The following is a 223,586-nucleotide window of genomic DNA, read 5'->3' as shown; positions in this document are numbered from 1 at the left end:
AAGCCCGCCTACGGGTGATCCCCGGCGACACACCGGACCAGGAACAGCTCCCGGACAGCCTCACCGCATAACCTGCAGAAACGGATCACGCGGTGGCAGCTCGTACACCACTTCCCTGGACGTGACCGGCATCGACAGGCGTCGCGAAGTGGATGAAGGCGCAGCCATGACCGACCCCCGACTATGTTCGTCCCGTGGAGATTCCGGAACTCGCCGACCTCATCTGGCTCTTTGAGGGGGAGCCCGAGCGCCAGTACGACGATGTCGGTTGGCCGGTTGGTCTCCACTCCTTCCACCTCAGCCGGGGCCCGACAGCCATTCTCTTTTCAATCGATGCCACAGCAGGCGAGGCGTACATCAGCCTCTACGCAGGCGAGGAAGAGATCGCCTCCCTGGGCAGACTGCGACCGCTGGGGCGACTCTCCGTCGAGCGGCACAGGCCAGACACCGAAAGTCTCACGCTCTGGTTCAGGGACGAGAGCAAGGAACCCATCAGAATCCAGACCAGGCCATTGATCTGCCTGGCCTGGGACGTGATGGGTCTTGGTGAGTGGTAGTCCTCGCGTGACCCTCGGCAGTGATCATAGGCTGATGGAGCAGCACGTACGTCGGCGACTTCCTTAGAGCTTGGGCGGCATGGCTCCAGGACGGCTGTATCCGTGAAGGAGCCCTGCTCAAGGATGATGTCGACCCGCCGACATGGCAGTCGCGCGCTCTCCAGATCCACGCCGCCCACGTGTACGAGTAGCCCGTTCTGGGAGCCACACGGACGGACGATCACGAACTGAGCCGGACGGATCCGAACAGCCGCAGTCCCGAGGAGCAGCACGACGATCGGAGTTGGACGACCGCGGATGTCGTTTGGGGACCTACGGATCAGAAGGCCAGGGGTTCGAGTCCTCTCCGCCGCGCCCAGCTCAAAGGCCCATTCCGATCACCGGGATGGGCCTTTTTGATCTCTGTATAGCAGCGCGATACAGCAACAGCATCTAATGGCGATCCCAGAGATCCCGACCATCGCGGCCTGAGGGGTCCATGGTGAGTAGGTCCTCGTGAAGATGCCGGACTGCTCTGCCTGTTAGTTCACCCGATGCTGTGGTCTCCATCAGTCGCCGGCCAGGGGAATCGCCCTAGTCTCACGAGATGATTGACAGTTCTGTCCCACCACATGCTTGCCAGATGTCCTAAGGAACATGATTGGTCCTGCGGTGCCTACCGGAGGGTGCTCTGCAGAGCCTCGCGTTGAGCCGCGACCCACTGGTAAGCGTCCCGAACGGACCGGGCCGCACCGCGCTCGCGCAACCGGATCATCGCGGGAACGCCCGCTTCCGCTGCGGCTTCAATGCCCCGCCAGCAGCGGTCCTGCCACCATAGGATCGTCTCCAGCAGAAGGCTCCGATCCGTCAGGCCGTAGGCGTCGCAGATCAACCGAACGCGCCGGGCCGCACTGGCCACGTCCGACACCGAGGGCCCCAGGCCGACGTACTGCCAGCACACGTGTGCCACGTCATGGATCCGCGCGCCTGGCGCGGCGATGTCCCAGTCGATGATCGCCACTGGCCGCAGCCCCATACCGAGGTCGCGATAGACGGTGTTCTTGGGGGACAGGTCGTTGTGACAGACCACCTCGTGCTCGCCGGCCATCGCCGTGCCGGCGGTCAGGTCGTGGAACTCCCGGACGAGCTCGGCCACCGCCGCCAAGCTCTGGTCGGAGGTGACGTCGGGAGGCTGTTCGTCGTCCCAGGCCACGTGGCCGTCGACGAAGCTCAGGATCTCGCGACCCAGCTCGTCGACACCCATGAAACGCGGAGACCCCCTCCAACCATGGCGCTCGAACAAACCAAGCAGCTCGCGCGTGAACGCGGATGACGGTGGGCGGCGAACCGTGTCCCCAACCCGTACGACGGAGTTCACGTTGCCCCCGGGTAAAGACAGCTCAGTCATGCGCCCATTCTCCACAGGCTCTCAGGAGCGGGAGGGGCTACCGCGCGTCGGTGGTGAGGATGCTTGCCCTCCCGGCCATGTCTAGTCCCACTGTCTGGTCCCCCGACTTGCCGAGTTGCGCTTTATAGGGATCAAGGGGCGCCGTTCACACAGTCGGCCGGCCACGTGATCGTGGCGCGGCCGGCGATCGCACGTTCCGTCGCCTCTTGAGTTGCGCATAGCGATCACCTTGCGCTCCGAAGGCTGTGTGTCCCACCGCACAGTCACCGCACTTGCTTCGAATTCGAAGCGGGTCTAAGGTTGCCGAGTAGATGCTTCGAGTTCGAAGCAAACCTCTCGATTGAAAGCGAGCTCCGCTGTGAAGGCAGTGCGTTTCCACGAGTACGGCGACCCCGATGTCCTGCGCTACGAGGATGTGGAGCAGCCCGTCCCCGATGCAGGACAGGTGCGGATCCGGGTTGCCGCGACGTCGTTCAACTCGGTCGACGGCAACATCCGCGGGGGTTTCATGCAAGGTCCCATCCCGGTGACGCTGCCGCACACTCCCGGTCTCGACGTTTCCGGCACGGTCGACGCACTGGGCGAGGGCGTGCACGGCATCGAGGTCGGCGACGAGGTCGTCGGTTTCCTGCCGATGACGGGGACCGGCGCGGCCGCGGAGTACGTTCTCGCACCGGCCGAGGTCCTGACGGCGGCGCCCACGAGCATCCCGCTGCCCGATGCCGCCGCGCTGCCAGTGGTGGGCCTCACGGCGCAGCAGGCGCTTTTCGACCACGCCAAGCTCACGAGCGGGCAGCGCGTGCTGATCAACGGTGCGGGCGGAGCGGTCGGAGGCTACGCCGTGCAGCTGGCCAAGCATGCCGGCGCGTACGTGATCGCCACGGCCGGCCCGCGGAGCAGCGAGCAAGTCAAGCTCTCGGGCGCTGACGAGGTCATCGACCACACCACCACCGAGGTGACCGCGGCGGTGAGCGAGCCGGTCGACATCGTGCTCAACCTTGCCCCGATCGACCCGGAGCAGCTGGCAGCACTGCTGACCCTGATCCGTCCCGGCGGAGTGCTGGTGAACACGACGGTGTGGATGCCCGCGCCCTCCGACGAGCAGCGCGGCGTACGTGGCATCGACGTGTTCGTCCGTAGCGACGCCGATCAGTTGTCGCGGCTGGTGGCGCTGATCGACTCCGGCGAGCTGCGCGTGGACGTCGCCCGGCGCGTGCCGCTGGCCGAGCTGCCGGCAGTCCACGCCCAGGCCGCCACAGGCGCGCTGCACGGCAAGGTCATCGTCGTCGCACCCGCCGCCTGATCCCCAACCCTGAAAGGGGCCAAGGCCCGGCCTTCCTGTTCTTCCACGGCGGCGAGGAGGAATTGCTCCGTCGGCTGCGCCGGGCATGGCCGACGGCCCTGCTTCTCAACCGCACGGGTGCCCCCCTCGGGACGCGCGTCGCCGCGACTCGGCCACCCTTCTACGGCGGTGACCACCGCGGCTCTGGCGGGTCAGTCGGTTCGGTTACGTACGGCGCGGGATCTGGCGGACCGTGGCGGGGTGGCGCGCATATGTTCGCGGACGCGGGCCAGAACGTTGCTGAGCTCGGTGAGGTCTCCGTCGATCATCGGATCGAACAACAACCGCCGTACACGGTCGACGTGTCCGGGAAGCACCCGGGCGACCAGATCCCGGCCGGCGTCCGTGACAGTCACGATCACGCTGCGCTCGTCATCCGGTGACGGTGAACGGGTGATCAGGCCACGCTTGTCCAGCAACCCTGCCTGATACGTGAGCCCGCTGCGGCTGTACACGACGCCATCGGCCAGGTCGGTCATCCGCAGCCTGCCTTCAGGCGCGTCGACCAGCCGAGCCAGGATCTGGAACTGCACGTAACTGAGGTCGCCATCGGCACGCAGGTGCTCCTCCACCGCGTACTGAAGGAGGCTGCTGACCTCCATCAAGGCGAAGTACACCCCAAGTTGTTCGGTGTTCAGGCCGGCCGTCGGGTCACTCACACCGCCCACCCTACTTACTTCGAATTCGAATCCCTTTCGTGACTCCCGCCAACCCGGCGAAGTCAGGGGGCTGCCGAAAGCCGTCGGGAACGTCAAACCCGCAACTGCCCGCCCTACGTCAGGCCGTGCGTCCCGCTCGCCGTGGATCGCCTGTCAGGCGGCGCGTACGCCTGTACGGAGAGCCGTGCCGGACAGGCTGACAACACGATCTCCTTGAGGACAGCGTGAGCGATCCGAAACCGTGGATCCGCCGCAGGAATCACCTGCCAGCGCTCGCCACCAGGAGAAACAACGATGAAGCTGCCTCCATGCGCCGCCGCCCTCGGGGCGGCCGCCCTGTTCGCTTGCCTGACCGGAGCGTCCGGGATGTCGGCGGCACAGGCAGCCGGCACCAGGGCCCTTCCGAGCGTGAACATGGAAGCCACCGTCAAGGCTGCCCAGATCGACCCGCGGCGGTCCGACGACTCGCTGACCCCGGGCGCCAAGGCCGGCGTGCTCCTCGTCGAGCAGGCGCTGCGCGACCGGCACCTGCTCGACGCGAAGTGGGTGGACGGTTACTTCGGCACCACGACGGTCGCCGCTTTCGCGAAGTTCCAGAGGTCGCTCGGCTTCACTGGTCTCGCCGCCAACGGCCTTCCGGGCAAGGCGTCGCTCACCAGGCTGGGAGCCGGCCGTTTCACGGTCACCCACGTGATCGAGCCGGGTGCTCGGGTGTCTGCGGGCGGCGTGGTCGTCAACACCCGCACGCGGAGCATGCTGGCCGAGGCGAAGCGGCTGCTCGGCCGCGACCTCGTGCTGTTGCAGGGGTCGTACAACCGCGGCGGCGACCCCACGTCCGCGGGCACCCACGACGGCGGCGGCGTCGTCGACATCTCGGTCGAGGGGATGAGCTCCGCCACCCGCATCGCCGTCGTCCGTGCGTTGCGACGTGTCGGCTTCGCGGCATGGCTGCGCAGCCCCGATCAAGACGACTGGCCGTGGCACATCCATGCCGCCGCCATCAACGACACCGACCTCTCCAGCCAGGCCCAGCATCAGATCGGTGACTACTACCTCGGTCTGAACGGGCTCGCCGGCCGCGGCCCCGACGACGGCCCGAAGGTGACCATCCGCACCTGGGAGGAGTACCAGCGCCGCTGACCACCCGAAACCCAGACCGCACAGACACGAAGGAGAACACCATGGGAATGCTCGACAAGATCCTTACCACGGCTGCCACCGCGACGGTGCTCGGCGGGGCGGTGCTCGCCACCGCCTCGCCCGCCTCGGCGGCCACCCGCAACGGCGTGTGCGAGACCGGCGAGTTCTGTTACTACTTCAACAGCAACAACCAGGGATCGGTCTCCGACTTCACCGGATCCGTGGGCGACTACGGCACCGAGCAGCCCTCCTGCTTCGACTTCAAGGGGCCCGGCACCGGCAAGGGCAAGTGCATCAAGAACGCCGCCGCCTCGGTCTGGAACCGCAGCGCCAAGACCGTCCGCGTCTACTACAACAGCAACTACGGCGGCAGCGTCTATCAGGACTTCGCGCCCGGCGCCAAGGGCAACCTCAAACCCGGCCTCAAGAACCAGAACGCCTCCCACCAGTTCGGCCCGTCGTCGTCGACGCGCGTCAACATGTCGTACGCGCTGTACAAAACCGGCGGCGGCTATATCAGCTGCGGCTTCGACGGTTACGTCCACACCTCTGGCCGGCATGAGGGAATCGACATCAAGCGCAGCGTGGGTTCGGATGTCCACGCCCTGGTGAGCGGTCAGATCATCAACGTCGTGTACGGGCGCAACGGCGGCTCCGGGCTCTCCACGATCGCCGTCTACAACGCCTCGCTGAACAAGACGATCATCTATCTGCACTCCGCTCCGCTGCCTTCGCTGCGTGTGGGCCAGCAGATCGCGCGCGGCCAGATCATCGCGGACGAGGCGTGGCACGGGGTGTCGTCCAGTAGTGCCGCGCACACCCACGTCGAGATGCGCCCCGGACGGCAGAAGCTCGCCGCCAAGAGCGTCGGCGACCCGACGCTGAGCAACCCGAATCCGAACTCGTTCTGGGTCTCCCAGGGCTACAACATCCGCTAGCGCACCGCGGCCTGCGATGAAGAGGAAGGCAACTGTGTCTCCACGAACTGCGCGGCTGATCTCGCCGCTCACCTCGGCGGCCGTCGCGATGGTGCTCGGCGGGGCGGTGCTCGCCGCCGCCTCGCCCGCCTCGGCGGCCACCCGCAACGGCGTGTGCGAGACCGGCGAGTTCTGTTACTACTTCAACAGCGACAACCAGGGGTCGCTGTCCGACTTCACCGGGTCGGTCGGCGACTACGGCACCCGGCAGCCCTCCTGCTTCGACTTCAAGGGGCCCGGCACCGGCAAGGGCAAGTGCATCAAGAACGCCGCCGCCTCGGTCTGGAACCGCAGCGCCAAGACCGTCCGCGTCTACTACAACAGCAACTACGGCGGCAGCGTCTATCAGGACTTCGCGCCCGGCGCCAAGGGCAACCTCAAACCCGGCCTCAAGAACCAGAACGCCTCCCACCAGTTCCTGAGCTCCGCGCCGCCGACCGGGTGCAAGACCGACGGCAAGCACAGCAGGCTGCCCACGACGATCCTCGTCTACCGGGAATCCCTCAATCGCGTGGACCGGGTGGCGTTCAAAACCTACGTCAAGAATGTCCTGCCCAACGAGTGGCGGTCGCACTGGCCGAGGGAGTCCCTCAAGGCCGGGGCGATCGCCGTCAAGCACTTCGGCTGGTACTGGGCGCTGAGGTCGGCGAGCAAGACACCGAGCGGCCAGTGCTACGACGTCACCGACCACACGTCCAGCCAGATGTACAAGCCCGGCTCCGCGACGGCGGCGACGAACGCCGCGGTGGACGCGACATGGGGCACCCGGATGACGCGCGATGGGAAGATCTTCAAGGCCCAGTACTGCTCCACGACGACGGCGTGCCGCCATTGGGTCACCGGCGACTGGATGTCGCAGAACGGCTCTCGCGACAAGGCGGAGGCCGGCTGGAGCTACTCCAGGATCCTCACGTACTACTACAAGGGGATCGTTCTCGAATCCTGAACCCCGGAGACCGTCCGCCCCTGTTCCCCGTCGTGTCATGCACGGCGGGGAACAGGCGTCAGTCGACGATGACCTGGAAGTTGAGTGGCCGCCCCCCGGGGAAGGCGACCCGTCCCGAACCCTCCATCATCTTGAACCGCACGTAGCACAAGCCCGGCGTCTTCGGCGTGGTGATGTCGGTCCGGATGTCGACCATCTCTCCGGGTTGCGTGTCCTTGATCGGTACGTCGGAGACGGTCTGGCATTGATCAGGTTGCTGCGGAAGGTCGAGGCGGTGCAACGAATATCCCTTCCACGGCACGGTCCCGGCGTTCTTGAGCCGCCAGACCTTGGGTACGGTCTGGCGGCGGCCGACGTGCGTGCAGTCGGGCAGCGTGATGTCCCCGATGAACTTCGCCGAATCACCCTCGTGCGCGGGCGGGCTCCACGGAGGGTTGGTGGCGCGCACCGGGCAGTCGGCCGCCGACAGCCCGGTCTTCGACGGGCTCTCGGACGGGTTCAGGCTGTGCCCGTCGGTCCCGGAGCCCCGATTGACGGCGACCGCGATGAGGACCACTGTCGCCACACCGACGACCGCTACTGCGAACGCGGCCGCAGCAGGGCGGGACGGTCGGAATCGCCCTCGGCCCCCTGGCGAAGAGGTGGCCGGCTGGACGTCGCCCGCGATCTCGTCGGGCGATGGCGGCGTAGGCAGGGATGCCGGGGCCTCGCCGGCCGACCGAGGGGCTTGCGACCCGGTGGCGCCGTGCACGGTACGACTTCCCGCGACGTCCGTGGCGGTGGCTTCGAGCCCGAAAGGCGGATGAGCCGCCACGGTGCCCGCGCGGCTTGAAGGATCTCCGGCGCTCGCGGATCTGACCGCGAAGTTCGCGCCCTCCCAGCGTTCGCGGTACGCGGCCGGGTCTGCGCCGCACGCCTTGACGAACTCGACGGTGGTCTCCCAACTCGGGAGCCGGTTGCCCTTCGTGGCTTCGTGCAACGTCGTGTGGGAGATCGCCCCCGACCGGCCAGACATTTCGCGAAAAGGTGGGTTGCCGACCGATTTGCGAAGTTCTCGCAGTGCCGCCGCGAAGTCCTCGATCGCCTCCGCCCGTGCACGCATGTCGTCCACCCGGGTGAAGCTAACAGCGCCCGCGGCATCCGCTCAAGCTAACGGAGCATCTCGCATGCGTCCTCCCGTGCCTCGGTCCCCGCGGCAGGGGTGGAATGTGTCCGGCCCTCGTCCGTTCGGCGTCCGGGGCCGGCCCCGCCGCCCTGTGCCGCGATGACCTGTGGCGACCGATAAGAGAGCGGTCGGCGTACCAGGCTTCGGCAGTGGCTCTGAAGCCACCCGTAAGCCGCGCGGGATCATGACCCGCGCCCGCATCCTCGCGGTGGCGGGGATAACGGCGGCCGCTGTCGCGGTTCCCCTGACGCTGGGGGGAGGAGCGGCCGCCTACGCGGTGGTGAAGAACCCTGACGGCACACTCGTCGTGACGGTCAAGGAGTTGCAGGACCCCGAAGGTCTCCAGGCCGAGCTGAACGCCCAGGGCATCAGGGCCGATGTCACCTACACCCCACGGGATAAGAGGTGCGCGCCTGGACGATTCATCGGTGCGGACTACGCCTACGTCTCACCGAACCCCAAGAACATGACCGCACAGCGGCGTGAGGAGTTCGACCGGCCGGAGCACTGGCGTTCCAGGGATGTCACCCGTCCCATCAGCAGGGGACAAGTTCATGATCTCGCCCAAGTTCATGCGGTCTGGAGAGACCCTGGTGCTGGAGTTCAGGCTTGGCAACGCCCCGGGAGTGGGCTGGAGCCTGGGAACCTATCTGGCCAAGCCCGGCAGCGCTGTCCGGCCTTGCACGCTCGTGGACGAGGGAGGGACGGACGCGGAGCAGGCCGGAGAGATGGCGGGACGTTAAGAAGAGGTGCTTCTCATAGGGAAACCGCCCCCTGTTGTCGGGCCGTCTCCCCTGTCGCCGAGGGATGAGATGACCCTTACAACCCGCACCCTCCCGGCTTATCTGCCGAGGAGGGCCAGGGGTGCAGGGGGCAGAGCCCCCTGCGGTTCTCTGCTGTGAGTGCTCGGCTAACTGGGCCTCGTCACTCGGTCCCGGTGGTCTTCGAGCGTCTGGCGTTCCGCCTTTCGGCTGCAGGTCGTGGTCGGGTCGGTGGTGGTGTCACCCACCGCCGCCGCCGCCTCCGTCGCCGCCTCCGCCGCCGCCGCCGTCACCGCCGCCGCCTCCGCCGCCGTCGCCGCCGCCGCCACCACCACCGTCGCCGCCGCCGCCTCCGCCGCCGTCGCCGCCGCCGCCACCGCCACCCTGTTCGTGGGTGAGGGGCGCGTCCTCAGTGTGGTGTCCGGGGATCGAAGTCAGCATCGACGAGAACGCGTCGTGCGCTGCGGCGCTCTCCGAAGCGCCGACTACGGACGTGTTCGCCGGGCTGGCTACGGCTGAGGCTTGGGCTGCTTGACCCAGCCCTAAAGTCAGGGCTCCGATGAAAACTGCGCCCGCCGCAGAGAGTCGCTTAACGGCCATTAGCATCCCCTTTCGGTTTCGCGCGACAACTGTTCGGATCGCGCGACGGATTCCCTTACGACCCATCGTTAGCCTGGACGCTGCAAGGCGTCCAGATGAGGTGACGTGGACTTGCCGGATTTCGCGAGCCCGCAATGCTGATGGCAGATATCTGCTTTGGGTACCGCCGATGCGATTTACCGGTCCGATGCGGTCACAAGAACTCTCGGAGTGACAACGAGAACAAATTGATCGCAATGCCTGCCACGGACGGCAAGGGCCGTCTGTGGCGCGACATCCGAGCGGTACGGTCCCTGGCGGACCTGTTACGAGCGATTCAAGCGCTGGGGCCAGGACGGCACCTGGACGCGTCTGCTGGAGGAGAAGCAGGTCAAGGACGACTCGGTCGGCCAGGCGAAGTGGGCCTTCAGCATCGATCCGACCATCGCCCGCGCTCAGCAGCACGCGGCCGGCGCCCGTAAAGGGGGACGACGGCGGGACGGCGAATACGAAGCAAAAGGCGGCAGGCGCTGGGCCGGTCCTGGGGAGGACTGGCCGGCAAGCTTCACCTGATCACCGAGGCTCGCGGCCTGCCCATGGCCCTGCACGTGACCGCGGGCAACGTGGTCGACTGCTCGGCGTTCGAGGCGGCGCTGAACAAGCCGCGGCCCGAGACGCGGGCCGGGACGGCCGCGCACCCGCCCGGATCGCCTGATCGGCGACAAGGGATACTCTTCCAGAGAAGATCCGCCCCCATCTGCGCTCACCCGGTATCAGCAGGCGGCTCGCGCGGCGCGACTCGCCGAGTTGCCTGACGGTGACGAACTTGTAGCCGTCCGCGCGGCCGGTGCCGACCCTGAGCTTGAGCGGCGGGCTGGACCGCGGGTCGTGCCGGTGCATGGCGGCGGTGATGGTGTTCTTGTCGCCGACGAGCGGGCCGTACAGGACGACCCGCACGGCGGCGCGGTCACGTCAGGATCCGCTTGCGCGACTGGTGGGTCTGGTCAGCGAAGGTGATCGCAGAGCCCGATCGGTCGTCCACGGTGATGTGTGCCGTGGGCGGGCTGGTGTCGGGCTTGAGGCCGGAGACGTACTCATCCCAGTCGGGGAGCTTCCAGGCGTCCCGGGCGGCCCCGCGGAACTCGATGCACTCGCGTGTGGGCTCGGGATCGCACAAGATCGCGGCCCCGTCGATGCCCTTGTTCGGATTTCGCCTCGGCACCGTTGACAGCAGAGGTGACGCTGTCGAGCTCCTCCGCTGGAGCGGTCCAGTAGCGCCCTGAGCGTTTTGGTGGAATCTGATAATCCCTCGAAACGGGTGAGCAAAAGCGTGTTCATGCGTGCATCAAGAAGTGCGGAGAACCACATCAGCGCTTCAATCAATCGGGGAAGTCGAGACGATCGTCAGTGTGAAAGATCGGGATCGGGTGCGGCCGGTTGAGCTAGATCTGATCAGCTGATGCAGAGTGTGGTGACGGATGTGTTCTCGTTGTCTCTGCGAGAGTTCTTGTGACCGCATCGGACCGGTAAATCGTATCGGCGGCATTCAAAGCCGATATTCGCCGTTAGCATTGCGGGCTCGCGAAATCCGGCAAGTCCACGTCATCTCATCTGGACGCCTTGCAGCGTCCAGGCTAACGATGGGTCGTAAGGGAATCCGTCGCGCGATTCGAACAGTTGTCGCGCGAAACCGAAAGGGGACGCTAATGGCCGTTAAGCGACTCTCTGCGGTGGGCGCAGTTTTCATCGGAGCCCTGACTTTGGGGCTGGGTCAAGCAGCCCAAGCCTCAGCCGTAGCGAGCCCAGCGAACACGTCCGTAGTCGGCGCTTCGGAGAGCGCCGCAGCGCACGACGCGTTCTCGTCGAAGCCGACTTCGATCCCCGGACACCACACTGATCTCACGCCCCGCACCTACGCCCAGGGCGGCGGTGGCGGCGGTGGCGGTGACGGCGGCGGCGGTGGCGGCGGTGGCGGCGGCGGCGGCGGAGGCGGCGGCGGCGGAGGCGGCGGCCACCACGAGCGCCACCACGGCCGCCACCATGGGCACCACCACGGCCGCCACCACGAGCGCCACCACGGCCGCCACCACGAGCGCCACCACGGCCGCCACCATGGGCACCACCATGGCCGCCACCATGGCCGCCACCATGTGCACCACCACCGTCATCATCGTCACTAGCTCTACGAACACCGAGGGCCCGCCAGGTGATCATCCTGGTGGGTCTTTTCGGACTCGCGCCCGGCGACCACTACCGCGCTCCCGGGTCACATCGAGGTGGGGCCGGTTGAGGGCGGTTCGGTCATCGTGGCGGCAGCAGTGCTTTCGGACATTGTTCGCTCCACGCTTGTTGACCGATTGTCCTCTTCGGTCTAGCTTTGGCGAGCAGAACCCGCGTCGATTAAGGAGGCGGGATGCCCGCGACTCCACGCGACCTGCTCGACCGCTTCCAGCAGGCGCTGCTGGACTTCTCACCTGACGCGCTGGCCGATCTGTTCGCCGATGAGGCGATATATGAGTTCGTGTTCTGGACGCCGCATCGCGGTCCGTCGCAGCGGTACGACGGGCGGGAGGAGATCCGCGCCGGCTTCAGGGCGGCGTGGGAGTCGGTGTCCAAACCACCGCTGACCGGATTCGGCGAGGTGTGTGTTCACGAGACGGCCGACCCCGAAGTGATCATCTCCGAGGGTGAGATGGACGGTGTCGACCATGCGACCGGACGGCCGTTCACCTCCCGATTCGTGCTCGTCCTGCGCGCCCGCGACGGCCGTGTCGTCCACCTGCGCGACTACTCGGACGTGCTGCGGACCGCGGCGGGGCTCGGGCGTCTGACCCAGCTCTTCGACCAGGTTCGCGCCGAGTCCGCGCCATGAAAAGCCGCTCTGCCGGTGAGGCCGGCTGTCGGGGCGGCTCCTACAGAGACGTGTTGCCGTGCCCCGGACGGAGCGCCTCTGGCGCCGGTCGGTGGACGGCACGGATGGGTCACGTGAAAACCGTTTGAGGACGTGTAGGGCCGCCCTCTAGCGTGGCGCGGTGGCCACACGGGTGATTGTCCTCAACGGCGGCTCCAGTTCGGGCAAGTCCGGGATCTCCCGGTGCTTGCAGGCGGTCCTGCCGGATCCGTGGCTTGCCCTCTCGGTCGACACCATGGTCGAGGCGATGCCTGCCTCCATGCGGGCATCGGATGCGGGGATCACTTTCGCATCGGACGGGCGGGTCGATGTCGGGCCGGCATTCATGACGCTGGATGCGGCGTGGACCGCGGGGATCGCCGCGATGGCCCGCGCGGGCGCTCGGGTCATCGTGGATGACGTGTTTCTCGGCGGGGCGGCGTCGCGGCAACGCTGGGAGAAAGCTCTTGCCGGGCTGGAGGTGCTCTGGGTCGGTGTGCGGTGCGACAGCGCGGTGGCGGCAGGGCGGGAGATCGCGCGGGGCGACCGTGTCATAGGGATGGCGGCGTTGCAGGCGGAGGTGGTTCACGAGGGCGTGGTCTACGACCTCGTGGTGGACACCACGCACACGGAGTCCCTGGCGTGCGCGCAGACCATCGCCACCCGGGTGCGCCGCTGACGCCGGCATTTCTCGCCGTTCGGCGAACGACCGCTTCACCAATCGCCGCCGGCCGGTCAGCTCGCCTGGATCGGCCGGTTGCCGGCCGGCGTGGACCCGGACGTGGTGCTGACCAACGCCTCGATCTACTGGTTCACGAACACCGCGGCGTCCTCGGCAGCCGCTGGGCCGCCCATGACGCCACGGACCTGCTCGCCGAGGACATCCGCGGCTTCTTCGCCGGCCTGTCGGGCTGAGCGCGAGGCAGAGCCGGTTACCGGCCGGCCAGGGACGACGCGAGCTTCAGCCAGCTGTCGAGGGTGGTGGCGGCGGCACCGCTGTCGACGGCGCGGCGCGCGTCGTCCAGGCAGGTCGCGAAGGCGTCACGCAGGCCCCCGCCCAAGCCGCGGTGAGCGGCGAGGGCGCCGGCCGCGTTGGCGAGGACGGCGTCACGTGCGGCGCCCGCTTCACCGGCCAGGACCCGGTGGACGACCGAGGCGTTGTAGGCCGCGTCGCCGCCCCGGAGCGCGTCCTGCGCGCTGCGGGCCAGTCCGAAGTCGGCGGCGTCCAGCGTCTCCTGCCGGACGCCGCCGCTCTCGGTGATCCAGACGCTCGTGGGCGCGGCGGTGGTGATCTCGTCGAGGCCGTCCTGCCCGCACACGACCAGGGCGCTCGCGCCCCGTTCCGCGAGGACGTTCGCCAGGACCGGGGCGAGGGCGGGGTTGGAGCAGCCGACGAGGGCGGCACGGGGACCGGCGGGGTTGGTCAGCGGCGCCAGATAGTTGACGGCGGTGGGGACGCCGAGCGCCTTGCGCACCGGACCGGCGTAACGCAGCCCCTGGTGGAAGCGCGGGGCGAAGGTGAAGCCGATCCCGACGTCACGCACGCACCGGGCGACGTCGTCGGGCGTGAGATCGAGCGGCAGTCCCAGGGCTTCCAGGACGTCGGCGGCACCGGCCTTGCTGGACGCCGAGCGGCCGCCGTGCTTGACGACCGGGGCGCCGGCGGCGGCCACGACGATCGCCGCCATGGTGCTCACGTTCACGGTGTGCGCCCCGTCACCGCCGGTGCCGACGATGTCGACGACCTGCGCGCCGTCGACGGGCAGGGGCACGACCCGTTCCATGAGGGCGTCGAGCATGCCCCGGAGTTCCGCGGTGCTCTCACCCTTGGCCCGCAGGGCGACCAGGAACCCGGCGAGCTGGGCGGGCTCGGCCGCGTCGTCCATGACCTGCCGCATGGCCCATCGGGTGTCGTCCGCGCCGAGATCGTGCCCGCGCAGGAGCGTCGCGAGCAGGCGTGGCCAGGATCGGGACGGCTCGGTCATCAAGGTCCTCTCGGCATGGGCACGGCGGCCGGGCGGTGCTCCCAGCGTAGTGACCGGCATCGTAGGCCATGGGCACGAACCTTGACCTGCCCGAACTCCACGGACCCGCGAGTGTCTCCCGTTCCCGGGGAGCGGTGGACACGAACGGACCCGTCCCTCGTGCTGTCCCCGGTTCCGCGGGAGGTAGCGTGGCTCGAAGATCGAGTTGAGGGGGAGCGGGACCGGTGCTGCCGATCGGCGAGATGCTGCGGGTGCTGAACGCGTTGGAGGCCGCCGGATGTGAGGTCTGGGTCGCCGGCGGCTGGGGGATCGACGTCCTGGTCGGACGCGTCACCCGGGAGCATCATGACCTCGACCTGCTCCACCGGGCCGAACAGGAGCGGCTGGTGATCGGCGAGCTGGAGTCGTGCGGGTACGCCGAGCGGCCCGGCGCGGTGCCCGGGCGGCCGGCCAGGTTCGTCATGACCGACGCCCATGGGCACGAGCTCGATCTCCATCCGCTGCACGTCGCCGAGGACGGCTCGGCCGTGCAGCACCTGGACGACCGCGGCGCGGCGCTCCACTACCCGGCCGCGGCCTTCGTCACGGGCACGATCGAGGGCGTGCGGGTGCGCTGCCTGTCCGTCGGTCAGCAGGTCGCCTTCCACCAGGGCTACGATCCCCGCGACCGCGACCTGCACGACATGGCGAGCCTGCGCGCGGCGTTCGGCGTCACCACGCACTTCTGAAACGTGCCGGGGCGAGCGGTCAGGTCGCGTACAGGAGCGACAGCGGCTGCGCCGGCTTCCGATCGCCCAGCTGCGTGGCGGTGCGCCCGATGTAACGGCTCAAGGAGCGTGCCAGGTGCGGTTGGTCGAAGTATCCGAGCCGGTGGATCACGTCGTGGACCGGCACGCCCTCCTGGATCAGGACCGCCGCCCGCCTGGCGCGGTCGATCTGCCGGACCGCGCCGCGGGTGAGCCCGGTCGCCGCGAGGAAGCGCCGCTGCACGGTGCGTTCGGACACGTCCGGCGGCGCGCCGCTGAGCACCGCGGCGACGAGCGGGTCGCGCTCCACGACGCCCTCACGCACCAGCCGTCGCACGAACGCCTCGGCGTTGTCCCAGTCGGGCAGGTGCCAGGTGGAACCCTTCAGCCAGAAGGACCTGCGCGTCGTGTCGGGAATCTCCGCGCCCCCGTCCACGAGCCGGCCGAGGGGAAGATGGGGCATCGCGGTGCCGAGGGAGAAGCTGATCCCGAAGAACGTGGCGTCCTCGGGAACGGGGGCCTGGCTCGCCCTCGTCTCCGGCCCCTGGACGGAGGCGCTGACCTGGCCGCGGTGCTCCCAGAAGACCAGATCCCAATGGGCTGTCGCGACCGCCGTCATCTGTTCCACGTCACGGCTGCTGCTGCGCCACACCCGCTCGATGTAAGGCGAGTCGGACGACCGACTCTCGATGTCCAGGCCCATCCGGGTGACTTCCCCCCTTGACTCGCGGAACATGGTCATGCGGGCCGGTCCAGGCCGTTTACCCGGTCATGGTACGTCCCCTGACGGCAGGGCAACGAGCAGGCGGGCGAGGTGTCCGCAGGTTGGGCCGGTCGGCCTTCACACGGGGCTGATCCGGGTGTTGCGGATGTGCTCGTAGACGATCGACGTGCGGACGTCGGCGACTTCGGGCCGTTCGGTGAGCTTGTCGATCACGAACGCGTACAGGCTGGCGTTGTCCGGCACCGCCACGTGCACGATGAAGTCCTCCGTGCCGGTCGTCACGTAGACGCCCAGGGTGTCGGGAAGCGCGCTGACCCAGTTGCGGAAGCCCTCGATGTTGCGCCGCGAGGGGGGACGCACGCGGATGGCGATGAGGGCCTGGACCGGCCGCCCGATCTCCGCCAGGTCGACGTCGAGGATCGCTCCCCGGATGACGCCACGCTGACGGAGCGCCCGTGTGCGGTCGAGTGCCGTGGTCGGCGAGACCCCGACCGAGGCCGCGACGTCACGGTTGGTCTTCCGTGCATCCGACTGCAGTTCCGCCAGGATCGCCTTATCAAGTTCGTCCATGTCCGCCCGCACACCCCTGCTTCCGATATAAGTACGGATTCGTTGCGTCTCAATCGTACGGGTGCCTAGCATCAACGGCGTACGTCCGAACGCATGCACAGGAGGACCGGATCATGGCCGATGAACAGACGACCCCGGGTGTCGGGTTCGCCCCCGAAGAGATCGACCCGGCCCTCCCGACCCGGGCGGCCCGCCTGAAGTGGGTGATCGTGGTCGATCGCGACCTTCCCGCGGGCCGTGCCGTGAACGCCGCCGTCTGCGTGGCCGCGGCGACCTCGACGGCGGTGACCGGACTACTCGGCGACGACGCGGTGGACGCCGACGGCGGCGCCCACCCCGGCCTGCCGTGGGCGGGCTGCTCGGTTCTGGCCGCGGACGCCGCCACGCTGCGCGCCATCCGCGCCAAGGCCGCGTCGTCCGCCGGGTGCTTCGTCGCGGACATGCCCGCCGCGGCCCAGCAGACCAGGGTCTACGCCGACTACCTCGCCGCGATGAAGGAGACCGCGGCCGACGACGTCGAGTACTACGCGGTCGGCGTGGTCGGGCCGCGCAACCGGGTGGACAAGATCGTGGGAAAGCTCCCCCTGATGCCGTGACCCGGCATCCGGGGACGGTGCCGGCTCGCTGAACGTTTCACGCGATCGGGGGGTCTCGTCCGTCGTCTGTGCGGTCCCTGCGCATGTGAGAGCGGTCGTCTGCGGAAAGCCGCCGCGGCGCGTCGTTGACCGGCGATCGATGGGCTCGTAGCTTGATGCGCGATGTTCCTGTAGATGAACGTAGTTCAGGTGCATGAAAACCCTTGTGGGGCCAGGAGTCGTTCCTCGGTCAGGGGCCCTGCACGACCTGCAAGGAGCTCGGGCGTGAAAAGCACAACCACAACGGGTGCCGGGGTGATCAGCGCCCTCGCCGCAGTCGCCGCCCTGGCCGGCGTGGCCACCGCAGGAACGGCGCAGGCCGCGACCGGGTGCGCGATCACCTACACGACCAGCGACTGGCCGGGTGGGTTCACCGCCGCCATCACGATCCAGAACCTGGGTAGCGCGATCAACGGCTGGACCCTCGGGTTCACCTTCCCCAACAACGCTCAGAAGGTGGACACCGGGTGGTCGGCCACCTTCAGCCAAAGCGGGCAGAACGTCACGGCCGCGAACGCGGACTACAACGCCGCCATCGCGACCGGCGCCTCGGTGTCCATCGGCTTCAACGGCAGCTGGTCGGGGTCCAACCCCAAACCGGCCTCGTTCACCCTGAACGGCATCACCTGCACCGGCTCCACCACCACCTCATCACCCACACCGTCACCCACCCCGCCAAGCTCGCCCTCACCCTCGCCCACCCCGCCAAGCTCGCCCTCACCCACCCCGACGCGCTCGCCCTTACCCTCGCCTTCGCCCACCAGCGGGAAGCCCACGGTGGCCGCCGACGGGACCGGCACGTACCGGACCGTGCAGGCGGCGATCGACGCCGTGGCATCGGGCAATTCCAGCCGGAAGGTGATCACGATCAAGCCGGGTACGTACCGGGAGATCGTCACGATCCCGGCGACCAAGCCGTACATCACACTGCAGGGTCTGGGCTCGTCGCCCGGGGACGTCGTGATCGTCGACAACCACTACGCCGGGGGGAACGGCGGCACCTTCAACAGCGCCACCGCGTTCGTGAACGGCCACGACTCCGCCCTCACCAACCTGACGATCTCCAACGACTACGTGGAGGACGGCAGCACCGAAGGGCAGCAGGCCGTCGCGTTGAATCTCAACGCCGACCGGGCGGTCCTGTCGAACGTCCGCCTGCTCGGCGACCAGGACACCTTCCTGATCAACGACTCCGCCCGCACCTACGTCAAGAGCTCCTACATCGAGGGCACCGTCGACTTCATCTTCGGCGGCGGCACCGCGGTTCTCAACGACTGCGACATCTACGAAAAGCGCAGCAGCGGCGCCCCCATCACCGCTGCCAGGACCGACGCCGCCAAGACCTACGGCTTCCTCGTTTACCGGTCCCGCATCACCGGTGCGACCGCGAACACCACGCAGATGGGGAGGCCCTGGGGCCCCAACGCCCAGGTGCTCTACCGGGAGTCGTCGCTCAGCTCGACCATCAAGACCTCCCAGCCCTGGACCGACATGTCCGGCAACTCCTGGAAGAACGCCCGCTTCTTCGAGTACAAGAACACCGGCGCCGGCGCCACGGTGAACTCCAACCGCCCGCAGATGAGCGACTCCCAGGCGTCCAACTACACGCCGCAGAAGTACCTGGCCGGATCCGACGGCTGGAACCCGATCGGCTGAGTCCCGGCTGCCGGTTCGCATGCCGTCCCGGGATCCCCTGATGACCGACGACGCCGAGGACTACGAGTCGGGCGCGCGCAGGTGGCGGGTGTCCACCCGGTGTCCCGCCTCCTCCAGGACGGTGATCGCCTGCTTGACCCTCGGCTCGGGCACGAGGACCAGGTCGGCGTGGAACGTCGAGGCGACGAACACCGGGATGGCCGCCTCGGCCAAGGGGCCCACGACCGCCGCAAGCATGCCCGGGACGTCCAGCTCGTGTCCCGTGCCCCCGCCGTACAGACCGATCCACCGGTCGCCCGACCCCGTCGGCCAGGCCTCGCGGACCACGGTGAGGCCCTCGGGGGCGCGGACGAGCGCGATCCAGTCGTCGTCCTCGGGGAACGTCGCCTGCGGCAGATGCTGGACGGCGAACACGGACGGCACGATGCCGAGCTGCTGGGCGGCGGGTGAGGTCATGACACGTGTGTAGCAGAGCCCTCCGACAGGACACCGGCAAGATGCCTAGACCTGGGACCACTCGATGATGGAGGCGACCAGCAGCGGCCCGTCGAAGGAGCCCGGGGTGAGGGTCACCCCGGTGATCGTGGCGGCGAGCGCGAACGCCTTGGGGAGCGCGTCGTCCCACCGCGTGTCCCAGGCCGCCTTGCCGGTCGTGGCGGTCAACGGCAGCCCGACCCTGCGCATCGGCTCCTTCAGCCGATCCGGGTCGCGGCCCCAGCGGTTGACCGACGCGTGCGGCGTGAAGGCGGTGACGATCTCGCCGTCCGCGGCGTACAGGAAGCTGTGCTCGGCATAGTCGTGGCGTCCGACGGCCACCGCCTCGCATCCCTGCGCGAGGCGCGCCAGGTTCTCGCCCAGCGCGGTGTGCCAGCCGCACGGTTCGATCGCCATGCTCCACTCGCCGAGCCGGGTGATGCCGACGTATCCGCCGCCGTCGCCGCCGTCGGTCTCCTCGATGAACTCCGCGACCTCGTCGTCGAGTTCGCCGAAGGTCATCGAGCGGACCGCGGCCCCGGCGGGCTCGAAACGGGCCGCGACATCGCCGGGCTCCAGTCCGTGGAAGAACGACACGGTGAAGATGTCGCCCAGCGGGTTGCGCACGTTGTCCGTCGCCGGGGCCGTCAGCCACCGGAAGGGGGCGAGACGATCGGGCACCTGGGCTCCCTTGGTCGTTTCGCGACATCGTGGCAGCCGCCGCCGACAAAACCGGGGCCATGGCCGTTCGCCGCGTTCCTGTTCGCCGGCAGCGGGACGCGGCCGGTGTCACGAGGATCGCGTCGCGCTCCTGGAACAGGCTTGGATCTTGCTGAAACCCGCGTCGTCACGGGGTGGGCACGACGACCTTCGAGACGAGCCGGTCCTGGGCGAAGCACAGGCGGTAGGCGCGGGCGGAATCGGTCTTCATGGTGTAGTAGGCGCAGTCCTGGCCCCGTGGTGGATCCGGAGTGCCGTCCGGCGGGCCGTCCCTGGTGAACGCGGGAAGCCGGGACCGCACGTCGTCGCGTGGTTCGCCCACCTTCAGCCCCTCGTACGTCGCCGGGTCGAGGACGGAGAACGACGAGCTGAGGAAGCTCAACGGGATCAGGAGCGCGAAGATCCCGGTCAGCACGGCCGCGGGAATCCCGACCGCCTGCGCCAGCCGCCGCCGCACCCGCCGCCGGGCGAGGTCCAACTCCCGGGCCGACGTGGTCTCGGGCGCGCCGAGGCCGGGTGTGGTCGGCGCGTGCTCCCGCCGATCCGGCTCGGACGCCCGGCCGCCGGTGACGGGCAGTTCGGCGGCGACCTCGAAACCCCCGCCGGGCGCCGGGCCCGCCCGCAGGACGCCGCCCGCCAGGCGCACCCGTTCCGCGAGCCCGACGAGCCCGGAACCGCCCGAGGCCACGCCCGGCGAGGCCGCCGCCGGAGCGGCGTCGTTGACCACGCGGAGCGTGACGACGCCGTCGTCGGAGGCGAACCGGACGCGTACGGTCGCGCCGGGAGCGTGTTTGGCGGCGTTCGTCAGGGCCTCCTGAAGCACGCGCCGCACGGCGAGCGCGGTCATCGGAGGCAGTCCGTCGATGTCGCCCGGGTGGTCGGCCCGGTGGTCGCCCGGGTGGTCGGCCCTGTGATCGGCCCAGTAATCGACTGGGTGCTCGACGACGATCGGCACGCCGGAGTCGCGGGCGCGCTCGACGAGCGTCTCGATGCTCTCCTCCCGTGGCGGCACGGCGGCGCTTTCGTCGTCGTCCGTACGCAGCACACCGATGATCTCGCGCAGCCGTTCGGTCGCGGCCGCGGCGGCCTCACGCAGGTCGCGTACGGATGCCTGCTGCCGCGAGTCCAGGCCGGGGTCGAGCTCCAGGGCGCCGGCGCGCACCGCGAGGAGTGTCAGGTCGTGGCCTAGCGAGTCGTGCATGTCGCCGGCGATGCGCGCCCTCTCCCGCAGGCGGGCGCGGTCGGCGACGGCCCGCTGCTCGCGCTCCAGCCGGTCGGCGAGCAGCCAGCCCGTGCGGACCAGTTCGGCGTGCTGGCGACGCCAGCGGCCGAGCAGCCAGGGCACCACCACCGCGAGAAGAAGCGTGATGAGTTGCGTGGGCCAGTCCCACAGATCGCGCAGGACGAGCGCGGACAGCGGCAGCCCGGCGAGGGCGACGGCCACGAAGAACCACAGGGCCGGCCGGGCGGTCGCCATCCGGTGCCCGGCCAGGTAGCCGAAGACCACCAGCGCCGCCCACGTCCAGGACAGGGGGCCGAACATCTGTGCGTCCAGGGCCAGGCTGACCGCCACCGGTACGGCGAGCGCCGCCAGCGGCCACCTCCGGCTCATCGCCGTGGCGACCCCGAACAGCGGCACGGCCACGGCCGCCGTCGCCACCCGCCGGGCGTCGCCGTCATCGAGGGCCGGCGCGACGGGCGGCGCGCACACCGCCAGCCACAGCCCGAGGTCGAGCAGACGGGACGGCCGCACCACCTCACGCTCTCCGATCGAGCGGAGCCTCGGTCACGAGACCCGCCTCGTACGCGAGGATCGCGGCCTGGACGCGGTTGCGGAGGCCGAGACGGGTGAGGATCTGGCTGACGTACCCCTTGACCGTGCCCTCGACGAGATGCAGGCGCCGGGCGATCTCGGCGTTGGACATGGCGGCCCCGACCAGCGCGAGCACCTCGCGCTCGCGGTCGCCGAGCTCGTCCACGAGGGCGCGGGCGGCGGCCTCCGTGCCGAGCGGGCGTGCCCGGAGGCGGGTGATGACCCCCCGCGTGACGGCGGGGGACAGGTAGGCGCCGCCTGCGGCGACGGCGCGGACCCCCGCGATCAGTTCGCGTGGATCGCCCGACTTGAGGAGGAAACCGGATGCGCCGGAGCCGAGCGCGCTCGTCACGTAGTCGTCCTCGTTGAACGTCGTGAGCATCACGACGGCGACCTCGGGGAGGACCCGGCGCAGCTCGGCGGCGGCCTTGAGCCCGTCGAGCCGCGGCATCCGGATGTCGAGCAGGCAGATGGCGGGATGGTGCCGCAGGGCGAGGTCGACGGCCTCGTGCCCGTCGGCCGCCTCGGCGACGACCTCGATGTCGCCGGCCGTGGCCAGGATGCTCGCGATGCCGGCGCGGATCAGCGCCTCGTCGTCCGCCAGCAGGACGCGGATCATCGCATTCTGCCCAAAATCGGCCCCATCGCTCATGCCGTCTCCTCGCCCGGCGGCTCGGAGTCCCGTCGTGCCGAAGGCGCGCAGGTGCCCCAGCCGCGAAACGCGCTGTGCCCACTGATTCGCTCGCTTCGCCCGCTCATGCGTGGACGCTACCAACGGCCCGCCGCCGGAGGCGTACGGCGTGGACGAGACGGGCGGCCACGACGGCGACGGCGGCCAGCGCTCCGGTGGCGGCCCAGACGTACAGCGCGAGCCAGACGTAGGTGAGCTGGTCCAGCGTGCCCACCCGGTTCAGCAGCACCCCGGCCAGCTCCGCCAGCCCCAGGTAGAACGCGACCGGCAGCGCGTACGGGGCCAGTCGCGCGATCATCCGCCAGACGCGCCGTTGTGCGCGGCGGCCGGCCCAGCGGCGGGAGCGCACCACTCCGGTCACGCCGAGGGCCAGGTTGAGCAGCGACAGGGCGCCCAGCCAGGGGTCCGCCTCCGTGGTGAAAGGCCCGGCCCCCGCGTCGGGCCGCCCCTCGATCAGGTCGACCAGGCCGTCGCTGATGATCAGCGCATCGTCGCCGGAGATCATCCCGGTGTTGGTGACGACCGCGATGCCCCACTCGCCCCCGGGCAGGAGGGTCTGCGCGGAGTTGTGCGTGAGCAGCCAGCCGGTGTGCCGCAGCATCGGCGTCCCTCCGGCCGTCCGCTCGGCCGACCACCCCATGCCGTACGTGCTGCCGCCCACGCCGGACGGGGTCTGGGTGGCTTTGACGAGGTCTCGGGGGAGGGCGTCGCCGCGGCCGTTCTGTGTGATCAGCCATTCGGCCAGGTCGTGGGCGGTGCTGACGACCCCGTAGGAGCCGTTGACGAACCACTTCGGGTGCGCGCGCTCGATCACCCGGCCGTACGCGCGGATGTATCCGGCGCCCGCACCGGGCAGTTCCTCCGTGGTGTCCACCGTCCGGGTGGACGTCATGCCGAGCGGCGTGAACACCGTGGCGGCCATGAAGTCGGCGAACGGCGTGCCCGACACCACCTCGGCCAGTCGCGCCGCGACGGCGTAGTTGGGGTTGTGATACATCATCCTGGTGCCCGGCGCCGCGGCGAGCGGCGCGGTCCTGAGCATCGCGACGGCGCTTTTGAGGTCGTCCGGCGCGGGGAGCGTCAGCTCGGGGAAGGTCGTGTCGCTCATGCCCGAGGTCTGCTGGAGAAGCTGCCGCACGGTGATCTTCGCGGCCCGTGCGTCGGCCATGGTGAACTCCGGCAGATATCGCCGAACCGGCGCGTCGAGGTCGATCCTGCCCTCGTCGGCGAGGCGCAGCACCCCCAGGGCCGTGAACGACTTGGACAGCGAGGCGAGCGGCACGGGGGTGTCCGCGGTGATCGCCTCGCCGCCGGCCGTGTGACCATGCCCGGCGGCGTACACGACCCGGTCGCCCTTGACCACCGTCACGACGGCACCGGGCAGGTCCGTGCGCCGGATGTAGTCGCGTACGTAGCGGTCGACGGACTCGGCGGTCACGCCGGGTCGTCCGTCCGGGGGCGCCGCCTGCGTCGCGGCGTCCACTGCCGCGTCCACCGCCGTCGTTCCCGTCGTGAGCAGCAACACACCGGCCAGACCGGCGATCGCGGCGATCCTGCGCATGCGCACCGTGTTTCCCCTCCGAGCTCTTTCCGTTCGCAGGTCACGTACGGTATGAGCGGCCGGAGGGGCGGCACAGCGGGCGATCGGGAGGTCCTCACCTGACTTTCGTCAGGTCGCGGCCCGGGCGGGTCAGCGGCGGCCGAGCCATCGGAGGAAGGAGCCCTTCGGACGCTTCGGCTGTTTGGCGTCGTTCAGGTCTTTCGGGTCTTTCGGGTCTTTCGGAGGAGCGGGCTTCTTCTCGGCGGCCGGATGAAGGGCCCGCCACTCGGCGGCGACCTCGTCCACGTCGATGAGCGGCTGCACGACGGGCGGACCGGACAAGGGCTTGCGGTAGCTGTCGCGGATCTTGACGTTCATCTCCTCGGCGATCCTGCGCGCCTCGGCCTCGGTGCGCGCCCCCAGCGCCTCCGCCCTCGCCTCCTCGGCCTCCTTGCGCAGCGCCAGCGTGCCCGGCAGCGGGAACGACAGGTTCTCCGCGCGCATCTTCTGCTTGATCCACCACATCTCGTCGTGCGGCTCGCCCTGGCCGGGGATGGGCTTGCCCGCGCCCGGCAGGTCGTCGAACTCGCCACGCTCGGTGGCCTCGCGGATCTGCCGGTCGATCCACGACTCGAAACTCACTCCGAGAGGCTTGCGTTCGGTCACGGCCTCACCTCGCTCGACGCGGTCGGCATCCTCCTGTGAGGATAACTTTCCGGCGTGGGCGGCCCGGGTCAGGGCACCCGCAGCAGGTCGATCACCCCCGTGGTGCCCTCGTCGGCGTGGCCGTCCGCGAGCCGCCGCTCCATGAGGGTCATGAAGGGCGTGAGCAGCTCGGGGCTGACCTTCTGCTCCTCGGCCGTGCGCAGCAGGGTCGCGTTGCCCCGGACCATCATCGCGAGGTTGGACGTGACGTCCTTCGTGTAGTCGCCGCTGTCCAGATGCTCGGCCATCCCGTACGCGTACGGGGTCATCGCCCTCAGCCAGCCCACGACGAGGTCGGCGAAGCCCTTCGGGGGGATCTCGCCCCGGACGAGCGCGAAGGCGTGCGCCACCCCCGCGAACATTCCCGTCATCGCACTGAGCAGCGCCACGTCGTGGAGGGCGGCGAGCCCGGGGTCCTCACCGGTGTAGACGGTGGCGGCGGGTACGGCCAGCGTGCCCGCGTGGGCCTCGAACACCGCCCGGGAGCCGCTGTAGAAGACGTACGCCCCGGAGCCCGGCACCCCGATCATGGGCGGGACCGCCATGACGCCGCCGTCGAGGAACCGGGCGCCGCGCTCCTCGGCCCACCGGGCGCGGGCCCGGGCCTCCTCCGGGGTGCCGGTGGTGAGGTCGACCAGGTCCTTGCCGGACAGGTCGGCGCCGGCGAGGGCGTCGTCGACCGAGGCGTGGTCCAGCAGGCAGACGATCACCAGGTCGCTCGCGGCCACGGCCTCGGCGGCGGTCGCGGCGACGCGCGCGCCTTCGCGGGCGAGGGCCTCGGCCCGGCCGGCGGTGCGGTTCCAGACGGTCAGCGGATGCCCGGCGGCGAGCCAGGCGCGGGCGAGCGCGCCGCCCATCGCGCCCAGCCCGAGAAGGGACAGCGGAGACTTCTCAGTGGTGTGGGTCATGCCGATTAGGCTGGTCACGAGCTCCGAGACGATCAAGTACGCACTTCGAAGTGGGTGCTTACCCCGGGGTGAGCGAGCAGCCAGGAGGGGATGGGCCATGCGGACCGCGCGGCGTCCGGGATCGGCCGAATGCGGGATCGACGCGGCGATGGAGGTGATCGGCGGCAAGTGGAAGAGCTCGATCCTCTGGGTGCTGAACGAACGCCCATGCCGTTTCGGTGAGCTGCGCAGGATGCTGCCGGGCGTGACCGAGAAGGTGCTCGCCTCGCACCTGCGCGAGATGGAGGCCGACGGCATCGTGCACCGCGAGGTGTACGACGAGGTGCCGCCGCACGTCGAATACTCGCTGACCCCGCTCGGCGTCACGCTGAACGATGCGCTGGCGCCGCTCGGCGCGTGGGGACGGGAACACCTCCTCGGCGGACGCGACGCTCACTGACTCCCCCGCTCCCGGCGAACGGGTCTCAGGGTGTGGTCTCGTGGCCGGGCTGCCCGGGTGTGCGCCGCTGCTGCTTCAGCTCGGCCTCGTAGAGGTGGCGGCGTCCTCCGGCCAGTTCGTTGCGGGCCTGGCGTTCCAGCTCTTGGAAGGTCGCGTAGTAGCCGTCGTCGTACTCCTCCACGATCTGGAAGGTCCAGCGGCCCTGGATGACGTTGCGGCCGATCAGCTCGCGTTCGATCCGTTCGGCCCACTTGTCGTGCCCGGCCTGCCGCAGCAGTCGTACGGCGTTGTCCAGCTCGAAGTCCGCCGTCCCGGTGAGCTGGTGGAAGGAGTACAGGTGGCCTCTGACCCGGTGGATCGTCTCCAGCGCCTTGCTGAGCCTGCCCAGCGCGTCGACGGTGACGTCGTCCAGCCCCTCGGGGCGGCGGTGGCCGGGATCGGGCAGGCCTGCGGGCTCCTCGCGTTCGGTCATGTCCCACCGCTACCCCTCGCGACGGCACCTCTATCCGTGTGAGCAGCGGTGAGGACGCTCAACCGGCGGGCGTCCCGGAGGCGGACGATTCGGCGGGCAAGCGGATCGTGGCCAGCGCGCGGTTCAGATCACGCGACGACAGCAGGAGCTTGTACATGATGAGGGCCTCGAAGAGGAGCAGCAGGGCGGCCGCGCCGATCGTGACCGGGATGACCGCGCCGAGCAGCGGGCCGACGATGAACACGGCCATCTGGAACTCGATGCCGCTGACCAGGTGTGTGCGGATCCGGTGCTCACGCAGCCACTCGCGCATGCCGGGGTACCAGGAGAAGCGGCTGCGGAACTCCTGCTGCAGGTCCACGGTCTGCGTCAGGCGGACCCTGATCTCGTCGGGGTCGGTGTCGAAGTCCTCGCGCAGCAGGGACGCCGGCAGCGCGGCCGAACCGCCGGACACCACCGACTGTTCGTAGGTCTGCCGCAGTGTGCGGCGCATCTGGCGCCGGACCTTCGCGATCTGCAGGGCGTCGACGTAGCGCAGCATGTCGAGGAACACCACTCCGATGCCGAGGAGCAGGTAGACCTCCTGCCCGGTCGCACGGTACTGCCCCCACATGAGCGCGGCGGTGCAGGCCAGCACCCGGATCCGGTCGAACACGTAGTCGAGCCAGCCGCCGAGGATCGTCCCCGTTCCCTTGAGCCGTGCGATCTTCCCGTCCATGCAGTCGAGGATGAAGCTCACGTGGTAGACGGCGGCCCCGGCGACCAGCCACGGCCACTCGGCCTGAAGGAAGCACCAGGCCGAGCCCAGGCCGAGCACGAAGGCGCTCCAGGTGATCTGGTTCGGCGTGATGGACGTGCGGTTGGCGGTCGTCACCACCAACCGGCCCGCCAGGGGATCCACCAGGAAAACGGTCCACCAGGCGTCGCGTGCCTTATATGTCCGAGAGCGTACGTCGTGAAGCGTGAACGTCATTTGGGGGCTTTCTAAATTGTGGAGGGATTTCAGGGGAAACGTCAGAAGTCGTCGTCCAGATCATCCCTTTCGTCCGCGTCGTCATCCTGGTCAAGGGCGTGCGCGTCGTCGCCCAGGTGCAGGTCGTCGTCGGTGTCGAGCAGTGTCGCCATTTGCTGGAGAAGCATCTTAAGCATGTCTTTGCCCTTTGACCGGCGTTTGTTTCGCTACTGCTCATCAAAGCATCGCCCGGCTGCGCCCGTCGACTTTTTCCACAGCCCTCCTGGCCGTGTTGAATTACCCGAAAAACTGAATTTCGGCTTTTTCGGGATATCTACGTTTCGTCCGCGCGGGCCGGGCGCGTGGTACTTCCACCGGCACCCGCTGGAACGCCTCCAGCCTTCGGCTCTCGCTCCTGCGGCGCTGGGCGACGAGGTGGGTGGCGATGCCGTACGAGCTGCGGCCGATGCCACGACCGCTCGATGAGCACGGCGTCGTCGAGATCCGCCGGAGCTTGCGGGGGAGCGGGCGTTCGCGAGGTGCCCCTTCTGCGGGTCGTCACCTCTACTCCGCCGCAGGGCCCGATCGCTTTCACGCCGGTCGCTCGGAGAGGCCCGGCTTGATCCCCGGCCTCCACAGGCCGGGGCCGGGGTGGGCGGCTCAGGCGGCGGCGCGGGCGAGATCCGAGAGCCACCGCTCGTGGTTGGCCCGGAGCATGGACTCCCGGTAGAAGAGCGGCAGCAGCGGACCGGCGAGTGACTCTTCCACGGTGATTCTCGTGCGGCCGCCCTCCAGCGGCTCCAGGACGTGCCGGTCCACCGCCCGGTAGCGGCCGAGGAAGGTGCCCGTCCAGGTGAGTTCCCGCCGGGGGTCGACCACGGCGAACCGCGACCGCAGGGGCACGCCGTTCAGGCGCCACCGGAAGGACGCGCCGGGGCGTACGTCGCCGAGTTCGAGGATCCGGATGCGGGAGGCCCATGACGGCCACGCCCGCAGGTCGGCCATGACCGCCCAGACCCGGTCCACGGGCACGTCCACGACCAGATGGGACGAGGAGGTCAGCTGAGCGTCGCGGTCGACGCGTCCTCGTGCGGCGTACTCGTCGTGCAGGACGGCCAGGGACGGACCCGAATAGAGCAGCGACATGGACATCCTCCGAGAGACTGGTGCTCATTAACGAGAGCAACGCTCTCTCATGTGAGTGAGACATGTCAAGAGCACTGCTCTCTCGCGTGAGGGCGTGAGGGCATGCGGAAGTGGGTGCTCCTTGTTTCGAACATGTGATCTAAAAGGTGGCGAGACCCGGGTTACGATCATGCGGTCGCCGGCCATGGTGGCCGGTTGGCTCTCCGCGCTGACGAGGCGCGAAGACGCCCCACGACTGGACGGGAGATCGACCGTGAGACGTGCATTGATCGCGTTGGGCATCGGCCTGGGCGTGTTCGGTTCCACTGTCGTCAGTGGACCGGCACAGGCCGCGGGTGTGCTGGTGGTCCCGCTGGCTCGCACGGTGACGGCGGCTCAGGAGGTGGCGAGATTCTGGCTCGCCGACGGGGCCGCCAACTTGAAGAACGCCACGCCGTACGCCGTGCGGACCGCGGTCGGCGGGGAGCGCCTGTCCTCGGACATCGTCCCGGACGGCCCCTCGGTGCTCATCCCGCCGCTGCAAGGGCCGGCCCCGGCAGAGGGAAGCATGCCCACGACCTCGGGCAAGGTGTTCTTCATCGGCAGCGACCTTCAGCCGCACTGGTGCACCGGTACGGCCGTGCACTCGCAATACCGGAACATCGTCGCGACGGCGGGTCACTGCCTGCTGGACATCGAGGCGCCGGCCGGCGCGCTCGCCAAGTGGGTCTTCGTCCCCGGCTACGCCGAGGGCGCGACCCCGTTCGGCCTGTACGTCGGGAAGCAGGCGGAAACCGACTACGACTTCGACGACATCCGGGACGACGACGGCGACTACGCCTTCGTCAACGTGTACAACGGTGTCGTCCTCTCCGCTCCGGAGGTGCTGACCAACGTCGGGAGGCTGGCCGACAACGTCGGCGGCCAGGGGCTCGCGATCAACCAGCCGCTCGCGCCCACGGCCGACGTCTTCGGCCACCCCGCAGGCCCCAACCCCGACGGCAGCCGGCCCTACACGGGCGAGACCCTCGAACGGTCGACCGGCTCGACGTTCGCGACGACGGTCACGGGCGTCCGAATGGACCGCCCCGTCGGCGTGGACTCCCCGTTCACCGGCGAAGGCTCCCTCGGCTCGTCGTGGCTGATCCGGTATGCGGACGACAGTCGTAGCGGCTACCTCAACGGCATCACGATCAGCGTGGCCGACACCGACGGCGACGGCCGGTACGACACCGGCGTCTCGCCGTACTTCGACAGCGAGTTGTACGCGGTCTACAAGAATGCGACAAAGCAATGGACCGGGACCATCGCGTAGAGCCCGGCACGGAAATGCCGTCGACACGGCTGTCGCCGGCTGCCTAGGGTGCGGCCATGACGGACAGCTCCGGTTCGGGTCGGTGCGAGTGCGGCGCGACCGCCGGTCCGCTGGGCGAGTGCGTGGACTACTACCACGCGATCCTGGCCGAAGAGCAGGCCGATCCTGAGATGTACAGGTGGCACACGGTCGTGGTCTGCGCGTATCTCCTGCAGCACCCCGCCAGGGCCCACGACGAGTACCTCGACGGTCAGTTCCGCATGCTGCAGCTCTACCTGGACAAGGGCCTCGACGCGCTGCTCCGCGTGGCGGCGCGTCAGGTGGCGCGGAACAGGCGCGGGGCGCGGTCGGGCTACGACATGGCCCCGCTCGCAGAGTACGCGCCACTTCCACGAGGCGGATCCCCCGGGCCCTTCCGCGCCGGCTTCTGCGGGTTGCCGTTCAGGGACGGCAGCCTCGTTTCCGACGGGCATCCGGCGTACGGCCGGCGCATGGAGAGCATCGCGGAAGCGACCGTGGAGTCCTGGAGAACCCTCACGACCTGACGCTCGATCTTCCGCCGGTCAGGAAAGGCGCCGGAAAGCAGGCGGCGCTCCCGCCCCGGCCGTACGGACCGGGGGCGGGAGCGCGCGCGGAGCAGAGGGCCTAGCCCTGCAGGGCGTCCTCGTCGGCGGACGGAGAGGCCGAGGGCGAGGGCGATGCCGCGGCCGACGCCGAGCCGGCGGGCAGCGCGCTGCCGCGCTTCCACTGGTTCCAGGTCAGCTGCCAGTAGCTCCAGCCGTTGCGCCAGTCGAGCTTGCGCTTGGTGCCGGTCACCTGGATGACGTCACCGCGCTGGCTGATGCCGTAGAACCACTTGGCTCCCGCGGGCGTGGCGCGCACGCAGCCGTGGCTCTGGTTCGACTTGCCCAGGAACTGGTAGTCGCCCGCGCTCTGGTGGACGTACTCGCCGCTGTCGGAGATCCGGACCGCCCAGGGGATCTCCAGCTTGTAGTAGAGCGGGTCCTTGGGGTCGGTGACGCCGAGCCAGGACGAGGTCATCGTCTCGACCCGCTTCTTGCCCATCGCGAGGTGCACGCCGGTGGTCGTGAGGTAGACGTCGACGCCGCCCCGCGGCAGGCCGCCGCGGCCCGCGCTGATCGGGATGGTCTTGGCGAGCTTCCCGTCGCGCCGCACCTTCATCACGTGCCTCTTGGTGTCGACCACCGAGACGTTGGCGGTGCCGACGGCGAAGCGGCGCGAGACGTCCTTGGCGGCCTCGTTGCCGGGGATCTGGCTCAGCCTGGCGCTGAACAGGACCTTCTGGTGCGGCTTCCAGTAGGTCTTGGTGCGGTAGACGACCTTGCGGTCGGAGACCCAGCGCCAGGCGCCCTCGACGGGCTTTTCCGCCTGGACCTGCAGCACCGCTTCCGCGGCCGCCCTGTCACGTACCGCGCGGTCGAAGGTGACGATGATCGGGAAGCCGACGCCGACCCGCTCGACCTTCTCGCCCATGGGCGTGATGTCGGCGATGCCGAGCTTCGGCTTTCCCGTCTTGCGTGCCGTCTGGGACGCCGCGCGCGGGGCGAGTGCCGCCGCCGCCTTCGCGTCCGGGGCCTGAGTGGCCGGAGCCTGAGTGGCCGTACCGGCCGCACCAGTGACTGATGCGGCGGGAGTGGTTGTGCCTCCCGCCGAGCAGGCCGTAGCGACGGCGATGGCGGCGACGGTGAGTGTGACGTGGGCCGCCCGCCGGAGGGTATTCACGGTCTACTCCTCATAGGGGGTTTCACAGCGATTTGCACTGACTTGGAACGTGCGAAACCACTGTTTTGTGCGGCCGATTCCGTAACGATCAAGTAACGCTGGTTTGGGGGTGCCGCGCCGCCCTGCCGTACGATCGGCCGCGTGCTGCTGATGACGCTGGACGCCTGCCCCGGCGGCCCCGGGCTGTCCGCCCGCGACGACGAGGAGGCGCTGCGGATCGCCGCCGCGGCCTTCCCCGGCACGGATCCCGTCGTGGCGGTGGACGAGGACGACCCGGCCGCCCCCCTCCGCTTCCTGCGCCGGGACGTCTCCGGGGCGTTCGTGGCGATCCAGGCGCGTCCCCCGGTCGCCGAGGCTCTCGGCCTGCTGCCGCATCCCGAGGGCGGGTGGTATCGCGAGACGTGGCGGACGGCGGCCTCCGTCGAGCCTCCGGGGTACGGCGGCGCGCGGGCGACGGCGACGGGCATCTACTTCCTGCTCGAACCGGGCGAGGAGTCGGTCTGGCACGCCGTGCGGTCCGACGAGGTGTGGCTGTGGCATCGGGGCGGGCCGCTGACGCTCGTGCTCGGCGGCGCGGGCGAGCGGCCCGGCAGGGAGGACGTCGTCGTCCTGGGTCCGGACGTGGAGAACGGACAGGTCCCGCAGGCGGTGGTGCCTGCGGGCACCTGGCAGGCGGCCCGTCCTGCCGGCGCCGAGGGCGTGCTGGTGAGCTGCGTCGTGTCACCCGGCTTCGACTTCGCCGACTTCACCGCCCTCTGAGCGCTCACCCGCTCCGCGGCGGTTTCGCGCCGACGGCGACGGCGGGGCGGTCACCCCGGGGACCGCTCACCCGAGAATGGTGCGGAGCGCGTTCTCCAGTTCTCGTGAGTCGGCGTGGCCGGACGAGCGCCAGGCGATGATCCCGTCGGGCCGTACGAGCGCGGCGCCGGCGGCGTCGATCCCGTACGCGGCGGGGAAACGGCCCTCCGGGTCGCCGAGGCCCGCCGCGCTCCCCACCACATGCGTCTCCAGCGGGACGCCGACCGCGCGTGCGGCCTCGGCCGCCGCCTTCTCCCAGGAGCCGCCCTCCGCGCCCGCGAGGAGCGTGAACGCGGTGCCGAACAGGTCGCGGGTCGAGACCGGCGCGCCGTCGCGGCTCAGCCACACGTGCGGCGCCCGGGTCCCCGCGCGTCCCGACGGCGAGGCCGGGTCCTCGAAGAGCGCGTCCCTGTCGCCCGGTTCGGCGACGAACGCGCCCGATGGGCAGACGTATCCGAACAGTCCCACCGCGGGGTCCATGATCTCGGCCACGCTGTCGTCGTGCAGGTGAGGAGCATGGCGCTGGACCATGTTCGCGTACTGCTGCTCGGCCAGGACGTCGGCGTACGGCCGGCGTTCGGCGTCGTAGGAGGCGATCAGGCCGGGGCCCGCCACGCCCGACAGCGTGTACGCGATCCTCCAGGCGAGGTGGTAGCCGTCCATGACGGCGGAGTTGCCGCCCTGGCCGCCGCTCGGCGGCATGAGGTGCGCGGCGTCCCCGGCGAGGATGACCCGCCCGGATTGGAAGGTGTCGGCCACACGGGTGACGTACCTGTCGGAGGACGACCAGGCGGTGTCCACGATCCGGAGGTCGAGATCGGGCACACCGCAGGCGGTGCGGATCATGTCGGCGAGCTGGTCCCTGCCGGGCTCCTCGCCCGGGGCGAAGACGGAGTTGAAGATGTAGCGGCCGGGGTCGTCGGTCGTCACCACGGTCGCCGACCCGCCCGGCAGCGCGGCGTTGCGCACGTAGAACAGGGCGAACGAGGCGTCCCTGCGCGACACGTCGAGGTCGGCCTCGAACTGGAGGAAGACCGATCGGCTGGGCCGGGACGAGGTCCGCCCGTGGACGGTGATCCCGGCGGCGTCCCTGATCGTGCCCTTGTGGCCGTCCGCGGCGACCAGGTAGCGGGAGGTCACGGTGTGCCGCCGCCCGGTCGCGGTGTCCAGGAGCGACGCGACGACCTCGTCGCCGTCTTCCCGGAAGGACTCCAGGGCGGTGGAGAACCTGATCTCGGCCCCGAGCTCGGCGGCCCTGTCGGCGAGGATGCGCTCGGCGCGCTCCTGACTGGTCGCGGCCATCGGTATCGGGGATAAGCGGGAGAAGTCCGGCGCGGCCTCGACGAAGTCGTGCATCACCGTGCCGGTGACGCTCTCCGCGATGACGATGATGCCCAGGTTTTTCCCGGGTGGCGCCGCCGCGGCGAACCGCCCGGCCACCTCCGCCGTGGCGAGGGCCTCCATGGTGCCGGGCATCTGCCCCCGGGCCTTGGGCTGGATGGACAGGCCCTCATGGCGTTCCACCACGAGGGCGGGCACCCCGTGGAGGCCGAGGAACATCGCGGTGGAAAGCCCGGCCAAGCCGGCTCCGGCGACGAGGACGGGTACGGACTCCGCTGGCATGATTACTCCTTGGGCGACCGGAAAGTCGTTCGATGGATAGGAAATCTCGGTTCATCGAGATATCTTTCTTTTATGAGCCCGGTGGAGTCGTCGTGTCAAGGCACAGATCCCAGATGCTGCGCTCGCTCATGGAGGCGATGCGCGAGAACGCCGGCCGCGGGGTCGTGCTGCATCAGGTCATCGCGGATCGGTTCGGGCTCGGGCCGACCGACCTGAAGTGCCTCGACCTCGCCCGCCACGAGCCGGAGCTGACCGCGGGGCGGCTGGCCGAGCTCACCGGCCTGAGCACGTCGGCCGTCACGTCCCTGATCGATCGGCTCGAACGCGGGGGCTTCGTCGAGCGCCGGCGGGACGGCCTCGACCGCCGCAAGGTGCTGATCCGCTCGACGGGACGGCACGAGGCCGCGCTGGAGGAGATCTTCGCCCTGTTGGAGTCGGAGTTCGGGGCGATCGCCGCCGACTACGACGACGAGCAGCTGGCCCTGCTGACCGAGTTCGTCGCCCGGCTCAACGCGCGGGCGCACGAGGTGACCGCCACTCTGACGGGCCGCCCCCGGCGCTGACCGCCCGCGCGGTGCCGCACGCGAATTCGCGCGGCGCCCGCCATAACGGCGGCGCGCGCTATGGAGGCGTCGTACGTCAGGCGGTCACGCCGGGGAGGCCGACGCGGTCGGGGACCTGGCGGGGCAGCTCGCGCAGCCAGCCCTCCACGTCGGCGGGCCACCAGCGGCCCGCCGACAGCCCGCGCAGCGTCTCCTTGACGGCACCGGCCGAGGCGGGGCTCGGCACCACCCGGGTCGGCGCGGCCCCGGCGAGCACGCCGAGCCACCAGTGCCGCCGCGTGGGCGTCAGGCCGTCGGGGTCGAGGACGATGTAGTAGTCGGGCAGCACCAGCCGCTCGGCCCGCAGCGCGCCGACCGCCGTCTCGATGGCGACCTCGAGGCCGCCCACCGGCGTCGTCCCGTCGAAGAAGCCGCTCCACGCCTCGCCGACCTCGCCCAGGGGATCGGCGTCGTGCAGCACGTACGTCGCGCTCGCCCGCGTGACCACGTCGGTCATCTCGGCCGGGGTCCGCTCTCCCCGGATGATCGCCCGCACGTTGTGCAGACCGTCGAGCCCGGAGATCACCTCGGTGGCCCGCTCACCGGCCACCACGACCACTGTGCTGCTCAGCCGTCGCATACGGGAAGTCTAGGAAGCCGGGTGATAACCGTACGTGCCGGGGGTAGCCAGCACGGGTAGGGCGATCAGGGCTGTGTGAGGAGCGGGAGGAGAGCCGGGGTGCGGGACAGGGACCGCTGGGTGCTGACCGACGGCGCGTGGACGGCGAGCGCGAGCGAGCGGGACCGTACGGTCGCCGACCCGGCGACCGGGGAGCCGGTGGGCGACTTCCCCGCCGGGTGCGCCGAGGACGTGGAGCGGGCGGTCGACTCGGCCCGCCGCGCCCAGCCCGGCTGGGCCCGTACGGCTCCCGCCGAGCGGGCCGCGTGCCTGCACCGGATGGCCGACCGGATCGAGGCCCGCGCGGGCGAGCTGGCCGAGCTGGTGACCAGGGAGATGGGCAAGCCGATCGGGGACAGCCGCGGCGGCGTGGCGGCGGGGATCGGCACGCTCCGGCAGTACGCCGAGCTGGGGCCGCTGCACCGGGGACGGAGCCTGCAGGGCGGCTGGGACGCCACCGACCTGATGGTCCACGAGCCGCGCGGCGTGGTCGCGGTGATCACGCCGTGGAACGACCCGGTGGCCATCGCGTGCGGGCTCGTCGGCGCGGCCGTGGTGACCGGCAACACGGTCGTGCACAAGCCGTCGGAGCGCACGCCGCACACCGGGGCGCTGCTCGCCGAGCTGATGGCGGCGGAGCTGCCGCCGGGGGTGCTGACCATGGTGCCGGGCGACCGGCACCCCGGCGAGACCCTGGCCGCGCACCCGGGCGTCGACCTCGTCGCGCATGTCGGCTCGACCGCCGCGGGCCGGGCCATCGCCGCCGTGGCCGCGCGCACCGGCGCCAGGACCCTGCTGGAGAACGGCGGCAAGGACCCGCTGATCGTGGACGCGGGCGTGGACGTGAAGTGGGCCGCGGGACAGGCGGCGACCGGCTGCTTCGCCAACGCCGGGCAGATCTGCACCTCCGCCGAGCGGGTCTACGTCCACCGCGACGTCGCCGAGGAGTTCCTCGCCGCGCTCGTGCAGCGGGCCGAGGAACTGCGCATGGGGCCCGGCATGGACGAGGAGACGGCGCTCGGGCCGCTCGTCGACCGGGCCCAGCGCGACGTCGTGGACCGGCACGTACGCGGCGCGATCGAGGCGGGGGCACGACTGCTGACCGGCGGATACGTGCCCGAGGGGCCGGGGGCGTTCTACCCGCCGACCGTCCTGGCCGACTGCACGGAGAACATGGACGTCATGCGCGAGGAGACGTTCGGGCCCGTCGCGGCGGTGCGGGTGGTCGAGTCGTTCGACGAGGCGCTGGAACTGGCCCGCGAGTCGCGGTACGGCCTGGCGGCCACCGTGCTCACCCCGGCGATGGCCAACGCACAACGGGCCTGGCGCGAGCTGCCGGTGGGCACGGTGAAGATCAACGCGGTCTTCGGCGGAGCGCCCGGCGGCGCGGCCCAGCCGCTGCGCGCCAGCGGGCACGGTTTCGGGTACGGCCCCGAGCTGCTCGACGAGATGACCCACACCAAGGTCGTCCACCTGAGCCCGCTCCCCTGAGCCGATCGCCGGGGGCCCGCTGCCAAGAGATTCTGAGCTTTGACCCGACACTGAGCACGGGGCGCGCGTTCGGCGGCGGCGTGCTGCCTACCGTCTTCCTCGTACGATCCGTGACCTCGGGGGAGAATCATGATCATCTGCTCGGCCGCCGCCGCCCTCGCCGCGACCCTGATCGCCGGACCGGTCGCGTCCGCGGACCCCGCGCCGCCCGCGGGCCCTTCCACGGGCGGCACGGCGCCGATCGCGGCGCCGCCCGACACGGCGGTCTACAACCCCTACTACGGCCCTTCCGGCCCTGACAACGGCCCGGTGTACGCGCCCGTCGCCATGCCCGTCGCCGCCGGCCCCGCTCCCCTCATGGGGCAGGCCGGCGAGCCCAAGCAGGCCGTCTATCACACGAAGAGCAAGGACGGCGTGCGGAAAGACGTGTTCGTCGTCCCGATCTCGGACGACCCCTCCAAGCCGATCACGCTGCCCGACTTCGGCTTCAAGAAGTTCCAGGTGACGGACAAGCCGCGCGCCCACACCCCGGACGCCCACGCTCCGCGCGCACACAAGTCCCACGACCGCACGGCGCGCCAGCACCGCGCCGTCCGGGGAGGGGGGAAGAAGCACCGCCACGGCGGCAAGGGCCTGCGCCGCCACCGCTGACGATCAGGCCGGGACGGGCAGGTGGGCCCTGGCCCTGCGGCGTTCGGCCTCGGCGCGGGTCGTCGCCTCCCTGACCGGGCGCTGCACGAGCATCCCCACCAGCGTGGCGGCGGCCGCGCTGCCCAGCCCGATGACCCAGCCCGCCGGGCCGAGTGGCCGGCATCCGAAGACGGCGCTGACTCCCGGCACCGTGACGATGAGCCACAGGACGGCCAGCGACGACAGCGACGCGAGCACGACGATCTTGTCCCGGCCGCCGCCCGCGAGCGTCTGCAGGAGCTGCGCGGACACGAGCGCCACCAAACCGATGGTGTTCGCGCGCCCGCGGGTGCCGGTCACGCGTCCCAGGATCCACGCGGCCGTCGCCGCCGCCGTCGTGACCACCGCGCGCAGGTAGATGTCGCGGGTCAGCGACGCGCCCAGCGACGCCTCGGGGCCCTCGGCGAGCAGCTTGTCCGGATCGGTCGAGGCGGGCGGCCGTACGGCGACCGCCATGGCCGGCACCATGTCGGTCAGGAGGTTGACCAGCAGCAGCTGCCGGGCGTTGAGCGCGCTCCCGCCGGCCAGCAGGTTCGTCCCCACGGTGAACGCGATCTCGCCGACGTTGCCGCCGAGGAGGATGCTCAGCGAGTCGCGCACCGAGGTCCACATCGCCCTGCCCTCGACGATGGCGTCCACGATCGTCTCGATGCGGTCGTCGGTGACGACGAGGTCGGCGGCGGCCCGCGCGGCGGGCGTCGCGCGGGACCCCAGGGCGATCCCGACGTCGGCGGTGCGGATGGCGGGCGCGTCGTTGGCGCCGTCGCCGGTGACCGCGACGACCTCACCCGCGCGGCGCAGGCACGTGACGATCCTGGCCTTGTGCGCGGGCGTGGTGCGGGCGAAGACCGCCACGTCGGGCAGCACCTTGGTCAGCGTCTCGTCGTCGAGCTCGTCCAGCTCGGGGCCGGTCATGACGCGCTGGCCGTTCAGCGCGTTGAGTTCGACCGCGATCGCCTCGGCGGTGCTGGGATGGTCGCCGGTGACCATGACGATCCGCACACCGGCCCGCGTGAGGCGCCTGACGCTCTCCGCGGCCGTCGGCCTGACCGGGTCGGCCAGGCCGAGGAAGCCGAGGAAGCACAGCTCCTCGATGCGCGACTCGTCGAGATCGCGCCGGTCGGAGGCGGGCCGCTGCGCGACGGCGAGCACGCGGTAGCCCTGCCGGGCCAGCCGCTCCACCTCGCGCTCCAGCTCCATGCGTACGGTCTCGTCGCAGGCGACCGGGCCGGTGTCGCGGTGCACGGTGGTGCAGTGGGTGAGCACGATCTCGGGGGCGCCCTTCACGCTGAGCAGGTGCCCGTGCTCGGTGCGGCCGAGCACGGCGTGGTAGCCCCGGCCCGGCTCGAACGGCATCTCGTCCACGCGCTCCCAGCTCTCGAACCCTTCCTGGGGCGTGACGTCCAGCCGGTGCGCGCCGTCCAGCACGGCGCGGTCGGTCGGGTGGGCGATCACCCGTCCCCCGCCCGAGCGGGGACTGGCCCGGACGGCCGCGGCGAGGACCCGCCGCAGCGCGGTGTCCGCCTCCTCGACCGGACGGCCCGACCACCCGTCCGACAGGTGCCGCAGGCTGATGCGGCCCTCGGTCAGCGTGCCCGTCTTGTCGAAGCACAGCACGTTGACCCGGCCCAGGGCCTCGATGGTGGACGGGTTGCGCACCAGGGCGGCGCGCCTGGACAGCCGTCGTGCGGCGGCCAGCTCCGCCACGGTGGCGACGAACGGGAGCCCCTCGGGCACGGCGGCGACCGTCAGGCTGACGGCGGGCGTGAGCGCCGCGGCCAGCGGCCGTCCGCGCAGGAGGTCGGTGAGGAGCAGCACGACACCCGAGGCGATCGACAGCGGCAGGATGCGGCGGCTCAGCTCCCGCAGGCGCAGCTCGACACCGGTGGGCGGGCTCGGCTCGCCCGCGAGCCTGGCGCTGCGCCCCGACTCGGTCATGTCGCCGGTCGCGACGACCACCGCCCGGCCGCTGCCCGCCGCGATCGACGTTCCCTGGTAGACCATCGAGCTGCGGTCGGCGATGGCCGCCGCCACGGTCGGCGCGGCCGTCTTGGCGACGAGCTGGGACTCGCCGGTGAGCGTGGACTCGTCGGCCTCCAGCCCCACGGCCTTGATGACGCGGGCGTCCGCGGGCACGGCGTCCCCGGCGCGCAGCTCGATGACGTCGCCGGGCGCGAGCTCGTCCTTCGTCGTCTCGACGACGCCCTCGGGGCGGCGCAGCCGTACGAGGACCTCGGTGGACTCGGTCAGGCGATGCAGCGCCCGGTCGGCCTTGAACCGCTGCACGCCGCCGAGGAACGCGTTGATGACCATGACGCCGCTGATCAGCACGGCGTCGAGGGCCGAGCCGACGAGGGCCGAGATGCCCGCGCCGGTGGCCAGGGCGGGCGTGAGCGGGTTGGCTAGCTCCTCCACCGTGGCCCGGGCCAGCGAGCGCGGACCCTCCTCCGCCTCCTCGGGCGCGGCCTCCGCGCGGCGCCTGCCCGCCTCCTGCTCGGCGATGCCCTCCGAGGAGGAACGGAGCCGGGAGAGCACCTCACGCGCGGACATGGCGTGCCACGGGGTGGTGTCGGCGCGGGCCGGGGTGGCGATGCGCCCGGCGTTCTGCCCGTCCCACTCGCCCAGCACGATGGCGGCCAGCGACACGGCCGCGCTGGCGAACTGCCCCCGGCGCAGGGAGGTGGCGGCCGGGCCGGCGACGGCCAGCAGGGTGCCGACGCACGCGCCGGCCGCGCCGAGCCGTACGGCGTTCCCGCTGTTGCCGCGCGCGCGGGGCAGGCAGCGCAGGAACAGGTGGACGCCGTGCAGCTCGCCGGCGATGTCGGCGTCCCATGGCACCATGCGTCCGGGCTCGGCGGCCGCGGGATCGACCACCCCGAGGCCGATGTCGGCCTGGGCGAGCGATTGCCGGGCGCCCCTGGACACGACGACCACGCAGTGGCCCGCCGCCTGCAGGTCGTACACGTGCTCGGCGAGCTCGGGGCCTCCGGGCAGCGTACGGCCGATCGCGAGGCGCTGCGCCAAGCCCTCGTAGCCGTCCTCGTCGCCGCCCGCGAGCAGGACCGTGCCGGCCGCCTTGGCCGCGCCGACGACGGGTACGGCCAGGGCGTCGATCTCCGGGGCGAGACCGGCGACGGCGACCCTGGCGCCGTCCCTGGACACCTCCACCGCGCGCAGCCCGCGTGACCGCCAGAGGGCGGCGTCCGGGAGCAGGGGATCGGCGTCCTGCAGCGGGCGGACCGACCAGCCCTCCACGGTTCTGGCACGGCCGGGGTCGGAGAAGTCGATGAGGGAGTAGAGCCGGGAGTACAGCTCGTCGGTGTCCTCCCCCGCACGCAGCGGCTCGACGCGGTCGATCGTCCACGAGCCGGTCGTCAGCGCGTCGGCGTGCAGGACGACGGTGTCGACACGGTCCATCTTGCGCAGGCAGTCGGCGTCGAAGACGACCGTGTCGTGCTTGCCGAGCGCGCGGCTGATCGCGCCCGCGAACGCCTCCCGGCTGAGGTCGGCGACCCTCGGAGTGGCGGAGATGAGGATGGACACCGACCGCTCGCCCCGCATGAGCACCCGCGTCAGCGCGTACCCGGCGGCGCTGATCGGGGCGACCACGTCGGCGTAACGCTCGATCGGCCCGTGCGGCAGGTGGGTCGGCCGCTGCCGGGCCTCGGCCCTGATGTGGTGGTAGGCCCCCGGACGCGTGGCCAGCCGCTCCTCCAGCCCCTCCCAGGCGTACCGGCTGGCCCTGGTCTCGATGTAGCGGCCCACGTTCGCGACGGCCTGCACGAACAGCGCGGTGGGGCGGAGCGTGAGGGTCTGGGTGACGAGGTTGGCGGTGGTGAACAGGGCGTCGGTGGGACGGCGCCCCAGCCGGTGGTCGAGCTGCTCGCGGATCGTGGGCGTGGCGTTGGCCAGTTGCAGCAACGCGGGCACGGCCGCCGGGAGCCGAGGGGCCCGGATCGCCTTGCCCAGGAAGATCAGTCCGATTCCGGCGACGCCGGCCGTCAGCCGCACGGTCGCCCGCAGGTGCTCCTCCACGAGGTGGACGGGGCTCTCGTGGGCGTGCTCCTCCTGCTCGTCGAGCTCCACGGTGACGGCCAGCAGCTTGTCCTGGTCGACCTGATGCGGGTCGCAGGCGACGAAGACCGCACCGATGCGGCCGTTGACCTCCGCCCGCTCGACGCCGGGGACGGTCTCAAGCCGCTCCTCCAGCCTGGCGGCCGCCGCCTCGGAGCCGGGCCGGCCGATCCCGCGCAGGTCGATGCGCAGCCCGCCGGGGCAGAGGTGCACCTCGCGAGGGCTCGGAAGCAGGTCGCGGAACGGCTCGGGCAGCACGCCGCGCAGCAGAGACGCGGACGTCGTGAGCACCTGGTTCAGGAACATTCGGCTCTCCAGCAGACGGGAGCCCGGACGCCGGGTCCGGGGTGGAGCGGGCGGCCGCACCGGCGGATCAGCCGGTCGGGCCAGGTCGCCTCGTCACCGCGGCGCGAGCGCGCGGCGGCGGTTGCACCACGTCGGCGGATGGCCGCCGACGCCGGTGGCGGGCTGCTGGAGTGCCCGGAAACAACTCATCACCCCTCCTCGCGAGAGTCGGGGGGAACTCACGGCTGGATTTCGCCTGAACCCGTACTAAGGCTCAGGCGCTGGTCATAACGGTCGTACGACCGTCTCGGATACCTTTCCTCCATCCGGAGCACGAGAAACGCGGGAATGCGAGAAACGCCGGAGTGCGAGAGATGTGGGGGGGTGTGGAAGGCGCGGGGGGTGTGTGACGCGCCGCCGCGATCGGCGCGGTGGGGGCCCGCGTCGGGCCGCGAGGTCACCCGACGGTGAAGGCGGGCCAGTCGAGCAGGGTGAGCAGCTTGCGCAGGCCGGGCCTGGCGTTGGCCAGCCGGATCGGCCGGCCCAGGGGGATGTCGGAGAGCAGGGCCAGGGCGCGCAGGCCGTAGAGGTCGATGAACTGGAGTTCGGCGACGTCCACGGTTCCCGTCCCCGGCCTCGTCCACTCCCTGTGCAGGGTGTCGGCGATGGCGTCGCCGTTGGTGAGGTCGATCTGCCCGATCAGCCGTACGGAGCCGTTCCCTGAGGCGCGTACGACCAGTTGCTTGTCGAGGTAGAGCGGGGTCTTAGTGTTCAGGGCCGATTCGAACGACCCGTTGACGGTCATCATGTCGGTGCCGCCTTCCTGTAGAGGGGCAGCCACCTCCGAGCATCACCGTCGCTGCTCACCGATGTCAACCGAACGGCCGTCCGGATGGCCGTACGGCCGATCGACGCTCCGCCGTCGCAGCGCCCGCTGCCTGCGACGACGCCGTGCCGGCCGTACGGTTGCACGGTGACGTAACTCACGTTTATCGCACGAAGAAGGTTTCAGGGTTTGCGCGCCACGCCACCGACGAAGGTGTGGTAGGTGATGCCGCGCTCGACGAACTCCTCGGGTTCCGGCCGCCATTCGGCGAGCGGCACCAGGCCGGGTTCGAGGAGCGGCATGTCGCCGAAGAAGGCCAGGATCTCGTCCCGGGTGCGCCACCGGCCCGTGCCCAGGTTCTCGTTGAACAGCTTCTCCGCCGAGGTCGCCTGCGCCGACACCTCGGGCATGCCCGGCCCCGGGTTGTGGAAATGGGACAGCGCCAGATAGCTGCCGGAGGGCAGGGCCTCGCGGAACCGGGCGGCGATCCCCTGAGGGTCCTCGTGGTCGTTGACGTGGTGCAGGATCGCGAACAGCAGCAGGGCCACCGGCTGGTCGAAGTCGATGAGCGAGCGGATCCTGGGGTGCCCCAGGATCGCGTCCGGGTCGCGGATGTCGGCCTCGACGACCGTGGTGCTCCCGTTGGTGGCGAGCAGCGCCCGGCCGTGCACCAGCACGATGGGGTCGTTGTCGACGTAGACGACGCGAGACCGCGGGGCGACCTCCTGGGCCACCTCGTGCACGTTGCCCTGCGTGGGCAGGCCCGAGCCGATGTCGAGGAACTGCCGGATGCCCGCCTCGGCCGCCAGGTGGCGGACGACCCGCCGGAGGAAGGAGCGGTTCGCCCGGCCCGCCGCGGGGGCGTCCGGCGCGATCCGGAGCGTCGCCTCCCCCACCTGCCGGTCGATGGCGAAGTTGTCCTTGCCGCCGAGGAAGAAGTCGTAGACACGGGCGATGCTCGGCTTGCTCGTGTCGATCCTGATGTTCTCCCGGTCGTGCTCGGCCGGGGCGTCGCCCGCGTGCTGGTCGTTGTCGGCCATGACCCGTCCTGTTCCTCGCTGCACCGGTTCAGATCGTGATCATGCTAAAGCCGCCGGGAGCCAGGAGAGGGATGTTTGCGATAAGTGGCACGAACAGGTCGGTCAACGGATGAGACCGGTCGCGGTGGGCGGCCGCCGGAAGGGGCCGCCCACGAGCGCCGGATCAGACGCTGACGCCGACCCCGCCGCGCGTCTGCGCGCCGTACCGCTCCAGTTCCTTCGCGAGGTCGAGCGGCTTGATCTGGGCGCGCCCGTCCAGGATCTCGTCGGTGAGCAGGTCGGCGGGCACCAGCCAGGAGACCTCGAACTCCAGCCCGTCCGGATCCTTCGCGTAGAGGGCCTTGGTGGTGGAGTGGTCGGACGCGCCGGCCAGGGCGTTCATCTCCGTCAGCCTGGTCGCGATCCGATGCAGCTCGGCGAGCGTGTCGACCTCCCAGGCGAGGTGGTAGAGGCCGACCGTCGCGCGCCCGGCCGACGACGGCCCGGCCTGTGCCCCGATCTGGAACAGCCCGAGGTCGTGGTCGTTCGAGGAGCCCTCGGCCTGCAGGAACGCCGCCCCGGGGAACGCCTGTACGACGCGGAACCCGAGGGCCTCCTGGTAGAACGCCACGCTGCGGGAGACGTCCCGCACGTACAGCACGGCGTGGTTGAGTCGCTGGACCGGCATGACGCCCTCCCGAAAACTTGAACTCTCAAGTAATTGTACCTCGGTGGGTTTCCCGGAAACTGTCGGTGGCAGGTCGTACCGTGGCCACCGGGCACCGCCAGGGGGTGGCGCAGCCGCCCACCGGCACCGCACGGCGCCGGAAGTGGGCGGTCCGGCGAGGGGTGCCGGCGACGAGGCCGGCGGAGGGGGACGTCATGATCGTGGACAGGGCGACGCGGGAGCACGAGGACAACCTGGTCCTGTTCCGGGCGGTGCACGAGGTCGCGGTCCGTCATGCCGGCGCGCCCTACCACCAGGTGATCTCGGCGCTGACCGCCGGCCTGCCCGGCACGCCCCGGCTGGCCGCCGACGAGCTGCGGCGCATCGCCGAGGAGATCAGCCTCGGCCGCGACCCCTCGGGCCTGTGAGCCGCTGAGCGCCTGACCGCCCCGGCCTCTCGGGACGCACGCGGGAGACGGTGGGGCGCGGACGGCGGAAGTGTCAGTTCCTCCAGTGGATCGGCATGTTCTGTCCCATGGCGCAGGTGGTGGGCTGCGATCCGCAGAAGGCGGCCTGCAGGTCGAGCGAGCGGGTCTTGGTGATCGGTTGCTGTTGCTGTCCCATGACGAAGGTGGGGGAGACGGCTCCGGTGAGGCTCTGGTTGAACCTCCCCTCGCCGGACCTGCTCTGGCTGCCGCTCGCTCGTCCTCCTTTGATCACCTGACCTCCGCCTCCCCCCGGCCCGTGGACGCGGAAGGCCGGGACCCCCTCCCGCACGGGCGGCGGGGTGACACGCGCCGTCGCCGGCTGTGCGGCGCAGATCCCCGTCGCCGGGATCACGAGCGCGGCCAGGGCCAGCCGCCGGGCCGTGAGGACCACGGTGTCGACGGGGGGCAGCGTCCAGTAGCGGGACATATCGGTATGCGCCTTCCTGCTGGACGGTCGACGGTGCGCGTCGCCGTCCGGTTCTGTGGAACGGCGGCCTCATACCCCGCCGGAGCGGGGCCGTGACCTGAGCTGGACAAGATCGGCGCAGGTCCTTACGGCTTCTTGGCGCCCGGCCGGGGCGCTCGCGTCGCGTTCGAAGGTCACGCCGGCATCGCCGGTGCGTCGCGGGACGGCGACGGCACTCCTCAGGGCCTGTACGGAGTGCGGTGCGCGGGGCCGAGTACCGGGCGGCTCTCGACGACGTGCTTCATGACCAGAGTGGATGTCAGCCGCTGGATGCCGGGGAGCGTGGCGAGGTGATCGTCTTCCAGGCGTTGGTAGGCGGTGAGGTCGGCGGTGAGGACGCGTAGGAGGTAGTCGGGATCGCCGAACAGGCGTTGGGCCTGGACGACCTGGGGGATCCCGGCGACGGCCTCCTCGAAGCTCAGCAGGGTGTCGCGGTCCTCCTGCCGCATGGTCACGAAGACGAGCGCCTGGAAGGGCAGCCCGACGGCTTCGGGGTCGACGATGGCCCGATAGCCGCGGATGGTCTTGCTGCGCTCCAGCTCCCGGAGCCGGCGGTGGCAGGGTGACACGCTCAGCCCGACGCGTGAGGCGAGCTCGGTGACGGTGAGGCGACCGTCTTCTTGCAGCAGGGCAAGGATTTTCCGGTCGATGGCGTCCATGGGGTGGATCCTTCTATTCACGCGGCTGTACGGGCAAGAAGTCGGCACCATTTTCCGGCTGTTCGCAGGTACTTTCCTTGCGAGGATCCGCTCGCCGAGGAGAGACGCCCATGCCCGTCGGCTCCATCGTCGCTTTCTGGGGTGTCGCCCTGCTGCTGATCGTCGTGCCGGGAGCGGACTGGGCGTTCACGCTCGGCGCGGGACTGCGCGACCGGTCCGTGGTCCCGGCCGTGGGCGGGCTCGTGCTCGGCTACGTGGGCATGACCATCGTCGTCGCGGCCGGTATCGGTGCCTTCGTCGCGGAAAATCCCGCAGCGCTGACGACGCTGACCGTCCTCGGCGGCGGTTACCTCGTGTCGCACGGTGTACGGACGCTCGCCTCGCGTTCCGCGCCCGTCACCGCGACCGGGGACACCACAGCCGAGACGCGGGCGAGGACGAGCTGGGCGACCGTCGTTCAAGGCGCCGGAGTCAGCGGACTCAACCCCAAGGGCCTGCTGATCTTCATCGCGCTGCTTCCGCAGTTCACCAGCCCTGACCGGGACTGGCCCCTCCCCGTCCAGATGGGTGCCCTGGGCCTGGTCTTCACGTTCACCTGCGCCGCCTTCTACCTCGCCCTCGGCTCGGTGACGCGAACCGTCCTGAGCTCCCGCCCCGCGACGGCACGGACCGTGAGCCGCCTGGCAGGTGCCGGGATGATCGCCGTCGGCATCTCCTTGATCATCGAAAGGATCGGCGGTGGTGCGGTGTTTTGAACGGTGAGTCCCTAGTGGTGCAGGAGGGCGGCGGGGTCGGCCATGACCTGCTCGATCACCTGGCCGGCCGCGCCGAGGGCGGCCGCCTCGGCACCGAGTCGTGACACGACCACGGGCGGCACGGCGCCGCGCATCTGGCCGAGGCGGGTCTTCAGCGTGTCGGCGACCATGTGGCCGATCCAGGGGAAGAGCGGCGCGTAGATCCCGCCGAGGACGATCGCGTCGGGATCGACGAGGTTGACCGCCGACGACAGGGCCACGCCGAGCGCCCAGGCCGCCCGCTCACACGCGGCACGCGCGTTCTCGTCGCCCTCCCGGAGCCGGGACAGCATCCACGACACGCCCTGCTGCGCGGGCAGGAGCATCTCGGGCGAGGGCGTTTCGCCCGCGGCTCCGGCCGTGTCGGCCGGCCCCTTGTGCGCCGCTCCGGCCGTTTCGGCCGCGTCCTTGTGCGGCATCCCGGCCGGCATGTTCCTGGTCGCTACGGCCGGCGGCGTATCGGCGGCGGGGCGGACCGAGGCGGCGGGACGGACCGAGACCGCGGCGCGGGCGGCGGTCAGGAGGGCGTCCTGGCCTGCGTACTGTTCGAGGCAGCCCCGACCCCCGCAGCGGCACGGCGGGCCGGCGGGGGAGACGACGACGTGCCCGAGCTCCCCGGCGAAGCCGTGCGCGCCCCGGAAGAGCCGGCCGCGGACCACGAGGCCCGCACCGATGCCGATCTCTCCCGACACGTGCAGGAAGTCGGGCAGCCCCGACCCGAACCACAGCTCGCCGAGCGCGGCCAGGTTGGCCTCGTTCTCCACCCGTACGGGGAAGGGAAAGCGCAGAAGCGACGCCAGTGGCACGTCGCGCCAGCCGAGGTTCGGCGCGTTGTGGACGACCCCGCTGGTCATGTCCACGGGGCCGGGCACGGCCAGCACGCCGCCGACCACCCGCAGGCCCTTCTCCACAGCTTCGTCCACAACCGCGGAGGCCAAATCGCCAAGTCGCGCGATCACATCCACAGGGGGCGCGGCCCGGTTGTCCACAGCCTGTGTACGGCGCAGCCGCACCGTCCTGGCGAGGTCGACCACGCACACCGCGAGGTAGTCGACGTTGATCTCCAGCCCGAGGGCGGCGACGCGCTGCCCGCTGATCCGGATCTCGACCCCGGGCCTGCCGCGCTCGCCGTCCCGCACCGCGCCGGTCTCCACCACGAGCCCGCCCTCGATGAGGTCGCCGACGAGCTTGGACACGGTCGTCTTGGTCAGGCCGGTCATCTCGGCGAGGGCGGCCCGGGTCACCGATCCCCGGGCGCCGACCGCGCCGAGGACGAGCGCCAGGTTCCGCGCGCGCATCGCGTCGTGCCGCAGGGCCTGCGTCATCGCACCCTCCGCGCGAGTTCCGCCTCACGCCGAACGGCCCACGTCATCCGTACCTCCACACGCCGGCCGCGTCACGCCGTACGGGCTGCGCCATCACATCCTCCACTGCCGGCGTTGAGAATACGGACACGCCCTCTTGACCCTGCGGCTCATCACGTCGGATATTTAGTCCACAACGTAGACTAATTCGGAGGCGACTCATGTACACCCCCACTCCCGAGGACCGTTTCACGTTCGGGCTGTGGACCGTCGGCTGGCAGGCGCGCGACCAGTTCGGCGACGCGTCCCGGGCCCCGCTGGACCCGGTCGAGAGCGTCCATCGCCTGGCCGAGCTCGGCGCGTACGGTGTGACCTTCCACGACGACGACCTCCTCGCGGTGGAGCCGGACCGGGCCAAGGCGATCGAGAACTTCAAGAAGGCGCTGGCCGACACCGGCATGAAGGTGCCGATGGCCACCACCAACCTGTTCACCCACCCGATCTTCAAGGACGGCGGGTTCACCAGCAACGACCGTGAGGTCCGGCGCTACGCGCTGCGCAAGGTGATCCGCAACATCGACCTCGCCGCCGAGCTGGGCGCGAAGACGTACGTGTGCTGGGGCGGCCGTGAGGGCGCCGAGTCCGAGGCCGCCAAGGACGTGCGGGTCGCGCTCGACCGCTACAAGGAGGGCTTCGACCTCATCTGCCAGTACGTGATCGACAAGGGCTACGACATCCGCTTCGCGGTCGAGCCCAAGCCGAACGAGCCGCGCGGCGACATTCTGCTCCCGACGATCGGGCACGCCCTGGCGTTCATCAACTCGCTGGAGCACCCCGAGATGGTGGGCCTCAACCCCGAGACCGGCCACGAGCAGATGGCCGGCATGAACTTCGTGCACGGCATCGCCCAGGCGCTGTGGCACGGCAAGCTGTTCCACATCGACCTCAACGGCCAGCACGGCCCGAGGTTCGACCAGGACCTCATCTTCGGCCACGGCGACGTGAAGAACGCGTTCTTCCTCGTCGACCTGCTGGAGAACGGCGGCTACGACGGCCCGCGCCACTTCGACTACAAGCCGCTGCGCACCGAGGACAAGCAGGACGTCTGGGACTCGGCCGCGGCCAACATGCGGACCTACCTCATCCTCAAGGAGAAGTCGAAGGCCTACCGCGCCGACCCCGAGGTGCAGGAGGCGCTGGAGGCCAGCAAGTACAACGAGCTGGCCCAGCCGACCCTCGCCGCCGGCGAGACGTACGAGGACGTCCTCGCCGAGTCGATCGACGTGGACGCGGTGGCGGAGCGCGGCTTCCACTTCACCCGGCTGAACCAGCTCGCGATTGAGCACCTCCTCGGCGTCCGCGGCTGACCGGTTCAGTGAGAGCGGAGTAACGACTGTGACGCTGGTCGCGGGGGTCGACTCGTCGACCCAGAGCTGCAAGGTCGTCATCCGGGACGCGGAGAGCGGGGCCCTCGTGCGCGAGGGCCGCGCCCCTCACCCCGACGGCACGGAGGTCGATCCCGACCACTGGTGGAGCGCGCTGCAGAGCGCGATCGAGCAGGCGGGCGGCCTGGCGGACGTCGCCGCCGTTAGCGTGGGCGCGCAGCAGCACGGCATGGTCTGCCTCGACGAGGACGGCGAGGTGGTCCGGCCCGCCCTGCTGTGGAACGACACCCGCTCGGCCGGGGCGGCGGCCGACCTGGTCGCCGAGCTGGGCGGCCCGAAGGCGTGGGCCGAGGCCGTCGGCAGCGTCCCGGTGGCGTCCTTCACGGTGACCAAGCTCCGCTGGCTGGCCCGGAACGAGCCGGACAACGCCCGTCGTACGCGGTCGGTGTGCCTGCCGCACGACTGGCTCACCTGGCGGCTCGCCGGCCGGCCCGGCACGATCACGACGGACCGGGGCGACGCCTCCGGCACCGGTTACTGGTCGCCCGCGACCGGGGAGTACCGCACGGACCTGCTCGAACTCGCCATGGGCAGGGTGCCGGAACTGCCCCGCGTGCTCGGTCCCGCCGAACAGGCGGGAACGGCCGAGCAGGGCGGCGCGCTGCTCGCGCCCGGCACGGGCGACAACATGGCGGCGGCGCTCGGCGTCGGCATGCGGCCCGGCGACGTGGTCGTGTCCATCGGCACCTCGGGTACGGCGTTCGCCGTCGCCGAGGCGCCGTCCGCCGACCCGTCCGGGGCGGTCGCCGGCTTCGCGGACGCCACCGGGCACTACCTCCCGCTGGTCTGCACGCTGAACGCGGCGCGGGTGCTGGACGCGGCGGCCCGGATGCTCCGGGTCACGCCCCAGGAGCTGAGTGACCTGGCTCTGCGGGCCCCTGCCGGTGCGGACGGGCTGGTCCTCGTGCCGTACCTGGAAGGGGAGCGCACCCCCAACCGGCCCGACGCCACCGGTTCGCTGCACGGCCTGCGGCTGGGCAACTCCACGCCGGAGCACCTGGCCCGGGCCGCGGTGGAGGGCATGCTCTGCGGGCTCGCCGACGCGCTGGACGCCCTCGGCCTCGAGCCGCGGCGCGTGCTGCTCATCGGCGGCGGCGCGCGCTCGGAGGCGGTGCGCCGCATCGCGCCGACCGTCTTCGGGCGGCCGGTGCTCGTGCCCACCCCCGGGGAGTACGTCGCGGACGGCGCGGCCAAGCAGGCCGCCTGGCTGCTGTCGGGAGAGCCGGAACCGCCGCTGTGGGACACGGGCGCCGCCGAGCGCTACGAGGCCGATCCCACCCCCGGTCTGCGCGAGCGCTACCACGAGGCCGCGCAGGAGTGACGTCCGAGGTGGGGCCCGCGGGCCGCGTCCCCGAAGGCGCAGCGTCTCCGACAGCCTGGGGCCCCACCCTGAGACGACCCTGACCCTTTCTCGGGGGGATCTACGCGTTGTCCCGGATGTTAGGAACGGGCTGTACGCGGGATCCTCACCATATGGTCAAGAGGTTCTATCCCCTGCTCGCCGGCGGCGGCATCCTGCTCGCGGTCGTCACCGTGGTGGCGGCGCAGGTGAGCGGGGATTCCTTCCTGGACCCCGTCTCCATGACGATCAGCCAGTACGCCGCCCGCGACGGTGGCGGCGCCATCGAGACGGCCATGGCCGTCCTCGGTCTGGCCTCGCTCGCGCTGCTGGCCGGGATGCGCGCGCTCGACGCGCCGGTGCACGGCTGGCCCGCCCGCCTGATCGGCCTGTGGAGCGTCTCGCTCATCGGGGCGGCCGTGGTGCCGTCGGGCACGGCCTGGCAGGGGGACGTCCACGGTGTCCTGTCGGTGGCGGCCTTCGTGAGCGTGCCCGCCGCCGCCATCCAGTTGGTGGGCCGTCTGGGACAGGACGAGCGGTGGAAGGCCGCCGTCCGGCCGCTGGAGTGGCTGACGCTCACCTCAGGGCTCGGCCTTGCGGCCATCACGTACGTTGCGCTGCCCGGCCACGGCGTCATGATCGGCCTGGTGGAACGGCTGCTGCTGACCGCCGAGGTGGCCGTCCTCGGAGTGCTCGCCGTACGGCTCGCGCAGCTCACGTGGGGGCCGGCGCTCAGGGAGCGGCTCGGCGGCCGGCGCACGGCGCGCGACTTCCTGGTCCACCGCTGAGTCCTGTTTTCGCCGCTGAGCCCTGTCACCGCCGGGCGGACGGGGACGGCACGCCGGATCGTGCGGGCGCGGGGGCGCCGCACGGCCTTGGCGTCAGGGCTCGCCGAGCAGGTCGCGCAGGCGCTCTGCGTACGGCCGCCAGTCGAGGCCCCTCGCCGCCGCCCAGGCGTCGTCGTGGCAGGTCGCGAGATGGCGCTCGCCCGCGTCGCCGATCACGCCGACCACCTCGCCGCGCTCGCCACGGTCGCGCATCCGGGTGATCAGTTCGAGGGCGGCCCACAGGTTCGTCCCCGTGGCGGCGCCGACCGCGAGCCCGGTCACCTGCCGTACGTGCCGGGCGGCGGCCACGCTCGCGGCGTCGGGCACGGGGACGACCAGGTCGACGACCGCCGTGTCGAAGGCGGGCTCCATCCGCGGCCGGCCGACGCCCTCGATGCGGCTCGGCATGCCCGTGGCGTAGTCGGGGGCGCCGGTGGCCCAGCCGGGGAAGTAGGCGGAGTTCTCCGGATCGGCCACGGCCAGCCTTCCGCGCAGGCCGCGGGCCCGCAGGAACCGGCCGATCGCTGCGGACGTCGCACCGGTGCCCGCCCCGGCCACGATCCAGCGGGGACACTCGCCGAGCTGCCGGAACAGCTCGTCGGCAAGGCTCGCGCCACGCCAGTCGACCTCGGCCGCGGAGCGGTAGTGGTCGAGATAGTGACCGCCGATCTCCTCGGACAGGCGGGCGGCCTCCTCGTACACGGCGAGCGGGGGATCGACGTACCGGCACGTCCCGCCGAGCCGCTCGACACCGGCCCCGGAGGACTTCTTTGGCATCACCGCGATGTACGGCAGGCCGAGCAGCCGGGCGAAATAGGCCTCGGCGACGGCCATGGGACCGCCGGTGGCGTCGACCACGGTCGTCCCCTCGGTGATCCGCCCGGAGGCGACGGCCTGGGTGAACAGGGCGCGTGCGAGCCTGTGCTTGAGACCACCGGTCGGCTGCGCCGACTCGTCCTTCAGCCGCAGCCGCACACCCCACGCCTCGGGCAGCGGAAACTCGCGAAGCGGCGTGGTGCCCGCGTCTTCGCGCTCCCGGTCCAGGCGCGCGACGGCCTCGGCCGCCCATCCGTTGATCACGTTCGTCCTCCGGCCGTCGCCCTGCCGTGGCCGATCTCCACCGGCGTATGCCGTCCGCGCCCCTGTGAGGCACACTGTCGCACGCGGCAATTGACCACGAACAAGGATGAACAGGACACCATATGACCGACGCCGTGAAGGGCCCCGCCAGCTACTTCCCCTCCATCGAGAAGAAGTACGGCCGGCCGATCGCCGAGTGGAAGGAACTCATCCGCCGCTCGCCGCTGACCAAGCACATGGACCTCGTCTCCTGGCTCAAGGCGGAGTACGGGCTGGGACACGGTCACGCGAACGCCCTCGTCGCGCACACCCTCGCCGAGGACGGCCTCAAGTAGCGGGCACGTCCGGCGTGGCCGGGGCCGAGCCGGGCCCCGGCCACGCCGGACGATGAGAACCGGGTCGCTCAAAACCGTGTCGCTCAAAACCGGGCCGATCGGAATTGGGCCGGTCAGCGCTGGGTCGATCAGCGCTGGGCGGCCGTCAGCATCTTGAGCGCGTGCTCCACGAGCGTGACGAGCACGACCTTGGCCGAGGCGCGGCGCCGTACGTCGCAGAGCAGGACGGGGACGTCCGGGTCGAGGTCGAGGGCGATCCGCACGTCGTCGGGCTCGTGCCGGTCGGCGCCGTCGAAGCAGTTGACCGCGACGATGAACGGCGTGCCGCGCTGCTCGAAGTAGTCGATCGACGGAAAGCAGTCGGTCAGCCTGCGGGTGTCGGCCAGCACGACGGCTCCGAGCGCGCCATAGGACAGCTCGTCCCACATGAACCAGAAGCGCTCCTGTCCGGGGGTGCCGAACAGGTAGACCACGAGCCCTTCCCTGATGGTGATGCGGCCGAAGTCCATGGCCACGGTCGTGGTCGTCTTGCCTTCCACGCCGTCGGTGTCATCGACGCCGACGCCGCGATCGGACAGCACCTCCTCGGTGCGCAGGGGGCGAATCTCGCTGATCGCGCCGACCAGCGTGGTCTTGCCGACGCCGAAGCCGCCGGCCACCAATATCTTGAGGGCGACCGGCTCCTCAGAGGGCGCGAAGGCCATTGATCACTTCCTTGAGAATGCGCTCGCTTGGCAGCGGCGCCACCTTGCCCGGAGCCCGTACGTCGACGAGCCCGAGGTCGTGCAGATCCCCGATCAGGACGCGGACCACGCCCAGCGGCAGGTCGATGTCGGACGCGATGTCCGCCACCGACGCGCCGCGGCGCGCGATCTCGAGGATCCGCCGCTGCTCGGGGCCAATGCCGGGGACGTCCCTCGGTGAGCCCGTGGTGGTCACCATGGTGATCAGGTCGAGCTTGGCCCCGGAGTGCCGCGCCCGGCCCCCCGTCAGTGCGTAGGGCCGGACCAACGGCCCGGCCTCCTCGTCCATCCACTGGGGTCCCGTCATGTGGCCGCCCATCTCATGGGGAGATCCGCCGCGGGTTGGTGGAGATGTGCTGGCCCACCCGCTTGACCAGCATCGCCATCTCGTACGCGATGTGCCCGACGTCGGCGTCCGAAGCGGCCAGGACGGCCAGGCAGGTGCCCTGGCCGGCGGCCGTGACGAACAGGAACGCGGCCTCCATCTCCACGATGGTCTGCCTGACCTCGCCCCCGCCGAAGTGCCGCCCCGCGCCCCGCGCCAGGCTCTGGAAGCCGGCCGCGACCGCGGACAGGTGCTCCGCGTCCTCCCGGCTCAGCCCCTGGGAGGCCCCAACGACGAGGCCGTCGGTGGAGAGGATCACCGCCTGGCGGACGGCGGCGACCCTGCTGATGAGATCGTCGAGCAGCCAGTTCAGTTCGCCGGTCGACGTCGCTTTGCCGGTCATTCGTCACCCTTCTCGCCGTGCGTGTTGTGTACGTGGTCGCCGGGTGCGGCCCCACCCGGCTGATCGGAGTCCTCCCGGCCCCGCAGCGCGCCGCGCTGGAAGGCGCTGAACATCGCCCTGGCCTCCTCCGGTGACCGCTCCTCCACGGTCGGGGCGGACAGCGGCGGCGTCTGCGGCCCCGTCTCGGACTGGGCGCGAAGCTGCGGGGCGATGTTGGCCTGGCGAACCCTGCGCGGCAGGCCGGCGTGGGTCCCGTTGGAGAGGGGGCTCCTGGCCCGCTGTTTGCTCGTCCGCTGCGCCAGGCCGTTCGCCGCCACGCTCGCGGCGGCGGTCGCCGGCTCGGAGGACGGCGCCACGGACGGCGGAGCGGAGGGTGCGGCGGCCGGGCGCGGGTTCTCGAAGTCGGAGCCGAGAGGCCGTGAGGAGAGGTCGTCGCGCGTCGCGGAGGGCACGGCCTCGGTCCGCAGGGCGGCCGGCGTGAAGAACGGGGACGGTTCGGACGCGTCCGTGCGCTCCTCCCGGTCCTCCGTCTCCCAGGGGAACTCCCCGGGAACGCCGTCCGGTACGCCGCCGGGAACGCCGTTGGGAACACCGCCGGGAGCGCCGTTGGGAACACCGCGGGGAGCGTCCCCCGCGATCTCCCCGGTGAGCGTGCGGACCTCCCGGGGGTCGCCGGCGGGGGCAGGGCCGCCCAGTCCGAGGTCGGCCTGGAGCGTGTCGCTGAGCGAGATGTCGGTGTCGTTGCCGCCGACGGCCAGTGCGGGCTTCGCGTGGGCGCCGCGGGGGGCCGGGCCCGCGAGCGCCGCGGGCGAGCCTTCCTCCACCACCAGGGTCCGCGGGATGAGCACGATCGCGGTCGTCCCGCCGTACGGCGAGCCCCGCAGGACCACCCCGATCTGGTGCCGGGCGGCGAGCTGGCCGACGACGAAGAGCCCGAGCCGGTCGCTGTCCGCCAGGTCGAACTCCGGCGGGTCGGCCAGCCGCGCGTTGATCTCGTCGTACTCCTCGGGCGCCAGGCCGAGACCGCGGTCCTCGATCTCCACCGCGAGCCCGTTGGCGACGACCTCCCCGCGCACCGCCACCTTCGTCTGCGGAGGCGAGAAGATCGTGGCGTTCTCCAGCAGCTCGGCGATCAGGTGCACCACGTCGGCCACGGTCGCGCCGACGACGGCGGCGTTCGGCATCGGGGCCATCGAGACGCGGGTGTAGTCCTCGACCTCGGAGATCGCCGCGCGGACCACGTCGATGAGCGGCACCGGCTTGCGCCACGATCGTCCGGGCGCGGAGCCGGACAGGATGATCAGGCTCTCCGCGTGGCGGCGCATGCGGGTGGTCAGGTGGTCGAGCCGGAAGAGGTCCTCCAGGCTCTCGGGGTCCTCGGCGCGGCGCTGCATCGTGTCGAGCAGCGTGAGCTGGCGGTGCAGCAGGGTCTGCTTGCGGCGGGCCAGGTTGAGGAAGACCTGACTGACGCCGCGGCGGAGGGCGGCCTGGCCGACGGCGGCCTCCACCGCCGTGCGCTGGACGGAGCTGAACGCGTGCGCGACGTCCTCGACCTCGTTGGAGCCCGTCGCCTTGATCGGGGGCGCCTCGGCCTCGACGTCCACGTCCTCGCCGCGCCGCAGCTTCTCGACCACCTGCGGCAGCCGTACGTCGGCGAGATCGAGCGCGGCGTCGCGCAGGCCGGCGAGGTCGCGGGCGAGACGGCGGCCGAACCGGACGGAGAAGACGATCGTGGCGATGATCACCACGAGGCCGAGCCCGCCGGCGATCAGGATGCGGAGCATGATCCCGGTGGCGACCGACGTGGCGGAGACGCTGAGCGCGTCCGAGGCCTTCACCCGGGCCGAGTCGAGCCGGAGGATCAGCTGGTCGATGGTCGGCGACCACTTCTCGGCGTCCGCGGGGAGCGGGCCGCCGGAGCGCACCTGGTTGACGATCTGGTTCTCCAGGGCGGTGAACCGGTCGAACAGCGGCGAGGTGAGCACCTGCTCGTACGGCGCCCGCATCTCACCGCTGAGGACGGGCCGGTTCTTGCCGTAGAGGAACCGCCGGGTGGCGACCCACTCGCTGAAGGCGTTCTGCTCGTCGGACGTCATCGTGCCGCTGGCGAGCGCGCCGCGCACGAGGGCGTCCTCACGAGTGATCATCTCGTGCGCGTTGCCCATCCCCTGCATGGCACTGGCCTGCTGGAAGGTGGCCAGATCGGGCACCGAGACGAGCCGCTCGTAGAGCGCGAACAGGTCATCCATGATCGCGTTGTACGCGGTGATCGCGGTCAGCCTGTCGGACCTGCCGAGCGAGACGCCCTCCCGGATCGTGGGCAGGCGTTCGAGGGAGGAAAGCAGGGAGTCCAGGGGCGCCACGAGTTCGTCGCTCATGGCGTCGCGGGTCGCCTCGTCGTCGGCGGACTTCTTGAACCTGTCCGCGGCGGCGGTGGTCTTGGCCTGCTGGGCGGTGAGCGCGGCGGACGTCGTCTGGCCGCTACTGAGGACGCCGGCGGTCAGGGCGCGTTCGGCCTGGATCTGGGTGCCCAGGTCGGTGGAGGTCACGCCGATGGTGTCGTACAGCGCCTTGGAACGCAGGAGGACGAGGCCGTCCCCGACCGTGAGTTTTAGGGCAAATCCCCACATAGCGCTCAACATGAGCAGTGGTAGGAGCAGCAACAAGAAGATCTTGAACCGAATCGAGCGGTTTCTCGAACCCATAGCCCACTCCTGCATTGCTGGAGGCTCGCGCCGCATTTGGGGGGAAATGCACCTCCGGAAGATCGCACAGAAGGCTAGCACCGATACAGTTCTGGCGCAGTGGGAGGAACTGATGATTACAGTGATCACTGGGGCTGGTGCCGGAATCGGTGCAGCTTCTGCCCTTGATCTCGCCCGGCGAGGTCATCAAATCGTGCTCGTCGGACGCACTCCGGAGAAGCTGCGCGTGGTCGCGGACCGCGTGGAGCAGGCCGGTGGCAGCCGTCCGGACACGCTCCTCGCGGACTTCTCCTCCCTCGATCAGGTGCGCCGGCTGGCCGCGGAGTTGCTGGCGCGGTACGAGCGCATCGACGTGCTGATCAACAACGCCGGCGTGATGACGCCCGACCGCCGGACCACCGTGGACGGCAACGAGTCGATGATGCAGGTCAACCACCTGGCGCCGTTCCTGCTGACGAACCTGCTCCTCGACCGGCTCACGGCGTCGTCCGCCCGGGTCGTCACCACCTCCTCACGGGCCGGGAAGACGGGCCGCCTCGACCCCGCCGACCTGTCCAGGGAGCGGCGGCGCTGGAACGGCTGGCTGCAGTACGGCGACTCCAAGCAGGCCAACGCGCTGTTCACCGTGTCGCTCGCCGAGCGCGGCCTGGCCGCCACGTGCCTCCATCCCGGGGTGCTCAAGACCTCGTTCGCCGAGGGCACGTTCTTCATGAAGCTGGTGTGGCTCCTCCCCGGCATGGGCGAACCGCCGGAGGCCGGGGCCGGGCGCATCGTCCACCTCGCCACCCACCCCGACGGCGTCGATCACCCGGGCCGGTATTTCGTCAAGAACGCTCCCGTACGGGTGCCGGAGAGGATGTCGGACCCCGCCCTCGCCGCCGCTCTGTGGGACGCGAGCCTCGCCGCCACCGGTCTGTCCGCCTGAAGGAGCGCGGGACTGGTATCGCCAGTCCCAGGAAGACGGGTCGTCTGGTTGCTCACCCGGTCGCTTCCGCACCCTGGAGTCACGAATGGGAGTCACAGGACGCGCGGCTCCCTGAGAGCCGCACTCCGGCCGCCGCGGCCGGGCAGGGAAAGGGAACAGCAGCCATGAGCACGCTCGCACTCGTCACCGGCGCCACCTCGGGAATCGGCAGGGCCTTCGCCGAGCGCCTGGCCGCCGGCGGACACGACCTGGTCATCGTGGGCCGGCGCAAGGAGCGCCTGGAGGAGTTCGCCGCCTCGCACCCCGAGGTCGGGGTGCGGACGGTGGCCGCCGACCTGTCGACCGACGAGGGCATCGACACGGTCGCCGAGATCTGCGCGGCCGAGCCGCTGACCATGCTCGTGAACAACGCCGGTGTGTCCCACTACATGCCGCTCGCCGAGCTCCCCGCCGGCAAGGCCAGGGAACTCGTGCACGTGAAGGTCGTCGCCCCCACGATGCTCACTCGGGCCGCCGTCGCGGGCATGCGGGAGCGAGGCGAGGGCGCGATCGTCAACGTGGCCGGGATGATCGCCTTCAGCGGCCCCGCGCCGCACTCCCAGATGCCCCGCAGGGCCGTCTACGCCGGAACCCTGGCCCACCTCGTCGTGATGTCCCAGACCCTGGGCGCGGAGCTCGAAGGCACCGGAGTCGCCGTGCAGGTGCTGTGCCCCGGCGTGGTGGCCACCGAGTTCCACGAGCGCCAGGGCCTCGACCTGAGCGCCGTGCCCCGCATGAGCGCCGACGACGTCGTCACGGCCAGCCTGCGCGGCCTGGAGCTGGGCGAGACCGTCTGCGCCCCCGGCGTCGAGGACGCCGGACTCCTTGACGCGGTCTTCCGGGCCGAACTCGCCGCCTTCGGAGGCCAGAGCCCCCGGCTCGCCACGCGCTACCGGACCGTCTGATCCGCCCGGCCTCCACGGCGGAAAGGCGCGGTCGGCCGAGGCCGGCGGACGGGCGCGGGTCGTCGCGCCGGGCCGCCCGCGCACGCCGCGGTAGGACGGCGACGACAGGGCCGGGGTGGGGGGCGGAAGAGTTCGGGCACTGTTCGCCCGCGGTTGCGCCGGTGCTCACGGACGGGTGACTAGGGTCCGGCCGCATGACCGTGACCGCTCCCGTCCGCCCGTCCACCAGGGCCGCCGCCCGCGACCCGCTGCTGGACAACGCCAAGTTCCTGGCCATCGTGCTGGTCGTTTCCGGACACCTCGTCGAGGACCTGCGGGACGTCCCCGCGGCACATGCGCTCTACTTCTTCGTCTACCTCTTCCACATGCCGCTCTTCATCGTCGTCAGCGGCTATTTGTCCCGTAATTTCACGTTTTCTCCGGGTAAGGCGCGCAAGCTCATCAGCGGCCTCGCGGTGCCGTACGTCATCTTCGAGGTGGCCTATTCGCTGCCCCGCTTCTTCTTGTACGGCAAGCTCGAAATCAGCCTGCTCGACCCGTACTACCTGACCTGGTTCCTGATGTCGCTGTTCCTGTGGCGGCTGTCCACGCCGGTCTGGCAGCAGCTGCGCCATCCCCTGGTGATCGCGGTCGGGCTGTGCCTGCTGTCGGGCACCAGCGCCCTGCCCGACGAGTTGTCGATGAACCGCACGTTCGGCCTGCTGCCGTTCTACGTGCTCGGCCTCATGCTCACGCCCGAGCACCTCGGCCGCCTGCGCGGGCGCCGGGCGAGGATCGCGGGCGGGGCCGTCCTGGCGGCGGCGCTCGCCGCGGCGTTCGCCGTGCACACGCTCGTGCCCACGGAGTGGATCCGCTGGCGCCACTCCAACCACCAGATCGGCGTGGACGACCTGACCGGCACGTTGATCCGGCTCGCCATGCTGGCGGCCGGCGCCCTGCTGGTGGCGGCGTTCCTCGCGGTCACCCCGAGCCGCCGCACCTGGTTCACCGGGCTGGGCGCCGCCACGATGTACGCCTACCTGCTGCACGGGTTCGCCGTGAAGGTCGCCGAGCGCTTCCACGACGTCCTCGCCAACCCGCTCGGCGTGACCGCCATGGCGGTCCTCGGAGCCGTCCTCGCGGCCCTGCTCTGCACGTCGCCGGTGCGCAGGGCGTTCCGGTGGGCGGTGGAGCCCGACGTCTCCTGGGCCTTCACCAGACTCCGCCGGCCCGGAAAGAGGGAGCCCGCCGCGACGTGACCGGAACTTCGCGGGTGATCCCACCGTTCTGAACAGTGATGGTGCTGAGTAGGGCGAATCGCGCGGCCGGTGGGGCTGGAAACGGAAGACGGCTCTGTCACGGCAGGGGGATACGGGGTAACCTGCGCATTCGCGGTGCAGCCAGGAGCGGTGAAAACGACGGGGTGACGCGGGTGGTCGGCAGGCAGGGCAGGGTCACGGGCAGGATCGGCCCCGGCCTTGTCGGCGAGGTGATGGTGCCCATTCGCGGGGGTGTCGAGGCGTTCTACGCCTATCCGAGCATTCCGGACGAGGAGATCCCGGTGGGGTCCATCGTCGTCATCGTGGAGTATTCGCCCCCGCGCACCGTCTACGTCGCTCGCGCGGTCGTCTGACTCGCTCCCTCCTCCCTTCCCCCCACTACACGGAGGCTCCCATGTCAACGGAGGTCCTGGTCGTGGGCGGTGTGGCCGTCGTCGCCTTCATCGTCCTCATCCTCCTGTTCAAGGCCATCTGGCGGGTGGCCGAGCCCAACGAGGCGCTGATCATCTCGGGTCTCGGCGCCCATACGAAGAACGAGCTGGCCGACAGCCTCGGCTTCAAGATCGTGACCGGCAAGGGCACCGCCGTGCTGCCCGGCTTCCAGACCGCCCGGCGGCTGCGGCTCGACAGCCGGGCCACGAACCTGCAGGTCAACTGCGTGACCCAGCAGGGCATCCCGGTCCAGGTGCGCGGCGTGATCATCTACAAGGTGGGCGACGACTTCACCAGCATCGCGAACGCCGCCCGGCGCTTCCTCGACCAGCAGGACTCGATGAACGGCGCCATCCACGAGCTGTTCACCGGCCACCTGCGCTCGATCATCGGCAACCTGACCGTCGAGGACCTCATCCTCAACCGCGAGCGGCTCACCAGTGAGACCCGCAGCTCCGCGGCCGACGAGATGAGCAAGCTCGGCCTGGTGGTCGACTCGCTGCAGATCCAGGAGATCGAGGACGAGACCGGCTACATCACCAACCTGGGCAAGCCGCACGCCGCGAAGATCGCCGCCGCCGCGCGCATCGCCGAGGCGCAGCGCGACCAGGAGGCCACCGAGGCCGAGCAGGTCGCCGCCGCGAAGAAGGCCTCCGCCATCCGCGAGTCGCAGATCCAGCAGGCCGGCTACCAGGCGGAGGTGGACCAGGCGGCGGCCAAGGCCCGGCAGGCCGGCCCGCTGTCGGAGGCCACCGCGCGCCAGGAGGTCGTCGTCCAGGAGACCAGGGCCGCCGAGCTGGAGGCCCAGCTTGCCGAGCAGCGGCTCCAGTCGCAGGTTCGCAAGCCCGCCGACGCCAAGGCGTACGAGACCGTCACGCTGTCCCAGGCCGAGCGCGACGCGCGCATCGCCCAGGCCGAGGCGGAGGCCAGGGAGACCGAGCTGCGCGCCGCCGCTCAGGCGTCCCAGGTGAAGCAGGCGGCCGCGGCCGACGCCGAGTCGGTGCGGGTGCGCGGCGAGGCCGCCGCGGCGGCGACCAAGGCGACCGGTCTCGGCGAGGCGGAGGCCGCCAAGGCGCGGGGTCTCGCGGAGGCCGAGGCGGCCAAGGCCAAGGGTCTGGCCGAGGCGGAGGCGGCCAAGGCCAAGGGTCTGGCCGAGGCCGAGGCGATCCGGGCCCGCTCGGAGGCGCTGCGGGAGAACCAGGAGGCGGTCATCGCCCAGCAGCTCGCCGAGAACTGGCCGCAGATCGTCGAGGCCGGCTCCAAGGCGTTCGGCAACGTCGACCACATGGTGGTGCTCAACGGCGCCCAGGGCATCGAGGAGATGCTGGCGAAGGCGCTCACGCTGGGCGGCACCGGGCTGGGCCTGGCCCGCTCCCTGCTGGCCGGCGGCACCCCCGCGGCGGCCAAGGACGGCGCGAGCGTCAACGGCGCCGAGCCCCCCGCGAAGAACGCCATCGACGCCGCCTCCTGACGGCCCGCGCGTTCGTCCCCGTCACCCGGGCGGGGACGAACGTCGGCGGTAGCGGCCGGGGGCGGTGCCGTAGACGCGTTTGAAGGCGGCGCCGAATGCGTACTCCGAGCTGTAACCGACACGGGCGGCGATCTCGGCCAGCCCGGCGTCGGAGTCGCGCAGCCGCTGCGCCGCCGTGGTCATGCGCCACCAGGTCAGGTACGCCAGCGGCGGTTGGCCGACCAGGGCGGTGAAGCGGGCGGCGAAGGCGGCACGGGACATCCCGGCCTCCCGGCCCAGCGACTCGACCGTCCACGGCCGGGCCGGGTCCTGGTGAACGGCGTGCAGGGCCGCGCTGACCGCCGGATCGGCCAGCGCGGCCGCCCATCCGGTGGCCGCGCCCCGGGCGAGTTGCCCGTCGAACCAGGTTCGCAGGATGAAGAGCAGGAGCATGTCCAGCAGCGCGGGGACGACGGCGTCCGTGCCCGGGCGGGGAGCGGCGATCTCGCGGCCGAGGATGGCGACGACCGCACCCAGCTCGGCCTTCGCGTCCGCGGCGGCCTCCGTTCCGTCTCCGGTCGTCGAGGTGGCACGGGTCGGGATATGGATGAGGCCGGGCAGGTCGTGCAGCAGCGGGTGCGCACGCCGAGGGTCGAGGCGGTATCCGCCGCACAAGGTCACCGTGGTCGCCTCGCCGACGTCCGGGGTGTCCGGTCCCACCGAGTCGCCCACCGAGTCGCGCACGAACAACGCCAGGTCCTCGGCCGCCGGGTCGCAGTTGGTGACGGCGAGGGGGGTGGCGGGCGAGTCGGCCAGGCCGTACGGGTGACCCTGTGAGAAGAAGACCACGTCTCCGGCGGACAGCGGGACCGGCGCGGCGACGGCGTCGTCCTCCTGCGGGATGAGCCAGCACGAGCCCTGCAGGATCACCTGGAAACCCGCCGCCCCCGGTACCGCCGGGAACCGCCGTCCCCAGGCGCCGCGCCACTGGACGCGTGCCGCGTTCGGCCGTCCGGTGCGCATGACGGTGATGACATCGCTGAGCACGTCCATGCCGATCACCCTACGGCGGATCAGACGATCGCGTATTAAATCCGGACTTCACGACATTGGGCGTCTTAGGCGGGCCATCCTACGGTGGCACGCATGACACACAAGATCCTGGTCATGGGGGCCACCGGGACCGTCGGGCGCGCGGTCGTGGCCGAGCTGACGGCCCCGCCGCTCGGTCGTTCCCGGTCGATCGCCGAGGCTCCCCACCACGCCTCCACCACCCATGCCGACGCCCCTCCCGCCGGCGTTCCCGAGGTGCTGGCACTGGTTCGCGACCCGGCCGTCGCCGTGCTGCCCCCGGGCGTCGAGCCCGTACGCGGCGACCTCACCGAGCCCGGCTCGTTCGCCGACGCCGTCGAGGGGATCACGGCCGCGTTCCTGGTCTGGCCGTTCGGCACCGCCGACGGGCTCGCCGCGGTCCTCGACGTGGTGGCCCGGCACGCCCGCCGCATTGTGTACCTGTCCTCTGCCGCCCGCCGCCCCGGCGAGCGCGAGGCCGAGGAACTGATCAGGCGCACCGGCCGGGAATGGGTGTTCCTCCGCCCGCACGCCTTCGCGGCCGGCACGCTGCGCTGGGCCGCCGACGCCCGGTTCCGCGCGGACGGCGTGGTCAGCGAACCCTATGGTGGTGCGGCCATGCCGCTGATCCACGAGCGGGACATCGCCGAGGTCGCCGCCCTCGCGCTCACGGGCCGCAGCCCCGCCGGGGTCGCGCACGAGCTGACCGGGCCGGAGACGCTGACCCAGGCCGAGCAGGCACGTGTCATCGGCGAGGCCATCGGCCGCCCGATCCGCTGGGAGGAACTGCCGCCTTCCGAGGGACGGGAGCAAATGATCGCCGGAGGACTGCCGCCGGAGGTCGCGGACGCGATCCTGCGGGCGCGGGCCGAGCTGGTGGGCCGCCCGTGGCCGGTGACGCCCCGCGCCGGCGCGCGCGACTTCCGCAGGTGGGCGGACGAGCACGCGCACCGTTTCCGTGCCACGATGCGGGCCGCCCGCATTCACGTGTACGGCGACGCGTCCGTGATTCGCCAGGAGGAGATCCCGATCCCCGCCCCGGGTCGGGGCGAGGTGCTGATCAAGGTGGCGGGCACCTCGTTCAACCCGTCCGAGATCGGGCTGCGTTCGGGGCTGTTGCGGACGGTGGTGCCGGAGATGGCAGACCTGCCGCTGCCGTACACGCTCGGGTGGGATGTCTCGGGCACCGTTGTGGCGACCGGAGCCGGGGTCTCCCGGCCGCGCCCAGGAGACAGGGTCATGGGCCTGCTGGAGGGCGGTGCGGCGGCGGAGTACTCCGTCGCGCCCGCGCGGCTGCTGGCCCCGGCGCCGAAGGCCGTCCCGCTCGCCGACGCCGCCGCGATCCCGGTGGCGGGACTGACAGCATGGCAGACGGTGTATGAGCACGGCCGGATCGCTCCGGGCCGGCGCGTGCTGGTCAACGGTGCGGGCGGCGGGGTGGGGATGTTCGCCGTGCAGTTCGCCAGAAGGGCGGGAGCGACGGTGATCGCCACGGCAGGGAACGCGTCGAGCGCCGCGGCGGTCCGGGCCTGCGGAGCCGACGAGGTGGTGGACTACCGGACGGATCCTCTGCCCGGGGACCTGGACGTGCTGCTCAACCTCGTCCCGTTCGCGCCCGGCGCCGGCGCGGACCTGGCCCGGCTGGTACGCCCCGGCGGCCACCTCGTCTCGATCACCGCGCCCGTTCAGCCGCCCCCGGGCTCGCGCGTCACCGCCACGCGGTTCGTCACCCGCAACGACGTCGACCAGCTGGCCGAGATGGCCGCCCTGGTGGACGCGGGGGAGATCGTCGTGGACGTCGCCGAGCGGCACCCCCTCGCGGACCTGGCGGCCGTACACCGGATGGCCGAAGCCGGCCGGACCCGGGGCAAGGTCGTCATCGAGCTCTGATCCACAGCGGGCGGTCAGTCGAAGGTCAGCTCGGTCGTACGGCGGGGCATGAGCAGCAGCGCGGCGACGCTGAGCACGGCGACGACGACGAGCGCGATGAAGATGTGGTGGACCGCGTCGTACAGCGCGCCCCGGACGAAGGACGCGGTGGCCGAATGGGCCGCCGCGCCCTGGGCCCTCAGCACCAGGCTGGTGGCGTCGAGGCTGTTCGGCAGCCGTCCCGCGACGTCGGCGGGCGGGTGGGCGAAGCGGTCCGACAGCGTCGCGTTGGAGATGGCGCCGAGCACCGCGGCCCCGACGGTGCTGCCGATCGAGCGGCAGAACATGTTGGTCGCGGTGACCACGCCGCGGCGTTCCCAGCCGACGACCGACTGCACGGCGACCATCGTGGGGCTGGCCGACAGCCCGAGGCCGACGCCGACGACGAAACAGGCGGCCGCGACCTGCCAGATCATCGCGTTCTGCCCGAGCAGCGCGCACAGCACGGTGCCGGCCACCACCACGACGACGCCGATCAGCGCGGTGTCGCGGAACCCGATGCGCATGTAGAAACGGCCGGAGAACGTCGCGGCGAGGGGCCAGCCCACGGTGAGCGCGGCCAGGGCGAAGCCCGCCACCAGCGCGCCGGTGCCCAGCACGCCCTGCGCGTACGTCGGGACGTACGAGGTGAGCCCGATGGTGAGGGCGCCGATGCCGAGGGAGGTCAGGTTGCCGCCGGTCAGCGTGCGGCGGCGGAACACCCACAGGGGCAGCACCGGCTCGGCCGCGCGGCGCTCCACGAGCGCGAAGGCGACGATCAGGAGGAGGCCCGCCGCGAAGATCAGCAGGCTGGGCGCCGAGTTCCAGTCCCAGGCGACGCCGCCCTCGAGCAGGCCGAGGATGAGCAGCGAGGAGCCGCCGGTGAGCAGCGCGGCGCCCGTGTAGTCGATCCGGTGGGAGCCCCGCTGCACCTGCTCCCTGAAGCGCCGGGCCAGCATCCAGGCGGCCACCGCGCCGAGCGGCAGGTTGATGAAGAAGATCCAGCGCCAGGAGACGTACTCGGAGAACACGCCGCCGAGCGTCGGGCCGACCACCGCGGAGATGCCCCACACGCTGGCGAGGTAGCCCTGGACGCGGGCCCGCTCCTCGACCGTGTACAGGTCGCCGGCCATCGTCATGCTGATCGGCTGAACCGCCCCGGCCCCGATGCCCTGGATCGCGCGGAAGGCGATCAGCGCGGGCATGCTCCAGGCCACCCCGCACAGCACCGACCCGAGCAGGAACGCCCCGATGCCGAAGAACATCACCGGCTTGCGCCCGAACACGTCGGCGAGCTTGCCGTAGATGGGGACGGTCACGGCCTGCGTGAGCAGGTAGATCGAGAACAGCCAGGGAAACTGGGAGAACCCGCCGAGGTCGGTGACGACGGACGGCACCGCGGTGGCGATGATCGTGCTGTCCAGCGCCACCAGAGCGGTGCAGAGCATGATGGCGGCGAGCACGGGACCGCGCTCCGACCGTAGCCCGATGCCTTTCGATGCCGTCGTCGTGGTCACGTGAGAGGCTCCCCCTGTCCGGCGTGCACGTACACGGGACCCGCCCGCCCGAAGGCGGGAGGGTCCCGGAACAGGGCAACCATCGCAAACTCCCCGGCATTCCTTGTCGCCGTACGGCAGGATCACGCGCCTGCCGGTATCGGCGCCGGCGTCAGCCGCGGCGCTGGGTCTGTTCCAGGTAGCGCAGGACGGCCGTCACCCTCCGGTCCGCCCGGTCGGTGGGCGCCAGGTCGAGTTTGGCGAAGATGCTGCGGATGTGCTTGTGGACGGCGCCTTCGCTGATGAAGAGTCGTTCGGAGATGGCGGTGTTGCCGAGTCCCTCGGCCATCAGGGCGAGCACGTCGTGTTCCCGGGCGGTCAGCCGTTCCAGCCCGCTGTCGGAGCGGGTGCGTGTGAGCAACTGGGCGACGACCTCCGGGTCGATCGCCGTGCCTCCGGCGGCCACCCGGTGCAGGGCGTCGAGGAACTCGCCGACGCGGCCGACTCTCTCCTTGAGCAGATATCCGAGCCGGTCGGTTCCGGCGGCGAGCAGTTCGGTGGCGAACGCCTGCTCGACGTAGGCGGACAGCACGAGCACCGCCAGCCCGGGCTGACGGCGCCTGGCCTCCACGGCCGCGGCGATGCCCTCGGTGGTGTGGGTCGGAGGCATCCGGACGTCGACGATGGCCACATCGGGCCGGTGGGCGTCGACGGCGGCCAGGAAGGTGTCCGGAGAGTCGGTCGTGGCCACCACGTCCAGGGACTCCGCGCGTAGCAGCAGCGCGACCCCTTCGCGCAGCAACGGGTCGTCCTCGGCTATCACGATCCGCACGGCAACTCCACGTCGAGGGTGGTCGGCCCACCGGGTGGGCTGGTCAGGGTGAGACGCCCGTCGTGCGCCTCGATCCGGCTGCGCATGCCGGTGAGTCCGGAGCCGCGCCGTTCGTCCGCGCCGCCGACGCCGTCATCCTCGATGCGCAGGGACAACCGGTCGCCCGCACGCCGTACGGTCACCGTGGCGTGCCGGGCCCGGCTGTGCCGGGAGATGTTGGTGAGCGCCTCGGCGCTCACGAAGTAGGCGGTGGCCTCGATGGAGGCGGCGCACCTGCCGAGCGCGTCCACGTCCACCCGGCAGGGCACCCCGCAGTTCGCCGCGAGCCCGGCGAGCGCGTCGGCGAGCCCCCGGTCGGCCAGCACGGGCGGCAGGATGCTGCGGACGACCGTACGGAGCTCGGCCAGTGCCTGCTCGGCGGTCTCCTGGGCGCGTTCGAGCAAGTCCTGCGCGCCCGGCCGGTTCTGCGCCAGGGCGCGGCGGGCCGCGCCGAGCAGCACGGTGACGGCGACCAGCCGGTTCTGCGCCCCGTCGTGCAGTGAACGTTCGATCCGCCGCAACTCCGCGGCGTGGGCGTCCAGCGCCGCCGCGCGGGTGGCCGCCAGCTGTGCGATGCGCAGGGACAGGTCCATGTCCGCGGTGGGCGCCAGGAGCCGGCGTCCCGGCCACGCCTGCAACCGGGCCATCCCGGTCCCGAGGACCAGGAAACTGACGGCCAGCCCCACGCCGAGGAGCGCGACCGCCCAGGCGTCGGCGTCGTCGTGCACGTCCCAGAACACCAGGGTCGGGGCGGGGTCCTCCACGGGCAGCGCCCGCCACCACAGCGGGTACGTGATGTCCTGCACGGCGTCCACCACCAGGGTCAACGCCGCCAGGCCGAGGAACAGGCCGAGCGTGCCGTGCACGAGGAGCCAGCACAGCTCCCGCCGTACGGCCGGATCGGCGAGGGCGGCGCGTACGCCGGCCGGCGCGGGTCCCAGATTGACGATTTCCGGCCCCCAGCGGGACAACCGGCCGCGCTCCCGCTCGGCGACGGACCGCACGACGCGCGGCACGGTGGGCGCCAGGAGCAGGCCCAGACCGATCACGCAGGTGAGCGCGACCAGGACGAGCCACAACAGACCGGCGAACGCCAGCAGCGCGGTGCCGAGACCGCCGATGAGGTGTTCGAAGGCGTCGAAGAGGCCATGGGCGCGTGCGGCGACACCCCTCCGGACGTCTCGCCGGTCGTCCTGCCGGGTGTCGGCCGGCTTCCGCTGGCGCGCCGCCATGATGCACACCCCCTCGGGCTGACGAGCTTAGAACAGAGATCTCAACGCGGGCTCGCGTGGATTCAGCGCCGCGGGGTGAGCTCCGGCGCGAGTTCCTCGGCGGGACGGTAGCCGAGGCGGCCGCGGGTCGCGATGAGCACCAGGACCGCCGCCGTGGTGGCCGCGAGCAGGGTGACATGGCTCGCGTGCTCCGGGGTGTCGATCGACGGGAACATGTCCGAGTAGACGATCGACATGAAGTTGTTGACGCTGACGTGCAGCAGCATGACCAGCGGCAGGCTCTGCCCGGTGCGGTTGAACACCCAGGTGACGACCACGCTGAAGATCGAGGCGAAGGCGATGAACTCGCCGACCCTCATCCAGGTGACGTCCGGCCAGCCGCCCCACTGGCTCAGGAACAGCGGCAGGTGCCAGACGCCCCACAGCGGGCCGAGGATGACGGTGGCGCCGAGCGGGCCGAACTTCCGCTGCATGCGGGGCAGGGCGAAGTCGCGCCAGCCGGGCTCTTCGGCGAGACCGGTGGTGACCATCTGGAGCAGCAGGCCGGGCACGTAGGCGACCAGCGCGGCGACGGGCGGCATGTGGATGTCCTCGCCGGAGAGCGCGAGACCGGTGACGACGATGGTGGCGGGGACGCCGAGGGCGGTCACGAGGTACCAGGCCCAGCCGACCCGCCACTTGGTCATCCGCTGGACCCACCGGCGGACGCCTTCCTTGCCGTCCGCGATCCTGGTCACGATGTACGCGGCGAAGATGGGGCCGAGGTAGGCGCCGGGGAGAACGCCGGAGAACTGGGTCGTACCGAGCAACGAGGGGAAGTCGAAGTCCCAGACCCCCAGGCCGTTGTCCGACAGGACGTAGGGCAACCAGGCCGCCCAGCTCATGAGGTTGGCCAGGACGAAGAAACTGATCAGCGGGCGGCGGCGGATGAGGCCCCGGATCCCGGTCTCGCTCGTGCGGTGCCCGGCCTCCGGCCGGCTGTCGACTGCCATTTCACTCTCTCCTGTTGGAGCGCTCGACTGACAGTGATCAGCACACCAGCCGCGGGCCCTCCCGGTCGCTCCCGCGTGCTGCCCAATGGAGGTACAGCCAGGGGTACCAAGGAGAGAACGGCCAGGTCGGAGCGTCGGCCAGGAGACGGTGAGAGGACTGCGGAGCAGGCCGGAGGCGGACCGCCGAGGACCACGACGGGTCCTCGGCGGTCATCCGCCCAGATGGGCACGGGTCAGATGAGCACGTGCGGCTCGGGGTTGCCGGCGAAGCAGAACTGGGCGTTGCGGGTCAGCTTGAAGTCCGCCGCCTGCCAGGTGTGGGCGGTGGCGTCCGAGCCGCGCATGTAGATGAAGTTGTACCGGTCGGCCGAGTAGATCCGGACGCCCTCCTCCTTGCAGCGCCGCACGAGACGGGTGTCCTCGCCCGCGTTGACCGCCTCGAACGGGAACGCCCGCAGCAGGTCGGTCTTGGCCAGGATCGTCGCCCCCTGGATGAGGTGGGCGTAGCGGTGCTCCAGCCCGGGCAGGCGGAAGATCGTGACGTTCTGGTCGGGGAAGTACGTGTAGTGGGCGCCCTTGCCGACCATCTCGGCGTCGGCGTAGTCGAAGGCGCGGACCAGGTCCGACAGGTAGTGCTCGCCGTAGATGTTGTCGTCGTCCATCTTGGAGATCAGCTCGCCCTCGGCGTGGGCGATGCCGTGGTTGAGCACCTCGCCGAGCGTCCAGGACGGGTCGGCGGTCAGCACCTTCACCGCCGGGATGCCCGCCGCGAGGGCCTTGTCGCGCACGACCGCCGGGTCCTCCGACAGGCCGTGCATGACCAGCACGAGCTCCAGGTTGCGGTGCCGCTGCCGCGCCACCTGGCTGATCGCGTGTTCGAGCTGGCCGGCCCGGTTGGTCGGCAGCACCACGGAGATCGACCGCGAGCGCGGGACGACCGGCAGGCCGAGGTCGGTGAGGATCTGGTCGACCCGGTGGGAGAACAGGTGCTTGTCGAACACCTCGCGCATCGCCAGGTGGCCCTGGCGCGCCCGCAGCTCCGGGCTGTTGATCAGGTAGATCGCCCGGTTGTACGCCTCCTCCTGCGAGTGCGCGACCGGGATGAGCGGGCCGAACGTCTCCTCGATGGCCCGCGACCAGCCCGACAGCACGGTCGTCGAGCAGGCCGACAGCTCGAAGACCCGGCGCGCGCACATGGTCGGCGAGTCGATCACCGAGTTCACGTTCAGGAAGACCTTGTACATCTTGTACGCGGCCAGCATCTGCTCGTACGGCAGCTCGCCGACGATGTGGGGGCGGTACTCCTCCGGCCAGGCGTACTTGTCGGCCACCGAGGCGTTCCTGGCGTAGATGTGCAGGCCGAGCGGGCGTACGGGCGCGAGGATCGTCTCCATCTGCTCGCGCCGCTCGGGGTGCTTGTCGCGGAAGTACATCCCCGCGAAGACCACGTCGTACGGCCGGCCCTGCTTGGTCTGGATCGGGTTGTGGATCCGGGGCTGGGCGGCGAACTGCAGCACGCCGACACGGTCATGACCTAGCATCTCGCGATATTTCGGGATCATGTCGCCGTCGCACGTGTACACGTAGTCGAACAGCTTGGCCGTGTCGATGAAGAAGTCGAAGTTGGGCGGGTCCTCCTTGTTCCAGAAGACCGTGGGGATGCCCTCCTCGCGGCACCAGGCGATCAGGTCGCGCAGCTCCTGCTTCGGCGCGTTGGTCCCGGTCATCTGGTAGCGCCAGCGGCCCTGGTTGCCGTGCCAGGCCGACTCGCAGAACAGCATCTCGGGGCGCTTTTCCGCGAAGACCTCGCGCCAGTCCTGCAGCCCGAACTCGATCTGGTCCCACTCGTATTGGAACGCCATGCGGGAGAAGTCGTCGAGGATCACCGCGACCCGCAGGTCCGGCCGTACGACCGGGCCGTCCGGCCACTTGAGGCCCGGGATCTTGACCTCGGGACCCCGTGCCTCGGCGGCGGCGGCGACCTCGATGGCGGAGGGCGGCGCCTTCGGTGCCTTCCTGCCGTCCTTCATCGCCTTGCTGAGGTCGCGGGGCAGCCGGACGATCTTCTTGGGCTTCGCCGCGTTCGTCAGCACCTGCGCGACCCGGTAGGGCTTCTGGGTCTGGGTGGCCTGGAGTCGCCAGAGGGCGTAGTCGGCACGGGCCTCCTGGTAGGCGAGCCGGTTCTCCAGGTCGCGGATCCGCTGCTCGTACTGCTCGACGTGCTTGCGCTCCTCGGGCAGCCAGTTCACCGGCCCCAGCCGCTGGAAGCGGGGCCCGTCAGGAGTCTCTTCGGTCTCAGCCATACCTCTCCCCTTTACGGAAGGGTCATCGTACGGGGGTCAACGCGGCCTTCATGCCTGTACAGGGAGATTCAGCCGACCCTGCCTCGTGCGGCGGGGGAGAGGCTGTCGCCGCGGAGCCAGGCGTCGATGACACGGGCGATCCGAGGCCCGGCCGCGCCGTCCCACAGCGGCGGCAGCTCGCCGCTCGGTGTGGCCGCGCCGTCGGCGAGCGCCTTGGACGCCTCGGCGGGAAGCGAGGCGGGGGTGACGAGCCGGTTGGTGCCGTGGGTCACGGTGATCGGCCGCTCGGTGTTGGGCCGGACGGTCAGGCAGGGGACGCCCAGCATGGTCGTCTCCTCCTGGACTCCGCCGGAGTCGGTCACCACCAGGGCGGCGCCGCGCACCAGGGACAGGAAGTCCACATAACCGAGCGGGTCCACGATCTTCAGATGCGGCCGGTCCACGAGACCGGCGTCCGCCAGCCGCTGCCGGCCGCGGGGGTGCAGGGGGACGACGACCGGCACCTGCTCGGCCACTCCGAGCACGGCGTCGACCAGTTCGCGGGCCGCCTCCGGGTCGTCCACGTTCGCCGGGCGGTGCAGCGTGGCCACCGCGTACCTGCCGTCGATGCCCAGGCGTTCCTGGACCGGCGCCGGGTCGAGCTTCGGCAGCGCGGCGAACAGGCTGTCGATCATCGGGTTGCCGACGAGGTGCACCTTCGCCGGGTCAACGCCCTCGTTGGCCAGGTGCGACAGCGCCTCAGGCGAGGTGGCGAACAGCAGGTCCGACAGCGCGTCGGTGACGACCCGGTTGACCTCCTCGGGCATCTCCCGGTCGAAGGAGCGCAGGCCCGCCTCGACGTGCGCGGTCGGCACGTGCAGCTTGGCGCAGACGAGGATCGCCGCGAGCGTCGAGTTCACGTCGCCGTACACCACCACGAGCGCAGGGCGGTGTTCGAGCACGACGTCCTCCAGCCCCGTGAGCAGGGCGGCCGTCTGCCGGGCGTGGGTCCCGCTGCCGACGCCGAGGTTCGCGATCGGCTCGGGCAGCCCGAGATCGGCGAAGAACACGTCCGACATCAGCGCGTCGTAGTGCTGGCCGGTGTGGACGATGCCCTGCCGGATCCCGAGCTCGGCCAGCCCCCCGACGACCGGAGCCGCCTTGACGAAGTTGGGCCGGGCGCCCAGTACGTGCAGGACGAGGGGGTTGTCTCTCATCTACCTCGCCTTTCGTATTTCCTCCAGCCTGGGACAAACGTTGCCTATGGTACGGTCGCGCCGTGGAAACCGAGGCCAACAAGCCCCTGAAGGCCGTGTCCGCCGCGTCCGCGAAGGCCGGCCTCGGCGGCTTCCTCCGGGGGTTCGCGAGGAACCCGGTCCTCGTCTCCCGGATCTTCGTGAGCAAGGTCAAGTCCGACCCCATGCGGGTCGCCCAGGCCGCCGCCGACGCCATGCCCGCCGGGGTGCGCCCGGTCGTCGGCCGGGTCGCCTGGCCCGCGGCCCGGTTCGTCAAGGTCAGGACTCGCAAGATCCTGCAGCGCGCGGCCAAGGGCCCGCTGCGGGACGCCAAGGCCAACTTCGACGCCGGCCGGATGTCCGACGCGGTCAGGGTGCTCCAGCCGCATGCCCGATGGCCGTTCGTCCGCCGGAGGATGGCCTACTACGAGGGCGAGAAGGCCGCGCTCGGACCGAACCCGATCCCGCCCAAGCCGAAGATCATCATGGGTGAGCGGGTGCCCGGCCGGGTGCTGCACATGGTCACCAACGCCCTGCCGTACACGCAGGCGGGTTACACCGTGCGCACCCACCGCATCGTCACCGCCCAGAAGGCGGCCGGGCTCGACCCCCACGTGGTGACGAGCTGGGGCTGGCCCATGCTTCAGGGGCACACCGACGCCGAGCCGTACGAGGAGATCGACGGCATCCCCTATTACCGGCTGCTGCCGAAGGACGAGGTGCCGTTCGAGAGCCAGGGGCGGATGATCCGCGGCGCCGCGGACGTCTCCGAGCTGGTCAGGACCCTCCGCCCGCAGGTCCTGCACGCGGCGACCGACCACCGCAACGGCTCGGTCGCGCTCGCCGTGCGCGAGCGGACGAACACCCCCTTCGTGTACGAGGTGCGCGGCTTCCTGGAGGAGACCTGGGTCTCCCGCGACCCCGCGAGGGTCGGCAGCGAGCGGCACACACTGCAGCGTGAGCGCGAGGCGCAGATCATGCGCGAGGCCGACGCGGTCGTGACGCTCGCCGAGACGATGGCCGCCGAGATCGTCGAGCGCGGCGTGCCCAGGGAGCGCATCTTCCTCGCGCCCAACGCCGTGGACGACTCCCTGCTGACGGCCGACTACGACGGCGAGGCGTTCCGCGACCGGTTCGGGATCGGCCGGGACGAGATCGTCGTGGGCTCGGTGTCGAGCATCGTCGCCTACGAGGGCTTCGCCACGCTGCTGAGCGCCGCCGCGCTGCTGCGCGACGCCGGAACGCCGGTGAAGGTCCTGCTGGTCGGAGACGGGGCCGAGCGGCCCGCGCTGCTCGAACAGGTCGAACGGCTCGGCCTGAAGGAGGCGATCCTGCCCGGCCGGGTGGGCCCGGACGAGGCGTTGCAGGCGCAGGCCGCCATCGACATCTTCGTCTGCCCGCGTGAGGACCTGCGCGTCTGCCGTCTGGTCACCCCGCTGAAGCCGGTCGAGGCGATGGCGCTCGGCAAGCCGGTCGTGCTGAGCGACCTGCCCGCCCTCGCGGAACTCGTCGGCGGCGAGGGCGCCGGTCTGCTGGTGCCGCCCGGCGATCCGGCCGCGCTGGCCAAGGCGCTCGCCGCGCTGCGCGAGGATCCGGAGCGCCGCCGGGTGATGGGCGAGGCGGGTAAGGCCGAGGTCGCCGCCCACCGGACCTGGAGCAGCCTGGCCCGCACGTACCAAGGGATCTACCAGTCCTTGACCGAAAGCCGATAAACAGCAGAAAGTCGGATGTGTTGCATCAGGCATGCTTGGTTCCGAGTTGAGATAACCTTTGCCACCATGAAGTGTTGTTTCCGCCCCCAGGTTCCCCCCAAGGCCTCGTCGTGACAGCCTTCGATCTCACGATCATCGGGCTGGGATACGTGGGCATGCCGCTGGCCAAGGAGGCCACGGCGGCGGGCCTGCGAGTGGCCGGTCTGGACGTCGACCCCCGCAAGGTCGAGGCCCTGAACGCCGGCCGCTCCTACATCGACGACCTGACCGACGCCGACCTCGACGCGATGCTCACCGGCGGCTTCACGGCCACGCTGGACGCGTCCGTGCTGTCGCGGTCGCGCACGATCGTCATCTGCGTTCCGACGCCGCTGGACGAGGACCACCGTCCGGACCTGTCCGCCGTCGAGGGCGCCACCCGCACCGTCGCAGAGCACCTCCAGGCGGGCACGCTCGTCGTGCTGGAGTCCACCACGTGGCCCGGCACCACGGACGAGCTGGCGCGGCCGATCCTGGAGCAGTCCGGTCTGGTGGCCGGCAAGGACTTCCACCTGGCGTTCTCGCCGGAGCGGATCGACCCGGGCAACCCCAAGTTCGGCCTGCGCAACACCCCCAAGGTCGTCGGCGGCTTCACCCCCGCCTGCAAGGAGCGGGCCGCCGCCTTCTACGCGCAGTTCGTCGAGCGGGTCGTGCCGGTCAGCGGCACCCGCGAGGCGGAGATGGCCAAGCTGCTGGAGAACACCTACCGGCACGTCAACATCGCCCTCGTCAACGAGATGGCGATCTTCTGCGACGAGCTCGGCGTGAACCTGTGGGAGGCCATCGAGGCGGCCTCCACCAAGCCCTTCGGCTTCCAGAAGTTCCTGCCGGGCCCCGGCGTCGGCGGGCACTGCATCCCCGTCGACCCGTCGTACCTGTCCTACACGGTGCGCAAGCTCGGCTATCCCTTCCGGTTCGTGGAACTGGCCCAGGAGATCAACGAGCGGATGCCGTCGTACGTGGTGGCGCGCGTGCAGCGGCTGCTCAACCGGGCCCGCAAGCCCGTGAACGGCTCGCGCGTGCTGCTCCTCGGCGTGACGTACAAGCCGGACATCGCCGACGAGCGGGAGACACCGGCCATCCCCGTGGCCGAGGCGCTCCTGGAACTGGGCGCCGATCTGTCCTTCTGCGACCCGTACGTGAAGGAGTGGGCGGTCGAGGGCAGGCAGATCCCCCGCGAGGAGGACCTGGCCGAGGCCGTGGCCGCCGCCGACGTGGTGGTCCTGCTCCAGCAGCATTCGGCCTTCGACCTCGACGTCGTGGAGGAGCGCGCCCCTCTCGTCCTGGACACTCGCGGCGTGCTTGCCACGAGCGAACGCGTCGAGCGGTTGTAGGAAGGGTTTCGCGCGTGCACGTGCTCGTCATGACGGTGGTGCATCACCCCGAGGACGCCCGGATCCTGCACCGGCAGATTCGGGCGCTCGTCGACGCCGGTCATGAGGTCACGTACGCCGCGCCGTACACCGCGCGGGGAGTCGTGCCGCGTTCGTGGGTGACGGGTGTGGACCTCCCCAGGGCCGCCGAGCGGCGTCGCCTGGCGGCGGTGCGGGCGGCCCGCAAGCTCTTCAAGAGCATGCGCGGCAAGGTCGACCTGGCCCTCATCCACGACCCCGAGCTGCTGTTCGCGGTCGCGGGGGTGCGCCGTCGCCCGCCGGTCGTGTGGGACGTCCACGAGGACACCCCCGCGACGCTGTCGCTCAAGCCGTGGCTGCCGGCGTTCCTGCGCCCGCCCATGCGCTTCCTCGCCCGGCTCCTCGAAACCACCGCCGAGCGTCGGCTGCACCTGCTGCTGGCCGAGGCGGCGTACGCGGGCCGGTTCAAGCAGCAGCACCTCGTGGTGCCGAACGAGACGTGGGTGCCCGACCGGGTCAGCCCGCCCGGCGACGACCGCGTCGTCTACCTCGGCTGGCTGTCGGAGGCCCGGGGCGTCCAGGAGGCCGTCGAGGTGGCCCGCCTGCTCCAGCCGCACCGGGTGGCCGTGGAGCTCATCGGCTACGCCGACCCGCAGAGCCGTCCCCTGCTGAACGAGGCCGTCGCCGAGGGCGTGCTGGAGTGGCGCGACTTCATGCCGAACGACGAGGCGCTCAAGCGGCTCGACGGCGCGCTCGCCGGGCTCTCGCTGCTGCACGACGAGCCCAACTACCGCCACTCGATGCCCACGAAGATCGTGGAGTACATGGCGCACGGCATCCCGGTCATCACCACCCCCTCGCCGCGGGCCGTGGAGCTGGTGGAGCGCTACCAGTGCGGCCTGGTCGTCCCCTGGCAGAACCCCCAGGCGGTGGCGCGGGCGGTGCTCCAGCTCAGGGACAACCCCTTCGAGCGGATCGGCACCGGCGGGCGCGGCTACGCCGCCGCGCGGACGCACCACCACTGGCCCAACTCCGCACGCCGGTTCGTCACCCAGTTAGAGGCGTGGGCGGGCGTCAAGAGCTGACCACTGCTGAACGCGCGGTGAACACTGCCGCAGGTGGCTCGTGACGCCGGCCCGGCAGCGCGAACATCCGGGTAGTCTGGGCGCGGCAAGATCATTTGAACGACGGGCGGTAGTGTCCTGAAAATGCGCTGGCTCACTCTGATCCTGGGCGTGGCGATTCTCGCCGGCGTCGCATCAGTGGTGATCGTGTTTCGTGACGGGAGCACCGGCTCCGGCACCGCCAGCGCCGGGCAGACGGCCCCCTCGACCCCCGTGGTCGGGTCGCCGACGCACAGCGAGTTCACCGACCCCTGCGGGACGTTCGAGACCGCGGCGACCACGCCGTACGCCGTGAGCGGCTACTGGCTGATCCCGACCTCCGACCCCTGCACCTGGCGCCGCCAGCTGGAGGCCATCCACCGCCTCGGCGGGGACACGGTCGTGCGCCTCGGCTTCGGCCTGTCGCCGCGCGAGACCGACGACGAGGGCCAGGTCCTGGAGGCGTCGACTCCCGAGGGCAAGGACCCCAAGCCCGACGCCAGGTACGCCCGCTGCGTCGAGAACGGGCTGTCCTGCATGAAGGCCGCGGAGAAGGAGCTCCAGGCGGCCAACGCGGGCAACAGGATCACGGGGACGTACGTCTACCGCACCGACGAGCGGTTCGGCCCCGGCATCTTCCGCTGCCCGCAGATGGAGCACGAGGTCGTCGTGGGGGACGCCGTCTTCTTCCGGCTCCTCGCGCCCGAGGACGGCTCGGACGACCCCACGTGCGACTTCACCCGCGAGGGGCGCGGCTTCCACCTGATCCTCGTGTCGGCGGGCGCCAAGGACAGCCTCAGCGAACTGCTCGACCTCGGCGACCGGTTCGGCATCAAGGTCTTCCCCGCCCTGCCGCTCGCGCCGCGCGACCCCGAGGAGTCCACCCGGGCCGACCCCCGCCACATCGGCACGCTCACCACGCTGACCCGGCGGGTCCTGCAGGACTACGGCGACCGCTTCAAGGACCGCGAGTCGCTGGGCGGCGTCTACCAGCCGTTCGAGCTGCAGTTGCGCGACTGGCCCGACCCGAGCAAGGTCCAGACGCTCCAGGTGTACGCCGAGCAGCACCTGATCGTCGAACAGGTACTGCCGGACAAGCCGATCCTGGTGAGCCCGTACATCGACAGCCGCAGACGGGTGAAGTACACCTCCACGCCCGGCCAGGTGGCCGAGGGCTTCAAGGCCCTCGCACGGACCGGGGTGGAGATCATCGCGCCGCAGGACGGCCGGGGCACGGGCAAGGTCGGCCTGTTCTGGCCCAACTGGAAGAACAAGCCGGTGGACGACAGCCTCAAGCCGGTCGTCGGGGAGAGCACGTACGCCACGGCCTACTACGGCAGCACCCGCGACTACTACCGTGCGATGTCGCTGGCCCGTCAGGAGCTGGTCCAGGAGGGCGTCCAGGTAGAGCTGTGGGCCAACGTCGAGGCGTTCGAGCCGTCCACCTCGACGGAGACCTGCGGCCGTCAGGGCACTCGCGGACGCACCGACAAGCCCAGGCTGGACAGGCAGGTGACGCTCGCCGCGCCGTACGTGTCGAAGATCATCTCGTACATGTGGAGCGACTTCTTCACCTGCGGCTCGCCGTCGCTGTCGGAGGAGATCGCGGCGGACTGGGACCGTCCGATCCCGATCGAGGTGCAGCGGCGCGCGCGGCAGATCCAGGACGGCCTGGAGGTCCGCGGCTACCACCTCGGCTCGGCCAAGGTCACGCTGAGCTGGCCGGGCCTGGACACGCCGCGGGTCGTCGACTCGGCCACGGTGGGCTGGCACGACACCACGCCGATCCAGGGGCTGCCGGCGGGCACGGAGAAGATCTGGATCCCGGTGGACTGGGCCACGGTCCCCGACGACGTCTGGATAAAGGTGGAGGTCACCTCCGCCGACGGCAGGAAGTCCGCCGAGCCGGTCTACTACCACTACACCCGCTGACCGCCCCCTGATCGAGCCGGTCCGGCCCCATGTCGCGCCGGAGGCGCGCGGTGGGCCCGCGCTGGAGGCGCGCGGTGGGCCCGCGCTGGAGGCGCGCGATGAGCACGGCCAGGCAATGTGCGCGCAAGGAACGGACAATGCCGCGGCGGGGCGCCCGCATCGCCGGCCCCGCCCGCTGATCTCCTTTGCCTGCGCCGCCGCCGAAGGCGGAGCGACGGTTGACCCCGTCCACGCCGGCATCGAGATGCCCGCCGCACAGGGCATTCGACGATCGACAAGGAGACCGCCCATGAACCGACTCCGTCACCTGCCCGCCGGTCTCGCGGCGGGCGCGCTGGTGGCCGCGATGGCCCTGGCCGTCCCCGCGGCCACCGCCGCCCAGGCCGCGAGCGGGCGTGCGAACGTCGTCACCGCGCTCGACTACAACAGCACGGGCTGGACCTACCGCCAGGTGCCCGCCACGACCCAGGTGCCGGGCTTCGCCGAGCGGGGATTCGACGACAGCGCGTGGCCGAGGGGGCAGGCGGGCTTCGGCACCACCAACGGAACCTGCTCGTGGAACAACCAGGCCAACGTCAAGACCCCGTGGGCGGTCAACACCGACATCCTGGTGCGCCACTGGCTGCACCTGCCGCGGGACGCGCAGGCGGTGCGCATCCAGGGCACGGTGGACAACGACGCACAGGTCTACTTCAACGGTCACCTCCTGCAGAGCGTCAAGAGCGGCCGGTGCGCCGCCGGGGCGATCGACGTCGTGGTGCCCGCGACCTACCTCGACTGCTGCAACCTGCTCGCCGTACGCGGTCACGACTACGGCGCGGCGGCCTACCTGAACCTCCGGGTGACCTACGTCAAGCCCACGCAGGCGCTCTGACGTTCCCGTCGGTGCGTCGCCCGGCATCGGCCGCGCTGTGCAGATCGCGCCGTGCCGGGCGGCGTCCGGGGGCGCCTATCCCGGTTTCGGGGAAGTGGAGCGGTGGTGAAGCTCCCGCGAGGGGCCGGGCCGGCCGACTCCGGACGGCCCGAGCCGCGGCCCGCGTCCTGTAGCGTGCTGGACATGATCCCGCGTATCCCGGTCAGCGTGGATCTTGTCGTGCTCACCGTCAGATGCCAGCAGCTCAGCGCCCTCGTTTGGCGGCGCGACCGGCCGCCGTACGAGGGCAGGTGGGCGCTCTCCGGCGGCTTCATCAAGCTGGAGGAGGACCTTCCCGCCGCGGCGGCCCGCGTGCTCGCCGAACGGGCCGGTCTTCCCGGGGCACCGGTCCACCTGGAGCAACTCCAGACCTACGGCTATCCGGACCGCGATCCGCGCCAGCGGGTCGTCAGCGTGGCCTATCTGGGCCTCGCCCCGGACCTGCCCGCGTCCACCGAGGCCCACATGAGCTGGCAGCCGGTGGCCGAGCTGACGCAGATGGCCTTCGACCACCGCAGGATCATGCTCGACGGTGTGGAGCGGGCCAGGGGCAAGCTCGAGTACACCTCGCTCGGCGCCGCCTTCTGCCCGCCCGAGTTCACCGTTGCGGAGCTGCGCCGCGTCTACGAGATCGTCTGGGGACGCCCGCTCGACCCGCGTAACTTTCACAGGAAGGTCACCAAGACGGAGGGCTTCCTCGTGCCCACCGGGCACACCACGACCCGGGACGGCGGCCGTCCCGCCATGCTCTACCGCCGAGGCCCCGCCGTGCTGCTGCACCCGCCCATGCTGCGCACCTGACCGTCCGCGCCGCTGCGCCACCAGCGCTGGGTGAATATCCGACTCACAGGGATCTTTCAGGATATATTCCGGCCTATGCTGGCTGCGGCCCCCCGCATCACCGATGCGCCGGCCATTCCCCCGGGACCGTCCCGGCTGCGCGTGCTCGACCTCCTGCGGTTCTGCGCGGCCCTCGGCGTCGTCCTTTTCCATTTCGGCGAGACGCGCGCCTGGGGCACGCCCAACGCCTTCCCCGGGCTGAGCATGGCGACCATGTTCGGCGTGTACGGCGTGCGCCTGTTCTTCCTGATCAGCGGATTCGTGATCCTGATGAGCGCCTGGGGCCGCACGCCGGGCCACTTCGCGGCGTCGCGGATCGCCCGGCTGTTCCCGGCGTACTGGGCGAGCGTGCTCGTCCTGGGCGGCCTGGCCGTCGGCGGCCTGATCACCGACCACCGGCCGAGCCTCACCGAGCTGCTGGCCAACATGACGATGCTCCAGCACGGCTTCGCCGTACGCGACCTGGAGATCGTCTACTGGACGCTGTGGCAGGAGTTGGTCTTCTACGCCCTCGTCGCCTGCCTCGCGGCCGTGGGGATCACCTACCGCCGGTGCCTGGCGTTCATGGGGGCGTGGGTGCTGCTGCTGGCGATCGCCGACCGGGTGAACGCCGACCTGCTGCAGGCGGTGCTCGTCCCGTTCAGCGCGCCGTACTTCATCGCGGGGATGGCCCTGTTTCTCGTCCACCGTTTCGGGGGGTCGCTGTTCCCCTGGCTGTTCGTGGGCGTGGGCTGGACTCTCGCGCTCTACTCGGCGCTGAACGAGGGACCACCGGCGGTCCGGAGATACGGGCAGGCGCTGGGCTCGGCGCTCGTGGTGGGCGTGATCTCGCTGATCTTCCTGGTGATGATCCTCGTGGCGGTCGGCGCGTTCGACCGGATCGACTGGCGGTGGCTCACCTTCCTCGGCGCGCTGACCTATCCGCTCTACCTCTTCCACCACCACGTCGGGTTCCTGCTGATCCAGTGGCTCCACCCGGCGCTGGGCAACCGCCTCACGCTCCCGCTGGCCGTGGCCGCCGCGCTCGTGGTCGCGTACGGCGTGCACCGGCTGGTCGAGCGGCCTCTGCAGCCCCGGATGCGCGCGGCCCTGGACCGCTCGCTCACGGCCGACGCCGGTCGCGTCCCCCTGACGGAGGCGGCGGTCGCCTCTCCCGTGTCCCCGGTGTCGCCGCCGGTGTCTGCAGCGTCTCCGCCGGTGTCACTGCCGCCGGGGGCGCCGGCTCCGTACGCGGAGACGACGCCCGGGGCCGGTTACTTGCCGCGGGGCGGGTAGACCTCGCCGGGGCGCAGCTTGCGGCCCTGCAGCAGGGTCGTCAGCGTGACGAACTTGTAGTGCTGCTTCTCCAGCGCGGTGAGCACGCCGGGCATGGCCTTGACCGTCTCGGGGACGATGTCGTGCAGCAGGATCACGCCGTTGCGCTTGGCGAGCTTCAGCGTGCGCTGGGCGATCACCTTGGTGTCGCGAGCCTGCCAGTCGAGCGTGGACCCCGTCCACAGGATCTGCGGCAGCCCGAGATCGGCCATGAGACTCGCGATCCTGGAGTTGGTCGCGCCGTTCGGCGGGCGCATGTACTCCGGCATCTTGCCGATCGTCTGATTGATGATGTCCGAGGTGCTCGAGACCTCCTCGAACACCTCACCGTCGGACAGCTTGGTGAGCGAGGGGTGGGTCCAGGTGTGGTTGCCGATGTCGTGCCCCTCCTCGTAGATCCGCCGGGTGAGCTCGGGACGGTGGGCCACCTTCCTGCCGAGCAGGAAGAAGGTGGCCTTCGCCTTGTGCTTCTTCAGCGTGTCGAGCAGCGCAGGGGTGTAGGGCCACGGGCCGTCGTCGAAGGTGAGGGCGATGCACTTGTACCGGGCGCAGTAGGGCGCGTCCTTCTTCTTCACCTCGGGCTTCTTCACCTCGGCAGGGGCCGCGGCCTTCGCGGTCACGGCCGTCGCCTCGGCGGTCGCGGCGGTCGCGGGGCCGGCCGCGGTGGGGACGACGCACACTCCGGCTGCCGCACAGGCGCCGGCCATCACGATTCTCGCTTTCCGCCACATGTCGCTGGATCTTAGTGCTTGTCTCCGAACCCGGAATTCCGGACGGTTGCCGCGAAGTGGATCGGGCTCTACGAAGGTGAAGAACGACCCGAACCGCCCGCACATCGGGACTGAGCCGCTCATCAGAGCGGCGGAACGGCGTCCCTGGCCCGCTGGAGGGCGAGTTCGGGCCACCACGCGCCTCCGTAGGGCGGGACGACGCCGTACACCGGGTCGGTGGAGCCGCCCTCGCCGCGGTCGCACTGGTCGTCGGACATGCCGGCCGGCCGCACCCACAGGTACGCGTCCACGAGTGCGCTGCCGGTGCGGGTGGTCGGCCGTACACCGGCGCCGCGTCCCGGCGGATTGCACCAGTCCTGGGGGTCCTTGTACCTGCCCTCCGGCGGGGTCCACTCGCCCTTGCCGTTCCTGCTCGTGTCGACCACGAAGTGGGGGAGCCCGGCCGTCCCCGCGTCCGTGCCGGCGTCGGCGCAGGCACGGACGCGGTCCGACGACTTGGTCTTCACACAGGCGGCGAGGCGGGTGCCGTACGCGACGAGCCGGTCGGTCTTCTGGAATCCGGACACGTTGAGATAGAAGCCGTCCGCGCCGGTGATCCCGGCGTCGACCAGCCGAGTCGCGGCGACCTCGGGCGACGGCCAGCCGTCCAGGCTGCCGTCGAGGTAGACGGCGGTGTTCGGCAGCGCGCCGAGCCGCTTGGCCGCCGCGGCGAGCATGCGCAGCCTGGCACGCTGGTCGGCGGCGTCGCCCAGCGAGCAGTCCGGCGAGCCGGGCAACTCCGCGAGGCTGTTCGGCTCCAGCACGAAGACCGCCCTGCGGTCGCCGACCGCCGACGCGAGCGCGTCGATCCAGGCGAGGTAGTCGGCCGAGTCCGCCGCGCCGCCGTCCTCGTTGCACGCGCGCAGCGGGATGTGGTCGGTGACGAAGACCGCGACCGCGTCCTGCCGCGCCGCGGCCTCCAGCGTGGTGCTCGCCGCGCGGGCGGCCTCGACCGCGCTCGTCTGGCCGAGCCACACGGCCCTGGGCACCGCGGCCAGTTTCCGCATCAGCGCGGCGTCCCCGGCCCGCCCCGCCGCCTGCCAGACGTCCGCCTGGTGCGCCTCGTCGCCGGTCGGGCTCGCGTAGAGCCGTACGGCCTGCCCGCGCAGCGGGTTGCCGCCGGAGGCGCTCGCGGTGGTGCGCGCCGGCGGTTTCCGCGACGGCTCGGGGTCCCCGGACGACGCCGCCTGGACGGCGACGACCACGCCCGCCGTGACCACGATGGCGGTGGCGGCGGCGGCGATCCCCACACCCGCCCGGGAGCGGCGGCTCGCCCCGGCCGCCACGGCCGTGGGCGCTCCTTGCACGCTCGCGGGTGCGGGTGCGGGTGCGGGCTCGATGGGCTCGTGGCCGGTCAGCATCTCGACCAGCCGCTGCGCGGTGGGACGCCGGGCCGGGTCCTTCGCCAGCGCCAGGTCGACGATCGACCGCAGCCGGGGGTCGAGGCCCGAGATGTGCGGGGGCTCGTGCAGCACCCGATAGAGGATGCTCGGGATCGACCCGCCGCTGAACGGCGCCCGGCCCGAGGCGGTGTACGCCACCAGCGCGCCCCAGGCGAAGATGTCGGACGCGGGGGTCAGCCGGTCGCCCTTCGCCTGCTCGGGCGACATGAAGGACGGGGTTCCCGCGACGATGCCGCTGATGTCGGCGGTGGTGTCGGTGACCTGGGCGATGCCGAAATCGATGACCTTGGGACCGACCGGCGACAGCAGCACGTTCGACGGCTTGAGGTCGCGGTGGATCACTCCCGCGCTGTGGATCGCCTGCAGGGCCACGGCCACGTTGACCGCCACCGCCTCAAGGCTCGACCCCGACAGCGGCCCGCGCTCCCGCACGACCTCCTGCAGCGTGGGCCCCGGGACGTACTCGGTGGCGAGGTAGGCGACGTCGCCGTCCAGCCCCGCGCCGAGGACGGCGGCGGTGCAGAAGCGGGCGACCCGCTGCGCGGCGGCGACCTCGCGCTGGAACCTGCGCCGGAAGTCGGGGTCGGCCGCCCACTGCGGGTGGATCACCTTGACCGCCGCGTCGCGGCCATCGGCGTCCCGGCCGAGGTAGACCGTGCCCATGCCGCCCTGGCCGAGCCTGCCGAGGATGCGGAACGGCCCGATCCGCCGGGGATCGCCGTCCCGCGGTCCCTCGCCCGCCGCGCCGCTCGTCATGCTCTCCCCGCTCGCCGGTTACCGCGCGATCCTAACCACGCGATCCCCGGCCCACCAGCGAGGTACAGCGGGCGTCAAGGGCTTTGAAAGCGCCCCGGGACAAACTGCTCGCAACGACAGAGGAAAGGACCCCCGCCATGACCCTCACCCGCTCCCTGGCAGGCATCACGCTCGCGGCCGGCATCCTGGCCCTCGTCCCGCTCGCGACCGCGACGGCGGCCCAGGCCGCCGCCCCCAAGCCCTGGGGTCCCTACTACGCCGCCGGGTCGAAGGCCAAGGTGAGCGGCTCGCTGACCGCCGCGGCCAAGGACGACCCGAGCCGGCCCGCGCCGTACGTCAAGGTCGCCGGCAGCGTCACCAGCCTGACCCACAAGGCGTCCACCTGCGGCTGGGCCCTGTTCCGCGTCAGCTACTTCGACGCCGCCAACACGCCGCACCTGGCCTACCGCAACTACCGCACCTGCTCGTACGGCGCGAAGAAGACGTTCGCCTTCACGGTCAAGAACGTCGGCGAGGTCGAGCTCAAGACCTGCTCCGAGACCAAGGCCGCCAAGCCGTCCCTCAACTGCCAGTACGCCGGCACCTGGAAGACGCTCTACGCCTACTACAAGTAGGACCGGGGCGGGCGGGGCCGTCCACAGGGGGTGTGCGGGGTGCCGCCCGGCCAGGCGGATCTCCTATCGTTAGGACATGCCTCGATTCCGCTCGATCCTCGACACCATGCCGGCCTACAAGCCGGGCAAGGCCGTGGTCTCCCCGGACGGCCGGTCCTACAAGCTGTCCTCCAACGAGAGCCCCTTCGGACCCCTGCCGTCGGTGGTGGAGGCGATCGCGCGGGCGGCCACGGAGGTCCACCGCTATCCCGATCCCGGCGCGGTCCGGCTCACCGAGACGCTCGCGGAGCGGTTCGGCGTGCCGTACGACCACGTCGCGCTGGGCGCCGGATCGGTGGCGGTCGCCCAGCAGATCCTGGAGGCGGTCGGCGAGCCCGGTGCCGACGTGGTGTACGCCTGGCGCTCGTTCGAGGCCTACCCGCTGCTGGTCGGCCTCTCGGGCGCCAACTCGGTCGAGGTGCCGCTGCGCGACGAGACGCACGACCTCGACGCCATGGCCGACGCCATCACGCCGGAGACGCGCCTGGTCTTCGTGTGCAACCCCAACAACCCGACCGGCACGGTGAACCGGGCCGACGAGCTCACGCGGTTCCTCGACCGCGTGCCCGAGAACGTCACCGTCGTCCTCGACGAGGCCTACCGGGAGTACGTCAGGGACGCGGACGTGCCGGACGGCCTCACGCTCTACCGCGAGCGCCCCAACGTCGCCGTCCTGCGCACGTTCTCCAAGGCGTACGGCCTGGCGGGGCTGCGGGTCGGCTACCTGATCGGGCACGAGCCGGTGGCCGCCGCGGTCCGCAAGACGCTGCTGCCCTTCGCGGTCAACCACCTCGCCCAGGCCGCCGCGATCGCGTCCCTGCAGGCCGAGGATGAGTTGCAGGAGCGGGTCGAGACCGTGATCAAGGAGCGCACCCGTGTCAGGGAGGCGCTGCTGTCGCAGGGCTGGACCGTCCCGCCCACCGAGGCCAACTTCGTCTGGCTGCGCCTCGGCGAGCGCACGATGGAGTTCGCCGGGAAGTGCGCGGCCGCGGGCGTCGCCGTGCGTCCGTTCGACGGGGAGGGGGCCCGGATCTCCATCGGCGACCGCGAGGCCAACGACGTCTTCCTCGCCGCCGCCGAGACGTTCCGGCAGGCTTCCTAGCGGGCCGGATACCACTGAATGAGCTCGTCCGTTATCCGCCCTGTGCGGTCGAGGCCGGCTCCATGCGTGACCAGGATCCGGGCCGCCACGCTCTCGCGATCGCGGATGAGCCCGAGCAGGATGTGCTCGGTTCCGATGTGGTCGAGGCCGCGCTGCACGGACTCCTGGTTCGACGCGTGAAGGACCTCGCCGGCCGCCGGGGTTAACAGAAGGAACCCCGGCGTGGCGGACCGGCCATGGCAGACGATCTTCGGCAGTGTCGGTGAACCCATCCGGGCCCTGTCGTGATCAGGGTGCGGCCATGACGGTAGTGGATCTCTGTGAATTCCGCAGGCGGCCGCCCGCGCAACTGCCCGCCCCCGGCTTCCGCGAGAAGCTCTCACATTTCCCCCTGCGAATATCGCGGGACAATCCGCGGATCGCAGCGAAATCAATTGCCTGATTCGGTCGCCGCCGCGAATTGCCGGTTTCGCTCGCGCGCTTCATCGAACCGGCTCGATTTCACGGTTCGGAGGCCGGCTGGGACGCCGTGACGCGCCCTGGGACCGCGGCGGTCTCCTCCCCCGACGGCGTCGCGGTCCGGCCACGGCGTTCGGTGGAGACCACGAGCGCGACCCCCACCACGATCAGGGCTCCCGCCACGAGCATGGCCGCGGTGACCGGTTCTGCCAGGACCGCCATCCCGAGGATCACCGCCACCACCGGATTCACGTACGCGTAGGTGGACACGAGCGAGATCGGCGCGTGGCCGAGCAGCCAGATGTAGGAGGTGAAGCCCACCAGGGAGCCCACCAGCACCAGGTAGGCCAGGGCCGCCCACGACTGCCAGCTCACCGCGCCGACGTGCAGCCGCTCGCCCTGCACGAGGCCCATGACCAGCAGCGCGCAGCCGCCCACCGCCATCTCGACCGTGCTGGCCACGAAGGGGTTGGCCGGCATCGGGATCCGCGGCGAGATGAACGATCCCACCGACCACGACAGCGAGCCCAGCAGCACCACGGTGATGCCCACGCCGTTGCCGGACGCGCCGCCGCCCCGGAGCGAGAGGAAGGCGACTCCGGCGAAGCCCACCAGCACGCCGGCCAGCGTCAGCACGTGCGGCCGGTCCCTGAAGACCGTCCTGAGCACGATCAGCCACAGCGGGGTCGAGGCGACGAGCAGCGCGGCCAGTCCGCTGGAGATGTGCTGCTCGGCCACGGCGACCATGCCGTTGCCTCCGGCGAGAAGCAGGAGCCCGACCAGCGCGGCGCTCCCGAACTCCCTCCACCGCATGCGGACCGGCACGGCCCTGACAAGCAGGACCGCGCCGAGAACCAGCGCCGCCGCGACGAAACGGAGCCCACCACTCGTCATCGGCGGAAGGGTCTGGATGGCGATCGCGATGCCGAGGTACGTCGAGCCCCACACCACGTACACGGCCGCCAGCGCCAACCACACCCGTGCGTCATGACCGTTTCGTTCCATGGGTCATGACAATAGACCGTCGCTTCTGGACGGTGATTACCGGTTCAGCTTCTCCACGATCAGCCGGTAGAGCTGTCGCGGCCGGCCCGGCTGGGGGGTGCGGTTGGGCGGAAGCGGCCACGCGAGTCCCTCGTCAACCAGCGTGCGCAGCAACCGCCTGGCCGTGCGCGGGGTGACTCCGAGCATGCGCCCGGCGCCCTCCGCGTCCACGACCGTGTCCCCACCCTCCAGCTTGGCGGCCAGGCGCGCCAGCACCTCGACCCCCTTGGGCTTGACCGGCCCACCCGGCTGGGGTGGCATGCGGGGCGGCGGCACCAGCGCGCGGCCCTCCCGGTCCACCGCGAAGCCCTGCGGCTGCTTGCCGCCCTGGGTGCGGGCGAGCGCGCCCCTCGCGTGCGTCTCGGCCTCGTGCGTGGTGCGGCCCATCCCCACACCCACCTCGACGGCCAGGCCCAGTTCCTCGCGGATCCGCGCGGCGAACGGCAGCACCCGGAACCCGTCCGTGGCCGTCGCGATCGAGCCCTTCGTCGCCACCACGAGGTAGCTGTGGTCGTCGATCGGCCACACGCTCGCGTTGATCCGGTTGGCCTCCTGCACCAGCAGGCGGTGCAGCGACAGCCGCAGCTCGTCGCGCCAGTAGCGCGGCGCGGCCCGCCGCACCGGCTCGCGCAGCGTCGGCACCTCGACCAGCACGACCGTGAGCTGCGACTCCTCCAGCCGGTGGCGGGCGCCGAGCAGCGACGCCGTGTGCAGTGCCGTACGGACGGCCGCGGAGGTCGGCCGGATCGGCACCACCGGCACCCCGGCGGCGGACAGCCGGTCGGCCACGCCCTGGACGCACGTGAGCGCGCCCGTCGTGGCTCCTTGGCGGAACAGCCGCTCGTGAAAGGCCGTGATCGTGCCGACCGGGCCCGGCTCGTCTCGGCTGTGCACCTCGCCCGAGGAGAGGTTGAGGTCCATGTACGCCTCGTCGATGTCCGGCCGCCCGAGCACGTCGAGGCTCACCCGGCGCGGATCGATCCTCTCGTCCAGCGCGGCCCGCGCGATCGCCGCCACGAGCGCGGCCCCGCCGAGCTGCACGTGCGTGGCGGGCATCGTCAGCACGCCGGCCCGGCGGGCGAGCTCGAAAGGCACCGGACTCGCGAACAGGCACGCGTCCACACCCGGACCGAGCCGGGTCACCTTGTCCGCCGCCTCCTGTTCGTCCCGGTACGCGGCGGCGACCAGCCGGCAGGGCACCGGGGCAGCCGAGTGCCCCATGAGCATCACCCGCTCGACCAGATCGTGCGACCCCACCACACCGATGGTGAGGTCGGGTGTCACCGTGCCCAGACGTGACCCGCGCGGAGTGTCTTCCGTGCGCTCGACCAATGTTCGTCCCATCCCACGTCGCCCTCGTTGTTGTGGCTTCTCTTTGGAACGATCGCTGGTTAAGGCCGTAATGTCACGCCCAGATTTGCCGGAATACCATTCTGGGTGGTCTCGGCTGTTCCGTAAATCGGAAGATCCCCGCTGCTCAGGGCATTAGTAAAGGTTTCCGGACTCAGCCCTCGTCCGAAGTGGAAATTTCACGCACCACATCTGCGCCGAGTGCCTGCATACGCTGCGCGAGCGCGGCGTGACCGCGGTCGATGAGATATCCGGACCCGATCGTGGTCTCGCCCTCCGCCGCGAGACCGGCGAGCACGAGCGCGATTCCCGACCGCAGATCGTGCGCCGTCACCTCGGTGCCGTGCAGCGGCGTCGGACCGTGCACGACCGCCCGGCTGCCCTCGACCTCGACGTTCGCCCCCATCTTGTTCAGCTCGCCCGCGAGCGCGAAGCGGCCGTCGAAGATGCGCTCGTGGATGTAGCTGGAGCCCTCCGCGAGGCAGGCCACGGTCATCAGCGGCGACTGCAGGTCGGTCGCGAAGCCGGGGTAGGTGTCGGTGATGACGTTGATCGGGCGCAGCGGGCGGTTGCGGCGGACCTGGAGCACCGCGCCGTGGTTCTCGAACTCGACGCCCATCTGCTCCAGCTTCCACCGGACCACGCCGAGGTGCTCCAGCGAGGCGCCGACCAGGCTGACCTCGCCTCCGGTGATCGCCGCGGCCATCGCGAACACGCCCGCGTCGAGCCGGTCGGGCATGACCGTGTGCTCCACCGCGGTCAGCTCGTCCACGCCCTCGACCGTGATGAACCCCGTGCCGCCGCCGCGGATGCGCGCGCCCATCCGGGTCAGCATCGCGATGACGTCGAGCACCTCGGGTTCGAGGGCGGCGTTCTCGATGACGGTGGTGCCCCGCGCCAGCGAGGCGGCCATGATCAGGTTCTCGGTGCCGGTGTGCGACGGGGTGTCGAGGTACAGCGGGGCGCCGATCAGACCGCCGGCCTTGATGTGGATGACGGCCTCGCCCTCGTCCACCATCGCGCCCAGGCGCTTGTAGCCCAGGTAGTGGAAGTCGAGGTTACGGCTGCCGAGGTTGCACCCGCCGATGCCCTCGATGATCGCCTCGCCGAGGCGGTGGAGCAGCGCGGGGACGAACAGCACCGATCCCCGGAAACGACGGGCGATCTCCGCGGGCAGGACCGGGCTGGTCAGGCGGGAGGCGTCGATGACGAGCGTCCGCTCGCTCTCGTGGAACTCCACCTTCGCGCCCACGGCCTGGGCGAGCTCGACCGCCCGGCGCACGTCCTCGATGACGGGCACGTTGCGGAGCACCGTGCGGCCCTCGGCCGCGAGCAACGCCGCCCCGATCATGGGCAGTACGGCGTTCTTCGCGCCCTGGATGAAGGCGGTTCCACGCAGTACGTTGCCACCGCGCACGCGGTAACTGACCATGAGTTGCTCCTATTTCGGGGGAAGGGTGGGGGACTCCCGTCAGCCGGCAGCCGGGTCGTCGGCGAGGACGATCGGCCTAGAGTAGCCGCTGTTCCAGGAGTTTCGGGGAGGAACTACCCCCAGAACGCGTGGGGGAACGGGTCACTTGAGACTACTTGTGTGACCTGTGTGATTCAGCCGCGGAAGCGCTCGCCGGTCAGCCGCTCGTACGCCTCGACGTAGCGGCTGCGGGTGCGCTCGACGATCTCGTCGGGCAGCGGCGGGGGCGCCTCGCCGGACGACCTGTCCCAGCCCGACTCGGGGGACAGCAGCCAGTCCCTGACGAACTGCTTGTCGAACGACGGCTGGGAGCGGCCCGGCTCCCACTGGTCCAGCGGCCAGAAGCGGGAGGAGTCGGGCGTCAGCACCTCGTCGCCCAGGGTCAGCACGCCGTCGGCGTCCCAGCCCAGCTCGATCTTCGTGTCGGCCAGGATGATGCCACGTTCCAAAGCGATCTCGGCCCCGCGGCTGTAGACGTCGAGGGTGATCCGGCGCAGCCGTTCGGCCACGTCCTCGCCCACCTCCGCCGCGACCTCCTGGTACGTCATGGGCTCGTCGTGCTCGCCCATGGGGGCCTTGGACGACGGCGTGAAGATCGGCTCGGGCAGCCGGGACCCGTCGGTGAGCCCTTCCTGGAGCCGCACGCCGGAGACGACGCCCTCCCTGCGGTAGTCCACCAGTCCGGAGCCGGTGAGGTAGCCGCGGGCCACGCACTCCACCGGCACCATCCGCAGCCTGCGGCACAGCACTCCGCGGCCGGCGAACTCCGCCGGGACGTCGGTCGAGACCACGTGGTTGGGGACCACGTCCTTGAGCTGCTCGAACCACCACAGCGACAGCCGGGTGAGGATCTCCCCCTTGTCGGGGATGCCGGGTTCGAGCACGTAGTCGAAGGCCGAGATGCGGTCGGACGCGACCATCAGCAGCAGCCCGTCGGGGGTCTCGTAGAGGTCGCGTACCTTGCCGGAGTGCAGGTGCTTCACCGTTCCATCTTCCCAGCTCTCCCGCGCGCCCGAAGCAGGGGGAGAGCCGGGCGTCAGGAGGCCTCGGGAGGCGTCAGGAGGAGGCAGCGGCCAGGGCGATGTCGGACCGGTGATGGGAGCCGCGCATCGTGATCCGCTCCAGCGCCTCGTAGGCCCGAGCCCTGGCCTGGGCGACGTCGGCGCCCGTGCCGACCACGTTGAGCACCCGCCCGCCGTTCGACACGAGCCGGTTGTTCCCGTCGAGAGCCGTGCCCGCGTGCAGCACGTACGCGTCCTCGACCGTCACGGGAAGCCCCGCGATCGGGTCGCCCTTCACCGGGTCGGCCGGGTAGTTCTCCGCGGCGAGCACCACGGTCACGGCGGCGCCGTCGCGCCACCGCAGCGGCGGGTGCCCGGCGAGCGCGCCGGTCGCGCACGCGAGCAGCAGCTCTCCCAGGGGGGTCTCCAGCCGGTCGAGCACGACCTGGGTCTCCGGGTCGCCGAACCGCGCGTTGAACTCGATCACCCGGGGGCCGTCCGCGGTCAGCGCCAGCCCGGCGTACAGCACTCCCGTGTACGGCGTGCCGCGCCGCGCCATCTCGGCCACGGTCGGGCGCACGATCTCGGCCATCACCTGCTCGGACAGGCCCTCCGGCGCCCACGACAGCGGGGTGTACGCCCCCATGCCGCCGGTGTTGGGGCCCTTGTCGCCGTCGTAGGCCCGCTTGAAGTCCTGGGCAGGCTGGAGCGCCACGGCGCTCGTCCCGTCGCACAGCGCGAACAGCGACACCTCGGGGCCGTCGAGGTACTCCTCGATGACGACCCGCTCGCAGGCCCTGGCGTGCTCCAGGGCCTCCTCGCGGCTGTCGGTCACGACCACGCCCTTGCCGGCGGCCAGACCGTCGTCCTTCACGACGTACGGCGCGCCGAACGCGTCGAGCGCCGCCGCGGCCTCCTCCTCCGTGGTGCAGGTGTACGCGCGGGCGGTCGGCACTCCGGCGGCGGTCATCACGTCCTTCGCGAACGCCTTGGACCCCTCGACCTGCGCCGCCTGCGCCGACGGGCCGAAGCAGGCGATCCCCGCGGCCCTGACGGCGTCGGCGACGCCGGCGACCAGCGGCGCCTCGGGGCCGATCACGACGAGGTCGGCGCCCAGCCGCTCGGCGAGCGCGGTCACGGCCGCCCCGTCGGTCGGCGTGACCTGGTGCAGGGTGGCCACTTCGGCGATGCCGGCGTTGCCGGGGGCGCAGTGGACCTCTACGACGGCGGGGTCGAGCCGCAGGGCCCGGCACAGAGCGTGCTCACGACCCCCGGAACCGATGACAAGTACGCGCACCCGACCATTGTCGCAGCGGTCGGCCGCCTCCCGTTCTCAGGCGTGGGCGAGCGCCCGGGTGGAGCCGTCGAGGATGTCACGCCGGGAGGACCTCGACCGGCACAACGCGACGCCGCGGCGTCTTCCGCCGGCTGGCGACGCGGAGCATGCCGATCTGCCCTGTTGGGGTGGGGATACACATCGATGGCTAGTTTGTGTGGACTGTTTTTGGCAAGAAGTGCATGATCGGTGGGACTTGACGCCGCTACCCTGGAACAGGTGTCCAACGGCCGTGTGGTAGGTTAGATAGGCTTCGCGCTGTCTCGTGGCGATTGGAGGTGGTCTGGGATGAATTCTGGTGATCCCGTCAGTACGTGCTCGCGCACGTACGTCGTGCGCATTCCCGACCACTCCGAAACTGAAGCCCGAGGGGCAGCTCACGCCTTTATGAAGGGGTGACATCACGTCGCGCGTAGAGCGTGCCGGCTCGGGCGGGAAGGGACCGCCATGCGCTCCTCTCTGCTCTTTCCCCGCATCAACAGGCACACCCGCGTGATGTCCACGCACCTCGGCGCCGCGTCGATGAACGCGGAGACGATCGTCCGCTGCGTGCCGCCGAGCAACTCCCTCGTCGAGTTCGGCGCGTACATCGGCGGCAAGAAGGTCGACGCCGGCGGCATCCCCGAGGCCGTGCGCCTGGTCCGCGAGCACAACGAGGCCAACGAGGTGCCCGACGCGTACGTCTGGGTCGGTCTGCACGAGCCCGCCGCTCCCGAGGTCGAGTGGCTCGCCGAGGTGTTCGGCCTGCACCCGCTCGCCGTCGAGGACGCCATCAAGGCCCACCAGCGGCCCAAGGTCGAGCGGTACGGCGACTCGCTGTTCGTGGTGCTCAAGACCGTCGCGTTCCTCGACCACGAGGTGTCGACGGCGAGCAGTGAGATCATCGGCACCGGCGAGATCATGGTGTTCGTCGGGCCCGACTTCGTCGTGACCGTACGGCACGGGCGGCACTGTCCGCTCGGCGACGTCCGCGAGAAGCTGGAGTCGAAGCCCAAGCTGGTCGGCCGCGGCCCCACGGGCGTCCTGCACGCCATCGCCGACCACGTCGTGGACAAGTACCTGCAGGTCGCCGACCTCATGCAGGCCGAGCTCGAAGAGGTCGAGGCGGCCGTCTTCGCGGAGGTCAGCTCCCGCGACATCAACAGGATCTACCAGCTCAAGCGCGAGATGCTGGAGCTCAAGCGCGCCGTCGGACCGCTCCAGACCCCCTTCAACGCCCTTCCCCAGCGGCGCAGCATCCCCTCCGAGATGCGTGAGTACTTCCGCGACGTCGGCGACCACCTGTCCCGCGTGTGCGAGCAGGTCCAGGCGTCCAACGAGCTGTCCGACTCGATCCTCCAGGCCGCCCTGGCGCGCTCCAACGCCCTCGCCAACGAGGACATGCGCAAGATCTCCTCCTGGGTGGCGATCATCTCGGTCCCCACGATGATCGCCGGCATCTACGGCATGAACTTCGAGCACATGCCGGAGATCAAGTCCGTGTACGGCTACCCCATCGTGATCGGCGTGATGGTCGTCGCCTGCACGCTTCTGCACCGCGCCTTCCGCCGCAACGGCTGGCTCTGACCGCCCTTCCCCCCGGGACGCCGCCGCACGCGCGTCCCGGCGGGCGTCACCTGCTCGCCGGGACACGCGTGTGCCGGATCAGGCGGCGCGGCCGGCCTTCAGCAAGGCCGCGGTGCCGACGACGCGGCGGGCCTGGTGACGGGCCGCCTGCAAGGACACCTCGCCGGGTGAGCCGTCGCCGGCCACATGCGAGGCGCCGTAGGGATTGCCCGACTGGAACTGGATGGGGTCGGTGTAGCCGGGGGGCACGATGATGCCGCCCCAGTGGTAGAAGGTGTTCCCCAGCGCCAGGAGGGTGGATTCCTGTCCGCCGTGGGCGGTGTTGGAGGCGGTGAAGGCCGAGTACACCTTGTCCGCGAGCTTGCCCTGATACCACAGGGGGCCGGTGGTGTCGATGAACGCCCTGAGCTGGCCGGCCGGGTTGCCGAAGCGGGTGGGGGCCCCGAACAGCACGGCGTCGGCCCAGACCAGGTCGTCGAGGCCGGCCTCGGCGACGTCGGCGGTGTCCTGGAGGTGCGCGGCCCACTCCGGCCTGGAGTTGACGGCTTCCGGTGGTGCCGTTTCCGCGACCTTGCGCAGTCGCACGTGCGCGCCGGCCTTCTCCGCGCCCTCGGCGGCGGCCTGCGCCAAGGCGTGCACGGTGCCCGTGGCACTGTAGTAGACGATCGCGACGTTCACGGGTTCCATGATCGGTTTCCTTCCTCAGGGGTGGTCTCAGCGGTACGACGACACACCCCCTCGGGATGTGAGGCGACGCCGAGACCTCCCGGTGCCTGCCGGTGTCTGGACCTGACAGTTCGGTGGGATGTCTCGTCGAACCGAGTGAGGACGGATGCGACCAAGGGGGCCGGCGACACCATGACCAACCAATTCGGGCCGGGAGGCGACCGGCTCGACCCGAGCCTGAGCGTGATCATGAGCGAGCGGCGCCGGTTGATCAACCTCGCCTATCGGCTCCTCGGCTCCCTGGCCGACGCCGAGGACGTCGTGCAGGAGACCTACGCCCGCTGGTACGCCATGTCGAGGCAGCGGCAGGAGGCCGTCGAGTCCCCCGGCGCCTGGCTGACGACGGTCGCCAGTCGCATCTGCCTCGACCTGCTCGGGTCGGCGCGGGCCCGGCGGGAGCGCTACGTGGGCGAATGGATCCCGGAGCCGCTGCCCGAGCCCGCGGAGTGGATCGACGGGGGGCCGGGCGGTGCGGCGGCCGATCCGGCCGACCGGGTCACCCTGGACGAGTCGGTCAGCATGGCCTTCCTCGTCGTGCTCGATTCGATGACCCCGGCCGAGCGCGTCGCGTTCGTCCTGCACGACGTCTTCCGCTACTCCTTCACCGAAGTCGCCGAGATCGTCGGCCGCACCCCGGCGGCGTGCCGCCAGCTGGCCTCCTCGGCGCGCCGCCGCATCCGCGACTCACAGGCTCCCGCGACCTCGGCGGCCCGGCGGGCCGGGATCGTGAGGGACTTCAAGCAGGCGTGGGAAGCCAAGGACATCGACGCCCTCATCGGCCTTCTCGCCCCCGACGCCACCGCGGCCGGCGACGGCGGCGGGCTCGTCGGCGCCGAGCCCCGTCCGGTCCGAGGCGCCGAGCAGATCGCGCGCTTCTTCGCGGACCGGGCCAGTGCGGTGCCCGGTGTGACGCTCCTGGAATGCACGGTCAACGGCCAGCCCGGTCTGGTGGCCCGGCAGGACGGTGTCATCGTGTCGGTGATGGCGTTCGACGTCGCAGGCGACCGGATCACGCACATCTGGGCGGTGCTCAACCCCGACAAGCTCCGGCCGTGGGCGACGGGCTGACCACCGGGGCACTCGCTTCGGACGCGTACGCTTCGCAACCGGAATCATGAGCAATCAGTCATTGCGATATGTCAAATGATGTTGTTAGGTGGGGGAAGCGGGCCGCTCGACACATCGACCGTTTCCACTCTCACAGGAGCGTGTCATGACAGAGGCGACACCCCGGCTGGCGACTTATCCCCTTACTCGGGAACGTGCCTTCGATCCACCGGACGAACTGGCACGCCGCCGCGCCGAGGCGCCGATCCAGCGGATGACGTACGCGGACGGGCACGAGGGCTGGCTGGTGACCGGTTACGCCGAGTCCCGCGCGATCCTGGCCGACAACCGCTTCAGCACCCGCCCCGAACTGCTGCACTCGCCGATCCCCCAGCGCGGGGAGTTCCGCGGTGAGCCGCTGACGCCGGGGTTCTTCCTCCGCATGGACGCCCCCGCGCACACCCGCTACCGCCGCCTGCTGACCGGGCAGTTCACCGTGAGGCGGATGAAGCAGCTCGAACCGCGGATCCAGGAGATCACCGAGAGCCGCCTCGACGCCATGGAACGCGAGGGCGCCCCCGCCGACCTCGTCGAGTCCTTCGCGCTCCCCATCCCCTCACTGGTGATCTGCGAACTGCTCGGCGTGCCGTACGAGGACCGGGAGAAGTTCCAGCGTGACTCGGCGGTGCTGCTGAACCTGAGCTCGTCGATGGAGGACATCCGGGCCGCGGTGGGGGATCTGTTCTCCTATCTGCACGGTCTCGTGACGACTAAGGCGAAGGAACCCGCCGACGACATCCTGAGCGGCCTGGTCGCGGGTGGGGAGCTGACGACCGAGGAGATCGCCGGCGTGGGGCTGCTGCTGCTCATCGCGGGTCATGAGACGACCGCCAACATGCTCGGCCTCGGCACGTTCGCGCTGCTGACGAACCCGGACCAGCTCGCCGTCGTGCGGGACGACCCGGCCGCCGTCGAGAACGCGGTGGAGGAACTGCTGCGCTACCTCAGCATCGTGCACATCGGCCCGACCCGTACGGCCCTGGAGGACGTGGAGGTCGGCGGCGCCCTGATCAGGGCCGGTGAGTCGGTGACGCTGTCCATCGGCGCGGCGAACCGGGACCCCGAACGGTTCGAGGGCGGCGACGCCCTCGACGTGACCCGGTCGGCGCACGGGCACCTGAGCTTCGGCCACGGCATCCACCAGTGCCTGGGTCAGCAGCTCGCCCGGATCGAGATGCGCATCGCCTACCCCGCCCTGCTGCGCCGCTTCCCCAACCTGCGCCTGGCCGTGCCGGCGTGGGATGTTCCGCTGCGGTCCAACATGGCGATCTACGGTGTGCACCGTCTGCCGGTACTGTGGTGAGGAAAGTCACTGGGGGAACGATGAAGATCAAGGCGGACACCGGACGGTGTATCGGTGCGGGGATGTGCGTGCTCACGCTGCCCCAGGTGTTCGACCAGAGCGAGGATGACGGGACGGTCGTGGTGCTCGACGCCGAGCCTTCGGCCGACCTCGCGCCCGCCGTGAACAGGGCCGTACAGCTCTGCCCGTCCGGCGCGCTGTCCGTGGAGGAGTGAGTCCGCACGGGCCGTGCGACGGCGACACGCTGGGCCGGGTGACGCTCAGCTACTTGACGGGCACGGTCTGATCGGCTTGGCTGGTAGTCGGCTGTGAAAGCCATTCTTGTGGGTGACCCTGGAGCCCCGCCCCGGTGGTTGGAGAAACCGCCTCCGGGCGGGGCTCTTCCCTTGTGCGACTGCGTCTCTGCAAGGAGAGGAGCGGGCTTCGCGCGGATGTCCCGACGACCGGGCGAACGTTCGGTTCAGGCTCCCACAGGGCGGAGCGGGGTCACCGGGTCGGGCAGCGGCAGGCCGCGGGACTTCCAGAGGCGGCGCATGCGGTCGGGGTAGTCGGTGACGATCCCGGTCACCCCCATGTCGATCAGCCGGGCGGCCTCGTCGGGCTCGTTGACCGTCCACACCACGACCGGCAGTCCCTGCCGGGCCGCCCCGGTCATCAGCGCCTCGTCGACGAGCACGCGGTCGGGGGACAGCGTCGTCGCCCCCACCCTCGCGGCCGCCGCCGCGAGGTCGCCGCCGACCTCGCCGAGGCGGATGCCGTTCATCCAGGCGGGGGTCATGGTGTCGCGCTCGACCAGGGCGTACCGCCGCTCGACCATCGGCCTGGCGATCTCCAGGATGCGCCAGTCGAAGCTGAGCAGGGCCGCCCTCGACAACCGGTCGTGCCGGTCGAGCTCGTGGACGACCTCCTCGACGAAGCGGCGCGGGTCGGCGCACAGGTCGGGCCGGGTGGGATCGGACTTCAGCTCGACGTGGAGGCGCACGTGATCGGCGCCGAGGGCGCCGATCAGGCCGAGCACCGCCCCGAGCGTCGGCATCCGGGTGTCCGGCAGCGGCACCTGCGTGAGCGCGAAGCGGTCGTCCGGCCGCTCGGGCAGCCGTACGCCGACGTCGAGGGTGCGCAGCTGAGGGAGCGTGAGCGCGATGATCGGCTTGCCGACGTAGGGGAACATCTCGTCCCCCGGGACGGCCATGCCCGTGTCGGCGCTGGTCACCGCGGACACGTGCAGGTCGTGGGTGAGCACGAGCTGCCCGTCCGCGGACATGGCGACGTCGAACTCGAGTGCGTCGACCCCCAGCTCCAGCGCGAAGGCCAGGCCGGGCAGGGTGTTCTCGGGCCTCAGGCCCCGCGCTCCACGGTGCCCGTGCAGCTCAACGTTTCCATGCACAGCGGCGTACCTTACCGCCTCGCCCGTCCGCGGCCCGGAACCCTCCGGTTCCGGGCGCGTACGCAACTAATCATCAGATAAGGGAGCGGATCTGGATGGTCTGGGTGCGGCCCGGGCCGACGCCGATGGCCGAGATCGGGGCGCCGCTCATCTCCTCCAGCGCCCTGACGTAGGACTGCGCGTTCGGCGGCAGGTCCTCGAACGTCTTGGCGCTGGTGATGTCCTCCTGCCAGCCGGGCAGCTCCTCGTAGATCGGCGTGGCGTGGTGGAACTCGGTCTGCGTCATGGGGATCTCGTCGTGGCGGACGCCGTCGACGTCGTACGCCACGCAGACAGGGATCCGCTCCAGCCCGGACAGCACGTCGAGCTTGGTCAGGAAGAAGTCGGTCACGCCGTTGATCCGGGTGGCGTACCGCGCGATGACCGCGTCGAACCAGCCGCAGCGGCGGTTGCGGCCGGTGGTCACGCCGTACTCGCCGCCGGTCTGACGCAGCCAGTCGCCCTGCTCGTCCAGCAGCTCGGTCGGGAACGGCCCCGATCCCACGCGCGTGGTGTACGCCTTGAGGATGCCGATGATCCTGGTCAGGCGGGTCGGCGGGATGCCGGAACCGGCGCAGGCGCCGCCCGAGGTGGGGGAGCTGGAGGTCACGAAGGGGTAGGTGCCGTGGTCGATGTCGAGCAGTGTGCCCTGCCCGCCCTCCAGCAGCACGACCTTGTCCTGGTCGAGCGCCTGCGAGAGCACGAGCGAGGTGTCGGCGATGTGGGGGCGCAGCCGCTCGGCGTAGCCGAGGTACTCCTCCAGCACCTTCGCCGGGTCGAGCCCACGGCGGTTGTAGATCTTGGTGAGGATCTGGTTCTTCTCGCCCACCGCGGCCTCGATCTTCTTGCCGAGGATGCCGGGGTCGAGCAGGTCCTGGACCCGGATGCCCATGCGGTAGATCTTGTCGCCGTACGCCGGGCCGATGCCGCGGCCCGTCGTGCCGATCTTGGCCTTGCCGAGGAAACGCTCGCTGACCTTGTCGATGGCCTTGTGCTGGGGCATGATCAGGTGCGCGTTGGCCGAGATCAGCAGCCGGTCGCAGGAGATGCCCCGCTCGGCCAGCCCGTCGATCTCGCTGAGCAGCACGCCCGGGTCGACGACCACGCCGTTGCCGATCACCGGCACCACGTCGGGCGACAGCACTCCCGTCGGCAGCAGGTGCAACGCGTACTTCTGGTCGCCGATGACGACGGTGTGGCCCGCGTTGTTGCCACCCTGGTAACGGACGACGTAGTCGACGTCACCGCCCAGCAGGTCGGTGGCCTTCCCCTTGCCCTCATCGCCCCACTGGGCGCCAACGAGAACGACAGCCGGCATTGGTTCTACTCCCGCACCAAGACGAAAGCCCCTGACGCAAGCGCGGCAGGGGCCTCTTGCACACAGAGACTACCTGAGGGGCATGCGGACGGTGAACGGAGTCTTAAGTCGCGAGACGGGCACGCCGTTCCGCGTACGACCCCCTGTGCGGCCCTGTTCAGGTGGTTCGTCCGGGTGGTCGTCCAGGGGTCGTTCAGGAGTTCGCGGTGAGCGCCTCCGCTGCCGCCGGGCTGCTGTCACGCAGGAACTGGGCGCAGCGCTCGGCCTCGTCCTTCTCGCCGATGGCGTTCGCGGCCCGGGCGAGGGCGTTCAGGCAACGCAGGAACCCCTGGTTCGGCTCGTGCTCCCAGGGGATCGGCCCGTGGCCCTTCCAACCGGCCCGGCGGAGCTGGTCGAGCCCCCGGTGGTAGCCGGTACGCGCGAAGGCGTAGGAGGTGACGGCGTGGCCCGCCGCGAAGTAGTCGTCCGCCAGGGCGCCCCAGGCCGCGGAGTAGGCGGGGAAGCGCGCGGCCACGTCGGCCGCCTTGGCGCCCGACTCGAGCATCTGCCGCGCCTCGGGGGTGTCCGGCAGCAAGGTGGGCGGCGGGCCGGCAAGGAGGTTCTCGTGCGATTCCATGGGGACAGTCTTACCTGTCCAAGAGCCGTAGGGGTATGGGCGTCCCGGCGGGAACCGAAGATCGATACAAGAATGGATCTTCGGGTTTCCCGCCGGGCCGTTCCCTTACTTGATCTTGGTGCCCGCGGAGTTGAGCTGCTGGCACGCCTCGACGACGCGCGCGGCCATGCCGGCCTCGGCGGCCTTGCCGTACGCGCGCGGGTCGTAGGCCTTCTTGTTGCCGACCTCGCCGTCGACCTTCAGCACGCCGTCGTAGTTGCGGAACATGTGGTCCACGATCGGACGGGTGAAGGCGTACTGCGTGTCGGTGTCGATGTTCATCTTCACCACGCCGTACGAGATCGCCTCGCGGATCTCCTCCAGGGTGGAGCCGGAGCCGCCGTGGAAGACCAGCGAGAACGGCTTCTCCTTGCCGTACTTGGCGCCGACGGCGTCCTGGATCTCCTTGAGCACGCTCGGGCGCAGCTTGACGTGGCCCGGCTTGTACACGCCGTGGACGTTGCCGAAGGTGGCGGCCACGATGTAGCGGCCACGCTCGCCCAGCCCGAGGGTCTCGGCGACGGCCAGCGCGTCCTCCGGCGTCGTGTAGAGCTTCTCGTTGATCTCGCCGACGATGCCGTCCTCCTCACCGCCGACCACGCCGATCTCGATCTCGAGGACGACCTTGGCGGCCGCGGTCTTGTCGAGCAGCTCGCTGGCGATCTGGAGGTTCTCGTCCAGCGGCACGGCGGAGCCGTCCCACATGTGCGACTGGAACAGCGGGTCCTGGCCGCGCGCGACGCGCTCGGCGGAGATCTCCAGCAGCGGGCGGACGAACGAGCCGAGCTTGTCCTTCGGGCAGTGGTCGGTGTGCAGCGCCACCGTCACCGGGTACTTCTCGGCGACCACACGGGCGAACTCGGCGAACGCCACCGACCCGGTGACCATGTCCTTCACGGTGGTGCCGGAGAGGAACTCCGCGCCACCGGTCGACACCTGGATGATCCCGTCACTTTCCGCCTCCGCGAAGCCGCGCAGCGCGGCGTGCAGGGTCTGCGACGAGGTCACGTTGATCGCCGGGTACGCGAAGCCGCCCGCTTTGGCGCGGTCGAGCATCTCGGCGTAGACCTCTGGAGTCGCGATAGGCATGCGAAGTCATCTCCTTCTGACGGTATGCGGCGTGGCAAGTATCCCGAAGGCCAGGCCGATCGGGAAAGCCGGGTATGTGGGGCACCGGGAAACCCACGGTCATTCCGCGATTCACGGTTTTCCACAGCCCTGCCGCTTCTCAGTCTCATCTCATCCGGGACAGGTAGGCTCGCCCCGTGGACGTGCTCTTGGACCTTCTTGACCCGAAGTGGTGGCTGAGCATGCTCGGCGCCTTCGCGACGATCGGCGTCATCGCCATCGTATTCGCCGAGACGGGGCTGCTCGTCGGGTTCTTCCTGCCCGGTGACTCGCTGCTGGTGACCGCTGGAATTTTCAGCACCGCCGCCGCCGCGCAGGGATTCGGGATCGCGCCTCTGTCCCTGCCCACCCTGCTGATCGGCGCACCGCTGGCGGCGATCGCGGGAGCGCAGTTGGGCCACTTCCTGGGGGCGAAGTTCGGCAGGAAGATGTTCGACAAGCCGGACTCCCGGCTGTTCAAGAGGGAGCACGTCGAGAAGGCGGAGTTCTACTTCGAGAAGTTCGGTCCCGCGAAGGCCGTGGTCGCCGCGCGGTTCATGCCGATCGTGCGCACCTTCATGAACCCGGTGGCCGGCGTGCTGGAGATGGACGCGCGCCGCTTCTTCGTCTGGAACGCCCTCGGCGGTGTCGTCTGGGTCGAGGCCCTGCTGCTGCTCGGCTATTTCCTCGGCAGCAAGGTCGAGGGCATCGACAAATACATCCTTCCCGGGGTCTTCGTCGTCGTCCTTCTCTCGGTGATCCCGATTGTGCGCGAGGTCATGAAGAACCGCCGGGCCGCCACGGCCGCCCCCAAGGGCCGCCACCACGCCCCCCGGTAAAGCCGCCGGCGGCTCGCGCCGGCGGTGGGCCGGCGCCTACGGGGTGTCGGCGGATGACCTGCGGGAAGGTGCTGCCGCACAAGAAGTGACCGGTCAGTACTGAGATATGCCTCACACCCGCTACTCTCCCGATTGTGGGACGCCACAGGTCTGATCCCCTTGGCATCGCCAGACTGGCGCTGGTCGGTCTGGCGGCCGTGCTGCTGCTCGCCGTCATCGTGGTGGGCGCGAGAGCGCTGCTGTCCACGTTCGGCTCGGAGGAGCCCGCCTCCGGCGCGGTCTCCACCCCGTCGGCGCGGCCCTCGCCCGAGCCTTCCGCCGAGCCCTCCACGCCCCGCGTGCCCACCGTCCGCGTGGTCTGCCGGGCCGACCGGTGTCCCGTGTTCGTCCGCGTGCCCGGCGGCGACGTGCTCATCGACCGGGACCTGGCCCGGGGCGAGCAGGCGTCCTACTTCCAGCCCGAACTCGACGTCGTCCTCGACGACGCGAGCACGGTGCAGCTCTTCGAGAACGGAACCGCCAGGTCCCCCGGGCCGGCCGGTGAGCGGCAGGCGTTCAGTGTGAAGCGATCCCCAAATCAGTGAGCGAGTAGGCGGAGCGGTACGGCACGCCGGTCGCGGCCAGCGCCTCGTCGCCGCCCCGGTGCACGATCGTCGCGATGCCCACGACCTGCGCACCGGCCTCGCGCAACGCCTCCACCGCGGTGAGCACGGACCCGCCCGTCGTGGTGGTGTCCTCCACCGCGAGCACCCGGCGTCCGGCGACGTCCGGACCCTCGATCCTGCGCTGCAGGCCGTGAGCCTTGCCCGCCTTGCGCACCACGAACGCGTCGAGCGTGCGGCCACGGGCCGCCGCGGCGTGCAGCATCGACGTCGCCACCGGGTCGGCGCCCAGCGTGAGACCGCCGACCGCCTCGTAGTCCAGGTCCTCGGTGAGGTCCAGCATCACGCGGCCCACCAGCGGCGCCGCCACGCCGTCCAGGGTGATGCGGCGCAGATCGACGTACCAGTCGGCCTCCTTGCCGGAGGACAGCACGACCCGGCCGTGCACGATGCCCTTGTTCTTGATCTCGTCCAGCAGTCTCTCGCGGTCACTCATGAGGCTCAGCGTACGGCCGGTCCCGCCGTGCGGGCCGTACGGGCCGGGTGGCCCGGTGTGGCGTGCGAAGACTACTGAGAGTAAAGAGGCCCCAGCGGTTTAGCCAGGACACGGACTGCGGAATGTATCGCCGTGCAACTCATCGTAATCGCGAGGTCGCAATGCGTAGAGAAGTCCGGCATACCGACATGGAACTGCTTGAGGCCGTGCGGGGAGGCGACACGACGGCCTTCGGGACGCTCTACCGGCGGCACTGGGGCGCCGCGCGATCCCTGGCCCGGCAGGTCGTGCAGAGCGAGGACGCCGTCGAGGACCTCCTCGTCGAGACCTTCGCGAGAATTCTCGACGTGGTGCGGCGGGGCGGTGGGCCCGCCTGCGCGTTCCGGCCCTACCTCCTCGCGTCGGTGCGCCGCTACGCCGCCGCCGGAGTGGTCGACCTGGCCGACGGCGACTCCCTCTATGTGGATCCCGAACTCACGGGGCTGGAGCGCTCGCCGCTCGCCCGGGCGTACCGCTCGCTGCCGGAACGCTGGCGCGCGGTGCTGTGGCACGTGGAGATCGAGGGCGGCAGGCCCGCCGACACGGGCCCGCTGGTCGGCCTGTCGGGCAGGGCCGTGGCCCTTCTCACCCGGAGGGCCCGTCAGGGCCTGCGGGAGGCATACCTGCGGCTGCACCTGGAGAACGGCCCACGTGCCGAGTGCCGGCCGATCCTGTCCATGATCCTGCGCTATGTCGAGAACGGCCTGCCCAAGCAGGAGGCCGGCGCGGTCGACGCCCACGTGGCCGAGTGCATCGACTGCCGGTCGGTCTTCCTCCAGCTCGTCGATCTCACGCAGGAACTGCGGGCCGTCGTCGGCCAGCTCGTCGCCGGGCCGGCCGTGGACGAGTACCTCGCCGACCTCGCCGCCGTGACCGCCACGGGCTCACGGCCGTACGGCGGAGGCAGGACGAGCGGCACGAGCGGGCACGGGCCGAACGGCCGGGCGGGTGGCAGGGCAGGCGGCAGGGTGGGCAGCAGGGCGCGGGCGCGGCTGGAAGCCGTGCGTCATCACATGGGGGCGTTGACGAGCCGCGCGGACCGCCGCATGAGGGGGGCCGTTCGGACCGCCCGGGGCGGAACGGGCCCGGCAGGGCGTGCGCGCGGACGGGCGGACGCGCTGCTGCGCGGGGCGCTCGGCCGGGCCCGCACGACGACCCGGCGCGCGTGCGCGACGGTGAGTGCGGCGCCGGGGGCGATGTACGGCCGTGTGCGGGTGATGACCAGGCGCGTGTTCGCGAAGGTGGGCCCGAAGGCGGGTGGGGTGCCGCGGGTGGCGTTCGCCCGTGCGCGGGCGGCGCTGGCGCGGCTGTCCGCACTGGTGCGGGGCGTGCCGACGCCGCATCGGGCGGTGCTGGGAGGCATCGCCGTGGCCGCCCTGGCGACGGCCGCCTTCCTGCTCGTCGCCCAGCCGACGGGCATGCTCTTCACCGGCAGCTCCGGAGGTCAGGACGGAACGCGGGCCCTGGACCGCCCGCAGCCCGCGGACAGCGCCGCCTCGCGGTCGCGGGCCGCCACCGGCCAGGCCGGATCGGCGGGCACCCCGTCGCCGTACGACCCGCGGAGGCCGAGCGCCCAGGAGTCCCGGACGGCCGTGAGCACCCCGACGCCGGAGACCGCGGACGATCCGGCGGCAGTAAACGGTGCCGACGGGCCGAGCGCGGGCATCGCGCTCGGCATGCCCGAGATCAGCGGCGGGGTCACACCCGGTGCCGATCGGCAGCCGCCGCGAGAGGAGCCCACGGCACGGGATGCCACAGGGCGGGGTGCCACCGCGCGGGAAGACACGGCGCGGGAAGACACGGCGCGGGGCGAACCGGCCCAGGGTGCCGCGGGATCGCTGTCCGGCCGCGGCAGGGCGGGCGAGGATCACCGGAGCCCACGCCGCGACGACGGGCGATCGGCGGCCTCCGGTGTCCGAGGCCCCGCAGGCGGACAGCACGCGGGTGCCGGCCGCGAGACCGGGCGTCTCACGGGTCGCGGGCAGGACGGCGGGGGACAGGCGGGCGGGCGTGTGGTGAGCGAGCCGGATACGACCACCGTCCTCGCCGGTCGGGACCAGGACTCTCGCCACGCGGACGCCTCACGGGCATCGGCCCCCGAGCGGCAGCAGGTGCGAGGCCGGCTCTCCCGGCACCCCTACCAGGAACATCGCGCCCAGGCCTCCGCGCAGAGCGGTGCCCAAAGCAGTGCCCAGACGCGCGTGCAGGGCAGTGCCCAGGGGAGTGGCCAGGGCCGTGCCCAAAGCAGCGCCCGGGCTCGCGCGCAGGCCGGGGCACGGCCGCAGGCGCCGGAGCGGGCCCGTGAGCGCACTGAGTCTCAGGCAGGCCGCCCGGCCACCGATCGCGCCCCCCTCGTGCGGCCAGGAACCGCACAGGGCCGCCCGCAGGCCGGGGAGCGCGGCCGTGAGGCCCGTGAGCATGCCCGATCGGACCGGAGCGACACCGGAGCCCAGAAGGCCGCAGGCGGCGGGAGGAAGGCGAAAGAGGCGCTCGTCGCCGCCGTCGATCCGCTCGGCGCCCTGCTTCGCGGACAGTCCGGGCTCGTCGCCGTACGGCTGCGCAACGCGGGCGACGCGGCCACCGGCGAAGTCACCGCGACGGTGACCCTCCCGCCCGGCGTCCGCTACCTGGGTCAGGACGGGCGCGGAGGCCGCAGCCGCGCGGCGGGCGGCGGTACGCGACAGGGCCACGAGGCGAAGCCGGGCATCGTGGGGCAGGACGGTGCCATACGGGAGGACCGCAAGGCGAGCGACGGCGCCGGTCAGGGGCGCGCGGCGGACGGGCGCACGGAGCGCGCGCGGACGGGAAACGGCGCGGGCGACGGCTGGTCGTGTGAGGCGTTGGGCCGCGTGGCGTCGGGCCAAGTGGTGCGGTGTGTCCGGGGACCGCTCGCCGCCGGCGAGGTGACGGCGATCTTCCTGAAGGTGGCCGTGGCGGCGGACGCGCCCACGGGCCGGGCCTTCACGGTTCGGGTGCGGTCGGGGCGGCTGGAGACCATCGCCGAATCGACCGTGGGGGTGCGCGCCTCGGGTGCGGCCGCGCGCTTCGCCGCGGACGGCCGCCTCCTCGCCCGGGTCGTGGGCAACACGCTTGTGAGCTCCGCCGCGCCGGCCGCTCCCTGCGGAGCCGCCGGGGGCGGCCGGGACCGGGACTCGGGCGTGAGCGTGCCGATCGACCTCGACAGGGACCCCTCGACGCGTACGTCCAGTTGCGCCGATCTCGACCTGCCCGCCGGAGACCAGGTGTTGTGGGCGGGCCTCTACTGGTCGGGCGGCGGCCGGGGGGCGGTTCCCGCGGAGGACATCCGGGTGCGCGCTCCGGGGATGCCGGGATACGCGACCCTGCACGCCGCCGAGGTCGCCCGGCGGAATCTGCCCACCGGGTCCGGTTATCAGGCGTTCGCCGACGTGACCTCTCTCGTCCGCTCGGCGGGTGGAGGCCGCTGGTGGGTCGCGGGCGTCCCGGCGCGTACGGGAACGGTCCGGCACGCGGCCTGGGGCCTGGTGGTGATGGCCGAGGACGCGCGACAGCCGTACACGCGGGCCGTGGTCCTGGACGCCGCGGCGGTCATCGGGAGCGAGGAGAAGTCCCTGCGGCTCCCCCTCGACGGCCTCGCCCCCGGGGGCGCGCCCGCGCGGATCGACCTGATGGTGTGGAACGGCGAGGGGGTCAGGGCGGGGGTCGTCACCATGGGTGATCGCGCTCGCGGGGACCGGGAGGACCGTAGCCGGGAGGGTGTCCTGGACCAAGGAGACGCCGGAGGCGTCGCGGTCGACACGCTTCACGCCCTCCTGGGGCCCCACCCCGCACTCCAGCTCGCCACCCGGCGCGACCCCGTCTTCTTCGGCGTCGCGGTCGTGAGCGCGAGAACGTGGTCTTGACAGCTCCCCTCACTGCGGGGAGAGGAGCCGGCCGTCGCGGGTTCTGCGGCTTCATCGCCGGCCGTCCCCTCGCCCGTTTTTTCCATAACAAATTGGTGGGAGGCGATACCTGGACAAACTGGTACGGTCGGCGTGAACGCTTCCGATCCCAGGGGTTGTGGGCGTCCCGATCCCCCCACCAGGCGGGCGAGGGCTGAATCGCCGGGAATCACCCTCGCGGGAAGACACGCTTGTCTACCCTGAGAGAGCCACGTAGGAAGGGCGGTGTCGCGTGGATCGCTGCGCGCTGTTCGTTGACGCCGGCTACTTGCTGGCAGACGGCGCGATGGCCGTCCATGGGACCCGCCATCGCGAGGCCGTCTCCTGGGACTATCCGGGCCTGCTGCAGCTCCTGACCAACCTGTCAAGAGAGCGCACGGGCCTGCCGCTTCTGCGTTGCTACTGGTACGAGGCGACCGTCGAGGGCCGCCGTACGCCGGAGCACGACGTGCTGGCGGACATCCCCGGGCTCAAGCTCCGCCTCGGCCGGATCCGGCCGGGCCGGCGGGAGGGCGTGGACGCCCAGGTCCACCGCGACCTCATGACCCTGGCGCGCAACAACGCGGTCTGCGACGCGGTCGTGGTCAGCGGCGACGAGGACCTCGCTCAGGTGGTGAGCGACGCGCAGGACCTCGGCATCCGCGTGACCGTCATGCAGATCGCGGCCGACGGCGCCTGGTCGGCGGCGCGCACCCTGCGGCAGGAGTGCGACGACCTCGTCGAGATCGCGAGCGGCCATCTCCGGCCGTACGTCACGATGCTCACCGGAGCGGACCCCGGTCCCGGCCTCGGCAACGGCCAGTCCCACGGCAACGGCCTCGTCCCCCACGGCAACGGTTCGCTGTCCAACGGAACCCACCTCACCGGCTCCCATCAGAACGGGACACAGCCGAACGGGTCACAGCCGAACGGGTCACACCAGAACAGCGGCCAGTCGCAGGGGAGCCACGCCGCCGGCCTGCACGGCGGGGCGACCCCGGTGACGGGATCGCACGGCACCCCCTCGCAGAGCGCGTCGCACGACCCGGGCGCTTTCGGCGCGGCGTCGAACGTCACCCAACCGCACGCCACGGGGATACCCGGCACGGGCACCCACAGCGGCGGGTCGCACGGCACGAGCACCCAGGGAACCGGCACCCAGGGAAGCGGCACCCAGGGAAGCGGCCCCCACGCGAACGGCACCCAGGGAAGCGGTGCCCAGGAAGGCGGCGCCCACGGCACCGGCGCGCACGGCACGGGGGCGCACAGCGGCGGGCGGTCCTCCGCCGCCCACGCGCGTCCGGCCCTTCCCGCGCAGCCGTCCCCACCGGTCTACAACGCCTACTCGCCGGAGTCCCCGCAGCCGCCCGTACAGCCGTCCCAGCAGCAGCGCCAGGCTCAGCCGCCCGGGAGCACTCCGCTGCCGGCTCCGCCTGCGTCCACCCCGCCGTCGCCGCCCTCGGGAGTCCAGACGCCGCCGAGCAGCCCGGTGCAGAGCCAGTACGGCTCCGGCTCCGCCGCCGGCTACTCCCCCTCCCAGCTGGGGCCGTACACGGGTCCACAGCCCGCTCCGGTGCCGGTCCATACGGGAGGCACCACGACGCTCGCCGAGGCGGTGAAGGCGGCGCACAAGGAGGGCCACGACTTCGGCGAGTCGGTCGCAAGGGACGCTCCCGCGCTGTGGCTGGAGGCCGTGCTCGCCCGCAAGCCCCGGATGCCGTCCGATCTCGAGGCCCGCCTGCTGCAGGGGTCCTCGCTGCCGATCGACTTCCTGCTGCACGACGAGGTCCGGCACGCCCTGCGCCGCGGCTTCTGGGACGCCCTGGAGCGCGCCCGCCGCTGACCCGGCCGTCCGTCGTGGTCGCACCGGGTGAGCCGGGGAGGAGCGCAGCGGGGTGTGTCGCCGCGCCACGCTCATCCCGACCCGGGCGGAGGCGCCCCGTCCTCGGCCATGCCTGGATGCGGCGCGTACGCGGCGGTGTCAGCCGAGGGCGTCGAAGCCGGCCCGAAGGTGGGCGACGCGCTCGCCGAGCTCGGTGACGGCGCCGTTCAGGGGCGCGTCACCGGACTTGTCGGCCAGCTCCCGCACCCGCCGTAGCTCGTCCTCGACCGCGGTGACGCGGCTGGACAGCTCTGCCAGCACGGAGGTGTGGTCGCCGCCGCCCGGCAGCTCGTTCGACAGGCGTTCGCGCAGGAGCGCCGCCTGCTCGGTGAGCCGCCGGTTCATCGTGTAGAGCTCCACGAACACGGCGACCTTGGCGCGCAGCACCCAGGGGTCGAACGGTTTGGTGAGGTAGTCCACGGCCCCGGCGGCGTACCCCCGGAAGGCGTAGTCGGGGGCGCTGTCGACCACGGTCAGGAAGATGATCGGGATGTTCCTGGTGCGCTCTCTCCGTTTGATGTGCGCGGCGGTCTCGAAACCGTCCATGCCCGGCATGCGCACGTCGAGCAGGATCAGAGCGAAGTCGGTCGACAGGAGGGCCTTCAACGCCTCCTCTCCGGACCGGGCCCGTATGGGCACGACGTCCAGCGAGCTGAGGATCGCCTCCAGGGCGATCAGGTTCTCCTCGCGGTCGTCGACCAGCAGGACCCTGGCGCGGTCAGGCATCGATCATGCCTCCTGGGAGTCTCGGGCCTCTGGGGACGGCACGCCCCTCGTTCGTTCTGTGCCCCCGTTGCGGCCGCGCATGAGCCATCCGCGCAGCCGTTCGAGCAGCCGGTCGACGTCGACGGGCTTGGGCACGTAATCGGAGGCGCCCGACGAGATGCTCTTCTCGCGGTCTCCCCGCATGACCTTCGCCGTCAGGGCGATGATCGGCAGGTCGGCGAACTGCGGCATCGTGCGGATCGCCGAGGTCGTGGCCCAGCCGTCCATCTCGGGCATCATGATGTCCATCAGCACGAGCGCCACGTCCTCGTTGCGTTCGAGCTGCTCGATGCCCTCGCGGCCGTTCTCGGCGTACACGACGGTCGAGCCGTGCCGCTCCAGCACGCTGGTCAGCGCGAAGACGTTGCGGATGTCGTCGTCCACGATGAGGATCTTGGCCCCGGACAGCGGGTCGTCCCCCTGCCAGTCGTGGCCGTCCACCAGCGGCGCGTACTGGGGGACCGGCAGGTCGGTCGGGAGGGGGATCTCCGGGAGGATGTCCTTGATGTGCAGGTCGGGCACCTCGTCGGCGCGGCCCTCCGGCTCCACGGGCGTGGCGATCGCGCCGCCGTCGGGTGCGGCGAGCGGCCCCGAGTAGTTCGGGGGCAGGTACAGCGTGAACGTGCTGCCCTCTCCGGGGGCGCTCTGGACGTGGATCTCGCCGCCGAGGAGGCGGGCGATCTCCCGGCAGATCGACAGGCCGAGACCGGTGCCGCCGTACTTGCGGCTCGTCGTGCCGTCGGCCTGGCGGAACTGCTCGAAGATCACTTCGAGCTTGTCCGGCGCGATGCCGATGCCGGTGTCCACGACCCTGAAGGCCAGCATGTCCTCCTGCGAGCCCTGCAGCTTCTCGTCCACGTACGGCACGTCGGCGGGCGCGCTGGTGACTTCCAGCCGGACCTCGCCTTCGTGGGTGAACTTCACCGCGTTGGACAGCAGGTTGCGCAGCACCTGCTGCAGCCGCTGCTCGTCGCTGCGCAGGTCGTTGGGCACGGAGGGATCGACCTGGACGGTGAACGACAGGCCCTTGTCCTGCGCGAGCGGCGCGAAGGTGGCCTCCATGTAGTCGACAAGCGCGGACAGCGACATCGACTGCGGATGGATGTCCATGCGGCCCGCCTCGACCTTGGACAGGTCGAGGATGTCGTTGATCAGCTGCAGCAGCGCGGAGCCGGCGTCGTGGATCGTCCGGGCGAACTCGACCTGCTGCGAGGTCAGGTTGCCCTCGTTGTTCTCCGTCAGCAGCTTGGCGAGCACGAGCAGGCTGTTCAGCGGGGTGCGCAGCTCGTGGGACATGTTCGCCAGGAACTCGGACTTGTAGCGCGAGGACACCGCGAGCTGCTCGGCCCGCTCCTCCAGCGTCCGCCGGGCCTGCTCGATCTGGAAGTTCTGGATCTCGATGGCGCGGTTCTGCTTGGCCAGCAGCGCCGCCTTGTCCTCCAGTTCGGCGTTGGACCGGCGCAGCTCCTCCTGCTGGCGCTGGAGCTCGTCGGAGCGCTCCTGCAGCTCGATCGCGAGCCGCTGCGACTCGGTGAGCAGGTCCTCGGTCCGGGAGTTCGCCATGATCGTGTTGATCGTGACGCCGATGGTCTCGACGAGCTGGGTGAGGAACGCCAGGTGCACCTCGCTGAACTGCCGGAACGAGGCCATTTCCAGGACGCCGAGCACCTTGTTCTCGAAGAGGATCGGCAGCACGACGATCTGCGCCGGGTTCGACCGGCTGAGCCCGGTCTCGACCGTGATCGAGTCGACCGGCACACCCTCGAGGATGATCTGCTTGGCCTCCAGCGCGGCCTGGCCGATGATCCCCTCGCCCAGCTCGAAGTTCGGCTTGGGGGTCGAGCCCGGCTGGATGCCGTAGCCGGCGATGAGGTTGAGCCGGCCGTCGTCGTAGAGGTAACAGGCGCCGTGGCTGGCCGAGACGAGCGGGGTGAGCTCGCTCATGATCAGCCGGGCGACCTCCATCAGGTCGCGGTGGCCCTGCATCAGGCGCGAGATCCGGGCCAGGTTGGACTTGAGCCAGTCCTGCTCCTGGTTGGTCTTGGTCGTCTCGCGCAGGGTGGCGACCATCGTGTTGATGTTGTCCTTGAGCTGGGCCAGCTCGCCCGGCGCCTCCACGGTGATCGACCGGGTGAGGTCGCCCCTGGCGACGGCGCTGGTCACCTCGGCGATCGCACGCACCTGGGTGGTCAGGTTGCCGGCCAGTTCGTTCACGCTCTCGGTGAGCCGCTTCCAGGTGCCCTCGACGCCCTCGACCCGGGCCTGGCCGCCGAGCTGGCCCTCCGAGCCGACCTCGCGGGCGACGCGGGTCACCTCGGAGGCGAAGGACGACAGCTGGTCGACCATGGTGTTCATGGTGCTCTTGAGTTCGAGGATCTCGCCCTGGGCGTCGACGTCGATCTTGCGGGTCAGGTCGCCGTTGGCGACGGCGGTGGTGACCTGGGCGATGTTGCGCACCTGATAGGTGAAGTTGTTGGCCATCGAGTTGACGTTGTCGGTGAGGTCCTTCCAGACGCCCGACACGCCGGGGACGCGTGCCTGGCCGCCCAGCCGTCCCTCGGTGCCGACCTCGCGGGCGACGCGGGTCACCTCGTCGGCGAAGGCGGACAGCTGGTCCACCATCGTGTTCATCGTGTCCTTGAGCTCCAGGATCTCGCCCTGGGCGTCCACGGTGATCTTCTTGGACAGGTTGCCCTGCGCCACGGCGGTGGAGACGACGGCGATCTGACGGATCTGCGACGTCAGGTTGTTCGCCATGAAGTTGACGTTGTCGGTGAGGTCCTTCCAGATACCCGACACGCCGCGCACCTGCGCCTGGCCGCCCAGCCGTCCCTCGGTGCCGACCTCGCGGGCGACGCGGGTCACCTCCGAGGCGAAGGACGACAGCTGGTCGACCATGGTGTTCATGGTGCTCTTGAGTTCGAGCATCTCGCCCTGGGCGTCGACGTCGATCTTGCGGGTGAAGTCGCCGTTGGCGACGGCGGTGGTGACCTGGGCGATGTTGCGCACCTGGTAGGTCAGGTTGTTGGCCATCGAGTTGACGTTGTCGGTGAGGTCCTTCCAGACGCCCGACACGCCCTTCACTTCGGCGCGGCCGCCCAGCTTGCCCTCGGTGCCGACCTCGCGGGCCACCCGGGTCACCTCGTCGGCGAACGCCGAGAGCTGGTCGACCATCGTGTTGAGGGTCTCCTTGAGCTCCAGGATCTCACCCTGGGCGTCCACGGTGATCTTCCTGGACAGGTCGCCCTTGGCGACGGCGGTGGAGACGACCGCGATCTGCCGCACCTGAGAGGTCAGGTTGTTGGCCATGAAGTTGACGTTGTCGGTGAGGTCCTTCCAGACGCCCGACACACCGCGCACCTGTGCCTGCCCGCCCAGCTTGCCCTCGGTGCCCACCTCGCGGGCCACCCGGGTCACCTCCTCGGCGAACGCCGAGAGCTGGTCGACCATCGTGTTGACGGTGTGCTTCAGCTCCAGCATCTCGCCGACGGCGTCGACGGTGACCTTGCGGCTCAGGTCGCCGCGGGCGACCCCGGTCGTCACCTCGGCGATGTCGCGGACCTGCGCGGAGACGCGGTCGGACATCGTGTTGACGGCCTCGGTGAGGTCGCGCCAGCTTCCCGACATGCCGCGCAGGTTGGCCCGGCCGCCCAGCTTGCCCTCGGTGCCGAGGTCACGGGTGACCCGTGTCACCTCGGAGGTGAACAGCGAGAGCTGGTCGACCATGCCGTTGATGGCCTTGCCCAGGCGGCGTACCTCGCCCCGGGCCGCGCGGTCCACGTCGATCCTGCGGGACAGGTCGCCCTTGGCCACCGCGTCGATGACGTCGGCGGCCCCGCTGACCGGCGTCACGATGGCGTCGATGAGATCGTTGACCGAGCCCACGCTCTCCGCCCACGCGCCGACGCCCGGCCCGGGGCTCAGCCGTTCGGTGAAACGGCCCTCCTTGACGATCTCGCGGCGCACCCGGGCCAGCTCGTTGGCCAGGTGTTCGCGCCGGTCCGCGACCTCGTTGAGCAGCAGCCGGATCTCGCTGAGGATTCCCGGCGGGGCGTGGGAGACGCGGCGGCGGAAGTCGCCGTCACGCCATGTGATGAGCGTCTCCAGGAAGGGAACGAGATCGGATTCGCGGTAGACCCGTTCGGTCCCGGCCAGCTCGGCGTTGGCGGGCGACATTTAGCCTCCTTTACCCCGACGGGGCTGACGCGACCAAGGCGTGGGGCCTCGTACGGCCTGTCCAGCCGCGGACTCCATGCCAGTCTGTCACGTTCCGTGGGGTGCGGGGCCCCCTTGCTTGACCCGAGGTCAGGCGAAAGTGTGGTAAGCACAATGGTGGTGACAACTACCCCTCGAGCCGTCCTGGCGGCGTCCTTCACGCCGGGTGAGACGGCCGTACCCGAAGTGAAGCGGTTCACGCGCGAGGTGATGACGGCGTGGGCCGCGATGTCGGTGTACCCCGAGGCCGAGCGTCTGGTGGGCGAACTGGTCGCGGAGGCGGCCGGCGCGCCCTTCGAGGTCGTGTGGCTCCACCACGGCGAGTCCATCCAGGTGGAGGTGCGGGAGAAGACGGACGGCCAGGACTTCGGGCCGCCGGCCGACGCCACCACGTGGGGCGTCACGTTCACCTCGGCGCTGCGCACCCGCTGGGCCCGCCTGGAACTTCCGGGCGGGGAGCCGGTGCAGAGCGACGAGTGGCTGCTCGAGGCCGCGCACGGCCCGGGCTGGCTGGGCTTCCTCGCGGACGCGAGCGACCTGCTCGCGGGCACGCTCAACCCGGAGATGGTCCCGGCGATCATCGCGCAGATCGTGGTGCCGCGCCTGGCGAGCTGGTGTGCCGTCTACACCGACCCGGACGGGCTGGGGGAGCTGCGGCCCGCCTACCTCTGGCACGCGGACGAGACCCAGATCGACACCATGCGCGACGAGCTGGAGGAGATCGCGCTGCCGGGGGACGACGACCCCGCCGTGCTGCCGATGAGCGAGTGGCAGGCGCTGGCCTACCCGCTGACCGCCCGGGGGCGGCGGCTCGGCGTGATGTGCCTGGGCCGGCGCGACCGCTTCCCCGACGAGGCCATGCAGATCGCCGAGGACCTCAGCCGGCGCGCGGCGCTCGCGCTCGACAACGCCCGACTGTACGCGCAGCAGGCGGCGGCCAACAGAGCGCTGCAGCGCAGCCTCCTGCCGCCCGACGAGCCCACGACCCCCGGGCTCGACTTCCATGTCATCTACGAGCCGGCCGGGGAGAACAACGAGGTCGGCGGCGACTTCTACGACCTGTTCCCGATCGCGGACGGGGTCTGGCGCTTCGCGATCGGCGACGTCTGCGGTACCGGGCCCGAGGCCGCGGCGGTCACCGGGCTGGCCCGTCACACGCTCCGCCTGCTCGCCCGCGAGGGGTACGGCGTGGCCGCCGTCGTGGGCCGGCTCAACCAGGCCATCCTGGAGGAGGGGGAGCGCGCCCGTTTCCTGACGCTGCTGCACGGCCAGATCACGGTCGTGCCGGAGGGACTCGACATCCGCCTCGTCTCGGCCGGGCATCCGGAGGCCCTGCGCCTGCGGCCGAACGGCGTCGTCGAGGTCGTCGCCTCGCCGCAGTCGCTGCTCGGGGTGTTCCCCGAGGCCAAGTTCCAGGAGGACAACCTGCGGCTCACCCCCGGCGACGTGCTGCTGGGCGTGACCGACGGGGTGACCGAGCGGCGGTCGGGCGGCCGGCTGCTCGACGACGACGGCGGCCTGGCCAAGCTGCTGGCCGAGTGCATCGACCTGTCCGCCCGCGCGGTGGCCGAGCGCATCCGCCGCGCCGTGCAGGACTTCGCGCCCGAGCCGAGCGCCGACGACCTGGCCATCCTCGTCCTGCGCGCGCCCTAGACCTGGCTGAGCCGGGGGCTATCGGCGAGCGGCCAGAGTGCGGACGGCGAAGTCGATGGACGCGGCCATCTGGTGCACCCGCTCCTCCACCCTCGATGTGCCCGGTCCGGTGTCGTACCGGTAGACGGACGCCTCCCTGCCGTGGTCCGCCAGGGCCCGCACGTAGTGCTCCACCTGCCGTGCCGGGCAGCGCGGGTCGTTCGCCCCCGTGAGGATCAGCAGCGGGGCCTCCACCATGTCGGCGTAGGTGATCGGGGAGGACGCGGCGTACCGCTCGGGCACCTCGGCCGGGGAGCCGCCCAGCAGCGCCCGGTGCGCGGCGCGCAGGCATTCGGCCTCGTCCTCGTACGCCGCCGCGTGGTCGGCGATGGGCACGGCGGCGATCCCCGCCGCCCACGACTTCGGCTGGGTGCCGAGCGCCAGCAGGGTCAGGTAACCGCCCCACGCCGTGCCGGCGAGCACGAGGCGATCGGGGTCGGCGATGCCGCGCTCCACCGCCCACTCGCGCACCGCCGCCACGTCGGCCAGCTCGATGTGGCCGACCTCGCCGCGCAGGGCGTCGCGCCAGGCCGAGCCATACCCGGCCGAGCCGCGGTGGTTCACCCTGATCACCGCGAAACCGCTGTCGACCCACGCGGCGACCTGCGGCCGGAACGAGTCGTCGTCCTGGCCGCCCGGGCCGCCGCCGAACCCCGGCAGCACGCTGCGCAGGAGGAACACCGTCGGGTACGGCGCGGCCACCCGCTCCGGCCGGGAGACGAGGGCGTGGATGCGCCCGCCCGGGCCCTCCACGTCGATGTCCTCGAGCGGCACGGACGGCGGAGGCGTGCGCCCGGGACTGAAGACCACGTGGCCGTTGCTCGACTTGACGACCGGTGGGTGGGCGGCGCTCGACCAGGCGTACTCGACGGTGCCGTCGGGGCGGGGCGCGGCCGCCTCGATCACCCCGTGCGGGCTCTCGATCGGGGTGAGGCCGCCTCCGGCGAGGTCGTAGCGCAGCAGTTCCGTGCGTCCCCGCTGGGTGTGGATGATGAGCAGCGCGCGGCCGTCGTCGTACCAGTCCGCGGAGATCTCGCCGCGCACCCGCAGCCAGATCTCCCGCTGCTCGCCGGTCACCGGGTCCCACACGAGCGGTTCGCGGCGGCCCCGGCGCTCGTGCAGGACGAGCAGGCGCCGGTCGCCGGGGACGGGGGCGAACCTGCCGCCGGTCACGCCCCTGCCCGGTCCGTCGTTCAGCTCGGCGACCGTCGAGCCGTTCGCCCTGATGACCCGTACGGCCGGGTGCAGGACGTCGCCGTGCTCGCTGTGGTTGACCGCGATGAGCGAGCCGTCGAGCGACATGTCCGCGACCGCGGCGTACTCGTGGTGGCGATACAGCCTGACCGGCTCGCTCCCGGGCCTGGCCAGCAGGATCTCGAAGCCGTCCCGGGAGGAGCGGCCCACGGCCGCGGCGCCGTCCGAGGAGAGCGCGAGCCCGCAGGGGTGGCCGGGCGGCATGGCCAGGGGCACGTCCGGGCCGCCGTGGAACGGCTGGCGCGACCACACGCCGTGTCCGTCGCCGTCCGTGTCGCCGTGTATGCCGCCGTGTATGTCGCCGAACCACCAGATCCAGTGGCCGGTGGGGTCGATCGCGCCATACCGGGTGCCTCGGGGGCGGTCGGTGACCTGGCGGGTCTGGCCGCTCGACCGGTCCCAGGCGTAGATCTCCCAGGAGCCGGAGGCGTTGCCGCGGTAGACGGCACGCTGCGGCGCCTGGCGCGCCCACGTGGGCAGGGTCACCCGCGGTGCCCGGAACCTGGCCTGCCAGCGTTCCTCGGCCTTCATGCCGGCCTCCCCAGTGCTCCTACGGGGTCGGGTTCAGTATGTCCCGCCAGACGCGACAATGCCTGACAAACGGGCGATGTCGGGCCACGAGTTCGGGCGGCGCGCCGATCAGGACAGGTCCAGGCCGGCGAGCTGGGCGCGGCTGGCCACGTTGAGCTTCGGAAACGCCCGATAGAGGTGGTAGCTGACGGTCTTCGGGCTGAGGAACAACTGCGCCCCGATCTCCCGGTTGGTCAGGCCCTTGGCGGCCAGCCGCACGATCTGCAGTTCCTGCGGGGACAGCGCGGACAGCGCTTCCGTACGCGCGGCAGGGGAGCTGGTGTCTCCGGTGGCGCGCAGCTCGGTGCGGGCGCGCTCGGCCCACGGGCGGGCGCCCAGCCGCTCGAAGGTCTCCCACGCGGCCCGCAGATGCGGCCGGGCGCTGCCCTTGTCGCGCTCCCTGCGCAGGCGCTCCCCGAAGGCGAGCCTGGTGCGGGCCGCCTCCCAGGGACGGCCGCTGCCGGCGTGGAGCCGTACGGCGGCGTCGAACTCCTGGTGCGCCCGCTCCCAGTCGGTTTCGAGCAGGGCGCGGCAGCGGTGCAGGACGGCCTGCGCCCAGTCCTGCCCCGAGGCCGTCGCCCACTCCTCGAACCGGCGCAGCGGCTCGCGCGCGGGCAGCCCGAGCCGTACGGCCGCCTCGATCTGGTCGGGGGCGAAGTAGACGGCCTGGATCTGGTGGCGCACCGGGCCGGTCATGGCCGCGTCGAGCCGGTCGAGAGCCTCGGCGAACCGGCCCTGGCCGAGGTCGAGCAGGGCCAGCGCCCACTCGGCCCACGCCAGGCCGTTGACGATGTGGTTGGCGTCGAAGCGGTCGCGCGATCGGGCGGCCAGCTCGGCGCACCGGTCCGCCTCTCCCCGTACGGCCGCCAGCCACGCCAGCGTGCCCTCCAGGTAGCCCGCCCGGTTGTGCTGCCCGGTGTAGGAGGTGAGCCGCAGGCCCTCGGCCGCGGTGGCCTCGGCGTCCCTGAACCTGCCCAGATACAGCTCGGCGGCGGCGAGCGTGACGTGGACCAGGGGAAGTTTGCCGATGTCGCCGGCGGCCCGGCACTCCGCGGCCATGGCGGCCGAGATGTCGTGCCCGGTCCTGAAGTCGCCGACGAGCGGGGCGACGAAGGCCGCGTTGATCCGGAACGTGTGCGCGCCGGAGGCGATCCGGCCGCCCCTGGCGACCATGTCGCGCATGATCGGGAGCCCCTGCGCCGGTCCCTGCCGCAGCAGCACGGCCGCGCCGGTCACGGCCTGGACGGCGGGGTCGAGGCCGTCCTCCGGACGCAAGCCGAGCTTGTGCAGGCGTTCGGCCGCCTCGGCGACCCTGGCCGGGTCGCTGAGCTGCCAGGCGTTGCGCGCGGCGTCGGTCAGCATGAGCCCGGCCGCGATCCGGTCCTGCCGCGCCTGCCCGTCGAAGTCCTGCCCGTCGGAGTCCGGCCCTTCGGAGCCCTCCGCGTCCGCCATCGTGAGCGCCGTCAGCTCTTCCGCGCCCGCCATCAGCAGGTCGTGGGCCAGGTGGGGGGCGCCCTCGTCGAACGCGATCCTGGCGCGTAGGTCGGACAGCCGCGCGCGGGAACGGGGGTCGGTGACCAGCGCGGCGGCGCGCTCGACCAGGTCCTTGGCCCGGCTGGCCTGGCCCGCGTCGGCGGCGGCGACGGCGGCCTCGGTCAGCCGCCCCGCCCTGAGCGCGTGGTCCTCGGTGAGCTCGGCGGCCCGCTCCAGCGCGGCGCAGGCCCCGGCGTTGCCGTCGCGCTCCCGGGCGCGCCGCGCGGCCTGCTCCAGCGCCAGCGCCGCCGTCTCGTCGGGGCCGGTGGCGGCGGCGGCCAGGTGCCAGGCCCGCCGGTCCGGCTGATGCTCGAGCAGCCGCGCCAGGATCGCGTGGACCTCCAGCCGCAGATCGTAGGTGCCGTGCCGGAAGGCCGCCGCGCGCATGAGGGGGTGGGTGAAGGCGACCCGCCCGCCGTCGATCCTGACCAGGCCGGACTTCTCGGCCACGCCCAGGGCGGCGGGCGCGATTCCCAGCTCCCGGCCCGCCCGTACGATCACGTCCAGGTCGCCTCCGTCGGTGAGCGCGGTGACCAGCAGCGCCTTCTGGGCGTCCTGGGGAAGTTCGGCGATGCGGGCCTCGTACGCCTGCTGGATGCGGGCGGGCAGCGGCAGCGGGCTCCGGTCGTAGGCGGGCAGGTCCGTACGCGGGAGCTCGAGCAGGGCGAGCGGGTTGCCGCAGCTCTCCTCGATGACGCGGTCGCGCGTGCCGGGGGCGAGCCCGGGGGCCGCGTGGGCGAGCAGCGTGGCGGCGCTGCCCTCGTCGATGCCCGACAGCCGGTGCTCGGGCAGACCCGAAGGGGCGAAGCCGTCGCGCGCGGCGAAGATCATGACGATGCCCTCGGCGTGCAGCCGGTGGGCCGCGAAGCGCAGCGCCTGCGCCGACTCCTGGTCGAGCCACTGCGCGTCGTCGACCAGGCACAGCAGCGGCCCGCCCTCGGCCAGCTCGGCCAGCAGCGACAGCACGGCCAGGCCCACCAGGAGCCGGTTGGTCACCGGGGCCAGGCCGAAGGCGCCGCGCAGGGCGGCCGACTGCGGCTCGGGCAGCGCGTCCAGCCGATCGAGCCCGTGCCCGAGCAGCAGGTGGAGCGAGGCGAACGGGATCTCCGCCTCGGTCTCGACGCCGACGCCGCGCAGCACGCGCATGTCCTGGGCGCGCTCCCCGGCGTAGGCCAGCAGCGACGTCTTGCCGATGCCCGGATCGCCCCCGACCACGAGGACGCCGGAGCGTCCGGCACGCGCCCGCTCGAGCAAGCCGTCGATCACCGCTTGATCGGTCGCACGGCCCCACAGCACCAGGGCATCCTAGTGTCGCGACCGACGAGGGAGGGGCACTAGTCATGTGTCCGATACCGCCCGGACATCGCGATTCCTAGCGTTCTCAGGGTGAACAACAACACGCAAGCGGTCGATCTCATCGGGGTCACCAAACACTACGCACACGGCGTCACGGCGCTGGACGACGTCACGATCGGCTTCGGCGCCGGCACGTTCACCGCCGTGATGGGACCCTCGGGGTCGGGCAAGTCGACGCTGCTGCAGTGCGCGGCCGGGCTGGACCGGCCCAGCACGGGCCGGGTGGTCGTGGACGGCCGCGACCTGGCCGCACTCGGCGACCGGAAGCTGACGCTGCTGCGCAGGGACCGGATCGGCTTCGTGTTCCAGTCGTTCAACCTGCTGCCCTCGCTCACGGCTGAGCAGAACGTGGGCCTGCCGCTGCGGCTCGCCGGGCGGCGCCCCGACCGGGAGTTGGTGCGGCAGAGCCTGGGCGCCGTGGGCCTGGCCGAGCGCGCCGGGCACCGGCCCGCCGAGATGTCGGGCGGGCAGCAGCAGCGGGTGGCCATCGCGCGGGCGCTGGTCACCCGCCCCGCCGTGCTCTTCGCCGACGAGCCGACCGGCGCCCTCGACGCCAACACCAGCCGCGACGTGCTGCGCCTGCTGCGCACGCTGGTGGACCGGCAGGCCCAGACCATCGTCATGGTCACCCATGACCCCGTGGCGGCCTCGTACGCCGACCGGGTCGTGTTCCTGGCCGACGGCCGCGTGTTCGGCGAGCTGTACGAGCCCACAGCCGAACTGGTCGCCACCCGGATGCTGCAGCTGGAGGCGTCGTGCTGAGGATCGCCTGGTCTACGCTGCGTACGCGCTGGATCTCCTTCGCGGGCACCTTCGCCGCGCTGGCGCTGGGCGCCGCGTTGATCGCCGCGCTCGGCCAGGTGCTGGCCTCCAGCGTCACGTCGCCCGCGCGGGGTCCGCAGCGGTACGCCGCCGCGCCCGTCGTGGTCGTGCCCGACGAGAGGCTCACCGTGGACACCTGGCGGGGCGGCAGCAGCGCGCCCCTGGCCGAGCCGCGCGGCCTCGGGGACGACCTGGTCGCCCGCTTCCCCGGCGCGGTGGTGGACCGGGTCTTCCCCGCGCGGCTCTCGGACGGGCCGGCGGCGGTGGGCAGGCCCTGGTCGGCCGCCCGTACGGCCCCGCAGACGCTCGTCGCGGGTCGCGCGCCCTCGGGGGACGGCGAGATCGCGATCAGCGAGGGGACCGGGCCCGAGCGGCGGCGGGCGGCCGCCGGGGCGCGGGCGCTGGTCGGGACGCGGGTGCCGGTGGTCACCGCGTCCGGGATCGAGACGTACCGGGTCGTGGGCATCACGACGGCGGGGCCGCAGCCCACGGTGTTCTTCGCCGACACGCGGGCCGCCCGGCTGTCGCCACGCGTGGACGCGCTCGCGCTGTGGCGGCCCGCCGCCGAGGTGACGAAGGCGGTGGCGGGGGCGGCGCGGGTGCTGACCGGGCAGGACCGGGCGCTGGCCGATCCGTCCCGCGAGGCCGACGAGCGGGCGCGCAACAACGCCAACACGATCGTCGGCATCGCCGCCGGGTTCGCCGCCTTCATCGCGATCTTCGTGGTCTCGTCCACGTTCGCGTTCGCGGTGGGGCAGCGGCGGCGCGAGTTCGCCCTGCTGCGGACCATCGGCGCGACCGCGGGCCAGGTCAGGCGGATGATGTACGGCGAGGCCGCCCTCGTCGCGGTGGCCGCCTCCGCGGTCGGCGCGTTCCTCGGTCCGCTGGCCACCCGGCCGATCCTCGACCGGTTGGTCGCGCTCGGGATGGCGCCGGAGTGGCTGACGCCGTCGCGGTCGTCCGTGCCCGCCTGGGTGGCCTTCGGCACCGGAGTGCTGGTCGCCGTGACCGGCGTGGCCGTGGCCGCGCGGCGGGCCGGGCGGGTGCGGCCCGCCGAGGCGCTGCGCGAGGCGGCGGTAGAGCCCCGTGCGATGACCTGGGGCCGGTGGATCGCCGGGCTGGGCCTGCTGGGCACGGCGGTGGTCAGCATGGCGGTGAACGCCGTCGGCGATCCCGGGTCGGCCACGAACAACAAGACCTTCATGCCGATCGTCATGCTGCTCATCGCCGCGCTGGGCCTGCTCGCGCCGGTCTTCGTGCGGCCCGTCACCTGCCTGCTCGTCGCGCCGCTGGAGCGGCTGCGCGGCGCCGGCGGCGTCGTGGTCGCGGGCGGGACGGCGGCCTCGGCCAGGCGGACCGCCGCCACGGCCGCGCCCGTCCTGGTCACCGTGGCGCTGGCGGCCTCGCTGCTGGGCGGGGCCGCGATGACCGACGCCGCCAAGTCGGCGCTGCGGACCCGGCCGGTGCGCGCCGACTACCTGGTGCTCGCCGACGGGGACGCCGGACTTGACCGGCAGCTCGTCCAGCGGCTGCGGGCGATCCCCGGTGTGGACGTCGCCACCGAGACCGAGACCAGCGTCTACACGCTCGAAGGCGACACCCAGCTCATCCGCAGGCCCGCCCAGGCCGTCGAGCCGGGCACGCTGTCCACGGCGCTGTCGGTCCCGCTGGTCGCAGGATCGGCGGCCGGGCTGCGCGACGACACGATCGTCGTCTCCCGGACCTGGGAGCTGAGCCTGGGGCAGCGCGTGCGCATGTGGCGGGCCGACGGCAGCCCGGTCACGCTGACGGTGACCGGCGTGCTCGGGGACGATTCGCCCGCCGACGCCTATGTCACGCCCGCCCACGCCTTCTCCGCGCTGCCCTCCGTCGCGTACGTGACGCCGCGCCGGGCAGTGGCGGCCCCGGCCGTACGGGCCGCGCTCGAACAGGCCGTACACGGCCACAACGCCCGCGCGGTGAGCAGGGCCGAGTGGGTGCGGGAGTCCGGCGACCGGCAGGCCTCGGCCAGCCGGCTCGGCCTGCTGGCCGTGCTGGGGATCATGCTCTGCTACACCGTGATCGCGCTGGTCAACACGCTGCTGATGGCGGCCTCCGACCGCGCGGCGGAGCGGGGCGGCCTGCGGCTGCTGGGAGCGACCCGGGCGCAGGTGCTGCGATACGTCGTGGCCGAGGCGCTGGCGGTGGTGGCGGTCGGAGTGGTGCTGGGGTTCGCGGCCACCGCGCTCGCCCTGCTGGGACTGGAGGCGGCCCTGCTGCGCCTGGCCGGGTTCTTCGCCTTCGACGTCCCGTGGCTGCCGGTCGTCTCGGTGATCGCGATCTGCTTCCTGCTGGGCGCGGTCGCGGCGGTCACCCCCGCGCTGCGCACCAGAGGCGTGGCGATCCCGCGCTCGTGATCCGCGCCGCGTGGTCAGGTGGTCGCAGGCCAGGCTCGCCTGGTCAGGGCAGCACCGTCCAGCGCGTGATGTGGAAGGACGCGGTCACCGGCATGGGGCCGGGCAGCGCGGCGATCTTCGCGGCCAGCTCCTCGGGGCGCGTGTGCCAGGCGCTCGGGCCCATGCCGACCACCGCCTCGACCTCGTCGTGGCCGAGGGAGAGCACGATCTCCTCGGTCTCCTCCGCGATGCGGGCGAACCGGCCGCCCAGGGCGTCCTCCAGGCGGCGGTCCTTGTCCTCGTCCACGCTCAGCAGGCCGAGACGCTCGACGAGCGGGCTCAGGTGGCCGGGGCCGGGTGTGACGACGACCAGGGAGCCGCCGGGCCGCAGCACCCGGGCGAACTCCTCCGCGTTGCGCGGCGCGAAGACGTTGAGCAGCACGTCCACGCGGTCGTCGCCGACGGGGATCGGCCGCCACACGTCCGCCACCACGGCGCCGATGCGGGGGTGCGCGCGGGCGGCCCGTTTCAGCGCGTGCTTGGACACGTCGATCGCGATGCCCACCGCGTCCTGGTCCAGCGCCGCGGCCAGGTAGTAGCCGGTGCCCGCGCCGGCGTCGGCGACCACGGCGGCGCCCGCGCACAGCCGGGCGAGGCGGCGGGCCAGCGGGGCGTAGTGGCCCGCCTCAAGGAAGCGGGCCCGCGCGGCCACCATGGCGGGCGTGTCGGCCGTGCCGGCCGGGCGGGTGAGCATGTTCACATACCCCTGCCGCGCCACGTCGAAGGAGTGGCCGCGCGCGCACCTGACCGATCCCTCGGCCAGGTGGATCGCCGTACGGCAGGCCGGGCAGACGAGGTGGTCGATGACGTCGGCGAGCACCCGTCCATCATCCACCCCGCGCGGGACTGCGACCCGGCGACAAGTCGGCTGCAGGAGTACGGCAAGCCGCCGGAGGTTCCATGAATGCGCAAGGAACTTTTCGAAGGGGGAGACCACGATGACCCGCACCCGCCGCCGCTGCCCGCGCTGCCGCACCGAACTCGACGAGGGTCCGATCCTCTACCGCTGCGCCCACTGTGAGCGCGCCGTCTACGCGGCCGACCTCGACGTCGACTACACGCCCGTCCCTGTCGCCGCCCGCTGAACCCGACGCTTCTTCTATCGTGGTGCGATGCCGCAAGAGCCGAGAATCGTGGCCGGTGTCGAGATCGTCCCGCTTTGCGATGCCGTGGGTCCCATGAAGGAACCGATCCGCAAGCCGCTGCCCGAGATGTTCGCCGGTGCGGCGTTCGATCCCGACGAGGAGTGGGTGCTGCACTTCCACTGCTTCCTGGTGCGGGCGGCGGGCCGCACGGTCCTGGTGGACGCCGGGATCGGCGGTGTCGGCTCGCCCGCGACCTGGGCGCCCCTGCCCGGCCGCCTCATCGGGGAACTGGCCGCCGCCGGGGCCGCTCCGGCCGACGTGGACGTCGTGGTGCTGACCCACCTGCACAGCGACCACATGGGCGGCGCGGTCGTGGACGGCGCTCCCGCCTTCCCGAACGCCCGCCATCTCGTGCAGCGCGCGGAGGTCGAGTGGGCCGCCGACCCGGTGCGCGAACTGATCCTCGATCCCCTGCGGGACCTGCTCGACGTCGTCGACGGGGACGTGGAACCCGTGCCCGGCGTCCGGGTGGTGCACGCGCCCGGCCACACGCCCGGCCACCAGATCGTCGAGGCGGGAGACGTCATCATGAGCGGCGACGCCCTGCACCACCCCGTCCAGCTGGCCGATCCGGCGATCCGCTACGTGTACGACGAGGACCCCGACCTCGCCGTACGGACGCGCAAGGACATCCTCGCCCGTGCCGCCGTCCTCGCCCCCGCCCACTTCCCCGACCCCTTCGTGGGGCTCCAGCGGACCATCTGATAGCTCTGCGAATCCGCTTGTGTGCACAGAGTGATGGTGTTTAGCCTTTACTCATGGCGGCAACGGTAAAGCTTATGGAGGACGCGAACCCGTCGACCCGGAGGGGGCCTGCGCGCATCTCTCGTAAGAACCAGGTCACCCTTCCGGTCTCCCTCCTGCGCAAGCTGGGTCTCGGGCCAGGGGACGCGGTCGATATCGCGGACGAGGACGACCACATCGTGATTCGCCGCCATCGCAGTCGTTTCAAGGGTGTGATAGGAACCATCCCGGGCTTCACGGATGCGGTGGACGTGGAGAACAGCAGGGACAGCTGGCAATGACCGGCCGACCCCTGGTGTTGCTGGACACGAACATCGTGAGCGGGTTACTGGATCCCGGGGACGTCCTGCACGCGGACGCGGGCGAGGCCGCTGAAGCATGGGAGGCCCGGGGAGCTTTGTTCGCCATCTCCCTGATCACCTGGAGCGAATGCCGGGTAGGTGCGATCCGGAGGGGCCCCGCAGCGGAGATGGCTCTGCGCAGGTTCCGGGAAGCGGGTCTTGACGATGTTTTGTTGCCCTCTGAGGCCACCGCCGAGGCTGCCGCTCAGATCCGGGCGGGGACCTTTCGGTACGAGTTCCCGATGCGCTGATCCTCGCGACAGCTCACGAGAGCGGAGCCATGGCGCTTCTCACGGCAGACAAGAAGCTCGCCAAGATTTCGCCGGGTCTGGTCGAACTCATACGGCCTTCGTAGCCTCGGCAGCTTCCGCTAGGCAGGGGCCGGAGCGGGGGCAGGGTGAAGGGTGGTGCGGCGGCGGGCGCGGGCGCGGTAGCGGATCACCTGTACGGCCCCGAGCAGCCAGATCGGATACTGCACGGCGAACGCCCAGCGGAAGTCGCCCTGCAGGTCCATGACGACGCCGACGAGCGCGATCAGGGACATCGAGGCGGCGAAGCCGCCGCCGTTGACGATGCCGGTGGCCACGCCGATGCGCTCGGCCGGGTTGAACGTGCGGGCGTAGTCGAAGCCGACCATCGAGCCGGGGCCGTTCGTGGCGAGGGCCAGCATGAGCAGCCCGAGCGTCCACAGCGGGGCGGGGCCGGGCCACAGGAGGACGAGCGTCCACGCGCCGGCCGTGGCGCCGATGACCGTGAGCACAATCCACGAACGGCGCAGCGGGAAGCGCCCCGCGAGGTGGCCGAGCAGCGGCCCGCAGCCCATCGCGAGCAGTGTCAGCGTGGTCAGCAGCACGCCGGCCGTACGCGGGGACAGGCCCTGGCCCTGCACCAGGAAGGGATAGCCCCACAGGATCGTGAACGCCGCGGACGAGCACTGGGTCGCGGCGTGGGTCCACATCCCGAGGCGGGTGCCCGGCTCCGCCCAGGCCGCCCGCACGCCGAGCGCCGCGGGCGCGCGTTCCGGCCGCCGGTCGCGCAGGAAGAGGCCGACGGCGGCCAGGGTCACCGCCCCCAGGCCGCCCGCCCACAGGAAGGTCGGCGTCCAGCCGTACGCGTGCAGCGAGGTGATCAGCGGCACGGCCGACACGACCGCGCCGAACTGGCCGAGGATGCCGGTGAGCTGGACGATCAGCGGGTTGCGGCGCGGCGGGAACCAGACGTTGACCACGCGGATCACGCTGATGAACGTCATCGCGTCGCCGCAGCCGACCAGCACCCTTCCGGCGACGGCCGCCCCCAGGCCGGTGGCGACGGCGAACAGAAGCTGGCCGAGGGCCATGACCGCCGCGCCGATGAGCAGCATGCGCTTGGAACCGAGGCGGTCGACCAGGACGCCGACGGGGATCTGCATGGCCGCGTAGACGAGCAGCTGCAGCATCGCGAGGGTGGACAGCGCCGCCGACCCGACCCCGAACCTCGTCGCCGCGTCGATCCCGGTCACGCCGAGCGACTGGCGGTGGAAGACGGCGACCATGTACGCGAGCACACCGGCGGTCCAGTAGATCAGAGGTTTACGACTGTTCTCACCCGTGTGCACCACGTAGACGCATTTTACCGTTATGTGCTTCTTGCCCCTTGCGTGACCTCTGTCGCGCGTGCGCCGGAACGGCAGGGTCACCGCTCCGGCGCACGGGCCGGAGTGTCAGACGAGGGCGGGGACCCGCTCTTCCGGGGCCTCCTCGGCCGCGTCGTCGCCGTGCGACAACCGCGGCAGCCAGTCGAGCCAGCGCGGCAGGTACCAGTTCCAGTCGCCGAGCAGCTTCATCGTCGCGGGCAGCAGCACCGCGCGGACGACGGTGGCGTCGATCAGCACGGCCGCCGCCAGGCCGATGCCCAGTTGCATGAACGTCAGCAGCGACAGCGTGGCGAACGTCGCGAACACCGCCACCATGATGAGCGCGGCGCTGGTCACCACGGCCGCCGTGCTCCTGATCCCGAACACCACGGCGTCCTCGGTGCTCATGCCCCTGTCGTACGCCTCCCTGATCCGGCTGAGGATGAAGACGTGGTAGTCCATCGACAGCCCGAAGAGGATCACGAAGAGGAACAGCGGTAGCCAGTTGGTGATCGTCCCGGTCGAGTGGAAGCCCAGCAGGCTCTCGCCGTACCCCTTCTGGAAGACCAGCACGAGCACGCCGTACGCGGCGGCGACGGACAGCAGGTTGAGCGCGATGGCCTTGACCGCCACGACGAGTGAGCGGAACGAGACCAGTAGCAGCACGAACGCCAGCAGCAGCACGAACGCGAACACCAGCGGGATCCTGCGGCCGAGTTGCTCGTTGAAGTCCATCGAGCCCGCGGTGTTGCCGGTGACGTGCGCGCCGGGGAGGGTGGCCGGCACGACCTCGTCGCGCAGCGTGCGGATCGCGTGCTCGGACACCTCGTCGGCGCCGGTGCCCTTGATGCCGATACTGATCTTCGCCACGGTCTTCGCGGGGTTCACGGCGACGGCGAAGGGCTCGTTGGCCTCGCCGGTGGCCAGCGCCCGCCGCTTGAAGTCCTCGATCTTCGCGGTAAACGCGGGCGTCGTCACGTCGGCGGCCTCGACCACGACGACCGCGGGCTCGTTGCCACCGGGGAACGCCTTGTCGATCCGCTTGAACGTCTCGGCGATCTGGTAGTCGCCCTGCAGGTCGTCGATGGTCTGCGTGCCGGTCTTCAGCTGGAAGGCCGGGATCGCCAGGCCGACCAGCAGACCACCGGCGAGGAGCGCGGAGACGAGCGGGCGGCGCAGCACCGGGCGCATGATCGCCCCCCAGACCCGGCTCTGGCCGCCGCGCACGCCGAGGATCCGCCGCCAGGTGATTCGGCCACCGCTGAGGGCCCGTACGGTGCCGTGGATCACGCGGGAGTTGATCTTGTCGCCGATCAGCGAAAGGAGGGCGGGCAGCACGGTCAGCGAGCCGGTGACGGCCGTGAGCACCACGAGGATCGTGCCCTCGGCGAAGCCCATGAAGACGCCGTCGCCGGTGAGGAACATGCCGGCCATGGCGACGATGACGGTGATCCCGGAGACCAGCACGGCGCGTCCCGAGGTGGCCGCCGCGATCTCGATCGCCCGCTTCTTGCTCCGGCCCTTCGCCCGCTCCTCCCGCTCGCGCATGATGTAGAAGAGCGAGTAGTCCACCCCGACGGCGAGGCCGATGAGCAGCATCACGTTGGTCGTGGCGGAGTCGACGTGCAGGAGGTGGCTGGTGAAGGCCAGCAGCCCGGTGGCCGCGAAGATCGCCGTCATCGCCAGCGCGACGGGCACGATCGCGGCCAGCAGCGCGCCGAACGCGGCGAGCAGGATGCCGAGCGTGATGGGCAGCGAGAGCTGCTCGGCCCGGACGAAGTCCTTACCGAGGGCCTCGCCGATCAGCTTGTCCGCGCTGGCCGATCCGGCCTCCTCCACGCGCAGGTCCGGGTGCGCCCCCTGCACCCTGGCCACCGCGTCGAGCACCGGCTGGATCCGCTCCTCCGCCGTGGCGCCGTCGCCCTTCATGTCGAACTGGACCAGCGTCGTGCGCCGGTCCGGCGTCACCGGCGAGGGCTCCTTGTCGTACGGCGTGCGTACGTGCTCGACCTGGCCGGTGGCCTCGACGGCCTTCTTGACGTCCTCGACCGCCCGGCGGAAGGCCGGGTCGGTCACGGTCGCCGTCCCCGTGCGGGTCTGGACCAGCACGACCTCGCCGGCCACGTTCTTGAACGCCGCGCCGTCGAGGATCTGCTCGGCCTGGCGCGAGTCGCCGGTCGCGGATTCGTAGCCGCGCATCTCCACCGTGCCGGCGGCGTTGCCCGCGACCGTCGCGACGGCGACGAACGCGATCCAGATGAGCAGCGCCCACCAGCGGTGGCGCGCGCTCCAGCCGCCGATGGCGGCGGCGAAGTTCCTGCGGCCTCTCATGGCCTCCCCTTTTCCCGACTGCCTCACACGGTAGGAATCGATCAAGGGCGGGACATCGGGCGTGCAGACCAGATCGCGCATACTGCCCGGGGCGTACGCCCTCCTCCGCGCGATCTAGGGGACATCCCCTACTGGGGATCGGAACTCGTGGAGACCGGGCCGGGGTCCGGCGGATCGGCGAGGGCGTGCACACCTGCGCGAATACGTTCGCTGTCCATGTGCCGATGCTGACGGAGGTAGTCGATGACGTCGGCGCGGAGTGCGGTGAAGACGGCGTACGCGAGGTAGCCGGCGTCGACGGAGGGCCGGGCGGCACGGATCCGGTCGGTGAGTTCGTCGATCCAGAACTGGCTGGCGGGGTTGTCGTAGTAGGCGTGCGGTCCGTAGTGCTCCAATGCGCGGATCAGCGTGCGGTTGTCCGCGACGAAGTCGAACAGGGCATCGAGGTAGGCGTGGAGCCGTGCACCGGCGTCTCCGCCGGGTCCGAGTGGGGGCTCTCCCGATCGCACGCGGTCCTGCAGGGCGGCGACGCGTGGCGCGATGAGCGCTTCGACCAGTCCCAGCAGGTCGCCGAAGCGGCGCATGACCGTGGCCTTGCCGACGCCGGCGGCCTGGGCGATGCGGGCCAGGCTGACATGCTCGAGGTCCTCTCGCTGGAAAAGCGCTTCCGCGGCGGTCAGCACGGCGGCGCGGTTGCGAGCGGCATCGGCGCGTTCGGTCACGGGCCACGCTCCCTTGCGTAAATGGACCAATGGACCGTATTTTACCGGACCGGCGGACCGGTTCACTCTTCCGGTGTCGGTCGCCGGCTGCGTGGCTTCGGTGAAACGCGTGGACCGGGGCCCTGTTCGCCAATGTGGTGCCACCTGGGAAAGGGAGCTATGAAACGGATCTGCCGGGCTGTCATGTTCTCCGAGTACGGCGATGCCGAGGTCCTGCGCGTGGGCCGGTGCGAGGTGCCCGACCCCGGCCCGGGGCAGGTTCGGATCGCCGTCCGCGCCGCCGGTGTCAACCCGATCGACTGGAAGGTCCGCAGCGGCGTCATGGCCGCGGTGATGCCGGTGCGGTTTCCGGCCGTCCCCGGTGTCGACGTGGCCGGGATCGTCGAGTCCGTCGGGCCGGACGTGACCGATGTCGCCGTCGGAGACGAGGTCTTCGGCAAGGCGGCCTCCGGGAGTTACGCCGAACTGGCGCTGGCGAGCCGCGATGCCATCGCGGTGAAACCTGCCACGGTGTGCTGGGAGGTCGCAGCCGCTCTGCCCGTGGCCGGCGTCACTGCTCATCACGCTCTCGCCCAGCTCCGCCTGGCGCAGGGCGAGACGATCGTGATCGACGGCGCGGCCGGTGGCGTGGGAACCGTCGCAGCCCAGGTCGCCCGGCTTCGCGGGCTCACGGTGATCGGCACGGCCGGCCCGCGCAACCACGACTACCTGCGCTCTCTCGGGGTCGTCCCCGTGAGCTACGGCGACGGCCTGGCTGACCGAATCCGCGCTGTGGTCACCGGCGGTGTGGACGCCGCCGTCGACGCCTCGGGGCGTGGTTCCCTCCCCGCTCTGGTGGAGTTGACCGGGAACCCCGATCGGGTCATCACTCTCGCCGACGCGTCGGCACAGTCACTGGGCGTACGGTTCGCCTACGGCGAGCCCGACGACATGCGCGGCATTCTGACCGAGACGATTGCGCTGGTGGCGGCAGGCGTGATCACGGTGCCCATCGCCCGCGCCTATCCCTTGACCGACGCGGCCGCCGCCCATCGCGACAGCCAGGCAGGGCATGTCCGCGGCAAGCTCGTCCTGGCGCCCATCTGACGGCTGCGCCCCGAAACGGGTTTCTCCGTCAACGTGTTGACCTTGAGTCCACTCCAGCTACCAGACTCCTGTCTGTTCCGGTCGAAGGGAGCACGATATGGAACAGGTGAACCTCGCGCTCGGGGCGATGGGCTTCGGCAGCCAGGTGGACAAGCGGACCGCGTTCGACCTTCTGGACCGCTTCATCGACGGGGGCGGCACCCTGATCGACACGGCGAACTGCTACGCGTTCTGGTCCGATCCGAACGGTGCCGGGGGGCACAGTGAGAAAGTGATCGGTGAATGGCTGGCCAAGCGTCCCGGCCTCCGTGACCGCGTGCGCCTCAGCACGAAGGCGGGCGCGCAGCCGGTCGGCGGCGGACAGTGGCCCGCCAACCGGGAGGGGCTGTCGGCCTCCGCGATCAAGACGGCGGCCGAGGACAGCCTCCGCCGCCTGCGCACCGATCACGTCGACCTGTTCTGGACACACATGGAGGATCGGTCGGTGCCGCTGGAGGAGACCGCGCAGGCGCTGGCGCTGCTCGTCGAGTCCGGCACCGTGGCCCGCCTCGGCGCCTCCAACCACCCGCTCTGGCGGGTGGAGCGCGCCCGCCACATCGCTCAGGCCAACGGATGGCCGGGCTACACCGCCCTGCAGTTGCGCCACTCCTACCTCAGCCCACGCCCGTGGGCGAAGGTGCCCGACCAGGGCCACCGCTTCGGCTGGGTGACGGACGAGATCCTCGACTACGTCGTCGCACACCCCGACGTCGCCCTGTGGGCCTACACTCCGCTGCTCAACGGCTCCTACACGCGCGACGACCGTCCCCTGTCCGAGGCGTACGACCATCCGGGAACGAGCCGGCGGCTGGCCGTGCTGACCGAGGTGGCAGCCGAGCTCGGCGTGACCCGCAACCAGGTGGTGCTCGCCTGGCTGGCCGGGGGGGTCCCGCCGCTGACGCCGATCGTCGGCGTCAGCAGCACCGCCCAGCTGGAGGAGGCCCTGGCAGGCGCCGCCCTGGTGCTCCCCGGGGAACTGCGCGCGCGCCTGGACGCGGTGGCCTGAGCACGAGCCGACCTCACCGCTCGTCCGGACAGGGCACGCCGCCCCTCAGGGGACCATCCCTTACTAGGCTCAGGGCATGCGATCGGAGCTGCGATGATCCCGGCGGACACCTTCTACGCGGGGCTGTTCAAGGTGGCCGCCGCGGCGGCCGGTTTCCTCACCGACGCCTCCGGGCGGGTCCTGCTCGTGAAGCCGGGCTACCGCGACCACTGGGGTTGGCCGGGCGGCCACATCGACGAGGGCGAGTCACCGGAGGCGGCCTGCGGCCGGGAGCTGGCCGAGGAGCTGGGCCTCACCCGGACGGTGGGCCGACTCCTCGTGGTCCAGTGGGTGCCGCCGCTGGACGACCGGCCGATCCCGCTGGTCCACTTCCTGTTCGACTGCGGCACGTTCGAGGACGGGACGGGCGAGGACGGAACGGGCGAGGACGGGACGAGGGTGGTCCTGCAGGAGGAGGAGCTGGACGACTACGGGTTCTTCACCGCGGAGCAGGCCGCCTCTGTCATGCCGGCCTACCTGGTGGCGCGGCTGACGGCCGCGCAGCGGGCCCGCGCGACCGGCGAAACCGTCTATCTCCCTGCCGCCGTCGCCGAATAGTTTCCCGTCCTCGTGGAATGGGGTGGACGAACGCGCCATGGCGAACGCGAGTGACGCAACGGGACGGTGAGGCATGGACGATCCGGAGCTCAAGAAGGAGCTCGACGAACTGGACGCCCAGATCGAGCGCCTGCGCAAGGAGACCACGCAGATACGCGAGGAGATCGGGCAGAGCTGGGACGCGCCCACGGACATGGCGGAGAAGGCCACCCTGCTGACCAACGTCGAGCAGCAGGAGGCGCTCATCGACGACCTGCAGCTCAGGCGCGAGCAGATCCTGCGGCGGATGAAGGGCTGAGCCCGCCCGGGGTGCCCGATCGGGCGGAACCGCGTTTGTACGCTGGTATGTGCCACGACGGGTGGCGTACCGGACGACGGGGGCGGCGTGGGCGTCATGACCGCTATGCGAACGAGGGTTGCCAGGGGGGAACCGGCCGGGCTGCCCGCGGAGGTGACCAGCTTCGTGGGGCGCCGGCACGAGCTGGCCGAGGTCAAGCGCCTGCTGGGGACCTCGCACGTGGTCACGGTGATCGGCGTGGGCGGGGTGGGGAAGACCCGCCTCGCGCTGCGGGCGGCCGAGGAGGTCCGCAGGAGCTTCCCCGGCGGCGTACGGCTGGTCGAGCTGGCCGCGCTCGAAGATCCCGACTTGCTGGCGCAGGCCGTGGCCGCGGCGCTGTCGGTCAACGAGCACTCGACCCGGCCGCCGCTCGACGCGCTGGCCGAACGCCTGCGGGGCAGGCAGACCCTGATCGTGCTCGACACCTGCGAGCACGTCCTGGCCGAGTGCGCGGTGCTCGTGGACACGCTGGTCCGTGCGCTTCCCGAGCTTCGGGTTCTCGCCACCAGCAGGCAGGCGCTCGGCATCGACGGCGAGCGGATCGTCGAGCTCGCGCCGCTGCCGATGTCCACCCCGGACGGTGATCCGGCGGTGCCGCCCGCCGAGTCGGACGCGGTCCGGCTGTTCGCCGAGCGGGCCGCGTCGGTCGTCCCCGGGTTCGAGGTGACCGAGGAGAACGAGGAGGCGGTGGCCGAGATCTGCCGCCGGCTCGACGGCCTGCCCCTCGCGATCGAGATGGCCGCCGTACGGCTGCGCGCCCTGTCGGTGGGGCAGGTGCTCGATCGGCTGGACGACCGGTTCCGGCTGCTCACCGGGGGATCGCGGGCCGCGTTGCCCCGGCAGCGTACGCTGCGCGCGCTGTTCGAGTGGAGCTACGAGCTGTGCAGCGAGCAGGAGCGGCTGCTGTGGCAGCGGGTGTCGGTCTTCGCCGGGGGCCTGGACCTGGAGGCGGCCGAGCAGGTGTGCGCGGGCGACGGCATCGCCCGCGAGGACGTGCTCGAACTCGTCGCGGGGCTGGTCGACAAGTCGGTCCTGCTCCGCCGGGAGTCCGACGGGGTGGTCCGCTACTGCCTGCTCGACACGGTGCGGCAGTTCGGCCGTGAGCTGCTGGCCGCCTCCGGGGACGAGGCGACGCTGCACCGGCGGCACCGCGACTACTACCGGAAGATCACCTCACGGGCCTGGGCGGAGCTGTTCAGCGCCGCCCAGCAGTCGTGGGTGGAACGCCTGCAGCGCGACCACGCCAACCTCCGCAAGGCCCTGGACTGGTCGCTGCGCGAGCCGGGAGAGGCCGAGACGGGCCTGGCGATGACCGCCGAACTGCTCTACCACTGGAGCGGCTACCACCTGTCGGAGGGGGCCGGCTGGTTCGACCGGAGCCTGGCCGTCGCGACGGAACCCGGCGAGGTGCGCGCCCACGCGCTGTGGGCGGGCGCCTGGATCGCCCTGCTCAGGGGCGACTGCGCCACCACACTGGCACGGTTGGAGGAGGCCGCGGCGATCGCCGAGCGGCTCGGGCTGCGGGTGACGCTCGGCTACATCGCGTTCCTGTCCGGCATGGCGGCCGTGTCCGGGGGCGACCTGGAGAGCGGCATGGGGCGATACGAGGAGGCGGCGACCGCCCACCGCGCCGTCGGCAACCCCATCGGTCTCGCGCTGGCCCTCAACCGGCTCGCCCTGGCCAACGCGTTCCTCGCCCGTCCGGTGGCCCGCGATCTCGCCGAGGAGTGCGTGGCCCTGTGCGACCTGTACGGCGAGGGCTGGCACCGGGCGTACGCGCTGCTGGCGCTGGCGATCGACGCCTGGCACCGGGACGACGTGCGCGCGGCCTGCGAGTTCGACAACGAGAGCCTGCGCTACAACACGGCGGTGGGCGACCAGCTCGGCATGGGCATGAACCTGGAGGCCCATGCCTGGTTCGCGGCCGGCGAGCAGAAGTACGAGCGGGCGGCCCGGCTGCTCGGCGTCGTACGGACCTTCTGGCAGGCCGTCGGCGCGCGGCTGGCGGAGTTCCGCTACATGAGCCGCTGGCACGACGAGTGCGAGACGGCCACCCGAGAGGCGCTGGGGGAGCGCGCCTTCCAGGCCGAGGTGGCCCGGGGCGCGGCCCTGACGCGGGAGGAGGCGCTGGCGTACGCCCTGCTCGAACGGACGCCCGCCGCCCGCGGGCCCGCGCCGTTCGAGGGCCGGATCGCACCGCTGACGCGCAGGGAGACGGAGATCGCGCACCTTGTCGCCGAGGGACTGAGCAACAAGGACATCGCCGGCAGACTGGTCATCTCCCAGCGCACTGCGGAGGGCCACATCGAGCACATTCTCGACAAGCTCGGGTTCAAGTCGCGCGCCCAGGTCGCCGCCTGGGTACAGGAACGGCTGAGCGAGCGCGGGGACGCCCCGGCTGCGGACGGCGCGACGAGCGGGCCGGTCAGCGAAGGGCGTAGGCCGGCAGCTCGAACCACATGATCTTGCCCTGGCGGGTGCGCTCTGCGCCCCAGCAACAGGCCAGCGACTCGAGCAGCCGCAGTCCGCGCCCGTGCTCGTCGGCGGCGGACGGCCGGGCCACCTCGGGCGTCCCGCCGTCGCAGTCCTCCACCTCGCAGCGCAGCAGCCCCTCGACGGCCGACAGCCGTACGACGAGGTCGCCACAGCAGGTGTGCCGAAGCACGTTCGTGACCAGCTCGCTCACGAGCAACTGCGTCACGTCGGACAGGTTCTCCATGCCCCAGGCGCTCAGGCGCTCGCCGACCAGTCGCCGGGCCCGCCCGGCGGAGGGGGCGTCGGCGGGAAGCCGCCAGGAGGCCGCCTCGACGTCGGGGTCGTCCACGAGCTGGATCGCGAGGTCGCCGACCCGCTGCCGCAGCGTCTCCCAGCGGTGCCGGACCGCGGAGTGCCGGCGCTGCGAGGCCACGGGCGCGTCGCCGCCCCGGGTGGTGGATGATGATTCGTCCCGGACGGGACAGTAGAGCAGACTCATGCGGCACACCCCAGAGACGCGCGAGCCGGGATGCTGCGACCGTCCGGCATGAGCTCACCGCTGTCGTCGAAGAGCACAACACCGTTGCAGAGCAGTCCCCATCCCTGCTCCGGGTGGAAGGCGATCAGACAGGCCGCGTCGCGGTCGGGTGCGTCCGCCGGCGGGCACTGAGGGTGGTGCTGGCACATGATCGGTCCCCCTGACTCTCATGCACTCTTTGGGACGTTTTCAGACTGCCTTCTCGCGTCTTGGGGTGGCGAGGGGGAAAACACCCGTATCGATACCTATTTGAGGCATACGTACGTAGTGGGTGCTGGCTGGGTCGACGGCGGGTAAAGCGCCGCGTGACCCTCACCCGTCCAGGGAGATCGCGTCCTTGGCCCGATCGACCGACTCCTCGGAGGCCCCACGGCCCGGGTTTTCCGTGGCCAGCGCCTGGTTGAGCGCCACGAAGGGCCGCATCCGCCGCTCGTAGCGAGCCAAGGCGGCCTCGTGCGCGCCTCCCACCGCCGCCAGCTCGGCGGCCAGCACGTACGCGCCCACGAGGGCGAGGCTCGTGCCCTGGCCCGACAGAGGGGAGGGGCAGTAGGCGGCGTCGCCGACGAGCGCGACCCGTCCCGACGACCATCGGTCCAGGTGGATCTGGGCCATGGAGTCGCAGTAGAAGTCGCTCGCCTCCTCCATGCCCTTCAGCAGCCTCGGCGTCTCCCCGCCCGCGCCCGCGAACGCCTCGGCCACGGCCGCCCGAAGCCGCGCGGGGTCGTGGTGGTCGAGCGGCTCGGACTGGAAACCGAGGGTGATTCGCAGCTCGGTGTTGCCCCGGACCGGGAAGACGCCGTACCCGCGCTCCGCGTCCTGCATCCAGACCTGCCAGTCCTCCAGCCCGAGGAAGTTGTCCATGCCGAAGACGGCCAGGTAGGTCCCCAGGTGGTGGACGAACTCCCGCTCCGGCCCGAAGGCCAGCCGCCGGACCGTGGAGTGCAGCCCGTCCGCGCCCACCACGAGGTCATACCGGCGCGGCTCGGCGTGCTCGAACCGGGCCAGCACGCCCCGCTCGTCCTGCTCCAGCGCGGTGATCGAGTCGCCGAAGAGGAACGTGACCTCTTCGCGCGTCCGTTCGTAGAGCAGGCGGGTCAGATCCTCGCGCAGCAGCTCGATGTCGTCGTTGTCGAGACGGCCGCTGCTGTAGGTCATCTCCTCCGAGCGCATGATCTCGTTGCCTTCGCCGTCGTACACGGACATGCCGCGGTGGCCGGTGCGCAGGCGCCGCGCCTCGTCGAGGACGCCGGTGCGGCCGGCGACCTCCAGTGCGACGCCGCGTATGTCGATCGCCTGCCCTCCGGCGCGGAGGCCGGGCGCGTGCTCCACCACGGTCGGGGCGAAGCCGTGGCGGCGCAGCCAGTAGGCGAGCGTGATCCCCGCGACACCGGCGCCGGAGACGAGCACGTTGGTCATCGAAGCTCCTTTGGGGGTGTGGATGCCGTATGCGGCGAATGTACGGTGTAAACGCAAGCCCCACAAGCTGGGATTATGGTGGATTTGTGTACTAGGACAGATAGAGTCTGTCCTAGTACAGGGAGGAGATCGACGTGACGCCGCCGTACGCGAGGATCGCCACCGAACTCAGGCGCAGGATCGCCGAGGGCGAGCTGGCGCCCGGTGACCGGGTGCCCTCGACCCGGCAGGTGGCCGCGCAGTGGGGGGTCGCGCTCGCCACCGCGACGAGGGCGCTCGCCGAGCTGCGCAGGGAAGGGCTGGTCCGGGCCGAACCCCGCGTCGGCACGGTCGTCGCGGAGCCGCCCCCGGCCCTCCCGCCCGCGCCGGGAGCCGCCGCACCGCCGGAAGATCGGGTACGCGTCGAGGCGCCGGCCTCACGCGATGCCGAGGCGGCCCGGCGGCGGCCGGGCACGGGGGCCGAACGCGAGCTGACCCGCGAGCGCGTCGTACGGGCGGCCATCGAGATCGCCGACGCCGAGGGGCTGCCGGCGCTGTCGATGCGCGGTGTGGCGGCCCGGCTCGGGGTCGCGGCCATGTCGCCGTACCGGTACGTGGGAAGCAAGGACGACCTGATCCTGCTCATGGCGGACGCGGCGTTCGGAGAGCTGGGCTATCCCGCCGATCGCCCCGGGGACTGGCGGGAGCGGCTGGAGATCGCGGGCCGGACGCTGTGGGCGATCTTCCGGCGGCATCCCTGGCTGGCGCAGCTCAGCCCGCTCGGCAGGCCGCTGGCGCTGCCCGGGCTGACCGTGCACGCCGACTGGGCGCTGGCCGCCCTCGACGGCCTCGGCCTCGATTCTGCGACCGTGCTCGACGTCCACATCCTGCTCTACAGCCACGTGCAGGGCCTCGCGATCAACCTGGAGCGCGAGGCGCAGATCGCGGCGGCGACCGGACTGTCGGAGGACCAGTGGATGGACGTCCAGGGGCCGGCGCTGAGCGCCATCGCGGGATCGGGGCGCTACCCGGCGTTCGCCAAGGTCATCGGCGAGCTGGGCGAGGACGGGTACGACTTCCGCCTCGACGACCTGTTCGAGCTCGGCATGCGGCTCCTGCTCGACGGCGTCGCCTGCCTGGTGGAGCGGAGCCGCGCCTCCGGGGAGCACTGACGGTCACTAAAGTGGCGGCATGCCGAGGATCGCGACCGCCGACAAGGTCTCCCGTGAGCAGTTGCTCGACTTCGTCCGTGATCGCCACCGGGCGATCCTGATCACGACGAGACGCGACGGCGGCCCCCAGGCGTCCCCCGTGACCTGCGGAGTCGACGCCGAGGGCCGCATCGTCGTGTCGACGTACCCCGAACGCGCCAAGACCCGCAACGCCCGCCGCGACCCGCGGGCGAGCGTGGTCGTGCTGTCGGACGACTTCGACGGGCCGTGGGTGCAGGTGGACGGCACCGCCGAGGTGCTCGACCTGCCCGAGGCCCTGGAGCCGCTGGTCGACTACTACCGCTCGATCTCCGGGGAGCACCCGGACTGGGAGGAGTACCGCGCGGCCATGGTCCGCCAGGGCAAGTCGCTGGTGCGGATCACCCCGACGTCCTGGGGACCGGTGGCCACCGGCGGGTTCCCGCCGCGCCTGGCGTGACGCGCCGGCCCCGAACCGCCCTGTGAGCCGCGCGCGCCTGTGGCCGTTGTACGCGGCCGGGTTCACCACCGCCTTCGGCGCACACGGCATCGCGGCCAACCTCGGCGTGGCCGGCGACGGCGCGGGAGCGTCCCTGCTCCGCCTCGGCCTGCTGCTCGCCCTGTACGACGGCGCCGAGGTCGTGCTCAAACCGGCGTTCGGCACGCTGGCCGACCGGATCGGTGCGCGCCCGGTGCTCGTGGGCGGCCTCGTCGCGTTCGTCCTCGCCTCGGGCGTCTACGTGGTGGCGGCCCGGCCCCACGGTTTCGCGGACGACGGGTGGCTCCTGATGGCGAGGCTGGGGCAGGGCGCTGCGGCCTCGGCGTTCTCGCCCGCGGCGTCCGCGCTGGTCGCACGGCTGACCCCGGAGAGCGCGCGGGGCCGGGCCTTCGGCTCATACGGCTTCTACAAGAGCATCGGCTACACGCTCGGCCCATTCCTCGGCGGGGCGGTCGTCGCGGCGGGCGGGCTGCGCTCGCTGTTCGCGGTCATGGCCGTGCTGGCCGCCGCGGTCGCCTGCTGGGCGGCCCTCACGGTGCCCCGGGTGCCGCCGCTGCCGCGCGCCAGGCAGACCGTGGGCGATCTCGCCCGGCGTATCGCCGATCCCGGATTCCTGCGGCTGGTGACGGCCCTGGCGGCGGGGACGGCGGCGCTGTCGGTGGGAGTCGGCTTCCTGCCGGTGTCGGGCCGGGCGGACGGGCTCGGGCCGATCACGACCGGAGCGGCCGTCTCCCTGCTGGCCGCGTGCGCCGCCGTCGCCCAGCCGCTCGCGGGCCGGGCGCTCGACGCGAGGAGGATCGGCCCGGTCCACGGTCTGGCCACCGGGCTGCTGCTCTGCGCGGCGGCCTTCGCGCTCGCTGCCGTCCCTGGCGTGGTCCCGCTCGTGCTCGCGGCGGCGACGGCGGGCGCGGGGATCGGGCTGGTCACCCCGCTCGGGTTCGCCGTTCTGGCCGGGGCCACACCTCCCGAGCGCATGGGCCAGACCATGGGAAGCGCCGAGGTGGGCCGAGAGATCGGCGACGCGGGCGGCCCGCTCCTCGTCGGGGCGGTCGCGACCGCGATGTCCCTGACCTGGGGTTACCTGCTGCTCGCCGGGCTGCTCGCGGGGGCCGCCGTGTACGCGGGCAGGCGCGGGCGGTGGACGGCCTGAATCAGGCCGGCAGGGCCGCCCGGTAATCTCCCGGGCTTATGCCGTAACAGCGGACGAACCACCGGGTGAGGTGGCTCTGGTCGGCGAACCCCGCCTCGGCCGCCGCCTCGCTCAGTGAACGGCCCTGCGCGATCAGCCGCCGGGCCGTACGCAACCGGAGCAGGCGCTGGTAGTCGCTGGGCGCCATGCCGTACACGGAGCGGAACGCGCGGTAGACGGCGAACCTGCTGCGCCCGGCCGCGGCGGCGAGGTCGTCGGCGGTGACCTCAGCGAGGGGGGCGTCCAGAAGGCGGCTCCGCGCCCGCTCGGCGATGCGGCGGGCGTCGGCGGAGGTGGCCTCCCGCGCCCGCACCGGCCGGGTGGCGGCCCGCCGGACGATCGAGGAGACGACGGCGGTCAGCAACTCGTCCCGGCGGAGGGGGCCGGCGCCCCCGAGCAGGGCCTTGTGCAGCGCCCTGAGCCCGGACGCGAGCGCGGCGTCGCGTACGACGGGGTGGGGGAACAGGGGCGGTCCCGTCTCCCGGCCGGCCAGGTCGCCCAGCACGCCGGTGACCAGCTCCGGCCCGATGTGAACGATCCGGTAGGTGAACCCGAGAGCGTCGGCGGCGTGCCCGTCGTGCGGGTCGTCCGGATTGAACGCCATGACCATGCCCGTCACGCTGGTGTGCGCGGCCCCCCGGCAGGTGAACGCCTGGTTGCCCTCCTCGGTGACGCCGAAGGAGTACGTCTCGTGGCTGTGCCGGTGGTAGACGTGCCGGGCGAAGTGGGCGTGCATCGCCTCCAGCGACCGGTCCGGGGAGCGCCAGTATCGGGACCAGTCCTGTGCCACACCGCCATTGTGCTCCGTCGCGGCGCACGAGCGTACAAGACGGCCCGTGCACGCGGAGGCAGGCTGGGGCGCATGCGTTTCGACACCAAGATCGGCATCGTGGTCCGGGAGGACCTGGCCGTATGGCAGAAGCTGAACGTGACGGCGTTCCTGGCGAGCGCGGTCGCGGGGGGAGTCCCCGAGGTGATCGGGGAGCGGTACGAGGACGGCTCGGGCACCTCCTACCTGCCGATGTTCCGCCAGCCCGTGCTCGTCTACGCCGCCGCGGACTCCGCCGGGCTGGCCCGGGTGCGTGCCCGTGCCGTCGAACGGGGGCTCGCCGTGGCCGTCTACATCGAGGAGATGTTCAAGACCGGCAACGACGTGGACAACCGGGCCGCCGTACGGGCCGTCACGGCCGAGGAGATGCCGCTCGTCGGGCTGGCCGTGTACGGCCCGAGGAACGCCCTGGACAAGACGCTCAAGGGGCTCCCCCTGCATCCGTGATCCCGTCCGAGGCTCCGAACAGGGGGAGGCAGGGTTCGAGGCCGTGGATCTCGAACCCGTCGGGGGTCGTCCACTCGTCGCGCGACAGCCGCAGCCGCTGCTGCAGCGCGGCCTCGCCCCTGCGCTTCTCCACGGCGAGCCCGTCCTCCCGGTAGCCGAGCCGCCGGGAGATCGCCAGCGACTTCGTGTTGTCCACGAAGGCGGACGACGTCGCGTACCGCGCGCCGAGGCCGGTGAAGGCGAGGTGCAGGACGGCCGCGCGCATCTCGGTGCCGATGCCCCTGCCCTGGAAGCGCTGCCCGAGCCAGGAACCGGTGGTGACCTCCCGGGTGACCGCGAAGTCGCGGGCCCGCATCTCCTGTACGCCGGCCACCTGGCCCTCCCACACCGCGACGAAGGAGCAACTCCAGGCGTCGGGCGACCAGGTGCCCCACTGCCGGAAGTGGATCTGGACGGTCGAGCGGGCGCGTTCGTGCGGCGGGGCGTCCGTCCACGGCTCGCCGAACGGCATCTCGCCGGGGTCGTGGACGCCCTCGGCCGCCCGGTCGGCGAGCGCGTCCAGGTCGTCCAGGCCGGGCAGACGAAGCTCCAGCCGGGGGGTCGTCAGTCGCAGCGCGAAAAGCGGCCAGTGTCGCATGGCACGATCGTGACAAGACCCACCGCCTGCGGAACACTGCTTTTTCACGCGGGCAAAAAGCGGTTTCCGCCGAATCGGGGATGCGGCTAGCCTCGGATGCCGCCACGAGCGCCGGGGCCGCGAACCGGCGCGGACAAGGAAGACGCATGCCCGACCCGCTCACCACACCGGCCGCCGAGCTTCCCGTCCGACGACTCGGACCCGAGGACCTGGATCGATGCCTCGCCCTGAGCGAGGACAGGGCCTGGGGCCGGGAGGAGCGCAAGTGGCTGTTCCTCCTGGAGAACGCCGAGGTCCACGCGATCGACGCCCCTTCGGGAGAGCTGGCGGGCACGGTCACGCTGACCCGGTACGGCACGACCGCGGCGGGCATCGGCATGATGCTCGTCGCCACCCGGTATGGCGGCCGCGGGCTGGGCCGCCGGCTGATGACGCACGTGCTCGACGCGGCCGGTGACGCGACCGTCTTCCTCTGGGCTACGGAGGTCGGCCGGCCGCTGTACGAGAAGCTCGGGTTCGAGACGGTGGGCGTGACGGAGGCGCGCGTGGGGCGCCTGCGCCCCGGGAACGACCCCGTCCTGACGAGGCCGGCCGACCTCGGCGCCGATCTCGACGCCCTGCTCGCGCTCGACGAGGAGGTCTTCGGCGCCGACCGGGCGGGGCTGCTGGCGCGGCTGTTCGCCTTCGCCGAGGAGGTCAGGGTCGCCGAGGACGAGACGGGGCTGACCGGCTACGCCGTGTCGTGGCGCAACATGGGCACCCTGTTCATCGGGCCGGTGGTCGCGGCCGATGAGGCGGCCGCCCGTGCGCTCGTCACCGACCTCGCGCGCAGCGCCGACGGTCTGGTGCGGATCGAGGTCGAGCGCGCCCGGCCGAGCCTGCTGCACTGGCTCGGGGAGCGGGGCGTGTCACAGGCGTTCTCGACGTCCTTCATGGTCCACGAAGGCAGGCCGCTCCCCGGCGACCGGACCCGCATGTACGCCCCGATGATGCTCGCGATGGGCTGAACCCCCCACTCGGGCCTCCTGACTCATGGGCCTCCCGGCTCACGGGATCGCTCTGATCCGGCTCTGATCCGGCTCTGATCTGTGCCGCCTACCGTCGCGACGTGGGACACCGGCGCCCGCGCCGCAGCAGGTCGTGCCGTCGCTGCGGGCGGGTGCCCCGCGAGACGAAGGAGCCGGACATGCACGATCCCGTCACCCGCGCCACGCACCACCAACGCACCCAGCCGCACACCCTGCCATCGGACCCCGACGGGCCGTCCGGGCACGCCGCCGGCGCGTTCCCGCATCTGCTGCTTGAGGCGCTGCGAGGCTCTCCCGGCACTCCCGCCTTCGAACAGGGCGGGAGGATCGTCTCCCGGGGCGAGGTGCTGGAGCTCATCGGGCGCATCGCCGTCGCGATGCGCGATGCGGGACTCGGCCCAGGCAAGGGCGTCGCCGTCCGCACCGGGCTGTCCCCGGAGGCGTTCGCCGCCCAGATGGCCGCGCACGTGCTGGGCTGCCGCGTCGTGAGCGTACGGCCCGGGTACACGCCCCGTCAGCTCGCCGATGTGCTCGGCGTGGGAGTCGACGCCGTGGTCCTCGACCGCTCGACGGCGACACCGGAACTGCTCCACGCCGCCGGGTCCGCCACGGTGCTGTCGCTGGGGCCCGCCCCCGAGGCGGCCGGGGTGGCCGGTGCGGCCGACCTCCTGGCCCATCCCGGCGACGACCGCTTCCCCGCCGTGGCGGCGCGCCCGGACGACGCGGCCCTGCTGACCTTCACCAGCGGCAGCACGGGCCGGCCGAAGGGCTGCGTGCTCACCTATCGGGCTCTGGCCGCGCACTGGTCCAGCCATCGCGGCTGGTCGTCGATCGTGCCCGGCTTCGACGAGTCCTTTCACCGCTACATGCTGTTCGGCACCCTGTCCAGCCTGGTGGTGCTGGACTTCCTGGCGTCGTGCCTGCTCGGCGGCGGCACCGCGGTGATCCCCGACGAGGACGGCCGGCCACTGTTCCCGTACGCGATCGAACGGCACCGGATCACCGGCGCGATCGTGACCGTGCCCCGGCTGCACCAGATGCTCGACCTGCTCCGCGAGGAGCCGGTCGACCTCGGCAGCCTGCGCGCGCTGACGGTCTCCGGGTCGCCCGTCAGCCCGCACCGGCTGCTGGAGGCGGCGGACCGGCTGGGCCCCGTCGTCCACGTGGGATACGGCGCGACCGAGGCCGGCGTCATCTCCATGCTCACTCCCGAAGAGGGCCGCGATGCGCCCGCCTCGGTCGGCCGCCCGCACCCCAGCGTCGAGATCAGCGTGCGCGACGAGGAGGGCCGCCCGGTCGCCACGGGACACACCGGCGAGATCCACGTGCGCAGCCCCTTCCTGATGGCGGGCTACTGGGATCAGCCGGAGGAGACCCGCGACGTGCTGCGGGACGGCTGGCTGCGCACCCGCGATCTCGGTCACCTCGACGAGACCGGCCTGCTGTACCTGGCCGGCCGCACCCGGGACGTGATCATCGTGAACGCGATCGTCGTCTACGCCGGTCCCATCGAGGGGGCGCTGGCCGGCCATCCCGACGTGGCCGAGGCGTACGTGACCGGCGCGCCGGACGAGCGAACCGGAGAGGCCGTCCACGCGTTCGTCGTCCCCGCTCCGGGCCGCACCCCGGACCACGCCGCCCTGGCGGAGCTGGTGCGCGCCGGGCTCGGCGCGGACAGCGTCCCCCGGACGATCACGACGGTGTCCTCCGTGCCGGTCGCGCCGAGCGGCAAACCGGACAAGCGTGCCCTGGTGGAACGCCATCTGTCGTCGGCACTCTGATCCATCTCTGAGAAAAGCCCGCCAACACTGGTGAAACTTCAACCATCCCAGTGAGGGAGGCGTCAGTGCCGGACAACATCCTGGACTACCTGGTGATCGGCGCCGGACCGGCGGGCCTGCAGATGGGCCACTTCCTGCACCGGGCGGGGCGCGGCTACCGGATTCTCGAGGCGGCGCCCGAACCCGGCGCGTTCTTCCGGACCTTCCCCCGCCATCGGAAGCTCATCTCCATCAACAAGAAGCACACCGGATGGGACGACCCGGAGCTCAACCTCCGGATGGACTGGAACTCGCTGCTGTCGGACGACCCCCGTCTCCTGTTCACCCGCTACAGCGACCGCTACTTCCCCGCCGCCGAGGACCTCGTCCGCTACCTGGAGGACTTCGTCGCCTTCCAGGGACTGCACGTCACGTACGACGCGCGGGTCGCCGAGGTCGCGCGCCCGGACGCCGAAGGCCCGTTCCTGGTGACCGACGAGTACGGCCGGACGTACCGGGCCCGGCGGGTGATCGTCGCGACGGGGGTCTCCCGGCCCAACGTCCCGCCCATCCCCGGCATCGAGACCGCCGAGCAGTACAGCACCCACTCGACCGACCCCGCGGACTACACCAACATGCGGGTGCTCGTCATCGGCAAGGCCAACTCGGCCTTCGAGACCGCCGACAACCTCCTCGAGACGGCCGCGGTCGTCCACGTGGCCGGACCGCACTCGGTGCGCCTGGCCTGGCGGACCCACTTCGTCGGGCACCTGCGCGCGGCCAACAACAACTTCCTCGACACCTACCAGCTCAAGTTGCAGAACGCCGTGCTGGACGGCGACATCAGGCGCATCGAGCGCCGGGCCGACGGCTCCTACCTGGTGACGGTGGCCTTCGTCCGGGCCGACGAGGTCACCAAGGACATCCCGTACGACCGGGTGATCGTCTGCACCGGATTCCGGTTCGACGCCTCCGTCTTCTCGTCCGAGTGCCGTCCCGAGCTGACGATCGGGGACAGGTTCCCCGCGCTGACCCCGGCCTACGAGTCGGTCAACGTGCCCGATCTCCACTGCGCCGGGACGATCACCCAGTCGCTCGACTTCAAGCGCGGCACCAACGGGTTCATCCACGGTTTCCGCTACGGCGTGCGCGCCCTGCACCGCGTGCTGGAGAACAGGCATCACGGCGTCCCCTGGCCGGGCCGCGACCTCCCCGCCGATCCGGACGCGCTCGCGGCGGCGGTGCTCGAACGGGTCAACCGCAGCTCCGCCCTGTGGCAGCAGTTCGGGGTGCTGGCCGACGTGATCGTCCCGGACGGGCTCGGTGGCATGCGCTACCTGGAGGAGCTGCCGATCGACCTGCAGGGCCCGCCGATCGGCGACGCGGGCCACTTCGCGATCACCCTGGAGTACGGCCCGCACCACGACCAGATCGACCCCTTCGACATCGCGGTGGGGCGGATCAGGCAGAGCGACGCGGAGCGTGCGCACGAGGGCCACTACCTCCACCCCGTCGTACGCCGCTACAGAGGCGGTGTGGTGGAGGCCGTCCACCACGTCACCGAGAACCTGGAGAACGACTGGACCTCGGAAGAGGTGCACCTGCGCCCGCTCCGGGACTTCTTCAAGCGCCAGAGCCTCCCGGTCTCGGTGTGACGGCCGTGCTGCCGACCATCGGGGACTTCGAGGCGGCGGCCCGCGACCGGCTGGACCCCGCCCACTACGACTACTTCGCCGGCGGGGCCGGCGACGAGGTCACGGTGAAGGCCAACGAGACGGCGTTCGCCCGGCTCGCGCTGCTGCCGCGGATCCTGCGCGGCGCGGGGAGCCCGCGGTTGGCGGTGACCCTGCTGGGCAGCCGCGCGGCGATGCCGGTGCTGGTGGCGCCGACCGCGTTCCACCGGCTCGCCGACCCGGAGGGGGAGAAGGCCACGGCCCGCGCGGCGGCCGCCGCGGAGACCATCATGATCGTGAGCATGGCCGCCACCGTCGCCGTCGAGGACGTCGCGGCCGCGGCGCCGGGCGCCACCCTGTGGTTCCAGCTCTACGTCCAGCCGGACATGGCGTTCACCGAGGCGATCGTCCGGCGTGCCGAGAAGGCCGGCTGCGCGGCGCTGGTCGTCACCGTCGACTCCCCCTCCCGGGGACGCCGGGACCGTGATGTGCGCAACGGCTTCGACGACCTGCCCGAGGGCATGCGCTGCGAGAACCTGCGCGACGGTGACACCGAGTCGGTGCGGCCGATCGTCATGTCGCCCGCGATCTCCTGGGAGCACGTCGACCTGCTGCGGCGGATGACGCGGCTGCCGATCGTGCTCAAGGGCGTCACGCATCCCGCCGACGCGCGCCTCGCCCTGGACCACGGCGTGTCGGCGCTGTACGTCTCCAACCACGGCGGGCGGCAGCTCGACACCGTTCCGGCCACCGTCGATCTGCTGCCGGAGATCGTGGCCGCCGTCGGCGGGGCCGTGCCGGTGCTGATGGACGGAGGGATCCGGCGCGGCACCGACGTGGTCAAGGCGATGGCGCTGGGCGCGTCCGCCGTCGCGGTCGGCCGGCCGGTGATCTGGGGCCTGGCGGCGGGCGGTGAGTGCGGCGTGGCCCGCATGCTCGCGCTGCTGCGGGACGAGGTCGAGCACGCGCTCACCCTGTGCGGCCTCGCCTCGCCGCACGACCTGGAGCCGGGGCTGGTGCGGCGATGCTGACGGCGGTGTGGGTGGCCGCGGCCCTCGTCGTGATCAGCCTGCCCCGGTGGCTCCCCGGACGCGTCGTCGCGTTGCGCGGGTGGGTGTTCACGAGGATCAACGGCGACGAGAGCATCCCGGTGCCGGGCGAGCTGGTCGGCGTGGACCGGTTCAGGGAGGTCTACTCCCACCCGGCGGCCTCCGGCCGGAGCAAGGGCGCCGTCCTGTCCGACCTGTTCTGGTACTGGCTGTCGCCGGGGCCCGAGATGCACCAGGAGCACCTGGAGGCGGGGGAGCGGTACGACGCCGTCGCCCTCGCCACCCGCCGCATCCTGTCCCAGCCGCGGGCACGGGTGGAGGAGCTCACCCGCCGGTGCGTCGGCCGGGCACTGGAGGGCAGACACGGGGTGGTCCGGCTGCGCGACCTGATGATGCCGGCCTGGGCCGAGTTCTCCTACGAGCTCGTCTTCGGCGAGCCGTGCCCGCCGCACGCCCGCGACCTCATCGTCGGCAACGCGGACGACGTCGTGACCGCGCTCAAGTGCTGCGGCCTGCGGCACATGGACCGGCGCGACCGGCTGACCGCCTATCTCGTCGAGTCGCTGCCCAGGGTGGACCACGAGCTCCCGGAGGGCCTGACGGCCCGGGAGCAGGCGCTGTATCTCCAGGGCGCCTTCTTCAACACCGCGGTTGTGCAGATGTCGGAGGCCACGGCCCATGTGCTGATGGCTCTCGCCCGGCACCCGGACGTACAGGACAGGGCGCGTGCGGGAGACGACCGCTTCCTCGACCAGGTGATCGCGGAGACGCTGCGGCTCTACCCGCTCTTCGGCATCGCCCACCGCGTCACCACGGGCGACATCCCCGTGACCGACGGCGTCGCCATCCCGGCCGGCTCGGTGCTGTGCTTCGACTACCCCGCCTTCCACCGCGCGGGCTTCCCCGACCCCGAGCGCTTCGATCCCGGACGCTTCGCCCCCGGGCACGCCCCGGTCAGGGAGCTCAACCACATCCCGTTCGGCATGCCGGCGAACCGGCCCTGCCCGGCGTGGCGGCTCGCACCGCTCGCCATGCGGGTCGCGGTGCGGGAGGTCCTGCGTTCGTATCAGCTCGACTCCACCGCCGCGCACACCCGGTCGCTGCCCAACCGGGGACCGTGCCTCCTCACCCCGCCGGCCGCGCCGCACGGGCGGGGACGCCGCCTGACGCTGCTGTCCATGCGGCTCAGGGACGGCTGGGAGGACGTCTGGCGCAGTCTGGTGCAGCTCGTCCTCGGCACGTACATGGTGTGGGACGCGCGCCGGCTGCGGCTGTGCGAGCGCCATTTCTCCGGCGACGCCCGTTCGGAAAGCACGTAGACCACCGGCCGATCTCAGGTCCCGACCACGAGCGGAGGCGCAAGCCATGCCCGTTCCGGCCCTTCTCCCCGTCCTTGTCCCAGCACAGGCGCCCGCCGCCGATCCCAACCTCGAACTGGTCCTCAGAGTGCTGCCGGCCCTGGCCGTCATCCTGCTGGCCGCGGCGTTGTGCGGCCGGCTGGCCACCTTGGTGATGCAGCCGCGCGTCGTCGGTGAGATGGTCGCCGGCGTCCTGCTCGGGCCGACGCTGCTCGGCGCGGTCTTCCCCGACGCCCAGGCGGCCCTGTTCCCCGCCCAGGTCAGGCCGGTCCTCTACGTGCTCAGCACGCTCGGCCTGACGCTGTACATGTTCCTGGTCGGAGCCGGGATGGACCACGACGCCCGGGCGCCGGGCGAGCTGCGCAAGGCGAGCCTGCTGGCGGCGTCGGGGATCTTCTCTCCGCTGGTCCTCGGCGGAGCGGCCGGTCTCGTCCTGTGGGACGGCCTCTCCCGCCCGGACGTCGGCCGGGTGGAGTTCGCCTTGTTCCTCGGGGGAGCGCTGTCGCTGACCGCCTTCCCCATGCTCGCGAGGATCCTGTACGAGCGCGGGCTGCAGAACTCCCGCATCGGCAGGATCGCCCTGCTGGCCGCCTCGATCGACGACGCCGTGGCGTGGTGCCTGCTCGCGGCGCTGTCGGCGGTGCACCTGGGCGGCGGCACCGGCGACACGCTGCGCACCATCGCCCTGGCGGCGGTTTTCGCGGTGGTGATGCTCGGGGTGGTGGCTCCGCTGCTGCGCCCCCTGGGCCGCCGCGTCGCGCGCACCGGGAGCCTCGGCGCCGGCGCCGTGTACGTGATCGTGCTGGTGCCGCTCACGGCCGGATGGATCACCGACGCGATCGGCGTCTACTCGGTGTTCGGCGGCTTCGTCGCCGGGTTGGCCATGCCGCGCGAGCCGGCGTTCCGCGCCGCTCTGCACGGCCGGATGATGGACGTCGTGTCGACCCTGCTGCTGCCCGTCTTCTTCGCGTTCTCGGGGCTGAACACCCATCTCGGCGGCATCGCCGGGGGCTCCGCGCTCCTGATGTTCGCGCTGATCCTGGCCTTGGCCTTCTCCGGGAAGTATTTCGGCTGTTCGCTCGCGACGCGGGCGCTGGGATTCGGCTGGCGCGAATCCTGGGCCATGGGCGCGATGATGAACGCCCGCGGACTGATGATCCTCATCTTCATCAACATCGGCCTGGCGCAGGGCATGATCACGCAGGAGCTCTTCGCGATGCTCGTCCTCGTGGCCGTGCTCACCACCGCGGGAGCCCTGCCGCTGTACAAACTGGCGCTGCCGGAGCGCCTCGAACGGGCCGATGCGGGAAACGCGGGGAGCCCGGGGAGCGCGACCCCGGTGGGTGCGGCGGCGGGCGAAACCGGTTTCATCTAATTTCATGTGTGAATTCGGACATTCGCAGAATATGGGGGGATGTTTCCGGGGGCGGCATTCCGGAGTCTGGAAATTTCCCAATTGCGGTGCCACGGTTGTCCGGTGGCACGGATATCGGGGACATCCGAACCGCGCTCCTTGCGCCTGCTGCTCGTGGAGGACGACCGCGAGCTGGGAGACATGCTGGTCGAGGTGTTCAGCGACCAGGGATACACGGTCGACCTGGCGCTGGAGGGCCAGCGGGGCCTGCACCTGGCGCTGAGCCGCCGCTACGACGCGATGATCATCGATCGCGGACTGCCCGTGGTCGACGGGCTCGATCTGCTGCGGCGGCTGCGCCGGCAGGCGGTCACCGTGCCGGTGCTGATGCTCACCGCCTTCGGCGCCCTCGCCGACCGGGTCACCGGACTCGACGCGGGCGCCGAGGACTACCTGGTCAAGCCGTTCGAGATCGACGAGCTGCTGGCCAGGGTGCGCGCCCTGCACCGCAGGAACCTGGACCAGGCCGCGCTGCTGCCGCTCGGCGCCGGCTGGCTCGACTCCGCGTCCAGCACCGTACGGCTTCCGTCCGGCGAGCAGGTGACGCTGTCCGGGCAGGAGTGCCGGCTGCTCCACGCGCTGGCGGCCCGTCCCCGGCAGGTGCACACGCGCACCTCGCTGCGGCAGCGGATCTTCGACGGCGCCAGGACCGAGTCGATCGTGGACACCTACGTCTACTACCTGCGCAACAAGCTGGGGCGCGGCGTCGTACGCACCGTGCGGGGCGTGGGATACCGCCTGGGCGAGCTGTGACGGCCAGACGGTCCTTCGACCCGGAGCGGCGCCTGCTGATCCGGACCCGCCGCCGGATCACCGCGCAGGTGGCGGCCGTGTTCTCGCTGGCGATCGCCCTCCTGGGCACGCTGGTCTACTGCGTCGTGGTCGACGAGCAGGATGCCACCGCCCGGCGCGACCTGGCCGTGGCCGCGATGTCGGCCCCGATGGACCACCCCCCGCCCTGCATATGGCTGTTCGAACTTCGGGCGGACACCGTGCGGAGCTCCCCGGGGGCGCCGGAGAGCCTGCCGGTGCGCGAGACGCTCGACCGGGTCGCCGCCGACGGCCGCACCCGGGTCGAGGTCGAGGAGGTCGGCGGTCATACGTACCTGGTGCGTACGCAGCGGCGCGGCGACGTGCCCCTGCAGGCGGTGATGGACCTGTACTACCCCGTCACCGAGCGGCAGCGGCTGCTGCGCACCCTCTGCGGGGCCGAGGTCGCGGCCCTGCTGGCGGCGTTGCTGATCGGCCAGGTCCTCGCCCGCCGGGCGATCGCGCCGCTGGGCGAGGCCCTCGACCGGCAGCGCCGGTTCACCGCCGACGTCAGCCACGAACTGCGCAGCCCGCTGACCCGTCTGCACGTCCGCGCGCAGCTCGCCGCCCGGCGCCTGCGGCGGGAGCCCGATCCGCTTCTCGTCGTGGGCGACGTCGACCGGCTGGTCACCGGCATCGGGCAACTGGGCGAGGTGATCGAGGACCTGCTGCTGTCGACCCAGCTCAGGCGGCGCCGCCGGCCGTTCGGGCCCGCGGACCTGGCCGCGCTGGCGGAGGAGTCGGCCGACGCCGAGGCGGCCCGCGCCGGGCAGCGCGGGGTGACGATCGACCTGCGGCGGGGTCCGGGTGACCATGTGGTGTGCGGAGCGCCGTCCGCGCTGCGCCGGGTGATCTCCGCGCTCCTCGACAACGCGCTCCGCCACACCTCGGCGGGCGGTCACATCTGGGTGACCGTGTGTTCGGGCCCGGAGACGGTTCAGCTCAGTGTGCGGGACGACGGCGTGGGGCTGGACCCGCATGACGGAGAGCGCCTGCTGGCCAGAGATGTCGGCGCGCCCCACTCCGGAGGTCTCGGCATCGGCCTGGCCCTCGTGAGCGAGGTGATGGACGCGCACGGCGGCACGATCGACGTGGACGGGCGGCCGGGAGCCGGAGCCACCTTCACCATCTGTCTCCCACGGGCAGGGCCGGACCCCGCTCCGCGTCTCCCCCGGATCTTCCTGCCTCAGCAGGCGCGGAGCGAGAGGAACAGAACGCCTGAGGCGACCGCCTCCGGCCCCGGCGACGCCTCCCTGTAGTCCTCCGGGGGCATGCTCATGGGTGCGACCGCCGCGAGACGAGGGTGTGATCGGGTGCGGTCGCGGCGTCGAGCAGCGCCCGGGCGGCGGACCGGGCGCGCTCCGCGGGGCCGGGGGCCGTGCCCATGGCGGCGGCGACGATCGCCCCCTCCACCAGCAGCAGGAGCTGGTCGGCGAGCACGTCCGGGTCGGCGGCGCCCGCCTCCGCCGCGAGCGTGCGGAGCCGTTCCCGCAGCGTGCGCTTGTGCGCCCGCGCCGCCGCCGCGACGGGCGGTGACGCCGGGCCGAGCTCGCCGAAGGCGTTGATGAACGAGCAGCCGCGGAAATCGGCCGTCCCGAACCACTCGGCGAGGAAGCCGAAGACGGCCGTCACCCTCTCGCGGGGCTCGGCGACGCGGCCGACGTGCTCGGCCAGGGCCCGGTTCCACCGCTGGTCGCGATGCTCCAGGTAGGCCTCCACCAGCGCGTCCTTCGACGGGTAGCACTGGTAGAGCCGTTTGAGCGAGACCCCGGCCGCGTCGCGGATCTGGTCCATGCCCACGGCCTGGATGCCCCGGGCGTAGAACAGCCGCTCGGCGGCGTCGAGGACGCGACGGCGCGCCTCGTCGCCGTCGATCCGCCCGCGCCGCGTAGCTTCCACTGGCCCCTCCTCGCCGGGGAAAACGACCGTTCTCTACGATACGTATGGAGAACGAGCGTTCTCTCATGAGGAGAGGAGAGCACGATGAGCACACGTCCCCCGCTTCCGCCCTTCACCGAGGAGACCGCGCGGCAGAAGGTGCAGGCCGCCGAGGACGCCTGGAACACCAGGGACCCCGAGCGCGTCGCGCTCGCGTACACCGAGGACTCGGTGTGGCGCAACCGCTCGGAGTTCCTGACCGGGCGGGAGGAGATCGTCGCCTTCCTGCGCCGCAAGTGGGAGCGCGAGCGCGACTACGCCCTGCGCAAGGACCTGTGGACCTTCGGCGGCGACCGCATCGCCGTGCGGTTCCAGTACGAGTGGCACGACGCCGAGGGCCGGTGGTGGCGCAGCTACGGCAACGAGTTGTGGGAGTTCACCGCCGACGGCCTGATGAGCCGCAGGGAGGCGAGCATCAACGACGTGCCGATCGAGGAGAGCGAGCGGCGCATCCGCGGCCCGCGCCCGGAGTCGGAACGCGGGGCCGGCCTCCCGCTCGCCTGACCGGCGGGGGCGCTCCGGGGTCCTTCATCCGGCCATGCTGCCGAGGGACTCGGCGCGGAGCGGGTCCGGCGCGCAGGCGGGGCAGTCCGGCGCCGCCGGATGGCGCGTGTAGACGTGCTGGTCAGGGGCCACGAGGTTGATGCCGGTGACGTAGCTGCCCGAGGTCGCGGGAATCCCGGTCAGGAACGCGATGACCGCCTGGGCGGTCAGGTGGCCCGACACTCCGGCGGAGGGCGCGAGGACGTCCGGCCCGCCGAGGTCGACGGGGATCCCGGGCGCGAGAGGGGCGTCGACGCTCGCGGTCAGGCACTCGTAGCACGGGCCGCCGGGAGTGAACGCCGCCACGCTCACCAGTGGGCCGTTGTACCCGCCGAGCGCCCACGGGATCTTCTCCGAAAGGCAGGCCCGGTTGACCCAGATGCGGATGCCGCCCCGGCCGGCCGGTTCGTCGGCGCACATCGCGACCGCGTCGAATCCGCGTACGAGGGCGAGCATGTCCTCCTCGCACTCGACCGCCCGGGGCTCCCCGGTGACGCGGACGGAGGAGTTGACCTCGGCGAGCCGGGCGACGGCCACGTCCACCTTGGGACTGCCGATGTCGGCCTCCCGATAGAGGGCCTGCCGCGTCAGGTTCGACAGCTCGACCAGATCGCGGTCCACGCAGTGGATCTCGCCGACGCCGCAGGCGGCGAGCGCCCAGGCCGTGTGGCTGCCGGTGCCGCCCAGCCCGAGGACGAGCACGCGCGAGCGTTTGAGACGGACCTGGGCCTCCCAGCCGTGCTCGCGCGGCGCGAGGCCGCTGGCGCGGAAGAACGCCGCGTTGCGCGAGTAGCGTTCGAGCTCCCGCAGGCTCAGCTCCTCGGGCCGCGGGCCGGCGGCGTCCTCCACGTATCCCGAGGTGAGCAGGAGATCGACGACGCCGGTCGCCTCGGTCTGGGTGATCTGCGGGAACGCGCGGCGCAGGCGGGCGACGACCTCCTCCGGGGTCCTCGTGCCGTCCATCGCGTTCAGAGCCGCCCAGGCGTAGCCGTCCGGATCGCTGATCTCCTGGGCGGCCCCGCCTATTCGGATCCGGTCGTTGCCGTACCTGTGGGGGCGGTGCTGGGCTTTCACACGGGGCAACCGCAAGGCGACCTCTCGGCATCGCGAGCGGGACAACAATCGACAGGTGGATCTTTCTGGAAGTGTCCACTCATGTCAAGGCGGATGCCGAAGCAGCATCACCCCTGGACGCGGCGACCGGCGCCGTGACCTGAGCCGGCCGTTTTGTCGTACGGCTCGGCTACGTTCCGGATCATGACAGACCGTTCCCCCAACGGCGCGACCGTGTGGGCGCGACACAGCAGGCTGCGGGTGGTGCCGCCGGTGCAGCCGCGCAAGCTGGCGAAGGTCCCCTTCGTCGAGCTGGCGGACGGCCGGCTCCAGGGCGTGGTGTCGAGCGGCTCGGACATCGGCCGGGTCTACGTCTCCTCCATCGCCGCCGGCACCCACAACTACAACTGCAGCACCAACAACAACCGCCCCTGCGGCGGCCTGTACGGCTCGCCGTGCAAGCACCTGCGGGCCCTGGCCGCCGAGGCCGTCGTGCAGTACGGCGCCGACCGCGTGTCCCGTTACCTGCGGGTCGAGGTCCCCGAGGGCGCGGACCTGGCCGACTGCCTGGGCGGCGTCCACGAGCCCGCCCCCGCCGCGGTCGTGTTCAGCCGGTTCCTGCGCCACCTGGCCTACCTGGAGGTGCCCGACACCACCTCGCCGATCCCGGAGCTGCACTGGTTCCCGGCCACGGGGACGGTGGGCTGATGCTCGCCGTACAGCTCGCCGCCCTGCTCGGCGGCGACTCGGGAAACGCCGGTGAGGGGGCCGAGGAGGCGCTCGCGCTGCTCGACGGCTTCGACGACGCCCTGGTGCACGGCCTCGCCCGGCTCGCCGACGAGCGCGCCGACGCGGTGACCGCGCTGGCCGCGGCGTTCGCCGCCACCCCACTCGGCGATCGGCTGGCGGAGGCCGCCGACGCGGTCGTGTCCGGTTCGATCACGCAGGAGCACCTGACGGCCCTGGCGGGCGGCCGGGTCGCGTTGTCCGGCGCCGTGCACGACGCCCTGCTCGAAGGCCTGGACACGGCATTGGGACGGGAACGGGCGGAATGGCCGCCGGCGCCCGATGACCCGGGGACGGCGGGCGGCGTCGGCGCTCAGCCGGCCGGAAACGTGCTCGGCGGCGTCCGGTCCTGGCTGCGCGAGCTGGCCATCACCGGCTGGCGCGGCGTCGACCACGACCTCGTCTCCGCGGCGGACCAGGTCGTCGAGGCGCTGCTCGCCGCACCGGATCTGCGCAGGCTCGCGGTGCTGCTCGACGGCTTCGCCGCCGAGCTGCGGGCCTCCTGCCCGATCGGCTCCGCGGATCACCTGCCGGTGCGGCGCTGGGCCGACCTGTGGACCCGCGCCCTGCTGCTGGCGCAGGACGGCGTCCTGACCGGTGAGCCCCGGCCCGCCACCACGGTGTCGGGACGGCTTCTGGTGCTCGGCGTCGACGTGCACGAGCACGGCACCGCCGTCCAGTTCCAGATGCACGCCGTCCTGGAACCCGCCGACGGCGGCAGGCCTCGGCTGGTGCGCACCTCTGTCACGGTCGCCAAGGTCGACACGATCGTCGGGCCCGCGCTGTGGAAGCTGACGCAGCGCCACAAGGTGCTGCTGTCCGCGCTGGCCGACCGCCGCAGCGTCGAGATCGCGGACATGCCCCTGCTCGACAGCGGTGACCTCGTCTGGGACGACGACCGCGCCTTCGTGAGCAAGCCCGCCGACCCGTTGGCGACCGCCCGGCTGTGCCTGCCCGGCGCGCTCGCCCCGGCGGTGCCGCCCCTCGACCGCGTTCCCGTACGCATCGCGGAACCGGTGCTGGTGGAGGGCTACAAGGTCACCGGGGACGGCTCCTTCGACCTTGGCGGGACCGTCCTCGCCGTGGACGCGGAACGGCTGCCCGACTGCGGTCCGCTCACGCCCAAGCTGGTGGCGGCCTCGTCGGCGTGCGTGGGACTGGTCCGGTGGGACGGCGGCCGATGGACGCTTCAGCCGCTCGCCGTGCAGGCGAAGGTCAAGAGGGAGACGGTGGTGGTCGCCACCGGCGACTGGGCGCTCGGCCCCACCGACCCCAAGGCGGCCAAGGCCGAGGCCAGGGCCGCCGACGCGGTCACCGTGCTGCGGGAACGAGCCGGACGGTTGCTGCGACGATGAGCGACGACATCCCCACGACCGGTATCCCCACGACCGGTATCCCCGCGACCGGCATCTCCACGACCGGCATCCCCGCGACCGGTGTCTCCGCGACCGGCATCTCCACGACCGGTGTCTCCGCGACCGGTGTCTCCGCGACCGGCGAAGACGGTCTGACGAACGCCGACCGCAATCGGCGTCAGGTGCTCTACTGGCGGCTGCTCGCCCGGTTGTTCGACCACGAGGAGCAGCCCGCGCTGGAGACCGCCGGCGTCGCGGTCGTCGGCGACCTGGGCCTGCCCGCCGGGCTGCTCGACCCGGCCGTGTCGGTCGACTCGCTGGTGCAGCGCTTCCCCGACCTGGCCGCCGAGTTCGAGACCCTGCTCACGCAGGACGAGCACGGGCCTGGCGGCGAGGTGCGCCGGGCGGCCCTGATCTCGAAGCTGCTGCTCAACGCCTTCGCCACCGGCGCGGGTGACGTCAGCGCCACCCGGCTCGCGACCTGGCAGCGGGACGCCGCCTGGCTCAAGTGGGCCATGTGCGCGGGGCCGGCGCCCGGATCGGGAGCGGGCGCGGGAACGGATGCGGCACCGGGAGAGCCGGGCGGCCAACCCGGAGCGGAGGCCGAGACCGGGTCAGGGGCGGGGCCCACGGCCGGGTCCGGGCGGGGCTCCGGCGTCAGGATCGGCGACGACGACCTGGCCAAGGCGCTGGCCGGCATCGAAGCCGACCTGGTCAGCCGCATGCGGCTGCGCGAGGTCCTGGCCGACCCGGCCCTGGCGCGGCAGCTCACGCCCAGCATGTCGCTGGTCGAGCAGTTGCTGCGCGACAAGGCCAACCTGTCGGGGGTGGCGCTGGCCAACGCCAAGGCGCTGATCCGCAGGTTCGTCGACGAGGTCGCCGAGGTGCTGCGCACACAGGTCGAGAAGGCCAGTGTGGGGGCGATCGACCGGTCGGTGCCGCCGAAGCGGGTGTTCCGCAACCTGGACCTCGACCGCACGATCTGGAAGAACCTCACCAACTACAGCCCCGAGGACCAGCGGCTCTACGTCGATCGGCTCTACTACCGGCACACCGCGAGGCGTACGACGCCGGCCAGGATGATCGTGGTGGTCGACCAGTCCGGTTCCATGGTCGACGCGATGGTCAACTGCACCATCCTGGCGTCCATCTTCGCCGGGCTGCCCAAGGTCGACGTGCACCTGGTCGCGTACGACACCCGCGCGCTCGACCTCACCCCGTGGGTGCACGATCCGTTCGAGGTGCTGCTGCGCACCCAGCTCGGCGGCGGCACCGACGGCACCGCCGCCCTGGCCCTCGCCCAGCCGAAGGTCGCCGACCCCCGCAACACGGTGGTCGTGTGGATCTCGGACTTCTACGAGTGGAACTGCCCCGCCGTCTACGCCGGGATGGAGGCGCTGCACCGATCCGGCGTACGGCTCATCCCGGTGGGCTCGGTGGACAGCGGCGGCCAGCAGAGCGTCAACCCGTGGTTCCGGCAGAAGCTCAAGGACCTGGGCACGCCGGTGATCTCGGGCCACATCCGCAAGCTCGTGTTCGAACTCAAGAACTTCCTCGCCTAGGAGACCCCTTAAATGACCAACGAGATGCTCCGCGCGCCCGCCGAGGTGAAGTACGCCGAGGAGCTCGACTGGCTGGAGTCGATCGACGACGGCCCCAAGCCGTTCTCCTGGCGGCTCAGCCCCCGCATGGTCCGGCTTTTCGTGCTCGGCAGCGAGCGGTCCGACGGCCTGGACCGCGAGATCCCGCAGAAGTGGTTCGGCGACCGGAGCTTCGTCGAGCGCAGCATCGTGACGCTCGCCTCCGACCGCGGCCTGCTGCTGATCGGCGACCCGGGCACCGGCAAGAGCTGGCTGGCCGAGCTGCTCTCCGCCGCGATCTGCCGTGACTCCACCCTGGTCGTGCAGGGAACGGCGGGCACCACCGAGGACCACATCAAGTATTCGTGGAACGTCTCGATGGTGATCGCCAAGGGTCAGTCCCGCGAGTCGATGATCCCCTCGCCGATCATGACGGCGATGGAGCAGGGCATGATCGGCCGTTTCGAGGAGCTGACCCGCGCCACCAGCGACGTGCAGGACGCCCTGATCTCGATCCTGTCGGAGAAGTACGTCTCCATTCCCGAGCTGGACACCGACAACACGGTGTTCGCCAGGCCCGGGTTCTCGATCATCGCCACCGCCAACAGCCGGGACCGGGGCGTCAACGACCTGTCCTCGGCGCTGAAACGGCGGTTCAACTTCGTCCGCATCCCCGTGGTGACGAGCAAGGCCAGCGAGGCCGAGATCGTCCGCTTCCGCACCACCGAACTGCTGCGCCGGCACCGCATCGAACTGGACGTGCCGCCCGCGCTCCTCGACATCCTGCTGCAGAGCTTCGCCGACCTACGGGCCGCGGCGGCGTCGGCCACGAGCGAGGACGAGAAGCTGGAGTCCGCCCTGTCCACCGCCGAGCAGATCGGCGTGCTGGAGGACGCCATCCTGCACAGCCACTTCTTCGGCGACCGCACGTTGCGCGCCGAGACCCTGGGCGGCTCGCTGGTGGGCTCGCTGGCCAGGCGCGCCCCGGAAGACCTGGCCATCCTCAACAAGTACTGGCACGGCGTGGTCGAACCCCGCAGCAAGAACGACGGAGGCGAGTGGACGCGGTTCCTCGACGGCGGCCGCCAGGCGATCTCGACGCTGTCATGAGCACCTTCGACGCCCTGCGCGAGCAGCTTCTCGACGCCGCCACGGCCTTCTCCGGGGGCCAGGACGCGCCGCCGTCCCGCACCCTGTCCGGCATCCTGTCCGGCATGGTCGACGACGTCGACCGCATGCTGCGCGAGGAGCTGGAGATCTTCCCGGTGTGCCACCACTCGCCGGCCTCCGCCCTGGCCATGACCCGGCGGCTGCGCGACAAGCGGCCCAAGGTCGTCTACCTGGAGCTGTGCGAGGACCTGCGCCCCCTCCTGGACGAGCTGCGCAACTGCCGGCTGCCGGTGGCGCTGCAGGCGTTCGCCACCCAGCTCGACGGGTTCCCGCCCGGCTCAGGACCGCTCAGCGTGATCGCGCCGGTCACGGAGGCGTCGGCGGAGTATCAGGCCATCGCGTACGCGCTCGACACCCCCGGCGTCGAGATCGTGCTGGTCGACCGCTCGGTGGACCACGTCTTCCAGTGGCTGCCCCAGGAGACGGATGGTTCGGCTCCGCAGGAGTCAGGTTCGATCGAAGACGCGCAGGGCGAGGACGTGGCGTTGCACGGCGACGCCGTGGGCGTCGAGATCGGCGACCTGCGGCCGCGCTTCGCCGAGCTGGAAAAGCACCTGCTGCACCACGGCAAGGTGCGGCACTGGTCGGAGTGGTGGGACCAGTACGTCGAACAGCCGCTGACCGGGGCCGACTACGGCACCTACCGGCAGGCGATGGCGCTGGTCGGCAGCCTGTTCCGGCGGCTGCGCCCCGACGGCGACGGCCGCCTGGCCGTCGACGAGGAACGCGAGCGCCACATGTGGACGCGGATCCGCGAGCACCTCGCCACGTCGGGCGCCGACCCCGCCGACTGCCTGTACGTGTGCGGGGCCTTCCACGCCGTCAGCACGGTCGCCGAGTTCGGCCTGCGGTCCGAGGCGCCGCCGTACGAGATCAGCCCACGCACGGGCACCCGCTGGCTCTACGGGCTGATCCCCTCCAGCCACTCCGCGATCGAGGCGCAGTTCGGCCTGGCCCAGGGCTCGGTGTCCATCGCCGCCGCCACCTGGGCCAAGGCGGTCAAGCGCGGGGGCGTCACCCCCCACCGGCTGAAGGGGCAGCAGGACGGACGAGGGAAGCGGACCGGCAAACCGGCCAAAGCCGCCACGGCCGCATCGCCCGTCGCCGAGCCGGCGGCCGACCGGCTGTCGGGGTTCCTGGCCACCCCGCCCGCGCTCGACGGCCTGGACGAGGACGAACTGCGCGGATGGTGCGTCGACATCGTGCGGCTGGCCCGCCGCAACGGCTATCTGGCCAGCACGGCCGACGCCATCGCCGTGTTCGAGACGTCGATCCTGCTCGCCGGGTTGCGCGGGCGGGCCAGGCCCACGCCGTACGACTTCGCCGACGCGGCCGTCACCTGCATCGAGAAGGACGTGGTGCCGGGCCGCCGGGACGTACGCCGCCTGTGCGAGATCCTCCTGGGCGGCGACAAGATCGGGATGGTCGGCTACGAGGCGCTGCCCCCGCTCGCCCGCGACGTGTACGACCGGCTGGAGCCCCTCGGGCTCGACCTGACCAGGCGCACCCAGCAGCGGGTGCTGCTCGACCTCAAGGCGGATCCCGAGCTGGAGCCGTGCTCCGACCTGCTGTGGACGCTGCGCCACCTGCTGCCCGACGGCGCGATCCGGCCGATCATGGGGGCGCGCCGCCTCGGCGAGCGGCCGATCCAGGAGAGCTGGGACGTGGCGCTCGGCCGGCACCAGCGGGAGATCATCGAGCTGGGCTACGAGGGCGTCACGGTCGAACAGGTGCTGGAGCAGCGGCTGCGCCGCACGGCGTGGGACCCCCAGGCCACGGCGGGAGTCGCGCTCGCGGCCGTCGAGGACGCCATCCTCTACCTGGGCGGCCGCCGCCTCGCCGGCGAGCTCGGCGCCCGCGCCGTCGAGTTGCTGGCCGCCGAGCGCACGGTGGACGACGCTCCCGAGGTGCTGCGCCGGATCAGGCGGCTGCTGACCTACTACCGGGCGAGCGAACCGGAGCTGCCCGCCTGGTGCGAGGACTTCGTCACGGCCGGATACGCCCACTACTGCACGCTGCTGCCCACCGCCTTCGCCGACGACGACACCGGCGTGCGCCAGGTCGGCGCGATGCTCGGCTTCCTGTTCACGCTGGAGAGCCTCGCGCTGTCGCTGGGGTGCGATCGGGCCCAGCTCGAACTGGCCGTGCGGCAGTCGCACCCGCGGGCCCCGGCCAAGGTCGCGCTGCTGTGGGCGGCGCAGACGCAGCTGGGCCTGCTGACCAGGGAGGAGCTGCGCGCCCGCTGCGACGAGCTGCTGGCCAACCCGCTCGTCGTCCCGGCCTATCCGCTCTATGTGAGCGGGTTCGTCCAGGCGCTCGAACCCGTCCCCGGCCTCGCGCCGTTCGTGGTCGAGGCGCTGTCGAAGGCCTTCGCGCGGCTGCCCGACCCCGTCCTGCTGCCGTGGCTGCCGACGTTGATCACCACGTTGCGCCGGCACGCGCCGGAACTGGTCCCCGTGCTCGTCCGCGAGGCCGGCCGGACCTTCCCCGGCGCTCTGGCCGAGCTGGACGCCTGGACCCCGCCCTGGGAACGGCCGGCCGCACCGGCGCACGGGGCCCGGGCGGCAGCCACCCCGAGCGGGCCGGTGTCCGCGCTGCTGACCCGGCATCCGCAGGCGTGCGACGCCATGGCCGCGCTGCTCGGCTGTACGGCGGAGTGGGGGAGCATCGAGGGGGAGAACGGCGAGGCGGCGGCTCTGCTCGCCCGGCACCCGGCGACGACCGGCGCGGTCGCGGCCCTGCTGCGCCTCTGAACGACGGCTGCGGTTATCCGGTGGTGGCGTCGGTGAGCAGGGCGGGGACGAGCGAGGCGAGGACGGCCTGGTCCTCCGCACGGCGGGGGGCGTACTCGGTGATCCCCAGACCGGCCAGGGGAAAGCGGGCCGTCAGCGCGCGTACGGCGTCCCGCAGTGCCGCGACGTCGGGGTAGCTGAGCGACCCGAACTCCTCGGGGTCGAGGACGTCGAGGTCGATGTGGATGTAGACGGCGGTGCCCCCGGCGGCGGCGACGGCCGGGACCAGGACGCCGGGGTCGGCCGTCAGTTCGGGCACGGTGTGCCAGGCGAGGCGACGAGCCCGTCGCCGTGTCGCGCCAGGGCGGCCGACACCGGCTCCACCTCCACCCCGCAGTCGCCGCCCACGGTGACGACCGTGGCCGCGCCGCACTCGCCGGGCGCGGCGCGGGTGCGGGTGGCGACGGCGGTGAGGACGTCCAGGGCCCGGACGCCGTCCCCTTCGGCGCCCGCCGTGTCCGGAACGGGCACCCGTACGGTTCTCATGGACGGTTCGGCGGACGTCACCAGGGAGGTCAGCCGTTCGGCGCCGAGGGAGAGGAGCCGGGCGTCGCCGACGCTCGACCCCTGCCACTGGGGCACCTGAACGACGGCGGTCGGAAGCGCGGCCCGATCATTCCATGCCGATGTCCACCACCGGCAGGGGCGGGCGTTCGTCACCCGATGGTTCCGGGACGCCGGCGAAATCGGCAGACCGGAGGCGTGCGCCGCTTGGTCAGTTCCTCCAGCGCCGCGTCGAGCCGCCGCCGGCACCCGTACGGCTTCACGTGCCGCGGGCGCCGGTCCCGCCGGCCTCCGGTCGCATCGGCGGGGGCGTCGGTCATGAGGCCCCACTGCCAGTACCACTTCTGCACGCCGTGCACCACGCATACATAGAGCGTGTCGATCTCGTCGGAGCACCGTGCGGCGTACGCCGTGATCTGGTCCCAGTCGGCGACGAGCGGTGTGGTGGTGGCTCCTTCCGCGCGGACGTGCGTCAGCACGTACAGGCGCGTGTGCTGGTCGAACTCGGCTTCGGCGACGTCGCTGAGCAGGCGCGGCTGCCGCCGGATCGGGCCGGTTCTGTGTGGGGGCCAGGTCGAGACCGTGAGCAGCCCCAGCAGCGCCACCTCGACGCACCAGTCCAGAGTCATCGGAGGGGGTTCCCTTCGTCGGAGGCCGTACCGGGAGCGGTCCCCGGGCGAGGCCCGGCCGCGGGGTGACGGGATCGGGACGCGGGTACGGTCCACGGGTGAGACGAGACAAGGAGAGCGGCTGCGACGATGCCGGTCGCAGCCGCTCTCTCGCGGCGTGTCTCCATCCGCGCTCCTGCTCCAGGTAGCGGGGCGCGAATGGAGACGATCATCCGGTGTCCCGGAAGGCAACTCCGCCGCGGACCGGACGAGGGACGTCCACTAGTTACCCCCACGTCCCTCGCCCTTCTCGGCGGTGGCGCGCACTCGCCGAGAGCATTTCGGTGCTGTCGTCGCCGGCGCAGCGGCGTTCCCGTTCACTGCGCCGGCCGACATGAGGTGACCGGTTAGCGGTGGCCCCAGCCGCCGGAACCCCCGGGGCCGCCGTGGCCGGGACCGCCCTGACCCGGGCCGCCAGGACCGCCGTGACCGGGACCGCCGGGACCGCCCTGGCCAGGGCCACCGGGGCCGCCGTGGCCGGGGCCGCCCCAGGGGCCGCCGCCAGGACCGCCGTGACCGGGACCGCCCTGACCCGGGCCGCCAGGACCGCCGTGGCCGCCCCAGCCGCCGCCCGCTCCACCGGGGCCGCCGTGGCCGCCCCAGCCGCCATTGCCCCAGTGGCCGCCCCAGTGGTCGCCGCCCCAGTTGTGGCCCGGGTTCCAGTACCCGCGGCCGGGCAGGCCGTACCAGCGACCGGGCAGGCCGAGGGACGAGTCACAGCCCCAGCTGCCCGGCAGGGGGTACCGGCGGCCGCCGACGATGTAGACCGGCGTGGTCAGCCCCGCCCCGCAGGACGGCGAGATGTAGATCCCGCCGTTGACGACGTACTGACAGCTGGGGAGGACGTAGGTGCGCCCGCTCACCACGTACTCGTGGATTCCGGTGCCGAGCTGGTAGCCGGGCAGGCCGTACCAGCGGCCGGGCAGACCGCTGACGGCCTGGTCGCACCATTCGCCCGGCAGGGTGTAGGTGCGGCCGGCCAGGAGGTACACCGGCCGGGTCAGGCCCGCCCCGCAGGACGGCGAGACGTAGACGCCGCCGTTGACGACGTACTGACAGCTGGGGAGGATGTACGTCTTGCCCTTCAGGACGAACTGGTGGACGCGGATGTCCGCGCGCGGATCCGGACCACGCCTGGAGGCGTCGACCGGGCGGGAGACGCTGCTCGTGGCCTGCGACGCCGTGCTCGCCGCGCTCGCGGCTTCGGCGGCCAGCACCACGGGGGTGATCAGGGCAGCGGTGGCGAGTGCCCCCGTGAGGAGGGCTTTCTTCATCGTCAAGAGACGATTCCTTTCGTGAGGTGTGCTGCTGTCGGATCGAACGCACATCCCGGAAGCCGGCGGTGTGTCGACGGCGAAGCGAAATGCGCAGGACCGCAGTCGAGGCGGTTCGAGCCGGACTCCCCGCGAGATCCTCGGCCGAGGATCAGGGGGACCCCGGACCGGAATCGCGTAACGCGATCACGAGTCCTCGCAAGTGTCAGCAGATTTTGACGACACGGAGGGCCGGAACAGGTCGAGAGTCCGCACCCCCGCTGCTGCCGCGATGGCGTCCGCCGTGGTGCGGCGGCATGTGCCTCGTTTGAGCAGACCGTCGATGCACTGCCTGGTAAGGGCTGCCCGGCGAGCGAAATCGGCCACGCTGTGACTGTGGCCGACCATCAAGGCGCGCAAGAGCGCCACGCTCCGAAGGTGCATCTGCGGCTTTCCCGCCATAGCGAACCTCTCCGATGGAAACTTCATCATCAGATTCTGCTGACGTCCCGACTGCAGGTCGCACTCTAATCCGACCGAGCGCACGGCCGCACGTGAAAACAGAAGGTTTCCGCGAATAAATCTTGTGCGGCACCGCATTTTATGACGCATCTTGTTGACACAACTGGTCCCCGGCTTCGTCGGGGTTTGCTCCCTGTCGTCAGGATCTAGCGGGCATGATGGTGGTGATCGCGGCCAGAAAGAGTCGAGGAGCTGACAACCGAATGCCGTCGCAGCGCGTGACACCCGACCAGCCCCCCACCCCCCTGAGCGACTGCATCCGCGACTATGTGGCGGACAAGGGGATGAGCATCCGGACGCTCGCACTGAGGTCCGTGAGCGGGAGCTCGGGTCAAAGCCTCACCGCCCAGTGGATAACCGACGTACTGAGCGGCCGGGTGTCGCGGATGCCTGACCTGTGGCGCCTGGAGGCTCTCGCGGCCGGGCTGGAGATGGATCCGGACAGCGTCAAGGCGCTGGCCATCAGCCAGTGGATCGGGTGGGATATCGCCGACGTTCGGACCGGCCCCGGAGAACGCCTGATCTTCCGCGTGCCCACGGGTTATACAACTGAACAGTGCGCACGCCTCGCCGATGAACTCATGCAGGTGATCAATAGCGCGGCCGAGCCGGAAAGGGAGGAAAGGTGATTTTCCGGATGCACGGTCGCCTTCGCCGGTGCTGATGCGTCAAACTTTCCTGGCATCGAGCGGCGAAACGATCGGGGACGTGATTGCACAGAAAGGATTTGGTGGATGATTCGTGTCATCACCGTCGCAACCATCAGTGGAATTCCGTCGCGCCCAGTTGCTGTATAGCTGCCCTGCGGTAATCCATCACGCACTCCAAGCCAACCGGATCATCGCCTATGTCGACGAGAGGCAGTTCGCCCCCGAGCTGGCGATCCCCATGGACGAGATCGGCACGGCGACGCTGGAGCTGCTTCAGCCCGTCGAGGACGCGCGCCCGATGCCGGCGCTCCGCGTCCGCGTCAGAAGAAGCGGGGATCTCGGCCATGAGCTCGCCGTGGCCGAGTTCGCGACAGAGGAGATCACGGTCGCCGTCGAGAAGACCCTCATCACCGAGGAACTGGCCGCCTTCCTGAGCGACGCCGGCACCGCGGTCACCCGCGCCTTCGTCCGGCGGGCGACGTGAGCCACGGCAGAGACCTGGAACGTGCCAGGCAGACGTGCCGGAGCCGATGGGACGGCCGCCGTCGTCTCATCGCCCCGCGCGGGGAGGCCGAAGGCGGCGGCAGGGAGACGGCGCGGCCCTGGGGGTCGGCCGATGCTGGGGCGGGAGGAGGCGGGAGAAGTCAGGATTCATGCGGGCGAGGGCGCGCGGTGGGAGGCGGCGTGTGCCTCGACGGATGAGTGGGCCCATGAGTCGGGCCATGAGTGGGACCGTGGTGCCGCCGGGCCCGTCCCCGCAGGGACTTCCCGCCGTGTCGTGAGCGGACGCGGTGGTCGGGCGGCGATTGCGCGGGCCTCGACGGAGCGGTGCCGAGTCGGGCCGTATCGGGGGCCGTCGTGGCCACGGTGCCGGCGGGCCGGGGCGCGCCCGGCACCGGACGTGCGGTGTCGGTGCTCGCCCAGACGCTCACGGCGGTCAGGATCGCGGCCCCGGTCACGATCACCGAACGGATCAGCTTGGGTCGTGACAGGGAGCGATGGCGCCCGGCCTTCGGTATCGGGGAGGGCTCCGGTTCCGGCTCATGCCGGTCGAGATGTCCGCCGCCGGTGCCGTCGCGCCGCCCAGGGGGCGGCACGTACGGTGGCGGCTTGGGCCGGGCCGTGCGGCCGGAGCCGTAAGGCGCTCGCCCGGGGCGCCGGGGAGAGCGAGGTCTGTCGTGGCCGTTCATCGCGCGCTCCGGATCGAGGAAGTCGTGCCATGCACGAAGAGAGACGGAATGGCTACGAACGGTATCCGAAGATCTGGAAATCGCGACCGGCTTTGGCCCCGGATTGTCAGCAAAATCTGCTGACAACCCGGGGTTTTTAAATCCCCCGTCAAGCGCATGCTCGATCGAGGGTCGTGCGTGCGATCCTCAGGCGGGATCTCTCATGAGGTCCCCGATAGCCGTGCCTCAGTCGCAGGGGGTGAGGTAGTAGTCGGCCCCGCAGTCGTCGCCGTAGAGGCCGTCCACGAGCACCACCGGGGTGCTCCAGTAGCCCAGCGGGCGGCTCCAGTAGCCGAGCGGACGGCCCCAGTAGCCACTGTGCCAGGGGCGGCCCGAGGGGCGACCCCACCCGCCGTGTCCCCACCCGTCGGCGTGACCCGGAAGGCCGGCCTGTGCGGTCGTGGCCGGCTGCCGCGGGGCCGCCGTCTCCGCCGAGGCGGCGATCGGTGCCATGACGACGATCCCGGCGGCGCAGGCCGCGCCGGCCAGGAGTAGTCGACGGATCATGCGTAACCTCCTGTTTGCGTGATGTCACTGACTGTGACCGCTGTCACGCTACAACCCGGCTGATCGCGCTTGTGGACGGCGACACTTCAAGCGATGGCAATGTCGCGGGCGGCGCCGGCCGCACCGGCCCGTCGAGCGCCGGCCCGGTCTCCGGCTCACCTTCGTCCCGGAGACCACAGCCGGCGCCCGATCCTGACCTCTCACCTGAGACGTGTCCCGGGCGGGCAGAGGTCGCGGGCGGGGTTACCAGTCGCCGTCCCCGCCCTCGTCCTCGTCGTCCTCGAAGATCTCCTCGACGATCTCGCCGGCCACCAGGCCGCCGACGACCCCGGCGGCGCCGGCCGCGGCCACCGCGCCCCAGCCGGGGCCGCCGCGGTGCTCGTGGTGACCGTGGGGGTGCTCCTCGTAATGGCCGCCATGCCCATAGCCGGGCCCATAACCGGGCCCATGACCGTGCTCGTAGCCGCCGTGGTGGTCACCGTACGGTGCGCCGTGGCGGGCGCCGTGGTGGGCATCGTGGTGGGCGCCGTACTGGGCGAGCCCGGTCAGCCAGCGGTCGAGCTCCCCGGGCCAGTCCATGCGCGCCGCGTCCTCGTGACCGACCCGGAAGCGGCCGACGGCGTCGCCGGAGTAACGGCCGGCCCGCTTGTCGGCCTCCAGGATCACCTCCAGGCCCGCGGGGTCGGCCACGAAGGTGAGCTCGACCTCCCCCACCACACCGGCGTGCCGGGGGGGCGGGTAGAACTCGATCTCCTGGTAGAACGGCAGCTCCTGGCGTACGCCGTACAGGTGGCCGGCCTCCAGATCGGCCGACTTGAAGGCGAAACCGAGCTGGAGGAACGCCTCCAGGACGCGGAACTGCGAGGGGAGTGGCTCGACGGCGATCGGGTCGAGGTCGCCCTTGTCGACGGCCTTCGCGATGGCCACCTCGGTGCGTACGCCGAGCGCCATGCCGGTCAGGCGCTGCCCGTCGATCTCACTGATCGGGGTCTCCCACGGCACCGGGATCTGGAAGGGGATGCTCCGGTTCTCGCCCTGGCGCAGGGTGAACGGACCGGACACCCGGGCGCGGGAGAACTCGCCGAGCCCCGTGCTCTCGCCGTCGCCGTGCTCGATCTCCACCCCGGCGACCAAACCGAGAGTGATGTCCTCGATCTCGGCGTCGAAGTCGCCGCCGGACAGTCTCACCTCGCCCGTGAGCACGCCGCCCGGCCGGACTCGTGGGGTGGTCAGTACGGTGTCCACCGAGGGGGCGCCCACCCCGAGAGCGCCCAGCATCCGCTTGAAGACCACGTGTTCTCTCCCTGTCGACGGTCGATGAGGTGTGTCAGCCGCTCACCTGAACGATCAAGTGCCGCGGCTGGGTTCCGGCCGCCGGTGACGATCCGGTGATCAACGCGCGGTCGCGGCAAGGGGATTTCCACAAGCTTGCCGCCGATTTTGCTCAAATCTGCATATTTAGGATTGTTGTCCATTTGGCTTGCGAAAACGGATGAAGCGGACAGTGTGGAGGTGGCGGATCGGCGTGGAGACCATTGCGGCGGGGGCAGAGGTGGCGACGGGCCGCGCGCCCCGGAGCAGGATCGTCATGTCGCTGATCTCCCTGGCGCTGGCGGCCGTGCTCATCTCGTTCCTTCCGCACATCACCGGGGTCACCTGGGGACAGCTCGACGAGCGCCTGGTGCGGGTCGGCTGGGGTGCGATGGCGATGCTCACAGGGGTGTGGCTGGCCGGGCTGTGGGTGTACTCGAACGTGCTGAGCGACTCCCTGCCCGGGTTGAGCAGGCGCCGGGCGTTGCTGGTCAACTGCGTCGGCAGCGGCGCCAGCAACGTGTTGCCGTTCGGCGGGGCCGTGGGCGTGGCCATGACCTTCACCATGATGACCAGGTGGGGTTTCGGGCGGCGGCCGGTGGTCGCCTCGACGGTCGTGACGGGCGTGTGGAACCTGCTGTCCCGCTTCCTGCTCCCCGCCGTGGGACTCGTCTGCCTGCTCGGCGCGGGATACATGCCGGATCGCCGGCTCGCGGCGGCCGCCGGGGTCGGCGGCGCGTTGCTCATCGGCGTCGTGGTCGCCATGACGGCCGCCCTCCATCGGGAGGCGGTGGCAGACCTGCTGGGACGGGGCCTGGATCGGCTGGTCCGATTCCTGCCGCTCAGGCGAAAGCCGTGCCTGCGCGACTTCCTGCTCGACCTGCGTCACTCCACCATCGAGATCACTCGTACGCGGTGGCCCCGGCTCACGCTCGGCATGGTCGCCTACATGGCGCTGCAGTGCGTTCTGTTCATCGGATGCCTGCACGTGACCGGCGCCGAGGTCGCCGTCCCCGAGGCGGTCGCGGCCTTCGCGATCAACCGGGTGCTGACCACCGCCGTCATCACGCCCGGCGGATCGGGGATCAGCGAGTCGGCGACCGCGCTGGCGCTGATCGGCTTCGGCATCGCACCCGGGGCGGCCACGGCGGCGGTGCTGCTGTTCTGGTTCTTCGCCCACCTGATCGAGATCCCGGTGGGCTGGTTCGCCTGGAGCATCTGGTCGCTGACGGCACGGGCGCGGCCGTGAGCCGCCGGCGTGCGGCGCGCCGGTCTACCTCTCCACCGGACGGCCGGAGGGCACGGCCCTGACGCATTCGGCGATCGGCGTTCGCGGCCGGGTCAGCCGGTGGACGCCCAGGCCGGCGGCGGCCAGCGCGACCAGGCCGGCCGCGACCAGGAGACCGACCCGCCCGGAGACCTGCTCCACCAGCTCGTACGAACCGCCCGCGGCGTACCCGAGCCCCACGGTGCCCGCGCCCCAGGCCAGCCCGCCGGGCACCTCATAGGCCAGGAATCTCCGGTACGGCAGGCGTCCCATGCCGGCCAGCATGGGGACCAGGGCGCGCAGCAGACCGACCCAGCGGCCGAAGAGGACGGCCAATCCGCCGCGCCGCCGCAGGTAGCCCTCCGTGCGGTCCCAGCGCTCCGCGCTCACCCGGCGGCCCAGCCGGCTGTCGCGCACGCGAGGCCCCAGCCGCCTGCCGATCCGGTAGCTGATCGAATCCCCGGCGACCGCGCCCACGCCGGCCGCGACCATCATGAGAGGCAGGCTCACCTGCCCCGTGAAGGCGAGGAAACCGGCCATCAGCAGGGTGAGCTCACCCGGCACCACGAGCCCGATGAGCGCCGCCGTCTCCGCGCAGGCCATCAGCCCGACCACCAGATAGGCCCACGGGCCCGCCATCGCTATGAACTGGTGCAGCCCCTGCGTCATCGGATGCCCCCCGCCGCCGCGATGACTGTCTCCCCACAATGCACGTCACAAGGGGAACGCCAGTAGCTCGCGGCGGGAAAACCTCAGTAAGCGTCCAGCCCGCAGGGAAAACGTCAGACAGTGCCGGAGAACGTGTCGCACCGGGCGGGAGAGCCCGTCTTGTATCCCGTGGTGAACCACTTCACCCGCTGCCGGGAGCTCCCGTGCGTCCACCCTTCGGGGTCCACCCTGCCCTGGGCGCGCTCCTGGATCCTGTCGTCGCCCACCGCCGCCGCGGCGTCCAGGGCCTCCTGGATGTCCGCCGCCGTGAACGGGCTCTCGTAGAACCCCGTGTCGACCGCGTTCTTCGCCCACACCCCCGCGTAGCAGTCCGCCTGAAGCTCAAGCCGTACGGAGGCGCTGTCCGCCCCCTGGCTGTCGCCGCCGACCCTCCGGGTGGTGCCGAGGAGGTTCTGCACGTGGTGGCCGTACTCGTGACCGATCACGTACGCCTGGGCGAAGGGCCCGCCCTTGGCGCCGAATTTGCTCTCCAGCTCCTTGAAGAAGCCGAGGTCGAGGTAGACCCGGCTGTCGGCCGGGCAGTAGAAGGGGCCGACGGCCGAGCTCGCCTGGCCGCAGCCGGTGCTCACGCCGTTGGTGAACAGGACGGTCCGCGCGTTGCGGTACGGCTGCTTGCCCCGCTCGGCGAAGGCGTCCCGCCAGTATTTCTGGACGCTGTTGACCACACCTACGACGCGGCACTTCTCCGACTGGTCCGCGTCGCTGCCCTTCTTGCATCGGGAGGTCAGGTCCGAGGCCGGACGCGCGCCCGTGGACCCGCCGGACGAGGAGCTTCCACCGCTGAGAAGATCGGCCGGGTTGACGCCCAGGACCAGGGCGACGACCAGGGCGACGACACCGACGACGCCCCCGCCGATCGCGAGCCCGCCGCCCGGGAACCCGCCGCCGCCCTCCTCCACCTGTGACGCGTCGAGATCCACGTCGTCGCGGAAGTCCATCAAGCCCGCCTTCCTGTCCCGGGACCTGCCACGCCCTATGATCCCCGACGGCCGCACTCAGAGGGGCCTGGGCGTCACCCTCGAAGTCACCGGCAGGATCGCCGCCGCCCCGCCGTCCTGACCTCGTCCCGCGGCAGCCGTACGCCCGGCAGGCGGCGCACGGCCGCTCGGCTTCGTGACGAGGCCCGCACCGTGGTCGAATCGTTCAGCCACCTCCTTCCGCTGAGGAGACGAACACCATGAACGATCGATCCCTTGAGGAGACCAGGGAGTTCTTCGCCGCGAGGGCGGCCACCTGGGAGGAGAAGTATCCCGACGACGGCCCGGCCTTCGCCGCCGCGATCGCCGAGATGGCCCTGCCGGCCGGGGGGCTTGTCCTCGACGCCGGATGTGGAACCGGCCGCGCGTTCCCCCTGCTGCGGGACGCGGTCGGCGCCGCCGGGCACGTGGTGGGCGTGGACGTCACCCCGGAGATGATCCGGTCGGCCCGGGAGCGGGGACGGGGGGAGTTCGGCCGGCTGGTGATCGCCGACGTCGGGCGGCTTCCGCTCCGCGACGGCGTGGCCGACGGCGTGCTGGCCTCCGGGCTGATCTCCCACGTTCTCCAGCCGGTGGCCGTGCTGTCCGAGCTGGCCCGGGTGACGCGCCCCGGCGGGAGACTGGCGCTGTTCCACCCCGTGGGCCGTGCGGTGCTCGCGGCACGGCGCGGCCGCACCCTGACCCCCGGCGACCTACGGGCCGAGCACAACCTGCGTCCCCTGCTGGACGCCGCCGGCTGGACCCTGCTCGGCTACGACGACACCGAGGAGCGCTATCTGGCGCTGGCTCGCAGATGAGAGGCCGATGACGCCGCTCCGCCCTTGCCTTGACGTCTACGACAAGGTTCTAGCGTGATCGCGAACACCGGCCCGAGGAGCCCCGATGAAATTCGCGATCGCCTACTCCACCGCCGACGGGCTCGACCCCGACAGGCTCGTGGCCTATGCCCGTCATGCCGAGGATTGCGGCTTCGAGGGGCTGTACCTGCCGGAGCACATCGTGCTGTATCCCGGCGCCGCGATCGGTCCCTTCGAGATCCCGCCGGCGCTGCCCTACCCCGATCCGCTCGACTGCCTGGGCTTCGTCGCCGCGGCCACGCGACGCCTCCTGCTCGGCACGGCCGTGCTGCTGCTGCCGTACCACCATCCGGTGGTCCTGGCCAAGCGCCTCGCGACCATCGACGTGCTGTCGAGAGGGCGGATGCGGCTGCTGACCGTGGGGCTCGGCACCCTGCCCGGCGAGGCCGAAGCGGCGGGGGTCGACTTCGGCACCCGCGGACGCCGTGCCGACGAGGCCATCGACGTGCTGCGGCTGCTGTGGGAGGGGGACGAGAAGGGCGTCGGCTTCACCGGCGAGTTCTTCGGCTTCGACGGCGTGTGCAGCTATCCCAAGCCCTACGGCGTCACCCACCTGCCGATCCACGTGGGCGGGTCGAGCCGGGCCGCCGCGCGCCGCGCCGGACGGCGCGGCGACGGCTACTTCCCGGGTGGCGCGCTCACCCCGGAGGAACGCGCCGTCCAGTGGGAACTGGCCCGCACCACGGCCGCCGAGGCCGGGCGTGATCCCGATGCGCTGGAGTACACGCGCTGGGGGTCGATCGACATGTCCTCCGAACGCGTCGAGGCGTACGCCGCGCAGGGCGTGACCCGCATCGTGGTCAGCCCGTCGTCCACGGAGCCGGAGCGGCAGCGGGACGAGATGTCCGCGTTCGCCGAGCGGTTCGCCCTCCCCCGTATCGGCTGACGCCCGGCTCGGTGCGGGGGCCGGCATCACGCGCGCGTGACGCGGCGCTCGCGGCCGCATGCGTGAGGAACGGTACATTGCGCGCATGTCCCCCTCTTCGCGGCCTGACGATCGCCTCGCGTCCGTGTTCCGGTTCGCCACCGAGCTGGTCGCCTGGATCGCGACCCCGTGGGCCCTCGCCTCGCGGTCCGTGCCGCTGGCGGTGCTGTCGGTCGTCGTGCTGATCGGGCTGCCGACGCTGTTGTCCACGCCGGGGGACAAGCGGAACGTGATCGTCGCGGTGCCCGGGCCGGTGACCATCGCGCTGGTCCTTGTGCAGCTCGCGGCGGCGGTGGTGGCGGCGTGGGTCGCCTGGCCCGCGTTCGCCGCCGTGCCGGTGACCGTGCTGGCCGCGATCACCGTGGTGCTCGAACTGCCCCGCTGGCGGTGGCTCGCCTCCCGGTGAGGAGTGCTGCCGGAGGCCGTACGCGTGGGCGCGCCGGCGGTCGCGGTGAGCCGAAGATCCATGATGTGCTCCGTGCGAGGGGGAGGGGCCGGTCAGGCGTGCGCGCGGTCGCGTCGTGCGCGCAGGAAGAGCGCGGCGAGGAGGACGCCGAGCAGGACGAGGACGGCGTTGACGGCGATGGCGGCGGTGACACCGTGCAGGATCGCCCCGGCGGACGCCACGCCCCCGGCCGCGGCGGTGGCGATCGCGGACATGATCGGGGTCCCCATGGTGATGCCGACCTGCTGGGACATCGAGGCCAGGCCGGTGGCCAGGCCCTGCTCGTGGTCGGGGAGGCCGGTGGTGGCGGTGACCATGAAGCCGACGATGACGAGCATGTTGCCCGCGCCGCCCAGGAAGGTGGCGGGCAGCAGCAGCCCCATCGAGGCCGGCGTGTCGCCCAGGAAGATCAGGACGGCGGTGAAGACGGCCTGGAGCAGCCCGCCGCCGATCAGGACGGCCGTTGTGGAGGTGCGGGCGATCGCCTTCGGAGCGAGCATGCCGCCGGTCACGGTCCCGGCTCCCAGGACACCGAAGGAGAGCCCGGCGGCGAGGGCCGAGAAGCCGAGGGTCTTCTGCATGTACAGGGTGAGCAGGTACACCAGGGACGTCTCGGTGACGAAGGCGAGCAGCCCGAGCACGTTGCCCCAGGCGACGGTGCGCTTGCGCAGTACGCGCACCGGGATCAGGGGCTGGACGGCCCTGCGCTCGACGAGATAGAAGACGACCAGCAGGATCGCCCCTGTCAGCAGGCCCGTGAGGGCGAGGGGCTCGGTCCAGCCGTGTTCGCCGGCGCGCGTCAGGCCGTAGACGATGCCGAGCAGCCCGAGGGTGACCGACAGCGCACCGGGCAGATCGACCTTGGGACGGGCGGCGGGGCGCGACTCGGCGATGACGGCGGGGGCGACGAGGAGCACGGCCAGGGCGACGGGGACGTTGACGAGGAAGGCCCAGCGCCAGGACAGCAGGTCGGTGAGCACGCCGCCGAGGACCGCTCCGGCGGTGAACCCGGCGGACATGAGCGCGCCGTTGAGGCCCAGGGCCTTCTGACGCAGGGGGCCTTCGGGGAAGGACGTGGTGAGCAGGGCGAGCCCGGCCGGGGTGGCGGCGGCGGTGGCGAGCCCCTGGGCGATGCGGGCGATGATGAGGATCGCGGGGCTCGGGGCGAGCCCGCCTGCGAGCGAGGCCGCGCCCAGGAGCGCGAGGCTGGCGAGGAAGATCCGCTTGCGGCCGATCAGGTCGCCGATGCGGCCGAAGAAGAGAGTGAAGCCGGCCGCGCACAGCGCGAAGGCGGTGGCGACCCACTGCAGATCGGCCAGGGGGAACCCGAGGTCGTCGCCGATCGCGGGCAGCGCCACGTTCAGGATCGAGAAGTCGACGGCCAGCATGAACTGGGCGACCAGCAGCACCGCGAGGACGACCTTCAGGCGGCCGGTCAGGCGCCGCGGTGGGGCGGTCGCGGCCGCCGACAGGGGTTTCGTGGTGGACATGACAGGGACCATCCCTTCGGGCATGGGGCAGTGGATCGACTTAACGGGTCTGTCGTCCCGTTAGACTGAACAGGACAGTAACACCACATGCCGCCTTAAGGGAACCGTGGTCCCGATAGTGGCCTTGCGGGAAGGAGCCGTCCATGGCAGCCACTCCACCGCCCGGTGCCGTCCGCCCAGGTGGACGCACCGCCCGCGTCCGCGAGGCCGTCCTCGAAGCCGCCGCAGACACGCTGGCCGAAAAGGGCTTCGACGGGCTCGACCTCGGCGAGATCGCACGTGTGGCGGGAGTCGGGAAGACCACGCTCTACCGCCGCTGGGGCACGCCGGGCGCGCTCGCCGCCGACCTCCTCCACGACATGGCCGAACGGTCTCTGCCCCGGTCGCGCAACGGCGACATCGGCCAGGATCTGCGCGACAACGCCCGCCTGGTCCTCAAAACCCTCACCGATCCCCGCCAGGGACGGCTGTTCAAGGCGCTGATCGCCGCGTCACTGTGCAACGACCAGGCGGCACAGGCGTTGCGCCGCTTCTACGCCGTACGCATCGACGAATGGGCCGGCTGCGTCACCGACGCGATCGAACGAGGCGACCTGCCCCCCACCACCGACCCGCGCCGGGTGATCGCCGCCGTCTCCGCACCCCTCTACTACGCCCTGCTCAACACCGGGGAACCTCTCGACGAGGCCGCGGCGGATCGGGCCGCCACGGCGGCTTTGGCGGCGGCCCGCGCCGGCGCCCTCACCTGACGCCCGCCTGTGGCAGGCGACAGCCCGCCGTCGGCGCTGTGCCCGGGTTCCTACGCCGGCGCTCGCGCGAACGCTGCAGATCATGCCCTCTGCGGGAGAGGTGCCATCAGCGTCGTTTGCCGGTTCCGCGACACTTGGTCCTCGACGAGTACTCAATTCGGCGTCTGCGCCCAGGCTGGAGACCGGTCGCGCAGCCGGCGAAGACCGAACGCCGCAGGAGACAACCGTGAGCCTCGAGGCACAGCGCGCCCACATCCTCACCGGGCAGATGTACAACGACCTGACCGGCGAACTGGTCGCCGCCCGTCAGCGCGCCGTGCTGCTCACGAACGCCTACAACGACAGTTTCGGCGCTCCCCAGGCCCAGCGTGAGGCCCTCCTGCGCGACCTGCTCGACCACGTCGGCCCCGGCGCGCACTTCGAGCCCACCTTCCGGTGCGAGTTCGGCTACAACATCAGCGTCGGCGCCGACTTCTACGCCAACTTCGACGCCGTCATGCTCGACGGCGCGCGAATCACGATCGGCGACAACGTCCTGCTCGGGCCGCGCGTGAGCATCTACACCTCCAACCACGCCATCGATCCTGACGAGCGCGTCGCCGGGGGCTGCTACGCCAGGCCCGTGACGATCGGGGACGGCGTGTGGATCGGGGGCGGGGTCACCATCAACCCCGGCGTGACCATCGGCGACGGCGCGATCGTCGGCTCCGGGGCCGTCGTGACCCGAGACGTCCCCGCACGCGTCATCGCCGCCGGCAACCCCGCTCGGGTCCTCCGTGAGATCACCGAGCAGGACGCCACCGGCTGGCGCCCCGACGCCGTGTAGGCGGGCGGTCGGCTATTCATCACGCCGGCGCGGAACAGAAAGGCGTGACGAGGACCAGCGTCAGATATCGCCCTCGTACAGGCTCCGCATCTGGGCTTCATACTCTTCGAACGGCTCCAGGCCCACTGCGGCGCGTCGGTCGTCCAGTTGATCTAACTCCTCTATCGGATGTGGTCTGAAGCCGTTTCCGTCATTGACGAATTGAGTCCCATAGATTTGGGGACGGCCGGAATTCACGCGCACTCGATCCCCGAGGTAGGCGAGGTGGGCGGGCTTCGCCTCCTTCCGGGAAACGGCATCGGAAAGCGCAGCGTGGAATTCGCGTTGAATCTCGGGCGAGGCGTCGGCGTGCTGGGAGAGCAGCCATGCCGCGAGCGCTCCGTCCTCTCCGACCTGCGACAAGAGCGGCCAGCCGCGAGCGCGGACCACTGACCGCAGCCATGCCGTGTTGTCCCGATCGATGTTCCTCCAGCGGGCCATGCGCTCCTGGTTCGGAGGATCCTCGCTTTGTTCACGGATATCCTGATCGACCTTCATGCGTTTCAGCAGTTCCGCTCGCAGTTCGTCGCGGTCATGTTTCGACTTTACGATGCGGGCGGTGTCCGGTCGGCTGGTCGGAGCCGCGCGATCGATCCCGGGAATACGATCGATTGCCGTTGACCGGGCGGCCGGATTTCGGTGCCGCTCCCAGCCCATTTCCCGCCTCACCGCAACCGGCCCGTCCGCTGCGGCGCAAACGGCGGTCGGGGGCGGGAATCGGTCGAGTGGTTGCGCGCACCGCGGAGTTCAGGTCATCATCAAGGCATGATCTCCAACCGAAAGGGCGGCGACGCCCACGCGCGGTGACCGCGCCCACGCGGCGCTATGTCGCCGCTGAACCTGTGGCCGACGTCCGGAGCAAGAGCGCTCACGACCGGTGGCAGGAAGCCGTCAAGATCCGGCAGGAGTGGCTGGACCACGGTCTGTCCACGCAGCCGGCCGACCGGCGGACCGTCGAACACAGCCTGACCGTGATCTACGCGAGGATCTCTCGCCCGAAGCCCCGGTTCGAATGGGTCGACTCACCGGACAAGGCGATCCCGCTTCTCGCCGGTCTGCCCACGCTCGAACAGCTCTACGGGTGGATCCGGGATCCTCATCCACAGGGTAAACCGCCGCTGGCCAGCGACCTGGCCATGCTCGAGTCCCAGTTGCGCGGCGCGCTCAGCGCCGGTGTCTCGCACGCCGACCCTGAGCTGTCCCCTGCGCGGAGGGGTAAACGGAGCGAGCCTTGGCCCGAACTGCCGCCGCTGAAGGCACTCGACGCCGGCGTTCCCCTGGGGGTGGTGCTGCACCAAGGCATCCGCACCGCACTGCACCGGAGCCTCGCGCACGGATACCGCATGCCGATTCGTGACACGCTGGCCGGCGGCGGGCCCGTTCCTGCGTGCTGGTACGGGCAGCAGGACGCGGCGTGGGTCGCTTACTACGACGCCCTGCACCGGCTCGGACTGGCCTCCTACGGGCCGGACGACCTCGAGCACCTCGGCCACTGGGCCGCACTGGTCCGCTCCGGCGGCTGGTGGTGGCCCAGCGAGGATGTGTGCATCGTGGTGGATCGACCCGAACTGGTCCGCACAGAACCGGTCCCCGGAACCTGGCACGACGAGGTCCGGCTCCGGCGCGGCGGTGTCCGCTACCGCGACGGCTGGCAGCCGCTGCCGGCATGACCCATGGGTCGGCCGGGACGAGACAGGTTGTCTCGTCCCGGCCTGCCCGAGGACAACCGCCTGGAGTCGAGTTGGATCCGACTGCAGGGCGTTGCGAGGCGCGCCGGTGCCACCCGGTGGGGGAGGGCATATTGCCTTTGTAACAACAGGCAGGTGTGTGAGGGACCTTCTGGCAGCAGGGATCGCCGACGGCATCCTCGTCTGGGGTGCGGTTGGTGCGTGGACAGCCGCTACGGTCGGCAACTACCCCTGGAACGCCTGGGTCCCAATCGCTTACGGAGCCGGAAAAGGTGCCTTTCTCGGTCTGCTCGCCGGACTCGGTGCCACCACAGGGCTGACAAGGTGGGCGCGGCGCACTCCGAAGTCCATCGCCTTATCCGGGAACCGTACCCGGCAAGGCTGTCCGTCGCCACCAACTCGATGCTCGCCCTGGCAGGGGTGGCGCTGCTGCTCCTTCCGGAGATCGCGTCAAGCTTCGTCCCCGAAGTGCAGGGCAACGGGCAGCACGCGAACGAGGGAATCATCGCAGCCTTCTACTGCTGGGCGGTGGCTATCCCCGTGATCGCCGTGGCCGCCTGGCGACGCCTCCGCTAGAGCGCTTGGGACTCGAACCCCGAACTGACGGATTGAAGCCGATCGACGCCCTGGGCACCGCGCCTGGCGACGTCGCCGTTGACGGTTTCCGTCAGCCGCCGTCAGTAAGTAGCGAGTTGGGTGCGGCTCCTGCCAGGAAATGTCAGCGGCTGGGGTTACCGTCGCTGCCATGCCGATGCCTGAGCTGATCCCCATTTCCTACGAGCCCGACTACCACACCGACACCATCGGCACCCATGCTGGAGGGCTGTTCTTCGGAGGGGTGTGCAGGGGATGGCCGGTCGCGGCCTACGAAGAGGTGGGGGAGTGGCCCTGGCGTGATGAGCAGGGCGAGCCGACGCCGGGGCCATGGTTCGCGATCCTTCATCTGTTCGACCACGATGGCCGGCACCTCAGCTCTGAGATCAGTCCGTTCGCGGGCGGCGCCGAGGCAGATCAGGCGTTGGAACGGATGCTGGCCCGCTTGCAGGACGTCGAGTACGGGGACATCGCTGTTCGTCTCTTCCGCGTGGACGCCCACGACTGCGTGTTCGGTCTCATAGACGAGACGGATAAAACCGGAGACGGCGACGGCTACGTCGAGTACTACCCCAACCAGATCGGGTTCTACGACCCCTGGGATGGCTCCTACGACACCTGATCGCCTCTCCACGGCCTTCGCCGGTCACTACCGCCAGGAGTTCCAGCCGCCCACGCTCCGAGGCTGACGCGGTCGTCCGGCTGCGAGGTATATCAAGACGCGACCCGGAGCATCGTCGCCGGACCGGGGCTGCCGGACGTCCACGTGGTGATCCTCACAACGTACGACCTCGACGAGTACGTCTTTGAGGCGTTGCATGCGGGCGCCAGCGGATTCGTACGCAAGGACACCGAGCCCGTCGAGCTGCTGCGCGGCCTGCGGGCCGTCACCCGCGGTGAAGCGTTGCTCGCGCCGACCGTGACTCATCGGCTGATCGCCGAGTTCACCGCGCGATCCCCTCACCAACCGCAGGCGATGGATCTTCGGACCCTGACCGGACGAGAGATAGAGGTCCTCCGGCTGGTCGTCTCCGGGCTGTCCAACGATGAGATCGCCGCATGTCCGTCGATCAGCCCGGCGACCGCGAAGACGCACGTCAGCCGGACCCTGGCCAAAGTGGGTGCGCGAGACCGCGAACAGCTCGTCGTCCAGGCCTACGAATCGGGCTACGCACGGCCCTTACTTACGTAGTGAGTCCTCACTACATATACTCGACCTCATGGAAAAGGAATCGAAGCCGCGACAGCGCGCACCCCGTCAAAGCGTGGAGGAGCGCAGGGCGATGGTGGTCCAGGCCGCCATCCCCCTCCTCGTCGAGATCGGCCCCTCCGTCACCACTCTGCAGATCGCCCGCGCCGCGGGCATCAGCGAGCCGACGATCTTCCGGGCGTTCGCGGACAAGAACGAGGTCCTGGCCGCCTGCCTCGCCGAGGTCACCGACCCCCGTCACGTGGTCGGCGAGTTGGCGGCCATCGACCCGTCCGAGCCGCTGCGCACCCGCCTGATCGCCCTGATCGAGGTGCTGCGCGCCCAGGGAGAACGCACCGCCGCCGTCGTCAACGCCGTCAGCCTGGCAACCCAGGCCCGCCCGCGCGAGTCGTTGTCCGAGGAGGACCGGACCCGGTTCGCGGCGAGCCGGACCGCCTCGTACGAGCGCCTGCACGCCGCGGCCGTCGCCGTGCTGGAGCCCGACGCCGCCGGGCTCCGCACACCCGTGGAGACCGCGGCCGGCATGGTGCTCGCGATCGTGATGGCACTCGGCCGAGGGGGAGGCTGGCAGGCGGGGGCCGCCAGTGTCACCACCGAGGGCCTGGCCGACCTCATCCTGCACGGTGTACTGGCGTCGCCGTCCCAGAGGTGACCTCGATGCCGCACCAGGTCATCATCAGGAACCCTGGATTCCTGCTGTTGTGGGGCGCGCACGCCGTTTCCACGTTCGGCGACGCGCTCACCACCCTGACCCTCGTCCTGCTGATCACCGAACGCACGCACTCGGTGGCGGCGGTCGGCGGGCTCGCCGTCGTCCTGGCCTTGCCGGGTATCGCGATCGGCCTGCTGTCCGGCGTGTACGTGGATCGCGGGGACCGCCGCCGGATCATGGTCGTCGGCGACGTCTGCCGGGCGGTCCTGCTCATCGCTCTGGCGGCGGGAGCCGCGACCTCGGCCGGCCTGCCGTTCCTGTACGCGATCGCGTTCCTACAGGCCGTGGTCGGCACCTTCTTCGATCCGGCGCGCGCTGCGCTGATGCAGGTCATCGTCCCCGAGGACGAGCAGGTGCGCGCCAACTCCCTCATCCAGACCGCCACCGTGACGGCCGAGCTCGCCGGCACCGCCTTGGCCGGCGTGCTCGTCGCGGTCATGCACACGTACTGGGTGTCGTTCGCCGCCGACGCCGTCACGTTCGCGTTGTCGGCAGCCCTCGTCCTGGCGATCCGGCACGTGCCGGCCGTTCCCGCCGGGCGGCACCGCCCGGCGTGGGCGGCGGTCGCGGAAGGGCTCCGCGTGGTCCGGGCGACCCCTGCCCTGCGGGCGGTGCTCCTGGTGTTCGGCGCGCTGGCCTTCGCGCTCACGCCGATGGCTGTGATGCTCACCCCGTACGTCGTGGACACGCTGCACATCACCGTCGGCTGGCTCGGCCCGATCCAGGCCGGCGACACCGTGGGCACGATCATCGGCGGAGCGCTGCTCGCCCTCGTGGCCCGTCGCGTCAGGCCCCGCGGCCTGGTCCTCGCCGGGATGGTGGCGCTGGGGGCGCTGATCGCGTCCATCGCGGTGACCACGACGGTCGCCGGGCTGATGGCCGTTTACTTCGTCTTCGGGCTGCTGACCGTGACCGTCCAGACGGGCATCGGCGCCCTCACCCAGTCCGAGGTGGACAACGCCTTGATGGGCCGGTTCATCGGGCTGATGTCGATCGTGCCGAACGCGGTGTCCGTGCTGTCCCTGGCCTTCTCCGGTGCGGTCGGGGCCGCGCTGGGTGTCAGGACGATGTTCGTCGTCAGCGGCGCGGTGCTGGCCGGAGGCACCGCCGTGGCCTGGTACCAGTTGCGTACGCCCCGGTCAGCGTGAGGCTCGGCGGGCGGCTGGGTCGAGCGGCAGCGGGGATCGGTCATGACGAAGCACGTGCCCGCGCGCACGTGCGTTCCCGGGAGCCGCTCCTCTCGATGAACCTCGAAGAGGGGGCCGGAGCTCTTGCCGGCAGCGACCGGAGCCCTACATGGACGTCCCGGAGAGCGTCACTGGCTGACACCAGCCTGGAAAATGACCGAACAGACCGACATGTCATCCACGAACTGATACGGATGGCAGCCCACGTCGCGGCCATCAAGCCATGAGCTGCGCCCGTTTGGAGGGAAAGCTGTGCGTATCGCGATCGCCGGGCTCGCCACCAGCCATCCGTACACCGACGCCCGAACCTTCGCCCGCCACGCCGAGCTGGTCGTGTGGGAGCCGGACCCCGAGCGGTTGCGGCGCTTCACCGATGAGCATCCCGACGCCAAGGTGGCGGACGGCCTCGACGAGCTGCTGGCGGGAGAGCCGGACGGGGTCGTGCTGACGGTGCCCAACCCGGAGGTGCCCGAAGCGCTCGGGCGCGTCCTGGAGACCGGCGTGCCGTGTTTCGTGAACAAACCCGCCGCCGCGAGCAGGGCGCAGCTCGACGCCCTGCGCCGGTTGCCGGCGCACGAGCGAGTGATGTCGGCTTCGGTGCTGCGTTTCGCGCCCGCCTTCGCCGGGGTCCACGCCGACCCGCGGGACGTGCTGTCGGTGCGGGCGACCGTCCGACACGACGTCGGCATGTGGGCCGACGGCTACAACGCCTGGCAGGACACCCCGGGCGAGGGCGGCGGCACGATGGTGACCATGGGGATCCACGGCGTGGAGCTGCTGGTCGCTTTGCTGGGCCCCGACGTGCGGCTGGTCGGGGCGGCCGGGGCCAGGCGGCACTACCGGACGCTGCGGTCGGAGGACACCGCCGTGCTGGCGCTCCAGTGGGCGAACGGGACCGTCGGGACGGTCGAGATCCTGGGCGTGTCCGAGGACGAGGCGTACACGGTGACGCTGCACGGCCGGCACGGCAGCGAGTCGGTGGTGATTGAGGGCGGCCCCGACCCGGTCCAGGGGCTCGGGTACGCCGGGACGATCGAGGCGTTCCTCGGCATGGTGGGCGGCGGCCCGAGCCCGGTCCCGTGGGCGCACACCCTGGCGATCCTGGAAGTCCTGGTCTCGGCCCGCGAGCAGGCGGCCACCGGCTGAGGGCGGCGGAGACCGTTGACAGCCGAACTTCGCGCCGGTTACGGTCTGGGCCGTAAATGCGGAACAGAGGAGAACGGGTGCGGACGACAGCGGAACTGGAAGAGCGGCTGGCCCGGCCCAGCGCCGGGCTGGTCGAGGATCTGGGCGGGCTCGACGGCGACATCATGATCCTGGGCGCCGGCGGCAAGCTCGGCCCCAGCCTGGTGCGGCTGGCGCTGAACGCGACGCGGGGCGACCGGCGGGTCATCGCCGTCTCCCGCTTCTCCGAGCCCGGCCTCGCCCAGGCGCTGGCTGCCGACGGCGCGACGGTCGTGGCCGCCGACGTCGCCGACGAGGCGGCGCTGCGCGACCTGCCGGACGCGCCCAACGTCGTCTTCCTGGTCGGCGCCAAGTTCGGCACCCAGGGCCGGGAGCACGCCACCTGGTTCACCAACGCCTACCTGCCCGGCCGGGTCGCCGACAGGTTCCGCGACAGCAGGATCGCCGCCCTGTCCACGGGCAACGTCTATCCGCTCGTCCCCGTCACGAGCGGCGGCTGCACCGAGGACTCGGCGGTCGGCCCTGTCGGCGACTACGCGATGAGCTGCCTGGGCCGGGAGCGGGTGCTGACGCACTTCTCCGAGACCTACGGCACCCCGCTCGCCCTGATCAGGCTCAACTACGCGGTCGAGCTCCGCTACGGCGTGCTCGTCGACCTGGCTCAGAAGGTGCTGGCGGGCGAGCCGATCGACCTGACCACCGGCCAGGCCAACGTCGTCTGGCAGGGGTACGCCAACGAGGTCACCCTGCGCTCGCTGGCGCTCGCCGCCGCGCCGCCGTACGTGCTGAACGTCACCGGGCCCGAGCTGATCTCGGTGCGGCAGGCGGCGCTGGCGCTGGGCGAGCTGCTCGGCAAGGAGCCGGTGTTCACCGGCGAGGAGGCTCCGACGGCGCTGCTGTCCAACGCCGGCCGCTGCCACCGGCTGTTCGGCTATCCCGAGCTCACGCCCGCCGAGCTTATCGAGCATACGGCGCGATGGGTCGCCGAGGGCGGGCCGCTGCTCGGCAAGCCCACCAAGTTCGAGCGCCGCGACGGACGGTTCTGACCGGCGTGCCAGACCTACGACAAGGGGGATCCCACGTGCTGAGCACGGTTCAGCAGGCGCAGACTTCCGCGGGCGACCTGTTCAGGCGCGGGCTGGTGATCCCGGCCCACCCGCTGGCGCTCACGCAGGACAGGAAACTGGACGAGCGCCGCCAGCGGGCGTTGACTCGCTACTACGTCGAGGCGGGCGCGGGCGGCCTGGCCGTGGGCGTGCACACCACGCAGTTCGCCATCCATGGGACCGACCTGCTGCCGCCCGTGCTGGAGCTGGCCGCGCGTACCGCCGGAGAGTCCGGCCGGGACGTCGTGCTCGTGGCCGGGGCGACCGGGTCCACGGCGCAGGCGGTGGCCGAGGCCGAGCTCGCCCGATCGCTCGGGTACCACATGGTGCTGCTCAGCCCGTACCGGGAGCTGGACGAGGACGCGCTGGTCGAGCGGGCCAGGGCCGTGGGCGAGGTGCTGCCGGTGATCGGCTTCTACCTGCAGCCGGCGGTCGGCGGGAAGCCGCTGTCGCGGGACTTCTGGACGCGGCTGGCCTCGATCGAGTCCGTGGTGGGGATCAAGGTCGCGCCGTTCGACCGGTACCGCACGCTCGACGTGCTGCACGGCGTCGTACGCGCGGGCCGGGCCGGCGAGGTCGCGCTCTACACCGGCAACGACGACCACATCCTCGCCGACCTCATCACCCCCCACCGGGTCGTGGTGGACGGGCGCGAGGTGGAGATCGAGTTCGTCGGAGGGCTGCTCGGCCAGTGGGCTGTGTGGGTGCGCAGGGCCGTCGAGCTGCTGGAGGAGGCCACCCGCGCCCGCGAGGGCGACGACGCGGCCGTACGCGGGCTGCTCTCGCTGGACGGCCACCTGACCGACGCCAACGCCGCCATCTTCGACTCCGCCAACGGCTTCCACGGCTGCATCCCCGGCATCCACGAGGTGCTGCGCCGGCAGGGCCTGCTGGCGGGGCGCTGGTGCCTGGACCCGGCCGAGGACCTTTCGCCCGGCCAGCTCGCCGAGATCGACCGGATCTGGGCCGCCTACCCCTGGCTGCGGGACGACGAGTTCGTGGCCGACGGCCTCTCCCGGTGGCTTTCCTGAGGCGGCCGCCCACCTCAGAGGGTGAGCCGGTAAAGCGTGAGCGGGCGGCCGCTGGAGCCGCTGGTGAGGTTGCCGATGCGTTCGGCGAGGCCGGCGAGCTCCAGCCGGTGCAGCATGCGCCGCGCGGTGCGCTGCTGCACCGCGAGCCGGTCGGCGATCTCGCGCGTGGTCAGCGGCTCATCGCCCGCGGCGGCCCTGGCCTCCAGCAGCTTCTCCAGCGTCGAGATCGACAGGCCCACTCGGCGGGCGATGACCGACAGGTTCTGGGCGCCCGCCGGAGCGGCGGTCGCCGACTCCAGGACGATGTCGGTGTCGGCGCGCAGCGACAGCACGGCCGCCACGTCGCCGATGCGTCGCGCCCGGGCCAGGGCGCGGCGGGCCAGGCTCTCGGCCTCGGCGGCGCTGCGGCCCAGCCCGAAGCCGATGCGGACGACCTCGTTGTGACCGGCCAGCCGGCCCAGCATCGGCAGCGCGGTGAAGCCGCCGGTGGCGTCGTGCAGCGGGCCGCGGGTGGTCACCAGCAGGTGGGTGCCGCCGCGGAAGGCGGCCAGCGTGCCGCCGAGCGCGGTGGCCTCGCGCAGCAGGCCCTCCTCGCCGGCCACCTCGATCAGCCCGAGCGCGATCTGGGCGTCCTCTTGGGCCTGGCCCTCGGCGGTGAGCAGGAGCTGGCGCAACGCGACGCGTACCGAGTGGACCGAGGGCACGAGGCGCAGGACGTGCATGTGGTCGCGCAGGGCCTCGTGGACGGAGCTGAGGCAGGTGATGACCGGGTGGGCCGGGCCCTTGCGGTGGAAGGCGACCGCCTGCTTGGAGGTCATCTCCGGCCGGTACGGCAGCGTGCGCAGGTCGTCGGCGGGCAGTCCGGCCTCGGCGAAGGTGGCGTTCACGTCGGCGGCCGACAGGGTGTCGATGGACAGGCGGGTGACGTCCTGGCCCTGGTGCTGGAGGCGTACAAGGGCGGTGAGAAGCGTCGCGCCGGAGTAGTCGACAAAAGCGGCGGGCCTGGTGAGGGCGTCCCTGGACAGCATGTACGGGACGATCCCCGTGAACAGCCAGCCCTCGACGGCCGAGGCGTGCGCGTCGACGAGCGCGGGAGCCTGCGACTCGTGGTCGTAGTCGAGCCGGAGCGTGCTGACGCCCGGCTGCTCCTCGCACACGGCGGCGACGCCGTCGACCAGGTCGTGCGGGCCGACGACCCCGATGAGGATTCCCACCCACGTCTCCCTCTCGCTCATTACGGTCAAGACCGCAATACTATCTCGGAAGGTGCTCGGTGAAGTTCCCGTCAATGGCAGAAGCGGACGGCCGCACCCTCGGCGACGAGGAGGTGGACGCCCTCGCACGGGTGATCCGCTCGGGCATGCTCAACTCCGTCTGGGGGACCGAGGCGCGGGCACTGGAGGCCGGGATCGCCGAGCTCTACGGCTCTCGCCACGCGATCTCGTGCAGTTCCGGCACCGCGGCCCTCCATCTGTCGGTCGTGGCGGCCGCGCCGGATCCCGGGGACGAGATCATCACGACGCCGATCACGGACTTCGGGACCGTGGCCCCCATATTGGCGCAGAACGCCGTTCCTGTCTTTGCCGACGTCGACCCCCGCGACGGCAATCTCGACCCCGACTCGGTGGCCGCGCTGATCGGGCCCCGGACCAGGGCCATCATGGCGGTGCACCTGTTCGGTGCGCCCGCGAGGATCGGCGAGCTGCGCGCGCTCGCCGACGAGCACGGTCTGAGGCTCATCGAGGACTGCGCCCAGGCGTGGCTGACCGAGCTCCCGGACGGCCGCCTGGCCGGCACAGCCGGCGACGTCGGCACCCTCAGCCTCCAGCAGTGGAAGCACATCACCTGCGGCGACGGCGGCATCGCGATCACCGACGACGACGAGCTGGCCAGGCGGATGCGGCTGTTCGCCGACAAGGGATGGGACCGCGCGGCCGGCCGCTCGCACGCCGCGTTCGGGCTGAACTACCGCATGACCGAGCTGCAGGCCGCGGTCGCGCGGGCGCAGCTCGCCAAGCTGCCCGGCGTCGTCGCCGCGCGCCGCCGCACCGCGGGCGAGCTGCTGGCCGCCCTGCGCGGGCTGCCCGGCCTCGTCCTGCCGCGCCCGGAAGGGCACGCCTGGTGGCTGTTCCCGGTCGTGTGCCCGGACGGCGACGCCCCCGAGCGCGCCGCGCACCTGGCCGCCGCCGGGATCCCGGCCAGGGCCGGATACCTCGCCGAGCCGCTGAACCGCGCGCCGGTGTGGCGGGGCCCGGTCTACGGGACCTCGCGCTACCCGCTGGGCGACGTGTACGTCCCCGCAGCCTGCCCGCGGGCCGAGCGTATGGTGGCCGAGACCTTGCTCGTCATCGACTGGAACGAGCACTACACGGACGCCCACGTCGAGCTGATCGCCGAGAGCATGGCGAAGTTCCGGCCGTGACCGCAGCCCGGCTCTCGTCACGTTCATGTATCAGGCATTGACCCCACCGGAGGCCGTCACTAGGTTTCGGTCAGGACCGGTATTAAGCGAAAGGAAGCGCCGATGAAGAAGGCAGCAGCAGTCGGCGTCGCGGCCGCACTGAGCCTCGCGGCCGCCGGATGCGGTTCCAGCGGCGGCTCGGACAAGAGCACCGTGACCCTCTGGATGTATCCCGTGATCTCCGATCAGGCCAAGAACCAGGCGTTCTGGGGCAAGGTCGAGAAGGATTTCGAGGCGAAGAACGCGGGGATCGACGTCAAGGTCGATCTGCAGCCCTGGGAGGGACGGCAGGAGAAGGTCACCACCGCGCTGGTCTCCAAGAAGGGCTTCGACCTCGTCGTGCTCGGCCCCGACCAGATCCCCCAGTACGCCCAGCAGGGCACGATCGAGCCGGTCGACGACGTCATCGCCCCCGCCAAGGGCTCCTATCTGCCCAACTCCCTCAGCGCCCTGACCGTCGGCGGCAAGCTCTACGGCGTGCCGATCTACCAGACGATCACCGCGCCCATCTACAACAAGAAGCTGTTCGCCGAGGCGGGTGTCACCAAGGTGCCTGAGACGCTGGCCGAGCTGAAGGAGGCCGCGCCGAAGCTCGCCGCCAAGAAGGTGGCCGTGCTCGACTACCCGGGCAAGCCCGAGGTCAGCCTCAACCAGAGCTTCTACCCGATCCTGTGGGCCAACGGCGGCAGCGTCTTCAGCGCCGACGGCAAGAGCGTGGCCTTCAACGGCCCCGAGGGCGTGGAGAGCCTGCAGTTCCTGCTCGACCTCAAGGCGGCCGGTGGGCTCCCCGAGAACGCGGCGAGCAAGGGCAACGACATCGAAGGCGGCGCGCTGGCCGGCGGCAAGACCGCGATGTACCACGCGGCGACCGCGCTGCAGGCCGTCCAGTTCGGCACGGCCATCGGCGCCGAGAACGTCGGCATCGGCCTGCCGCTGGAGGGAAGGAAGCGGGTCTCGTTCGGCATCCCGGGCGGGCTGGTGCTCGCCAAGCACTCCGAGAGCAAGGACGCGGCCAGGAAGCTCGCCGCGTACCTGGCCTCGCCGGAGGTCGCCGCCGAGCTGGCCGCGGAGTCGGGCTTCTTCCCCGCGCGCACCGACGTGACCGTGCCGGGGCAGAGCGAGGCGTCCAAGGAGTTCGCCAAGTCCCTCCAGTACGCCTTCCCCGGCGACACCCATCCGAAGGCCCGCCAGGTGATGGGCATCCTCGCCCCCCACATCCAGGCTGCGCTGCTGGGCAAGGAGGACGCCAAGACCGCGCTCGACGCGGCGGCGAAGGAGGCCGACCAGCTGCTCGGCAGCGGCGGCTGAGCAAGAAAGGACTCGCCTCGTGCGCCATCGCCTGCGTGACCCGGTCACCGGCCTGCTGTTCGTGCTGCCCGCGCTCGTGCTGTTCCTGATCTTCCGGATCTTCCCGTCGCTGGGAGCGGCGGGGATGAGCCTGACGAACTGGAACATCGGTGGCGAGTGGCACTTCATCGGCGCGGACAACTACGCCCGCCTGCTCGACGACGTGAACTTCTGGCTGAGTCTGCGGGTCACGCTCGTGTACGTGGCGGTCTACGTGCCGCTCACCCTGCTCGTCGCGCTCGGCACCGCGCTGCTGCTCAACCAGGTCGTCTTCCTGCGCGGCCTGTTCCGCGGCATGCTCTTCCTGCCGTACGTGACGAGCTTCGTGCTGGCGGGCGTCATCTGGCGCTGGATCTACGAGTTCGATGGCCTGATCAACGGCCTGCTGGCCAAGGCCGGCCTCGGGCCGGTCGCGTTCCTGGAGCAGTCGGGCGTGGTGCTGCCCGCTCTGGCCGTGGTGTCGGTGTGGAAGGGGTTCGGCTACTCCATGCTGATCCTGCTCGCCGGGCTCAAGGCGATCCCGTCCTCGTATACGGAGGCGGCCAGGGTCGACGGCGCGAGCGCCTGGCAGCGCTTCCGCAGGATCACGCTGCCGCTGCTCAAGCCCACGATCTTCTTTGTGGTCGTGATCGAGACGATCTCGGCGTTCCAGACCTTCGACACCGTGTACGTGATGACCGGCGGCGGCCCGGCGCGGGCCACGTACACGCTCATCTACGGCATCTACGACTACGGCTTCCGGTCGTTCGACTTCGGGTACGCCGCCACGCTGGGCATGGTGCTGTTCGCGATCGTGCTGATCGTCTCGCTGGTCCAGCGCCGGTTCCTGGATCGGGGGAACACGTGACGATCACTGCGTCGAGGCCGGTCACGACCGGCGCCGACACGGCCCGCGCCGCCCGTCGCCGCCGGTGGCGGGGCAGGTGGCCGCTCGTGGCGCTGCTCGCGGTGCTGTCGGCGCTGACCGTCAGCCCGTTCGTGGCCATGTTCGTGGTGGCGCTGTCACCGGCAGGCCGCCCGACCGTGCCGAAGCAGTGGCCCGAGTCGCTGACGCTGGACAACATCACCCGTGTGCTGTCGTCCAGCGGCATCGCCGGCTGGACGGTCAACTCCCTGGTCTACGCGCTGGTCTCGGTCGTGATCATCCTGCTCACGTCCTCCATGGCCGGGTACGCCTTCGCCAAGAAGCGCTTCCCTGGCCGCGAGGCCATGTTCTGGACGTTCCTCGCCACCATGATGGTGCCGTTCCAGGCCACGCTCATCCCGACGTTCGTGCTGGTCAACAGCCTGGACGGGGTGGACACGTTCTGGGGGCTGATCGTGCCCACGCTGGCCAACTCCCAGGCCGTCTTCCTGATGCGCCAGTTCATCAGGGAGCTGCCCGACGAGCTGTTCGACGCGGCCAAGGTGGACGGCGCCTCCGAGTGGCGCGTCTACTGGACGATCGTGCTTCCCCTGACCAAGCCCGTCCTGGCCACGCTCGGCGTGTTCGTGTTCCTGTGGCACTGGAACGACTTCCTGTGGCCGCTCGTCATCGGCCAGAGCGACGCCACCCGCACGCTCACCGTGGGGCTGACCACGCTGCGCACCGAGGAGACGCAGCTGTCGCTGCTCATGGCCTCGGCGGCGGTCTCCGTGGTGCCGTGCCTGCTGGTGTTCTTCCTCCTGCAGCGCTACCTGGTGAACAGCATCGTGATGACCGGCCTCAAATAGGCTCTGCCGGGTGGACGAATCTGCGCAGAACCTCCGGGACCGGCTCCGTGGCACGTTGATCGCCGCCGCCGCCACGCCCATGACCGAGTCGGGCGAGGTCGACTTCGACGTCGTCGCGCGTTACCTGGCCGGGCTGGTGTCCGGCGGCGCGGGCGCGCTCGCGGTGCTGGCGCACACCGGGCGGGGGCCGTACCTGGACGCCGCGACGCGCGCGGAGGTGATCGGCCGGGCGGTCGCGCTCGGCGTGCCGGTGATCGCGGGCGTCGGCGGCGGCGCCGAGGACGCGGCCGCGCAGGCGCGGGCGGCGGCCGAGCTGGGCGCCGACGGCGTGCTGGTGTTCCCCTCCGCGGGCGACCGGGTGGCGCTCCACGAGGAGGTGTGGCGGGCCGCCCGCCTGCCCATGATCGCCTTCGACCTCTACACGCTGCCCTGCCCGCCCGGCACGATGCGCGCGCTGCTGGGGCACCCCGGCGTGGCCGGGCTGAAGACGGCGCTGCTGTCGGACGCGATGGGCTGCCAGCGCGCGATCGCCCTCACAAAGGAGGCAGGCCGGCTCGCGATCACGGGCGAGGACCGCATGTTCGGGCCGTCGCTGTTGTGGGGCGCCGAGGCGGCCCTGGTCGGCATCGCGGCGGCGAGCGTCGAGGTGACCGCCGCCGTCATGGACGCCTTCAGAGGGCCGAACCTGCGGGCGTTCGAGGAGGCGTCGGCGCGGCTCGACCGGCTGGCCTCGGTCACCTTCACCGAGCCCATGGAGGGCTACGTGCAGCGCATGCTCTGGCTGGCCGCCGCCGAGGGCCGCATCCCGGCCGCCCACGCCCACGACCCGTACGGGCCGCCGCTGGCCGAGGATGCGGCGCTTTTCCACCCTGCGGCGGGCGGTGTCAGCGGTCCGTGACGTCCAGGCCGAACAGGTCGGCGGCGTTGCGCCACGCGACGCGCTCGGCGGTCTCCCGGTCCAGCCGGGCCGCCGCGACCGCGCCGTACGCCGAGGACGGGTCGATGAGCGTCGCGTCCGTGCCGAACAGCAGCTGCCCGGGATCCACGGCCGCGGCCACCTCCGCGATGCGACCGGCCGGGGCGTGGGACCAGCAGGGTTCCAGGTAGAGGCGGTCGCAGGCGTTGGCGGCCTCGATCGCGTACCGGAAGCCGTCGGCGCCCATGTGGCCCGCGATCACCCGCAGCCCCGGCGTGTCCAGGCACGCCTGGGCCAGGTCGAGCACCGATGCGCCCCACGTGTGGACGAGCGCCGGAACCCCCGCCTCGGCCACCTCGGCCAGCGCGTCGCGTAGCGCGGCGGAGCCGGTGGGCGAGCCGGTGTAGTCGGTGTGGATCTTCACGCCGACGAACCGCCCGCCCGGCAGGTACGCCCGCAGGTCGGCCCGCCCCTCACGCAGCCGGCGCGGATTGACGGTCACGTAGCCGAGCAGACGCTCCTGAGTCTCCAGGTACGCCGCCAGCGCCCGGTTGCCCGCGGGGGCGTCGTAGATCACGGCCTCGGTGGCCGAGACGATCGCGCGGTCGATGCCGTACCTGTCCATGGTGGCGAGGTTGGCGGTGGCCACGTCCATGGTGAAGAACCACGGGCCCCAATGGGCGTGCACGTCGATGATCACTTCAGCAGCCTCCTCGCGTTGCCGCCCGCGACGGCGGCGATCTCGTCCGGTTCGAGCCCGCTGGTGGCCAGGCGCAGAAGGGGGACCAGCGGCTCGTGGTGCGGGGCGCGCGAGCCGTACAGCAGCCGATCGGCGCCGAGCTCGGCCGCGGCGAGCTCCAGCGCGTCTGGGGAGTTGAGCAGGCGGGTGGAGGTGTGGAAGCCGGGCTCGTCGGCGGCCGCCACCAGGAAGTCGCCCAGATGGTAGAAGTGCGTGTCGAGGAAGACGACCGTGGCGCCGATCCCGGCGAACGGCTGCCAGAACCTCCGCACGTCGCCGCCGGTCAACACGGTCAGGCCGAGCGCAGCCGCCCGCCCGGCCACGTGCCGCACGGACGGGAAACCCGCCTCCACGCCCTGCTCCTCGGGGAACAGCCGGACCGCTCTGACCCCCGCTGCCGCCAGCCGGTCGAGCTCGCGCGCCGACCCGATCGGGTCGCGCAGGTCCACCACGCCGACCGGCACGACCGCGTCGCCCGCAAGGCCGAACGTCTCCTGGTTGCCCGAACGCATGTCGAACAGCGCCGCCCGCAGGCTCGCCGCCGCTGCGGCCCTGATGCGGTGCTCGGCGAGCAGGCGCAGCACGGCGTCAGGCGTCCCGGGTGGCCCCGCCCGGTCGGGGTAGGCCCCGAACAGCACGTCCACGTCGAGCGTCACCTCAAGCCCGCCGGCCAGCCGCCACGGGTCGAACGGCATAGCGGGCCCGTCCTCAATCGTCATGCGCGCCATCATGCCATTGAGACCAAGGCATTCGTAAGGTTACGGTCCGGGCCAAAATGCTGCCAGGATGATAGTCGAGCTGGATCCTCAGTGGACGTGGGTCGCGTCGCCTCTCCTTGACCGTACCGTCGCGGGCTGGCTAGGTTTCGGCCTGTGCCGAAACCTGTGATCGATGCCCATCGGCTCATCGGGCCCGTGCCGTTCGACGACGTGCCGCCCGATCCCCTCGGCGACATGGACCGGCTGCGCATCGACCGGGCCTGCGTCACCCACACGCTCAGCCTCCACTCCGACCCGGCCGCCGGCAACGCCGCCCTCTTCGCCGCCACGGCCGCGCCGCACGCGACCACGGACGGCCCGGGAACACCCGCCGATGTGCCGGACGGGCGGCTCGTTCCGGTGCCGGTCGTGGTGCCCGGGGTGCCGGGGGCGAGCGTGCCGGACGGTCCCGGCGAGGTGCGGGCGTGGGGGGTGCGGATGGTACGCCTCTGCCCGGAACGGCACCGGTTCGACTTGACGGGGCCCAGCGCGTTGCGGTGGCTCGAAGCCATCGGGCTGCCGGTGGCGATCGATCTGGAGGAGACCTCGCCCGCGCAGCTCATCACGCTGGCCGCCCGCCTACCCGGCCTCCGTATCCTCCTCCTCAATCCCGGTTACCGCAGGTTGCGCGTGGTCGCCGAGCTCATGACCGAGGCCGCGAACGTGCGGACCGAGATCGGCACCGTCAACACCCAGGGCGGCGTCGAATGGCTGGCCGAGCGCTTCGGGTCCCGGCGGCTGGTGTTCGGCACGGGCGCGCCGGTCTCCGACGACTGCGGCCCGCGTTTCCTGCTCGACCGCCTCGCCCTGCCCCCTGAGGACGTCGACCGATCAGCCACCTGCTCGCCGTCGGCCCCGACGCCGTACGCGGCAACGAGCTGGCCATGGAGATCGCCGCGCGGTTCCCCGGCCGGTTCGGCGTGTGGCAGGTCTACAACCCGCACCACCGTACGCCGCTCGCGCGCACCGGCGTGTGGGGCGTCAAGATCCATCCTGACGTGCACGAATGCAGGCTCGACGACCCCCTGTACGATCCGGTCTGGCAGCTCGGCCTGCCCGTGCTCTCCCACGGCCAGACCGGCTCGCCGTGGAGCGACCCCGCCCAGTTCGCCGCCGTGGCGGCCCGCCATCCGGACGTGCCGCTGCTCATGGGGCACACCGGGCTCTGGCCGTACGGGTTCGGCCGGGCGGCGAGGCTCGTGGCCGACCACCCCAACGTGTTCCTCGACACGTGCGGCTCGAAGATGACGGGCCGCTGGATCGCCCGACTCGCCGAGCTGGCTGGTCCCGAACGAGTCGTGTACGGCTCCGACGCCTGCTTCCTCGACCTGCGCACCGGCTATGGCCGCGTCGCCCTGGCGCCCCTGACCCCTGCCGACCGCGCCCTCGTCCAGGGCGGCAACCTCGCCCGCCTCCTCGGGCTGCCCGACCGGGCGCCAGCGGAGGACCTGTGGCGCGGGGCGCCGCCCGCCTGACCCCCGCCCGCCCCGTCCGACCCCCGGCCGACTCCGAAGGGACAACTCGCGTGACACTCGCCATCCACGGTGGCACCCCCGTCCGCACCGAGCCGTGGCCCGCCTGGCCGCCGCCCCTCGACGACGCGCAGCGCGAGCTGGTCACGCGGGTGCTGGAGAGCGGGCTGTGGGGGGCCACGCAGGGCGGGTCCGTGGTGACGGATCTGGTCGCGGCGTTCGCCCGGCGGTCCGGCGTCCCGTACGGGGTCGCCGTCGGCAACGCCACCCTCGGCCTGTTCGCCGCCCTGCGCGGCCTGGGAGTGGGCCGCGGGGACGAGGTCATCGTGCCCGCCTACACGTTCGTGGCCTCGGCCACCGCCGTGCTGCTGGCCGGAGCCACTCCCGTGATCGCGGACGTGGACCCGCACGACCTGCACCTGTTGGCCGGGGCCGTCGAGCGGGCCGTTACCGGCGCGACGGCGGCCGTCATGCCCGTGCACCTGGCCGGCAGCCCCGCCGACATGGACCCGCTGAACGCCCTGGCCGCCCGCCACGGCCTGGCCGTCGTCGAGGACGCCGCCCAGGCGCACGGTGCCGCCTACAAGGACCGGCCGGTGGGCGGGCTGGGCGACGCCGGCGTCTACAGCTTCCAGTCCAGCAAAGCCATGACCGCGGGTGAGGGCGGCCTGATCGTCTGCCGGACCGAGGAGGCGTACCGGGAGATCTGGTCTGTCTGCAACGTGGGCCGCAGCCCCGGCGGCGCCTGGTACGGCCACTCGAAGACCGGCTGGAACCTGCGTCTGACCGAGCTCCAGGCCGCCCTCCTGCTCCCCTGGCTGGACCGGCTGGACGGCGAGATCGACGCCCGTGAGGCGTTCTGCGCCGCCTTGGAACGGGAGCTGGCCGTTGTCCCCGCCCGCCCGGTGACAGTCGTGCCCCGGCCGCCGGGCACCACCCGCGACTCCCGCCACCTGCTCATGCTGCGCGTCGATCCCGAGGTGGACCGGTCGTTCCTGCTGGCCGCGATGGAGGCCGAGGGCGTGCCGCTCGACGCGGGCTACCCGCCTCTGGGCACGATGGCCGCGCTGACGGCGGAAGGCGCCCGAGCCGAGCCGTGCCCGTCCGCCGAGGACGCCGCCCGGACCGTCGTCTGGGTTCGCCAGCCGATGCTGATGGCCGGCGCCGAGGGTGCCGCCCAGATCGCCGAAGCCCTCGCGAAGGTGCTGACCAGTCATGCCTGACACCCTCCGCGCTCTTGCGCGGTGGGGTAGTTCAACACCTCGACATACATGATCCGGTTACGTACAACGTCCAGGATCAGGTCACCCTTCTTGGGGATCAGCGGTACTGCAGTGGCACCATCGGGGCGTTGGCGTGACCAGGAAGTCTGCCTGAAATTTACAGCGGCGTCCGTCACGGACCAGCGGTTCGAGCAAGTCGCCTCCCTTTCTGTTGACGCACTCCCGCCTCCTCTTTAGCGTGAGGCCTTCGTGGGTGATCCGCGTTTATTTGTTAACGCTAACAGTGTGCACAAGTGAAAGTTCGACCCAGCAATTTAGATCTAGTGATGGGACATTTCATGGCACTGAGCATGGCGTCTGATGGTTACTCATCAGGACCACCGCGGAGCATCCGGTCGTTGCGCCAGTTGCTGATCGCCCTTGTGCTGACCGCGCTCACCGCAGTGGCAGCCCTCGTCACCGCGCCCTCGGCCAATGCCGCCACCAGCCAATTCCGAGGTATGAACTGGGCCGTGCTGGGTGACAACTTCAGCACCGGCACGCTCGTCCTGCAGGGCCTGAGCCAGTCCGACAGCAACGCGACAGTACGGGCCAAGGCCAACGCGCTCTACGACTACATGGAATACACCATGGGGGTCAACACCGTCCGGTTGCCTATCAACACCCACACTGTGGCCAACACGACCTGGTGGAACTCCTATCGCGGCGCCATCGACGCCGCCACCGACCGTGGATTCAAGGTCATCCTGGCCTATTGGGAGGACGGCGCAGCCTCGGGCGGCAGGATCACGAACCTCGCCGCATGGAACTCGATGTGGTCCACCGTGACCAACACGTACGGCTCGAACAGCAACGTCTACTTCGAGCCGATGAACGAGCCGCACGGCTACTCATCGGCGGAGTGGCGCAATGTAGCAGCGAACTGGCTCAGCACTCACACCTCGGCGGTGCCTGGCCGGGTACTCATCGGCGGTACCGGCTTCAGCCAGGACCTCCGGGACATCTGCAACGACAGCCGCTTCAACTCGACGCTGCTGTCCTTCCACTACTACGCCTTCTTCTACAGCGCGATGACCTACGACGCCTTCCGAAGCCACATTCAGACGCTTTTGGGCAACTGCGCCTCCCGTGCGATCGCGACGGAATTCGGCGCGCCGATGTCCACCGGCCTCAACTACGCCGACGCGAACAGCACCGACAACTTCGTGCGCTACCTCCGCGCCATGGCCCAGGTCATGCGTGACAACCAGATGGGCGGCACCTACTGGCCCGCCCTCGGTGGCAAGCCGACCGGAAGCCTCGGCTACGACCACTACTCGATGTACGCCCTCGGCGGCAGCGGCACCAACCTCACCTTGGCCGTCCGCAACCAATCCGGCGCCGACCGTGTCCGCTACGGCTGGGGCGACACCGTCCGCGACCCCACCCCTTCGCCGCAGCCGGAAACGTTCTACAGGATCGATGCGCGCCACAGCGGCAAGGCCATGGACGTCCAACAGGCGAACACCAACAACGGTGCGCGCGTCGACCAGTACACCTACGGCGGCAACCCATGGCAGCAGTGGCAGTTCCAGGACGCCGGCAGCGGCTACTGGCGCATTGTCAGCCGCCACAGCGGGAAGTGTCTTGATGTGGTGGGCGCTTCAACCGCCGACGGTGCCGAGCTCATCCAGTACACCTGTGGCACCGGCACCAATCAGCAGTTCCAGATGGTCGCCAACGGTAGCTACTTTCAGCTCCGGGCACGGCACAGCGGCAAATGCGTGGACGTACCGTCCGCATCAACCGCGGATGGCGTGATCCTCAAGCAGTATTCGTGCAACACCGGCGCCAACCAGCAGTGGTCGCGCACGGCCGTCTAACGGTCGTCTCGACGTAACCGCGGATCCGCGGTACATCCCTCCCCGGTGCCGATCTCGTGCTGTGCGCTCGGTGCCGGGGATCCGGATTGCGGCACTTGAATGGCCGAATTCCGCAGAGCTGTACGAGGCTTGGCGCCTTGCCTTCACACCCGGGTCCGACACGATGGCCCTCCTGGCCGGCGGAGTCAGTCGCCGGTGGCGATGACACCGGCCTTTTCGATCATCAGGACAGCGCTGCGGACCGGGACGACGGGCCGGTGCAGCATCCCCGCCGGGACGGCGAACGCCTGTCGCGGGCGGAGTTCGACGGTGTTGGTCTGTTCCAGTTCGATATGGAACAGGCCGTCGAGGACGAAGAAGAACTCATCCTGCTCATCGTGCTTGTGCCAATGGAACTCACCCTGCATGACTCCCAGCCGCACCCATATGTCCCCCACCTGGATGAGCGTCTGGTTGTACCAGGGATCGTCGGTCCGGTCGATCAACGCCTGGACGTCCATCATTTCCAGGGCGGCGAACAGCGGCTGGTAGTGGATGGCGTAGTCGGCCTGCGACATGCTCTCCTCCTTGCGGGCGGCAGCCGAGCCTAGGACGGCATCGGGCTCAGGGGGCGGTGGTGATGGGAGCGACGCGAGGGGCGGCCAGCTTCACGTAGTCGTCGGTGGCCAGGGCGATCGAGCGGTCCAAGCGGGCGGCGTTGAAGAACAGCTCCGGAACCCGCAGAAGCGCCGGATCGGCGATCACCTCGAGCTTGGGGTGGTAGCTGAACGGCAGTACGGTGCCGCTGACGCCGCCGGCCAGCTCCTCGGCCTTGGCGCGGTCGGCGAAGGCGACGTACGTGCCCTCCAGCAGGGCTTTCACCGCCTGCAGGTCCAGGCGGGCATCACCGGGCACCACGGCCAGCACGTACCGGCTCTGCTTCTTGCCGACCTTGACCATCACGACCAGGCACTTGGCGGCGTGCGCGACGTCGTGTCCGCGCAGAGCGCTGACCACCTCGGTGCGTCCCTCCGGCGGGTGGTCGATAAGGCGGTAGCGGGCTCCGGCAGCCTCCAGATCGGCGACCAACCGCTCGTAGAGCCCTCCGTCCAGGCTCTCGGGCGCGGCGACGCCGCCGTTCACCTCACCACTCACCGCTCAGCAACTCCTTCGCCTCGGAAATACGGTCTTCGTCGCGCTGGTAGAACACCCATTGCTTGATCTTCTTGCCGCGCAACAGCCCGGCGTGCGCGAGCACCTTCAGATGCTCGCCGCAGGTCGGTTGGGCCACTCCCAGCTTCTGGGCGATGAACAGGGAGCAGACGCCGTCATGCACCAGATCGCCGTCACGCTGCGGCGGGAAATGGCGTTCGGGGTCACGCAGCCACTCCAAGATCAGCAAACGCTTGTCACTGGCCAGCGCCTTCACCAGATCAACATCCAATACAAAGGGATTATGGCAATTGCCTAACTCCCTGTCTACCCATGACCGCGCCGGACTGGAGGGCTATCCGAGTTCCCAGCCCTCCAAGCCGGCGGCCGCCCTGACGTACCTAGCAGGCGAGCACCTTCCGCTCCTTGCCGGGGTCGATGCCGAGCGGGGTCGTGCCCTGCAGGTACGGTCCGGCCGCCGGCCCGCGCTCGCGCATCCAGGCCCACGTTTCGCGGACGGTCTCCGCGATCGGACGGCAGCGCAGCCCCGCTGCCTGCGCGCGGGAGGTGTCGGCCTGCCAAATCGCGTTCCACCCGGGCTGGTCGGGAGTCCACAGGGGCAGTTCCGTCCACGGCTCGACGCCGGCGGCGAGGAGCCGGTCGTCCGGGACCCAGGTGAGCTCGGCGGTGCCGCCCGTCGCTTCGGCGCAGGCGTCGAGCAGTCCCTTCATCGTGGTCGAGCCGGTCGGGCCGGTCGTCAGGAACCTGCCCGCCGTACCCTGCTCGAGCAGGTCCAGGCCGAAGACGGCGAAGTCGCGCGCGTCGATGAGCTGGAGGGCGCGCCCGGGGTCGCCGGGGGCGAGCACCTCGCCGCCGCGCGCTGTCCGCTCCAGCCACCACAGCAGCCGGCCGACGTCCTCGTGCGGGCCGACGAGCAGGCCGCAGTTGAGGACGAGCGACCGGCTCGCGCCAAACCGCTCCAGCACTGCGCGCTCGCACCCGGCCTTCAGCTGGTTGCCCGGAGGCTGCCCGGCCGGGGTGTCGGCCGGGCAGTCGTACGTCGGGGAATCCTCGTTCACGGGGAGCGTCCCCCAGTCCGTGAACGCGTGGATGGAGGAGACGAACGTGTAGTGATCGGCATGCTCGCGCAGGAGCCCGGCCGAGAGCAGGACGTCGCTCGGCTGCTGCCCTGAGGTGTCCACCACCGCGTCCCATCGCCGGCCTCCGGCCAGCCGCTCCAGGTCGGCCGCACGGGTGCGGTCGCCGCGCACGGCCTCCACCCCGGGCTCGTCGGGGCCGCTGAGACCCCGGTTGAAGGTCGTCACCTCATGGCCGCGGCGCCGCGCCTCGGTCACGTACGCGCGGCCGAGGAACAGCGAACCACCGAGTACAAGAATTTTCATACGGCCAATCTCCTCATCCCTTCCCTGAACCGATCGCCCGGTTGGCTGCAAGCTGCGCCCGGTTCACCCATGCCGGACGGCATCTGTCCCATCCCGTGATTCGTCAGCGGGCCTCCCCCACCCGATGCCGGCGACCCCGGGCGCGGGGACGTCGGGCTTTCAGCGCCCCGTGAGGCAATCATGGGCAAATTCGTTTCGGCTACGGGCGGCGATGACGCGCACTGTTGTTCGTCGAGCGCTCTTCTCGTGGGCAGTGCCCAGGCTTAGCGCTGGTTCCAGAAGGCGCAGTGGTGGTCTCCCACGAAGTCGACCGGCCGGACGCCGTGCGGCCCGGACGCCAGCGAGAGCACCGGGCCGCCGGAACGATAGGCCGCCCAGCGGGGCAGCCCGGGCGCGTTGGGGTCGCCGGTCGCCGCGAACCGCGTCCAGTAGGCGATCATGTCGCGTGACAGCTCACGCTGCGCGGGGGAGAACGCCGGGATCGCGCCGGGGCCGTCCATGAGGTACGGCAGTTCGGCGGCGTGCCCGGCGCCGAGCGGGAAGCCGGCGATCTGCTGTCCCGAGCTTTCCGCGAACTCGTAGGCGTAGACGGGGGCGCGGCGGGCGGCGGCGTCGTCCGCGGGCAGCTGGGAGCAGGCTCCGAGCTTGCGGCCCCAGTCGGTCAGCACGCCGGCCAGCGCGAGGCTGGGCTGGTCGCCGGCCGGATACCGCTCGAGCACGGCTCTGGCGCCGTCGCCGAACAGGCCGGTGAGGATCTCGGGATACTGCTGGGCCGTCACGGGCCGGCCCTGCGCGTCGAACTGCACCGCGACGAAGGGCCGCATCTCGTCACGGGTGTTGCCCTGGATGAGGGGCACCCGAGCGGCGGTGCCGCGGCGCAGCCCCTCCAGCGGCTGCGCCGGCAGTGCGGGCGTGCCCGCGGTGAAGATCCAAGGCATGTCGCCGATCCGGGCGGTCGCGGTGAAGACCTGGTCGGAGCGGATGGGGAGCAGCTCAGCGACCGGCTTGGCGCGCAGGCACGCGAGCGCTCGGGTCGCGCAGCCGAGGTCGGCGGCGATCTTCGTGGCTCGTTGCCGGGCCGCGGTCCGGGTGACGAAGGCATTGCCGCAGGGGCCGCTCTGCACGATCGCCTTCTGGAACAGGCCACGCGATCCGGGTGCCGTCAGATGGGCGCACACGCTGAAGCCGCCCGCCGACTGGCCGGCGATCGTGACATTGCCTGGATCGCCGCCGAAGGCCGCGATGTCGCGCCGCACCCAGCGCAGCGCGGCCTGCTGGTCGGCGAGCGCATAGTTCCCCGCGTACGGGTCGTCCATGGCCGGGTGGTCCAGGAAACCCAGCGCCCCCAGTCGGTAGTTGAGCGTCACCGTGACGACCCTGCCCTGGGTGGCCATCCGGGTTAGGTCGTAGTCGCCGCCCGCACCCTGCACGAATCCCCCGCCGTGGATCCAGACCACGACGGGAAGCCGCTCGGCCGGCCGGGTGGCGGGCGTGGTGACGTTGAGGAACAGGCAGTCCTCGTCGCCGACCGGCTGCGGCGGCTGGCCCGGACCATCCCCGCTGAGCTGGGGGCACGGGCTGCCGGGCTCGGTGGCGTCCCGTACTCCCGCCCACGCCGATGCCGGCCCCGGCGCTCGCCAGCGCCGGTCACCGGTCGGTGGGGCGGCGTACGGGATACCGGCGAAGGTCCGATGGTCCGGGGCGACCAAGCCGCGCAGAACGCCCTGGCTGATGTGCACGGTGGCCGGGTCGGCCTCCGCGTGCGCGACACCTGCGCCCAGCGGAAGGAGCAGGGGAAGAAGCAGGGCCATGACAAGGGCGGCGAGGATCCGTGACGGCGGTTTCATTCGCACGACGCCAGCTTTACGGAGCTCATGGCGTTCCACATCGGCTCAGGAGCGTGCTCGCGACTACCCCCTCGGTCGTACGGAAGGTATCGCCCGCCGGCGGGGATCAGTTCGGCGGACGCGCGAGGCCCCGCTGGCATGCGAGGAAGGCCGGCCCCACGACCAAGGACCACGGGCAGCGTAGCCGGGCATGTTCGCCGGCGTCACTGAGACCGCCGCTGACCCGAACTGAGGATCAAGGTCCGCCGCCAGGTTGGCCGCGATGACGAGCCGTCGGCGGGCGTCATCGACTCGCGAAGCGTAGGGGCCATGGGTTGCACATCGTCTCAGCAGCGTGCTCGTCCACACCCTCTGCCATACGAGCGGGCTGCTCGGCGGGTGTGATCAGGCCAGCGGGTACGCGAAGCCCCGCTCGTAGGTGAGGAAAGCCAGCCCCACGGCCAGGACGGCGGGCAGCATGGCCGGGGCGTGCTCGCGCCGGGTGACGTGGAAGGCGACAGCGCCGCACATGAGGAGGAACAGGCCGGCCGCCGAGGCCGGGGTGAGCCAGGTCGCGGTGTGCAGCAGTCCGGGCAGGACCAGCCCGAATCCCCCCAGCGCCTCGGTGAGGTTGGCGGTCAGCCGCAGGCCGGGACGGTCCTCGGCGTCGAGTCGTCGGCGCAGCGCCGCGGGCGGGAAGGCGTGCACGGCGGCGTGTACGAGGTACGCGCAGCAGAAGAGGGCCTGTAGCCACCACAGGATGGCGTTCACCGGCGATCTCCCCGGGAGGCCGTCCGGAGCGCCTGCCAGTCGGAGGCCTCCGCGACGAACGTGTCGCATCTTTTCCCGATCTCCAGCACCTGTTCCAGTGAGCCGGTGCCGGTGGCCAGCTCGAACAGGCCACGGAAATATTCGAAGCGTTCGACGCCGGGGGCGACGACCACGAGCAGCTCCGCGGTACGCCCGGCCGACGCGCCGAAGGCGTGCCGCGTCTTCGGAGGCACGATCACCACGTCATGTCGCTCCGCCGTCACCAGTTCCTGCCCGCAGAGCAGGTCGACCGAGCCGTCCACCACGAAGAACAGCTCGGACGAACGGTCATGGTGGTGCGGCATCGCGCCGTCGGTGCCCGGCCCGAGGCTGATCAGGTGGGTGCTGAGGGCGTGAGAGGTGGCGTCGCCGTCGGCGAGTAAGCGCATGGTGTTGGGCGGGACGCCGAGCGTCTCGGCCTCGGCGGCGCGTACGACGACGGCTTCGCCGTATCCGGGGGAGAGCAGGGACATGGGATCCTCCTTCAGGATCGATCGGGCACGGACATCTTCAGAGCGGGCGAGACCTTCGGATTCGGGCGTGAAACCTTCAGACAGGGGCGCCGAGGCCGCGGACGGTGAGTTCGACGAGCTGGCGCAGGCGTCCGCGCAACTCGTCGATGGGTCCGCGGGCCAGCTCGATGCCGGTGAGGGCGTCCACGAGGAGCCGGGCCACGTCGTGGGCCGGCAGCTCCGCGCCGAGGTGCGGGGGCGCGGCGGAGGTGAGCACGTCCTCGACGGCGCTGACGAGGCGCTCACGCGCTCTCGTGACGATGGGGCCCGCGATTGCCTCCGCCTCCCGTAGGACCTCGTCGCGGAACTCCGTCTCCGGCCCGGCCACCAGGTCGAGCCGCGCGGCCAGCATGCCGTACAGGCGGTCGGCCAAGGTTCCGCCGGAGCGGCTCGCCTCGGCGGCCTGCCGGTCGGCGACGTCGAACGCGCACTCCACCATCGCCTGGAACAGGTGCTCCTTGCTCTTGAAGTGCTGGTACAGCGCGGGCCGAGACATCCCGGCGGCCTTGGCCAGAAGGTCTATCGACGTGCGGGCGTAGCCGTAGCGGCCGAAACACGGGACGGCCGCCTCCAGGATCTGAAGGCGCCTGGCGCCCATTGTGGCTGACATGCTGACAGTATTGGGTTTGATCGTCAGAATGTAAAGATATGAACCGTGATGCCAGGGAGAGCGAAGTTGAGTCGTCCGCATCTGTGCGCCGGATTCAGCGCTCCCGGGCGCCGCCGGTCCGCGGAGGTCTGCCTACACGCCACGAGGTGCCGGTGTCAGCGCGAGATCGTCGCCGGGCCGACCGGAAGGCCTCCGCCCATCGGACGGGCGGCTCCCCTCGTACGACAGAGGGCGTAGTCACGGGCACGCTCCTAGGAGGACGTGCAACGCCGCGAGCCTGAGAAAGCTGGTTCCACGCGAAACAGGCTGACGCCATGAGATCCTTGCCGTCTTCCACGGTCCTGCTCATTCCGCTGCTCACAGGTGCCACGCACACGGAGACCGACCTGGCCGGCGTGCGCGTCACCCGGGGCTGTTGGGCGTACCCCTGCACGCCGTCGGACATTCCCGCCCGCTGGCCGACGGCGTGCTCGCGGCCGGGCTGATCGGGCACGTCCCGAGGCCGGGGGACGTGCTGTCCGAGCTGGCGCGGGTGACCCGGTCAGGCGGGCGGCTCGCGCTGTTCCATGCCGTGGGCCGTGCCGTACTGGCGGCCCAGCGCGGCCACTCCCTCACCCGACGACGTACGGGCCGAGCGGAACCTTCGCCCGCTGCTGGAGGCCGCCGGCTGGGACCATGCTCGGCTACGACGACGACCGCTACCTGGCGCTCGCCCATAAATGAAACACATCCGCTGATATGCCCCGGCTGCCCTCGGTCGTCACGATTTGGGCTCCCGCAGGTGCTCGGCTACCCGTCCCCGGCCCTTGCCGGTGCGTTCTCGGGCCCTGCGCGCGAGTTCGGCCGGTGAGAGTCCCTCTTCCTCGTCGGGATCCCGGGGGACGGATCGCAGCACCTCCGCCTTGTTGGCGTATGTGCCGAGCGGTAATGCCCGCAGCAGCCGCAGCGCCTGTTCGGAAGCGCCGGCGTCGGCCGCCTGCTGGACCAGCGACTGTTTGTCCGCGGGAAAGTCCACGCTGGACAGGGCCTCGCGGATGATGTCGTCGACGCTCACGGCGTCCTCCTAGGAGATCGGTGTGGTTGGCGTGGCCACCACCTCCATCCGTCTCCCGTTACCCCGGCCATCAGGAAACTACACGGTATTTCACCCCTAATGTCCGTTTGTCGTGCCGGGGAAAAGCATGCGCGGGCACCCGAGGCCCCGGGCACTCGCGCTCTGGTCACTCGCCGACCGCGATGGCCGGCCGTCCCGCCACCCCGGAGAGAATCCGCATCAGGTCTAGGGCCTGTCTCAAAGCCTGGTGAGCCAGTCGTTGATAGCGGTTATGTGGATGGCGGCTTGGTAGCGGACGGCGAGTTTGTCGTAGCCACGACCGGCGCCTGCTCCGTATGGTCTGGACCCGCGAGGTCCTGACCACCCACCAGCTCCTCCAGGCTGCGTTCGACAACGACCACACCGGCCGCCACCGCCTGGTCACGCTGAACCGCCTCGGCGCGCTCGACCGCTTCCGCCCCCGGCTCCCTCTCGGCTCCGCACCCTGGCACTACGTCCTGGGAGAGGCCCGCGCCGCCGTACTGGCCTTGGAAGGCTGTTCCGCCTGGTCGGCGAGGCCGTCGACTTCATCGTCTATCTCCAACGCCGACTGGGCGCAGGGGCGGGTGCTTTCAGGGCTGCGTGGGGTTGCTAACGGCTATGTAATCGGGTTCAAACCACTAATGCCACGCTAACGAACGAGCAAGGGCCTGATCGCTGTCTCCAGCGATCAGGCCCTTGACCTGCAACTACATGGTCGGGGTGGCGGGATTTGAACCCACGGCCTCTTCGTCCCGAACGAAGCGCGCTGCCAAGCTGCGCTACACCCCGGTCGCATTGGACTTTTCGTCCTGCGCCTCGGCAAGTCTAGCGGACTTTGCGGCTGCTTGTGTCATCCGGCACGACGGGGCGGCGGGGGACGAGCGTCAGCAGGGTCGCCTCGGGCGGGCAGGCGAAGCGCGCGGGCGCGTACGGCGAGGTGCCGAGCCCGGCCGAGACGTGCAGCCAGGAGCTCTCGTGCCTGCTCAGCCCCTTGACGCGGGCGCGGTCGATGCCGCAGTTGGTCACCAGGGCGCCGTAGAAGGGAATGCACAACTGTCCGCCGTGGGTGTGCCCGGCCAGCAGCAACTGATACCCGTCCTGGGCGAACCGCGACATGTTGCGCGGCTCGGGCGAGTGCATGACGCCGAGCCGCAGGTCGGCGTCCACGGGGGTCTGGCCCGCGATCTCGTCGTACCGGTCCCGGTCGATGTGGGAGTCGTGGATGCCGCCCACGTGGACGTCGAGGTCGGCCACCTTGAGGCGGGCCGTCGCGTTGTTCATGTCCAGCCAGCCGGCCTCCCGCATCGCGGCGCCCAGCTCGGCCCACGGCAGGGTCGGCACGTGCTGCCGGGAGTCCCCCTTGGACGTACGCCACAAATAGCGGACGGGGTTCTTCGGCCGGGGGGCGTAGAGGTCGTTGGAGCCGTAGACGAACAGGCCCGGCCGGTCGAGCAGCGGTTCCACGGCGTACATGTACGACTCGACCGCGTCGGGGTGCGCCAGCGTGTCGCCGGTGTTCACGACGAGGTCGGGGTTGAGGGAGGCCAGCGAACGCACCCAGTTGATCAGCCGGTGGCGCCGGGGCGTGAGGTGCAGGTCGGAGATCTGCAGGATCCGGACCGGCCGCTGGCCAGGAGCCAGCACGGGGACGTCGAACCGGCGCAGCCGGAACCAGTTTCGCTCGATCACCGAGGCGTAGCCGACACCGGCCACGCCGAGGCCGAGGATGGACAGGGGAATCGCGGCTGCTTTCCTCACACAGCCATGATGCCCGACGTACGGCCCGCCTCCCGCATAACCTGGCGAAGACGGGAGCCCGGGCGCGGCAAGATGGACGCATGAGTGCGTTGAAGGACAAGCTGAAGGCCGACCTCGCGGCCTCGATGAAGGCCCGTGACGAGGTACGGCTCCGGACCATCCGGATGGCTCTGGCCGCCGTCAACGTCGAGGAGGTCGCCGGCAAGGAGGCCCGCGAGCTCTCCGACGACGAGGTGATCAAGGTGCTGACCCGCGAGGCCAAGAAGCGCCGGGAGGCCTCCGAGGCGTTTGCGGGCGCCGGGCGGGCCGAGCAGGCCCAGGCGGAGCTGGACGAGCAGGCGGTCCTGGAGGAGTACCTCCCCGCCCAGCTGAGCGACGACGAGCTGAACGTGCTCGTCGACGAGGCGATCGCCGAGAGCGGCGCGCAGGGCCCCAAGGCCATGGGCCAGGTCATGAAGATCCTGAACCCGAAGGTCGCGGGCCGCGCCGAGGGCGGCCGGGTCGCCCAGGCCGTACGCGCCCGCCTGTCCGCCTGACGGCCGCGGGCGTCCGGCGCCGGACCGGGAACGGCGCGCCCGGCCGGGGCCGGGAACCCGCCTGACGGCCCGAGGCCGGAAACGGCGATGGGCCGCTCCCCTGCGAGAGGAGCGGCCCATCGGGAAAAGGATCACCCGAACGGGTCGAAGGGCGAGCCGCCGCCGCCGTGGCCGCCACCGTGGCCACCGCCACGGCCGTTGCCGGGACCGCCGCCATGGCCGTTGCCACGGCCGTCGCCACCCGGACCGTCGCCGCCGCCCCGGTCGGACTTCGGCTTCGGCGGGGGAGCGCACTGGTGGGCGCAGCCGCCGAACCTCGACATGTCCGGCTTGACGAACGACGAGGCGTCGACGCCCTTGAGTGCCGACAGGAAGGTCGCCTTCCAGATCGGGCCCGGGATGCTGGCGCCGAAGACCGAGCCGTACGACCGGCCGCCGATGACGCGGTTGCTCAGCGGGTAGCGGACCGGGCCGCGCGGGTCGCCGAGGCTGACCGCGCCGGCCAGGTCAGGGGTGAAACCGGCGAACCAGACGGTCCGGGAGACGTCGCCCGTACCGGTCTTGCCGGCCGCGTCCCTGCCGATGCCGCCGACAGCGGACATGGTGCCCTTGGTGAACACACCGGACAGGATGCTCGTGGCCGCGTCGGCGACCTCGGCCTCGACGGCCTGCTTGCACTTGGGCTTGAACGAGGTCACCTTGTTGAAGCGGTCGGTGATCTCGGTGATGGCCATCGGCGCGCAGTACTTGCCGCGGGCGCCCAGCGTCGCGTACGCCGTGGCGACGGTGACCGGGTCCATCTCGTTGAAGCCGAGCGTGAACGGCTCGAACTCCTGGAGCTTGCCGCCGTCGGCGCGCTTGATGCCGAAGTCCTTGGCGGTCTTCACGACGTCGCAGAGGCCGACCTTCTGCTCAAGGGTGAGGAAGAAGGTGTTCACCGAGCCCCAGGTGCCGGTCTGCAGGGTCAGGAACCCGCCGTGGCCCTCCGCGTTGTGCAGTGGGGTCTTGATGTCGCCCACGGAGTTGCCCTTGCAGTCCTTGAACGCGGAGTAGCTGGGCGCCGTGTAGGTGCTGCCCACGTTGAAGCCGTCGTTGAACTTGTAGCCTTCCTTCAGCGCCGTCACCAGAGTGAACATCTTGAAGGTCGATCCGGCCTGGAAGCCCGTGCCGCCGCCGTGCAGGCCGTCCGCGACGACGTTGATCGACATCTCGTTCTTCTTCTTGCTGGTGCCGAACTTCCGGCTGGAGGCCATCGCCTTGATGGCTCCCGTGCCGGGCTCGACGAGCGCCTCGGAGGCGACCGGCTTGTCGCTCGGGAAGACGTACTTCTTGATGGCCTTCTCCGCGGACGTCTGCATCTTCCGGCTCAGCGTGGTCCTGATCGTCAGGCCGCCGCGGGCCAGGAAGTCCTGCCGGGCCTTCTGCGTCTTGCCGAACTGTGTGTCGTTGAGGATCTCGTTGCGCACGTACAGGCAGAAGTACGGGTAGTCGCTCTCCTCGCAGCCGCCGGGGATCTCCTTGTCCTTCCACCCCAGCTTCTTCTTCTTGGCCGCGTCGCGATCGGCCTCGGTGATGATCTTCAGTTCGGCCATGCGGTCGAGCACGACGTTGCGCCGGGCCAGCAGCCGGTCACGGAACTCCTTGCCCCGGTTGGGGTCGGTGGCGTTCGGGTCCTGGACGGCTCCCGCCAGCGTGGCGGCCTCGCTCAGGCTCAGCTCGGAGGCGTGCTTGCCGAAGAAGCGCTTGGACGCCGCCTCGATGCCGTACGCGCTGGCGCCGAAGTAGGCGATGTTGAGATAGCGGTTGAGGATCTCGTCCTTGCTGTACTTCTTCTCGATGCCCATCGCGTAGCGGATCTCGTTGAGCTTGCGCCCGACGGTCGGCGCGACGGCGGCGGCCTTCTCCTCGTCGGTCTCCGCCTTGTTGTAGAGGACCTGCTTCACGTACTGCTGGGTGATGGACGAGCCGCCCTGGGTCACCCCGCCGGTCGTGATGTTCCTGACCAGCGCGCGGGTCGTGCCCTCGACGTCGAGCGGGCCGTGCTGGTAGAAGCGGAAGTCCTCGATCGCCACGATCGCCTTCTGCATGATCGGCGCGATGCGGTCCATGGGGACCGATTCCCGGTTCTCGAAGTAGAACTGGGCGATCTGCTTGCCGTCCGCGTCGAGCAGGACCGTCTTCTCGGGCAGCGGTGGTTCGTTGAGGTCCGCCGGCTTGAGGCTCAGGGTCTCGATGCTCGACTTGACCGTCACACCGGCCCCGCCCACGGCGGGTAGTGCAATCGCCGCCGCCAGCACTCCCGCGACGCCCGCTGCACCGACGAGGCGCAGGGCCGCACCTGTCCGGGATGCCAGAGTTTTGCCGTGAGCTTGCACGGATCCAAGGGTACGTCCGTTTGGTGACTCTCCCGGCATCGACCTCACAGGTCCGCATTACCCTCCGGCGGGGGGGACTAGTCATTCCCGGCCACATGGCCTGACATGACCATGCACGAATTTGGTCCCCCCGGGGTATGTCGGTTCGATCGTTTCGTTGCGTACTTTCTCCTCTGCGGCTACTGCAACCAGGAGGCCCGACGCCCGCGCCCGTCGGCCGAAACGACGACTGACCACCTAAGGGGAGTGGGGTCGAACATGTGGATCACGGATTGGACCTCCCGTGCCGCCTGCCGAGGTGCGGATCCTGACGCACTCTTCGTGCAAGGCGCCGCCCAGAACCGGGCCAAGCTCATCTGTCGTGGATGCCCCGTCCGTACCGAATGCCTCGCCGATGCGCTGGACAACCGCATCGAGTTCGGGGTGTGGGGCGGGATGACGGAGAGGGAACGGCGCGCGCTGCTCAGGCGCAGGCCGGACGTGGAGTCTTGGCGCGACCTGCTGGAGTCCGCCAAGGAAGAGTACGAGCGGACCAACGAGCTGATCGCCGGCTGAGCCCGGCGCGGCGTCCCTCGCCGAAGCGGGACGCCGGATGTCACGTCTTCAGGACGCGAGAAGTTGCCCGATCTGGCGCAGTCCCGCCAGATCGTGCACGTCTTCGGGCATCGCGGGCACCTGCGCGATGGGCACCGTCGGATGGGCCGAGGTGAAGTGCTCCTGCTGGCGCTGCTCCCGTGAGGCGAGCTGCATCCTTCCGGCGTGCAACCGCAGCACGGCCGCGGTGAGCTCGTGCTCACCCCTGGCGTCCAGGTCCTCGGCGGCAGCGGAGCTGCGCGCCGCCGACAGCGAGGGCGCCAGCGGCCGGTGCACGCGGTTGACGACGAGCCCGGCCAGCGGCATGCGCTCGTCGGCCAGCCGCTCCACGAAGTAGGACGCCTCGCGCATCGCGTCGCGCTCCGGTGCGGCGACGACGACGAACGCCGTGCCGGGGGCTTGCAGCAGCCGGTACGTCTGCTCGGCGCGCTGGCGGAAACCGCCGAACACCGCGTCGAGCGCGGTGACGAACATCTGGATGTCCCGGAGCACCTGGGCCCCGATCACCTTGGTCAGAATGCCCGCGACCATCCCGAAGCCGGCGTTGAGCAGCTTGAACGCGCTGCGCCCGCCGGCCTTGGCCGGTGCCGTGAGGATGCGGATCAGCCTGCCGTCGAGGAACCGGCCGAGGCGCTCGGGGGCGTCGAGGAAGTCGAGCGCCGACCGTGACGGCGGGGTGTCCACCACGATCAGGTCCCACTCGTTCGAGCGGCGCAACTGGCCCAGCTTCTCCATGGCCATGTACTCCTGCGTGCCGGAGAAGCTGGACGACAACGACTGGTAGAAGGGGTTCGTCAGGATCTGCTGGGCGCGCTCGGGGTCGGCGTGGGCCTCGATGATCTCGTCGAAGGTCCGCTTCATGTCGAGCATCATCGCGTGCAGCTCGCCGCCGGCCTCTCCGTCGCCGTTCACACCGTCTACGCGCCTGGGGGTGTTGTCGAGCTCGGTCAGGCCCATGGCCTGGGCCAGCCGCCTGGCGGGGTCCACGGTCAGGACGACCACCGAGCGGCCCCGCTCGGCGGCGCGCAGCCCGAGGGCCGCGGCCGTCGTGGTCTTGCCGACACCGCCCGAGCCGCAGCACACGATGATCCGGGTGTCCGGATCATCCAAGATCGCGTCGATGTCCAGCGCGGGCGCCGTCCTCGTCACAGCTCAGCCTCTCACTCGATGCACTCGATCAGAAGGTCACGCCGCGCACAGTTCACGCGACACACTGGGCCCGCAGCGCGTCGGCGAGCTCGTAGAGCCCGGCCAGGTCGGCGCCGTCGGGCAGCAGCGGCAGGTCGTAGCGGGGAACGGCGGCCTCCTCCAGCGCGACGCGCTCGCGCTTTTCCAGCTCGGTCCGCAGGGCGTGTTCGCACACCTCCCGGGCGAGCGCCTCCGCGACCGCGGAGGTGTCGGTCCTGCCGTCCGTCAGCCCGGCCGCCTTGAGGCCGAGCGCGAGCTCGGCGGAGTCGAACCGGCCCTGGCAGGCCGCCTCGAGCACGCCCTCGGGCAGCCCGGCGGGGCGCACCATGTTGACGAACACGCCGCCCACCGGCAGGCCGGTCGTGCGCAGCTCCTCGATGCCGTCCAGCGTCTCCTGGACGGGCATCTCCTCAAGCAGCGTCACGAAGTGGACCGCCGTCTCCGGGGAGGCGAGGACGCCCCGCACCAGATCGGCGTGGTTCTTGATGGGCCCGACCCGGGCAAGCCCGGCGACCTCCTGCGTCACGTTGAGGAAGCGGGCGATCCTGCCGGTCGGCGGCGCGTCCATGACGATCGCGTCGTACACCCTCCGGCCCAGCTTGTCGCGGCGCCGTACGGCCTCGCTGGTCTTGCCGGTGACCAGGACGTCCCGCAGGCCGGGGGCGATGGTCGTGGCGAAGTCGACCACACCCATGCGGGTCAGCGCCTTACCCACGCGCTTGATGCCGTAGAACATCTCGAGATATTCGAGCATGGCCTCTTCGGGGTCGACGGCCAGCGCGTACACGTCCCCGCCGCCGGGCGCCACGGCGATCTTGCGTTCCTCGTACGGCAGCGGCGGCAGGTCGAACGCCTGGGCGATGCCCTGCCGTCCCTCGACCTCGACGAGCAGCACCTTGCGCCCGCCCGCCGCCAGGGCCAGCGCGAGCGCGGCGGCGACCGTGGTCTTCCCGGTGCCGCCCTTGCCGCTCACTATGTGCAGGCGCACGCCGTCCCAGTCGGTGTCACGGGCCTCCCCGTTGCTCCCGCCGCGACTGCTGGTCGGCTGACTCACCGTGCCTCCTCCGGACGGCCGGCGAGATCGCGTGCGCGGGTCGTCGCGCGGTGGTTCCCGTCGGCGTGCCTGCTCCACTCGCCCACGTGAGGAAGGCTACCCAAGGGTTACCTGCCGATTCGCGGGGGTCGTCCAGAGCCGGAACCCGAGGTACGGCTTGCGCGTCGATTGGGTAAGGGTTCGCCAACGGGCGTTTGCCCAATCCGGTCGACGAAGGAGGTGCCGGCCATGGAGTCGGTGCTGTTGACGCTGGTCGTGGTCCTGGGCTTCGCTCTGCTCGTCGCGGTGGCCCGGGGTGTGCGTGTCGTCCAGCAGTACGAGACCGGGATCGTGTTCCGGCTCGGCCGCATCCAGCAGGAGGTGCGGGGCCCCGGACTGCACCTGATCGTCCCGATCGTCGACCGCATGCAAAAAGTGAACATGCAGATCGTCACGATGGGAGTGCCCGCGCAGGAGGGCATCACAAGGGACAACGTTTCCGTCCGCGTCGACGCGGTGGTCTACTTCCGGGTGATCGACCCGATCAAGGCGGTCGTGAACGTCCAGAACTACCTCTTCGCGGTCTCCCAGGTGGCGCAGACGTCGCTGCGGTCGGTGATCGGCCAGTCGGAGCTGGACCAGTTGCTGTCGGACAGGGACGCGCTGAACGCCCAGCTCAAAGCCGTCATCGACGAGCCGACCGAGGGGCCGTGGGGCATCAGGATCGAGCGGGTCGAGATCAAGGACGTGGCGCTGCCCGAGGGCATGAAGCGGTCGATGTCCCGGCAGGCGGAGGCCGAGCGGGAGCGGCGCGCGCGGATCATCACGGCCGACGGCGAGTTCCAGGCGTCCAAGCGGCTGGCCGCCGCCGCGCGGCAGATGTCGTCCGACCCGGCGGCCCTGCAACTGCGCATGCTGCAGACCGTGGTGGAGGTCGCGGCGGAGAAGAACAGCACCCTGGTCATGCCGCTGCCGGTCGAGCTGCTGCGTTTCTTCGACAAGATGGCCCCCGCGGCCGAGACGCCCGCCGCCGAGCAGAGGACCGAGGCGGGGGAGCCCGAGCCGGTGGAGGAGGCGCTGGAGGAGCTGCCCGCCATCGACGCCCCGGCCGACCTGCCGGGAACGGCGTTCGACGTGCCCGCCCACGCCCCGCGGACCGAACCGCGTTCCTGAGCACCTCCGGCGTGCCGTGCCTCGATAGCCTTTGCCCATGACCAAGTGGGAATACGTCACCGTGCCGTTGCTCACGCACGCCACGAAGCAGATTCTGGACAACTGGGGCGAAGACGGGTGGGAGCTCGTCTCGGTCATCCCGGGACCCAACCCCGAGCAGCTGGTCGCCTACATGAAGCGGCCGAAGTGATGGCCACCCCGGAGGAGCGGCTCGCCGAGCTCGGGCTCGCGCTGCCCGAGGTCGTGCCCCCGCTGGCCGCGTACGTGCCCGCCGTACGGACGGGCGACCACGTCTACACCTCCGGCCAGCTTCCGCTGGTGAAGGGCGAGCTGGCCGTCGCCGGCAAGGTCGGCGCGGAGGTGTCGGCCGAGGAGGCCAAGGAACAGGCGCGCATCTGCGCGGTCAACGCCCTGGCGGCCATCAAGGCGCTGGTGGGCGACCTGTCGCAGGTCGTGCGGATCGTGAAGGTGGTCGGGTTCGTCGCGAGCGCTCCCGGCTTCACCGGGCAGCCGCAGGTCGTCAACGGCGCCAGCGAGCTGCTCGGCGAGGTGTTCGGCGAGGCGGGCAAGCACGCGAGGAGCGCGGTCGGCGTGGCGGTCCTCCCGCTCGACGCCCCGGTCGAGGTGGAGGTCATCGCGGAGGTCCGCTGACCCGTCCGGCCGGCCGGAACAGGGGTTTGCGGTTCCGTGAACGCGTGGGGGAGCATGGGGACCGGTTGAACCGATCGTTGTTCTGGAGGGCCTCATGGGGTTTCCGCTGCCCGGCGAGGTCGGCGAGCGGGCGCGGGAGATCCTCGCCGGCCGCCTGGCTCCCGTCCCCGCCAGGGACGCGGCCACGGTGGTGCTGCTGCGTGACGACCCCCTGGAGGTGTACCTCCTCAGGCGCAAGGCGACGATGGCCTTCGCCGCCGGCGCCTACGTGTTCCCCGGCGGATCGGTCGACCCGCGGGACGCCGACCACATCGTGGCCTGGGCGGGCCCCCCGCCCGCCCAGTGGGGCGAGGTCTTCCGGGCCGACGAGAGCACGGCCCGGGGCCTCGTCTGCGCCGCCGTACGCGAGACGTTCGAGGAGTCGGGCGTGCTCCTGGCCGGGCCGGACCCGGACACGGTGGTGACGGACACGACGGGCCCCGACTGGGAGGCCGACCGCCTCGCGCTGATCGCGCGCACGCTGTCGTTCGCCGAGTTCCTCGACCGGCGCGGTCTCGTGCTCAGGTCCGACCTGCTCAAGGCGTGGGCGCACTGGATCACCCCGGTCGTGGAGCCCCGGCGCTTCGACACCCGCTTCTTCGTGGCGGCTCTGCCTCCCGGGCAGCGTACGCGTGACGTGGGAGGGGAGGCGTCCGGGGTGGCCTGGATGCGCCCGGGGGACGCGCTGGCCGCCGCGAGGGCGGGAACGGCGCACATGCTGCCGCCGACCTTCCGGACGCTGGCCGAGATGGCGGCGTTCGAGTCGGCCGGCGACGTGCTCGCCTGCCCCCGGTCGATCACGACCGTCCTGCCGGAGGCCGCCGAGGTGGACGGGCAGATGGTGCTGATGATCCCCGAGACAGGAAAGGCGGCCGAGTGAGCGGCCTGCGCATCCCCGGACCGGACGGCGCCGACGGTCTTGACGGCTCCGGCGGTCTTGACGGCGCGGGCACGGCGAGCGCCGTGAACGTGCTGGCGCCCAACCCGTCGCCGATGACCCTCGACGGCACCAACACGTGGATCGTCGGCGGGACGGACACCGTGCTGGTGGTGGACCCCGGTCCTGACGACGAGGCGCACCTGCGGCGGGTCGCCGAGCGGGTGGACGGGCGCCGGGTGACCGCCGTCCTGCTCACGCACGGCCACCCCGACCACAGCGAGGGCGCGACGGCGCTCGCGCGGATGCTCGGCGCGCCGGTGCGGGCGCTCGACCCGCGCCTTCGCCTGGGCGAGGAGGGCCTGGCCGACGGCGACGTGGTGACGGCGGGCGACGTGGAGGTGCGGGTCGTCGGCACGCCCGGGCACTCGTTCGACTCGCTGTGCTTCTGGCTGCCCGGCGACCGGGCGATGCTGACCGGCGACACGATCCTCGGCCGGGGGACGACCGTCATCGCCCCCGACGGGGACCTCGGCGACTACCTGCGCAGCCTGGACAGGCTCAGGCAGGGCGCCGAGATGCTGGAGGCCATGGTGCTGCTGCCCGGTCACGGGCCCGTCCTGCCCGATCCGTCCGGGGTGCTCGATGCGTACATCGCCCACCGGCGCGAGCGGCTGGACCAGATCCGCGAGGCGATCCGCAGGGGCGCCAGGGACGCGCGCGACATCGTCGAGATGGTGTACGCCGACGTGGACCGGTCGCTGTGGCCGGCCGCCGAGATGTCGGTGGCGGCCCAGCTCAACTACCTCAAGACGCTCTAGCGTCGCTTCAGCGGGAGCGGTTGAAGAGCCGCTCCCTGTCCATGATCACCACGGCCTTGGCCTCGATGCGCAGCCAGCCGCGCTGGGCGAAGTCGGCCAGGGCCTTGTTGACCGTCTCCCGCGAGGCGCCCACGAGCTGGGCGAGCTCCTCCTGGGTGAGGTCGTGGTGCACCCGGATGCCGTCGTCGGTCTTCTGCCCGAAGCGGTCGGCCAGGTCGAGGAGCTGCTTGGCGACGCGGCCGGGCACGTCGGTGAAGACGAGGTCCGCGAGCACGTCGTTGGTGCGGCGCAGCCGCTGGGCCAGGGCGCGCAGCAGGTGAAGGGCGACCTCGGGCCGGCCGGTCAGCCACGGCCTCAGGTCGTCGTGGCCCAGCCCGGCCAGGCGCACGTCGGTCAGCGCGATGGCCGAGGCCGTACGCGGGCGAGGGTCGAACAGCGACAGCTCGCCGAACATCTCGCCGGGGCCGAGCACGCTCAGCAGGTTCTCCCGGCCGTCGGGAGCGGTGCGCGCCAGCTTGATCTTGCCTTCGAGCACCACGTAGAGCCGGTCGCCCGTCTCGTTCTCACTGAAGAGGGTGCGGCCCTTGGGCAGCTCCACCTCGGTGATGCTCGTACGCAGAGCCGCGGCGCTCTCGCGGTCGAGCGCGGAGAACAGCGGCGCCTTGCTCAGTACTTCTTCGGTGCTCACGGTGCCTCCTTGCTGCGGGCGCGCTCGGTCGCCGGCTCCGTGCTAGCCATTGTGACCCACGCCTTCCACGACGCATTACGGGGTGTCCCGTTACGTCGCATGGGCGTAGCTCCCGGCTCGCACTCGTGTGCGTCGTGCCTGGCGAAACAACACAATCTTGGCGGAAACCTATCCTTACGCCCATTGCGCACTCGACCGGCCGGGCAGCCGGTCGTCCCCCTACGGGCACAGTGTATTGCGCGCCATAGGGACAAATTGGCAAATACAGGCTGCATATGTGGCATGTATGGCAAGACATGCTCTGGGCGCGGGCCCGGGACGCGAGGCCCTACGCTTGCGGCATGGCGACGAACACGGCCGCTCCCCGACGGCGTCAACGCCAGGCCGAGACCCGCCTGGGGCTCGTGCGGCGGGCGCGGCGAATCAACCGGATCCTGGCCGAGACCTACCCCGACGCCCATTGCGAACTCGACTTCGGCAACCCCCTGGAGCTGCTGGTCGCCACGATCCTGTCGGCGCAGTGCACCGACAAGAGGGTCAACATGGTCACTCCGGTGCTCTTCGCGAAGTACCGGACCGCCGCCGACTACGCCGGAGCCGACCGCGCCGAACTCGAGGAGATCATCAAGTCGACCGGGTTCTTCCGGGCGAAGGCCAACAGCATCATCGGCATGGCGCAGGCCCTCTGCGAACACCACAAGGGGGAGGTTCCGGGCAAGCTGGCCGACCTGGTCAAGCTTCCCGGCGTGGGCCGCAAGACCGCGAACGTCGTGCTCGGCAACGCCTTCGACGTCCCCGGCATCACCGTGGACACGCACTTCCAGCGGCTGACGAGGCGCTTCGGCTGGACGACCGAGACCGATCCCGTGAAGATCGAGCACGAGGTCGGCGAGCTGATCCCCAAGTCCGAGTGGACGATGCTGTCGCATCGGCTGATCTGGCACGGCCGGCGCATCTGCCACGCCAGGAAGCCCGCCTGCGGCGTGTGCCCGCTCGCCGCGCTCTGCCCGTCGTACGGCACCGGCCCCACGGACGCGGACGAGGCGCGCACACTGGTGCGGCCGGGTCCGTTCTCGTGAATATGCGGTGATCGGGAAGCTCGCGTGCTCTCGCGTGGTTGTACGGCACGCCTGGGCCCTGGCGTGCCCGGTGTGAGATGCGGTGTGATGATGTGGAGGTGGTCGTGGCTCCCCCTTGGTTGACGGAGCTGGCCGCGAAGGCCGCGCACAGCCCTGTTCCCACCGCGTTGCGGCCGCCCGCGAACGGCGCCGGCCGCTCGGCGGCGGTGCTGTTGCTGTTCGGCGAGGGGCCGGAAGGGCCCGACATCCTGCTCATCCAGCGCAGTTCGAAGGGCCGGGTGCACGCCGGCCAGCCCGCGTTCCCCGGCGGCGGCGTCGATCCCGGCGACGACGGCCCGATCGGCGCGGCCCTGCGCGAGGCCCAGGAGGAGACCGGGCTCGACCCTTCGGGCGTCGAGGTCGTCGGGACCATGCCCGAGCTCTACGTCTGGCGCAGCGACAACCGGGTGACGCCCGTGCTCGCCTGGTGGCACACGCCCTGCGCGGTGCACGCCGCGTCTCCCGACGAGGTCGAGACCGTCGAGCGGGTGCCGGTCGCGGAGCTGGTGGACCCGGCCAACCGGCTGCGGCTGCGCCACCCGCGCGGCGTCGGCCCCTCCGTGGCGTTCCGCGTACGCGGCCTGCTCGTGTGGGGGTTCACCGCCGGCGTGCTGGACGGCGTGCTGACCGCGGCCGGCTTCGAGCGTCCCTGGGACCGCTCACGGGTCGAGGATCTTCCTCCCGAGGTCCTCGACTTGGCCGCGCGGGGCTGAGCCGCCGGGGTGCTCGTACGCCGCGTATGGCGACGAGACCCGGCAGACGCCCGCACACGACGAGTGGCGTGGCTATACCGTGGAAACTGTGCGCGGCGATCTTCTGGATCTCATCCTGATCGGCCTGGTGGTGGCCTTTGCGGTATCCGGTTACCGGCAGGGCTTCATCATCGGGGCCTTCAGCTTCATCGGATTCATCGGCGGCGCCATCCTGGGGCTGTTCATCGCGCCGCCCCTGGCCGGAGCGATCGTCAGCGGCGACATCGAGAGGGCGCTGTTAGCCATCGTCATCGTCTTCCTGGCGGCGACGATCGGGCAGTTCGCGTCCTCGACGATCGGCGCGGTGGCCCGCAGCCACGTCACATGGGAGCCGGCCAAGGCCGTCGACGCCTTCGGCGGCTCGGTCGCCAGCGGACTGTCGGTTCTGGCCATCGCCTGGCTGATCGGCTCCCTGATGGTCTCGATGAGCATCGGCCAGCCGCTGGTCAAGGACCAGATCAACGGATCCGTCGTGTGGCAGACGGTCGACGAGGCCATTCCTGACGGCGTGCGGGCCATGCAGAAGCCGTTCAGGGACTTCGTCAACACGTCGGAGTGGCCGCAGGTCATCACCTCCATCGGCGGCCAGAACGTGCCCCCGCCGGACCAGAGCCTGATCAACAGCAGCCCCGCCCTCGTCCGGGCCCGCAGGGCGATCGTCAAGGTGCAGGGCACGGCCCCGAGCTGCCGCAAGCGCATCGAGGGAACCGGGTTCGTCTACGCGCGGCAGCGGATCATGACCAACGCGCACGTCGTCGCCGGGGTCACCGAGGGGCTGCGGGTGACCGACTACGAGGGCAACCAGTATGACGCCCGGGTCGTCCTGTACAACCCCGAGCGTGACATCGCGATCCTGCTCGTCCCGGGTCTCCCGATCAACGCGCTGCGCTTCGACATGAACGCCGACAAGGGCGACAGCGCGATCATCGCCGGTTACCCGAAGGGACACCCCTTCACGCCGCTCGCCGCGCGCGTCAGGATCAAGCAGCGCGCCGAGTCGTACGACATCTACAACCAGCGCAGGGTGGAGCGCGAGGTCTACGCCATCCGGGGCAAGGTCCAGCCGGGCAACTCGGGCGGGCCGCTGCTGAGCCCGGACGGGCGGGTGTTCGGAGTGATCTTCGCCGCCGCCACGGACCAGCCCGAGACGGGCTACGCCCTCACGGCGGAGGAGGTCATGCCCGACGCCAACGACGGCAGCGCCGCCGTCGTCCGCGTGGGGACCCAGGACTGCGACTAGGTCCTGTTTCTCGGATTTCCTGACGTGATCACGGTGTGGCTTCCACCCTGGTCGGTGTGGGAGGCCGAGGGGACTTAACCAACGCGGAGTGGGAGCGGCTGAAGCCGTTGCTCCCACCCGCGGGAGCACGCGGTGGCAGGTGGAGTGATCACCGCACGGTCATCAACGGCGTGCTGTACCGGGCGCGGACCGGAGTGCCGTGGCGGGACCTGCCAGAACGCTTCGGACCGTGGCTGACGGTGTACAAGCGGCATCGCCGCTGGTCAGCTGACGGAA

General features: G+C 71.3%; 211 protein-coding genes, 1 tRNA gene and 2 pseudogenes. 116 read left to right on the top strand and 98 right to left on the bottom strand.

Translation table 11 applies throughout. The annotated features are described in order from the left end of the window. Positions 1–194 precede the first annotated feature (194 nt). Positions 195–557 carry a hypothetical protein gene (locus FLW16_RS21630; protein ID WP_142561899.1) on the top strand — a complete coding sequence of 121 codons (363 nt, stop codon included), beginning with the start codon at positions 195–197 and terminating at the stop codon, positions 555–557. A gap of 655 nt (positions 558–1,212) precedes the next feature. On the opposite strand, the gene FLW16_RS21625 is transcribed toward FLW16_RS21630, so the two are convergent. Further along, entirely contained in the window at positions 1,213–1,800 is a 588-nt protein-coding gene (locus FLW16_RS21625) for a phosphotransferase (RefSeq protein WP_260615449.1), read from the bottom strand. Positions 1,801–2,302: 502 nt separating this feature from the next. Here FLW16_RS21625 and FLW16_RS21620 point away from each other — a divergent pair. Then, a complete protein-coding gene (locus FLW16_RS21620; protein ID WP_142561897.1) occupies positions 2,303–3,247 on the top strand; it encodes an NADP-dependent oxidoreductase in 945 nt (314 codons plus the stop codon). A gap of 191 nt (positions 3,248–3,438) precedes the next feature. On the opposite strand, the gene FLW16_RS21615 is transcribed toward FLW16_RS21620, so the two are convergent. Then, positions 3,439–3,945, bottom strand: coding sequence for a MarR family winged helix-turn-helix transcriptional regulator (locus FLW16_RS21615; protein WP_221891205.1), 507 nt, complete (start codon positions 3,943–3,945; stop codon positions 3,439–3,441). 294 nt (positions 3,946–4,239) lie between these two features. On the opposite strand from FLW16_RS21615, the gene FLW16_RS21610 reads away from it, so the two are divergent. The 3 genes from FLW16_RS21610 to FLW16_RS21600 are packed head-to-tail and all read left to right on the top strand — an operon-like array spanning position 4,240 to position 7,008. Then, complete coding sequence (locus FLW16_RS21610; protein ID WP_142561896.1) at positions 4,240–5,085, top strand: peptidoglycan-binding protein; 846 nt, start codon at positions 4,240–4,242, stop codon at positions 5,083–5,085. Positions 5,086–5,126: 41 nt separating this feature from the next. Further along, the gene (locus FLW16_RS21605) at positions 5,127–6,023 is read left to right on the top strand and encodes a peptidase inhibitor family I36 protein (protein WP_142561895.1); all 897 of its coding nucleotides are present in this window, start codon (positions 5,127–5,129) and stop codon (positions 6,021–6,023) included. Between the two features lie 34 nt (positions 6,024–6,057). Continuing rightward, positions 6,058–7,008 carry a SpoIID/LytB domain-containing protein gene (locus FLW16_RS21600; protein WP_142561894.1) on the top strand — a complete coding sequence of 317 codons (951 nt, stop codon included), beginning with the start codon at positions 6,058–6,060 and terminating at the stop codon, positions 7,006–7,008. 58 nt (positions 7,009–7,066) lie between these two features. On the opposite strand, the gene FLW16_RS21595 is transcribed toward FLW16_RS21600, so the two are convergent. After that, positions 7,067–8,110: an NBR1-Ig-like domain-containing protein gene (locus FLW16_RS21595; RefSeq protein ID WP_260615451.1), complete on the bottom strand. Its 1,044-nt coding sequence runs from the start codon at positions 8,108–8,110 to the stop codon at positions 7,067–7,069. Positions 8,111–8,727: 617 nt separating this feature from the next. Here FLW16_RS21595 and FLW16_RS21590 point away from each other — a divergent pair. Both FLW16_RS21590 and FLW16_RS43870 read left to right on the top strand, forming a co-directional pair. Further along, positions 8,728–8,916, top strand: a complete 189-nt coding sequence (locus FLW16_RS21590) for a hypothetical protein (RefSeq protein WP_142561892.1) — start codon at positions 8,728–8,730, stop codon at positions 8,914–8,916. Between the two features lie 237 nt (positions 8,917–9,153). Further along, the gene (locus tag FLW16_RS43870; protein ID WP_185949538.1) at positions 9,154–9,453 is read left to right on the top strand and encodes a hypothetical protein; all 300 of its coding nucleotides are present in this window, start codon (positions 9,154–9,156) and stop codon (positions 9,451–9,453) included. A gap of 1,027 nt (positions 9,454–10,480) precedes the next feature. Here FLW16_RS43870 and FLW16_RS43865 read toward each other — a convergent pair. After that, the gene (locus FLW16_RS43865; protein ID WP_185949537.1) at positions 10,481–10,735 is read right to left on the bottom strand and encodes a hypothetical protein; all 255 of its coding nucleotides are present in this window, start codon (positions 10,733–10,735) and stop codon (positions 10,481–10,483) included. Positions 10,736–11,300: 565 nt separating this feature from the next. Then, complete coding sequence (locus FLW16_RS21570) at positions 11,301–11,684, bottom strand: hypothetical protein (RefSeq protein WP_142561891.1); 384 nt, start codon at positions 11,682–11,684, stop codon at positions 11,301–11,303. A gap of 242 nt (positions 11,685–11,926) precedes the next feature. On the opposite strand from FLW16_RS21570, the gene FLW16_RS21565 reads away from it, so the two are divergent. Together FLW16_RS21565 and cpt are read left to right on the top strand one after the other, a co-directional pair. Next, positions 11,927–12,385: a nuclear transport factor 2 family protein gene (locus FLW16_RS21565; RefSeq protein ID WP_142561890.1), complete on the top strand. Its 459-nt coding sequence runs from the start codon at positions 11,927–11,929 to the stop codon at positions 12,383–12,385. Between the two features lie 160 nt (positions 12,386–12,545). Then, a complete protein-coding gene (gene cpt, locus FLW16_RS21560) occupies positions 12,546–13,082 on the top strand; it encodes a chloramphenicol phosphotransferase CPT (RefSeq protein WP_142561889.1) in 537 nt (178 codons plus the stop codon). Between the two features lie 253 nt (positions 13,083–13,335). On the opposite strand, the gene trpD is transcribed toward cpt, so the two are convergent. Continuing rightward, positions 13,336–14,388 carry an anthranilate phosphoribosyltransferase gene (trpD, locus tag FLW16_RS21550; RefSeq protein WP_142561888.1) on the bottom strand — a complete coding sequence of 351 codons (1,053 nt, stop codon included), beginning with the start codon at positions 14,386–14,388 and terminating at the stop codon, positions 13,336–13,338. Between the two features lie 224 nt (positions 14,389–14,612). Here trpD and FLW16_RS21545 point away from each other — a divergent pair, with 224 nt between their 5' ends. Next, positions 14,613–15,116 carry a nucleotidyltransferase domain-containing protein gene (locus tag FLW16_RS21545; RefSeq protein WP_142561887.1) on the top strand — a complete coding sequence of 168 codons (504 nt, stop codon included), beginning with the start codon at positions 14,613–14,615 and terminating at the stop codon, positions 15,114–15,116. Between the two features lie 19 nt (positions 15,117–15,135). Here FLW16_RS21545 and FLW16_RS21540 read toward each other — a convergent pair whose 3' ends face one another. Both FLW16_RS21540 and FLW16_RS21535 read right to left on the bottom strand, forming a co-directional pair. After that, positions 15,136–15,876: a helix-turn-helix domain-containing protein gene (locus FLW16_RS21540; protein WP_221891204.1), complete on the bottom strand. Its 741-nt coding sequence runs from the start codon at positions 15,874–15,876 to the stop codon at positions 15,136–15,138. Between the two features lie 99 nt (positions 15,877–15,975). Beyond that, positions 15,976–16,428, bottom strand: coding sequence for an Lrp/AsnC family transcriptional regulator (locus FLW16_RS21535; RefSeq protein WP_139573774.1), 453 nt, complete (start codon positions 16,426–16,428; stop codon positions 15,976–15,978). Between the two features lie 113 nt (positions 16,429–16,541). On the opposite strand from FLW16_RS21535, the gene FLW16_RS21530 reads away from it, so the two are divergent. Continuing rightward, the gene (locus tag FLW16_RS21530) at positions 16,542–17,024 is read left to right on the top strand and encodes a DUF2000 domain-containing protein (RefSeq protein ID WP_142561886.1); all 483 of its coding nucleotides are present in this window, start codon (positions 16,542–16,544) and stop codon (positions 17,022–17,024) included. A 264-nt stretch (positions 17,025–17,288) separates the two neighbouring features. Beyond that, positions 17,289–18,719, top strand: coding sequence for a pectinesterase family protein (locus tag FLW16_RS21525; protein ID WP_260615448.1), 1,431 nt, complete (start codon positions 17,289–17,291; stop codon positions 18,717–18,719). A gap of 60 nt (positions 18,720–18,779) precedes the next feature. On the opposite strand, the gene FLW16_RS21520 is transcribed toward FLW16_RS21525, so the two are convergent. The 7 genes from FLW16_RS21520 to FLW16_RS21490 form a co-directional block, all read right to left on the bottom strand. Beyond that, a complete protein-coding gene (locus tag FLW16_RS21520) occupies positions 18,780–19,175 on the bottom strand; it encodes an ACT domain-containing protein (protein ID WP_142561884.1) in 396 nt (131 codons plus the stop codon). A 45-nt stretch (positions 19,176–19,220) separates the two neighbouring features. Continuing rightward, entirely contained in the window at positions 19,221–19,874 is a 654-nt protein-coding gene (locus FLW16_RS21515) for a DUF6461 domain-containing protein (protein ID WP_142561883.1), read from the bottom strand. Between the two features lie 166 nt (positions 19,875–20,040). Further along, positions 20,041–21,666, bottom strand: a complete 1,626-nt coding sequence (locus FLW16_RS21510) for a sensor histidine kinase (RefSeq protein ID WP_221891203.1) — start codon at positions 21,664–21,666, stop codon at positions 20,041–20,043. A gap of 4 nt (positions 21,667–21,670) precedes the next feature. After that, entirely contained in the window at positions 21,671–22,345 is a 675-nt protein-coding gene (locus FLW16_RS21505; protein WP_142561931.1) for a response regulator transcription factor, read from the bottom strand. Between the two features lie 136 nt (positions 22,346–22,481). Then, positions 22,482–23,978, bottom strand: coding sequence for a serine hydrolase (locus tag FLW16_RS21500; RefSeq protein WP_142561930.1), 1,497 nt, complete (start codon positions 23,976–23,978; stop codon positions 22,482–22,484). Positions 23,979–24,107: 129 nt separating this feature from the next. Further along, on the bottom strand, positions 24,108–24,623 hold the full coding sequence (locus FLW16_RS21495; protein ID WP_142561881.1) for a DUF1992 domain-containing protein: 516 nt from the start codon (positions 24,621–24,623) through the stop codon (positions 24,108–24,110). A 68-nt stretch (positions 24,624–24,691) separates the two neighbouring features. After that, positions 24,692–25,570: an NAD(P)-dependent oxidoreductase gene (locus tag FLW16_RS21490; protein ID WP_142561880.1), complete on the bottom strand. Its 879-nt coding sequence runs from the start codon at positions 25,568–25,570 to the stop codon at positions 24,692–24,694. Between the two features lie 97 nt (positions 25,571–25,667). On the opposite strand from FLW16_RS21490, the gene FLW16_RS21485 reads away from it, so the two are divergent. Beyond that, complete coding sequence (locus tag FLW16_RS21485; protein WP_142561879.1) at positions 25,668–26,009, top strand: helix-turn-helix domain-containing protein; 342 nt, start codon at positions 25,668–25,670, stop codon at positions 26,007–26,009. Between the two features lie 25 nt (positions 26,010–26,034). Here FLW16_RS21485 and FLW16_RS21480 read toward each other — a convergent pair whose 3' ends face one another. The 4 genes from FLW16_RS21480 to FLW16_RS21470 form a co-directional block, all read right to left on the bottom strand. Beyond that, the gene (locus FLW16_RS21480) at positions 26,035–26,481 is read right to left on the bottom strand and encodes a hypothetical protein (protein ID WP_142561878.1); all 447 of its coding nucleotides are present in this window, start codon (positions 26,479–26,481) and stop codon (positions 26,035–26,037) included. Positions 26,482–26,539: 58 nt separating this feature from the next. Beyond that, positions 26,540–27,382: a CDP-alcohol phosphatidyltransferase family protein gene (locus FLW16_RS21475; protein ID WP_312847149.1), complete on the bottom strand. Its 843-nt coding sequence runs from the start codon at positions 27,380–27,382 to the stop codon at positions 26,540–26,542. Between the two features lie 113 nt (positions 27,383–27,495). Beyond that, positions 27,496–27,630: a hypothetical protein gene (locus tag FLW16_RS45290; protein ID WP_260615447.1), complete on the bottom strand. Its 135-nt coding sequence runs from the start codon at positions 27,628–27,630 to the stop codon at positions 27,496–27,498. Positions 27,631–28,093: 463 nt separating this feature from the next. Next, positions 28,094–28,579 (bottom strand): SRPBCC domain-containing protein, encoded by a 486-nt coding sequence (locus tag FLW16_RS21470; RefSeq protein WP_260615446.1) that lies wholly within the window; start codon positions 28,577–28,579, stop codon positions 28,094–28,096. A gap of 253 nt (positions 28,580–28,832) precedes the next feature. On the opposite strand from FLW16_RS21470, the gene FLW16_RS21465 reads away from it, so the two are divergent. Then, positions 28,833–29,873 (top strand): serine protease, encoded by a 1,041-nt coding sequence (locus tag FLW16_RS21465; protein ID WP_260615445.1) that lies wholly within the window; start codon positions 28,833–28,835, stop codon positions 29,871–29,873. A 56-nt stretch (positions 29,874–29,929) separates the two neighbouring features. After that, positions 29,930–30,418, top strand: a complete 489-nt coding sequence (locus tag FLW16_RS21460) for a DUF5946 family protein (RefSeq protein ID WP_142561875.1) — start codon at positions 29,930–29,932, stop codon at positions 30,416–30,418. 100 nt (positions 30,419–30,518) lie between these two features. Here the strand turns inward: FLW16_RS21460 and FLW16_RS21455 are convergent, their stop codons facing one another. After that, the gene (locus FLW16_RS21455) at positions 30,519–31,616 is read right to left on the bottom strand and encodes a L,D-transpeptidase (protein ID WP_142561874.1); all 1,098 of its coding nucleotides are present in this window, start codon (positions 31,614–31,616) and stop codon (positions 30,519–30,521) included. 150 nt (positions 31,617–31,766) lie between these two features. Here FLW16_RS21455 and FLW16_RS21450 point away from each other — a divergent pair, with 150 nt between their 5' ends. Continuing rightward, on the top strand, positions 31,767–32,375 hold the full coding sequence (locus tag FLW16_RS21450) for a cupin domain-containing protein (protein ID WP_185949543.1): 609 nt from the start codon (positions 31,767–31,769) through the stop codon (positions 32,373–32,375). Positions 32,376–32,441: 66 nt separating this feature from the next. Here FLW16_RS21450 and FLW16_RS21445 read toward each other — a convergent pair whose 3' ends face one another. After that, entirely contained in the window at positions 32,442–34,037 is a 1,596-nt protein-coding gene (locus FLW16_RS21445) for an FAD-dependent monooxygenase (protein WP_142561873.1), read from the bottom strand. 92 nt (positions 34,038–34,129) lie between these two features. Here FLW16_RS21445 and FLW16_RS21440 point away from each other — a divergent pair, with 92 nt between their 5' ends. After that, positions 34,130–34,600 carry a MarR family winged helix-turn-helix transcriptional regulator gene (locus FLW16_RS21440; protein WP_185949536.1) on the top strand — a complete coding sequence of 157 codons (471 nt, stop codon included), beginning with the start codon at positions 34,130–34,132 and terminating at the stop codon, positions 34,598–34,600. A gap of 76 nt (positions 34,601–34,676) precedes the next feature. Here the strand turns inward: FLW16_RS21440 and FLW16_RS21435 are convergent, their stop codons facing one another. Beyond that, positions 34,677–35,219, bottom strand: a complete 543-nt coding sequence (locus tag FLW16_RS21435; RefSeq protein WP_142561871.1) for a hypothetical protein — start codon at positions 35,217–35,219, stop codon at positions 34,677–34,679. A gap of 99 nt (positions 35,220–35,318) precedes the next feature. Between FLW16_RS21435 and FLW16_RS21430 the strand changes: the two genes are divergently transcribed. After that, complete coding sequence (locus FLW16_RS21430) at positions 35,319–36,749, top strand: aldehyde dehydrogenase (RefSeq protein ID WP_221891201.1); 1,431 nt, start codon at positions 35,319–35,321, stop codon at positions 36,747–36,749. 129 nt (positions 36,750–36,878) lie between these two features. Then, positions 36,879–37,400, top strand: coding sequence for a hypothetical protein (locus FLW16_RS21425; RefSeq protein ID WP_142561870.1), 522 nt, complete (start codon positions 36,879–36,881; stop codon positions 37,398–37,400). A gap of 3 nt (positions 37,401–37,403) precedes the next feature. Here FLW16_RS21425 and FLW16_RS21420 read toward each other — a convergent pair whose 3' ends face one another. The 4 genes from FLW16_RS21420 to FLW16_RS21405 all read right to left on the bottom strand — a co-directional run bounded on the left by FLW16_RS21420 (position 37,404) and on the right by FLW16_RS21405 (position 44,331). Next, positions 37,404–41,819, bottom strand: a complete 4,416-nt coding sequence (locus FLW16_RS21420; RefSeq protein ID WP_142561869.1) for an HAD-IC family P-type ATPase — start codon at positions 41,817–41,819, stop codon at positions 37,404–37,406. Between the two features lie 436 nt (positions 41,820–42,255). Next, positions 42,256–42,606 (bottom strand): STAS domain-containing protein, encoded by a 351-nt coding sequence (locus FLW16_RS21415; RefSeq protein WP_142561868.1) that lies wholly within the window; start codon positions 42,604–42,606, stop codon positions 42,256–42,258. A gap of 200 nt (positions 42,607–42,806) precedes the next feature. After that, positions 42,807–43,664: an SAM-dependent methyltransferase gene (locus FLW16_RS21410; RefSeq protein WP_142561867.1), complete on the bottom strand. Its 858-nt coding sequence runs from the start codon at positions 43,662–43,664 to the stop codon at positions 42,807–42,809. Positions 43,665–43,827: 163 nt separating this feature from the next. Further along, the gene (locus FLW16_RS21405; protein ID WP_142561866.1) at positions 43,828–44,331 is read right to left on the bottom strand and encodes a VOC family protein; all 504 of its coding nucleotides are present in this window, start codon (positions 44,329–44,331) and stop codon (positions 43,828–43,830) included. Positions 44,332–44,396: 65 nt separating this feature from the next. Between FLW16_RS21405 and FLW16_RS45285 the strand changes: the two genes are divergently transcribed. After that, positions 44,397–44,738: a hypothetical protein gene (locus FLW16_RS45285; protein ID WP_260615444.1), complete on the top strand. Its 342-nt coding sequence runs from the start codon at positions 44,397–44,399 to the stop codon at positions 44,736–44,738. 73 nt (positions 44,739–44,811) lie between these two features. Here FLW16_RS45285 and FLW16_RS21395 read toward each other — a convergent pair whose 3' ends face one another. Both FLW16_RS21395 and FLW16_RS21390 read right to left on the bottom strand, forming a co-directional pair. Continuing rightward, the gene (locus tag FLW16_RS21395; RefSeq protein WP_142561865.1) at positions 44,812–45,225 is read right to left on the bottom strand and encodes a hypothetical protein; all 414 of its coding nucleotides are present in this window, start codon (positions 45,223–45,225) and stop codon (positions 44,812–44,814) included. A 218-nt stretch (positions 45,226–45,443) separates the two neighbouring features. Further along, the gene (locus FLW16_RS21390) at positions 45,444–45,923 is read right to left on the bottom strand and encodes an Lrp/AsnC family transcriptional regulator (RefSeq protein WP_142561864.1); all 480 of its coding nucleotides are present in this window, start codon (positions 45,921–45,923) and stop codon (positions 45,444–45,446) included. Positions 45,924–46,033: 110 nt separating this feature from the next. Between FLW16_RS21390 and FLW16_RS21385 the strand changes: the two genes are divergently transcribed. Next, on the top strand, positions 46,034–46,678 hold the full coding sequence (locus FLW16_RS21385; RefSeq protein ID WP_142561863.1) for a LysE family translocator: 645 nt from the start codon (positions 46,034–46,036) through the stop codon (positions 46,676–46,678). An 11-nt stretch (positions 46,679–46,689) separates the two neighbouring features. On the opposite strand, the gene FLW16_RS21380 is transcribed toward FLW16_RS21385, so the two are convergent. Continuing rightward, positions 46,690–48,042: an ROK family transcriptional regulator gene (locus FLW16_RS21380; RefSeq protein ID WP_142561862.1), complete on the bottom strand. Its 1,353-nt coding sequence runs from the start codon at positions 48,040–48,042 to the stop codon at positions 46,690–46,692. Between the two features lie 200 nt (positions 48,043–48,242). On the opposite strand from FLW16_RS21380, the gene xylA reads away from it, so the two are divergent. The 3 genes from xylA (at position 48,243) to FLW16_RS21365 (ending at position 51,593) form a co-directional block, all read left to right on the top strand. After that, positions 48,243–49,388 (top strand): xylose isomerase, encoded by a 1,146-nt coding sequence (gene xylA / locus FLW16_RS21375; RefSeq protein ID WP_142561861.1) that lies wholly within the window; start codon positions 48,243–48,245, stop codon positions 49,386–49,388. A 28-nt stretch (positions 49,389–49,416) separates the two neighbouring features. Beyond that, the gene (gene xylB, locus FLW16_RS21370; protein WP_142561860.1) at positions 49,417–50,787 is read left to right on the top strand and encodes a xylulokinase; all 1,371 of its coding nucleotides are present in this window, start codon (positions 49,417–49,419) and stop codon (positions 50,785–50,787) included. A gap of 152 nt (positions 50,788–50,939) precedes the next feature. Continuing rightward, positions 50,940–51,593, top strand: coding sequence for a DUF998 domain-containing protein (locus FLW16_RS21365; protein WP_142561859.1), 654 nt, complete (start codon positions 50,940–50,942; stop codon positions 51,591–51,593). A 93-nt stretch (positions 51,594–51,686) separates the two neighbouring features. Here FLW16_RS21365 and FLW16_RS21360 read toward each other — a convergent pair whose 3' ends face one another. After that, entirely contained in the window at positions 51,687–52,712 is a 1,026-nt protein-coding gene (locus tag FLW16_RS21360; protein ID WP_260615443.1) for a PLP-dependent cysteine synthase family protein, read from the bottom strand. A gap of 122 nt (positions 52,713–52,834) precedes the next feature. On the opposite strand from FLW16_RS21360, the gene FLW16_RS21355 reads away from it, so the two are divergent. Beyond that, complete coding sequence (locus FLW16_RS21355; RefSeq protein WP_142561858.1) at positions 52,835–53,047, top strand: DUF4287 domain-containing protein; 213 nt, start codon at positions 52,835–52,837, stop codon at positions 53,045–53,047. 128 nt (positions 53,048–53,175) lie between these two features. Here FLW16_RS21355 and FLW16_RS21350 read toward each other — a convergent pair whose 3' ends face one another. The 4 genes from FLW16_RS21350 to FLW16_RS21335 are packed head-to-tail and all read right to left on the bottom strand — an operon-like array spanning position 53,176 to position 57,148. Continuing rightward, positions 53,176–53,751 carry an ATP/GTP-binding protein gene (locus FLW16_RS21350; protein ID WP_142561857.1) on the bottom strand — a complete coding sequence of 192 codons (576 nt, stop codon included), beginning with the start codon at positions 53,749–53,751 and terminating at the stop codon, positions 53,176–53,178. Then, positions 53,732–54,079 carry a DUF742 domain-containing protein gene (locus tag FLW16_RS21345; RefSeq protein ID WP_179155108.1) on the bottom strand — a complete coding sequence of 116 codons (348 nt, stop codon included), beginning with the start codon at positions 54,077–54,079 and terminating at the stop codon, positions 53,732–53,734. The genes FLW16_RS21350 and FLW16_RS21345 overlap by 20 nt, the downstream gene beginning before the upstream one ends. Positions 54,080–54,110: 31 nt before the next feature. Beyond that, the gene (locus FLW16_RS21340) at positions 54,111–54,518 is read right to left on the bottom strand and encodes a roadblock/LC7 domain-containing protein (RefSeq protein WP_030507694.1); all 408 of its coding nucleotides are present in this window, start codon (positions 54,516–54,518) and stop codon (positions 54,111–54,113) included. Beyond that, the gene (locus FLW16_RS21335) at positions 54,515–57,148 is read right to left on the bottom strand and encodes a nitrate- and nitrite sensing domain-containing protein (protein ID WP_185949535.1); all 2,634 of its coding nucleotides are present in this window, start codon (positions 57,146–57,148) and stop codon (positions 54,515–54,517) included. Before FLW16_RS21335 ends, FLW16_RS21340 begins: the two co-directional genes overlap by 4 nt. A 187-nt stretch (positions 57,149–57,335) precedes the next feature. Between FLW16_RS21335 and FLW16_RS21330 the strand changes: the two genes are divergently transcribed. The 5 genes from FLW16_RS21330 (at position 57,336) to FLW16_RS21310 (ending at position 62,254) form a co-directional block, all read left to right on the top strand. Beyond that, positions 57,336–58,148 carry an SDR family NAD(P)-dependent oxidoreductase gene (locus FLW16_RS21330; protein ID WP_142561854.1) on the top strand — a complete coding sequence of 271 codons (813 nt, stop codon included), beginning with the start codon at positions 57,336–57,338 and terminating at the stop codon, positions 58,146–58,148. A 164-nt stretch (positions 58,149–58,312) separates the two neighbouring features. Then, on the top strand, positions 58,313–59,092 hold the full coding sequence (locus tag FLW16_RS21325) for an SDR family oxidoreductase (RefSeq protein WP_142561853.1): 780 nt from the start codon (positions 58,313–58,315) through the stop codon (positions 59,090–59,092). 194 nt (positions 59,093–59,286) lie between these two features. Further along, positions 59,287–60,330 (top strand): acyltransferase family protein, encoded by a 1,044-nt coding sequence (locus FLW16_RS21320; RefSeq protein WP_142561852.1) that lies wholly within the window; start codon positions 59,287–59,289, stop codon positions 60,328–60,330. 164 nt (positions 60,331–60,494) lie between these two features. Next, on the top strand, positions 60,495–60,704 hold the full coding sequence (locus tag FLW16_RS21315; RefSeq protein ID WP_260615442.1) for a hypothetical protein: 210 nt from the start codon (positions 60,495–60,497) through the stop codon (positions 60,702–60,704). Between the two features lie 41 nt (positions 60,705–60,745). After that, a complete protein-coding gene (locus FLW16_RS21310; protein ID WP_142561851.1) occupies positions 60,746–62,254 on the top strand; it encodes a flotillin family protein in 1,509 nt (502 codons plus the stop codon). Positions 62,255–62,275: 21 nt separating this feature from the next. On the opposite strand, the gene FLW16_RS21305 is transcribed toward FLW16_RS21310, so the two are convergent. Next, positions 62,276–63,286 carry an AraC family transcriptional regulator gene (locus FLW16_RS21305; RefSeq protein ID WP_142561850.1) on the bottom strand — a complete coding sequence of 337 codons (1,011 nt, stop codon included), beginning with the start codon at positions 63,284–63,286 and terminating at the stop codon, positions 62,276–62,278. A 93-nt stretch (positions 63,287–63,379) separates the two neighbouring features. Between FLW16_RS21305 and FLW16_RS45280 the strand changes: the two genes are divergently transcribed. Continuing rightward, a complete protein-coding gene (locus FLW16_RS45280; RefSeq protein WP_185949534.1) occupies positions 63,380–65,194 on the top strand; it encodes a zinc-binding dehydrogenase in 1,815 nt (604 codons plus the stop codon). A 14-nt stretch (positions 65,195–65,208) separates the two neighbouring features. Here the strand turns inward: FLW16_RS45280 and FLW16_RS21295 are convergent, their stop codons facing one another. The 6 genes from FLW16_RS21295 to wecB all read right to left on the bottom strand — a co-directional run bounded on the left by FLW16_RS21295 (position 65,209) and on the right by wecB (position 73,302). Further along, positions 65,209–66,729: an MDR family MFS transporter gene (locus FLW16_RS21295; RefSeq protein WP_221891200.1), complete on the bottom strand. Its 1,521-nt coding sequence runs from the start codon at positions 66,727–66,729 to the stop codon at positions 65,209–65,211. A gap of 151 nt (positions 66,730–66,880) precedes the next feature. Continuing rightward, positions 66,881–67,540: a response regulator transcription factor gene (locus FLW16_RS21290; protein ID WP_142561849.1), complete on the bottom strand. Its 660-nt coding sequence runs from the start codon at positions 67,538–67,540 to the stop codon at positions 66,881–66,883. Beyond that, entirely contained in the window at positions 67,528–68,811 is a 1,284-nt protein-coding gene (locus FLW16_RS21285) for a sensor histidine kinase (RefSeq protein WP_142561848.1), read from the bottom strand. The genes FLW16_RS21290 and FLW16_RS21285 overlap by 13 nt, the downstream gene beginning before the upstream one ends. Positions 68,812–68,873: 62 nt before the next feature. After that, on the bottom strand, positions 68,874–69,803 hold the full coding sequence (locus tag FLW16_RS21280; protein ID WP_142561847.1) for a CPBP family intramembrane glutamic endopeptidase: 930 nt from the start codon (positions 69,801–69,803) through the stop codon (positions 68,874–68,876). 233 nt (positions 69,804–70,036) lie between these two features. Further along, the gene (locus FLW16_RS21275; RefSeq protein ID WP_142561846.1) at positions 70,037–72,106 is read right to left on the bottom strand and encodes a glycosyltransferase; all 2,070 of its coding nucleotides are present in this window, start codon (positions 72,104–72,106) and stop codon (positions 70,037–70,039) included. A 68-nt stretch (positions 72,107–72,174) separates the two neighbouring features. Continuing rightward, positions 72,175–73,302, bottom strand: coding sequence for a non-hydrolyzing UDP-N-acetylglucosamine 2-epimerase (wecB, locus tag FLW16_RS21270; protein WP_142561845.1), 1,128 nt, complete (start codon positions 73,300–73,302; stop codon positions 72,175–72,177). A gap of 62 nt (positions 73,303–73,364) precedes the next feature. On the opposite strand from wecB, the gene FLW16_RS21265 reads away from it, so the two are divergent. The 7 genes from FLW16_RS21265 to FLW16_RS21235 all read left to right on the top strand — a co-directional run bounded on the left by FLW16_RS21265 (position 73,365) and on the right by FLW16_RS21235 (position 82,486). Next, entirely contained in the window at positions 73,365–75,032 is a 1,668-nt protein-coding gene (locus FLW16_RS21265; RefSeq protein WP_142561844.1) for a glycosyltransferase family 4 protein, read from the top strand. A 110-nt stretch (positions 75,033–75,142) separates the two neighbouring features. Then, positions 75,143–76,405, top strand: a complete 1,263-nt coding sequence (locus FLW16_RS21260; RefSeq protein ID WP_142561843.1) for a nucleotide sugar dehydrogenase — start codon at positions 75,143–75,145, stop codon at positions 76,403–76,405. Positions 76,406–76,419: 14 nt separating this feature from the next. Continuing rightward, positions 76,420–77,508 carry a glycosyltransferase gene (locus FLW16_RS21255; RefSeq protein WP_185949533.1) on the top strand — a complete coding sequence of 363 codons (1,089 nt, stop codon included), beginning with the start codon at positions 76,420–76,422 and terminating at the stop codon, positions 77,506–77,508. A gap of 123 nt (positions 77,509–77,631) precedes the next feature. Further along, on the top strand, positions 77,632–79,458 hold the full coding sequence (locus FLW16_RS21250) for a DUF4434 domain-containing protein (protein ID WP_142561842.1): 1,827 nt from the start codon (positions 77,632–77,634) through the stop codon (positions 79,456–79,458). A gap of 289 nt (positions 79,459–79,747) precedes the next feature. Next, complete coding sequence (locus FLW16_RS21245; protein ID WP_142561841.1) at positions 79,748–80,332, top strand: hypothetical protein; 585 nt, start codon at positions 79,748–79,750, stop codon at positions 80,330–80,332. A gap of 183 nt (positions 80,333–80,515) precedes the next feature. After that, a complete protein-coding gene (locus tag FLW16_RS21240; protein ID WP_142561840.1) occupies positions 80,516–81,172 on the top strand; it encodes an NrtR DNA-binding winged helix domain-containing protein in 657 nt (218 codons plus the stop codon). 75 nt (positions 81,173–81,247) lie between these two features. After that, positions 81,248–82,486 (top strand): acyltransferase, encoded by a 1,239-nt coding sequence (locus FLW16_RS21235; protein ID WP_142561839.1) that lies wholly within the window; start codon positions 81,248–81,250, stop codon positions 82,484–82,486. Here the strand turns inward: FLW16_RS21235 and FLW16_RS21230 are convergent. Together FLW16_RS21230 and FLW16_RS43855 are read right to left on the bottom strand one after the other, a co-directional pair. After that, entirely contained in the window at positions 82,465–83,256 is a 792-nt protein-coding gene (locus FLW16_RS21230) for a polysaccharide deacetylase family protein (protein WP_142561838.1), read from the bottom strand. The two genes, FLW16_RS21235 and FLW16_RS21230, sit on opposite strands and share 22 nt — an antisense overlap. Positions 83,257–83,378: 122 nt before the next feature. Next, positions 83,379–85,454, bottom strand: a complete 2,076-nt coding sequence (locus FLW16_RS43855) for a glycoside hydrolase family 6 protein (protein WP_185949532.1) — start codon at positions 85,452–85,454, stop codon at positions 83,379–83,381. 137 nt (positions 85,455–85,591) lie between these two features. Between FLW16_RS43855 and FLW16_RS21220 the strand changes: the two genes are divergently transcribed. Next, the gene (locus tag FLW16_RS21220; protein WP_142561837.1) at positions 85,592–86,068 is read left to right on the top strand and encodes a hypothetical protein; all 477 of its coding nucleotides are present in this window, start codon (positions 85,592–85,594) and stop codon (positions 86,066–86,068) included. Between the two features lie 76 nt (positions 86,069–86,144). Beyond that, positions 86,145–87,209, top strand: a complete 1,065-nt coding sequence (gene hisC / locus FLW16_RS21215) for a histidinol-phosphate transaminase (RefSeq protein ID WP_142561836.1) — start codon at positions 86,145–86,147, stop codon at positions 87,207–87,209. On the opposite strand, the gene FLW16_RS21210 is transcribed toward hisC, so the two are convergent. The 6 genes from FLW16_RS21210 to purD form a co-directional block, all read right to left on the bottom strand. Further along, complete coding sequence (locus FLW16_RS21210) at positions 87,206–87,481, bottom strand: Clp protease N-terminal domain-containing protein (protein WP_142561835.1); 276 nt, start codon at positions 87,479–87,481, stop codon at positions 87,206–87,208. The two genes, hisC and FLW16_RS21210, sit on opposite strands and share 4 nt — an antisense overlap. A gap of 229 nt (positions 87,482–87,710) precedes the next feature. Further along, positions 87,711–88,673 (bottom strand): EamA family transporter, encoded by a 963-nt coding sequence (locus FLW16_RS21205; RefSeq protein ID WP_142561834.1) that lies wholly within the window; start codon positions 88,671–88,673, stop codon positions 87,711–87,713. A gap of 36 nt (positions 88,674–88,709) precedes the next feature. After that, positions 88,710–89,954 (bottom strand): transcriptional regulator, encoded by a 1,245-nt coding sequence (locus tag FLW16_RS21200; protein WP_185949542.1) that lies wholly within the window; start codon positions 89,952–89,954, stop codon positions 88,710–88,712. Between the two features lie 262 nt (positions 89,955–90,216). Then, positions 90,217–91,494, bottom strand: coding sequence for a UDP-N-acetylglucosamine 1-carboxyvinyltransferase (murA, locus tag FLW16_RS21195; RefSeq protein ID WP_142561833.1), 1,278 nt, complete (start codon positions 91,492–91,494; stop codon positions 90,217–90,219). Between the two features lie 173 nt (positions 91,495–91,667). Further along, positions 91,668–92,516 (bottom strand): phosphoribosylaminoimidazolesuccinocarboxamide synthase, encoded by an 849-nt coding sequence (locus FLW16_RS21190; RefSeq protein WP_142561832.1) that lies wholly within the window; start codon positions 92,514–92,516, stop codon positions 91,668–91,670. A gap of 73 nt (positions 92,517–92,589) precedes the next feature. Beyond that, a complete protein-coding gene (gene purD, locus FLW16_RS21185) occupies positions 92,590–93,831 on the bottom strand; it encodes a phosphoribosylamine--glycine ligase (protein ID WP_142561831.1) in 1,242 nt (413 codons plus the stop codon). A 486-nt stretch (positions 93,832–94,317) separates the two neighbouring features. On the opposite strand from purD, the gene FLW16_RS21180 reads away from it, so the two are divergent. After that, positions 94,318–95,436 (top strand): magnesium and cobalt transport protein CorA, encoded by a 1,119-nt coding sequence (locus FLW16_RS21180; protein WP_142561830.1) that lies wholly within the window; start codon positions 94,318–94,320, stop codon positions 95,434–95,436. A gap of 78 nt (positions 95,437–95,514) precedes the next feature. On the opposite strand, the gene wrbA is transcribed toward FLW16_RS21180, so the two are convergent. Further along, positions 95,515–96,123 carry an NAD(P)H:quinone oxidoreductase gene (gene wrbA / locus FLW16_RS21175; RefSeq protein WP_142561829.1) on the bottom strand — a complete coding sequence of 203 codons (609 nt, stop codon included), beginning with the start codon at positions 96,121–96,123 and terminating at the stop codon, positions 95,515–95,517. Positions 96,124–96,294: 171 nt separating this feature from the next. Here wrbA and sigJ point away from each other — a divergent pair, with 171 nt between their 5' ends. The 3 genes from sigJ to FLW16_RS21160 all read left to right on the top strand — a co-directional run bounded on the left by sigJ (position 96,295) and on the right by FLW16_RS21160 (position 98,787). Next, entirely contained in the window at positions 96,295–97,230 is a 936-nt protein-coding gene (sigJ, locus tag FLW16_RS21170; protein ID WP_142561828.1) for an RNA polymerase sigma factor SigJ, read from the top strand. Between the two features lie 145 nt (positions 97,231–97,375). Then, complete coding sequence (locus FLW16_RS21165) at positions 97,376–98,572, top strand: cytochrome P450 (RefSeq protein WP_142561827.1); 1,197 nt, start codon at positions 97,376–97,378, stop codon at positions 98,570–98,572. Positions 98,573–98,592: 20 nt separating this feature from the next. Next, positions 98,593–98,787, top strand: a complete 195-nt coding sequence (locus tag FLW16_RS21160; RefSeq protein WP_142561826.1) for a ferredoxin — start codon at positions 98,593–98,595, stop codon at positions 98,785–98,787. A 245-nt stretch (positions 98,788–99,032) separates the two neighbouring features. On the opposite strand, the gene FLW16_RS21155 is transcribed toward FLW16_RS21160, so the two are convergent. From FLW16_RS21155 to fbaA, 4 genes are all read right to left on the bottom strand, one after another. Further along, the gene (locus FLW16_RS21155) at positions 99,033–99,959 is read right to left on the bottom strand and encodes a glycerophosphodiester phosphodiesterase family protein (RefSeq protein WP_142561825.1); all 927 of its coding nucleotides are present in this window, start codon (positions 99,957–99,959) and stop codon (positions 99,033–99,035) included. Between the two features lie 73 nt (positions 99,960–100,032). Beyond that, positions 100,033–101,316, bottom strand: a complete 1,284-nt coding sequence (locus FLW16_RS21150; protein ID WP_142561824.1) for an adenylosuccinate synthase — start codon at positions 101,314–101,316, stop codon at positions 100,033–100,035. 193 nt (positions 101,317–101,509) lie between these two features. Then, the gene (locus FLW16_RS21145) at positions 101,510–101,932 is read right to left on the bottom strand and encodes a DUF3151 domain-containing protein (RefSeq protein ID WP_142561823.1); all 423 of its coding nucleotides are present in this window, start codon (positions 101,930–101,932) and stop codon (positions 101,510–101,512) included. 105 nt (positions 101,933–102,037) lie between these two features. Next, complete coding sequence (fbaA, locus tag FLW16_RS21140; protein WP_142561822.1) at positions 102,038–103,060, bottom strand: class II fructose-bisphosphate aldolase; 1,023 nt, start codon at positions 103,058–103,060, stop codon at positions 102,038–102,040. Between the two features lie 176 nt (positions 103,061–103,236). Here fbaA and FLW16_RS21135 point away from each other — a divergent pair, with 176 nt between their 5' ends. Then, a complete protein-coding gene (locus FLW16_RS21135; RefSeq protein ID WP_260615439.1) occupies positions 103,237–103,917 on the top strand; it encodes a DedA family protein in 681 nt (226 codons plus the stop codon). Between the two features lie 134 nt (positions 103,918–104,051). Continuing rightward, a complete protein-coding gene (locus FLW16_RS21130; RefSeq protein WP_142561821.1) occupies positions 104,052–104,501 on the top strand; it encodes a hypothetical protein in 450 nt (149 codons plus the stop codon). On the opposite strand, the gene pyrE is transcribed toward FLW16_RS21130, so the two are convergent. Further along, positions 104,473–105,015, bottom strand: a complete 543-nt coding sequence (pyrE, locus tag FLW16_RS21125) for an orotate phosphoribosyltransferase (RefSeq protein WP_142561820.1) — start codon at positions 105,013–105,015, stop codon at positions 104,473–104,475. The genes FLW16_RS21130 and pyrE overlap by 29 nt on opposite strands. 188 nt (positions 105,016–105,203) lie before the next feature. Between pyrE and FLW16_RS21120 the strand changes: the two genes are divergently transcribed. Continuing rightward, positions 105,204–108,935, top strand: a complete 3,732-nt coding sequence (locus tag FLW16_RS21120) for a sigma factor (RefSeq protein ID WP_185949531.1) — start codon at positions 105,204–105,206, stop codon at positions 108,933–108,935. Between the two features lie 271 nt (positions 108,936–109,206). Then, entirely contained in the window at positions 109,207–110,796 is a 1,590-nt protein-coding gene (locus FLW16_RS21115) for an NYN domain-containing protein (protein WP_142561818.1), read from the top strand. A 138-nt stretch (positions 110,797–110,934) separates the two neighbouring features. Here FLW16_RS21115 and FLW16_RS21110 read toward each other — a convergent pair whose 3' ends face one another. Both FLW16_RS21110 and FLW16_RS21105 read right to left on the bottom strand, forming a co-directional pair. After that, positions 110,935–111,561 (bottom strand): two-component system response regulator, encoded by a 627-nt coding sequence (locus tag FLW16_RS21110; protein ID WP_142561817.1) that lies wholly within the window; start codon positions 111,559–111,561, stop codon positions 110,935–110,937. A gap of 3 nt (positions 111,562–111,564) precedes the next feature. Continuing rightward, positions 111,565–115,776 (bottom strand): HAMP domain-containing protein, encoded by a 4,212-nt coding sequence (locus FLW16_RS21105; protein WP_142561816.1) that lies wholly within the window; start codon positions 115,774–115,776, stop codon positions 111,565–111,567. A gap of 159 nt (positions 115,777–115,935) precedes the next feature. On the opposite strand from FLW16_RS21105, the gene FLW16_RS21100 reads away from it, so the two are divergent. Continuing rightward, positions 115,936–117,468 carry a PP2C family protein-serine/threonine phosphatase gene (locus FLW16_RS21100; RefSeq protein ID WP_260615438.1) on the top strand — a complete coding sequence of 511 codons (1,533 nt, stop codon included), beginning with the start codon at positions 115,936–115,938 and terminating at the stop codon, positions 117,466–117,468. A gap of 18 nt (positions 117,469–117,486) precedes the next feature. Here FLW16_RS21100 and FLW16_RS21095 read toward each other — a convergent pair whose 3' ends face one another. Beyond that, positions 117,487–119,292 carry a prolyl oligopeptidase family serine peptidase gene (locus FLW16_RS21095; protein WP_142561814.1) on the bottom strand — a complete coding sequence of 602 codons (1,806 nt, stop codon included), beginning with the start codon at positions 119,290–119,292 and terminating at the stop codon, positions 117,487–117,489. Positions 119,293–119,400: 108 nt separating this feature from the next. After that, positions 119,401–122,160, bottom strand: a complete 2,760-nt coding sequence (locus FLW16_RS21090) for a LuxR C-terminal-related transcriptional regulator (protein WP_142561813.1) — start codon at positions 122,158–122,160, stop codon at positions 119,401–119,403. Positions 122,161–122,250: 90 nt separating this feature from the next. On the opposite strand from FLW16_RS21090, the gene FLW16_RS21085 reads away from it, so the two are divergent. Together FLW16_RS21085 and FLW16_RS21080 are read left to right on the top strand one after the other, a co-directional pair. Further along, the gene (locus tag FLW16_RS21085) at positions 122,251–122,982 is read left to right on the top strand and encodes an ABC transporter ATP-binding protein (protein WP_142561812.1); all 732 of its coding nucleotides are present in this window, start codon (positions 122,251–122,253) and stop codon (positions 122,980–122,982) included. After that, positions 122,976–125,438, top strand: a complete 2,463-nt coding sequence (locus tag FLW16_RS21080; RefSeq protein ID WP_142561811.1) for an FtsX-like permease family protein — start codon at positions 122,976–122,978, stop codon at positions 125,436–125,438. Before FLW16_RS21085 ends, FLW16_RS21080 begins: the two co-directional genes overlap by 7 nt. Positions 125,439–125,481: 43 nt before the next feature. Here the strand turns inward: FLW16_RS21080 and FLW16_RS21075 are convergent, their stop codons facing one another. Further along, on the bottom strand, positions 125,482–126,297 hold the full coding sequence (locus FLW16_RS21075) for a zinc finger domain-containing protein (protein ID WP_142561810.1): 816 nt from the start codon (positions 126,295–126,297) through the stop codon (positions 125,482–125,484). A gap of 118 nt (positions 126,298–126,415) precedes the next feature. On the opposite strand from FLW16_RS21075, the gene FLW16_RS43850 reads away from it, so the two are divergent. The 4 genes from FLW16_RS43850 (at position 126,416) to FLW16_RS46220 (ending at position 127,958) form a co-directional block, all read left to right on the top strand. Next, positions 126,416–126,562 (top strand): hypothetical protein, encoded by a 147-nt coding sequence (locus FLW16_RS43850; RefSeq protein WP_185949530.1) that lies wholly within the window; start codon positions 126,416–126,418, stop codon positions 126,560–126,562. Between the two features lie 93 nt (positions 126,563–126,655). Next, entirely contained in the window at positions 126,656–127,327 is a 672-nt protein-coding gene (locus FLW16_RS21070) for an MBL fold metallo-hydrolase (RefSeq protein ID WP_142561809.1), read from the top strand. Between the two features lie 53 nt (positions 127,328–127,380). Next, a complete protein-coding gene (locus tag FLW16_RS21065; RefSeq protein WP_142561808.1) occupies positions 127,381–127,647 on the top strand; it encodes an AbrB/MazE/SpoVT family DNA-binding domain-containing protein in 267 nt (88 codons plus the stop codon). After that, positions 127,644–127,958, top strand: a complete 315-nt coding sequence (locus tag FLW16_RS46220) for a PIN domain-containing protein (RefSeq protein ID WP_396686704.1) — start codon at positions 127,644–127,646, stop codon at positions 127,956–127,958. Before FLW16_RS21065 ends, FLW16_RS46220 begins: the two co-directional genes overlap by 4 nt. Before the next feature lie 119 nt (positions 127,959–128,077). Here the strand turns inward: FLW16_RS46220 and FLW16_RS21055 are convergent, their stop codons facing one another. The 3 genes from FLW16_RS21055 to FLW16_RS21045 form a co-directional block, all read right to left on the bottom strand. After that, positions 128,078–129,307, bottom strand: a complete 1,230-nt coding sequence (locus FLW16_RS21055) for a nitrate/nitrite transporter (RefSeq protein ID WP_260615437.1) — start codon at positions 129,305–129,307, stop codon at positions 128,078–128,080. A 102-nt stretch (positions 129,308–129,409) separates the two neighbouring features. Beyond that, entirely contained in the window at positions 129,410–131,653 is a 2,244-nt protein-coding gene (locus tag FLW16_RS21050) for an MMPL family transporter (RefSeq protein ID WP_142561807.1), read from the bottom strand. Positions 131,654–131,781: 128 nt separating this feature from the next. After that, the gene (locus FLW16_RS21045) at positions 131,782–132,375 is read right to left on the bottom strand and encodes a TetR/AcrR family transcriptional regulator (protein ID WP_142561806.1); all 594 of its coding nucleotides are present in this window, start codon (positions 132,373–132,375) and stop codon (positions 131,782–131,784) included. A 159-nt stretch (positions 132,376–132,534) separates the two neighbouring features. Between FLW16_RS21045 and FLW16_RS21040 the strand changes: the two genes are divergently transcribed. The 5 genes from FLW16_RS21040 to FLW16_RS21020 all read left to right on the top strand — a co-directional run bounded on the left by FLW16_RS21040 (position 132,535) and on the right by FLW16_RS21020 (position 137,903). Next, on the top strand, positions 132,535–133,461 hold the full coding sequence (locus FLW16_RS21040) for an NADP-dependent oxidoreductase (protein ID WP_142561805.1): 927 nt from the start codon (positions 132,535–132,537) through the stop codon (positions 133,459–133,461). A gap of 97 nt (positions 133,462–133,558) precedes the next feature. After that, entirely contained in the window at positions 133,559–134,506 is a 948-nt protein-coding gene (locus FLW16_RS21035; RefSeq protein ID WP_142561804.1) for an aldo/keto reductase, read from the top strand. A 93-nt stretch (positions 134,507–134,599) separates the two neighbouring features. Next, complete coding sequence (locus tag FLW16_RS21030; protein ID WP_142561803.1) at positions 134,600–135,103, top strand: NUDIX hydrolase; 504 nt, start codon at positions 134,600–134,602, stop codon at positions 135,101–135,103. A gap of 73 nt (positions 135,104–135,176) precedes the next feature. Beyond that, positions 135,177–135,401 (top strand): DUF342 domain-containing protein, encoded by a 225-nt coding sequence (locus FLW16_RS21025; protein WP_142561802.1) that lies wholly within the window; start codon positions 135,177–135,179, stop codon positions 135,399–135,401. 105 nt (positions 135,402–135,506) lie between these two features. Next, entirely contained in the window at positions 135,507–137,903 is a 2,397-nt protein-coding gene (locus FLW16_RS21020) for a LuxR C-terminal-related transcriptional regulator (RefSeq protein ID WP_142561801.1), read from the top strand. Here the strand turns inward: FLW16_RS21020 and FLW16_RS21015 are convergent. From FLW16_RS21015 to FLW16_RS21005, 3 genes are all read right to left on the bottom strand, one after another. Then, positions 137,866–138,414, bottom strand: coding sequence for an ATP-binding protein (locus tag FLW16_RS21015; RefSeq protein WP_142561800.1), 549 nt, complete (start codon positions 138,412–138,414; stop codon positions 137,866–137,868). The genes FLW16_RS21020 and FLW16_RS21015 overlap by 38 nt on opposite strands. Then, entirely contained in the window at positions 138,411–138,602 is a 192-nt protein-coding gene (locus tag FLW16_RS44560; RefSeq protein ID WP_079314569.1) for a DUF5999 family protein, read from the bottom strand. The genes FLW16_RS21015 and FLW16_RS44560 overlap by 4 nt, the downstream gene beginning before the upstream one ends. Positions 138,603–138,765: 163 nt before the next feature. Continuing rightward, positions 138,766–139,869, bottom strand: coding sequence for an FAD-dependent monooxygenase (locus tag FLW16_RS21005; protein WP_142561799.1), 1,104 nt, complete (start codon positions 139,867–139,869; stop codon positions 138,766–138,768). A 134-nt stretch (positions 139,870–140,003) separates the two neighbouring features. On the opposite strand from FLW16_RS21005, the gene FLW16_RS21000 reads away from it, so the two are divergent. From FLW16_RS21000 to FLW16_RS20990, 3 genes are read left to right on the top strand one after another with little or no spacing between them, the layout of a single operon-like run. After that, positions 140,004–141,020 carry a GntR family transcriptional regulator gene (locus FLW16_RS21000; RefSeq protein WP_260615436.1) on the top strand — a complete coding sequence of 339 codons (1,017 nt, stop codon included), beginning with the start codon at positions 140,004–140,006 and terminating at the stop codon, positions 141,018–141,020. 19 nt (positions 141,021–141,039) lie between these two features. Continuing rightward, positions 141,040–141,498, top strand: coding sequence for a PPOX class F420-dependent oxidoreductase (locus FLW16_RS20995; RefSeq protein ID WP_142561797.1), 459 nt, complete (start codon positions 141,040–141,042; stop codon positions 141,496–141,498). A 22-nt stretch (positions 141,499–141,520) separates the two neighbouring features. After that, on the top strand, positions 141,521–142,687 hold the full coding sequence (locus FLW16_RS20990) for an MFS transporter (RefSeq protein WP_221891199.1): 1,167 nt from the start codon (positions 141,521–141,523) through the stop codon (positions 142,685–142,687). 1 nt (position 142,688) lies between these two features. Here the strand turns inward: FLW16_RS20990 and FLW16_RS20985 are convergent, their stop codons facing one another. Beyond that, a complete protein-coding gene (locus FLW16_RS20985) occupies positions 142,689–143,516 on the bottom strand; it encodes an AraC family transcriptional regulator (protein ID WP_260615435.1) in 828 nt (275 codons plus the stop codon). Between the two features lie 72 nt (positions 143,517–143,588). Between FLW16_RS20985 and FLW16_RS20980 the strand changes: the two genes are divergently transcribed. After that, positions 143,589–144,002: a DUF2000 domain-containing protein gene (locus FLW16_RS20980; protein ID WP_142561796.1), complete on the top strand. Its 414-nt coding sequence runs from the start codon at positions 143,589–143,591 to the stop codon at positions 144,000–144,002. On the opposite strand, the gene FLW16_RS20975 is transcribed toward FLW16_RS20980, so the two are convergent. Further along, complete coding sequence (locus FLW16_RS20975) at positions 143,977–144,639, bottom strand: GNAT family N-acetyltransferase (RefSeq protein WP_142561795.1); 663 nt, start codon at positions 144,637–144,639, stop codon at positions 143,977–143,979. The two genes, FLW16_RS20980 and FLW16_RS20975, sit on opposite strands and share 26 nt — an antisense overlap. A gap of 146 nt (positions 144,640–144,785) precedes the next feature. On the opposite strand from FLW16_RS20975, the gene FLW16_RS20970 reads away from it, so the two are divergent. The 8 genes from FLW16_RS20970 to FLW16_RS20935 all read left to right on the top strand — a co-directional run bounded on the left by FLW16_RS20970 (position 144,786) and on the right by FLW16_RS20935 (position 154,990). After that, positions 144,786–145,646, top strand: a complete 861-nt coding sequence (locus FLW16_RS20970) for a GNAT family N-acetyltransferase (RefSeq protein WP_185949529.1) — start codon at positions 144,786–144,788, stop codon at positions 145,644–145,646. Positions 145,647–145,825: 179 nt separating this feature from the next. Then, positions 145,826–147,448 carry a class I adenylate-forming enzyme family protein gene (locus FLW16_RS20965; RefSeq protein WP_142561793.1) on the top strand — a complete coding sequence of 541 codons (1,623 nt, stop codon included), beginning with the start codon at positions 145,826–145,828 and terminating at the stop codon, positions 147,446–147,448. Between the two features lie 65 nt (positions 147,449–147,513). Further along, positions 147,514–149,082 carry an NAD(P)-binding domain-containing protein gene (locus tag FLW16_RS20960; RefSeq protein WP_221891198.1) on the top strand — a complete coding sequence of 523 codons (1,569 nt, stop codon included), beginning with the start codon at positions 147,514–147,516 and terminating at the stop codon, positions 149,080–149,082. Further along, positions 149,079–150,131 (top strand): alpha-hydroxy acid oxidase, encoded by a 1,053-nt coding sequence (locus FLW16_RS20955; protein WP_221891197.1) that lies wholly within the window; start codon positions 149,079–149,081, stop codon positions 150,129–150,131. Before FLW16_RS20960 ends, FLW16_RS20955 begins: the two co-directional genes overlap by 4 nt. Beyond that, complete coding sequence (locus FLW16_RS20950; protein ID WP_142561792.1) at positions 150,125–151,468, top strand: cytochrome P450; 1,344 nt, start codon at positions 150,125–150,127, stop codon at positions 151,466–151,468. The genes FLW16_RS20955 and FLW16_RS20950 overlap by 7 nt, the downstream gene beginning before the upstream one ends. Positions 151,469–151,514: 46 nt before the next feature. Further along, entirely contained in the window at positions 151,515–152,882 is a 1,368-nt protein-coding gene (locus tag FLW16_RS20945) for a cation:proton antiporter (protein ID WP_142561791.1), read from the top strand. Positions 152,883–152,984: 102 nt separating this feature from the next. Further along, complete coding sequence (locus FLW16_RS20940) at positions 152,985–153,674, top strand: response regulator transcription factor (RefSeq protein WP_260615434.1); 690 nt, start codon at positions 152,985–152,987, stop codon at positions 153,672–153,674. Then, positions 153,671–154,990 (top strand): HAMP domain-containing sensor histidine kinase, encoded by a 1,320-nt coding sequence (locus FLW16_RS20935; RefSeq protein WP_142561790.1) that lies wholly within the window; start codon positions 153,671–153,673, stop codon positions 154,988–154,990. Before FLW16_RS20940 ends, FLW16_RS20935 begins: the two co-directional genes overlap by 4 nt. Before the next feature lie 16 nt (positions 154,991–155,006). On the opposite strand, the gene FLW16_RS20930 is transcribed toward FLW16_RS20935, so the two are convergent. After that, positions 155,007–155,630, bottom strand: coding sequence for a TetR/AcrR family transcriptional regulator (locus tag FLW16_RS20930; protein ID WP_260615433.1), 624 nt, complete (start codon positions 155,628–155,630; stop codon positions 155,007–155,009). A gap of 84 nt (positions 155,631–155,714) precedes the next feature. Between FLW16_RS20930 and FLW16_RS20925 the strand changes: the two genes are divergently transcribed. Beyond that, a complete protein-coding gene (locus FLW16_RS20925) occupies positions 155,715–156,173 on the top strand; it encodes a nuclear transport factor 2 family protein (protein WP_079313739.1) in 459 nt (152 codons plus the stop codon). Between the two features lie 24 nt (positions 156,174–156,197). Here the strand turns inward: FLW16_RS20925 and FLW16_RS20920 are convergent, their stop codons facing one another. Continuing rightward, on the bottom strand, positions 156,198–157,286 hold the full coding sequence (locus tag FLW16_RS20920) for a ThiF family adenylyltransferase (RefSeq protein WP_221891195.1): 1,089 nt from the start codon (positions 157,284–157,286) through the stop codon (positions 156,198–156,200). Positions 157,287–157,469: 183 nt separating this feature from the next. On the opposite strand from FLW16_RS20920, the gene FLW16_RS20915 reads away from it, so the two are divergent. Genes FLW16_RS20915 through FLW16_RS20895 form a run of 5 tightly spaced genes read left to right on the top strand, consistent with a single transcriptional unit; the run spans position 157,470 to position 164,909 of the window. Then, positions 157,470–157,973 (top strand): hypothetical protein, encoded by a 504-nt coding sequence (locus FLW16_RS20915; RefSeq protein WP_142561788.1) that lies wholly within the window; start codon positions 157,470–157,472, stop codon positions 157,971–157,973. Beyond that, a complete protein-coding gene (locus tag FLW16_RS20910; RefSeq protein ID WP_142561787.1) occupies positions 157,973–159,406 on the top strand; it encodes a hypothetical protein in 1,434 nt (477 codons plus the stop codon). The genes FLW16_RS20915 and FLW16_RS20910 overlap by 1 nt, the downstream gene beginning before the upstream one ends. Next, complete coding sequence (locus FLW16_RS20905; RefSeq protein WP_221891194.1) at positions 159,403–160,968, top strand: VWA domain-containing protein; 1,566 nt, start codon at positions 159,403–159,405, stop codon at positions 160,966–160,968. Before FLW16_RS20910 ends, FLW16_RS20905 begins: the two co-directional genes overlap by 4 nt. Positions 160,969–160,980: 12 nt before the next feature. After that, positions 160,981–162,096 carry an AAA family ATPase gene (locus FLW16_RS20900; protein ID WP_142561786.1) on the top strand — a complete coding sequence of 372 codons (1,116 nt, stop codon included), beginning with the start codon at positions 160,981–160,983 and terminating at the stop codon, positions 162,094–162,096. Beyond that, positions 162,093–164,909 carry a DUF5682 family protein gene (locus tag FLW16_RS20895; RefSeq protein ID WP_142561785.1) on the top strand — a complete coding sequence of 939 codons (2,817 nt, stop codon included), beginning with the start codon at positions 162,093–162,095 and terminating at the stop codon, positions 164,907–164,909. The genes FLW16_RS20900 and FLW16_RS20895 overlap by 4 nt, the downstream gene beginning before the upstream one ends. A 13-nt stretch (positions 164,910–164,922) precedes the next feature. Here the strand turns inward: FLW16_RS20895 and FLW16_RS20890 are convergent, their stop codons facing one another. The 4 genes from FLW16_RS20890 to FLW16_RS43845 all read right to left on the bottom strand — a co-directional run bounded on the left by FLW16_RS20890 (position 164,923) and on the right by FLW16_RS43845 (position 167,394). After that, positions 164,923–165,207, bottom strand: a complete 285-nt coding sequence (locus tag FLW16_RS20890; protein ID WP_142561784.1) for a hypothetical protein — start codon at positions 165,205–165,207, stop codon at positions 164,923–164,925. Beyond that, a complete protein-coding gene (locus FLW16_RS20885) occupies positions 165,195–165,530 on the bottom strand; it encodes a hypothetical protein (RefSeq protein ID WP_142561783.1) in 336 nt (111 codons plus the stop codon). Before FLW16_RS20885 ends, FLW16_RS20890 begins: the two co-directional genes overlap by 13 nt. Before the next feature lie 74 nt (positions 165,531–165,604). Further along, entirely contained in the window at positions 165,605–166,081 is a 477-nt protein-coding gene (locus FLW16_RS20880) for a hypothetical protein (RefSeq protein ID WP_142561782.1), read from the bottom strand. Positions 166,082–166,467: 386 nt separating this feature from the next. Then, the gene (locus FLW16_RS43845) at positions 166,468–167,394 is read right to left on the bottom strand and encodes a hypothetical protein (protein WP_185949528.1); all 927 of its coding nucleotides are present in this window, start codon (positions 167,392–167,394) and stop codon (positions 166,468–166,470) included. Between the two features lie 656 nt (positions 167,395–168,050). On the opposite strand from FLW16_RS43845, the gene FLW16_RS20875 reads away from it, so the two are divergent. Continuing rightward, entirely contained in the window at positions 168,051–168,524 is a 474-nt protein-coding gene (locus FLW16_RS20875; protein WP_142561781.1) for a hypothetical protein, read from the top strand. Positions 168,525–168,660: 136 nt separating this feature from the next. Further along, on the top strand, positions 168,661–169,029 hold the full coding sequence (locus FLW16_RS20870) for a hypothetical protein (protein WP_142561780.1): 369 nt from the start codon (positions 168,661–168,663) through the stop codon (positions 169,027–169,029). A 931-nt stretch (positions 169,030–169,960) separates the two neighbouring features. On the opposite strand, the gene FLW16_RS20865 is transcribed toward FLW16_RS20870, so the two are convergent. Together FLW16_RS20865 and FLW16_RS20860 are read right to left on the bottom strand one after the other, a co-directional pair. Next, a complete protein-coding gene (locus FLW16_RS20865) occupies positions 169,961–170,281 on the bottom strand; it encodes a hypothetical protein (protein WP_142561779.1) in 321 nt (106 codons plus the stop codon). Between the two features lie 243 nt (positions 170,282–170,524). Next, positions 170,525–171,574, bottom strand: a complete 1,050-nt coding sequence (locus FLW16_RS20860; RefSeq protein WP_142561778.1) for a sporulation protein — start codon at positions 171,572–171,574, stop codon at positions 170,525–170,527. A 232-nt stretch (positions 171,575–171,806) separates the two neighbouring features. Between FLW16_RS20860 and FLW16_RS20855 the strand changes: the two genes are divergently transcribed. Continuing rightward, positions 171,807–172,841 carry a lysylphosphatidylglycerol synthase transmembrane domain-containing protein gene (locus FLW16_RS20855; RefSeq protein WP_185949527.1) on the top strand — a complete coding sequence of 345 codons (1,035 nt, stop codon included), beginning with the start codon at positions 171,807–171,809 and terminating at the stop codon, positions 172,839–172,841. A gap of 24 nt (positions 172,842–172,865) precedes the next feature. Here FLW16_RS20855 and FLW16_RS20850 read toward each other — a convergent pair whose 3' ends face one another. After that, positions 172,866–173,528: a DedA family protein gene (locus tag FLW16_RS20850; protein ID WP_142561776.1), complete on the bottom strand. Its 663-nt coding sequence runs from the start codon at positions 173,526–173,528 to the stop codon at positions 172,866–172,868. A 113-nt stretch (positions 173,529–173,641) separates the two neighbouring features. Further along, positions 173,642–174,526 carry a neutral zinc metallopeptidase gene (locus tag FLW16_RS20845; RefSeq protein WP_142561775.1) on the bottom strand — a complete coding sequence of 295 codons (885 nt, stop codon included), beginning with the start codon at positions 174,524–174,526 and terminating at the stop codon, positions 173,642–173,644. Positions 174,527–174,765: 239 nt separating this feature from the next. Between FLW16_RS20845 and FLW16_RS20840 the strand changes: the two genes are divergently transcribed. The 3 genes from FLW16_RS20840 to FLW16_RS20830 all read left to right on the top strand — a co-directional run bounded on the left by FLW16_RS20840 (position 174,766) and on the right by FLW16_RS20830 (position 176,753). Further along, positions 174,766–175,362 carry a class I SAM-dependent methyltransferase gene (locus tag FLW16_RS20840; RefSeq protein WP_142561774.1) on the top strand — a complete coding sequence of 199 codons (597 nt, stop codon included), beginning with the start codon at positions 174,766–174,768 and terminating at the stop codon, positions 175,360–175,362. An 85-nt stretch (positions 175,363–175,447) separates the two neighbouring features. After that, on the top strand, positions 175,448–176,308 hold the full coding sequence (locus tag FLW16_RS20835) for a TIGR03619 family F420-dependent LLM class oxidoreductase (RefSeq protein WP_142561773.1): 861 nt from the start codon (positions 175,448–175,450) through the stop codon (positions 176,306–176,308). Positions 176,309–176,393: 85 nt separating this feature from the next. After that, positions 176,394–176,753: a hypothetical protein gene (locus FLW16_RS20830; protein ID WP_142561772.1), complete on the top strand. Its 360-nt coding sequence runs from the start codon at positions 176,394–176,396 to the stop codon at positions 176,751–176,753. Positions 176,754–176,845: 92 nt separating this feature from the next. Here FLW16_RS20830 and FLW16_RS20825 read toward each other — a convergent pair whose 3' ends face one another. Further along, the gene (locus FLW16_RS20825; RefSeq protein ID WP_142561771.1) at positions 176,846–178,282 is read right to left on the bottom strand and encodes an MFS transporter; all 1,437 of its coding nucleotides are present in this window, start codon (positions 178,280–178,282) and stop codon (positions 176,846–176,848) included. Between the two features lie 143 nt (positions 178,283–178,425). On the opposite strand from FLW16_RS20825, the gene FLW16_RS20820 reads away from it, so the two are divergent. Continuing rightward, positions 178,426–179,031 carry a TetR/AcrR family transcriptional regulator gene (locus FLW16_RS20820; protein WP_142561770.1) on the top strand — a complete coding sequence of 202 codons (606 nt, stop codon included), beginning with the start codon at positions 178,426–178,428 and terminating at the stop codon, positions 179,029–179,031. Between the two features lie 226 nt (positions 179,032–179,257). Next, a complete protein-coding gene (locus FLW16_RS45965) occupies positions 179,258–179,857 on the top strand; it encodes a sugar O-acetyltransferase (RefSeq protein ID WP_142561769.1) in 600 nt (199 codons plus the stop codon). Between the two features lie 60 nt (positions 179,858–179,917). Here FLW16_RS45965 and FLW16_RS20810 read toward each other — a convergent pair whose 3' ends face one another. Further along, positions 179,918–180,553: a DUF6624 domain-containing protein gene (locus tag FLW16_RS20810; protein WP_221891192.1), complete on the bottom strand. Its 636-nt coding sequence runs from the start codon at positions 180,551–180,553 to the stop codon at positions 179,918–179,920. Between the two features lie 185 nt (positions 180,554–180,738). Between FLW16_RS20810 and FLW16_RS20805 the strand changes: the two genes are divergently transcribed. From FLW16_RS20805 to FLW16_RS20765, 9 genes and pseudogenes are all read left to right on the top strand, one after another. Continuing rightward, the gene (locus FLW16_RS20805) at positions 180,739–181,566 is read left to right on the top strand and encodes a DUF6745 domain-containing protein (protein ID WP_142561768.1); all 828 of its coding nucleotides are present in this window, start codon (positions 180,739–180,741) and stop codon (positions 181,564–181,566) included. Between the two features lie 342 nt (positions 181,567–181,908). Further along, positions 181,909–182,160 carry a hypothetical protein gene (locus tag FLW16_RS20800; RefSeq protein ID WP_142561767.1) on the top strand — a complete coding sequence of 84 codons (252 nt, stop codon included), beginning with the start codon at positions 181,909–181,911 and terminating at the stop codon, positions 182,158–182,160. A 169-nt stretch (positions 182,161–182,329) separates the two neighbouring features. Then, a complete protein-coding gene (locus tag FLW16_RS20795) occupies positions 182,330–182,800 on the top strand; it encodes a hypothetical protein (protein ID WP_142561766.1) in 471 nt (156 codons plus the stop codon). Positions 182,801–182,896: 96 nt separating this feature from the next. Further along, a pseudogene (locus FLW16_RS20790) lies at positions 182,897–183,370 on the top strand (LuxR C-terminal-related transcriptional regulator); the annotation flags it as partial. A 28-nt stretch (positions 183,371–183,398) separates the two neighbouring features. Beyond that, the gene (locus FLW16_RS20785) at positions 183,399–184,040 is read left to right on the top strand and encodes a TetR/AcrR family transcriptional regulator (RefSeq protein ID WP_142561764.1); all 642 of its coding nucleotides are present in this window, start codon (positions 183,399–183,401) and stop codon (positions 184,038–184,040) included. 5 nt (positions 184,041–184,045) lie between these two features. Beyond that, positions 184,046–185,248 (top strand): MFS transporter, encoded by a 1,203-nt coding sequence (locus FLW16_RS20780; RefSeq protein WP_142561763.1) that lies wholly within the window; start codon positions 184,046–184,048, stop codon positions 185,246–185,248. Positions 185,249–185,539: 291 nt separating this feature from the next. Next, the gene (locus FLW16_RS20775; protein WP_185949526.1) at positions 185,540–186,433 is read left to right on the top strand and encodes a Gfo/Idh/MocA family protein; all 894 of its coding nucleotides are present in this window, start codon (positions 185,540–185,542) and stop codon (positions 186,431–186,433) included. Between the two features lie 77 nt (positions 186,434–186,510). Next, positions 186,511–187,518 (top strand): NAD(P)-dependent oxidoreductase, encoded by a 1,008-nt coding sequence (locus FLW16_RS20770; protein WP_142561761.1) that lies wholly within the window; start codon positions 186,511–186,513, stop codon positions 187,516–187,518. 35 nt (positions 187,519–187,553) lie between these two features. Further along, on the top strand, positions 187,554–188,609 hold the full coding sequence (locus FLW16_RS20765) for a dihydrodipicolinate synthase family protein (RefSeq protein WP_260615432.1): 1,056 nt from the start codon (positions 187,554–187,556) through the stop codon (positions 188,607–188,609). Between the two features lie 14 nt (positions 188,610–188,623). On the opposite strand, the gene FLW16_RS20760 is transcribed toward FLW16_RS20765, so the two are convergent. Next, entirely contained in the window at positions 188,624–189,823 is a 1,200-nt protein-coding gene (locus FLW16_RS20760) for a hypothetical protein (protein ID WP_260615431.1), read from the bottom strand. A gap of 74 nt (positions 189,824–189,897) precedes the next feature. On the opposite strand from FLW16_RS20760, the gene FLW16_RS20755 reads away from it, so the two are divergent. The 5 genes from FLW16_RS20755 to FLW16_RS20735 all read left to right on the top strand — a co-directional run bounded on the left by FLW16_RS20755 (position 189,898) and on the right by FLW16_RS20735 (position 195,028). Beyond that, entirely contained in the window at positions 189,898–191,031 is a 1,134-nt protein-coding gene (locus tag FLW16_RS20755; protein ID WP_185949525.1) for a DegT/DnrJ/EryC1/StrS aminotransferase family protein, read from the top strand. 102 nt (positions 191,032–191,133) lie between these two features. After that, a complete protein-coding gene (locus FLW16_RS20750; protein WP_142561758.1) occupies positions 191,134–192,378 on the top strand; it encodes a sugar ABC transporter substrate-binding protein in 1,245 nt (414 codons plus the stop codon). 19 nt (positions 192,379–192,397) lie between these two features. Continuing rightward, positions 192,398–193,264: a carbohydrate ABC transporter permease gene (locus FLW16_RS20745; protein ID WP_142561757.1), complete on the top strand. Its 867-nt coding sequence runs from the start codon at positions 192,398–192,400 to the stop codon at positions 193,262–193,264. After that, positions 193,261–194,130, top strand: coding sequence for a carbohydrate ABC transporter permease (locus FLW16_RS20740; RefSeq protein ID WP_221891191.1), 870 nt, complete (start codon positions 193,261–193,263; stop codon positions 194,128–194,130). Before FLW16_RS20745 ends, FLW16_RS20740 begins: the two co-directional genes overlap by 4 nt. 10 nt (positions 194,131–194,140) lie before the next feature. After that, positions 194,141–195,028, top strand: a complete 888-nt coding sequence (locus FLW16_RS20735) for a dihydrodipicolinate synthase family protein (protein ID WP_260615430.1) — start codon at positions 194,141–194,143, stop codon at positions 195,026–195,028. Here the strand turns inward: FLW16_RS20735 and FLW16_RS20730 are convergent. Next, entirely contained in the window at positions 195,015–195,746 is a 732-nt protein-coding gene (locus FLW16_RS20730) for an amidohydrolase family protein (protein WP_142561756.1), read from the bottom strand. The genes FLW16_RS20735 and FLW16_RS20730 overlap by 14 nt on opposite strands. Next, on the bottom strand, positions 195,743–196,504 hold the full coding sequence (locus FLW16_RS20725) for an amidohydrolase family protein (protein WP_260615429.1): 762 nt from the start codon (positions 196,502–196,504) through the stop codon (positions 195,743–195,745). Before FLW16_RS20725 ends, FLW16_RS20730 begins: the two co-directional genes overlap by 4 nt. Positions 196,505–196,738: 234 nt before the next feature. Here FLW16_RS20725 and FLW16_RS46215 point away from each other — a divergent pair. From FLW16_RS46215 to FLW16_RS20705, 4 genes and pseudogenes are all read left to right on the top strand, one after another. Next, a pseudogene (locus FLW16_RS46215) lies at positions 196,739–197,308 on the top strand (amidohydrolase family protein); the annotation flags it as partial. Positions 197,309–197,427: 119 nt separating this feature from the next. Beyond that, positions 197,428–198,018, top strand: coding sequence for an amidohydrolase family protein (locus FLW16_RS20715; RefSeq protein WP_142561753.1), 591 nt, complete (start codon positions 197,428–197,430; stop codon positions 198,016–198,018). A 50-nt stretch (positions 198,019–198,068) separates the two neighbouring features. Next, on the top strand, positions 198,069–199,238 hold the full coding sequence (locus FLW16_RS20710) for a DegT/DnrJ/EryC1/StrS aminotransferase family protein (RefSeq protein ID WP_142561752.1): 1,170 nt from the start codon (positions 198,069–198,071) through the stop codon (positions 199,236–199,238). A gap of 398 nt (positions 199,239–199,636) precedes the next feature. Continuing rightward, positions 199,637–201,100, top strand: coding sequence for an RICIN domain-containing protein (locus FLW16_RS20705; protein ID WP_221891190.1), 1,464 nt, complete (start codon positions 199,637–199,639; stop codon positions 201,098–201,100). 185 nt (positions 201,101–201,285) lie between these two features. Here FLW16_RS20705 and FLW16_RS20700 read toward each other — a convergent pair whose 3' ends face one another. The 9 genes from FLW16_RS20700 to FLW16_RS20655 form a co-directional block, all read right to left on the bottom strand. Further along, positions 201,286–201,657, bottom strand: a complete 372-nt coding sequence (locus FLW16_RS20700; RefSeq protein WP_221891189.1) for a cupin domain-containing protein — start codon at positions 201,655–201,657, stop codon at positions 201,286–201,288. 46 nt (positions 201,658–201,703) lie between these two features. After that, the gene (locus FLW16_RS20695) at positions 201,704–202,234 is read right to left on the bottom strand and encodes a YbaK/EbsC family protein (protein WP_142561751.1); all 531 of its coding nucleotides are present in this window, start codon (positions 202,232–202,234) and stop codon (positions 201,704–201,706) included. Continuing rightward, a complete protein-coding gene (locus tag FLW16_RS20690; RefSeq protein ID WP_185949524.1) occupies positions 202,224–202,523 on the bottom strand; it encodes a helix-turn-helix transcriptional regulator in 300 nt (99 codons plus the stop codon). The genes FLW16_RS20695 and FLW16_RS20690 overlap by 11 nt, the downstream gene beginning before the upstream one ends. A 109-nt stretch (positions 202,524–202,632) precedes the next feature. Next, positions 202,633–203,634, bottom strand: a complete 1,002-nt coding sequence (locus FLW16_RS20685) for an NAD-dependent epimerase/dehydratase family protein (protein WP_142561750.1) — start codon at positions 203,632–203,634, stop codon at positions 202,633–202,635. Between the two features lie 263 nt (positions 203,635–203,897). After that, on the bottom strand, positions 203,898–205,481 hold the full coding sequence (locus tag FLW16_RS20680) for a carboxylesterase/lipase family protein (protein WP_221891188.1): 1,584 nt from the start codon (positions 205,479–205,481) through the stop codon (positions 203,898–203,900). Positions 205,482–205,865: 384 nt separating this feature from the next. Then, a complete protein-coding gene (locus tag FLW16_RS20675) occupies positions 205,866–206,231 on the bottom strand; it encodes a DoxX family protein (RefSeq protein WP_221891187.1) in 366 nt (121 codons plus the stop codon). Beyond that, complete coding sequence (locus FLW16_RS20670; protein ID WP_142561748.1) at positions 206,228–206,743, bottom strand: cupin domain-containing protein; 516 nt, start codon at positions 206,741–206,743, stop codon at positions 206,228–206,230. The genes FLW16_RS20675 and FLW16_RS20670 overlap by 4 nt, the downstream gene beginning before the upstream one ends. A gap of 76 nt (positions 206,744–206,819) precedes the next feature. After that, complete coding sequence (locus FLW16_RS20665; protein ID WP_185949523.1) at positions 206,820–207,392, bottom strand: TetR/AcrR family transcriptional regulator; 573 nt, start codon at positions 207,390–207,392, stop codon at positions 206,820–206,822. A gap of 760 nt (positions 207,393–208,152) precedes the next feature. Next, positions 208,153–208,446, bottom strand: coding sequence for a DUF2795 domain-containing protein (locus FLW16_RS20655; RefSeq protein WP_142561746.1), 294 nt, complete (start codon positions 208,444–208,446; stop codon positions 208,153–208,155). 335 nt (positions 208,447–208,781) lie between these two features. Between FLW16_RS20655 and FLW16_RS20650 the strand changes: the two genes are divergently transcribed. Beyond that, on the top strand, positions 208,782–209,120 hold the full coding sequence (locus FLW16_RS20650) for a replication-relaxation family protein (protein WP_142561745.1): 339 nt from the start codon (positions 208,782–208,784) through the stop codon (positions 209,118–209,120). Positions 209,121–209,179: 59 nt separating this feature from the next. Here FLW16_RS20650 and FLW16_RS20645 read toward each other — a convergent pair. Both FLW16_RS20645 and FLW16_RS20640 read right to left on the bottom strand, forming a co-directional pair. Further along, positions 209,180–209,256 (bottom strand) — tRNA-Pro (locus FLW16_RS20645). A gap of 36 nt (positions 209,257–209,292) precedes the next feature. Then, positions 209,293–210,225 carry a metallophosphoesterase gene (locus FLW16_RS20640; RefSeq protein WP_142561744.1) on the bottom strand — a complete coding sequence of 311 codons (933 nt, stop codon included), beginning with the start codon at positions 210,223–210,225 and terminating at the stop codon, positions 209,293–209,295. An 80-nt stretch (positions 210,226–210,305) separates the two neighbouring features. Here FLW16_RS20640 and FLW16_RS20635 point away from each other — a divergent pair, with 80 nt between their 5' ends. Next, complete coding sequence (locus FLW16_RS20635) at positions 210,306–210,761, top strand: GatB/YqeY domain-containing protein (RefSeq protein ID WP_142561743.1); 456 nt, start codon at positions 210,306–210,308, stop codon at positions 210,759–210,761. A 131-nt stretch (positions 210,762–210,892) separates the two neighbouring features. Here FLW16_RS20635 and FLW16_RS20630 read toward each other — a convergent pair whose 3' ends face one another. Further along, positions 210,893–213,028, bottom strand: coding sequence for a transglycosylase domain-containing protein (locus FLW16_RS20630; protein WP_312847148.1), 2,136 nt, complete (start codon positions 213,026–213,028; stop codon positions 210,893–210,895). 366 nt (positions 213,029–213,394) lie between these two features. On the opposite strand from FLW16_RS20630, the gene FLW16_RS20625 reads away from it, so the two are divergent. Then, complete coding sequence (locus FLW16_RS20625; RefSeq protein ID WP_030506755.1) at positions 213,395–213,691, top strand: WhiB family transcriptional regulator; 297 nt, start codon at positions 213,395–213,397, stop codon at positions 213,689–213,691. 48 nt (positions 213,692–213,739) lie between these two features. Here the strand turns inward: FLW16_RS20625 and FLW16_RS20620 are convergent, their stop codons facing one another. Together FLW16_RS20620 and FLW16_RS20615 are read right to left on the bottom strand one after the other, a co-directional pair. After that, positions 213,740–214,879, bottom strand: a complete 1,140-nt coding sequence (locus FLW16_RS20620; RefSeq protein ID WP_142561741.1) for an ArsA family ATPase — start codon at positions 214,877–214,879, stop codon at positions 213,740–213,742. Between the two features lie 52 nt (positions 214,880–214,931). Next, positions 214,932–215,972, bottom strand: coding sequence for an ArsA-related P-loop ATPase (locus FLW16_RS20615; protein ID WP_142561740.1), 1,041 nt, complete (start codon positions 215,970–215,972; stop codon positions 214,932–214,934). 228 nt (positions 215,973–216,200) lie between these two features. Between FLW16_RS20615 and FLW16_RS20610 the strand changes: the two genes are divergently transcribed. From FLW16_RS20610 to FLW16_RS20590, 5 genes are all read left to right on the top strand, one after another. Then, positions 216,201–217,124, top strand: a complete 924-nt coding sequence (locus FLW16_RS20610; protein ID WP_142561739.1) for a slipin family protein — start codon at positions 216,201–216,203, stop codon at positions 217,122–217,124. A gap of 37 nt (positions 217,125–217,161) precedes the next feature. Then, positions 217,162–217,314, top strand: coding sequence for a DUF4177 domain-containing protein (locus FLW16_RS20605; protein ID WP_076440089.1), 153 nt, complete (start codon positions 217,162–217,164; stop codon positions 217,312–217,314). Next, positions 217,314–217,775, top strand: a complete 462-nt coding sequence (locus FLW16_RS20600) for a RidA family protein (protein ID WP_142561738.1) — start codon at positions 217,314–217,316, stop codon at positions 217,773–217,775. The genes FLW16_RS20605 and FLW16_RS20600 overlap by 1 nt, the downstream gene beginning before the upstream one ends. Positions 217,776–217,869: 94 nt before the next feature. Then, complete coding sequence (locus tag FLW16_RS20595; protein ID WP_142561737.1) at positions 217,870–218,694, top strand: NUDIX domain-containing protein; 825 nt, start codon at positions 217,870–217,872, stop codon at positions 218,692–218,694. After that, a complete protein-coding gene (locus FLW16_RS20590; RefSeq protein ID WP_396686673.1) occupies positions 218,691–219,512 on the top strand; it encodes an MBL fold metallo-hydrolase in 822 nt (273 codons plus the stop codon). The genes FLW16_RS20595 and FLW16_RS20590 overlap by 4 nt, the downstream gene beginning before the upstream one ends. A 7-nt stretch (positions 219,513–219,519) precedes the next feature. On the opposite strand, the gene FLW16_RS20585 is transcribed toward FLW16_RS20590, so the two are convergent. After that, the gene (locus FLW16_RS20585; RefSeq protein WP_030506761.1) at positions 219,520–220,200 is read right to left on the bottom strand and encodes a Crp/Fnr family transcriptional regulator; all 681 of its coding nucleotides are present in this window, start codon (positions 220,198–220,200) and stop codon (positions 219,520–219,522) included. Positions 220,201–220,541: 341 nt separating this feature from the next. Here FLW16_RS20585 and nth point away from each other — a divergent pair, with 341 nt between their 5' ends. From nth to FLW16_RS20565, 4 genes are all read left to right on the top strand, one after another. Beyond that, the gene (gene nth, locus FLW16_RS20580; RefSeq protein WP_142561736.1) at positions 220,542–221,279 is read left to right on the top strand and encodes an endonuclease III; all 738 of its coding nucleotides are present in this window, start codon (positions 220,542–220,544) and stop codon (positions 221,277–221,279) included. Positions 221,280–221,356: 77 nt separating this feature from the next. Then, positions 221,357–222,031: a CoA pyrophosphatase gene (locus FLW16_RS20575; protein WP_142561735.1), complete on the top strand. Its 675-nt coding sequence runs from the start codon at positions 221,357–221,359 to the stop codon at positions 222,029–222,031. A gap of 88 nt (positions 222,032–222,119) precedes the next feature. Then, positions 222,120–223,310 (top strand): MarP family serine protease, encoded by a 1,191-nt coding sequence (locus tag FLW16_RS20570; protein WP_142561734.1) that lies wholly within the window; start codon positions 222,120–222,122, stop codon positions 223,308–223,310. 56 nt (positions 223,311–223,366) lie between these two features. Further along, positions 223,367–223,586 (top strand): transposase (locus tag FLW16_RS20565; protein ID WP_142561900.1); only part of this gene is annotated, 220 nt, incomplete at its 3' end.

Origin of the sequence: Microbispora sp. KK1-11, assembly GCF_006874435.1 — a bacterium.
Classification (GTDB): domain Bacteria; phylum Actinomycetota; class Actinomycetes; order Streptosporangiales; family Streptosporangiaceae; genus Microbispora; species Microbispora catharanthi.
The sequence above is the reverse complement of the archived record's forward strand: the minus strand, read 5'-3'. Positions and strand labels throughout refer to the sequence as shown.

Excerpts from the sequence above, each read along its gene's own strand:
- FLW16_RS21625 (WP_260615449.1), bottom strand. The coding sequence starts at position 1,800 with ATGGGTGTCGACGAGCTGGGTCGCGAGATCCTGAGCTTCGTCGACGGC.
- FLW16_RS21610 (WP_142561896.1), top strand. The coding sequence starts at position 4,240 with ATGAAGCTGCCTCCATGCGCCGCCGCCCTCGGGGCGGCCGCCCTGTTC.
- FLW16_RS21605 (WP_142561895.1), top strand. The coding sequence starts at position 5,127 with ATGGGAATGCTCGACAAGATCCTTACCACGGCTGCCACCGCGACGGTG.
- FLW16_RS21595 (WP_260615451.1), bottom strand. The coding sequence starts at position 8,110 with ATGCGTGCACGGGCGGAGGCGATCGAGGACTTCGCGGCGGCACTGCGA.
- FLW16_RS21590 (WP_142561892.1), top strand. The coding sequence starts at position 8,728 with ATGATCTCGCCCAAGTTCATGCGGTCTGGAGAGACCCTGGTGCTGGAG.
- FLW16_RS21570 (WP_142561891.1), bottom strand. The coding sequence starts at position 11,684 with ATGATGACGGTGGTGGTGCACATGGTGGCGGCCATGGTGGCGGCCATG.
- FLW16_RS21565 (WP_142561890.1), top strand. The coding sequence starts at position 11,927 with ATGCCCGCGACTCCACGCGACCTGCTCGACCGCTTCCAGCAGGCGCTG.
- trpD (WP_142561888.1), bottom strand. The coding sequence starts at position 14,388 with ATGACCGAGCCGTCCCGATCCTGGCCACGCCTGCTCGCGACGCTCCTG.
- FLW16_RS21540 (WP_221891204.1), bottom strand. The coding sequence starts at position 15,876 with ATGACCATGTTCCGCGAGTCAAGGGGGGAAGTCACCCGGATGGGCCTG.
- FLW16_RS21535 (WP_139573774.1), bottom strand. The coding sequence starts at position 16,428 with ATGGACGAACTTGATAAGGCGATCCTGGCGGAACTGCAGTCGGATGCA.
- FLW16_RS21530 (WP_142561886.1), top strand. The coding sequence starts at position 16,542 with ATGGCCGATGAACAGACGACCCCGGGTGTCGGGTTCGCCCCCGAAGAG.
- FLW16_RS21520 (WP_142561884.1), bottom strand. The coding sequence starts at position 19,175 with ATGACCTCACCCGCCGCCCAGCAGCTCGGCATCGTGCCGTCCGTGTTC.
- FLW16_RS21505 (WP_142561931.1), bottom strand. The coding sequence starts at position 22,345 with ATGATCCGCGTCCTGCTGGCGGACGACGAGGCGCTGATCCGCGCCGGC.
- FLW16_RS21500 (WP_142561930.1), bottom strand. The coding sequence starts at position 23,978 with ATGCGCAGGATCGCCGCGATCGCCGGTCTGGCCGGTGTGTTGCTGCTC.
- FLW16_RS21490 (WP_142561880.1), bottom strand. The coding sequence starts at position 25,570 with ATGACCCACACCACTGAGAAGTCTCCGCTGTCCCTTCTCGGGCTGGGC.
- FLW16_RS21485 (WP_142561879.1), top strand. The coding sequence starts at position 25,668 with ATGCGGACCGCGCGGCGTCCGGGATCGGCCGAATGCGGGATCGACGCG.
- FLW16_RS21480 (WP_142561878.1), bottom strand. The coding sequence starts at position 26,481 with ATGACCGAACGCGAGGAGCCCGCAGGCCTGCCCGATCCCGGCCACCGC.
- FLW16_RS45290 (WP_260615447.1), bottom strand. The coding sequence starts at position 27,630 with ATGCTTAAGATGCTTCTCCAGCAAATGGCGACACTGCTCGACACCGAC.
- FLW16_RS21470 (WP_260615446.1), bottom strand. The coding sequence starts at position 28,579 with ATGTCGCTGCTCTATTCGGGTCCGTCCCTGGCCGTCCTGCACGACGAG.
- FLW16_RS21460 (WP_142561875.1), top strand. The coding sequence starts at position 29,930 with ATGACGGACAGCTCCGGTTCGGGTCGGTGCGAGTGCGGCGCGACCGCC.
- FLW16_RS21450 (WP_185949543.1), top strand. The coding sequence starts at position 31,767 with ATGACGCTGGACGCCTGCCCCGGCGGCCCCGGGCTGTCCGCCCGCGAC.
- FLW16_RS21445 (WP_142561873.1), bottom strand. The coding sequence starts at position 34,037 with ATGCCAGCGGAGTCCGTACCCGTCCTCGTCGCCGGAGCCGGCTTGGCC.
- FLW16_RS21435 (WP_142561871.1), bottom strand. The coding sequence starts at position 35,219 with ATGCGACGGCTGAGCAGCACAGTGGTCGTGGTGGCCGGTGAGCGGGCC.
- FLW16_RS21425 (WP_142561870.1), top strand. The coding sequence starts at position 36,879 with ATGATCATCTGCTCGGCCGCCGCCGCCCTCGCCGCGACCCTGATCGCC.
- FLW16_RS21420 (WP_142561869.1), bottom strand. The coding sequence starts at position 41,819 with ATGTTCCTGAACCAGGTGCTCACGACGTCCGCGTCTCTGCTGCGCGGC.
- FLW16_RS21415 (WP_142561868.1), bottom strand. The coding sequence starts at position 42,606 with ATGATGACCGTCAACGGGTCGTTCGAATCGGCCCTGAACACTAAGACC.
- FLW16_RS21410 (WP_142561867.1), bottom strand. The coding sequence starts at position 43,664 with ATGGCCGACAACGACCAGCACGCGGGCGACGCCCCGGCCGAGCACGAC.
- FLW16_RS21405 (WP_142561866.1), bottom strand. The coding sequence starts at position 44,331 with ATGCCGGTCCAGCGACTCAACCACGCCGTGCTGTACGTGCGGGACGTC.
- FLW16_RS21395 (WP_142561865.1), bottom strand. The coding sequence starts at position 45,225 with ATGTCCCGCTACTGGACGCTGCCCCCCGTCGACACCGTGGTCCTCACG.
- FLW16_RS21390 (WP_142561864.1), bottom strand. The coding sequence starts at position 45,923 with ATGGACGCCATCGACCGGAAAATCCTTGCCCTGCTGCAAGAAGACGGT.
- FLW16_RS21385 (WP_142561863.1), top strand. The coding sequence starts at position 46,034 with ATGCCCGTCGGCTCCATCGTCGCTTTCTGGGGTGTCGCCCTGCTGCTG.
- FLW16_RS21380 (WP_142561862.1), bottom strand. The coding sequence starts at position 48,042 with ATGACGCAGGCCCTGCGGCACGACGCGATGCGCGCGCGGAACCTGGCG.
- xylA (WP_142561861.1), top strand. The coding sequence starts at position 48,243 with ATGTACACCCCCACTCCCGAGGACCGTTTCACGTTCGGGCTGTGGACC.
- FLW16_RS21365 (WP_142561859.1), top strand. The coding sequence starts at position 50,940 with ATGGTCAAGAGGTTCTATCCCCTGCTCGCCGGCGGCGGCATCCTGCTC.
- FLW16_RS21355 (WP_142561858.1), top strand. The coding sequence starts at position 52,835 with ATGACCGACGCCGTGAAGGGCCCCGCCAGCTACTTCCCCTCCATCGAG.
- FLW16_RS21350 (WP_142561857.1), bottom strand. The coding sequence starts at position 53,751 with ATGGCCTTCGCGCCCTCTGAGGAGCCGGTCGCCCTCAAGATATTGGTG.
- FLW16_RS21345 (WP_179155108.1), bottom strand. The coding sequence starts at position 54,079 with ATGGACGAGGAGGCCGGGCCGTTGGTCCGGCCCTACGCACTGACGGGG.
- FLW16_RS21340 (WP_030507694.1), bottom strand. The coding sequence starts at position 54,518 with ATGACCGGCAAAGCGACGTCGACCGGCGAACTGAACTGGCTGCTCGAC.
- FLW16_RS21335 (WP_185949535.1), bottom strand. The coding sequence starts at position 57,148 with ATGTGGGGATTTGCCCTAAAACTCACGGTCGGGGACGGCCTCGTCCTC.
- FLW16_RS21330 (WP_142561854.1), top strand. The coding sequence starts at position 57,336 with ATGATTACAGTGATCACTGGGGCTGGTGCCGGAATCGGTGCAGCTTCT.
- FLW16_RS21325 (WP_142561853.1), top strand. The coding sequence starts at position 58,313 with ATGAGCACGCTCGCACTCGTCACCGGCGCCACCTCGGGAATCGGCAGG.
- FLW16_RS21320 (WP_142561852.1), top strand. The coding sequence starts at position 59,287 with ATGACCGTGACCGCTCCCGTCCGCCCGTCCACCAGGGCCGCCGCCCGC.
- FLW16_RS21310 (WP_142561851.1), top strand. The coding sequence starts at position 60,746 with ATGTCAACGGAGGTCCTGGTCGTGGGCGGTGTGGCCGTCGTCGCCTTC.
- FLW16_RS21305 (WP_142561850.1), bottom strand. The coding sequence starts at position 63,286 with ATGGACGTGCTCAGCGATGTCATCACCGTCATGCGCACCGGACGGCCG.
- FLW16_RS45280 (WP_185949534.1), top strand. The coding sequence starts at position 63,380 with ATGACACACAAGATCCTGGTCATGGGGGCCACCGGGACCGTCGGGCGC.
- FLW16_RS21285 (WP_142561848.1), bottom strand. The coding sequence starts at position 68,811 with ATGGCGGCGCGCCAGCGGAAGCCGGCCGACACCCGGCAGGACGACCGG.
- FLW16_RS21280 (WP_142561847.1), bottom strand. The coding sequence starts at position 69,803 with ATGGCAGTCGACAGCCGGCCGGAGGCCGGGCACCGCACGAGCGAGACC.
- FLW16_RS21275 (WP_142561846.1), bottom strand. The coding sequence starts at position 72,106 with ATGGCTGAGACCGAAGAGACTCCTGACGGGCCCCGCTTCCAGCGGCTG.
- wecB (WP_142561845.1), bottom strand. The coding sequence starts at position 73,302 with ATGAGAGACAACCCCCTCGTCCTGCACGTACTGGGCGCCCGGCCCAAC.
- FLW16_RS21250 (WP_142561842.1), top strand. The coding sequence starts at position 77,632 with ATGCGCTGGCTCACTCTGATCCTGGGCGTGGCGATTCTCGCCGGCGTC.
- FLW16_RS21245 (WP_142561841.1), top strand. The coding sequence starts at position 79,748 with ATGAACCGACTCCGTCACCTGCCCGCCGGTCTCGCGGCGGGCGCGCTG.
- FLW16_RS21240 (WP_142561840.1), top strand. The coding sequence starts at position 80,516 with ATGATCCCGCGTATCCCGGTCAGCGTGGATCTTGTCGTGCTCACCGTC.
- FLW16_RS21235 (WP_142561839.1), top strand. The coding sequence starts at position 81,248 with ATGCTGGCTGCGGCCCCCCGCATCACCGATGCGCCGGCCATTCCCCCG.
- FLW16_RS21230 (WP_142561838.1), bottom strand. The coding sequence starts at position 83,256 with ATGTGGCGGAAAGCGAGAATCGTGATGGCCGGCGCCTGTGCGGCAGCC.
- FLW16_RS43855 (WP_185949532.1), bottom strand. The coding sequence starts at position 85,454 with ATGACGAGCGGCGCGGCGGGCGAGGGACCGCGGGACGGCGATCCCCGG.
- FLW16_RS21220 (WP_142561837.1), top strand. The coding sequence starts at position 85,592 with ATGACCCTCACCCGCTCCCTGGCAGGCATCACGCTCGCGGCCGGCATC.
- hisC (WP_142561836.1), top strand. The coding sequence starts at position 86,145 with ATGCCTCGATTCCGCTCGATCCTCGACACCATGCCGGCCTACAAGCCG.
- FLW16_RS21210 (WP_142561835.1), bottom strand. The coding sequence starts at position 87,481 with ATGGGTTCACCGACACTGCCGAAGATCGTCTGCCATGGCCGGTCCGCC.
- FLW16_RS21205 (WP_142561834.1), bottom strand. The coding sequence starts at position 88,673 with ATGGAACGAAACGGTCATGACGCACGGGTGTGGTTGGCGCTGGCGGCC.
- murA (WP_142561833.1), bottom strand. The coding sequence starts at position 91,494 with ATGGTCAGTTACCGCGTGCGCGGTGGCAACGTACTGCGTGGAACCGCC.
- FLW16_RS21180 (WP_142561830.1), top strand. The coding sequence starts at position 94,318 with ATGCGCTCCTCTCTGCTCTTTCCCCGCATCAACAGGCACACCCGCGTG.
- wrbA (WP_142561829.1), bottom strand. The coding sequence starts at position 96,123 with ATGGAACCCGTGAACGTCGCGATCGTCTACTACAGTGCCACGGGCACC.
- sigJ (WP_142561828.1), top strand. The coding sequence starts at position 96,295 with ATGACCAACCAATTCGGGCCGGGAGGCGACCGGCTCGACCCGAGCCTG.
- FLW16_RS21165 (WP_142561827.1), top strand. The coding sequence starts at position 97,376 with ATGACAGAGGCGACACCCCGGCTGGCGACTTATCCCCTTACTCGGGAA.
- FLW16_RS21160 (WP_142561826.1), top strand. The coding sequence starts at position 98,593 with ATGAAGATCAAGGCGGACACCGGACGGTGTATCGGTGCGGGGATGTGC.
- FLW16_RS21150 (WP_142561824.1), bottom strand. The coding sequence starts at position 101,316 with ATGCCGGCTGTCGTTCTCGTTGGCGCCCAGTGGGGCGATGAGGGCAAG.
- FLW16_RS21145 (WP_142561823.1), bottom strand. The coding sequence starts at position 101,932 with ATGGAATCGCACGAGAACCTCCTTGCCGGCCCGCCGCCCACCTTGCTG.
- fbaA (WP_142561822.1), bottom strand. The coding sequence starts at position 103,060 with ATGCCTATCGCGACTCCAGAGGTCTACGCCGAGATGCTCGACCGCGCC.
- pyrE (WP_142561820.1), bottom strand. The coding sequence starts at position 105,015 with ATGAGTGACCGCGAGAGACTGCTGGACGAGATCAAGAACAAGGGCATC.
- FLW16_RS21120 (WP_185949531.1), top strand. The coding sequence starts at position 105,204 with ATGGAACTGCTTGAGGCCGTGCGGGGAGGCGACACGACGGCCTTCGGG.
- FLW16_RS21110 (WP_142561817.1), bottom strand. The coding sequence starts at position 111,561 with ATGCCTGACCGCGCCAGGGTCCTGCTGGTCGACGACCGCGAGGAGAAC.
- FLW16_RS21105 (WP_142561816.1), bottom strand. The coding sequence starts at position 115,776 with ATGTCGCCCGCCAACGCCGAGCTGGCCGGGACCGAACGGGTCTACCGC.
- FLW16_RS21095 (WP_142561814.1), bottom strand. The coding sequence starts at position 119,292 with ATGAAGGCCGAGGAACGCTGGCAGGCCAGGTTCCGGGCACCGCGGGTG.
- FLW16_RS43850 (WP_185949530.1), top strand. The coding sequence starts at position 126,416 with ATGACCCGCACCCGCCGCCGCTGCCCGCGCTGCCGCACCGAACTCGAC.
- FLW16_RS21070 (WP_142561809.1), top strand. The coding sequence starts at position 126,656 with ATGAAGGAACCGATCCGCAAGCCGCTGCCCGAGATGTTCGCCGGTGCG.
- FLW16_RS21065 (WP_142561808.1), top strand. The coding sequence starts at position 127,381 with ATGGCGGCAACGGTAAAGCTTATGGAGGACGCGAACCCGTCGACCCGG.
- FLW16_RS46220 (WP_396686704.1), top strand. The coding sequence starts at position 127,644 with ATGACCGGCCGACCCCTGGTGTTGCTGGACACGAACATCGTGAGCGGG.
- FLW16_RS21050 (WP_142561807.1), bottom strand. The coding sequence starts at position 131,653 with ATGAGAGGCCGCAGGAACTTCGCCGCCGCCATCGGCGGCTGGAGCGCG.
- FLW16_RS21040 (WP_142561805.1), top strand. The coding sequence starts at position 132,535 with ATGAAACGGATCTGCCGGGCTGTCATGTTCTCCGAGTACGGCGATGCC.
- FLW16_RS21035 (WP_142561804.1), top strand. The coding sequence starts at position 133,559 with ATGGAACAGGTGAACCTCGCGCTCGGGGCGATGGGCTTCGGCAGCCAG.
- FLW16_RS21030 (WP_142561803.1), top strand. The coding sequence starts at position 134,600 with ATGATCCCGGCGGACACCTTCTACGCGGGGCTGTTCAAGGTGGCCGCC.
- FLW16_RS21025 (WP_142561802.1), top strand. The coding sequence starts at position 135,177 with ATGGACGATCCGGAGCTCAAGAAGGAGCTCGACGAACTGGACGCCCAG.
- FLW16_RS21020 (WP_142561801.1), top strand. The coding sequence starts at position 135,507 with ATGCGAACGAGGGTTGCCAGGGGGGAACCGGCCGGGCTGCCCGCGGAG.
- FLW16_RS21015 (WP_142561800.1), bottom strand. The coding sequence starts at position 138,414 with ATGAGTCTGCTCTACTGTCCCGTCCGGGACGAATCATCATCCACCACC.
- FLW16_RS44560 (WP_079314569.1), bottom strand. The coding sequence starts at position 138,602 with ATGTGCCAGCACCACCCTCAGTGCCCGCCGGCGGACGCACCCGACCGC.
- FLW16_RS21005 (WP_142561799.1), bottom strand. The coding sequence starts at position 139,869 with ATGACCAACGTGCTCGTCTCCGGCGCCGGTGTCGCGGGGATCACGCTC.
- FLW16_RS20995 (WP_142561797.1), top strand. The coding sequence starts at position 141,040 with ATGCCGAGGATCGCGACCGCCGACAAGGTCTCCCGTGAGCAGTTGCTC.
- FLW16_RS20980 (WP_142561796.1), top strand. The coding sequence starts at position 143,589 with ATGCGTTTCGACACCAAGATCGGCATCGTGGTCCGGGAGGACCTGGCC.
- FLW16_RS20975 (WP_142561795.1), bottom strand. The coding sequence starts at position 144,639 with ATGCGACACTGGCCGCTTTTCGCGCTGCGACTGACGACCCCCCGGCTG.
- FLW16_RS20970 (WP_185949529.1), top strand. The coding sequence starts at position 144,786 with ATGCCCGACCCGCTCACCACACCGGCCGCCGAGCTTCCCGTCCGACGA.
- FLW16_RS20965 (WP_142561793.1), top strand. The coding sequence starts at position 145,826 with ATGCACGATCCCGTCACCCGCGCCACGCACCACCAACGCACCCAGCCG.
- FLW16_RS20950 (WP_142561792.1), top strand. The coding sequence starts at position 150,125 with ATGCTGACGGCGGTGTGGGTGGCCGCGGCCCTCGTCGTGATCAGCCTG.
- FLW16_RS20945 (WP_142561791.1), top strand. The coding sequence starts at position 151,515 with ATGCCCGTTCCGGCCCTTCTCCCCGTCCTTGTCCCAGCACAGGCGCCC.
- FLW16_RS20925 (WP_079313739.1), top strand. The coding sequence starts at position 155,715 with ATGAGCACACGTCCCCCGCTTCCGCCCTTCACCGAGGAGACCGCGCGG.
- FLW16_RS20915 (WP_142561788.1), top strand. The coding sequence starts at position 157,470 with ATGACAGACCGTTCCCCCAACGGCGCGACCGTGTGGGCGCGACACAGC.
- FLW16_RS20910 (WP_142561787.1), top strand. The coding sequence starts at position 157,973 with ATGCTCGCCGTACAGCTCGCCGCCCTGCTCGGCGGCGACTCGGGAAAC.
- FLW16_RS20905 (WP_221891194.1), top strand. The coding sequence starts at position 159,403 with ATGAGCGACGACATCCCCACGACCGGTATCCCCACGACCGGTATCCCC.
- FLW16_RS20900 (WP_142561786.1), top strand. The coding sequence starts at position 160,981 with ATGACCAACGAGATGCTCCGCGCGCCCGCCGAGGTGAAGTACGCCGAG.
- FLW16_RS20895 (WP_142561785.1), top strand. The coding sequence starts at position 162,093 with ATGAGCACCTTCGACGCCCTGCGCGAGCAGCTTCTCGACGCCGCCACG.
- FLW16_RS20880 (WP_142561782.1), bottom strand. The coding sequence starts at position 166,081 with ATGACTCTGGACTGGTGCGTCGAGGTGGCGCTGCTGGGGCTGCTCACG.
- FLW16_RS43845 (WP_185949528.1), bottom strand. The coding sequence starts at position 167,394 with ATGAAGAAAGCCCTCCTCACGGGGGCACTCGCCACCGCTGCCCTGATC.
- FLW16_RS20875 (WP_142561781.1), top strand. The coding sequence starts at position 168,051 with ATGATGGTGGTGATCGCGGCCAGAAAGAGTCGAGGAGCTGACAACCGA.
- FLW16_RS20865 (WP_142561779.1), bottom strand. The coding sequence starts at position 170,281 with ATGATCCGTCGACTACTCCTGGCCGGCGCGGCCTGCGCCGCCGGGATC.
- FLW16_RS20850 (WP_142561776.1), bottom strand. The coding sequence starts at position 173,528 with ATGACGCAGGGGCTGCACCAGTTCATAGCGATGGCGGGCCCGTGGGCC.
- FLW16_RS20845 (WP_142561775.1), bottom strand. The coding sequence starts at position 174,526 with ATGGACTTCCGCGACGACGTGGATCTCGACGCGTCACAGGTGGAGGAG.
- FLW16_RS20840 (WP_142561774.1), top strand. The coding sequence starts at position 174,766 with ATGAACGATCGATCCCTTGAGGAGACCAGGGAGTTCTTCGCCGCGAGG.
- FLW16_RS20835 (WP_142561773.1), top strand. The coding sequence starts at position 175,448 with ATGAAATTCGCGATCGCCTACTCCACCGCCGACGGGCTCGACCCCGAC.
- FLW16_RS20830 (WP_142561772.1), top strand. The coding sequence starts at position 176,394 with ATGTCCCCCTCTTCGCGGCCTGACGATCGCCTCGCGTCCGTGTTCCGG.
- FLW16_RS20825 (WP_142561771.1), bottom strand. The coding sequence starts at position 178,282 with ATGTCCACCACGAAACCCCTGTCGGCGGCCGCGACCGCCCCACCGCGG.
- FLW16_RS20820 (WP_142561770.1), top strand. The coding sequence starts at position 178,426 with ATGGCAGCCACTCCACCGCCCGGTGCCGTCCGCCCAGGTGGACGCACC.
- FLW16_RS20810 (WP_221891192.1), bottom strand. The coding sequence starts at position 180,553 with ATGGGCTGGGAGCGGCACCGAAATCCGGCCGCCCGGTCAACGGCAATC.
- FLW16_RS20795 (WP_142561766.1), top strand. The coding sequence starts at position 182,330 with ATGCCGATGCCTGAGCTGATCCCCATTTCCTACGAGCCCGACTACCAC.
- FLW16_RS20785 (WP_142561764.1), top strand. The coding sequence starts at position 183,399 with ATGGAAAAGGAATCGAAGCCGCGACAGCGCGCACCCCGTCAAAGCGTG.
- FLW16_RS20780 (WP_142561763.1), top strand. The coding sequence starts at position 184,046 with ATGCCGCACCAGGTCATCATCAGGAACCCTGGATTCCTGCTGTTGTGG.
- FLW16_RS20755 (WP_185949525.1), top strand. The coding sequence starts at position 189,898 with ATGGCAGAAGCGGACGGCCGCACCCTCGGCGACGAGGAGGTGGACGCC.
- FLW16_RS20750 (WP_142561758.1), top strand. The coding sequence starts at position 191,134 with ATGAAGAAGGCAGCAGCAGTCGGCGTCGCGGCCGCACTGAGCCTCGCG.
- FLW16_RS20725 (WP_260615429.1), bottom strand. The coding sequence starts at position 196,504 with ATGACGATTGAGGACGGGCCCGCTATGCCGTTCGACCCGTGGCGGCTG.
- FLW16_RS20715 (WP_142561753.1), top strand. The coding sequence starts at position 197,428 with ATGGAGATCGCCGCGCGGTTCCCCGGCCGGTTCGGCGTGTGGCAGGTC.
- FLW16_RS20700 (WP_221891189.1), bottom strand. The coding sequence starts at position 201,657 with ATGTCGCAGGCCGACTACGCCATCCACTACCAGCCGCTGTTCGCCGCC.
- FLW16_RS20685 (WP_142561750.1), bottom strand. The coding sequence starts at position 203,634 with ATGAAAATTCTTGTACTCGGTGGTTCGCTGTTCCTCGGCCGCGCGTAC.
- FLW16_RS20680 (WP_221891188.1), bottom strand. The coding sequence starts at position 205,481 with ATGAAACCGCCGTCACGGATCCTCGCCGCCCTTGTCATGGCCCTGCTT.
- FLW16_RS20670 (WP_142561748.1), bottom strand. The coding sequence starts at position 206,743 with ATGTCCCTGCTCTCCCCCGGATACGGCGAAGCCGTCGTCGTACGCGCC.
- FLW16_RS20665 (WP_185949523.1), bottom strand. The coding sequence starts at position 207,392 with ATGTCAGCCACAATGGGCGCCAGGCGCCTTCAGATCCTGGAGGCGGCC.
- FLW16_RS20650 (WP_142561745.1), top strand. The coding sequence starts at position 208,782 with ATGGTCTGGACCCGCGAGGTCCTGACCACCCACCAGCTCCTCCAGGCT.
- FLW16_RS20635 (WP_142561743.1), top strand. The coding sequence starts at position 210,306 with ATGAGTGCGTTGAAGGACAAGCTGAAGGCCGACCTCGCGGCCTCGATG.
- FLW16_RS20625 (WP_030506755.1), top strand. The coding sequence starts at position 213,395 with ATGTGGATCACGGATTGGACCTCCCGTGCCGCCTGCCGAGGTGCGGAT.
- FLW16_RS20610 (WP_142561739.1), top strand. The coding sequence starts at position 216,201 with ATGGAGTCGGTGCTGTTGACGCTGGTCGTGGTCCTGGGCTTCGCTCTG.
- FLW16_RS20605 (WP_076440089.1), top strand. The coding sequence starts at position 217,162 with ATGACCAAGTGGGAATACGTCACCGTGCCGTTGCTCACGCACGCCACG.
- FLW16_RS20600 (WP_142561738.1), top strand. The coding sequence starts at position 217,314 with ATGGCCACCCCGGAGGAGCGGCTCGCCGAGCTCGGGCTCGCGCTGCCC.
- FLW16_RS20595 (WP_142561737.1), top strand. The coding sequence starts at position 217,870 with ATGGGGTTTCCGCTGCCCGGCGAGGTCGGCGAGCGGGCGCGGGAGATC.
- nth (WP_142561736.1), top strand. The coding sequence starts at position 220,542 with ATGGCGACGAACACGGCCGCTCCCCGACGGCGTCAACGCCAGGCCGAG.
- FLW16_RS20575 (WP_142561735.1), top strand. The coding sequence starts at position 221,357 with ATGCGGTGTGATGATGTGGAGGTGGTCGTGGCTCCCCCTTGGTTGACG.